215 protein-coding genes and 9 tRNA genes (2 of these 224 only partly in view) are annotated in these 230,686 nt (G+C 35.7%); 84 read left to right on the plus strand and 140 right to left on the minus strand.

Translation table 11 applies throughout. The annotated features are described in order from the left end of the window. The 16 genes from CLV73_RS19225 to CLV73_RS18960 all read right to left on the minus strand — a co-directional run. On the minus strand, positions 1–6 hold the 5' portion of the coding sequence (locus tag CLV73_RS19225) for a hypothetical protein (RefSeq protein ID WP_317044632.1). 351 nt of this gene lie to the left of the window's left edge; the window shows 6 of its 357 coding nt (coding positions 1–6); its start codon is at positions 4–6; its stop codon lies off the left edge, out of view. 73 nt (positions 7–79) lie between these two features. Continuing rightward, on the minus strand, positions 80–511 hold the full coding sequence (locus CLV73_RS16215; RefSeq protein ID WP_394336982.1) for an SDR family NAD(P)-dependent oxidoreductase: 432 nt from the start codon (positions 509–511) through the stop codon (positions 80–82). Continuing rightward, positions 432–887 carry an SDR family NAD(P)-dependent oxidoreductase gene (locus CLV73_RS19230; protein ID WP_394336981.1) on the minus strand — a complete coding sequence of 152 codons (456 nt, stop codon included), beginning with the start codon at positions 885–887 and terminating at the stop codon, positions 432–434. The genes CLV73_RS16215 and CLV73_RS19230 overlap by 80 nt, the downstream gene beginning before the upstream one ends. Before the next feature lie 7 nt (positions 888–894). Next, positions 895–1,725 (minus strand): SDR family oxidoreductase, encoded by an 831-nt coding sequence (locus CLV73_RS16220; protein WP_100378224.1) that lies wholly within the window; start codon positions 1,723–1,725, stop codon positions 895–897. A gap of 105 nt (positions 1,726–1,830) precedes the next feature. Then, the gene (locus CLV73_RS16225) at positions 1,831–2,028 is read right to left on the minus strand and encodes a hypothetical protein (RefSeq protein ID WP_100377943.1); all 198 of its coding nucleotides are present in this window, start codon (positions 2,026–2,028) and stop codon (positions 1,831–1,833) included. Between the two features lie 259 nt (positions 2,029–2,287). Then, positions 2,288–3,010 carry an SDR family oxidoreductase gene (locus tag CLV73_RS16230; protein ID WP_100377944.1) on the minus strand — a complete coding sequence of 241 codons (723 nt, stop codon included), beginning with the start codon at positions 3,008–3,010 and terminating at the stop codon, positions 2,288–2,290. 49 nt (positions 3,011–3,059) lie between these two features. Beyond that, positions 3,060–3,383: a hypothetical protein gene (locus CLV73_RS16235; RefSeq protein WP_100378225.1), complete on the minus strand. Its 324-nt coding sequence runs from the start codon at positions 3,381–3,383 to the stop codon at positions 3,060–3,062. 108 nt (positions 3,384–3,491) lie between these two features. Further along, complete coding sequence (locus tag CLV73_RS16240; protein WP_100377945.1) at positions 3,492–4,244, minus strand: SDR family oxidoreductase; 753 nt, start codon at positions 4,242–4,244, stop codon at positions 3,492–3,494. A 37-nt stretch (positions 4,245–4,281) separates the two neighbouring features. Next, positions 4,282–5,022: an SDR family oxidoreductase gene (locus CLV73_RS16245; RefSeq protein WP_100377946.1), complete on the minus strand. Its 741-nt coding sequence runs from the start codon at positions 5,020–5,022 to the stop codon at positions 4,282–4,284. Between the two features lie 191 nt (positions 5,023–5,213). Beyond that, positions 5,214–5,987 (minus strand): SDR family NAD(P)-dependent oxidoreductase, encoded by a 774-nt coding sequence (locus CLV73_RS16250; RefSeq protein WP_100377947.1) that lies wholly within the window; start codon positions 5,985–5,987, stop codon positions 5,214–5,216. Between the two features lie 462 nt (positions 5,988–6,449). Beyond that, complete coding sequence (locus tag CLV73_RS16255; RefSeq protein ID WP_100377948.1) at positions 6,450–7,217, minus strand: alpha/beta fold hydrolase; 768 nt, start codon at positions 7,215–7,217, stop codon at positions 6,450–6,452. Between the two features lie 327 nt (positions 7,218–7,544). Continuing rightward, entirely contained in the window at positions 7,545–8,471 is a 927-nt protein-coding gene (locus CLV73_RS16260) for a helix-turn-helix domain-containing protein (RefSeq protein WP_100377949.1), read from the minus strand. A 252-nt stretch (positions 8,472–8,723) separates the two neighbouring features. After that, complete coding sequence (locus CLV73_RS16265) at positions 8,724–11,672, minus strand: glycosyl hydrolase 115 family protein (protein ID WP_100377950.1); 2,949 nt, start codon at positions 11,670–11,672, stop codon at positions 8,724–8,726. Between the two features lie 1,050 nt (positions 11,673–12,722). Next, positions 12,723–12,851: a hypothetical protein gene (locus CLV73_RS19175; protein WP_262496339.1), complete on the minus strand. Its 129-nt coding sequence runs from the start codon at positions 12,849–12,851 to the stop codon at positions 12,723–12,725. A gap of 128 nt (positions 12,852–12,979) precedes the next feature. After that, complete coding sequence (locus tag CLV73_RS16270) at positions 12,980–14,290, minus strand: DUF2268 domain-containing putative Zn-dependent protease (RefSeq protein WP_100377951.1); 1,311 nt, start codon at positions 14,288–14,290, stop codon at positions 12,980–12,982. A 403-nt stretch (positions 14,291–14,693) separates the two neighbouring features. Continuing rightward, positions 14,694–14,831, minus strand: a complete 138-nt coding sequence (locus tag CLV73_RS18960; protein ID WP_157798815.1) for a hypothetical protein — start codon at positions 14,829–14,831, stop codon at positions 14,694–14,696. 237 nt (positions 14,832–15,068) lie between these two features. Here CLV73_RS18960 and CLV73_RS16280 point away from each other — a divergent pair, with 237 nt between their 5' ends. Continuing rightward, positions 15,069–15,857 (plus strand): PhzF family phenazine biosynthesis protein, encoded by a 789-nt coding sequence (locus tag CLV73_RS16280; protein WP_100377953.1) that lies wholly within the window; start codon positions 15,069–15,071, stop codon positions 15,855–15,857. Positions 15,858–15,990: 133 nt separating this feature from the next. Here CLV73_RS16280 and CLV73_RS16285 read toward each other — a convergent pair whose 3' ends face one another. The 3 genes from CLV73_RS16285 to CLV73_RS16295 all read right to left on the minus strand — a co-directional run bounded on the left by CLV73_RS16285 (position 15,991) and on the right by CLV73_RS16295 (position 17,965). After that, a complete protein-coding gene (locus tag CLV73_RS16285) occupies positions 15,991–16,971 on the minus strand; it encodes a BtrH N-terminal domain-containing protein (protein WP_100377954.1) in 981 nt (326 codons plus the stop codon). Continuing rightward, complete coding sequence (locus tag CLV73_RS18965) at positions 16,972–17,130, minus strand: helix-turn-helix domain-containing protein (protein WP_157798816.1); 159 nt, start codon at positions 17,128–17,130, stop codon at positions 16,972–16,974. It abuts the gene before it with no gap. 430 nt (positions 17,131–17,560) lie between these two features. Next, a complete protein-coding gene (locus CLV73_RS16295; RefSeq protein ID WP_100377955.1) occupies positions 17,561–17,965 on the minus strand; it encodes a VOC family protein in 405 nt (134 codons plus the stop codon). Positions 17,966–18,221: 256 nt separating this feature from the next. On the opposite strand from CLV73_RS16295, the gene CLV73_RS16300 reads away from it, so the two are divergent. From CLV73_RS16300 to CLV73_RS16320, 5 genes are all read left to right on the plus strand, one after another. Beyond that, complete coding sequence (locus CLV73_RS16300; RefSeq protein ID WP_228424402.1) at positions 18,222–19,199, plus strand: sensor histidine kinase; 978 nt, start codon at positions 18,222–18,224, stop codon at positions 19,197–19,199. Continuing rightward, the gene (locus CLV73_RS16305; protein WP_100377957.1) at positions 19,196–19,975 is read left to right on the plus strand and encodes a LytR/AlgR family response regulator transcription factor; all 780 of its coding nucleotides are present in this window, start codon (positions 19,196–19,198) and stop codon (positions 19,973–19,975) included. The genes CLV73_RS16300 and CLV73_RS16305 overlap by 4 nt, the downstream gene beginning before the upstream one ends. Before the next feature lie 98 nt (positions 19,976–20,073). Beyond that, on the plus strand, positions 20,074–20,457 hold the full coding sequence (locus CLV73_RS16310; protein WP_228424404.1) for a hypothetical protein: 384 nt from the start codon (positions 20,074–20,076) through the stop codon (positions 20,455–20,457). Then, complete coding sequence (locus tag CLV73_RS16315) at positions 20,454–21,533, plus strand: alpha/beta hydrolase family protein (protein WP_100377959.1); 1,080 nt, start codon at positions 20,454–20,456, stop codon at positions 21,531–21,533. The genes CLV73_RS16310 and CLV73_RS16315 overlap by 4 nt, the downstream gene beginning before the upstream one ends. Before the next feature lie 159 nt (positions 21,534–21,692). Further along, a complete protein-coding gene (locus tag CLV73_RS16320; RefSeq protein WP_100377960.1) occupies positions 21,693–22,988 on the plus strand; it encodes an NRAMP family divalent metal transporter in 1,296 nt (431 codons plus the stop codon). A 227-nt stretch (positions 22,989–23,215) separates the two neighbouring features. On the opposite strand, the gene CLV73_RS16325 is transcribed toward CLV73_RS16320, so the two are convergent. From CLV73_RS16325 to CLV73_RS16335, 3 genes are all read right to left on the minus strand, one after another. Next, positions 23,216–23,491 (minus strand): hypothetical protein, encoded by a 276-nt coding sequence (locus CLV73_RS16325; RefSeq protein WP_100377961.1) that lies wholly within the window; start codon positions 23,489–23,491, stop codon positions 23,216–23,218. Positions 23,492–23,571: 80 nt separating this feature from the next. Then, positions 23,572–23,766, minus strand: coding sequence for a hypothetical protein (locus tag CLV73_RS16330; protein WP_100377962.1), 195 nt, complete (start codon positions 23,764–23,766; stop codon positions 23,572–23,574). Positions 23,767–23,927: 161 nt separating this feature from the next. Continuing rightward, positions 23,928–24,158, minus strand: a complete 231-nt coding sequence (locus CLV73_RS16335) for a hypothetical protein (RefSeq protein WP_100377963.1) — start codon at positions 24,156–24,158, stop codon at positions 23,928–23,930. Positions 24,159–24,310: 152 nt separating this feature from the next. Here CLV73_RS16335 and CLV73_RS16340 point away from each other — a divergent pair, with 152 nt between their 5' ends. Beyond that, positions 24,311–24,610, plus strand: coding sequence for a helix-turn-helix domain-containing protein (locus CLV73_RS16340; protein ID WP_100377964.1), 300 nt, complete (start codon positions 24,311–24,313; stop codon positions 24,608–24,610). A gap of 63 nt (positions 24,611–24,673) precedes the next feature. On the opposite strand, the gene CLV73_RS16345 is transcribed toward CLV73_RS16340, so the two are convergent. Both CLV73_RS16345 and queG read right to left on the minus strand, forming a co-directional pair. Then, positions 24,674–25,342: a TIGR02117 family protein gene (locus CLV73_RS16345; protein WP_228424406.1), complete on the minus strand. Its 669-nt coding sequence runs from the start codon at positions 25,340–25,342 to the stop codon at positions 24,674–24,676. A gap of 362 nt (positions 25,343–25,704) precedes the next feature. Beyond that, positions 25,705–26,649 (minus strand): tRNA epoxyqueuosine(34) reductase QueG, encoded by a 945-nt coding sequence (queG, locus tag CLV73_RS16350; RefSeq protein ID WP_100377966.1) that lies wholly within the window; start codon positions 26,647–26,649, stop codon positions 25,705–25,707. 121 nt (positions 26,650–26,770) lie between these two features. Here queG and CLV73_RS16355 point away from each other — a divergent pair, with 121 nt between their 5' ends. After that, positions 26,771–27,070: a rhodanese-like domain-containing protein gene (locus tag CLV73_RS16355; RefSeq protein ID WP_100377967.1), complete on the plus strand. Its 300-nt coding sequence runs from the start codon at positions 26,771–26,773 to the stop codon at positions 27,068–27,070. 29 nt (positions 27,071–27,099) lie between these two features. Further along, positions 27,100–27,714, plus strand: coding sequence for an HD domain-containing protein (locus tag CLV73_RS16360; protein WP_100377968.1), 615 nt, complete (start codon positions 27,100–27,102; stop codon positions 27,712–27,714). A 94-nt stretch (positions 27,715–27,808) separates the two neighbouring features. Here CLV73_RS16360 and CLV73_RS16365 read toward each other — a convergent pair whose 3' ends face one another. The 13 genes from CLV73_RS16365 to CLV73_RS16425 all read right to left on the minus strand — a co-directional run bounded on the left by CLV73_RS16365 (position 27,809) and on the right by CLV73_RS16425 (position 45,587). After that, positions 27,809–28,588 (minus strand): alpha/beta fold hydrolase, encoded by a 780-nt coding sequence (locus CLV73_RS16365; RefSeq protein WP_100377969.1) that lies wholly within the window; start codon positions 28,586–28,588, stop codon positions 27,809–27,811. A 15-nt stretch (positions 28,589–28,603) separates the two neighbouring features. Further along, positions 28,604–29,593, minus strand: a complete 990-nt coding sequence (locus CLV73_RS16370; protein ID WP_228424408.1) for an NAD(P)H-dependent flavin oxidoreductase — start codon at positions 29,591–29,593, stop codon at positions 28,604–28,606. A gap of 92 nt (positions 29,594–29,685) precedes the next feature. Then, positions 29,686–31,050 carry a peptidylprolyl isomerase gene (locus CLV73_RS16375; protein WP_100377970.1) on the minus strand — a complete coding sequence of 455 codons (1,365 nt, stop codon included), beginning with the start codon at positions 31,048–31,050 and terminating at the stop codon, positions 29,686–29,688. Between the two features lie 87 nt (positions 31,051–31,137). Continuing rightward, positions 31,138–32,061 carry a PfkB family carbohydrate kinase gene (locus CLV73_RS16380; protein WP_100378227.1) on the minus strand — a complete coding sequence of 308 codons (924 nt, stop codon included), beginning with the start codon at positions 32,059–32,061 and terminating at the stop codon, positions 31,138–31,140. Positions 32,062–32,089: 28 nt separating this feature from the next. Continuing rightward, positions 32,090–32,647, minus strand: coding sequence for a gliding motility lipoprotein GldD (gene gldD / locus CLV73_RS16385; RefSeq protein WP_100377971.1), 558 nt, complete (start codon positions 32,645–32,647; stop codon positions 32,090–32,092). 44 nt (positions 32,648–32,691) lie between these two features. Then, entirely contained in the window at positions 32,692–33,726 is a 1,035-nt protein-coding gene (mutY, locus tag CLV73_RS16390) for an A/G-specific adenine glycosylase (protein ID WP_100377972.1), read from the minus strand. A 34-nt stretch (positions 33,727–33,760) separates the two neighbouring features. Beyond that, complete coding sequence (locus tag CLV73_RS16395) at positions 33,761–34,213, minus strand: hypothetical protein (protein ID WP_228424410.1); 453 nt, start codon at positions 34,211–34,213, stop codon at positions 33,761–33,763. Positions 34,214–34,301: 88 nt separating this feature from the next. Next, the gene (locus tag CLV73_RS16400) at positions 34,302–35,663 is read right to left on the minus strand and encodes a DUF5458 family protein (RefSeq protein ID WP_100377974.1); all 1,362 of its coding nucleotides are present in this window, start codon (positions 35,661–35,663) and stop codon (positions 34,302–34,304) included. Between the two features lie 23 nt (positions 35,664–35,686). Further along, positions 35,687–36,133 (minus strand): type VI secretion system contractile sheath small subunit, encoded by a 447-nt coding sequence (locus tag CLV73_RS16405; RefSeq protein ID WP_169925777.1) that lies wholly within the window; start codon positions 36,131–36,133, stop codon positions 35,687–35,689. 257 nt (positions 36,134–36,390) lie between these two features. Beyond that, entirely contained in the window at positions 36,391–38,490 is a 2,100-nt protein-coding gene (locus CLV73_RS16410; RefSeq protein WP_100377976.1) for a M13 family metallopeptidase, read from the minus strand. Between the two features lie 255 nt (positions 38,491–38,745). Then, on the minus strand, positions 38,746–40,773 hold the full coding sequence (locus CLV73_RS16415) for a M13 family metallopeptidase (RefSeq protein WP_100377977.1): 2,028 nt from the start codon (positions 40,771–40,773) through the stop codon (positions 38,746–38,748). Between the two features lie 77 nt (positions 40,774–40,850). Continuing rightward, a complete protein-coding gene (locus tag CLV73_RS16420) occupies positions 40,851–44,249 on the minus strand; it encodes a polysaccharide deacetylase family protein (RefSeq protein ID WP_100377978.1) in 3,399 nt (1,132 codons plus the stop codon). 87 nt (positions 44,250–44,336) lie between these two features. Further along, positions 44,337–45,587, minus strand: a complete 1,251-nt coding sequence (locus CLV73_RS16425; RefSeq protein ID WP_100378228.1) for a CinA family nicotinamide mononucleotide deamidase-related protein — start codon at positions 45,585–45,587, stop codon at positions 44,337–44,339. Positions 45,588–45,698: 111 nt separating this feature from the next. On the opposite strand from CLV73_RS16425, the gene CLV73_RS16430 reads away from it, so the two are divergent. Continuing rightward, the gene (locus CLV73_RS16430; protein WP_100377979.1) at positions 45,699–46,184 is read left to right on the plus strand and encodes a DUF7832 domain-containing protein; all 486 of its coding nucleotides are present in this window, start codon (positions 45,699–45,701) and stop codon (positions 46,182–46,184) included. A 135-nt stretch (positions 46,185–46,319) separates the two neighbouring features. Here CLV73_RS16430 and CLV73_RS16435 read toward each other — a convergent pair whose 3' ends face one another. The 3 genes from CLV73_RS16435 to CLV73_RS16445 all read right to left on the minus strand — a co-directional run bounded on the left by CLV73_RS16435 (position 46,320) and on the right by CLV73_RS16445 (position 49,488). Beyond that, the gene (locus CLV73_RS16435) at positions 46,320–46,859 is read right to left on the minus strand and encodes a lipocalin family protein (protein ID WP_100377980.1); all 540 of its coding nucleotides are present in this window, start codon (positions 46,857–46,859) and stop codon (positions 46,320–46,322) included. Between the two features lie 69 nt (positions 46,860–46,928). Continuing rightward, on the minus strand, positions 46,929–47,663 hold the full coding sequence (locus tag CLV73_RS16440; RefSeq protein WP_100377981.1) for a LytR/AlgR family response regulator transcription factor: 735 nt from the start codon (positions 47,661–47,663) through the stop codon (positions 46,929–46,931). Between the two features lie 31 nt (positions 47,664–47,694). Then, complete coding sequence (locus tag CLV73_RS16445; protein WP_228424412.1) at positions 47,695–49,488, minus strand: tetratricopeptide repeat-containing sensor histidine kinase; 1,794 nt, start codon at positions 49,486–49,488, stop codon at positions 47,695–47,697. 140 nt (positions 49,489–49,628) lie between these two features. Here CLV73_RS16445 and CLV73_RS16450 point away from each other — a divergent pair, with 140 nt between their 5' ends. The 3 genes from CLV73_RS16450 (at position 49,629) to CLV73_RS16460 (ending at position 52,729) form a co-directional block, all read left to right on the plus strand. Further along, a complete protein-coding gene (locus tag CLV73_RS16450; RefSeq protein WP_100377983.1) occupies positions 49,629–50,546 on the plus strand; it encodes an SIMPL domain-containing protein in 918 nt (305 codons plus the stop codon). A 112-nt stretch (positions 50,547–50,658) separates the two neighbouring features. Further along, positions 50,659–51,339 carry an SIMPL domain-containing protein gene (locus CLV73_RS16455; protein ID WP_100377984.1) on the plus strand — a complete coding sequence of 227 codons (681 nt, stop codon included), beginning with the start codon at positions 50,659–50,661 and terminating at the stop codon, positions 51,337–51,339. A 199-nt stretch (positions 51,340–51,538) separates the two neighbouring features. Continuing rightward, positions 51,539–52,729: a vWA domain-containing protein gene (locus tag CLV73_RS16460; protein WP_100377985.1), complete on the plus strand. Its 1,191-nt coding sequence runs from the start codon at positions 51,539–51,541 to the stop codon at positions 52,727–52,729. A 74-nt stretch (positions 52,730–52,803) separates the two neighbouring features. On the opposite strand, the gene CLV73_RS16465 is transcribed toward CLV73_RS16460, so the two are convergent. Further along, positions 52,804–54,009 (minus strand): NAD(P)/FAD-dependent oxidoreductase, encoded by a 1,206-nt coding sequence (locus CLV73_RS16465; RefSeq protein ID WP_100377986.1) that lies wholly within the window; start codon positions 54,007–54,009, stop codon positions 52,804–52,806. 119 nt (positions 54,010–54,128) lie between these two features. Here CLV73_RS16465 and CLV73_RS16470 point away from each other — a divergent pair, with 119 nt between their 5' ends. Further along, positions 54,129–54,509, plus strand: a complete 381-nt coding sequence (locus CLV73_RS16470) for a SpoIIAA family protein (RefSeq protein ID WP_100377987.1) — start codon at positions 54,129–54,131, stop codon at positions 54,507–54,509. Positions 54,510–54,559: 50 nt separating this feature from the next. Here CLV73_RS16470 and CLV73_RS16475 read toward each other — a convergent pair whose 3' ends face one another. Next, complete coding sequence (locus CLV73_RS16475; protein WP_185116785.1) at positions 54,560–55,762, minus strand: MFS transporter; 1,203 nt, start codon at positions 55,760–55,762, stop codon at positions 54,560–54,562. 176 nt (positions 55,763–55,938) lie between these two features. Here CLV73_RS16475 and CLV73_RS16480 point away from each other — a divergent pair, with 176 nt between their 5' ends. Beyond that, complete coding sequence (locus CLV73_RS16480) at positions 55,939–56,799, plus strand: AraC family transcriptional regulator (protein ID WP_100377988.1); 861 nt, start codon at positions 55,939–55,941, stop codon at positions 56,797–56,799. Between the two features lie 149 nt (positions 56,800–56,948). Here the strand turns inward: CLV73_RS16480 and lipA are convergent, their stop codons facing one another. Next, positions 56,949–57,815: a lipoyl synthase gene (gene lipA, locus CLV73_RS16485; protein WP_100377989.1), complete on the minus strand. Its 867-nt coding sequence runs from the start codon at positions 57,813–57,815 to the stop codon at positions 56,949–56,951. A gap of 126 nt (positions 57,816–57,941) precedes the next feature. Next, positions 57,942–58,502 carry an RNA polymerase sigma factor gene (locus tag CLV73_RS16490; RefSeq protein ID WP_100377990.1) on the minus strand — a complete coding sequence of 187 codons (561 nt, stop codon included), beginning with the start codon at positions 58,500–58,502 and terminating at the stop codon, positions 57,942–57,944. 199 nt (positions 58,503–58,701) lie between these two features. Here CLV73_RS16490 and tyrS point away from each other — a divergent pair, with 199 nt between their 5' ends. Continuing rightward, positions 58,702–59,997 (plus strand): tyrosine--tRNA ligase, encoded by a 1,296-nt coding sequence (gene tyrS / locus CLV73_RS16495; protein ID WP_100377991.1) that lies wholly within the window; start codon positions 58,702–58,704, stop codon positions 59,995–59,997. An 80-nt stretch (positions 59,998–60,077) separates the two neighbouring features. Here tyrS and CLV73_RS16500 read toward each other — a convergent pair whose 3' ends face one another. Then, entirely contained in the window at positions 60,078–60,494 is a 417-nt protein-coding gene (locus tag CLV73_RS16500) for a hypothetical protein (protein ID WP_100377992.1), read from the minus strand. Between the two features lie 209 nt (positions 60,495–60,703). Between CLV73_RS16500 and CLV73_RS16505 the strand changes: the two genes are divergently transcribed. Continuing rightward, the gene (locus CLV73_RS16505) at positions 60,704–62,698 is read left to right on the plus strand and encodes an ATP-binding protein (protein ID WP_100377993.1); all 1,995 of its coding nucleotides are present in this window, start codon (positions 60,704–60,706) and stop codon (positions 62,696–62,698) included. Then, positions 62,688–63,326, plus strand: coding sequence for a response regulator transcription factor (locus tag CLV73_RS16510; protein WP_100377994.1), 639 nt, complete (start codon positions 62,688–62,690; stop codon positions 63,324–63,326). The genes CLV73_RS16505 and CLV73_RS16510 overlap by 11 nt, the downstream gene beginning before the upstream one ends. A gap of 48 nt (positions 63,327–63,374) precedes the next feature. Here the strand turns inward: CLV73_RS16510 and CLV73_RS16515 are convergent, their stop codons facing one another. Continuing rightward, on the minus strand, positions 63,375–63,821 hold the full coding sequence (locus tag CLV73_RS16515) for a hypothetical protein (protein WP_100377995.1): 447 nt from the start codon (positions 63,819–63,821) through the stop codon (positions 63,375–63,377). A 229-nt stretch (positions 63,822–64,050) separates the two neighbouring features. Between CLV73_RS16515 and CLV73_RS16520 the strand changes: the two genes are divergently transcribed. The 3 genes from CLV73_RS16520 (at position 64,051) to CLV73_RS16530 (ending at position 66,650) form a co-directional block, all read left to right on the plus strand. Beyond that, on the plus strand, positions 64,051–64,689 hold the full coding sequence (locus CLV73_RS16520; protein ID WP_100377996.1) for an alpha/beta hydrolase: 639 nt from the start codon (positions 64,051–64,053) through the stop codon (positions 64,687–64,689). A 130-nt stretch (positions 64,690–64,819) separates the two neighbouring features. Continuing rightward, the gene (locus tag CLV73_RS16525; RefSeq protein WP_228424414.1) at positions 64,820–66,124 is read left to right on the plus strand and encodes a PDZ domain-containing protein; all 1,305 of its coding nucleotides are present in this window, start codon (positions 64,820–64,822) and stop codon (positions 66,122–66,124) included. 1 nt (position 66,125) lies between these two features. Then, on the plus strand, positions 66,126–66,650 hold the full coding sequence (locus tag CLV73_RS16530; RefSeq protein ID WP_100377998.1) for a hypothetical protein: 525 nt from the start codon (positions 66,126–66,128) through the stop codon (positions 66,648–66,650). Here CLV73_RS16530 and CLV73_RS16535 read toward each other — a convergent pair whose 3' ends face one another. Beyond that, entirely contained in the window at positions 66,651–67,688 is a 1,038-nt protein-coding gene (locus CLV73_RS16535; protein WP_100377999.1) for a L,D-transpeptidase, read from the minus strand. It abuts the gene before it with no gap. Between the two features lie 411 nt (positions 67,689–68,099). On the opposite strand from CLV73_RS16535, the gene CLV73_RS16540 reads away from it, so the two are divergent. The 3 genes from CLV73_RS16540 to CLV73_RS16550 all read left to right on the plus strand — a co-directional run bounded on the left by CLV73_RS16540 (position 68,100) and on the right by CLV73_RS16550 (position 70,252). Next, the gene (locus CLV73_RS16540) at positions 68,100–68,798 is read left to right on the plus strand and encodes a DUF1826 domain-containing protein (protein WP_100378000.1); all 699 of its coding nucleotides are present in this window, start codon (positions 68,100–68,102) and stop codon (positions 68,796–68,798) included. A gap of 120 nt (positions 68,799–68,918) precedes the next feature. Then, positions 68,919–69,374, plus strand: coding sequence for a MarR family winged helix-turn-helix transcriptional regulator (locus tag CLV73_RS16545; protein WP_228424416.1), 456 nt, complete (start codon positions 68,919–68,921; stop codon positions 69,372–69,374). A 29-nt stretch (positions 69,375–69,403) separates the two neighbouring features. After that, positions 69,404–70,252 carry a universal stress protein gene (locus CLV73_RS16550; RefSeq protein ID WP_100378001.1) on the plus strand — a complete coding sequence of 283 codons (849 nt, stop codon included), beginning with the start codon at positions 69,404–69,406 and terminating at the stop codon, positions 70,250–70,252. A 211-nt stretch (positions 70,253–70,463) separates the two neighbouring features. Here the strand turns inward: CLV73_RS16550 and CLV73_RS16555 are convergent, their stop codons facing one another. Further along, positions 70,464–71,492 carry a methyltransferase gene (locus tag CLV73_RS16555; protein WP_100378002.1) on the minus strand — a complete coding sequence of 343 codons (1,029 nt, stop codon included), beginning with the start codon at positions 71,490–71,492 and terminating at the stop codon, positions 70,464–70,466. 100 nt (positions 71,493–71,592) lie between these two features. Between CLV73_RS16555 and CLV73_RS16560 the strand changes: the two genes are divergently transcribed. Beyond that, positions 71,593–77,667 carry a non-ribosomal peptide synthetase gene (locus CLV73_RS16560; RefSeq protein ID WP_100378003.1) on the plus strand — a complete coding sequence of 2,025 codons (6,075 nt, stop codon included), beginning with the start codon at positions 71,593–71,595 and terminating at the stop codon, positions 77,665–77,667. After that, on the plus strand, positions 77,667–78,329 hold the full coding sequence (locus CLV73_RS16565; RefSeq protein WP_100378004.1) for a 4'-phosphopantetheinyl transferase family protein: 663 nt from the start codon (positions 77,667–77,669) through the stop codon (positions 78,327–78,329). Before CLV73_RS16560 ends, CLV73_RS16565 begins: the two co-directional genes overlap by 1 nt. Before the next feature lie 323 nt (positions 78,330–78,652). Here CLV73_RS16565 and CLV73_RS16570 read toward each other — a convergent pair. The 23 genes from CLV73_RS16570 to CLV73_RS16680 form a co-directional block, all read right to left on the minus strand. Then, positions 78,653–78,726 (minus strand) — tRNA-Asp (locus CLV73_RS16570). A 202-nt stretch (positions 78,727–78,928) separates the two neighbouring features. Next, positions 78,929–79,684 (minus strand): SDR family oxidoreductase, encoded by a 756-nt coding sequence (locus CLV73_RS16575; RefSeq protein ID WP_100378005.1) that lies wholly within the window; start codon positions 79,682–79,684, stop codon positions 78,929–78,931. 311 nt (positions 79,685–79,995) lie between these two features. Further along, positions 79,996–80,069: transfer RNA gene (locus CLV73_RS16580), tRNA-Asp, on the minus strand. 32 nt (positions 80,070–80,101) lie between these two features. Then, positions 80,102–80,175 (minus strand) — tRNA-Asp (locus tag CLV73_RS16585). 30 nt (positions 80,176–80,205) lie between these two features. Next, positions 80,206–80,279: transfer RNA gene (locus CLV73_RS16590), tRNA-Asp, on the minus strand. A 126-nt stretch (positions 80,280–80,405) separates the two neighbouring features. Continuing rightward, positions 80,406–80,723: a thioredoxin gene (gene trxA, locus CLV73_RS16595; RefSeq protein ID WP_100378006.1), complete on the minus strand. Its 318-nt coding sequence runs from the start codon at positions 80,721–80,723 to the stop codon at positions 80,406–80,408. Positions 80,724–80,808: 85 nt separating this feature from the next. Then, entirely contained in the window at positions 80,809–81,984 is a 1,176-nt protein-coding gene (locus CLV73_RS16600) for a cysteine desulfurase family protein (protein ID WP_100378007.1), read from the minus strand. A 2-nt stretch (positions 81,985–81,986) separates the two neighbouring features. Beyond that, positions 81,987–82,454, minus strand: coding sequence for a hypothetical protein (locus tag CLV73_RS16605; RefSeq protein WP_100378008.1), 468 nt, complete (start codon positions 82,452–82,454; stop codon positions 81,987–81,989). A 23-nt stretch (positions 82,455–82,477) separates the two neighbouring features. Continuing rightward, positions 82,478–83,065, minus strand: coding sequence for an HAD family hydrolase (locus CLV73_RS16610; RefSeq protein WP_100378009.1), 588 nt, complete (start codon positions 83,063–83,065; stop codon positions 82,478–82,480). A 6-nt stretch (positions 83,066–83,071) separates the two neighbouring features. Then, a complete protein-coding gene (locus CLV73_RS16615; RefSeq protein ID WP_100378010.1) occupies positions 83,072–83,797 on the minus strand; it encodes an SDR family NAD(P)-dependent oxidoreductase in 726 nt (241 codons plus the stop codon). Further along, entirely contained in the window at positions 83,794–85,119 is a 1,326-nt protein-coding gene (locus CLV73_RS16620; protein ID WP_100378011.1) for an FAD-binding oxidoreductase, read from the minus strand. The genes CLV73_RS16615 and CLV73_RS16620 overlap by 4 nt, the downstream gene beginning before the upstream one ends. Further along, the gene (locus tag CLV73_RS16625; RefSeq protein ID WP_100378012.1) at positions 85,116–86,003 is read right to left on the minus strand and encodes a decaprenyl-phosphate phosphoribosyltransferase; all 888 of its coding nucleotides are present in this window, start codon (positions 86,001–86,003) and stop codon (positions 85,116–85,118) included. Before CLV73_RS16625 ends, CLV73_RS16620 begins: the two co-directional genes overlap by 4 nt. A 110-nt stretch (positions 86,004–86,113) precedes the next feature. Then, positions 86,114–86,803: an OmpA family protein gene (locus tag CLV73_RS16630; RefSeq protein WP_100378013.1), complete on the minus strand. Its 690-nt coding sequence runs from the start codon at positions 86,801–86,803 to the stop codon at positions 86,114–86,116. A gap of 20 nt (positions 86,804–86,823) precedes the next feature. After that, complete coding sequence (locus tag CLV73_RS16635) at positions 86,824–87,315, minus strand: hypothetical protein (protein WP_100378014.1); 492 nt, start codon at positions 87,313–87,315, stop codon at positions 86,824–86,826. A gap of 123 nt (positions 87,316–87,438) precedes the next feature. Next, entirely contained in the window at positions 87,439–89,115 is a 1,677-nt protein-coding gene (locus tag CLV73_RS16640) for a S8 family serine peptidase (RefSeq protein WP_100378015.1), read from the minus strand. Between the two features lies 1 nt (position 89,116). Beyond that, positions 89,117–89,740: a WbqC family protein gene (locus CLV73_RS16645; RefSeq protein ID WP_185116786.1), complete on the minus strand. Its 624-nt coding sequence runs from the start codon at positions 89,738–89,740 to the stop codon at positions 89,117–89,119. A gap of 53 nt (positions 89,741–89,793) precedes the next feature. Continuing rightward, on the minus strand, positions 89,794–91,485 hold the full coding sequence (lepB, locus tag CLV73_RS16650; protein WP_100378016.1) for a signal peptidase I: 1,692 nt from the start codon (positions 91,483–91,485) through the stop codon (positions 89,794–89,796). Positions 91,486–91,597: 112 nt separating this feature from the next. Beyond that, entirely contained in the window at positions 91,598–92,299 is a 702-nt protein-coding gene (gene dapB, locus CLV73_RS16655; protein WP_100378017.1) for a 4-hydroxy-tetrahydrodipicolinate reductase, read from the minus strand. Positions 92,300–92,349: 50 nt separating this feature from the next. Continuing rightward, the gene (locus CLV73_RS16660; protein WP_100378018.1) at positions 92,350–92,997 is read right to left on the minus strand and encodes a DUF5683 domain-containing protein; all 648 of its coding nucleotides are present in this window, start codon (positions 92,995–92,997) and stop codon (positions 92,350–92,352) included. Then, on the minus strand, positions 92,998–93,888 hold the full coding sequence (locus tag CLV73_RS16665) for a ParB/RepB/Spo0J family partition protein (protein ID WP_100378019.1): 891 nt from the start codon (positions 93,886–93,888) through the stop codon (positions 92,998–93,000). Between the two features lie 31 nt (positions 93,889–93,919). Continuing rightward, positions 93,920–94,693 (minus strand): ParA family protein, encoded by a 774-nt coding sequence (locus CLV73_RS16670; RefSeq protein ID WP_100378020.1) that lies wholly within the window; start codon positions 94,691–94,693, stop codon positions 93,920–93,922. A 164-nt stretch (positions 94,694–94,857) separates the two neighbouring features. Further along, positions 94,858–95,703 (minus strand): energy transducer TonB, encoded by an 846-nt coding sequence (locus CLV73_RS16675; RefSeq protein WP_100378021.1) that lies wholly within the window; start codon positions 95,701–95,703, stop codon positions 94,858–94,860. Positions 95,704–95,929: 226 nt separating this feature from the next. Continuing rightward, on the minus strand, positions 95,930–97,216 hold the full coding sequence (locus tag CLV73_RS16680) for an adenylosuccinate synthase (protein WP_100378022.1): 1,287 nt from the start codon (positions 97,214–97,216) through the stop codon (positions 95,930–95,932). Between the two features lie 214 nt (positions 97,217–97,430). On the opposite strand from CLV73_RS16680, the gene CLV73_RS16685 reads away from it, so the two are divergent. Together CLV73_RS16685 and CLV73_RS16690 are read left to right on the plus strand one after the other, a co-directional pair. Beyond that, positions 97,431–99,329: a hypothetical protein gene (locus CLV73_RS16685; protein WP_100378023.1), complete on the plus strand. Its 1,899-nt coding sequence runs from the start codon at positions 97,431–97,433 to the stop codon at positions 99,327–99,329. A gap of 73 nt (positions 99,330–99,402) precedes the next feature. Continuing rightward, the gene (locus CLV73_RS16690) at positions 99,403–100,329 is read left to right on the plus strand and encodes an alpha/beta fold hydrolase (RefSeq protein ID WP_100378024.1); all 927 of its coding nucleotides are present in this window, start codon (positions 99,403–99,405) and stop codon (positions 100,327–100,329) included. Between the two features lie 142 nt (positions 100,330–100,471). Here CLV73_RS16690 and CLV73_RS16695 read toward each other — a convergent pair whose 3' ends face one another. Beyond that, positions 100,472–102,061 (minus strand): ABC-F family ATP-binding cassette domain-containing protein, encoded by a 1,590-nt coding sequence (locus CLV73_RS16695; RefSeq protein ID WP_100378025.1) that lies wholly within the window; start codon positions 102,059–102,061, stop codon positions 100,472–100,474. A 702-nt stretch (positions 102,062–102,763) separates the two neighbouring features. Between CLV73_RS16695 and hpt the strand changes: the two genes are divergently transcribed. The 6 genes from hpt (at position 102,764) to CLV73_RS16725 (ending at position 107,833) form a co-directional block, all read left to right on the plus strand. Beyond that, entirely contained in the window at positions 102,764–103,318 is a 555-nt protein-coding gene (gene hpt / locus CLV73_RS16700) for a hypoxanthine phosphoribosyltransferase (RefSeq protein WP_100378026.1), read from the plus strand. Between the two features lie 127 nt (positions 103,319–103,445). Beyond that, on the plus strand, positions 103,446–104,024 hold the full coding sequence (locus CLV73_RS16705) for an adenylate kinase (RefSeq protein ID WP_100378027.1): 579 nt from the start codon (positions 103,446–103,448) through the stop codon (positions 104,022–104,024). 65 nt (positions 104,025–104,089) lie between these two features. Continuing rightward, positions 104,090–105,073: a GTPase ObgE gene (obgE, locus tag CLV73_RS16710; protein WP_100378028.1), complete on the plus strand. Its 984-nt coding sequence runs from the start codon at positions 104,090–104,092 to the stop codon at positions 105,071–105,073. Positions 105,074–105,143: 70 nt separating this feature from the next. Further along, the gene (locus tag CLV73_RS16715; protein ID WP_157798817.1) at positions 105,144–105,800 is read left to right on the plus strand and encodes a porin family protein; all 657 of its coding nucleotides are present in this window, start codon (positions 105,144–105,146) and stop codon (positions 105,798–105,800) included. 151 nt (positions 105,801–105,951) lie between these two features. Next, positions 105,952–106,440, plus strand: coding sequence for a DUF6438 domain-containing protein (locus CLV73_RS16720; protein WP_100378030.1), 489 nt, complete (start codon positions 105,952–105,954; stop codon positions 106,438–106,440). A gap of 85 nt (positions 106,441–106,525) precedes the next feature. Then, complete coding sequence (locus CLV73_RS16725; protein WP_100378031.1) at positions 106,526–107,833, plus strand: DEAD/DEAH box helicase; 1,308 nt, start codon at positions 106,526–106,528, stop codon at positions 107,831–107,833. Positions 107,834–107,871: 38 nt separating this feature from the next. On the opposite strand, the gene CLV73_RS16730 is transcribed toward CLV73_RS16725, so the two are convergent. The 7 genes from CLV73_RS16730 to CLV73_RS16760 form a co-directional block, all read right to left on the minus strand. Then, positions 107,872–108,639 carry a TatD family hydrolase gene (locus CLV73_RS16730; protein ID WP_100378032.1) on the minus strand — a complete coding sequence of 256 codons (768 nt, stop codon included), beginning with the start codon at positions 108,637–108,639 and terminating at the stop codon, positions 107,872–107,874. A 5-nt stretch (positions 108,640–108,644) separates the two neighbouring features. Then, positions 108,645–109,157 (minus strand): DUF4269 domain-containing protein, encoded by a 513-nt coding sequence (locus tag CLV73_RS16735; RefSeq protein WP_100378033.1) that lies wholly within the window; start codon positions 109,155–109,157, stop codon positions 108,645–108,647. Beyond that, positions 109,150–110,109 carry a GSCFA domain-containing protein gene (locus tag CLV73_RS16740; RefSeq protein WP_100378034.1) on the minus strand — a complete coding sequence of 320 codons (960 nt, stop codon included), beginning with the start codon at positions 110,107–110,109 and terminating at the stop codon, positions 109,150–109,152. The genes CLV73_RS16735 and CLV73_RS16740 overlap by 8 nt, the downstream gene beginning before the upstream one ends. A 79-nt stretch (positions 110,110–110,188) precedes the next feature. Continuing rightward, complete coding sequence (locus CLV73_RS16745) at positions 110,189–111,160, minus strand: polyprenyl synthetase family protein (RefSeq protein WP_100378035.1); 972 nt, start codon at positions 111,158–111,160, stop codon at positions 110,189–110,191. A 251-nt stretch (positions 111,161–111,411) separates the two neighbouring features. Then, a complete protein-coding gene (locus CLV73_RS16750) occupies positions 111,412–112,554 on the minus strand; it encodes an inorganic phosphate transporter (protein WP_100378036.1) in 1,143 nt (380 codons plus the stop codon). Positions 112,555–112,574: 20 nt separating this feature from the next. After that, complete coding sequence (locus tag CLV73_RS16755) at positions 112,575–113,213, minus strand: DUF47 domain-containing protein (protein ID WP_076392175.1); 639 nt, start codon at positions 113,211–113,213, stop codon at positions 112,575–112,577. A 150-nt stretch (positions 113,214–113,363) separates the two neighbouring features. Continuing rightward, the gene (locus CLV73_RS16760) at positions 113,364–115,052 is read right to left on the minus strand and encodes a DEAD/DEAH box helicase (RefSeq protein WP_100378037.1); all 1,689 of its coding nucleotides are present in this window, start codon (positions 115,050–115,052) and stop codon (positions 113,364–113,366) included. Positions 115,053–115,325: 273 nt separating this feature from the next. Here CLV73_RS16760 and CLV73_RS16765 point away from each other — a divergent pair, with 273 nt between their 5' ends. The 3 genes from CLV73_RS16765 to CLV73_RS16775 all read left to right on the plus strand — a co-directional run bounded on the left by CLV73_RS16765 (position 115,326) and on the right by CLV73_RS16775 (position 118,390). Further along, positions 115,326–115,991 (plus strand): DUF2461 domain-containing protein, encoded by a 666-nt coding sequence (locus CLV73_RS16765; RefSeq protein ID WP_100378038.1) that lies wholly within the window; start codon positions 115,326–115,328, stop codon positions 115,989–115,991. Between the two features lie 118 nt (positions 115,992–116,109). Next, positions 116,110–116,904, plus strand: coding sequence for an FkbM family methyltransferase (locus CLV73_RS16770; protein WP_100378039.1), 795 nt, complete (start codon positions 116,110–116,112; stop codon positions 116,902–116,904). Between the two features lie 7 nt (positions 116,905–116,911). After that, positions 116,912–118,390 (plus strand): lipopolysaccharide biosynthesis protein, encoded by a 1,479-nt coding sequence (locus CLV73_RS16775; protein ID WP_100378040.1) that lies wholly within the window; start codon positions 116,912–116,914, stop codon positions 118,388–118,390. On the opposite strand, the gene CLV73_RS16780 is transcribed toward CLV73_RS16775, so the two are convergent. The 4 genes from CLV73_RS16780 to CLV73_RS16795 all read right to left on the minus strand — a co-directional run bounded on the left by CLV73_RS16780 (position 118,383) and on the right by CLV73_RS16795 (position 122,876). Next, on the minus strand, positions 118,383–119,462 hold the full coding sequence (locus CLV73_RS16780) for a hypothetical protein (RefSeq protein WP_228424418.1): 1,080 nt from the start codon (positions 119,460–119,462) through the stop codon (positions 118,383–118,385). The genes CLV73_RS16775 and CLV73_RS16780 overlap by 8 nt on opposite strands. After that, positions 119,447–120,301, minus strand: coding sequence for a glycosyltransferase (locus CLV73_RS16785; protein WP_100378041.1), 855 nt, complete (start codon positions 120,299–120,301; stop codon positions 119,447–119,449). The genes CLV73_RS16780 and CLV73_RS16785 overlap by 16 nt, the downstream gene beginning before the upstream one ends. A gap of 78 nt (positions 120,302–120,379) precedes the next feature. Continuing rightward, positions 120,380–121,780, minus strand: coding sequence for an aspartate ammonia-lyase (gene aspA / locus CLV73_RS16790; RefSeq protein ID WP_100378042.1), 1,401 nt, complete (start codon positions 121,778–121,780; stop codon positions 120,380–120,382). Between the two features lie 70 nt (positions 121,781–121,850). Beyond that, the gene (locus tag CLV73_RS16795) at positions 121,851–122,876 is read right to left on the minus strand and encodes an N-acetylmuramoyl-L-alanine amidase (protein WP_100378043.1); all 1,026 of its coding nucleotides are present in this window, start codon (positions 122,874–122,876) and stop codon (positions 121,851–121,853) included. A 136-nt stretch (positions 122,877–123,012) separates the two neighbouring features. Between CLV73_RS16795 and CLV73_RS16800 the strand changes: the two genes are divergently transcribed. The 3 genes from CLV73_RS16800 to CLV73_RS16810 all read left to right on the plus strand — a co-directional run bounded on the left by CLV73_RS16800 (position 123,013) and on the right by CLV73_RS16810 (position 123,293). Beyond that, positions 123,013–123,097 (plus strand) — tRNA-Ser (locus tag CLV73_RS16800). Between the two features lie 17 nt (positions 123,098–123,114). Further along, positions 123,115–123,189 (plus strand) — tRNA-Pro (locus CLV73_RS16805). Between the two features lie 30 nt (positions 123,190–123,219). After that, a tRNA-Arg gene (locus CLV73_RS16810) sits at positions 123,220–123,293 on the plus strand. Between the two features lie 528 nt (positions 123,294–123,821). Here the strand turns inward: CLV73_RS16810 and CLV73_RS16815 are convergent. The 11 genes from CLV73_RS16815 to CLV73_RS16860 form a co-directional block, all read right to left on the minus strand. After that, entirely contained in the window at positions 123,822–124,157 is a 336-nt protein-coding gene (locus tag CLV73_RS16815; RefSeq protein ID WP_100378044.1) for a hypothetical protein, read from the minus strand. A gap of 246 nt (positions 124,158–124,403) precedes the next feature. Further along, positions 124,404–125,711, minus strand: coding sequence for a hypothetical protein (locus CLV73_RS16820; protein WP_228424420.1), 1,308 nt, complete (start codon positions 125,709–125,711; stop codon positions 124,404–124,406). A 227-nt stretch (positions 125,712–125,938) separates the two neighbouring features. Further along, positions 125,939–126,127 carry a hypothetical protein gene (locus CLV73_RS16825; protein WP_100378045.1) on the minus strand — a complete coding sequence of 63 codons (189 nt, stop codon included), beginning with the start codon at positions 126,125–126,127 and terminating at the stop codon, positions 125,939–125,941. 297 nt (positions 126,128–126,424) lie between these two features. Then, positions 126,425–126,559: a hypothetical protein gene (locus tag CLV73_RS19180; RefSeq protein ID WP_262496340.1), complete on the minus strand. Its 135-nt coding sequence runs from the start codon at positions 126,557–126,559 to the stop codon at positions 126,425–126,427. A 49-nt stretch (positions 126,560–126,608) separates the two neighbouring features. Continuing rightward, positions 126,609–127,613, minus strand: a complete 1,005-nt coding sequence (locus tag CLV73_RS16830) for a hypothetical protein (protein WP_100378046.1) — start codon at positions 127,611–127,613, stop codon at positions 126,609–126,611. 345 nt (positions 127,614–127,958) lie between these two features. Next, positions 127,959–128,960, minus strand: a complete 1,002-nt coding sequence (locus tag CLV73_RS16835; protein ID WP_100378047.1) for an alpha/beta fold hydrolase — start codon at positions 128,958–128,960, stop codon at positions 127,959–127,961. Positions 128,961–129,143: 183 nt separating this feature from the next. After that, complete coding sequence (locus CLV73_RS16840) at positions 129,144–129,947, minus strand: hypothetical protein (RefSeq protein WP_100378048.1); 804 nt, start codon at positions 129,945–129,947, stop codon at positions 129,144–129,146. A gap of 19 nt (positions 129,948–129,966) precedes the next feature. After that, positions 129,967–130,590 carry a carboxypeptidase-like regulatory domain-containing protein gene (locus tag CLV73_RS16845; protein WP_100378049.1) on the minus strand — a complete coding sequence of 208 codons (624 nt, stop codon included), beginning with the start codon at positions 130,588–130,590 and terminating at the stop codon, positions 129,967–129,969. Positions 130,591–130,667: 77 nt separating this feature from the next. Next, on the minus strand, positions 130,668–131,363 hold the full coding sequence (locus CLV73_RS16850) for a family 16 glycoside hydrolase (RefSeq protein WP_185116787.1): 696 nt from the start codon (positions 131,361–131,363) through the stop codon (positions 130,668–130,670). Between the two features lie 41 nt (positions 131,364–131,404). Beyond that, complete coding sequence (locus tag CLV73_RS16855; protein ID WP_228424422.1) at positions 131,405–132,457, minus strand: hypothetical protein; 1,053 nt, start codon at positions 132,455–132,457, stop codon at positions 131,405–131,407. 72 nt (positions 132,458–132,529) lie between these two features. Beyond that, positions 132,530–133,360: a helix-turn-helix domain-containing protein gene (locus tag CLV73_RS16860; protein WP_228424424.1), complete on the minus strand. Its 831-nt coding sequence runs from the start codon at positions 133,358–133,360 to the stop codon at positions 132,530–132,532. A 378-nt stretch (positions 133,361–133,738) separates the two neighbouring features. Between CLV73_RS16860 and CLV73_RS16865 the strand changes: the two genes are divergently transcribed. Together CLV73_RS16865 and CLV73_RS16870 are read left to right on the plus strand one after the other, a co-directional pair. Then, positions 133,739–133,813 (plus strand) — tRNA-Pro (locus CLV73_RS16865). A gap of 15 nt (positions 133,814–133,828) precedes the next feature. Beyond that, positions 133,829–133,902: transfer RNA gene (locus tag CLV73_RS16870), tRNA-Arg, on the plus strand. Positions 133,903–133,978: 76 nt separating this feature from the next. Here CLV73_RS16870 and CLV73_RS16875 read toward each other — a convergent pair. Further along, the gene (locus tag CLV73_RS16875) at positions 133,979–134,509 is read right to left on the minus strand and encodes a RidA family protein (RefSeq protein WP_100378052.1); all 531 of its coding nucleotides are present in this window, start codon (positions 134,507–134,509) and stop codon (positions 133,979–133,981) included. Beyond that, positions 134,502–135,293 carry an alpha/beta hydrolase gene (locus CLV73_RS16880; protein ID WP_100378053.1) on the minus strand — a complete coding sequence of 264 codons (792 nt, stop codon included), beginning with the start codon at positions 135,291–135,293 and terminating at the stop codon, positions 134,502–134,504. Before CLV73_RS16880 ends, CLV73_RS16875 begins: the two co-directional genes overlap by 8 nt. Before the next feature lie 58 nt (positions 135,294–135,351). On the opposite strand from CLV73_RS16880, the gene CLV73_RS16885 reads away from it, so the two are divergent. Next, positions 135,352–135,960 (plus strand): Crp/Fnr family transcriptional regulator, encoded by a 609-nt coding sequence (locus CLV73_RS16885; RefSeq protein ID WP_228424426.1) that lies wholly within the window; start codon positions 135,352–135,354, stop codon positions 135,958–135,960. A gap of 139 nt (positions 135,961–136,099) precedes the next feature. Here CLV73_RS16885 and CLV73_RS16890 read toward each other — a convergent pair whose 3' ends face one another. Beyond that, positions 136,100–136,441 carry a winged helix-turn-helix transcriptional regulator gene (locus tag CLV73_RS16890; RefSeq protein WP_100378054.1) on the minus strand — a complete coding sequence of 114 codons (342 nt, stop codon included), beginning with the start codon at positions 136,439–136,441 and terminating at the stop codon, positions 136,100–136,102. Positions 136,442–136,573: 132 nt separating this feature from the next. Here CLV73_RS16890 and CLV73_RS16895 point away from each other — a divergent pair, with 132 nt between their 5' ends. After that, positions 136,574–137,521, plus strand: coding sequence for an NADP-dependent oxidoreductase (locus CLV73_RS16895; RefSeq protein ID WP_100378055.1), 948 nt, complete (start codon positions 136,574–136,576; stop codon positions 137,519–137,521). 79 nt (positions 137,522–137,600) lie between these two features. Here CLV73_RS16895 and CLV73_RS16900 read toward each other — a convergent pair whose 3' ends face one another. The 9 genes from CLV73_RS16900 to CLV73_RS16940 form a co-directional block, all read right to left on the minus strand. Next, positions 137,601–138,275, minus strand: a complete 675-nt coding sequence (locus CLV73_RS16900) for an MBL fold metallo-hydrolase (protein ID WP_100378056.1) — start codon at positions 138,273–138,275, stop codon at positions 137,601–137,603. Positions 138,276–138,328: 53 nt separating this feature from the next. Then, positions 138,329–138,916 carry a Crp/Fnr family transcriptional regulator gene (locus CLV73_RS16905; RefSeq protein ID WP_100378057.1) on the minus strand — a complete coding sequence of 196 codons (588 nt, stop codon included), beginning with the start codon at positions 138,914–138,916 and terminating at the stop codon, positions 138,329–138,331. A gap of 201 nt (positions 138,917–139,117) precedes the next feature. Continuing rightward, positions 139,118–139,963, minus strand: a complete 846-nt coding sequence (locus CLV73_RS16910; protein WP_100378236.1) for an SH3 domain-containing protein — start codon at positions 139,961–139,963, stop codon at positions 139,118–139,120. Positions 139,964–139,979: 16 nt separating this feature from the next. Next, entirely contained in the window at positions 139,980–140,807 is an 828-nt protein-coding gene (gene prmA / locus CLV73_RS16915; protein WP_100378058.1) for a 50S ribosomal protein L11 methyltransferase, read from the minus strand. A gap of 251 nt (positions 140,808–141,058) precedes the next feature. Further along, on the minus strand, positions 141,059–141,772 hold the full coding sequence (locus tag CLV73_RS16920) for a 3-ketoacyl-ACP reductase (RefSeq protein WP_100378059.1): 714 nt from the start codon (positions 141,770–141,772) through the stop codon (positions 141,059–141,061). 198 nt (positions 141,773–141,970) lie between these two features. After that, on the minus strand, positions 141,971–143,554 hold the full coding sequence (locus CLV73_RS16925; protein WP_100378060.1) for a calcineurin-like phosphoesterase C-terminal domain-containing protein: 1,584 nt from the start codon (positions 143,552–143,554) through the stop codon (positions 141,971–141,973). Positions 143,555–143,588: 34 nt separating this feature from the next. Further along, the gene (locus tag CLV73_RS16930; protein WP_100378061.1) at positions 143,589–145,043 is read right to left on the minus strand and encodes a SusD/RagB family nutrient-binding outer membrane lipoprotein; all 1,455 of its coding nucleotides are present in this window, start codon (positions 145,041–145,043) and stop codon (positions 143,589–143,591) included. A 9-nt stretch (positions 145,044–145,052) separates the two neighbouring features. After that, positions 145,053–148,025 carry a SusC/RagA family TonB-linked outer membrane protein gene (locus CLV73_RS16935; protein ID WP_100378062.1) on the minus strand — a complete coding sequence of 991 codons (2,973 nt, stop codon included), beginning with the start codon at positions 148,023–148,025 and terminating at the stop codon, positions 145,053–145,055. 304 nt (positions 148,026–148,329) lie between these two features. Beyond that, complete coding sequence (locus tag CLV73_RS16940) at positions 148,330–149,076, minus strand: glycerophosphodiester phosphodiesterase family protein (RefSeq protein ID WP_100378063.1); 747 nt, start codon at positions 149,074–149,076, stop codon at positions 148,330–148,332. 359 nt (positions 149,077–149,435) lie between these two features. Here CLV73_RS16940 and ligA point away from each other — a divergent pair, with 359 nt between their 5' ends. Further along, positions 149,436–151,436, plus strand: coding sequence for an NAD-dependent DNA ligase LigA (gene ligA / locus CLV73_RS16945; RefSeq protein WP_100378064.1), 2,001 nt, complete (start codon positions 149,436–149,438; stop codon positions 151,434–151,436). A 191-nt stretch (positions 151,437–151,627) separates the two neighbouring features. On the opposite strand, the gene CLV73_RS16950 is transcribed toward ligA, so the two are convergent. Both CLV73_RS16950 and CLV73_RS16955 read right to left on the minus strand, forming a co-directional pair. After that, positions 151,628–152,278: a DUF1349 domain-containing protein gene (locus CLV73_RS16950; protein ID WP_100378065.1), complete on the minus strand. Its 651-nt coding sequence runs from the start codon at positions 152,276–152,278 to the stop codon at positions 151,628–151,630. An 84-nt stretch (positions 152,279–152,362) separates the two neighbouring features. Next, positions 152,363–152,923, minus strand: a complete 561-nt coding sequence (locus tag CLV73_RS16955) for a sugar O-acetyltransferase (protein ID WP_100378066.1) — start codon at positions 152,921–152,923, stop codon at positions 152,363–152,365. Between the two features lie 78 nt (positions 152,924–153,001). Between CLV73_RS16955 and CLV73_RS16960 the strand changes: the two genes are divergently transcribed. The 4 genes from CLV73_RS16960 to CLV73_RS16975 all read left to right on the plus strand — a co-directional run bounded on the left by CLV73_RS16960 (position 153,002) and on the right by CLV73_RS16975 (position 158,196). After that, positions 153,002–153,760 carry a response regulator transcription factor gene (locus tag CLV73_RS16960; protein ID WP_100378067.1) on the plus strand — a complete coding sequence of 253 codons (759 nt, stop codon included), beginning with the start codon at positions 153,002–153,004 and terminating at the stop codon, positions 153,758–153,760. 39 nt (positions 153,761–153,799) lie between these two features. Then, on the plus strand, positions 153,800–154,444 hold the full coding sequence (locus tag CLV73_RS16965; RefSeq protein WP_100378068.1) for an MgtC/SapB family protein: 645 nt from the start codon (positions 153,800–153,802) through the stop codon (positions 154,442–154,444). 85 nt (positions 154,445–154,529) lie between these two features. Continuing rightward, positions 154,530–156,671 carry a S46 family peptidase gene (locus CLV73_RS16970; RefSeq protein WP_100378069.1) on the plus strand — a complete coding sequence of 714 codons (2,142 nt, stop codon included), beginning with the start codon at positions 154,530–154,532 and terminating at the stop codon, positions 156,669–156,671. A gap of 325 nt (positions 156,672–156,996) precedes the next feature. Further along, complete coding sequence (locus tag CLV73_RS16975; RefSeq protein WP_100378070.1) at positions 156,997–158,196, plus strand: retropepsin-like aspartic protease; 1,200 nt, start codon at positions 156,997–156,999, stop codon at positions 158,194–158,196. A gap of 62 nt (positions 158,197–158,258) precedes the next feature. Here CLV73_RS16975 and CLV73_RS16980 read toward each other — a convergent pair whose 3' ends face one another. After that, entirely contained in the window at positions 158,259–161,126 is a 2,868-nt protein-coding gene (locus CLV73_RS16980) for a M16 family metallopeptidase (protein ID WP_100378237.1), read from the minus strand. 188 nt (positions 161,127–161,314) lie between these two features. On the opposite strand from CLV73_RS16980, the gene CLV73_RS16985 reads away from it, so the two are divergent. The 5 genes from CLV73_RS16985 (at position 161,315) to CLV73_RS17005 (ending at position 164,481) form a co-directional block, all read left to right on the plus strand. After that, complete coding sequence (locus CLV73_RS16985; RefSeq protein ID WP_100378071.1) at positions 161,315–161,800, plus strand: hypothetical protein; 486 nt, start codon at positions 161,315–161,317, stop codon at positions 161,798–161,800. A gap of 36 nt (positions 161,801–161,836) precedes the next feature. Next, positions 161,837–162,397, plus strand: coding sequence for a YdeI/OmpD-associated family protein (locus CLV73_RS16990; RefSeq protein WP_100378072.1), 561 nt, complete (start codon positions 161,837–161,839; stop codon positions 162,395–162,397). A gap of 14 nt (positions 162,398–162,411) precedes the next feature. After that, positions 162,412–163,158: a hypothetical protein gene (locus CLV73_RS16995; RefSeq protein ID WP_100378073.1), complete on the plus strand. Its 747-nt coding sequence runs from the start codon at positions 162,412–162,414 to the stop codon at positions 163,156–163,158. An 80-nt stretch (positions 163,159–163,238) separates the two neighbouring features. Then, a complete protein-coding gene (locus CLV73_RS17000) occupies positions 163,239–163,637 on the plus strand; it encodes an immunity 22 family protein (protein WP_100378074.1) in 399 nt (132 codons plus the stop codon). 22 nt (positions 163,638–163,659) lie between these two features. Next, positions 163,660–164,481, plus strand: coding sequence for a GLPGLI family protein (locus tag CLV73_RS17005; protein ID WP_100378075.1), 822 nt, complete (start codon positions 163,660–163,662; stop codon positions 164,479–164,481). Between the two features lie 80 nt (positions 164,482–164,561). Here CLV73_RS17005 and polA read toward each other — a convergent pair whose 3' ends face one another. The 17 genes from polA to tssO (CLV73_RS17090) all read right to left on the minus strand — a co-directional run bounded on the left by polA (position 164,562) and on the right by tssO (CLV73_RS17090) (position 187,402). Continuing rightward, complete coding sequence (gene polA, locus CLV73_RS17010; RefSeq protein ID WP_100378238.1) at positions 164,562–167,402, minus strand: DNA polymerase I; 2,841 nt, start codon at positions 167,400–167,402, stop codon at positions 164,562–164,564. Positions 167,403–167,550: 148 nt separating this feature from the next. After that, complete coding sequence (locus tag CLV73_RS17015; RefSeq protein WP_100378076.1) at positions 167,551–168,003, minus strand: tetratricopeptide repeat protein; 453 nt, start codon at positions 168,001–168,003, stop codon at positions 167,551–167,553. Between the two features lie 28 nt (positions 168,004–168,031). Beyond that, positions 168,032–168,595 (minus strand): hypothetical protein, encoded by a 564-nt coding sequence (locus CLV73_RS17020; protein ID WP_157798819.1) that lies wholly within the window; start codon positions 168,593–168,595, stop codon positions 168,032–168,034. Between the two features lie 31 nt (positions 168,596–168,626). Continuing rightward, positions 168,627–169,922, minus strand: coding sequence for a PAAR-like protein (locus CLV73_RS17025; protein WP_100378078.1), 1,296 nt, complete (start codon positions 169,920–169,922; stop codon positions 168,627–168,629). An 11-nt stretch (positions 169,923–169,933) separates the two neighbouring features. After that, positions 169,934–170,989, minus strand: coding sequence for a hypothetical protein (locus tag CLV73_RS17030; protein ID WP_100378079.1), 1,056 nt, complete (start codon positions 170,987–170,989; stop codon positions 169,934–169,936). 2 nt (positions 170,990–170,991) lie between these two features. Then, complete coding sequence (locus tag CLV73_RS17035) at positions 170,992–173,106, minus strand: type VI secretion system Vgr family protein (RefSeq protein ID WP_449384843.1); 2,115 nt, start codon at positions 173,104–173,106, stop codon at positions 170,992–170,994. Between the two features lie 223 nt (positions 173,107–173,329). Next, positions 173,330–173,734: a type VI secretion system tube protein TssD gene (gene tssD / locus CLV73_RS17040; protein WP_100378080.1), complete on the minus strand. Its 405-nt coding sequence runs from the start codon at positions 173,732–173,734 to the stop codon at positions 173,330–173,332. Positions 173,735–173,940: 206 nt separating this feature from the next. Continuing rightward, positions 173,941–174,795 carry a lytic transglycosylase domain-containing protein gene (locus tag CLV73_RS17045; protein WP_100378081.1) on the minus strand — a complete coding sequence of 285 codons (855 nt, stop codon included), beginning with the start codon at positions 174,793–174,795 and terminating at the stop codon, positions 173,941–173,943. 47 nt (positions 174,796–174,842) lie between these two features. Then, on the minus strand, positions 174,843–177,338 hold the full coding sequence (locus CLV73_RS17050) for an ATP-dependent Clp protease ATP-binding subunit (protein ID WP_100378082.1): 2,496 nt from the start codon (positions 177,336–177,338) through the stop codon (positions 174,843–174,845). A 122-nt stretch (positions 177,339–177,460) separates the two neighbouring features. Then, positions 177,461–178,486, minus strand: a complete 1,026-nt coding sequence (locus tag CLV73_RS17055) for a DUF2931 family protein (RefSeq protein ID WP_228424428.1) — start codon at positions 178,484–178,486, stop codon at positions 177,461–177,463. A 55-nt stretch (positions 178,487–178,541) separates the two neighbouring features. Continuing rightward, positions 178,542–180,176 carry a phospholipase effector Tle1 domain-containing protein gene (locus CLV73_RS17060; protein WP_100378084.1) on the minus strand — a complete coding sequence of 545 codons (1,635 nt, stop codon included), beginning with the start codon at positions 180,174–180,176 and terminating at the stop codon, positions 178,542–178,544. A 2-nt stretch (positions 180,177–180,178) separates the two neighbouring features. Further along, the gene (locus tag CLV73_RS17065; protein WP_100378240.1) at positions 180,179–182,113 is read right to left on the minus strand and encodes a type VI secretion system Vgr family protein; all 1,935 of its coding nucleotides are present in this window, start codon (positions 182,111–182,113) and stop codon (positions 180,179–180,181) included. Positions 182,114–182,276: 163 nt separating this feature from the next. Continuing rightward, positions 182,277–182,681 (minus strand): type VI secretion system tube protein TssD, encoded by a 405-nt coding sequence (gene tssD / locus CLV73_RS17070; protein WP_185116788.1) that lies wholly within the window; start codon positions 182,679–182,681, stop codon positions 182,277–182,279. A gap of 218 nt (positions 182,682–182,899) precedes the next feature. Then, positions 182,900–185,299, minus strand: coding sequence for a type VI secretion system protein TssR domain-containing protein (tssR, locus tag CLV73_RS17075; RefSeq protein ID WP_100378086.1), 2,400 nt, complete (start codon positions 185,297–185,299; stop codon positions 182,900–182,902). A gap of 53 nt (positions 185,300–185,352) precedes the next feature. After that, the gene (locus tag CLV73_RS17080; protein WP_100378087.1) at positions 185,353–186,261 is read right to left on the minus strand and encodes a PKD domain-containing protein; all 909 of its coding nucleotides are present in this window, start codon (positions 186,259–186,261) and stop codon (positions 185,353–185,355) included. Between the two features lie 62 nt (positions 186,262–186,323). Further along, the gene (gene tssO / locus CLV73_RS17085) at positions 186,324–186,854 is read right to left on the minus strand and encodes a type VI secretion system TssO (RefSeq protein WP_100378088.1); all 531 of its coding nucleotides are present in this window, start codon (positions 186,852–186,854) and stop codon (positions 186,324–186,326) included. An 11-nt stretch (positions 186,855–186,865) separates the two neighbouring features. Continuing rightward, entirely contained in the window at positions 186,866–187,402 is a 537-nt protein-coding gene (tssO, locus tag CLV73_RS17090) for a type VI secretion system TssO (RefSeq protein ID WP_100378089.1), read from the minus strand. 239 nt (positions 187,403–187,641) lie between these two features. Between tssO (CLV73_RS17090) and CLV73_RS17095 the strand changes: the two genes are divergently transcribed. From CLV73_RS17095 to CLV73_RS17135, 9 genes are all read left to right on the plus strand, one after another. Then, positions 187,642–188,244 carry a response regulator transcription factor gene (locus tag CLV73_RS17095; protein ID WP_228424429.1) on the plus strand — a complete coding sequence of 201 codons (603 nt, stop codon included), beginning with the start codon at positions 187,642–187,644 and terminating at the stop codon, positions 188,242–188,244. 138 nt (positions 188,245–188,382) lie between these two features. Further along, positions 188,383–188,673: an HU family DNA-binding protein gene (locus CLV73_RS17100; RefSeq protein ID WP_002984212.1), complete on the plus strand. Its 291-nt coding sequence runs from the start codon at positions 188,383–188,385 to the stop codon at positions 188,671–188,673. 370 nt (positions 188,674–189,043) lie between these two features. Further along, positions 189,044–190,603, plus strand: a complete 1,560-nt coding sequence (locus tag CLV73_RS17105) for an Rne/Rng family ribonuclease (RefSeq protein ID WP_100378091.1) — start codon at positions 189,044–189,046, stop codon at positions 190,601–190,603. A 130-nt stretch (positions 190,604–190,733) separates the two neighbouring features. Next, a complete protein-coding gene (locus CLV73_RS17110) occupies positions 190,734–192,143 on the plus strand; it encodes a T9SS type A sorting domain-containing protein (RefSeq protein WP_100378092.1) in 1,410 nt (469 codons plus the stop codon). Between the two features lie 165 nt (positions 192,144–192,308). Beyond that, entirely contained in the window at positions 192,309–192,779 is a 471-nt protein-coding gene (locus CLV73_RS17115) for an OsmC family protein (RefSeq protein WP_100378093.1), read from the plus strand. Between the two features lie 84 nt (positions 192,780–192,863). After that, positions 192,864–193,490: an NUDIX hydrolase gene (locus tag CLV73_RS17120; RefSeq protein WP_100378094.1), complete on the plus strand. Its 627-nt coding sequence runs from the start codon at positions 192,864–192,866 to the stop codon at positions 193,488–193,490. Between the two features lie 27 nt (positions 193,491–193,517). Then, on the plus strand, positions 193,518–194,324 hold the full coding sequence (locus CLV73_RS17125) for a lysophospholipid acyltransferase family protein (RefSeq protein WP_100378095.1): 807 nt from the start codon (positions 193,518–193,520) through the stop codon (positions 194,322–194,324). An 11-nt stretch (positions 194,325–194,335) separates the two neighbouring features. Next, a complete protein-coding gene (locus CLV73_RS17130) occupies positions 194,336–194,773 on the plus strand; it encodes a hypothetical protein (RefSeq protein WP_100378096.1) in 438 nt (145 codons plus the stop codon). 6 nt (positions 194,774–194,779) lie between these two features. Then, positions 194,780–196,117 carry a UDP-N-acetylmuramate--L-alanine ligase gene (locus tag CLV73_RS17135; protein WP_100378097.1) on the plus strand — a complete coding sequence of 446 codons (1,338 nt, stop codon included), beginning with the start codon at positions 194,780–194,782 and terminating at the stop codon, positions 196,115–196,117. A gap of 41 nt (positions 196,118–196,158) precedes the next feature. Here CLV73_RS17135 and CLV73_RS17140 read toward each other — a convergent pair whose 3' ends face one another. From CLV73_RS17140 to CLV73_RS17155, 4 genes are all read right to left on the minus strand, one after another. Further along, positions 196,159–197,214 (minus strand): NAD(P)H-dependent flavin oxidoreductase, encoded by a 1,056-nt coding sequence (locus CLV73_RS17140; RefSeq protein WP_100378098.1) that lies wholly within the window; start codon positions 197,212–197,214, stop codon positions 196,159–196,161. Between the two features lie 90 nt (positions 197,215–197,304). Continuing rightward, positions 197,305–198,180 carry an aldo/keto reductase gene (locus CLV73_RS17145; RefSeq protein ID WP_100378099.1) on the minus strand — a complete coding sequence of 292 codons (876 nt, stop codon included), beginning with the start codon at positions 198,178–198,180 and terminating at the stop codon, positions 197,305–197,307. 125 nt (positions 198,181–198,305) lie between these two features. Then, complete coding sequence (locus tag CLV73_RS17150; protein ID WP_100378100.1) at positions 198,306–199,223, minus strand: LysR family transcriptional regulator; 918 nt, start codon at positions 199,221–199,223, stop codon at positions 198,306–198,308. Between the two features lie 62 nt (positions 199,224–199,285). Continuing rightward, on the minus strand, positions 199,286–200,221 hold the full coding sequence (locus CLV73_RS17155; RefSeq protein WP_100378101.1) for an alpha/beta fold hydrolase: 936 nt from the start codon (positions 200,219–200,221) through the stop codon (positions 199,286–199,288). A 219-nt stretch (positions 200,222–200,440) separates the two neighbouring features. Between CLV73_RS17155 and CLV73_RS17160 the strand changes: the two genes are divergently transcribed. The 4 genes from CLV73_RS17160 (at position 200,441) to CLV73_RS17175 (ending at position 203,418) form a co-directional block, all read left to right on the plus strand. Then, positions 200,441–201,055, plus strand: coding sequence for an NAD(P)H-dependent oxidoreductase (locus CLV73_RS17160; RefSeq protein WP_100378102.1), 615 nt, complete (start codon positions 200,441–200,443; stop codon positions 201,053–201,055). Further along, positions 201,055–201,342, plus strand: a complete 288-nt coding sequence (locus CLV73_RS17165) for a putative quinol monooxygenase (protein ID WP_100378103.1) — start codon at positions 201,055–201,057, stop codon at positions 201,340–201,342. The genes CLV73_RS17160 and CLV73_RS17165 overlap by 1 nt, the downstream gene beginning before the upstream one ends. Before the next feature lie 143 nt (positions 201,343–201,485). After that, on the plus strand, positions 201,486–202,238 hold the full coding sequence (locus tag CLV73_RS17170) for a type 1 glutamine amidotransferase domain-containing protein (RefSeq protein ID WP_228424432.1): 753 nt from the start codon (positions 201,486–201,488) through the stop codon (positions 202,236–202,238). A 196-nt stretch (positions 202,239–202,434) separates the two neighbouring features. Then, positions 202,435–203,418: an aldo/keto reductase gene (locus CLV73_RS17175; RefSeq protein ID WP_100378242.1), complete on the plus strand. Its 984-nt coding sequence runs from the start codon at positions 202,435–202,437 to the stop codon at positions 203,416–203,418. Positions 203,419–203,489: 71 nt separating this feature from the next. Here CLV73_RS17175 and CLV73_RS17180 read toward each other — a convergent pair whose 3' ends face one another. From CLV73_RS17180 to CLV73_RS17190, 3 genes are all read right to left on the minus strand, one after another. Further along, positions 203,490–203,933 (minus strand): carboxymuconolactone decarboxylase family protein, encoded by a 444-nt coding sequence (locus CLV73_RS17180; RefSeq protein ID WP_100378104.1) that lies wholly within the window; start codon positions 203,931–203,933, stop codon positions 203,490–203,492. Further along, positions 203,930–204,373, minus strand: a complete 444-nt coding sequence (locus tag CLV73_RS17185) for a DoxX family protein (protein WP_100378105.1) — start codon at positions 204,371–204,373, stop codon at positions 203,930–203,932. The genes CLV73_RS17180 and CLV73_RS17185 overlap by 4 nt, the downstream gene beginning before the upstream one ends. Positions 204,374–204,436: 63 nt before the next feature. Then, on the minus strand, positions 204,437–205,009 hold the full coding sequence (locus tag CLV73_RS17190; protein ID WP_185116789.1) for a Crp/Fnr family transcriptional regulator: 573 nt from the start codon (positions 205,007–205,009) through the stop codon (positions 204,437–204,439). Positions 205,010–205,074: 65 nt separating this feature from the next. Here CLV73_RS17190 and CLV73_RS17195 point away from each other — a divergent pair, with 65 nt between their 5' ends. Further along, positions 205,075–205,440, plus strand: coding sequence for a DUF1304 domain-containing protein (locus tag CLV73_RS17195; protein ID WP_100378107.1), 366 nt, complete (start codon positions 205,075–205,077; stop codon positions 205,438–205,440). A gap of 11 nt (positions 205,441–205,451) precedes the next feature. Next, complete coding sequence (locus CLV73_RS17200) at positions 205,452–206,369, plus strand: hypothetical protein (protein WP_100378108.1); 918 nt, start codon at positions 205,452–205,454, stop codon at positions 206,367–206,369. Between the two features lie 16 nt (positions 206,370–206,385). Here the strand turns inward: CLV73_RS17200 and CLV73_RS17205 are convergent, their stop codons facing one another. Together CLV73_RS17205 and CLV73_RS17210 are read right to left on the minus strand one after the other, a co-directional pair. Beyond that, complete coding sequence (locus CLV73_RS17205; RefSeq protein ID WP_100378109.1) at positions 206,386–206,853, minus strand: thioredoxin family protein; 468 nt, start codon at positions 206,851–206,853, stop codon at positions 206,386–206,388. 197 nt (positions 206,854–207,050) lie between these two features. Then, positions 207,051–209,120, minus strand: a complete 2,070-nt coding sequence (locus CLV73_RS17210; protein ID WP_100378110.1) for a TonB-dependent receptor plug domain-containing protein — start codon at positions 209,118–209,120, stop codon at positions 207,051–207,053. A gap of 123 nt (positions 209,121–209,243) precedes the next feature. On the opposite strand from CLV73_RS17210, the gene CLV73_RS17215 reads away from it, so the two are divergent. The 7 genes from CLV73_RS17215 to CLV73_RS17245 all read left to right on the plus strand — a co-directional run bounded on the left by CLV73_RS17215 (position 209,244) and on the right by CLV73_RS17245 (position 217,513). Continuing rightward, positions 209,244–210,398, plus strand: a complete 1,155-nt coding sequence (locus CLV73_RS17215; RefSeq protein ID WP_100378111.1) for a homogentisate 1,2-dioxygenase — start codon at positions 209,244–209,246, stop codon at positions 210,396–210,398. A 177-nt stretch (positions 210,399–210,575) separates the two neighbouring features. Further along, complete coding sequence (locus CLV73_RS17220; protein WP_100378112.1) at positions 210,576–212,087, plus strand: succinate CoA transferase; 1,512 nt, start codon at positions 210,576–210,578, stop codon at positions 212,085–212,087. Positions 212,088–212,296: 209 nt separating this feature from the next. Then, entirely contained in the window at positions 212,297–213,571 is a 1,275-nt protein-coding gene (locus tag CLV73_RS17225; protein WP_100378243.1) for an acetyl-CoA hydrolase/transferase family protein, read from the plus strand. 160 nt (positions 213,572–213,731) lie between these two features. Then, positions 213,732–214,862 (plus strand): 4-hydroxyphenylpyruvate dioxygenase, encoded by a 1,131-nt coding sequence (hppD, locus tag CLV73_RS17230; RefSeq protein ID WP_100378113.1) that lies wholly within the window; start codon positions 213,732–213,734, stop codon positions 214,860–214,862. Positions 214,863–214,929: 67 nt separating this feature from the next. Then, complete coding sequence (locus tag CLV73_RS17235) at positions 214,930–215,391, plus strand: hypothetical protein (RefSeq protein ID WP_100378244.1); 462 nt, start codon at positions 214,930–214,932, stop codon at positions 215,389–215,391. Positions 215,392–215,444: 53 nt separating this feature from the next. Then, positions 215,445–216,692: a fumarylacetoacetase gene (gene fahA / locus CLV73_RS17240; RefSeq protein WP_100378114.1), complete on the plus strand. Its 1,248-nt coding sequence runs from the start codon at positions 215,445–215,447 to the stop codon at positions 216,690–216,692. After that, the gene (locus CLV73_RS17245; RefSeq protein WP_100378115.1) at positions 216,692–217,513 is read left to right on the plus strand and encodes a flavin reductase family protein; all 822 of its coding nucleotides are present in this window, start codon (positions 216,692–216,694) and stop codon (positions 217,511–217,513) included. Before fahA ends, CLV73_RS17245 begins: the two co-directional genes overlap by 1 nt. 69 nt (positions 217,514–217,582) lie before the next feature. Here CLV73_RS17245 and CLV73_RS17250 read toward each other — a convergent pair whose 3' ends face one another. Beyond that, complete coding sequence (locus CLV73_RS17250) at positions 217,583–218,428, minus strand: alpha/beta hydrolase family protein (protein ID WP_100378116.1); 846 nt, start codon at positions 218,426–218,428, stop codon at positions 217,583–217,585. A 193-nt stretch (positions 218,429–218,621) separates the two neighbouring features. On the opposite strand from CLV73_RS17250, the gene CLV73_RS17255 reads away from it, so the two are divergent. The 5 genes from CLV73_RS17255 to CLV73_RS17275 all read left to right on the plus strand — a co-directional run bounded on the left by CLV73_RS17255 (position 218,622) and on the right by CLV73_RS17275 (position 222,555). Then, positions 218,622–219,395, plus strand: a complete 774-nt coding sequence (locus tag CLV73_RS17255) for a HipA family kinase (RefSeq protein ID WP_100378117.1) — start codon at positions 218,622–218,624, stop codon at positions 219,393–219,395. Next, on the plus strand, positions 219,382–219,765 hold the full coding sequence (locus CLV73_RS17260; protein ID WP_100378118.1) for a DUF3037 domain-containing protein: 384 nt from the start codon (positions 219,382–219,384) through the stop codon (positions 219,763–219,765). Before CLV73_RS17255 ends, CLV73_RS17260 begins: the two co-directional genes overlap by 14 nt. A 19-nt stretch (positions 219,766–219,784) precedes the next feature. Further along, a complete protein-coding gene (locus CLV73_RS17265; RefSeq protein WP_100378119.1) occupies positions 219,785–220,804 on the plus strand; it encodes an alpha/beta hydrolase in 1,020 nt (339 codons plus the stop codon). Positions 220,805–220,883: 79 nt separating this feature from the next. After that, entirely contained in the window at positions 220,884–221,339 is a 456-nt protein-coding gene (locus CLV73_RS17270; protein WP_100378120.1) for a hypothetical protein, read from the plus strand. Positions 221,340–221,460: 121 nt separating this feature from the next. Then, positions 221,461–222,555, plus strand: coding sequence for a serine hydrolase domain-containing protein (locus CLV73_RS17275; RefSeq protein WP_100378121.1), 1,095 nt, complete (start codon positions 221,461–221,463; stop codon positions 222,553–222,555). Here the strand turns inward: CLV73_RS17275 and CLV73_RS17280 are convergent. The 4 genes from CLV73_RS17280 to CLV73_RS17295 form a co-directional block, all read right to left on the minus strand. Continuing rightward, complete coding sequence (locus CLV73_RS17280; protein ID WP_100378122.1) at positions 222,548–223,309, minus strand: phospholipase D-like domain-containing protein; 762 nt, start codon at positions 223,307–223,309, stop codon at positions 222,548–222,550. The two genes, CLV73_RS17275 and CLV73_RS17280, sit on opposite strands and share 8 nt — an antisense overlap. An 89-nt stretch (positions 223,310–223,398) precedes the next feature. After that, positions 223,399–223,911, minus strand: coding sequence for a TlpA family protein disulfide reductase (locus CLV73_RS17285; protein WP_228424434.1), 513 nt, complete (start codon positions 223,909–223,911; stop codon positions 223,399–223,401). A 1-nt stretch (position 223,912) separates the two neighbouring features. Next, positions 223,913–224,347, minus strand: a complete 435-nt coding sequence (locus CLV73_RS17290; protein ID WP_100378124.1) for a rhodanese-like domain-containing protein — start codon at positions 224,345–224,347, stop codon at positions 223,913–223,915. Between the two features lie 19 nt (positions 224,348–224,366). After that, complete coding sequence (locus tag CLV73_RS17295; RefSeq protein WP_100378125.1) at positions 224,367–226,700, minus strand: ATP-dependent helicase; 2,334 nt, start codon at positions 226,698–226,700, stop codon at positions 224,367–224,369. A 191-nt stretch (positions 226,701–226,891) separates the two neighbouring features. Between CLV73_RS17295 and CLV73_RS17300 the strand changes: the two genes are divergently transcribed. The 3 genes from CLV73_RS17300 to secG all read left to right on the plus strand — a co-directional run. Then, positions 226,892–228,205, plus strand: a complete 1,314-nt coding sequence (locus CLV73_RS17300) for a M16 family metallopeptidase (protein ID WP_100378126.1) — start codon at positions 226,892–226,894, stop codon at positions 228,203–228,205. Between the two features lie 53 nt (positions 228,206–228,258). Further along, complete coding sequence (locus CLV73_RS17305) at positions 228,259–230,304, plus strand: M16 family metallopeptidase (protein ID WP_100378127.1); 2,046 nt, start codon at positions 228,259–228,261, stop codon at positions 230,302–230,304. A gap of 123 nt (positions 230,305–230,427) precedes the next feature. Next, positions 230,428–230,686 carry the 5' portion of a preprotein translocase subunit SecG gene (gene secG, locus CLV73_RS17310; protein WP_100378128.1) on the plus strand. 80 nt of this gene lie beyond the right edge of the window, so only the first 259 of its 339 coding nucleotides appear in the window; its start codon is at positions 230,428–230,430; the stop codon falls past the right edge of the window.

Consider the following 230,686-nt stretch of genomic DNA (forward strand, 5'->3'; position numbering starts at 1 on the left):
GATCATGATTTAATTTTAAGAATTTTTATTATACATGACTTGACCGTTTAAAATTAGCCATTTTTAACTACAATGGATTTTAACCCGCCAATCCTTTTGCAATCTGTTTTCTGAATTCTTCAGCCCCGATGTTTAACCTGTGCTGATACGTCGATATGGCATCATTGCCCGCCAGGTAACGGAGCCGGTCTTTACCATCCGTTATGGCTTCGTAAACGACAGAGGCAATAGATTCAGGAGTTGAAAATTGAAGCGGGCTTTCACTGTTTTCAAAGCTTGCCAGGAACTTGTCAAACTGTTCTGCATAAGCTTCATGCTTGCCAAGATCCAGTGACCTGCCCATAAAATCGGTAGCAATTCCGCCGGGTGAGATGGTCTTTACCTGGATATCATGTGCAGCAAGCTCGAAAGATAGGCTTTCGCTCCACCCTTCAACAGCCCATTTCGTAGCATGGTAAATGGAAGAAAAAGGAAATGCGACCAATCCGCCTATAGAAGTTGTGTTGATAATTAAGCCACTTCGTTTTTCCTTTAAATGAGGAAGAAAAGCTTCTGTTACCCGGATAACTCCCAAAAACATTGGTATTGAACTGTCGGGTGACTTGTTCATCTTTATACCCTTCTAACGGACCAGTCAGACCGTACCCTGCATTGTTGAACACCACATCTACAGGCCCAATCTGAACAGCCGCCGCAACGACCTTTTCAATGGATGAAAGATCTGTTACATCCAAAGGAAGAATATGGATGTTTTTGATGTGATTCAGTTCAGTTTCTTTTTCGGGATGCCTCATTGTTGCAATTACATTCCATCCTTTTGATGCCAGTAATTTTGCTGTTGCCTTTCCCAAACCAGAGGAAGCCCCTGTTATAAATATCGTTTTCATGATCTGCTTATTTGGATAGGAAAATGTTGTTTGTAAACGCCTGGTATTCTTCTTCAGAGGTATTTCTTCGAGCATCCAGAATAGGCTTGATGTCGTTAGTCGGAGAATAGCGCAAGCGGTCAGTTCCGTCAGTAGCTGCTTCGTAAATGGCTTGTACCACTTTTTCTACCGCGTCAGCATCTGCTGCTCCCGCCATTCCACCATAAACTTTGCCAATTTGCTCTAAAAAAGGAAGATAATCTTCGATCAATTGTAGGCCTAAACCTTCATCACCCATACGGCTCATAAAGCCGGTCTGTGGTGCTCCCCCCGGTTCAACGATTTTTGCAGCAATACCTAACGATGCCAGTTCATATCGTAATCCTTCAGTCCATCCCTCCAAAGCAAATTTGGATGAGCTATAAATCGAAGCCATAGGAAAACCGATGGCACCGGCACCAGAGCTGACATTGATAATCGTACCTGATTTTTTGGAACGAAAATGAGGCAAAACGGCTCTTGTTACATCCATAGCTCCAAATACATTCACGTCAAATTGGGTTTGAACGGCTTCTCGGGATGCGCCTTCGAAAATTCCGAAAAGACCATATCCCGCATTATTTACAACCACATCAATATTTCCGAAGTGGTTTATTCCCTCAGCGATTGCTTTATCAATAGAATCCTTATCCTGAACATCTAATGGAGTAACAAAGATATTTTCTGACTTGTCGAGATTTCCATCTTTGCTGGTATCTCTCATAGTCGCGATAACGTTCCAGCCTTTAGCAGCGAAATAATTTGCAGTTGCGGCTCCAAAGCCGGATGATGTTCCAGTGATCAATACTGTTTTGTTCATTTTTTTGATATTTAATTTGTTTAACACTTTTTGATACTGCAAATATCTACTGTATATCGGCCAACGAATAAACCAGATTAAGGGATTTATAATCCAAAATGAGGATTATGGTTTTTTCCAGAAAAGCCCGTCATTATTAGTGTGAAAATTAATGACGTTGACGCCCTCTTTAGCATTTGTATTTGTTTCAAATCCGTCAACGACCGGATCTTTACTGGCTACCGGCAGAAGTTCTACATATTGTAGTGTTCTTCCTTTTGCACGTGCCTGGGAGCCAAACTCACTTTTCAGCGGGCAGATCATCCTATTGATGTGATGCAGTTTAACAAACAAGGACTTATTACAGAAATGAAAGCCTATTACGGCCCGTCCAATATCACTGTTTAGATCCATTAATTGTACGGATAAGTTTAGAATAAATCTGTCCGTCCAATAATCATATTTCTCCAATCACTTTAGATTCCCATTGCGCTGTTAAACCGAAAATACTGTCTTCTCTGCTTATCCCTGATTATTTAAGTTTGTGAAAAACCTCAAGATTAGCATTATGAAAACTCATTTTTTAAACCAATACAGCACCCCCATCGATAATCAATGACTGACCCGTGGTATAGGTTTGTTTCATTAAATAAACAAATGCCTGTGCAATGTCTTCTGGTTTACCCACTCGTTTTAACAGCAGGGTATTTTCCAGATGTTTGAAAAAAGCTTCGCGGTCGCTGTCGTTCATATTGCCCCAAAGATTGGTATCAATAATTCCGGCGGCAATATTGTTTACCCGTATTGGAGCCAGTTCTACCGCCATCGCTTTGGTAAAGGCGTCCATAGCACCACAAATCGTAGCACCTAAACTATACCCGGCAGCAGGGCGTTGACCAAAATTGCCACTCATTAAGTTAATACTTCCGCCTTCGTTGATATATTGTTTACCATATTTAATCGCGGCAAACGCACCCCAAAACCGAATGGTGAAAAAATCCTTTCCTTTTTCTATATCGGTATCATCAACCATGCTCATGGAAATATTTTCGCCGGCAGTATAAACCAGGTGATCAAAGTTGCCTATACTGCTGAAAAATGATTTTATATTTTCTTCCCTGTCCAGGCTCACGGCAAAGCCTTTACTGTTTTCCGGCAGGGTTGCCAGTGCTTGATCAATACGCTGCTGATTGCTTGATACGATGATCACTTCTGCACCATCCGCCGCTGCTGCCTGAGCTGTTGCCAGTCCAAGCCCTGAACTGCCGCCAAGAACAATTACCCTTTTGTTTTCTAATGTTTTCATTTTTAATTATTTAATATTAAAAAAATATGCTGCAAAAAATGGTTTCCAATTAATAGTTGGCCTGTCCGATCTGCAGCTGGTCGAACTTTCCGTCTTTACCTATCCTGAATTTGAAGTATGTTTTGAAATCACCCCAGGTATCACTATGGAATTTCCCGTAAATATCCATACTGCTGTTTTCAACTTTATCGACGGAGGTAAAACGTTCTTTACCAATTGCTTCTGTTGAGAATTTCATAAAATCTCTTGGATGGCCATCATCAAGAAGGGTTGCATTCTTACTGAAATAGGAAAGCCATTCTTTGGAGTCATCCTTTTGCCACGCCTCAATAGAAGCACGGACATTTTCATTGCTTATTTTCCCGTATTCCATTATTGTTGTCGGTTTGTGGTTATGATTACCCATTTGCCCACACGCAGATAAATTGATTATGAACAGGATCGGTAATAAAAATCTATACATTTTTCTTTAAGTGATATTTTACTGATTTGCTCCACCATTGACCAATAAGTGTTGGCCGTTAACAAATGAAGAAAGACTCCCCGCAAAAAATTCCGCTGCATTGGCCACATCCTCCACTTCTGCTAATCTGCCCATCGGACAGCTGTCGAGCAGTGATTTTCTCAGTTCAGGATAACTTCCTTCCTCTGCGAAAATACCAGAATGATCAACCGCGAAAGGGATAATGGAATTGACTGTTACCCCGCGGTATCCGATTTCTTTTGACAATACGTCAACCAGGTATCGCGGTGTTGTTTTACTTCCGCCATACACCGCCATCCCTGGAACCGGGAAAGCTGTAGTACTGGATGCAATATAAATAATGCGGCCGTTATCCTCCACGTTAAGTGCAGCCTGCTGCATCGTAAAATACGCTCCTTTGGTATTGATTGAAAACAGGCGGTCAAACTGCTCTTCCGTAAATGCTGTTACAGGCGTTTCTACCATTTCTATTCCTGCATTGGCCACCACGATATCAATTTTACCGAATGCCTTTTTTGCTTCTGCAAAAAGTTGTTTAATATCTTCTACTTTACTGACATCGGCCTGGATCGATATCACTTTTGCGCCCATTGCCCTGATGTTGCTTTCTACCTGATCTGTAGAAGATTTATCTTTTGAGTAATTCAGTACGATATCTGCACCTAAGGCGGCGTAACGTTCTGCAATGGCTTTTCCCAAGCCTCTTCCTGAGCCTGTAATCAAGGCTACTTTATTTACTAAGGTGTTCATTGTATAATATTTTAGTCTTTGATTTTAGAAATTTTATTTAGGCCATCCCTCCATTGGCGCCTATGCTTTGCCCAGATATCCATTTTGCCTGGTCGGATGCAAGAAATGCTACAACTTCCGCTATGTCTTCAGGAGTTCCCAGACGACCAAATCCATTGGTGGAAGCAAGCCGTTTAATCTGTTCTTCAGATTTTCCGTTAAGGAACAAATCGGTTCCTGTAGGGCCGGGCAATACACAGTTGACATTGATTCCTCTTGAACCAATTTCTTTGGCAAAAATGCGGCTCATCTGTTCTACAGCAGCTTTAGTAGCAGCATATACGGCATAAGTCGGAAAAATAGTTCGGGTCACCGTTGAGGAAAGGTTGATAATACTTCCATTATCAGAAAGTTTGGTTGCAGCCTGCTGCAGTGAATAAAAAACACCTTTGAAGTTAATATCCAGCTGTTTTTCCAACTGTTCTTCTGAAAGATCCTTGATTGGCGCATTGAACATTACTCCAGCATTGTTTACCCAGATATCTACTTTTCCAAAATGCTCAATGCTTTCATCGAACAGACGGATGACTTCTTCTTTGCTGCTCACATCGGCTTTGATAGCAATGGCCTGTCCACCAATAGAAGTGATACGTGATACAGTCTCATCTGCCGCAGCCTGGTTGCCGCTGTAATTCACAATAACTTTAGCACCTTCCTGTGCCAATCTTAGTGCAATGGCCGCTCCAATTCCTTTAGATGATCCGGTTACTACTGCCACTTTTTCTGTTAAATTTTTCATTTTATTTATTTTTTGTTTGATGAACCTACTTGCCTGCCTTAATTCAGGATTAAATGGCCGCTCGGTTTTTTGTGTTGTTAAATTTTTTATTTCTTAGGTCAAAGGTATAATCGCTAATGCCCTGTATTGTTGCGAATATTAAAGGATGAGTTGCAAATTTTAAAGAATTGCAGCCCTAGGGAAAGCATATGTTATTCGGGAAGTGTTATACCTGATATTTCAGCGCATTTATCGATGAACCTCTCCTGCACCCCTGTATTTCTGGCATCAGGATGCACAGCCCGTGGTTTTTTGTGATAATAATATCCTCCCGACTTAAGCACCTCAGGATCCATAGATGAAGCTAACCAGACCTGCGTCAATGAGGCATCTGCAAGGCTGTCCGGAGCTCCGGCTCCTCCCATTTTAGTCGCCACCCAGCCCGGTTCCAATGCATTCGATGCGACATCTTTCCATTTTTCGGCAATTGCGAAGGCAAGAAGAACATTATGTAATTTGGAATCTGCATAGGCCTGGAAACCGTTCCAGTTTCTTTGTTCCCACAAAATGTCGTTAAGACTGCTATCTCCGTCGCGGTGAAGGCCGCTGCTCATATAAATAAGCCTTTTGGGTTTCTCAATAAGAGCGGTAAGGATGTACGGAGAAAGACTATTTATGGCAAAGACGTGCGGTAAGCCATCTACAGTCATTATTTTCCTAGATTCCCGGTAGCCAACCGCCGCGTTATGGATAACAGCATCAAATCTTCCGAGTTTATTTACTTTCTTAGCGAGATCGATGGTTTCTGAAATACTGGCGAGATCACCAGTCAACACCGCCTCAGCTTTTGGATTCGCTTGAAGCGCTTCTTCGGCTCTATCCTGGTTTCTAGCATGAAGGACAACCTGATGACCTTGTTGGATCAATAATTTTGCAGCCATCATGCCAAGGCCATCAGAAGATCCTGTAATGAATATTCGTCCCATTTTTTGTAATTTTTTAACTTAGCTGGTTTCGATTTGAATCTCCTTTTACCTAAAAATTTCTAATGCATTTTTTTTAATTTCCGGATATCTCTAAAAGGATTCAATTCAGATATTGTTTGTTATTCAAAGGTACTGGGGCCGGCACCTTTGTGTGTTGCAAATATTAAATCAAAAGTTGCAAATATTACAGAACAGCAATTGGTATGTATAATGAGATCTATAAAGAATGATCAATGCAGAGACCAGCAAAAGAGAAGAGTGAAAAATTGAAAGCCATTACCAGATCTGTATGATAAGGTGTGTTATATAACCTTCGATATCAAGTTCGATGGCTTCCACAACATATTTTTTATTACATGCTGTGAAAATGTTGATCACGTTTTTCCCTGAGTGATTTGGGCTGGGTTCTATTCCTTGTCTGTCAGAAATTCTGGATGTTTATTTACAGGAAGAAAGTTAAATTTATTGACTTCCTTTACTGGCTTCAACGATCAGTTCAGCCGCTTCTTTCGGATGCGTCATAAAGACGCAGTGACCAGCTCCCTGAACTTCTACTGTTTTTTTACTTTTCGCTCTTTTGGCGTATAAACGTTCCAGATCTGGATTTATAATTCTATCTGCCTTTGCAACCATATACCAAACGGGTTTCGATTTCCAGGCAGGATTATGGATAATGGCATGAAAAACCGAATCTTTCGTCGGAGTTTGAGAAACAGCCATAAAATCGGCTTTCTCCTTTGCCACACCACCTGCAAAATCTGAGGGAAAGTTATTAGGGTTGATGTAATCAAATCCATCATCACCTTTGATTAAAGATTTATAGGCAGACGGATATTTTTTTCCGTTGTCTGCCTCAGATTCTCCTTCATCGGGAGCATGTGCAGCCAGATAAACAAGTCCTGCAACTTTCGGATTGTTACCGGCGATTGTAATAATTGCCCCACCATAGCTGTGACCTACTAAAATACAGGGGCCGTCCTGCTGGTCAATAATCCTGTTTACCTGTTTTACATCATCTTCATAAGATAATAACGTCTGTTGTGTCACGGAAACATGATATCCTTTTTTTGTAAGTTCTTTGTATATGCCTTCCCATCCGGAACCATCTACGAAAGCTCCATGAACCAACACAATATTTTTAACCGGTAATTTTTGTGCAAAAACGACTTCTGTGGAACTTGCACAAAAAGCGAACAATATAACTAACAGCTGTTTAAATATAGTTTTCATATTTTCTTTTTTTAAATGATGATTTTATGTAAAGTGTAAATCATATAGTCTAAGCAATTTCTTATGAATTTCACTAGCCCAGTTATGAAATCCCTGGTTCTGTAATCTATGTAGCCGGTGTCTGTATTATTTCTATAATTCCGATTTTGTTTTCATCATATTCTATTTTATTGGTTAATTTATGATGTAAATTTCGGCCGGAATTTTATTATTTTGAGGGGAGTTTTCGTTGAATAGGCAAAATGAGACGTTGAAAGTTTTTCATTAAACGACTTAAAATTTCAGGGATATTTCTCCCTAGATTGTTATTTAGAAATAAAGAACACCTTAATAGTGATGAGATTTTCTATATAAAACAGGTGAGGTCCTCTCATATTTTTTAAAAAAGTTGCTGAAATGCGAGGTTTCGGAAAATCCCAGTCTGTAGCTGATTTCTTTGATAGGTATATCTCCGTTTTGCAATAAAGACTTTGCCTCCGTAAGTGTTTTCTCGACAATCCAGGCAGTAATATTTTTCCCGGTTTTGCTTTTGATAACACTACTCAGGTAATTGGGATGCAGATTGAGGGCATTCGCATAATCTTGTACCCGGAAAGCCAGATCCGCTTTACCCGAACTCAGATCACGATAATGTCGTTCCAATATTCTTTTAAAAGAAATAACAATCTGGGAACTGCGATTTCCTTCGTAGATGGGATTATAATCGTTCCAGATATGTTCTTTAATCTTAAAAAGAAGTACCGCTAAGAGATGGCCTATAATTTTATATTTTGAAGTTGTATTTTTTCTGTATTCATTTAATATCTGGACATTAATCTCTTTAACTTCTTGGAAAAAATCATCTGCCACCACTCTTGGCCGTACAGTTTCAGTAAGAAGAAATGGAAAATCAACGTAAACATCTTCACCAACGTATTTTTTAAGAAAGGTTTCATCAAAAGTAATTAACAAAATATCCTCGATTTCCTTCCAGCTGAATGTTCGATAATTACTTGGATTGGTAAAATAGATTGAATGTGGTTCAACTTCAAAGCTTTGTTCATCGATTGTATATCTTCCACTTCCGTTCTTGACGAACAAAAAAGAGAAAAAATTGGGTCGGTAAGACGCAGATTGATAAGGAAGTTTGAACGGAATATCTCTTAAATTGAAAATAGTGAATCCCTCCGTAAGATCAAACAGGTCTACAGGAAGGTTCAGTGCTTTGTATAGCTGAAATAGAGAATGAGATTCGAAATTGTCTGTTGATTCCACTTTTACTGCATTTCAAATTTGACATTCAAATTTAATAATTTGAAAACTTAAACTGATGAAATAAAGAATTGTTTGTAGTCTTGATGCAAACAGAGTCTCCTACTTTCAATAATTCTATCTGGACTAACGATAACCTCCGAAACATTTGTGATATAGATAGCTCCGTCCCGGTTTGCCTAAGTGAAGAAGGATGGCGCCATTTAACTTAAACCTTAGGAAGTTTCTGAACTATTAGAATAAACCATCAGTTAATCAATTTCTCTCGGGCGCTCCAAGATAACTTGGGTATTTATCATTAGGATTAACGATAATACGCTCCAATACGACTTCAGGATCGATCATATAAATTTTCAAAGTATGAATACCCGGTTTTTTCACATCCAGTGCCGCATCCAGCCAACGCTGGTTATCAAATACTTCAGTACGGCGGGGCTTTCCACGGGAGATCAGAGCGTAGTTATGATTGAAATCTGGCAGTGGTTTGAGTGTTTTTGAACGGCTGAGATTTTCAGCTGTATATTCTTTAAATTCATCGTGGTATCCCTTTCTGGCATCAAGTATAACAGGTCCACCGTTATCAATAGAAACAGCTATTCTTAATCCGCGGCCCGGGTTAACGTCCTGCGTTGGTAGGATTCCAAGCAATACTGTTGTGGAACCGGACTCAGGCATAAAAATCTGGTATTCCAGTCGAGGTGCCTTTTCAGATGTTGAGCTTTGTGCTGTAGTAGGATAAATACCCATACACGCTTCAGCTCTTCCCAAACCAGGTAAAACTATCCATTTGGCTTGCTTCCCTGATACATTTGCGCTGAATTTATTTGCAGGGATAGAAAACTCGCCGGAAAATCCACCATAAAAATTTTCTTTGCTGTCAGGTACTGCTTTTTTCAACGTATTTATAACTACCGGTACTTTAGTATTATTCTGATTAATTTCAATCAAGCCGCTTCCTTTGCCTTCAGGAGCTTTTTTCCAGTCGATATCTACATATAGGCGTTGTTCCGTTTCTGTGCTTCCTTTAGCAGTACTTAATCTGATCCACGGTTTATCCGCTTTGGCTGTAAATTTTAGTAGCCCTTTTCCACGGTTAAAGATGTCGATATAATAATGCTGCTTGTCAAGAATGTCAAATTGGGGCAGCTCTGCTTTTCCTTCTGTTCCTGGCCAAGCATCTGTACTACCTTCCACTGCAATACCCAATGAAGGTGAAGCCAACGGGATAACCTCATCAAGTGGAGGCAAACTATTCTCCTTCGGCATCGACCAGTGTTGGTAACCTAAATGCACGTCGCTCATCATATTTTTCCATTTGCCGCCAGCAATGGAATCATTATAATGCGCGCTCAGTTTTTTATCCAGCTCAAAAAGTTCGCGGGCTCGATTGGCATATTCATTAGCACTTACTCTACCTTGTTTAGCGTAGAGGTTATTACTTCCTGTTGCCAGATAAATCTCTGCTACACCAGCTGATGCTTTAACAGGATAAAGTACTAACTGATAATAAGCATCCAATGCTTCTTTAGGTATTTTTTTCTCCAATGCTTCCGCTTTGGCGGTAAGATCCTGCCATTGTTTTTGAACACGTTCCGCTTCATGGTAATTGACAAAGCTGAAAATATTCGGATCCTGTACCTCGGGTTTGCGCATCAGATTATATTTTGAGTATCTTGATACCAGCTCTGCAATTTCCGCGGCATGTTCTTTTCCGAAAATTCCAGTTGCCCAATCGGTCATATAGTCAGAGGTTTGATCAGCTGATATGGCATCGGGATTCCAGGCATAACGCATAATAAAATCAATCGGCATTTCCTTCGGCTTAAGGTCGCCTACGTTAACGATCCAGATACGGTCGATGCCGCTTTTATACGCCAAACTGAACTGCTCATGCAATTTTGGTACGGTGGTCGTATTGATCCAACGGTCATTCCACGGACCACCATTCATGTCAATATGATAATATAATCCCATACCGCCTTTACGTTTTAGTTCATTGACTGGTGCGGTACGTCTGATATAGCCCCAGTTGTTGTCGCAGAAAAGCAATGTCACGTCGTCAGGAACATTCATTCCGGCATCATAGTAGCGCTGCACTTCTGTGAATATAGCCCAAAGTTGAGGAACTTCTGCCGGATCTTTGCCATACACTTGCCTGATAATCTCTCGCTGATCGGCAATCACCTGTTTCAGAGTTTTGATGTTCTCGGCATCATCACCTTTACCCATCGCTACATCGCCATCGCCACGCATACTCATTGTAATGATATTATCATAACTCTTATTTCTTTCCAGACCTTCGGTCCAGAATTTCTTCAAATTTTCTGCATTGGTAACATAATCCCAAGGACCGATCTCATCTTTTCGTTTGGTATATTCTTTCTGCGACCGCATCATGGGTTCGTGATGAGAGGTACCCATCACAATACCATATTCATCTGCAAGCACCGGACTCATCGGATCATCCTCGTTGAAAGCATTTCCCCACATGGCAGGCCATAAATAATTAGCTTTTAAACGTAATAACAGCTCAAAAATATGAGTATATACTTTAGAATTTATTCCGCCAAAATGTTTGTTAGACCAGCCGGAAAATGAAGGGCTTTCGTCGTTGATGAAGATGCCACGGTATTTCACTTTCGGCGATTCCTGCAAATAACGACCTGCTTTAACATAAAGATCTGTACTTTTCTTTACAGGAGCATCAGCCCAATAATACCATGGAGATACTCCAATCTTTTCTGAAACATCATAAATACCATATATCGTTCCACGCTTATCACTGCCAGCAATGATCAGATTGTCTCCAACGGTTTGGATCATGAAAGATTCCCATTTATTTTTTACGGCGTCTACATTCAGCTTACCATCGTCAACCAGCTGATCTATCAATTTACTTTTGCCAATAGTGCCTACAATTATCGCTCCATGCAAAAGCTTTGTATCTTTAACGACAGGTGAAACTACATCAGTCACTTTACGCACGTCATCACCCAAATCATTGGCTGCGCGAGTAACACCTTTCCAATCATTAGGATCTACAACTATCTTTGCCGTAATTCCGTTTGCTGCAATCCGAAAAGAACCTTTTTCAGCAGTATGCTGTATATAATCCGGAAGTAAGCTTAGCGTATTATGAGCAGTTTGTGCATTTATTATTAAACCAGCAAATAGTAAAACGAAAAAAGATAATTGTTTAAGCATAATTGATCATTGTGGAACTTATGCTACCGTTTCAGATGCAGCATATCGGATTGAATGATAAATATATAAAATTAAATGTAATTTTTACAATTAATTAAAATTAGGATAACAGAAAGAATCTTTAAAAATTAAAAATTGGGCAGTAAAGCATCATTGCCAAATCATACAAATGATGAATTGTAAAATGTACATAGCTATTTCCAACAAAAACATTCAACCGCTACATATCATAAATTACCCTGCAAAAAAGCCGGAAAACCCTTATTCAGATAATGGTTTTAATTTTTTTTCCCAAAAAAAAACCTTAGTTTTAAAATTCCATATTTGGGAAAATAATTAGAAATTGAAATAATTTTTTGATTGCTTCTCCCCAGAACCCACAATAACGAAACCAGAATAATCGATTCTCGGAATACAATAAATTCCTGGTGTTTAATAATATTTAATATGAAAAATTATTTTACCGTACTGCTGTTACTACTCTCTATCAATTTGTTTGCATTAGAGATGGGCTTTCTGATGAGCTGAGGGAAAAATATGCATACCTTGCAAATCCGGATAAAAGTGCTAATTTAACTTCAAGACATTTATGTGATAGTAAGGCAATGGAAATATTTCCTTTGGTGAATGCTATAGCTGTATTGTAAGAGCTATCAAGCAAAATTCTACATCTACAGCAATCTGTCATTCATATGAAGCGATGGGGTTACCTTGGTGGGGATCTTGCGGTGCCTCAGTAGCCGTATCGTGCACAATCATTTCGTCAATATCTTAAAAATATAATATGATGCTTTTTGAAGATCCAACTTATTTCATTATTGCGTTTGCAGTATTTGCGGTATGAACATTATTACAATCAGAGATATTCTTAAAAACAAAAATCTTTCAAAAAGACAAAGGAACAATTACATCTGGTTGCAGTTCGGCTTACCGATCATTGGTTCAATTATCTATTTTTCAGAAAAAAGCGATAACTCGCTTCACCTGAAAAAGTAGTTTCTGGCCTGACATTTACAATTAAGCTGCCTCAAAACCGAGGTAGCTTATTTATTAAGTATTCAACCCATTTTTTATTCTAGGCAATCCAATTTCGTGTTCCAGCGGATAAGGCTGCCTGAAAGTCATACTGACATCTTCCCGCAAACTTCTTTCCATCTCTTTTGATTTGTCCTCATCCATTGATTACAGCGGATCGGCAATCAGGAACATCTTGCCCATTTCAGTTCGACCAAAAATTACAGTAAAAGAAAACTTTTTTTGTTATTGAATATTGATGCTTGACTCATGAATAACTGTATAAATTTTATTTACTTTTCTGAAGTTGTAAATTCAATCAGAAAAGGTTTAAGTCTAATGCCTTTTATTGTTCTAAAATTATCTGAAATTAATAATTGGTAGTGACGATTAGGTTTCAGATCTGCTTCAAACATCCAGGATGTACCTTCTTCGTTAAAAAGTCTTTGCGGTTTGAGATCGGGGCAGAAGTCTTTTCCTAATGGGCCGAAGTCTATGCCGGTTCTTCTTTTGTCCAGCGGCTCGGAAAATTGAACGGTAATTTTTGTAAGTCCCGGCTTCACATTCCGACTGCCGTTTTCAAAAGGAAGCAGCTTTACAACGGTCGGTCTTCGATTCTCGTAGTCTTTATGGAGTTCCTGCAATGTTTTTGGTAACAACCTGGTTAGATCAACAATGCGTTCTACTTCTTTTTCATTGGTATAATCAAGTTCTATGAGGTCTTTGATTGCTTTCCGCTTGTCTCCGGAAAGATTATAGTAACGCTCACAAATCTCGTAGCCGATGTAATATCCCAGGTCCCTGATTTTCAATGTATTTTTATTTTCACCCCAAAGCCAATTGTAGTTATTGCTCGTAATAAATAGGTCAGAAACAAACTGATCAATCACTTTCTTTTCATTGGCTTTTCCAAATTCAATGGCCGGTGTACTTGATTTTGTTACGGTCACCTTGCAAGAAATAAATTCGGCCACGCCTTCATATAAACACATCGAAAGCAGATTTTCCACCAATTCCTTTTGTTGGGTATGCACATATTCGTGGGTGCACAGCAATGGAAGTTCCTGATAAGGATTTTGTGTCTGGTAGAATGGTTTTCTCCAGTCCGGCAGCTCATCGGTCACGGTATTATGGTCCGCCAAGGACAACTCACTTCCAATCAAAACCTTATCGCCTAGAATGGTACCGCCCGTACGGAAAGCCCCTACGGCAAAATAAATCGTTGCAGGCTTCAGTTCCGGATACGCTTTACTAAGCTTCCGGATGTTAGCCTTTATTTTGGGATAAAGTCTTTTCACCTTCAGTGTATTGGGCCTAATGGAATTCCAGAATTTAGGATATGTTGTAATGGCGCTGATAAATTCTTTTTCAGAATACCGGCGAACTTGCAGCAAAGCTTTCAACCCCGGCGTTCCTTTATCAAGATAAATATCTTTTAACAGATTGTATTGTTCTGTAGTATCCCTGGTTGAACAAATCCGGTCATAGGCTTTCCAGAAAGTTTCGATATCATCTGAAACAATTACCTGCTTAAATTTTTGGCCGTACGTCAGTTGGGTAAATAGCAGGCACAGTATGATAGAAGGGAAGAGAAAATATTTCATCGTTTTTCCACTATATTAATAATTAATGTGTACAGGTAAAGAAAGGCAATCGAGCATCTCCATATACAAAAGTTAACCGGTAATGTGATATTCTATTGATAAGACAACGATCTTTCCTGAATTATTACATATAAATTTATTTATTTGACTTTGCCCGGAGTATTTGATTTTATTTCTGTACTCCTGCTCCTATTTCGTATTATCTTTTTACAGCTTGCCTCGTCATTTAATTTCGATCGATGTCTTTTAACTGCACTGATTTTCCAATTATTCTAGCGATAGATTTTTAGTTGATGGTTAGTATGCCCGTAGCATAATAACGATAAATGCTGTCAGTGATCTTTTTCCTTCATATTTTTTGAATTAGATCATTCAAAATTAATTACAAGAAAGCTAAATCCACTTAACGATGGGTAAGTTTTACTTTTCGGTAATTCTTTTCTTGAACAGCTAAGACTTCCTGCAGATAATCCCAAGTAAGAAACGATGATTTTAAGATCTGATCCTGTTGTTTTCGTAGGAACAATACTGAATAGGTCATTTTCAGAAGATATATACCTATTTTTTCTCAATGTTTTATAACAAACTCCTGCGGGCTGAAATATTTTCTTGTTCTCCAACAAATATTCATTCCGAAATTTATTATAGAAATAGAAAAACACACTTCAGTATTTTATATAAAAAACTAGAAAAATTAAATCAATTTTAATAATGCTTTACTTACTGTAGCATAAAATTAAATTATATTTACTTTCTAAATGCTAAAAGAGTTTTTACAATGAAATTACAGTTATATCAGATAGATGCATTCACAGATGAGATTTTTGGTGGGAACCCCGCATGTGTTGTTCCTCTTGATGACTGGCTGCCGGATGAAACATTATTGAAAATTGCGAGAGAGAATGCCGTTGCTGAAACTGCTTTTTTTATTGATAATGGACAGGAAATACAGCTTCGTTGGTTTACACCGGAGTTTGAGATGGATTTGTGCGGACACGCTACTCTGGCAAATGCCCACTGTCTTATTTCAATTTTAAATTATCCAAGTAACTCTATAATTTTTGAAACCATAAGTGGAAAGCTTGAAGTTACTTTCAAAGATGATCTTTATTATCTGAATTTTCCTTCAAGAATGCCAATTAATTCAGAATTGCCAGAAATTATTTCACGAGCATTAAGTATTCAGCCAAAAGAAATCCTCAAGGCAAGAGACTATGTTTTGGTTTACGATACAGAGGAAGATGTAAAAAACATCCAAATAAACCGGTCAATATTTGATCAAATCAATCTGGATCCGGGCGGAGTTGTTGTGACGTCAAAAGGTTCTAATAGCGATTTTGTGTCAAGATTCTTCACACCACAAGCCAGCATCCTTGAAGACCCTGTTACTGGCTCTGCGCATTGTTCACTCATTCCATTCTGGTCACAAAGACTTAGAAAAAATGAGCTTTTTGCAATTCAGCTTTCAGAAAGACAGGGAAAATTATTTTGTGAAAATAAAGACAAAAGAGTCATTATTGCCGATAAGGCAAAAACCTATTCTGCCGGATATTTATGGATTGAATAACAATATGCTTCTTTATACAATTATCAACTTAATATTGCAGAATCTTCAGAAACAGTAAAGAACTTAATCTAAATTTAATTATGGATAAAAAAATATATTTTATACACTTGCTGAACGAATGTTAGCATTCAGGCTATATTGTTGCCAATATTTCCATTGTCTTTTTTTCTTTGCCTGATATTATTTTTAAAATGTCCGATGCCTGTTGAATATATTTAAAGTCTTTTGTTTCGCTTACTTTTTCGAAGAGTTGAGAAACTGATGTCCAAAGCTCTGCTATTTCAACAAATGCTTCGTGTCCTACCTGTAACTTGTCAAGTTTTAGGAAGTCATAACTTTCTTCTAAAAAATCGCGATACAAATTTCTGAATAATGCCCCACCTGTTCCTGCTTTTTCCATAAGCATTGCAGATGTTTTAAAGTCGTTTTCAACATCTTTACTTGTCTTAAACCACTTAACAATTTCAGAACTGGTTCTGTAAATTCCTTTGTAACCGATATTCGTAATGGGCGGATTTATATATTCTGTCGCATTGTTTCTAATTGCTGTAATTATCGCCGCCTTTAAATCATATTCTTTGGCTGTTTTGTGCAAAGTATAATACAAATTTTTAGATGACATCGGTCCTTTTTCCGCTCTTGCTAATGCCAGACTTTTCAGGCTCGTTTTTACCAATCCGCCTTGTTGTTTAGTATCTACCAAGAAAGCATTATCATTGTCATAACCATAAAGCGCTGTATAATGGCCTGCAAAATGAAATGGACGTGAAAAATATTCTAAGTGAAAACAATCCAATTTTAACCCGACTATTTGTCCATTATCAATCAGTTTCTTTACATTATCCCAGGCTTTTTGAGTTGATGAAGTTTCTTTAACTACCAATTCAAAGTTTAGATTTTTTGCAATATTTTCAGTTAATAAATCCGGCTTTACTCTCCCACCAATGAACGGAAAATCCATTGTTTTCATATTCCAGAAAATAAAACCCAATCCTTGTCCAAGTCCGAACAACATTGGTTCTGAAAGTTCAATTTCAATTTGTCTCAACAATGTTCCGGTTGTTGTTGTTTCGCAATGTTGTCCGTCGAATGCTTTTAAGTTCTTTACTTTCATTTAAGCATCATATTTGTTTCGCTGATCATTAATTTGTACCGAAAAGCACAACACAAAGCCGATATTATTGCTAAAGTTCACTGACGGGTGTTTCACGGCGCCCTGCTGTACAAATCTGCTGATTTCGGATATACTTTTTATATTTATAATCTGGTTCATCCTAACCAATTTTTTTCTAGTTGATAATTTACAAATTAATTTGGGTTACTGCAATGCTATTGTCATTTCATTAGTGGCTGAACTTTGTACTTGTTGATTGTCAAAAGGCTTCCAATAAGTTCAATAACAAGATTTCAAGGGCGACTATAAATTTTTGTCACTTGTTTTTATTGTATTTGTCCATCCATTTATAGAGTGTCGTCTTCGGAATACGGTACTCTTCTACGATCTGTACCTTGTTTTTTTCTTTACGTGTTATCATCTCAAGGATGAAATCGATAATTTCCTTCGTATAAATATTTTCGAAATTGTGGAAGTTTCTTTTTTTTATTAGGTGATACCGTATTGTAATTGATATTTCCTTGTGGAGCGTACAATATTAAATGTTGGGAGTATATTCTGAAAAAATGATATTACCAGATGAAGCTTTCTAGGCAAACTTCTTTTTCGCATCATCACTTACAGGTGTGAAAAAATTAATAAGATTTCCGTCCGGATCACGGAATAACAATGACCTGTTTCCCCAAGGCATCGTAGTCGGTTCCTGGACAATTTCGGTGGCTATGTCTTTTATCCTTTGATAATCTTCATCTACATTTTCTACGAGAAATTCTATGATTACACTTTTGTTAGCAGCAGCTTCTGCTGTTCCTTCTCCGAAAAAAGCCAACGTCCTGGTGCTGCCAATTGCCAGAGTAAAAGACTTTAAAACTATTTCTGCAAAGTCATCAGTTGCCCACTTAGCCTTCGCTTTTGCCACCTGTTCATAAAACTTTACCAATCTTGTAATATCGGAAGTAATTATTCGTAATGATACTAAATTTGTGTTACTCATCTTGTTTTGCTTATGTTCGTTACACAAAGGTAGAATGGAATGATGACAACAGTATGTCAGTTGGAATATTTTTCATATAGACGGATTCTAACTGCAAAGAGTAAAAAAGTAGTTTTTTCTAACGAGTTATTAATTGTATTATTTCACCACCAACTTTTACCGCTTCAACCATTTATTATATCATCGGTTTTAATATTTTGCTTTCTTTGTATTAATGAATAAGAATGAGAAAAAAATATATCTTTACAGCGCCTTTTTGATCACACTAATGGTCAATTCTGCAAAACTGATGGCCCTTAACAGTGATGGGATTATCGCCCGTTACTGGCAGTTCAATATTGGGGAATATGGCTACCAGTTTTTGTATAATATGGCATTCTGCCTTTTGTTACTGTATCTTAATCTGTCCCAGGGTAAGTTTCTGAGTGTCTTTAGAGAAAACAAACAATACTGGAGACTCTATATATTCAATGTCTTGGTGTTGGTGGCAGCAATTATACTGGGAAGTATGATCCATTCTTTGCTCTTTGGGACTCCCCAACTTACGGGAGGAAGAATCAGAGGATATTTTGTCCGTTTTTTGCTCAGCAGTATCATGATTGCAGTCGTTATCCGCCTTATTCTTCTGATGCGTGAAAGCAGAAATAAGGACCTTATCAACGAGCAGCTCAATTCCGCTTACCTTAAGGCACAACTGCAATTGCTCCAGGAACAGCTTAACCCGCACTTTCTATTCAATACATTGAGCAGCCTTTCTGCCATAGTAAGGGAAAATCCAAATCTGGCTCAAAGCTATATTCTCCATCTTTCCAAAATCTTCAGATATACGCTAGTTCGTTCAGGTAACAATCTGATAAGTCTTGAGAAAGAGCTTGAGCACCTGAAATCCTATATACAGCTGGTAAAAATGCGGCTGGAAAATGCATTTCAGATTCATATCAATATCAGCGAAGATTGTATAAGCAAACAAATTCTTCATTTATCACTGCAACCCCTGGTGGAAAATGCTGTTAAACATAACAAAGCTACTCTTTCACATCCTTTAACTGTAGAGATTTATGAAGAAGACAAATGGCTTATTATCCGAAATAATCTCCAGCCCTCCATCAATGAGACAGAAGGCACCGGACTTGGTCTTACCAACCTGAATGAGAGATACAAACTGCAACTCCATAAAGAAATAGAGATTTTTCAGACAAAAGAATATTTCATCGTAAAGCTTCCCTTCTTATGAAAAAAAATTTACATATCGTCATTATCGAAGATGAAGCTGCAACCGCAAGAAATCTTGAGTATATCCTGAAAGAAATCAACCCGGAAATCCAAATTGTGAAGACTTTACCAAGTATAGCAGAAGCAATGGATTGGTTCAGATTAAACGATAGTGATTATGATCTGATATTTTCGGATATCAGACTTTCTGACGGATTATCATTTGAAATCTTTAAACAGATCAATATAAGAAAACCCGTTGTTTTTGTTACGGCATATAATGATTATGCGATCGAGGCATTCCGTAACAACGGTATTGATTATGTTTTAAAGCCTTTTGACACAGAAGAAATACAGCGGACTTTACTTAAATATGATACTCTTATTGCTGATAATTCAAAAAATGGACAGGACAAAACGGAATCTCTGCTACAGGAGCTGCAGTATACAACAAAGCAATATAAAAAATCCTTCCTTATTCATTACTGCGGCAGGCTTATCCCTGTTGACGCGGCTAAAATCAATTGGTTCCATACCGCAAATGAAATCGTATACGCACATATGGCCGATGGCAGACAATATGTAGTGGAATTTACCCTGGAACAGCTGGAACATGAGCTCGATCCTACTCTCTTTTTCAGGGCTAACCGCCAATTCATTATCAACAAGAATGCTGTAGATGCCGTAGAATATTTCTTTAATGGCAGACTGCTGGTCAAAATACATCCGCTACCTCAGGAACAAATCCTTGTCAGCAAAGCAAAAGCAATGCATTTCAGAAAGTGGCTGGATCAATAATGAATTCACCCCGGAATTTAGCAGCTTCATCCTTTTTTATCTTAAAGGAAATAATCGTTCTTGATACATTTGTTTCATCAAAAATTAAAATTTCCAAGATGATTATAAAACAAAAACAATGGCCCATTCTTGTGACAGCATTTCTATGTATGACATTTGCAAATGTAACGGCACAGGCAAAAAAGTTAAAGGACAGTACTCCCGAACAGCGTGCAAAAATGATGACGGAGTGGATGACAAGTAAATTAGCATTAAATACTAAGCAGGTTGAGCAGGTCTCTGCTCTTAATCTTCAGTACGCCCAAAAGAACGACCCGATTCTGCAAAGTAATGAAGGTAAACTCGCTAAATTCAAAAAACTGAAAGCTTTACAGAAAGAAAAATCCAATGCCCTGAGCCAAATTCTGGATGCAGGACAATACAAAAAATATGAGGAAATTAAAGATCAGATGGTTCAACATATTAAAGACAAAAGAAAATGAAAAAACTATTCTATCCATGGGTAATGATTTTGTTTATTACCACTTCTGCATGCTCTCAAAGCACTAACGACACTGAAGAAGCTGCTCCTATTCAGCCAAAACTTGGCAACAGCTTTCAGGGACCTATTCAGAAACCGGCATCAGGATATGGTGCAGACGGAAATTATGAAGTGGCTGAAATTGACTTTAGTAATCCACAGTATACGGGAACACAGGTTTCAATTTTCTATCCTAAAGGGATTACTTCTCCCAGACCTACTATATTCTTTTCACATCCGTTTGGTGGTGAGGATAAAGAATACAATATAGAGCTGTATAACTTCATTGCCAAGAAAGGTTATGTGGTAGTATTTGTGCCTTATCGTACCATAGACATCAGTGTTGATCACCGTTACCAAACCCTGTGGGAAGGCTTCATAAAGGCTGCTGCAGATTATCCCAACATTATTGATACTCAGAAAGTAGGCTTCATGGGACATTCTTTTGGTGGTGGAGCAAGTATTGATCTTGCCTATAAAGCATTTACAGAAAAAGGATGGGGGCAGAACGGGCGTTTTCTTTTCACTATGGCTCCCTGGTATTCTTTTAACTGGAACAGTACATTAACGACCCAACAGCAATTGCAGAGCTTCCCTTCTAATACCAAAATGATTACGCAGGTCTATGACGAGGATGATGTCAACGATCACAGAATGGCAATCGATATCTTTAAAAACATCAATATTTCTAATACTGAAAAAGATTTCATTTATATTAAATCATCTACAGTTAACGGATACAATTATATAACAGATCACGCAATGCCAAGTTCCCGAAAAGTATTTGATGCATTGGACTATTATGGGGTATACCGTCTTTTGGATGCGATGATGGATTATAGTTTCAATGGAAACAGCAATGCCAAAAATGTTGCTTTAGGTAATGGTTCCGCTGCGCAGGTTACCATGCCTTCCTATAGCGGTCAATCGATGACTCCGCTTGAAGTTACAGATAATCCCACACCGAAATATCCGCAAGGAAAATATCAGTTTCAATGCGGAGACAGTACCAATCCTCGAATTTCTTACTGCAACTAATATGAAAAACAGTCTTTCTTGAATAAAAACACATTTAAAATAATAAATAAAAAGACTTTCCCGCTATGTGGAAGGTCTTTTTAATTATGAAAAACTATTTACTTTAGCAGATCAAAAAATGATCAATTAATAGTATATTGTATTCAAAAACAACTAACAATGTCTGTCAAACATCAGGTCGAAAATCAAACAAAAAAATTCAAAAAATTCTTCGGTCTTTTAGGTCCCGGGCTGACAACGGGAGCTGCTGATGATGATCCTTCAGGCATTGCCACCTATTCTCAGACAGGAGCTCAGTTTGGCTATGGTCAATTATGGACAGCCCTCTATATGCTTCCGTTTATGACTGCCGTGCAGGAAGCCTGCGCAAGAATAGGAATGGTTACCGGTAAAGGGTTAACAGGAGTTATCAAAGAGCATTACAGTAAAAAAATACTTTATAGTTCTGTAGGATTGGTTGTTATTGCCAATACGATCAATATCGGAGCTGATATTGGGGCCATGGCAGCTGCCGCCCAATTAATTATTCCTGCTGATATTGTTATACTAATGCTGTTTTTTACGGTTAGTATACTTACATTAGAGGTCTTCACCAGTTATCGGGTATATTCAAAAGTTCTTAAATGGCTGGCATTATCACTTCTTGCCTACCCTCTTACAGCTTTTATTATTGATCAGCCGTGGAAAGAAATACTAAAAGCCTCTATTGTTCCTCATTTTGAATTTTCTTTCAATTTTCTTTTTATAATCACCGGAGTATTTGGGACAACGATTACACCTTATATGTTCTTTTGGCAGGCTTCCCAGGAAGTGGAAGAAGAAAATGAGAGAGGTCTGATTCAAGATGGAAAGCCCAACATCGGATGGCGTCATATTCATGCAATGAGGAAAGATAATAGTATAGGGATGGTCATCTCTGAATTTACAACATGGTGTATTATATTGGTTGGAGGAACTGTTCTGCATAGCGCTCATATAACAGATATTAATACTGCGGCTGATGCAGCAAAAGCTTTAGAACCTTTAGTACAGTCATTTCCAAATTCGGGGTTGATATCAAAAATCATATTTGCTACAGGAATCATTGGATTGGGATTACTTGCCGTACCCGTTCTTTCAGGATCGGCATCATATGCGGTTTCCGAAGCTCTCAACTGGAATGCAAGTTTAAACCTGAAATTTGCAAGAGCAAAAGGATTTTATATGGTTATTATTATCTCTACACTTATTGGTCTGTGTATGAATTTTATTGGGATTAATCCTGTGAAGGCTCTTGTTTACACAGCTGTTCTCAATGGCGTAGCTGCAGTTCCTCTGTTGTTTCTTATCATCAGAATATCTGCAAGCGAACGCATTATGGGAGAATTCAAAAGCAGATGGCTTTCAAAAAGTTTATTATGGGCAACTTTTATGTTTATAGCTGCGGCATCTATTGCAATGTTTTTTACTATTTAAAAACTTCGACTGGTATGTATGGTCCAATTAAGCATCATGAGAATAACTTAGGAGTATTTTTTAGCGCATTATTATTTTAATATTACTGACTTTTAGATTAGAAAAAGGCTGTTTCAAATTGAAACAGCCTTTGATCATTCAAAAAACCTGTATTTAACGGATTTGGTACTAGTTAAAAAATAAAGATTTTTACCATTTTTTCATTTCACTTAAGTCAGCTTCTTATTTTACTGAATTTTTTCAAAAATTTTATACTGATTACTTGAGTCAGATAAGCTGAATAGGTAAGGAAGTACAGCTTTATCATTTTCCAAAACATCAATTTTCTCTACTTTTTCCTGTCCGTCAAATTTTACTGATAAGGTTATTCCTTTCGTAAACCATGTCCGATTGAGGGTATAATACAAACCGTTATCCGAGTATACATAACTATCTCCGAATTTTGAAATAATTTCCCTCTTTGTTTTTCCTACCAAATGGTCAAATTTTTTTACAATTTTCATTAACTTTCTATTTTTTTCATATTAAAATTATATTTAAGAACAACTAATTCGTGATTTTATTGTATAAAAGTTAGACTTGTTTACTTGTCATCCTTATTTTTTGCCGGATAAAGCTTGGGAACAATAAACGAACTCAAATAAGTAATTGTTGTACGTTCACCTTTTTCATTTACTTTCATCATGATCGATTTGCAGCATGGTGATATGGTAAAATGATTTTCGTAACGTGTTCCGAATTTGAAACATTCTGTGATGATAACATTATTTTTTTTCATAATTCATATTGTGCCTAAATTAAAACTGAATATATATGTATTGTATGGTTACAATTATAGCCATACAACGAAGGGTCTTAGTTGTTAGGATTTTGACTATCAATAAATAAAGTGGTTTTGTGAAATCAGTATTACTGATAAGACGCAGCCTGTATAAATCTTCAGGTTTCTATTTGTAGTTTATTGAGCAGTGCCACTTTGTATAGTGCATCAAGAATTTTTTGGTCAGAGATCCTTTCTTTTTTCACCTTCCTTATATATGCAGGTTTTCTTACATCTTCCTTTAAAATAATATTCACTGAAGTTGTATAACGTGCCGGTAACCATCGTTCAATGAAATCATACTTCTCATCAATCATCTTCTGATTAAGATTGGTCTCCAATTTGCTCATGAATGAAATAATTTTGTTTAACCTTTTTTCGTAATTTTGTGTCTCACCGCAAATTAATTTGCAAGACAAATATACAATTATATATCAAAATAAACAATAAATCATTGTTTTTACAATATATAGTTGCTTTGATTAAAAAAAACTTACTTAATATGAAAATATACCAGAAGATACGGGAATACAGCAAAGAAAAGGGAGAAACCATGAAGGAAATCGCCACTGCTTATGGCGTTACCCCACAATCTATTCAACTTTATTTCTCTGGAAAAAATGCAATGCCTCTTAATTTTTTAGCATGGTATATTGAAACCCACCCGGATTTGGACTTGTATGCCCTGTTTGATAAAAAACAACAAAATATTGTTGCAGAACCTAAGCCTACCTATCAAAAGAAAGTAAACAAACAGGACGTTATTGATAAGATCGTGGCCATCCTTGAAAAGGAGTTGTAAAAAAGAAAATCAATATTCTATTCTAATATAAAAAATGCTTCCATCTCTGGAAGCATTTTATGTTTACTTATAATGTAAAAATATTCCGTAATCCGAAGGAGTCCAGAAAGCGGCTTTTTGTTCAGCAGCTTTCAGAGCATCATTTGCCCACGTATTGCAGGTATACAGAAAACTATAAGTGCCTTTAGCATCATAAAAGGCATCATTATCGCCATACACAGCATTGGTAGGAATCAAAATAAATTTCCCGTTCTGATCCTGATCAAACTTATTTTCAATAAACTGGACTAACTTCTGATACTGGCTTCTGCTGATCATGATTTTTTTACAATCTTCTCCTTCTCTCATTTCCCTGTAGTATGTACAATGCATCGCGGACTTACTTAACCAGAATGCGGCTTTGAAAGCGGTAGAAAACTTTAGATCAGCCCAGGTAGGAGTATCAAGATAAAAGCCTTTATCTCCCCATCCTATTCCAATATAATTATAATCCGTTTTCTTGGATCTGATATTATTAAATGGAAGCTTCAGACTCCAATCCTGCACATCGTTCTTTACCGGCATTACAATATCTGTGTGAACTCCATTGGTATAGATATAAACCGGAATCTCTTTCTTTTGCCGGTCATCTTTCCCGGACACTTCAATGAAAGGAAGAAGATAGCCCAAAACAACATAGAGAATAACAACTCCCAGAACAATACCTATGATCTTTAATAGCAGGATTAGCATTTTTTTTACATTCATGTTTTATATTAATGAAATTTAACAATCAAGTTTAATGAAAATATTTGTTTTTAAATCGAATTTTTATTAAATTTAAGTAACAAAATATCACAAATATGCACAAAACTTCCAAATCCCAAAAGAGATTTAAAATCAGAGTAAAAGTTGCCCCTAAAAGAGTACAAAAAAGACGTTGATTTTTGGTGAGATATGATCTCCCGAAAGTCAATTTTTTTCTTTATTGGAAGCACTTTTTCTTCAATAAACCTCTTCCTCCTTAAAGGCTAAAATTTTAAGGTATGGCCGATTTTCTCTCCTTGCTTTGGAACTCCATAATTCCAGGTGAGGATTTGTCACCAAAAAACAGTCTATTTTTTCTCTTCAGATTGGTCCAAAAACTCAATATTTCTTTTCAAACCTGCAAATTTTGTTCTCTTTACAGGAGATTTTCTGAAGATTTCGGAGAATAGCTCCTGAGTAAGTTCTTTCCATTCTCCTTTTTTAAAGTTTTTTAAAGCTTCATTCGGTTTGAATTTTGTCTGCTGATGAGGTGCCGAAAACCGATTCCATGGACATACATCCTGACAAACGTCACAACCAAACATCCAATCATCCATCTTATCTTTGAAATAGTCCGGAATTTCATTTTTTAATTCTATGGTTGCATATGAGATGCACTTGCTTCCGTCAATTATTTTTTCAGAAATAATGGCGTTGGTAGGACAGGCATCAATGCATTTTCTACAACTTCCGCAATGATCGGTCACCGGATGATCCGGAATAAGCTCCAAATCGCAGATGATTTCAGCCAAAAAGTAAAAAGAACCGCTTTGCTTGGTAATCAGATTGGCGTTCTTTCCTACCCATCCTATTCCTGATTTCCTGGCCCAGCTTCTCTCCAAAACGGGTGCAGAATCTACAAAAACCCGAAATCCGAACTCCCCAATTTCCTCCTGCAGCTCAGTTACCATTTCACGAAGAATTTCTTTGATGACTTCATGATAATCTTCCGCATAAGCATATTTTGAAATCTTGAAGTTCTCCAGCGCAGAAATTTTTTCTTCAGGAAAATAATTATACGAGAGTGAAATCACTGATTTTGAACCTTCCACCAATAATCTGGGATCAAGTCTTTTATCAAAATGATTTTCCATGTATTTCATCTCGCCGTGGAAATTATTTTTCAGCCATTTTTCAAGATTGGGCGCATCTTCCTCCAGGAAATCTGCCTTTGAAATTCCACAGTTTTGAAACCCAAAACTTTTGGCTTTGGTTTTTATGAGCTGTGAATATTTTTCGGCAGTTGAATTCATAATTTCGCATTGCAAAACTAAGATTATTTTATAAATTTGTTTAGGCTTTGGATTCTTATGCAAAGGTAGATATCTTTCAAGGAATCCATTGTAATTTTTTAACTCTAAAATATTAGTAATTATGTCTTTAGCAGAAGTAATAAAATCAGGAAATTATGAATTGATCGACGTTCGTGAACCTATGGAACTGGAAATGGACGGGAATATAGACGGCGCAAAAAACATCCCTTTAGGTGAAGTAGAAGACAGACAGGATGAAATTCTTTCTATCGAAAAGCCGGTTATCCTATTCTGCAGAAGCGGAAACAGAAGCGGAAAAGCATTAGAATATTTAAATGCTCAAGGTTTGAGAGACGGCTACAATGGTGGCGGTTGGGCAGACCTGAAAGCAACGATCGAAGCAAATCAAGGAACTTTTTAAAGTTCCTTTTTTTATTAAAAAGCATAAATATGAATTTGAAGGAAAGATTTTCAGCACTTTCTCTAGCTTTTAGTCCAGATCAGGAGCTTATTGAAAAGCTTTGGTCTGAAATCGAAAAAAATTATTCTCAAAAAAGCAGGCATTATCATAATCTCGCCCATTTAGAAAGTATATTTTCTGAGCTTGACGCAGTAAACGTTAGGATTTCAAATTATCTAAATATTTCGTTCAGCGTCTTTTATCACGACGTTATTTATGATTCTTCCTCAAAGTCCAATGAGGAGAAAAGTGCTGATTTTGCAAAAGAAAGACTTCAACAGCTCAATCTCAATGAAACTGATATTTCTGAAATCTACCATCAGATTTTAGCTACCAAAGCTCATCAAAATTCTGATAATAAGGACTTAAATTATCTACTGGACGCTGATCTTTCTATTCTTGGAAAGGATTTGGAAATATATATTGATTACACCCGAAAGATCAGAAAGGAATATTCCATTTACCCAGATTTACTTTATAAACCCGGAAGGAAGAAGGTTTTAAAACACTTTCTGGAAATGGAAAACATTTTCAAAACAGATTATTTCAGAGAGAAATACGAGAAACAGGCGAGGAAGAATATTGAGTGGGAAATTGATAATTGATAATTTATAATTTTAATATTAAACTACCCCGTCAAAAATTCTACAAATTTTCGCCACCCCTTCAAAGAAGGGGAATTTTTATACCATTGAAAGATTATTGATGGTTCATTACATTATTAATAAATTCAACTGCCCTGTTCAAAACAAGCTCCGGACATTCTTTATGCGGAGTATGCCCGATATTTGGAATGATAAATTTTTCCGCACTTCCACTTACCTGAGAGATTGTTTTTTCTACCTGATTGAGAGTCCCATATTCGTCGGCTTCTCCCTGGATAAACAGTAAAGGACATTGAATATCTTTCAGGAGATATTCTATATTCCAGCTTCTGAATCTTTCGCTCAGCCAGATTTTCGTCCATGCTTTTACCATCATCGGAACTTTATCTCTGTGGTATTTCTGTAAACGTTCCGGAAGGTTGGTGGTCTGATAAGCTTCCAAAGCGTCTTTCACACCTTTTACAGTTACATCTTCCACGAAAATATGTCCGGCTTCACAAATGGTTGCTCTTATTTTTTCGGGGTATTTTGAGGCTGTAATCAATGCAATTGTAGCTCCATCACTATGCCCGAAAAGAATGACATCATTGATATTGAACGTATTCAAAATATCATTCAGAATATCCGCTTCGGTTTCCATGTAATTGTTTTCTCTTTCGTGAGTAGGCATAGGAAAAGACTTTCCATATCCCAAACGATCATAGACAAGAAGATTGCATTGAGTGGCTTCAGATAATTTTGAAGGAAAATCCCTCCAAAGTTGTGCAGAACCTAAAGAATCATGCAAAAAGACAATGGTAGGTTTATTTTCAAATGAATTCTGATATTCTATATAAAGTTTTTTACCGTTTACATCACTTATTTTCCCTTGCATCAATTTCAACTTTATTTATAAACTTGGATTATGTGTTGCTTCAAATTCTTTTAATAAATTTCTGAAAACAGCATCTACTGGAAGAATATCATCAATTAAAGCGGAAACCTGCCCGATCTCCAGCTCTCCGTCCTCCATATCTCCTTCGAACATTCCTTTCTTAGCTCTTGCACGGCCTAAAGAAGCAATTAAAGATTCTTTATTTCTTCCTACATTATAAATCTCTTCCAATTCATTAAAGAACTTGTTTTTAACCATTCTTACAGGCGCCAATTCTTTTAATGTTAAATGGGTATCTCCTTCCTGAAGCTCTGTAATTTTTCGTTTCCAGTTTTCGTGTGCACTTGCTTCTACAGTGGCTGCAAAACGGGAACCGATCTGAACTCCGTCTGCACCGAGAATCATGGCAGCTTTCATCTGAGAACCTAAAGCAATTCCTCCTGCAGCAATTAATGGCTTTGAAATATGTTTTCTTACGTTGGGAATTAAACAAAATGTTGTAGTTTCATCTCTTCCGTTGTGACCTCCTGCTTCAAAACCTTCAGCAACTACGGCATCTACTCCTGCATCTTCACACTTCATCGCAAATTTGGTAGACGAAACTACGTGAGCAACTTTTAAACCTTCTTTCTGAAGGGTTTCGGTATAGGTTTTAGGGTTTCCTGCGGAAGTAAAAACAATCTTCACTCCTTCTTCCAAAATAATCTGAATCACTTCATCCAGATTCGGGTATAGCATAGGCACATTCACCCCGAAAGGTTTATCCGTAGCCTGCTTACATTTTTGGATGTTTTCTCTTAAAATGTCCGGATACATACTCCCCGCTCCGATTAATCCTAAGCCACCACAATTAGAAACTGCGGAAGCCAATCTCCATCCGGAATGCCAAATCATTCCTGCCTGAATAATAGGATACTGTATATTAAATAGTTGCGTAATTCTATTTTGACTTTGCTGCATTTCTTTAAGCTTTCTTGCTGAATTAAAATCTATAAAATTGCTCATAGTGTAAAAATACTAAAAACAGGCTTTCTGCAAAGTGTTTCAAAATATTTTTGCAGAAAAAAACCTTCAGAAAATTCTGAAGGTTTTTGTATTTATTTTTTAAGAGATTCTTTTTTCCAATTTCCTTTGAAACTACAAGAATCGTATCGGCCATCGATTGAAATAAAAGTGGTCGGCAATTTTGAATTTACAAACTTTTCGATCATTTCATTTCTCTTTTTATTGAGAGCCAGCTGCTTTATTCTGTCGTAATCTGTTTCCAGGGTAATCTTGTGAGAAGGAATTTCATCTTCAATCTTAATGATTTTCACTACTTTTCTTTTGTTCTCCGCATCTTCAAATGCTGTAGTAATATCTCCTTTTTTAAGACCTGCCAATTCGTAAGTAATTACTCCCGGAATACTTTCTCTTTCTATTTTACTTGAACCGTCCGCTCCCGGAACTAATCCTCCGTTGAATTTAGTTTTCTTGTCATCTGAGAATTTGAATGCGGCATCTTTAAAACTAATCTTCCCATCCATAATAAGGGTTCTGATACTGTCCAGCTTCTTTTTAGCTGTACTGATTTCCTCATCTGTAGGAGTAGCCATCAACAAGATGTGTCTTGCATCATACATTTTCCCTGTCTTTTTTACCAATTGGATAATGTGATATCCGAATTCAGATTCTATAGGATCTGAGATCTCTCCTTCCTGCAGGTTTAATGCTGCCGCTTCGAAAGGCTTTACCATCTGACCCTTATAAATGTTCTTTATTAAACCTCCGTTTACAGCAGAACCTTCGTCTTCAGAGTAAATTCTGGCCTGACTTTCAAAGCTTTCTCCTCCAAGAATATCCTGTTTTACTTTCTTAAGTCTGTTGATTAGTTCTTGCTTATGAGCTTCCGTTAATTTAGGATACATCATGATTTGCCCTAAAGACACTTCGTCTTTAATTTCCGGCAGCTGTGATTTATACAAATTGTAAAAATCAGTCACTTCGTTGGGTGTAACGTCAGCTTTTTCCGTAATTCTTTGGTACTTAGCCTGTCCGTAATACTGATCGGTATCAATTTTCTCGATCGTATTCTTCATTTCATAAGCATTTCTAAACTTATAAGCTGCCAACATTGTTTTCTCGTCCGGGAACTGAGAAAGTAACTGCTGATATTTTGCATTTGCACCTTCTTTGATAGCTGCAGAACGGTTATCAATTAATGTATCTCTTTTAGCTTCATATACTAAAAGTTTATTATTAATTAAGTTTTCCAAAAACTCACATTTATCTACACTGGAAATTCCCTGCTGTTTTCCATAATTCATTTGCTCTTCTACATCAGATTCCAGAACGATTTCATCTCCAATTACCGCTGCAATACCGTCTACCAACTGCCCCTTCTTAAGCTGAGCCTTTACGTTGGCAGAGAAAATCAGCATGAAAATCCCAAAAAGAAAAGTGATTTTTAGTTTATTTATCATTTTACTATTTTAAACAAGTTGCAAATTTAGAATTCTTAATGAATTAGACTAAATTTTTTATTATAAATATTTCTTAAAAAGCTTTATTTATTGTAGCTCAACATCAAAAGTTGTCAGTTCTTTGAATTGTCTTAATCTGCTGAACATATCCGCTTCTTTTACTTCCTGAATTCTTTCTGTCCCGAATTTTTCAACGGTAAAGGATGCCATTGCAGATCCTACGATTAATGCAGATTTCATGGTTTCGAAATCAATTTTACCTTTTTTAGCAAGATAAGCGGCAAAACCTCCCGCAAAAGTATCTCCAGCTCCTGTCGGATCGAAAACTTCTTCTAACGGTAATGCCGGAATTGCAAAAACATTATTATCATGGAAAAGCAAAGCGCCGTGCTCTCCTTTTTTGATGATCACATATTTCGGTCCCATGGTATGGATTTTTTTAGCGGCTTTCACCAAAGAATATTCTCCAGAAAGCTGTCTTGCTTCTTCATCATTAATAGTAATGACATCAGTTTTAGCAATCATATCCATCAAAACATCCCAAGCTGTATCCATCCAGAAATTCATCGTGTCAAGAATAACAAGTTTCGGACGCTTATTCATTTTTTCAAGAACGGACAACTGAACTCCCGGGTGAAGATTTCCTAATAATAAAATTTCAGCATCCTGCATAGAATCCGGGATTTTAGGATCGAAGTTTTCTAAAACGTTTACTTCAGTAGCTAATGTATCTCTTGTATTCAGATCATTATGATATTTCCCTGCCCAGAAGAATGTTTTTCCTTCTTTTACGATTTCAATTCCTTCAATATTTACATCTCTGTCTGTAAACATATCAAGATATTCCTGCGGAAAATCTCCTCCTACTACAGAAACGATTCCGGATTTCACTCCTAAGATAGACGATGTGATTCCGATATAAGTGGCTGCACCTCCTAAGATTTTATCTGTTTTACCAAATGGTGTTTCAATTGCATCAAATGCAACACTTCCTACAACTAAAAGTTTCATATATGTTTTAATGTAAATTTTAAGAATTTTAATTTTTCCATTCAAAGGTATCCAGCAAATGCTTCATATCCTGTTTGATATAGTTGACAGCCGGAGCCAATGAATCTGGTTTTGGTCTTGTATTAAAGTAAAGATATCCCGTTACAAAGTGCTTTGTACTATCCGTAACATAAAACTGAAGATTGGAAGCACTCTGTCCTTTCAGCTCATAAAAATTACCAAAGACTTTTTTCTCAGGATATTCAAATGATTTTGTATCGATTGAGCTGGCTTTTACCGTATGTTCATATACCATTTTCTCGGCTTCTTTCAAATGATCTACGAAATCATTCTTGATCGGAAAATAGGTAATAAATACTTTTGCCTTCATTTTAGGATAATTCAGATAGTACCAGCAAGGTCTTTTCGCATCCGTAATTTTAGCAAAGTCCGAATATTCGAAAGTGTATGCACAGTTGTTCTCAAATTTCTGATATTTAGGAGCAGGATACTCCAGACGAAGTTCTCCATAAGGTTTGGGAACAGAATCTTTACCGCAAGACACTAAAACTAAGGCTAAAAAAATAAAAATGACGTTTTTAATCATTTTGCAAAAGTACAAATTAGATTTCAGATTTTAAAAGACAAATTTCAGTCTTTCAGTGAGTTTTGAATATAGTTTTCCAAAGGTTTAGGAAATGACTTTTCGTGGAAGTTTTTAAAGTCAGAAATGATATACTGATTAGAGGCAATCAATACTTTCCAAATAGCATCTGAGGTTATCTCCACATCAAAAATCTCAATACTTAAATTCTTATGGGTCAGCTTATGATTTACATTTTTTACTCCTTTAATGAATTGTTTCAGTTCTTCAGAAATTTCCGGTAAAAACTCAAATAATTTTTTCCAGATGAAATCATCTTTTCTTTGCTGAATTAAAAACTGACCGTTTCTGTGAACAAAATAATAAGTCAGTTGAAGATCTTCAGCTTTTACTTTTTTGGTTTTAACAGGAAAATAAGACGTTTTCTGCAAAGAAAAAGCCAAACAATTTTCTTGGAGAGGGCATTCTTCGCAAAGAGGACTTTTAGGTTTGCAGATTTCGGAGCCCAAATCCATCATGGCCTGATTAAAATCCCCAACGTTTTCTGGCATGATCAAAGTAGCCAGTTCAGAAAAGTAATTAAAGGCCCTTGAATTGGATATATCAAAATCATCAGCAAAAAAACGACTCAGAACACGGTAAAAGTTACCATCAACCGCGGGCATTTTTCCATTAAAACAGATACTTGAAATTGCCGCTGCAGTATACTTTCCAACACCTTTCAGTTTCAGAATCTCTTCGTATTCGGAAGGAAAACTGCCATGATAATCTGTCATGATCTGTTTTGCCGCCTTATGAATATTGATGGCTCTTGAATAATATCCCAATCCTTTCCAATGTAACAAAACCTCATCTTCATCAGCTTCTGCCAATGTCTTTACATCCGGAAATCTTCTGATAAAATTGTTATAATGATTAAGTCCCTGGTTAATTCTGGTCTGCTGGAAAACGATCTCACAGATCCAGATTTTATAAGGATCTTTTGTCTGCCTGAAAGGCAAATCTCTTGCATTGTTTTTGTACCAGTGAAGAAGTGTGTTACCTATATGTTTAAAGCCTGAACCGCTGTTATTCTTTTCCAAAAATCCGTCTCATTTTTATGAGAACAAAGATACTTTATTTTTTCACTTCAAAAACGGAAGCTCCTTTCACCCACTGATATTTAATCTGTTTTTCTTCTGCAATAAAGCGAAAACCTTCAAGCTTTTTTAAATAAACATATATTGAAGAGTCTTTCTTTAATGCTAATTTCTGATTCGCCAGAAACTGCATAGGAAAACTAATTACTGAATCTCTAGTTGTTTTTAATACATTTCCGGAATCTACCCTGTAAATAAACACAGGTTTTCCACGACCGGAAAAACTGTCCGTAAGCTTTATTTTTGAACTTGAAATCACGACTTCACTGGCGTCAAAACATTCGTCTGCATTCATTACATAAGCTTTGCCTTCTTGTCTTTCGTCCGCAAAAAGATCAATTTTATGTTCTATTTGAGGTCGTTTTTCTTCACAGCTTATCACAAATATTATGAAAAACAGGGATTGAAAAATCATCATTCTCACTTTCATATTCATTTCGATTTGGTGGTTTGATATAGAAAAACCGATGTTTGAACTGCATCGGTTTTTTCATTAATTATTAAGAAGTGTTGTTGTGTTATTCCTGAGTGTATTCAGCATCCCATTCATTTCCGTCATCTCCCTTGTGTCCGTCTAGTTTAATAACAAAACTTTTTGTAGGGAAATAAGGCGTCAAACGAATATCCAGCCAAACTCTGTCTTTATTTACTTTATCCTGTTCGAAACGAACAATTTTGAATTTCTCAATCAGCTTGTCCGGTCCTTTAATTCCGTCAAGGAAGCTTACAATTTGTCTTCTAAGATCGTCTTCGTTTCTGGCATTCCAGTTTTCGAAAGCTCTTCTGTTTAAGAAGTCTAACAAAACTTTGGTTACATAATCGAATACACGAACTACCGAATAAGTCTGAAGCCCGATATTGTCTCCTGTAAATAATGTTTTTGCTGAAAAAGCCATGATTTTTCCATATTCATTAACCATAGGAACTAATCCCATTTTTTCCAGCTGAGAAATTTCGCTTTTTTTCAATTCGAATTTTACAGCATCTACTTCATTGATGTTACCATGCTTTTTACCTGCTGCAACCTGCGACATGAGTGTCTTATGAATTTTTCCAGCTAATGAGGTGGAAGGTGGAAGTTCTACATTCTCCTCTTCCCCCACTTCTTCTGCTTTACCACGGCCGACAAGCCAGTTACACGTCATAATCACATTACTTCTGTGCAATTCTCCGCCTGTAAGATTCGCGGAATGGAATAAATCTACTACGTCATCAGGCTTATCAAGATTGGCAAAATCGGTAACCATCATTACTTTGTTTTCGTTACAGATTTTCGCCCATTTTTCAATCACTTTATTGGATCCTAAGTAACCTGGGATTGCCAAAATTGAGTAGTTATCTCTTAGATCTAAACGGTCGTAATAGTTTTTGAATTCCTCAGCAATAGCATCGATAAACAAAGGATTATCCAAATCAGAAACCTGGTCTAAGCTTGCATTTACAATACTTACATTATCTACTTTATCGAGTTCTGTATTTTTGTAAAATTGAGCTACTGTTCTGTAATTGGTTTCTAATAAGCGGACAGCATCCAATGTGTTTTTCAGATTGGTCTTTAAGTTCTGATCTGCCTGTTGTGCTTTGTTTTTGCAAGTTTCTGCCATTTTATCAGCAGATTCATTTCCTTCTAAAAGATTGATCCAAAGGTTGATTTTCTGTAGAAGCTCTTTTCTTTCTTCTCCTTTGTTGCTATCGTTTAGGAAGATTTCTTTCCTAGCTTTTCTTGTAGGGTTCATATTGGCAATGCCATCCACAACAGATTCAACAAAACCAAAACCTCCTATTTTATTGAGTTCGGCAAGAGGATTTCCTTTCGGCTGTCCTGCGTGTTGCTGTTGTCCTTGTTGTTGGCTTTCAGCTGCCTGTAATTTACTATCCATGATGTAATGTAACTTCTTTAAGATTATTTTTCAAGTTCTTGTGCCACTTCTTTCAACACTTCCACAAAAGCAGCTCTTGTCTGCTCATTTTCTAACATATTACGCAGAATCTTATTCGTCTTTAGCTGACGGACAATTTTATTATATTGCTCCTGCTCCATGCTTAGCTGCTGCAAATAATCTGATTTCTGAATAAGATTTTTGGGAGTGAAATCCGCAAGATTTTGAAAACGGAATTCTTCTTCCACCACATTGCCTTCTTCCGTTTCATGTTGTACATTTACAGAAGGTTGGAAATGTTTGAAGACGTCTTCCACTGTTTTTAATCCTGTTACAATTTCAGGGGTATAAGATTCTTCTGTTGTAAGCTGGCTTACTATCAGAGACTTATTTTCTTGTATTTCCTGAATAGCTTCATTAGCGTCTACTTTTACCTCGTTGCCGCCAACACCATAATTAAACATTGCCATATTATTAATATTTTGAGATTTCTTGTTTTGGTGTGAATTGGTTTTGTCTGAATCAAACAAATGTCCAATCCAATGTTTAAATTTAAAAAAAAACTGTAACATACAAAATTTTGTTAAGATTTTTTATTGAAATATTTAATAACACCTACAAATAAGTATCTTGTTATTACCTGTTTACAAAATCACTAAACTATGAAAAATAAACAAAAAACGCATCATTTCTGATGCGTTTTTCTTTCTAACAATTCTTGGTGATGTTACCAAATTTTTATTCTGTCCTGAGGAGCCTTATACATTTTATCTCCCGGTTTTATATCAAATGCCTTAATAAATGCATCCTGATTTACCAATGGCCCAAATGCCCTGAAAACTCCCGGCGAGTGTGGGTCTGTTTTTACCTGGTTTACCATGTACTGATCTGTTGCCTTCGTTCTCCAAACCGTTGCCCAGCTCATGAAAAATCTCTGATCCTGCGTGAAACCGCTGATTAATCCAGGGTTCCCTTTGTCTTTAAGATACATTTGTAATGCATCATACGCAACAGCAACACCTCCTAAGTCTCCGATATTTTCTCCACTTGTAAATTTACCGTTTACAAAGCTTCCTTTTACCGGTTCATAACCGCTGTACTGCGCTGCCAACTGACCTACTTTGGCGTCAAAATTCTTACGATCCGCTTCGGTCCACCAATTATTTAAGTTACCATCTCCATCAAATCTTGAACCGCTGTCGTCAAATCCGTGAGAAATTTCGTGACCGATAACTGCTCCGATTCCACCGAAATTAACGGCTGCATCTGCTTTAGGATTATAGAAAGGCGGCTGAAGAATGGCAGCAGGGAAAACAATTTCGTTATTTGATCCGCTGTAATACGCATTCACCGTTTGAGGTGTCATCCCCCATTCTGTTTTGTCAACAGGTTTTCCTACTTTATCCAGACTTCTCTGATATTGCCAAGCGGAAACATTCTGAAGATTGGAATATAAAGTTGCCCCTGCTTTTGGAGATTCCACTTTTAACTGGGTATAATCTTTCCATTTGTCCGGATAAGCAATTTTCACGGTGAATTTTGACAGCTTTTCCTGAGCTTTCACTTTAGTTTCCGGAGACATCCAGTCTATATCATTGATATGCTGTTTGAATGATTTCAAAATATAGTCAATATAGGTTTCCATCTGAGCTTTTGCTTCAGGTGTAAAGTATTTTTCAACGTATAATTTCCCGAAAGCTTCACCAAGAACACTGTTTACGAGAGAAAGTCCTCTTTTATTCATCGGGCGCTGCTCTTTCTGTCCCTGAAGATATTTGGAATAAAAATCGAATCTGATCTGTTCCAAATTTTCATCCAGATTACTCGCATTACCATTGATTAAGTGATATTTTAAATAATCTTTCAGCAACGGAAGGTTCTTCTGTGTGAGGAACGAATCCATATTTTGGTAATACTTCAGTTCGCCAATGATTACTCTGTCTGTATTTACACCGGCTTCTTTCAAATATTTCGGAAGGTTTACATTTTTTACCAAAGCAGGTAATTCTGATACATTTTTCGGATTGTATCTTAAATTGGCATCTCTGTTTTGCTCAAGCGTCAGTAAATAATTGGCCAACTGTTTTTCAAAATCAACAACATTTTTCGCAGCCGATTCAGAATTTTTATATCCTAATACTCCGAACAGTTTTCCAACGTAAGACTGATATTCTGCCAAAGTTTTTGTGTTGGCTTCATTAACTTTCTGATAGTAATCTCTCCCCAATCCCAAATCCGGACCGCCAAGATACACAGCATTCATGTTAGAATTCTTCATATCGGCACCGACTCTCCATCCATAAAAAGAATTATCTCCTAATTTTGTCGCTTCCAAAAGATATTTCTGAAGATCATTAAGATTTTTGATGGCATCAATTTTTGCCAGATCCCCTTTGATAGGAGCTAATCCTTCTGCATTTCTTTTACTTATATCCATAAACGAAGCATACAGGTTCTGGATTTTATGCCCTTCAGAGCCCGCAGGATAAGTTTCTGATAAAATTTTGTTTAAAATATCCAAAGAAGCATCATCCACATTTTCTCTCAATGCATTGAAAGATCCCCAACTTGCCTTGTCTGAAGGAATCTGAGTCGTTTTCACCCAGTTTCCGTTCACATAGCTAAAAAAATCATCTTGCGGACGCACCGTTTTATCCATATAAGATAAATTGAGTCCTTCTTCTTTTACTTCCTCTTTTTTCACCTGTTCTACAACAACGTCTTTCATCGTTTCTGGTTTTTGAGTTTCAGCAGTCTTTGTCGTTCCACACGAATTTAAAAATACCAAACCCGAAAAGGCAAGTATTCCAATATTTAGCTTTTTCATTAAAGATAATTTTTGATTGTACACAAACTTACCAAATATACGAATTTTGATGGATAGCTAAAAGTTATAAATTATGAGTCATGAGTTCAGATATTTCGTCTCCGCTCAGCATGACATTTCTAATACTAATCGTGTATGTCCTAAATAGTGTATTCTGTAACGGTGTCATGCTGAGCTTGTCGAAGCATCTCTTAAATATTATAAAAACAAAAACCGTTCATTTCTGAACGGTTTTTTTGCTATAGTTTGGTAAGATTACCAGATTTTAATTCTGTCTGCAGGAGCTTTGTATAGCTTGTCTCCCTGTTTCACGTCGAATGCTTTGTAGAAAGCATCAACATTGATGATAGGCCCGAAACTTCTGAAATATCCAGGAGAGTGCGGATCTGTTTTTACCTGGTTCACCATGTATTTTTCACTTGATAATGTTCTCCATACGGTTGCCCAGCTTAGGAAGAATCTCTGATCCTGTGTATAACCACTGATCATTCCAGGATTTCCTTTGTCTTTCAAATACATCTGAAGAGCATCATAAGCGATATTTACTCCACCTAAATCGGCGATATTCTCACCATTTGTAAATGTTCCGTTTACGAAAGTTCCTTTTACCGGTTCGTATTTATCGTACTGAGCAGCAAGTGCTTTTGTTGCTTTTTCGAAGTTAGCTTTATCCTCCGGAGTCCACCAGTCTACAAGGTTTCCGTCTGCATCGAACTGAGCTCCTGAATCATCAAATCCGTGGCTCATTTCGTGACCGATAACAGCACCGATCCCTCCGAAATTCACCGCAGCATCTGCTTTAGGATTGAAGAAAGGCGGCTGAAGAATTGCAGCAGGGAACACGATTTCGTTGTTTACCGGGTTGTAGTAAGCATTTACCGTTTGCGGAGTCATTCCCCATTCTGTTTTATCAACCGGTTTTCCAATTTTTGCCAAATCTTTATTGTACTGCCATTCTGTAATGTTCTGAAGGTTTGAATATAAATTTCCACCTTTAGCTTCAGAAGTGATATTTAATTTAGAATAATCTTTCCATTTGTCAGGATAAGCAACTTTTACGGTGAACTTGTTCAACTTTTCCATTGCTTTTTGCTTTGTAGTTGAAGACATCCAAGTTAAGCCATTGATGTGAACGGCAAAGCTTTTCTTTAAGTAATCAATTAGTTCAACCATTTGAGCTTTAGCTTCTGCAGGGAAATATTTATCAACGTATAATTTTCCGAAAGCTTCACCCAGAGTTCCGTTGATCAATTCATACCCTCTCTTGTTTAAAGCTCTCTGCTCTTGCTGGCCTCTCAAATATTTACCATAGAAAGCAAACTTCATATCTCCCAGTTTTTCACTTAGATAAGATGCACTTCCGTGAATCATATGAAATTTCAGGTAATCCTTAATTACAGGAAGATTCTGAGCATTGATAAATTTATCTAAATTTTTATAATATCCCAATTCCCCGATGATTACTTTATCTGTATTCACTCCAACAGCTTTAAGATAAGCAGGAAGGTTTACATTTTTCACTAAGGCTGTAAGCTCGGCCATTGTTTTAGGATTATACTGAAGTGTATTGTCACGGCTTTGCTCGTTCGTTAAATAAGTCTGAGCAATGCTTTTTTCATAATCAACAATACCTTTTGCCGCAGCATCAGCATTTTTATATCCTAATTCTTTCAACATAGAAGCTACATATTTTGTATATTCTGCAAGAGCTTCCGTGTTTTTTTCGTTTACTTTCTGGTAATAGTCTCTACCTAATCCTAAAGATGCATTTCCTAAATAAACTGCGTTCATTTTAGAATCCTTAAGGTCTGCATCTACCCCCCATCCGTAGAAAGTATTTTCACCTTCTTTCGTTACAGAAATCAAATAGTTCTGAAGATCGCTAACATTTTTTATTGCATCAATCTTTTTCAGATTTGCCTGAATAGGTTTGATCCCGTCCGCATTTCTCTTCGTCATGTTCATGTACGTAGCGTACAGATCCTGGATTTTTTTACCTTCTGTTCCGTCAGCAAATTTATCTTTCAGAAGAGAGTTTAAGATCGTCATTGAATTATTGTCTGTATCATCAGCCAATTTGTTGAAACTTCCCCAAGTTGGCTTATCGGAAGGGATTTTTGCAGTTTTCATCCAAGTTCCGCTCACATAGTTATAAAAATCATCTTGTGGACGAACTGATTTATCCATCAAGCTAAGGTCTAAACCTTTATCTGTAGCCTGAGCGCTCACTGTTTGTGAACCAATCCCCGCTAATAAAGCCAAAGAAAGTGTTAATTTTTTCATTTCTAATTACAATTTAACAATAAGTGTAACTTTTTTTTAATTTGTTACTTTTTTATGAAAACAAATTTAATTAAATATTAAGAAGTTGCAATTTCTTTTACATTTCCGGTACGTTTCAAAAATCCCCAGGTCTGCATTTCTCCTTTTAATGCCTTTCTTAAGCTTCGGAACAACACAATATACATCAGCCATCTGTATCCGAAACGTTGTGGGATAATATACAGTAAATTCACCAGCTTCTCCCTCTGCATAATGAAAGCTATGAGAGCCAATGAAGCGTCTACCAAAAGGAAGATTAAATAGTAACTGAATATTTTGCTTCCATTTCCTGATAAAATGCCAAAAAACATGATAAGATCGGCAAGCGGTGAGAAAAACGGAATAATGTACTGGAACAATAAAATATTCGGCATTGCCCACAATCCTAAGCCTTTGTATTTCGGATTCAGGAAAGTCTGTCTTTGCTTCCAGAACATCTGCATGATTCCGTACGTCCATCTGAAACGCTGTTTTAAAAACTGTTTTACGCTTTCAGGAGCTTCCGTTACAGCAATTGCACGGTTTTCATTGGCAACGGTATATCCTTCTCTCAAAATTTTCACAGTAATATCACAGTCTTCCGCCAAAGTATCGGAAGAATATCCTCCTACCTCATCGATCACAGATTTTCTGAAAGCTCCAATTGCTCCCGGAATCACGATAATGGCATTGATATTTGCATACGCCAATCGGTCAAAATTCTGACTGGTTGTATATTCTATAGATTGCCATTTTGTTAGCCAATTTACTGTATTTCCAACTTTTACATTTCCTGCAACGGCGGCAATTTTTTCCTCTGAATTGGAATTTAAAAATCTTGCAATTAAATATTTTACTGCATTTTGTTCCAGTTTTGTATCGGCATCTATACAAACCACATATTCTGCATCAGTTTGGGAGATTCCGAAATTTAGAGCGGTTGCTTTTCCGCCATTTGCTTTACTGAAAATTTTCAGTTTTGGATGATCAGAAAATGCATTTTTTGCTTTTTCATAGGTAGAGTCTTTACTTCCGTCATCAACTAAAATAATGTTAAAATTCGGGTAGGTTTGTTGTAATAAATTATGGAGAGAAGAAACAATATTGATTTCTTCATTATATGCGGGAACAATGATCGAAACTTTCGGATAAGATTCCAATACCGGAAATTTCCCCAGTTTTTTCTCTTTTCGTCTTTCTTTAAACGCCCAGTACAGCATAATCATCAATCTTATTAACCCTAATCCTATAAAAATGGTGAAAAGAGCTACCAAAAAGTGACTGATTCCATAAATAATTGTTGCCAAAACTAAATTAAGCTGCATTACGTAGTATGCTCTCGTTTTAGGAACTCCAGGCATTAATTCCGCTTTATTTTTATGTAAAATACTTGCAAGATTGGTAAAATGATAGCCTTCTTTCTGTAAAGTCGGGATTAAAATTTTCAATGCTTTTACTGTTTCTTCTCTCGTTTCACCACCTGCATCGTGCAGAAGGATAATATTTCCCCGTTCTGCTTTCAATCCTGCCATTACGCGTTTTACAATTTCATCCGTTTTTATTCCGGGTTGCCAGTCTTCCGGATCGATATTTTCGCCAATGTCCAGATAATTTTGCTGTCTTGCCAAAGCAACAGGTACGATTTCTTCAGAAGTTGTTGGTTCAGAATCGGCATTATAAGGTGCTCTGAAAAGAATGGTACTGTGTCCTGTAATACATTCTATCAGTAATCTTGTCAGTTTTAATTCCAATAAAGCTCTTTCAGGACTTACCTTAGCAACATTTTCATGGGTAAAGGTGTGGTTTCCTATTTCATGGCCCTCTCGGTAAATTCTTTTAACCAAAGGAAGATTTTTCTCAGCATTTAGTCCCACCAAAAAGAACGCAGCCGGAACATGGTATTTAGATAAAACATCTAAGATCTGTGGTGTATAAGTTTCATCAGGACCATCATCGAAAGTGAGAACCAATTCTTTCTGAGGAGCTTCCCCATATTTTTTCACTTCATAAGAGCTTGGATAAGTCACATAATTTTCATCAGTAATGATTTTTTCTTTCGGATCAATCTCCACTGCAATTTTTCCGTCATGAGGTGTATTTAGAACATCCAGAACTTCCCCGTCGCCAATATAATCGACCATCGTCTGACCTTTCACATTTTCCAGTGTTTTTAAATTTAATTTTGCCAACCCCGCAAAAGTCAGATCCTTATCATAAAAGTTCCAGATCCGGCTGTCTTCACTTCCCAGTCTCCAGAGCGCAGTTCCTGCCAAAGGATATTCTGAAGAGAAACGCATGGTATTGAAAATGGAAGCCGCATCATTGAAAAATACAGTGTGGGTATTATTTTTTGAGTCTGTGTAAGAATAGTTTAAATTAAATGTATTATCATCAAAATTGATAATTGCTTTACTAGCACTCGCTTTTGTGATTGCCTGCATATAAGTTACGGAACTGTTGTCATTCTTATTGGTGCTCCAGTCGTAACCGTAAGCTCCCAATCCTAAAATGATTTTGTTCGGAGATGTTTTCTGTAAAAATTTCCCGGTCTGTGCTTCCACCCATTTTTGTGAAGAAACAGGTCCAGCATCGCTGTCCGCAGAATATTCATCATAAGCCATCAACACGAAGTAATCTACATACGGATTTAATTTCTGAATATTATAATCATCATTATCCGTCATCACATCCATTGTAACGAGCAGTTTATTTTGTTTGAAAGTATCGGAAAGTTCTTTCATAAAGGCGATCAGATTTTCATCAGAGTCCAGATTCATTTCTTCAAAGTCAATATTGATTCCTTTAAAATGAAAGGTGAGACATTCCTTAGCCAACTTTTGAATAAGTTTTGTTCTCTGCTGAGGACTATTCAGAACTTTTCCCAAGCCTTCGGAATGGAATTCCTGCTGGAAATTATTACTTAAGATTGGCATTGCTGCGACCCCTGTTCTTTTGATCACTTTATAACCTTCAGGGTCTACATTGGTTTTCAGATTACCTGTTTTCGGATCAAGGAAAAACCATTCAGGGAAAACAAGATTGATATGTTTAATGTTTCTCTTTAAAGACATCAGTGACTGAGGATCCCATGCAACATAGAACGCAGAACTTATTCCCCCCGGAAACTGTGCCCAATTCCTGTTTTGATTTTTAAGTCTTTCGGCTCTTGCTTTGGCAATTTTAGCAAGATTGGTATGCATTGTTTTTTCAGAAATAAAACTTCTGAAGCCTTTATATTCTTTCGAGATTTTATTTTCCTGTAAATAAGGTTTATTTGCAGTAATTACCGCTTTATAGTCTTCTTTAAAAGGAATTTTAGGGCTTTTGTCCAGTTTCATCATCAAACCTAAAGCAAGGAAAAGCAATACTGCAACGAAAATGAAAATACGGCTTCCCCACTGTACGTTTCTCCAGCGTTTTTTGCTATCGGTCTGAAAAATCTGTTTTGAGTTCTCCACGATTCTGATATTTTTTGAATGAATTTCAAAAACCGTGAAAAACTCCCTTATATTTAATTAAAAAAATATTAAAATTACAGTTAGGGTTTAATTATTAATAAGAATCCCCACTAAATCCTGAATAATTTTCTGCGAAACAAAATTCATAAAATCCAGCCGCTCAAGATGAGGCATATATAATTTCGAAGTCATTTCTTTTTCACCTATTCTGATCGTATAAAAAACCGTTCCTACATCTTTGCCGTCCTCTCCTTTCCCCGGTCCCGCAACACCCGTTGTAGAAAGCGAAATATCAGTTCCGAATAATTGTTGACAACCTTCCGCCATTTCAGAAGCAACCTGCTCACTTACTACTGTAAATTCATCTACCGTTTCTTTTCTGACTTTTAAAATCTCAATTTTCTTTTCAGTTGCATAGGCTACTATTCCTCCGAAATAGTATTTGGAGCTTCCTGAAACCGAGGTAATCATTTTTGCCAATTCACCGCCTGTACAGCTTTCTGCCGTAGAAATCGTCAGTTTTCTTCCCGTTAAAATTTCAGCAAGAATTTTCTCTATTTTATCTTCAGAAGTTGCAATTACATTGTCTTTGATTAAAGGCAGCAATTTCTGGATTTCCTCTTCCAGTTCCTGCTGCAAAATAACAGGATCTTTTCCTGTCGCCGTCAGTCGTAATTTCACCCGGGTTCCTACCGGAAGATAAGACAGCGTCAAATTTTCAGGTAAAGCCAGTTCCCAATCTTCAATCGTGTCTGCTAGAATACTTTCCGGAATTCCTACAACGGAAACTATTCTTGTAGAAATATAATTTAAGCTGAATTTATCTTTTAAATAAGGAACAATCTGGTCTTTAATCAAAGGCTTTACTTCATAAGGAACTCCGGGTAAACTGAATAACAGTTTTCCATTCTGTTCCATCATCATGCAAGGCGCTGTTCCGAAATGATTTTGAAAAACCGTAGATTTTGTAGGAACAAAGGCCTGTTCACGATTTCTTTCCAGTATTTCCAGACGGCCGCGTTTTTCCATATAAGCTTTCAGATGATTAAAAGTTGCTTCATCCAAAGCAATTTCATCATTGAAAAACTCGGCAATCGCTTTCTTGGTTTTATCATCCCTTGTAGGGCCTAAACCTCCTGTGGTAATAATCAGATCTCCTATTTCAAAGGCTGATTTAATCGTATGTTTTATGATTTCTATTTCATCTGAAATCGTGAAAATCTGTGAAACTTTAATTCCTATATTTTTAAGCTCAGTAGCAATGAAGTTAGAATTGGTGTCAACCGTATTTCCGGAAAGGATTTCGTCACCAATAGTAATCAGAACAGCATTTTCCATATTTATTTTCGAAAAAAATTCGTTTACAAATGACGGAAAATTCTCATTGGCAGGCAACATAAATTGATTTTTTCTATTTTTGGCGGAAATTGTTTAAAACTATAGTTGTTTATGCATAAATATGATGATGCTTCGTGGCATTATGGAGGGGATTTTCCGGAAGGACTTCCTGAAAAAAACGGAGCAACCCACACCGGAATGTTTCTGAATTGGTGTATTACCCATGGTTTAATTTCTGATGAATTAAAAGAAGATCACCAAGAGGAAATTGAAAAATTAAAAAGAAGAGAAATTACAGGTGCAGAGTTTGTGATGGAAGCTCTTGATGGAAAGTTTTCCGAATATGACCTCAATGATTTTGGAAATAGTTTTGCTAAAGATTATTATGTGGATGATACCGATTTCGGAAACAGATTCAGCTCATTTGCTGATGACTATATCAATCTTTTTGATGCTAAAGCGGAAGAAAACGATTATGAATATGAGACTTTCTATCATATCGAAGACACCCACGAAAACTATGATCTCATGAAACAGATTATAGATCACCGTTTTGAAGAGTGGAAAGAGTGGAAAGAGTATAAAAGTTTGAATTAAAACGCAAAGTCTGTTCTGAACGAAATGAAATTCAGTGAAGAATCTATTCAAAACTGAGATTCTTCCATCGTCAGAATGACAGACTTTATATATTATGTGAAGAGATTGCTTTGTCGCTTCGCTCCTGGTAATAACTTAATTATGTCTTACCCAAATCAATTCATCCGTATTGTAGCCGATTTTTTTTGCTTTTTCTAAAAAACGTTGTCGGATGCTTTCAGGGATATCTTTTGTTCTGGAAAGAATCCAAAGATATTTTAAACTGCTTCCAGCCACTAAAGCATACTGGTAGTTTTCATCAATATCAATGACATTATAGCCTGCCCAAATCGGCTTAAAGAATGACACTTTCAACCGGGCCTCACTTTTATCTTTCACGAATTTTGCTTCCCCGACAGATTGTTTCCATTCTTTTTTAACGTAATTATAACCTTTATTTTCAACACGAATCGTCCCATTCGGATTTTGAGAATATGTTGCCGTTACATTATCCATGTCTTTTTCAAATTTGTAATCGAAACGGGCTATTTCATACCATTTTCCAAGGTATTTCTCTGCATTGAAATTTTTCACGGCAGTAGCTCCTTTAGGAATTCCAACAGAACATGAATTCAATAACATCAATCCTAAAACACCTATTGAAACGGGAATAGCAATTTTTTGAAAAGTTTTCATAATACAAGTATTTGGTGGTTGCCGTAAAAGTTCAAAAATGATGCCTTAAATATTCCAGAAACAGACCGTTTAGGAAAAAATTTTAAGAAAATGATCTTTAAAACTGCCTGAAACCTCAATTTCCGTTTCATCTGAAAGTGTTGCCGTTCCGCTTTTATGGTAAGATTTCACAAAACGGGTATTGATGATGTGTGAACGGTGAACTCTCACAAAAGGACTTTCCAGTATATCATCGAAATGCTTTAAAAATCTGCAGACCATTTTCTTTGAACCGTCCGTAAGGTAAACCTGGGTGAAGTTTCCGTCTGCCTGAAGTCTGACAATATCTTCAGTTTTCACTACATCAAAACCTTGAAGGGTTGGAAGAATTAATTGCTGTTTCTCAGGCTTTAACTTCAGGTTTTCAAGAAGAACTTTATTCCGGTTGAGCTCTTCTTTGTTTTGCAGACTTTCAGACACTTTATTGACCGCCAAAATAAGCTCCTGAATATCAATAGGTTTTAAAATATAATAACTTGCCGATTTATTCAAAGCCTGTAGAGAATATTGAGAAAACGCAGTGATGAAAATGGTTTCATAGGAAAAATCCTTTGTAGCTTCCAACACATCGAAAGCATTTCCGAAGGGCATTTCTACATCCAGGAATACCAGCTGAGGCTGCTTTTCAGCAATCAATGGTACTGCTTCTTTAATATTTTCAGCCTCGCCAAGAATTTCAACCTGCGGACAATATTTGGTAAGATAGCTTCGTAAAACTTCTCTTGCGATGAGTTCATCGTCTACAATTACGGCTTTTATTTTCATAGATTAGGATTTAGTTTACAGGTTGCAGGTATTATAAATTGATCAATTTATAGGTAACTTCCACAAGAACTCCCTTCTCATCTTTCTTATCAGTGATCTTGCATTGAATTTCCTGATGATACAGGTCATTCAGAAGAGCAATTCTTTCCAGTGTGTTTTTCATTCCGCGGCCTTCACGATTTTTTTGATGTTCGGTTTTTTGTTTTTTGCTTTCTTCAATTCCGATTCCGTTATCTTCGATCGTGATTTTCAAATATTGATTTTCCTTTTCAAAAATTAATTTCAAAAATCCTTTTGTCGTTCTGTAACGAAGCCCGTGCCAGATTGCGTTTTCCAAAAATGGCTGTACCAACATTCCGGGAACTTTTAAACTTTGGGTATTTAAGGATTCATCAACATCGATTTCATAATCAAATTTATCTGCAAAACGTGTTTTTTCTAAAGCAAGATAATTTTGAAGAAGATCAAGCTCCTGCTGGAAAGGAATAAAATCTTCAGTAGAATTTTCCATCACGCCACGCATCAGCTTGGAGAATTTTGTCAGATACTGATTGGCTTCCAGTTCATTATTGGTCGCAATAAAATGATTAACACTATTCAGGCTGTTAAAGATAAAATGCGGGTTCATCTCTCTGCGCAAAGACTGAAGAGCAATTTTTTTATTCTTTGTCTGAACCTTTTTCAGGGTTCTGAAAATAAAAACAATCAATCCGGTAAGCAAAACCAAAGCTCCGATCAAACTATAGTTGAATACATTTTTCTTACGGATAAGCTCATCTTTTAATTCTCTTTCTTTTTCCAGCTGTGAAATTCGTTGTTCGGTATCTTCCAGGATTTTATTGTCTACGAGACTTCTATCCTTGGAAACAAGATTGGGAAGTTTCCCCAGAAAATCTCTGTACAGTTGAACGGAAGCATCAATATTTCCTGAAATGGCATACAGGCTGTCCAGTTTTTTTACACTTCTTTGAGCTTCCAGCGTATGACCTTTATCCAAAGCAATTCCATAGGCATTTTTCAACAGATCCACTGCTTCTTTCGGATCATTTTTTTTAATATAAATATCCGCCAGTTCCTGTATTTGATTGACCTTTTCCTGTGAGTTTTCTTTTACAAAATCTTCCTTCAAAACCTTCTTTTTAGCTTCAATAGCTTTTTCAAAGTTTTTGTTTTCAACGTAAAGATCTGCGAGTTTCTGATTGATGGCCAAAGCTTGCTGCGGGGCTTCTCTTTTAGAAATTTTATAGGCTGTATTCAGGTTTTCTTCGGCACTGGAAACATCTTTCTGTTTAAGATTTACATCAGCCAGCTGACTGTAGCTTTCTGCAAGATCACCTTGTTCGTTTTCTTTTTTACTTAAGTTAATATTACTCTGGATAGCTTCTGCCCTAAGCTCTGGTGTAGGAGAAGAAAGCCTGGTAACATCATTAGAATTAACGGCCTTACTTTTTTCACTGTAGCCCATTTGTGCCACTCTGCTATAATTGCTGATGGCAGGGGTTATTTTATTTTGTTTTTCCTGTGACTGGGCCAATCTGCGGGTTGCTTTTTCAATATTTGGCTTGTCATTAAGTTTTTCATACAGATTTTTCGCTTTGGTATAGTACTCTTCACTCTTCGGAAAGTTCCCGCTGTTAAAAAAGGTTTCACCAATATTATAATAAGAATCTGCCTGGGCAGGTTCATTTTTTGTGTCCATTGCTTTTTTCAGCTTCTTTGTCTCCACCCGTACATCTTCCACCGTAGCAGAGGTAGTATTAGTGGTTTGGGAAGACATTGTGTTTCCCCAAAACATCAGTAAAAAGATTGAAAGAAGTGTAAACATTTTCATAAAACAAAGATATACATATATATAGTGTATTCAAAAACTATTCACCAAGCGAAAATCCCCTTTCACCAAGTTTAGTCTTTGATAATGTGAGCGTAAGGCTAAGTTTGGAGCAAAATAATTCAAATTTAAAAATCATGAAAAAACTAACTCTTACTTTTTTACTCATTATGGTATCTTTTTTAAGTCTTTCAAAAGCACAGGTTGGAGGAAACCAGATCTACAGAGACAGAAATAACAACGACTATCCCACTCCCAAAAATTTACCTGAATTCATCAACACCAATACCTATTTTGCTACCGATTCAACCTTAATTATCACCGTAAAAGTATTGATGAACAAAACGGCAGACCAATATAAACTTACACTGGGTTTGAATGAAGAAGCAGCCACTCCAAAAATTGCCATTGAAAATATCAACAGGAGAATCAGCGGTTTTATGAAAAGAATATCCTCAATGGGCATCAAAGACAATGATATCTTTGTAGACTTTATATCTCAGACCAAAATCTATGACTACAACGTCAATAAAGATTCACAGACTGCCATCCAGAAAATGGATGGATTTGAAACCAAGAAAAACATCATTATTACGGTAAACAAACACTCAATGATTGAAAAACTGATCTCTGAAGCTTCAGACTTCCAGATCTATGATGTTATTAAGGTAGATTATATCAGTAGTGATATTGATAAAATCCAGGAAGAACTTCTCAAAGAGGCTTATTCAGTTTTCGACAAAAAAAAGGAAAATTATTTTAAACTGTTTAAAAAGGAAATTATTGGAAATCCCACCGCTTCTTCAGGCTTTACTTATGTTTTCCCAAAAAGCCAATATCAGAATTATACAGCTTTTGAAAGTGCCAATGTTACGTATGGATATGATTCAAAATATGTCAGAAAGGAAGAAAGAAAATCTAAAACCTTTTATTATGATGGGACAGATTATACCGGCTTTGATAAAGTAATCAATAATGCTGATCCGGAAGTGGGTATACAATATATCATGAACCTCAACGTAAAATATGATCTGAAAAAGAATAAAGGAAACTAATCATTTTTCGGAACTCACCAAGTGAAAGCTCCGTTTCACCAAGTCTCCCGGTTTCAGGCTTCTGATCGGCGTAATTTTACATCAGTAATTAAAAATTTAAAAACAGGAAATTATGAAATTGAAACTTTTTTTATTAATCGGAATTTTAACTCTTGGAAGCTTTGTAAATGCACAGACACAAGAAGTAAAGAAAAATGCAATTGAAGTAACAGGTGTTGCGGAAATGGAAGTAGAACCGGATGAAATCATCTTCAGCATCGGAATAAAAGCAGACAATAAAAATGATCTGGCAGATAATGAGAAGAAGTTATTTGAAACCTTAAAGAATGCGGGAGTAAAGAACGAAGACATTAAGTTCAAATCAATGTATCAGAATATTTACTCTAAAACAGCCAAGTTTACTAAAAGCTATCAGTTTAAAGCCAGTACAAAATCAAGTCTGAGTAAAATTTTTGAAGACCTGAACCAAAAATGGGTAAGCAGCCTGAACATCGCAGAGGTAAAGAATACTAAAATTGCAGATTTCAGAAAAGCAGTAAAGATCAATGCTCTGAAAGCCACTAAAGAAAAAGCAGATTATTTATTGGAAAGCATGGGTAAAAAGACAGGAAATGCTCTTGAAATTATAGAAATAGAAGACTACACCAGCGATATGATCATGCCTGCAGCTTATAAAGGAAGAGCAAGCAATATCCAGCTGGAAATGGCTGATGCTCCGGTAGATTATTCTTTCGATAACATTGAAAACATCAAGCTGAAATACAGCATCAAAACAAGATATGAAATCCTTTAAAAATAAATGATTTAAAAGACAGTTCCTTAGGAGCTGTTTTTATTTTTTACTTCCAGCACAACTCACCAAGTCAAAAGGCCACTTCACCAAGTTGCCTGATTTTCAGCTTTAAATAGGGATAACTTTACGTCAGAATTCAAAATAATAAATGATGAAACGTTAGCCAATTACAATAAACAACTTATAAAAAAATAACAATATGACAACTCTAAAAATCTTAGCACTTGCAGCGGTTACAGCCTTTTCAAGTTCCGGTAATATTCCGGAAAACCGCTCTACAAAAAGTAATGTTGAAAGCCATTTACCGGCACAAAAAATAACAGTGATTCCGGCCAACTCAACCTTAAAGGACAATAAAATTCAGGTTGCTCTTTTACTGGATACCTCCAATAGTATGGACGGATTGATTGATCAGGCAAAATCCAGACTGTGGAATATTGTAAATACGTTGACCACTTTAAAGTACAACGGAAAATCTCCCCAGATTGAAATTGCATTGTACGAATACGGAAATGACGGAATTCGTGATGAAAACTACATCCGGCAGGTTGCACCGTTGACCCAGGATCTAGATCTGGTTTCGGAAAAGTTATTCGGATTAAGAACCAACGGCGGAAGTGAATATTGCGGTGCCGTTATTCGTGATGCTTCTGCCAATCTGAACTGGGACAGCAATGATAAAAGTATGAAACTGATTTATATTGCAGGAAATGAACCTTTTGACCAAGGAAGAATTAATTATAAAGAAGTGATTTCCAATGCCAAAAGAAAGAATATCTACACCAACACTATTTTCTGCGGAAACAGGGATGAAGGCATCCAGACGTTCTGGCAAAACGGAGCATCTTTGGGAGGTGGAAAATATTTCAATATCGACAGTGACAGAAAAGTACTCTATATTGAAACGCCCTACGACAGCAAAATTTCCGAATGCAATGCAAAGCTGAATAATACTTATATCTATTACGGAAATCACGGTTCGGAATACAGACTAAAGCAGATTACGCAGGATAAAAACGCCGAATCCCAGTCAGCATCCAACTTAGTGGAAAGAGCCGTTGCCAAATCCAAAAAGAATGCTTACAAAAATGACCATTGGGATCTGGTAGATAAAGCTGAAAAGGATGCCGGATTTATTGCCAATGTAAAAGAAAGTGAACTTCCTGCCGAACTGAAAGGAAAAAGCAAGGAAGAAATTCAAAAAACGATCACGGCAAAGTCTGCCGAACGTGAAAAAATCCAGAAAGAAATTGAAGAATTGTCTAAGAAACGTCAGAATTACATTGATGAAGAAATGAAAAAAAGAGGAAGTTCAGATTCTGATGACCTTGGAAAAGCGATAGAAAAGTCGGTTCTTGAGCTGGCAAAGAAAAACGGATATAGTTTATAATGTTAGAGTCTTGTTACAGATTTAATGAATCTGTAAGTTTTGAAGTTTCGGCGGCGGCTTTGCCGCCGCCGAAACTATCTTCCAAATTTAAAATATTTTGAAAGCAGGTGTTTTTTACCTTTCATAAACAATGAGACCATATCCATCCCTATTACAGAAAAAGTAATCCCGTTTCCGCCAAAACCAAGAACGAAATAAGAATTTTTAAATTCTTCATGGGTTCCTATATATGGAAGACCATCTTTTGTTTCTCCGAAAGTTCCGGCCCAGACAAAGTCTGTATAAAACTGATAAGCAGGTTTTATTTTTGCTAAGGTTTTAAGAATTTCTTTTTCTTTCTTATTTAAAAGAGCATCACGTTTTTTCGCGTTATAAAAATCTTCATCTCCTCCGCCTATCAGTAATCTGCCATCATCTGTTGTCCGCATATACATATAGGGATCATCCGTATTCCAGACCAATGTACTGTCGACACGTTTTCCTTGTTTTGGAGCTATTTCCGAAACGACAGCATAGGTACTTTTCAAATTAACGAAATGTTCTTTGATAATGCTTGCACTTTCATAGCCAATACAATAAACAATTTTTTTTGCTTTGATCTGAAATCCGGAGTCCACAGTGGCAATATTAAACCCTTTATGGTATTCCACTTTTATCATTTCTGTTTTATCAAAGACTCTTAAGCCCCTTCTTATATTGATTTCAAATAATTCATGGGCAAATCTAAATGCATCAATACTTGCCCCTTGTTTGGATAGAATTCCGCCATATGTATTTTCAAAGCCAAATTTTTTAGATACCTCACCGGCTTCCATCCATTGTACTTTGAAACCTGCTTTTTTTCTGGCATCAAATTCTTTTTTCAATCTCTCTACGTCTTTCTTTTTCGAGGCAAAATACAGAGACTCTTTTCTTGTAAATCCCGCATCTGACTTAATCTCTTTCGAAAGCTTTTCAATCTTATCAATAGCATCAGAACAAGCTTTATAGCTTTCAACGGCTCCTTTTTCTCCTATTTTTTCGATCAATTCAAAAAGAGGAATATCAATTTCGTATTGCAGCATTGAAGTGGTTGCTGAGGTACTTCCATTGCATATTTCACGTTTATCAATAAGGATTGTTTTATAACCATCTTTTATCATTTGGTGAGCAATTAAACTCCCTGTAATTCCTCCTCCGATAATTAAAACTTCACATTCTTCATTCGATTTCAGGGAAGGGTATGAATTGACCAATCCATTTTTTAAAAGCCAAAACGGTTCATTTGATTTAAGATCCACAAGATTATTTTTTTTCTTTACGCTATCAACAATTAAGCCTTTTTATTTTTATTGAAATTAAAATAATGGTTTAATTTTTGTTTTGGACATCCAACAACAAACCACCAAAACATAAAAATATGATAACAGTTATTCCAGAAGCTCCTGAGAATGTTGCAGCTTTCAATGCAACGGGAGAAGTAACGAAAGAAGATTTTGAAAACCTTGTATTTCCTGTGGTAAAACAAAAAGTAGATCATTTTCATGAACTCAATTATTTGCTTTATCTGGATACAGATATTGATAAATTTACCGTGGGAGCTTGGCTTAAAGATGCGCTTTTAGGGTTAAAAAATTTAGCCAACTGGAACAGGGCCGCCATTGTAACAGACAAAAAAGGGGTTCAGAATTTTACCGACATTTTCAGTGTTCTGATGCCGGGTGAATTTAAATCCTTTCCAAAAGGGAATCTTTACAACGCCATGTACTGGTGTAAAAATGGCAATGAAGTAGAAGTATAATTCATTCATAAAAACCCTATAAAAAAGAGAAGCAAAATTGCTTCTCTTTTTTATTTGTCACACGATACACATTCCACTGCAAGATCATCTTCTCCCCGCTGTTGTGAACCGTATAAGTATTTATACCTTAAGGCAATCACTAATCCGATAAAAGTCATCCCGACTCCCACCAATGATGGATAATTAAAAGAGAATCCGTGCTCCAAAGGAATACCTCCCAGGAAGGCTCCCATCGCATTCGCAATATTAAATGCTGCCTGCATAAATGCTGCCGCCATCATTTCACTTTTAGGTGCCGCCTTCATCATCATGATATTAATAGGTGCTGAAACCGACATTGATAATGCTCCACAAACAAAAGTCAATATTAATGCTGCCGTTTGGTTGTCCGACAAGAAAAACACTCCTGCCAATGCAGACATCATTAAAAATATTAATAATATGCAGGTTTTTTCAGGGCTCATTCTATCGGAAATATATCCTCCAACAAGATTTCCAACCACCATTCCGCCTCCTGCAAGTATCATTACATAAGCCATCTGGCTTTCTTTAATTCCTGCTACAATTGTCATTAAAGGCGTAATATAACTGAACCATGTAAATAGTCCTCCAAAACCTATTGCTGTAATCAGCAGAACCAGCCATGACTGTCTGCTTTTAAGAAATTTCAGCTCTTCCAAAAAATGACTGTCTTCTTTCTTTTCCAAGACAGGAAGCCAGAGTTTTAAAGAGATTAAAGTTAATAATCCAATTACAGCTACAATCGCAAAATACCATCTCCAATGGAAGGTATGGCCAATGTAAGTAACCAGTGGAACCATTGCGAGATTGGCAACGGTAAGGCCGGTAAACATTAAAGAAATATAAAATGCTTCTTTTCCTTTCCCTGCCATTCTGGCTGCAACTACGGTTCCCACCCCGAAAAATGCTCCATGTGGCAATCCGGACAGGAATCTGATAATTAACATGGTTGTATAATCGGGTGCAATCGCCGATAAAGCATTGAATAAGGTAAAAATCACCATTAATGTAATCAGCACTTTTTTAGGAGGAAACTTTACAGAATATCCTATTAAAATAGGTGCTCCGATTACAACTCCCATTGCATAAGCAGAAATTAAATGTCCTGCTTCAGGAATCGAGATCTGAAGTGATTTCGCAATATCAGGAAGGAGCCCCATCACCGTAAATTCCGTAGTTCCAATTCCTAAACCTCCTATTGCAAGCGGCAAAATTCTTTTATCCAATCCCATAAATCTAAACCTTTTTTGAATTTTTAGAAAGAACCGATCACAACAATCGATTATAATTTGAAAATGCAAAAATCGAAAGAAAATATGGCTTTGACCTCCACTCAGATGACATTAATTTGCTCCATATTAACCTTTTTTATTAATTTTACACTCTTAAATAATCAAATCAGGACAAAATGAAAATCCAGAAAGAAATCATAGAATTTGAAAAGGATAAATCTTTCAAGCTTTTTTCCCCTTCTCTTAAAAACTGCTTTTTCTGGCATTATCACCCTGAAATTGAGCTTGTTTATGTAGAGGCATCAAAAGGAATACGCCATGTGGGAAAAGATATTTCAAGCTTTGTAAACAGTGATCTTTTGTTAATCGGATCCAATGTTCCGCATCTTAATTTCGATTATGGAATTCAAACTGAATGTAAACAGCTGGTTTTACAGATGAAAGAAAACTTTCTTCATAATCTTATCCTTAGCATTCCTGAGTTTGAAAATATTAAAAAGCTTTTAGATCGTTCGTATCTCGGGCTGTCTTTTTCCGGAAAAACCAAAGAAACGATTGTTGAAAAGCTTCATATGATTAAAGATCAAAATACTTTCGAATCTTTAATGGGATTAATTGAGATTTTACAAATTCTGGCCCGGTCTACCGAAGTTAAAGAGCTCAATAGTGAAGACACGCGGATAAAATGGTTCCTGAATGATAAAATCAGGATGGGTACCATCTACAGTTATATTCATGAAAACTATGATAAAAAGCCTAACGTAAATGAAATTGCACAAACCGTAAGTTTAAGCACTCCTGCCTTTTGCCGTTATTTTAAAAAGCAGACGAATATGACTTTTACCGATTTTGTAAATAATTACAGAATCAATCAGGCACAAATATCTTTATTAAAAGATTACTCTGTGACAGAAGTTTGTTTTCATGTGGGATTTGAGAGCCTTTCTTATTTCAATAAACTGTTCAAACATCATACAGGAAAGACTCCTTCAGAATTTAAGAAAAAACATTTGAGTAATATTGTTGAATCGATATAAATTGTCATTCCGACAAAGGAGGAATCTAAAATATTTACAGATTCTTCATTACGCTTTGCTTCATTCAGAATGACAAGAGGTTTTTCATCTTTGTTTGAGTCTCTGTATCAATAAAAAATCGCTTCATTTCTGAAGCGATTGTATTTATTTTAATGGATATGTTTTTCAGCGTGGTAAGAACTTCTTACTAAAGGTGAACTTTCAACATGTCTGAAACCTAAGCTTCTTGCAAAGTCTCCAAATTCGTCAAATTCTTCAGGAGTAATGAATTTTTTTACAGGAAGATGCTTTTTTGTCGGTTGCAGGTACTGTCCTAATGTAATCACATCTACGTTTGCATTTCTGATGTCTTCAATGGTCTGGAATACCTCATCTTTTGTCTCACCCAAACCAAGCATCACCCCGGTTTTAGTTCTTCTTTGTCCGGCTTCTTTCAAATATCTAAGAACCTCAAGGCTTCTTTCATATTTTGCCTGAATTCTCACTTCTCTTGTCAAACGCTTTACGGTTTCCATGTTGTGAGAAATCACCTCAGGAGCTACTTCTACCAATCTGTCAAGATGTTTTGTAATCCCCTGAAAATCCGGGATCAATGTTTCCATAGTGGTTCCCGGAGAAATTCTTCTTACGGCATTTACAGTTTCACCCCAAAGAATAGAACCCATATCTTTCAAATCATCACGGTCAACAGAAGTTAAAACCGCATGTTTGATTTTCATTAATTTGATAGAACGTGCCACTTTTTCAGGCTCATCCCAATTTACATCCATTGGCTTTCCTGTTTTTACTCCGCAAAATCCGCAGCTCCTTGTACAGATATTTCCTAAGATCATGAAAGTTGCTGTTCCTTCTCCCCAACATTCTCCCATATTCGGGCAGCTTCCACTCTGGCAAATTGTATTTAATTTATATTTATCAACCAAGGTCCTCAATTCTCTGTAATTCTTTCCGGTAGGAAGTTTTACACGAATCCATTTTGGTTTCTGAACGGTAGTATCTTGAACTAAATTCTCCATTTATTTCTCAAATTGAGGTTCAAAGTTAGTGATTTTTTTATCGAAACAATCAAAGACAAGGATTGATGGAAATTATAATTGCTTGCCTTTTATAAGATTTGCTGATGAAAGGATATTTTGTTGGTATTAATCGTCCTCAAACTCATTGTTTTTCAGTAATTCAGCTAAGACCTTTTTTGCTCGCATCACACGGACTTTAGTATTCGCAACGGAAATCCCCAGTTCTTCAGCAATTTCTTTAATGCTTTTTTCTTCAAAGAATCTTAATCTGATAATATCCTGATAATTGGCATCTAAAGATTCAATGGTTTTAATGATTTTTTTTTGTTCTTCATCGGAGATCATGAGTTCTTCGGGAGATTTTGCATACTGGTTTTTTACTTCATCCAGATTCTCCGTAGGATCCTGATTTTCTCTGGTCCTTTTTCTCCAAAAATCAATAATGGTGTTTTGAGCAATGGTTAAGATCCAGGTCTTAAACTGAAAATGTGGATCATACATGTCCAGTTTCGATAAAACTTTCGAAAAGACATTTACCGTAATTTCATCGGCATCGTTTTCATCCCTTACTTTTTTCATTACAAAAGAAAAAACATCAACCCAAAAGATGTTGATGAGCTTGGTCTGAGCTTTCTGGTCTTTTTCCTTTGCTTTCCCGATAAGCTGGAATAATTGTTCGTCATTCATTATTAACAAATATAATTGATTTTGAACAGAATTGCAATAAAACGTCTCGTAAAAAGGGCGGAATACGGAATCGTAAGATCGAAATTTTGCAAACCCGAAAACTAACGTTTCCGGGCTTCATTGGGAGTCATTCCGTTTATTGGCCTTATTCCCTTGAATTTATTATCTTTGCAGGGTAAAATTTTAAAGCAACAAATCAATGAATTCCTTTATAGAAGAACTAAAATGGCGTGGTCTTTTTGCCGATATGATGCCCGGAACCGATGAGCAACTGAATAAAGAGGTAACTACTGCGTATATTGGATTTGATCCAACAGCTGATTCTTTGCATATCGGAAGTCTTATTCAGATAAAAATTTTAGCTCACTTTCAGCAACATGGTCACAAGCCGATTGCTTTGGTAGGTGGTGCTACAGGGATGATCGGGGATCCCTCAGGAAAATCTGCGGAAAGAAATCTTTTGGATGAGGCCACTCTTCTTCACTATGTGGATTGTTTGAAAAACCAGCTTTCAAGATTTTTGGATTTCTCCGGAAATGAGCCTAACAAAGCGGAATTGGTAAACAACTACGACTGGATGAAAAATATTTCTTTCCTTGATTTTGCAAAAAATGTAGGAAAAAATATTACCGTAAATTATATGATGGCGAAAGATTCTGTGAAAAAGAGATTTTCAGGAGAATCGGGTGCGGAAGGAATGAGTTTTACGGAATTTACTTACCAATTAATTCAGGGATACGATTTTTTACATTTATACCAAAACAATAATGTAAAACTTCAGATGGGAGGTTCCGATCAGTGGGGAAATATCACAACCGGAACCGAACTGATCCGTAGAAAAGCTCAGGGAGAAGCATTTGCATTGACTGTTCCATTGATTACTAAAGCGGATGGTTCAAAATTTGGTAAGTCTGAAAGCGGAGAAAACTATTGGTTGGACAAAAAGAAAACATCTCCATATAAATTCTATCAGTTTTGGTTAAACGCAACCGATGCTGATGCAGAAAGATTCATTAAATTTTACACTTTCTTAGGAAAAGAAGAGATTGAAGCTTTAATTGAAGAACATAAAACAGCTCCACACGAAAGAAAATTACAGAAAAAATTAGCTGAGGAAGTAACAGTATGGGTTCACGGAAGAGAGGAATATGAAAAAGCGTTGAAAGCTTCTGAAATTCTTTTCGGACGTTCAACAGCAGAGGATCTGGTAAGTCTTTATGAAGAAATTTTCCTTGAAATTTTTGATGGAGTTCCTCAAAAAGAAGTAGCAAAAGATGATGTTTTAGGAGTAAATATCGTAGATCTTCTTTCTGAAAAATCAGGTTTCCTGAAATCTAAAAGTGAAGCGACAAGAGAATTGAAAGGAAATTCAATTTCTGTGAATAAACAAAAGGTAAATGAAGTATATACTGCCAACGAAAGTGATTTGATTGACGGAAAATTCCTTCTTTTACAAAAAGGAAAGAAAAGTTACTTCATCGTAAAAGTAATTTAATCTTTTCAACAGTATACAAAAAAGCGGCGAGATAAATCTCGCCGCTTTTTTTCATCACAAAATTATGTTTTATATTTTTTTTAGAAAGTATATCCTGCAGAAGCTGACAGAACCTGCCCACTAGAGGTTCCTTCTTTTTTCAATTCTCCGTCTACCCAAACTTGAACTTTTAAAGTGGATGACGCATTTGCTCCTGTAGCACTTACCGCAACATTCGCGCTATAAGCTCCGGCTTCAGCAGTAACTTCCGGACTTGACCAGGTTGTTCCGCTAAGGCTGCTCGCCGATGTAGTATTTCCGTCAATTCCATAAACTGCTACATCAATATCACTTCCTGAAGAAGCGATTGCCTTAAAGACAACTTTATGTGATTTTCCTGACCCCGGAATATTGTCGTCGTCATCATTTTTACAAGATGCAACCAATCCAATAAATAGTGTTGCCATTACGACCATAAAGGTTCCTTTTAAGACATGAACGATTTTCATTTTTTTCATAAGTTTTTTTGTTAAATTTTGCTACTTTAATAAATATTCTATTGATTAGTGATTTGGTATTTGCAAAGCTATCAGTAGATGCTTAACCTATCAATCCTAAAAAACAAGTATTTTTTTATACCTAAATCAGGGTATTTTTTATGCTGTTTTTTTTAGTTAAATTGGGCGTTCTATAAAATCGTCGTCCTAAACAACCGAATCAACAACTCATGAACAGACTACTTATTTTATTAAGTATATTAATATCTTTTACATTACAAGCCCAGCAGATTATCCCACTCAATGAAAAGCCTTATTTAGACAGTTTAAAGAATATTGTTAATACGAAGACTAACACTCAATCTATTGCCGAATCGGCTTTTCTTCTATCTAATTATTACAGGAATACGGATTCTCCTCTCAGCAAGAAATATCTGGAACAGGGAAAAAAGATGACCCAAAAGAATCCCTATCTTCTGGCTAAATATTTTTATTTTGAAGGACAATATAATCTGGATCGTGATAAAGAAAAAGCTGCAGTTTCTTATCAGCGTTCGATTAAAGAATTATCGAAATTTAAAACCGAAGAATCAGCTTTTTTACAGGCTCTTGCGTGGTACAGCTACGGGGTAACACAAAAAGATAAGGAAGGATATCCGTTTCTACTAAAAATAATCCTTGAAAAAAGCATTCCTTTAGTTGAGAGGTATGAAAATAGCAAAAGTTTAGGTTTCTTATATACACAGCTTGCTATTATTCTTACGTATAATGCAGAGTTTGAAAAAGCAGGAAACTATAATAAAAAAGCTTTAACGATATTAGAAAGGCCATATCCCCATTCTGCCGAATTGTTTTATACTTACCTGAATTCTGCCAGCAATTTCTGTTATCAGGCTAAAGGTGATGAAGCGAAAAAGTTTCTCGATAAAGCTGAAAAAATGATACAGCCCTATCCTGAATCTTCAGCCAATGCTTTTTATTATTACGGAAAAACACTTTATCTGATCACAAAACAAAGAAATGAAGAAGCGCTGCCGGTTATTGAGAAGGGGATTTTTTATTCTACGAAATTCAGTCAGAATTTACTGGCTCAGATGTTTTATTTCAATAAATATGATATCTTAAAAAAATTGAAAAGATATGATGAGGCCAAAAAAACTCTTGAAGACATCCTTGCGGAGCAATCTTTAGCTTCAGATCTTAACAATAGAAAAGCAATCTATAAACAACTTTCCGCACTTAATGAAGAGATGGGAAACCCTAAAGAAGCATTGTTGTGGGAACAGAAGTATTCTAAGCTTAATGACAGTCTGAATACAGAAAGTGTAAAATTAGAAATCAATAAAATTGAAGCCAAATTTAATGCTGCAGAAAAAGAGAGAAAAATTGCGAACCTGAATGCTGAAAAAAAGCAAAGAGAACTGGAAGTAAGTGAGAAGAATTCTTATTTAATAGGACTTAGCCTTGTACTATTATTATTGATTATCTTTTTTATTTTCTTCTTTGTCATTTATAGAAAAAACAAAAAAATATCTGAACAGAAAGAAATTAATCTTCAGCAAAAAATCACTGATATAAAGCAAAAAGAGGAATTAAGCCTTACCAAAGCCATTCTTGAAGGAGAGGAAAGAGAAAGGGAACGAATTGCCCGGGATCTTCATGATGGGTTGGGCGGAATGCTTGCCGGAGTAAAAATTAATTTTTCAACCTGGTCTTCTCATCATCTCAATCCTGAAAAAGATAAAGAATTTTACAGAATCCTCTCCCAGCTGGACAATTCTGTTGCTGAACTTCGTCATGTTGCCAGAAACCTAATGCCTGAATCCCTGCTTAATTTCGGGCTGGAAACCGCCTTAAATGATCTTTGCGAATTTTACATCAGAAAGGATCTTGACATTGATTTTCAACCGATCAATATCGAAAAAAAATTACCGCTCAATATTCAGCTTAATATTTACAGAATTGTACAGGAACTCTTGGCTAATGCGGTAAAACATTCAGGAGCCAACAATATTTTACTTCAGTGCTCACAATCTGAAGAAAATTTCTTTATTACGATTGAAGACAACGGAAAAGGATTTGCAAAAAACAGTGAAGAGAAAACAAAAAGTCTCGGACTTCGAAACCTAAAAAACAGAGTAGATTACCTGAAAGGAAAAATGGAAATCAATTCCGATCATGAAGGAACTACTATCAACATTGAACTTAATACGCATGCAGACTGAAAAAATAAATATCGTTATTGTTGACGATCATCCTATTGTGATTGAAGGGCTGAAAATGATGCTTGGCAATCAGTCTTATTTTCATGTTTCGGAAAGCTTCACAACAGGTTCCGAGATCATCACTTTTATAAAAACCAATCCCGTAGATATTATTCTTCTGGATATTACTTTGCCTGACTATAGCGGAATTGAAATTTGTAAGGAAATAAAAAAAGTAGTTCCCAATACTTCCGTAATTATGTTCAGTAACCGTTCTGAGAGAAGTATTATCATGCAGTGTATTCAAAACGGAGCAAGTGGATATTTACTAAAAAACACGTCTATAGATGAGCTTATAGAATGTCTGAAAGGAGCTCTTTCCGGAAATATTGTTTTCTGTAATGAGACAAAACACATCATAAGCAAGCTCTCACATACAACAATAGCAACGCCGAGATTAACAAAAAGGGAAAAGGAAATTCTGAAACTGGTCGCTGAAGGAAAAACCAGTGCTTTAATTGCTGATGAACTATTTTTAAGTCCTTTAACCGTAGATACACACAGAAAAAATTTACTGCAAAAATTTCAGGCAAAAAACTCTACGGAACTCATAAGCCTGGCCATTCAGCACAATATGATCGATAAATAAAGAACCACCTTTAAAGGTGGTTCTTCAGATATAATAAAAAAATAATTTTTATAATTCAAGGAAGCTGTGCGCTACAGCAACACTTTTAATTCCGTTCCCTGTTACAGTTGCTGTTTCCGCAACTTCACCATCAATCCAGATAGTAACAGTAAGCTTAGAATCAGCATTCGGAAGGTCTGCATTAGCGGCTAAATTCAATTGTGACTGACTAGAGTTTACAAAAAACTCTCCAGTTGACCAGGTTAGTCCTTCAGTATCATACAGAGTTTGTTGATTAGTTCCTACCTGAGTAACAATTGTTTTAAAAATATGAATAGGAGCGGTTGGAGGAGTTGTTCCACCAGGTGTTATTTTTGCTTCAAATTGGACAACATGATCTACATATTCATCATCGTCGTCATCTTTACAAGAATTAACCACTACAATTACTGAAAATAATACAGCAAATAAAAAAGAAAGTCTAAGTAAATTTTTTGATTTGTAAAATTGCTTCATTTCTCCAAATAAATTTTTATGTTTCAAATATAGGCTTTTTATCAATATAAAAATAACTTTTATGAAAATTTTCCAACAAAGATTTCTAAAAAATATCAAATCATTAAAACCTGTATAGCAAGTTAAAATGGCTTTATAAAAATTGATTAAAACGCTCCAAAATTAATTTTATCTATAGAATCATAATTTCCAATTCAATCCATCTGATTAATTATTTATCTTTGTCTTTATGAATTTAGATTACATCGTAAGAGAACCCGAAAATATAACTTCCAGTACCCCAATCCTTTTTATGCTGCACGGATACGGAAGCAATGAACAAGACCTTTTCAGCTTCAGAGAAACCCTTCCAAAAGACTGGATCATTGTAAGTTTCAGAGCCCCTCGAAATACTCAATTTGAAGGCTTTTCGTGGTATGATATAGATTTTAACAATCCTGAAAATTTCATTGACGTTCCGCAAGCGGAAGAAGCTTTACAATCAGTTTTAGAAAGTATTTTAAAAATTATAAATCATTATGGACTTGTTGATGGTAAGACCCACCTTTGCGGTTTTAGTCAGGGAGGAATTTTATGCTATTCTTTAGCCTTAAGATACCCTGATTTATTCAGTTATATAGCGTGTTTAAGCAGCTACCCTGAAGAAAAGATATTAACCAATATCGTAAAAGATAAGAAGAAGCTGGAAAAATTACGTTTCTTTATTTCTCACGGAACAGATGATGCTGTAATCCCTCTGGAATGGGGAAGAAAAGCTGCGGATCTTTTGTATGACCTTGGATGCTACTTCACATTCAGAGAATACATGAGTGGGCATGGTGTCAATCAGAAAAACTATATGGATCTCATGGATTTCTTCTCCAAGTAAATTAAGAAAACTTCAAAAATATCCCGTTCTGAATAAACGATTAGCAAACATTCTCACATTTGAGAATGTTTTTTATTTATGATAAGGATAAATTCACTAAATTCATTATATGAAACATTGGTATTTTATAATGATAATTTTGTTCAGCATTTTCATGAATGCTCAGAACTCATTTGAAATACAGAATGCCGAAAAAACAGTTATTCCTTTTAAGTTAATCAATAATCTGATTTTCATTCCGGTTAATGTAAATGGAGCGGATTTAACTTTCCTCTTAGATACCGGAATTGCAGAAACTTCTATTTTCAGCCTTGAAAACAAAGAATTAAAGCTTGCAAATCTCGAAAAAATAAGGCTTTCAGGTTTGGGAGGTAATGCGAGTATTGACGGTTTTCGATCAGACAACAACATTGCCAGAATAGGTAAAGATTACGTAAATTACAGTTCCACACTCTATATCATCACAGATCAGGGCTTTAATATCTCTTCCCACATCGGAATTCCCGTCAATGGAATCATCGGATATCATTTTTTTAAAAATCACCCAATAGTAATTGACTACTTATCGAAGAAAATTACAATCTACAATGATGAAAGATTATTTAAAAAAAAGATAAGAAAATTTGATATCCTCGATATTACTGTTGAAAAAAACAAGCCTTATATTGTCGCAGATGTAGAAATGACAAACGAAAAGAAAGATTCTAAACTATTAATAGATCTTGGAAACAGTGATGCTATCTGGTTATTCCCCACCCTTATTAAAAATTTCGTGTATAACAGACCTAATATTGATGATTTTTTAGGAAGAGGATTTAATGGCGATATTTATGGGAAAAGAAGCAGAATCCATAATTTATATTTAGGCAATTTTAAGTTTGAAAAACCTCTCACAGCAATGCCTGATGAATATTCTATCCAACACGTAAATATGGTCGAAAACAGAAAAGGATCTATAGGAGGTGATATTATGAGACGTTTTACAATCGCTTTCGATTATGCCAATCAGAAACTTTACCTAAGAAAAAACAGAAATTTTAATGACCCGTTTCACTTCAATATGAGCGGCCTTGATTTCAGGCAAGATGGTATGGAATGGTCTAAAGATATCGTAAGCCTCCCCACTAAAAACAGGGACAACTTAAACGGAGGAATTGAGTTAATTAACAACAATTTACAATATAATTTTGTTCTAAAACCTATTTTCGCCATTGCCGGTGTCCGGAAAGACTCTCCTGCTTACAAAGCCGGATTAAAAAAAGATGACAGACTGATCAGCATAAACGGAAAAAAAACAGCAGATATGACGATGGAGAAAATCCTGGAACTGATGAAATCTGAAGAAGGAAAAACCATCAATATGCAGATTGAAAGAAATAAAAAAGAAATGACCTTAAGTTTCGATTTAGAAGATCCAATCCCATATCAAGAATAATATGAATACCGAAGAAACTACTTTAGACAAAATAAGAAGCAGGCCCAGATTCAAAATGTTCACCCATCTCAGCAAGGAAGAATATGCTAAAAGCTTAAAGCAATACCTTGCTGAACACAAAGATGAATTCTCCGGGAATATTAATCATGAAGTTGCTACAATTTATGTAGTAACTAAATATGATAATTACTGGAAGCCCAGATTATCTTTAAGGATAGAAATTGAAGATGAAAAAACCGCAATACGAGGTGTTTTCGGACCTAGCTCTGCGGTTTGGACTTTCTTTATGTTTTTATACTTTTCTTTTTCTATTCTCTGGATGACTTTTTTCACCATGCATTATGTAGAGAATCAAATCAACAGTCATGAATTTCCCTGGGCTCTCAATGCTTCTTTTGTAATGCTGTTTTGCATTGGGCTTACCTATGCAGCGGCCAGATTTGGTCAGCATAAAGGTAAAGAGGAGATGCAAAAGTTAAGAAGATTTGCAGAGGAATCTACCTTACAATTTGAAAAGAAAGAATAATTAAGGGGCCTCCGTTTTAGGATTTTCAGGCATTTGCTCCAAAACAGCTTTTGCCGCTTTAATAGAATCTACTACAACTTGTCGGTTATCCTGTTCCTTTATTATTTTCTCGATATTCGGTTCGATCATTTTGGTCATTTCCTCTACAGAAATATTATTGGCATTGGGGTCATCCAATAGTTTTCTCCAGGGCTTTCTTCCACCCCATTTATAATCTCCATATACCAGCACTGCAGTACCTTTGGCTTTGGTGGTAGCACCTCCCGGATTTAAAACCCAGGTATCTGCGTAAGAATACAGCCATTGTGCATCTTTCATTAATAATCTTAAACAGGAATGTGATGCCGGATAACCTGGAAGATCATACTGATGCCATCCGATTCCGTCCAGATTGAATATATTAAAATTATAGGGTAGCTTCCACTCACTGCTTACTGTGGAGATTGCCAGTTTCTTTTTCCAATTGGCAAAAGTAAGTCCTCTCTTCGTTTGTGCAGCTTTTTTCCCCATACTTGTTGGTCCCCATTTCACTAAACTTCCGTTCGAATACACTCCATAAGCCTGAATAGGATAAGAAAAAACTACAAATTTTTTCACGGGACTTAGTACATCCAGCTGCATAGGAAACGGTGAATACTCCATTAAAGTGGTATCTATTTTAGCAGGAACAACTAAAGTATCTGCATTCCATTTATTTTTTGCGTCTAATCTGTTCAGTGCAAAGATAGCATAGCGTTCTTTTTCTGTATACTTTTTATTAAAAACAGAAAACAATGAATCTTTCAGCTTCTTATCTTTTGGGAAAATAAAAGCATTATAAAAGCCATCTTCCTGCATTGCGGGTGGCAAAGATTCTTTTTGAACAACGGGTTCTTTTTTAGCAGAATCTTGTTCTGACCCCGAAGTCTCGACGATAGAATCGGCAGTCCCTTGAATTATATCATTTACTTTTTCAGTTTCTTTTTTACAAGAAACCAAAAGCACCGCCAATGCAATAGTATATAAAAATGATTTTTTCAATGTTGTGTTTTTTCTCATAAATAAAATTCACCGTTTAGTTGGTCTGTCCACTACAAATATCAGACCTAAAATCTAATAAACAGACTATTCAACATAAAAATATTTAAATAAGTATTCCTCGTAATATTCATTATCATTATTTGAATATTGTTCGTTTTTCTGTTAAAAATACGAAACATTTGGTCAGAATTAATCACTTTGGAATAATTTTTTTCAGGCTTATCAAACCCTTTGATTTATTAATATAAAACTGTAAAATCCAATAAGCATGTCAATACATGTAATAAAATGATAACCAACACCATTACAAGTACTCATTGCCAGATAAGGATAAATTAACAAAATTATTTCATTGTTTTTAATAGAATCTGAACAAAGCTTGTAACTGTTCCTTATTTTTGCTTATCCATTAGTCTACTCTTATTTAATATGAACAATACACTTTCCGGTAACAATCAAATCAAAGTAGTTTCTTCTTTTTCCGAACTTGTAAATACCGACTTTCAGATGCCTGTAAATGCCTTTTGTTGGAAAAGAAACTTGGCTGGAGATTTTAAAGAAATTGTATCTAAGCTTCAATTAAAGGAAGATATTACAGAGGTTTTCATTGAGGATCTTTTAGCACTACAACTTTCAGAACATGGAAATACTGCCAGAGAAATCATTCTGAATGATATGCAACTCTTAACAGATTCTGGAGCATCTCCTTCTCTTAATTTACTTAAAAAGTATGAGCGGGATGAAGAATTCAGCTTCATTTCAACAGACGTTTATTCTTACCATATTGATCGCTCCCCTGTCGGAACAGACACTTTTTTGTGTACATATCATGGAACCTCCAGTGATATTCTGCCCAATGAACAAGCTATACAAAAAATATTGATTCCTGAAATAAGAGAAAAGCTTCAGGAACTGCATAATGGTCCGGAAGAGGAATTCGAAACTTTTTTGAAAGATTATTTTTTCGATCTTCATTATGAACCTAAACCGAATGCTAAACCCGTAAATTTAGGTCTAGGACATCTTTGGAGATTAGCCGTGGACCACCCAGAACAAAAGGTTTTACCTTGTATACATCGTGCACCAAAGGAAAATGTTGGTGAATACCGTCTGCTTTTAATCTGTTGATTGCTGATCTTATCAGATTTCCTTTTAATTATGATGTGAATTAAGCCTCAAATTAGTTTAAATTAAAACTAATTTATCATATATTTGTTTATATGAATGATTTAAAGTCTAATAATTAAAATGATACCTTCACAAAATCAAAATATTTCTCAGCTGGCACTCGAGCTAGGGCTAGCAATGAATGAGATGAAAAGCAGATTAAGGCAGAAAATTCAGACAAGAATTAATGAATATGACTCTTCGCTTTCTTTTGAACTTATCGAAATTCTGGGAATTCTGTGGAGAAATGAAGGAATCAATCAACAAGAGATCAGCACCCAGATCAGCAAAGACAAATCAAGCATAACCTATCTGATTAATAATCTGACAAAAAGAGGACTCGTAGAACGGGTTGAAAATAAAAACGACCGAAGGAATAGACAGGTTTTTCTTACACAAAGCGGAAAGAAACTTATGGAAAAATTATATCCATGGGCTTTGGAACTTTACCAAAAGGCAGCGGAAGGAATTTATGAGAATGAACTTAAAAATGCATTGCTTTTAATCAAACAAATGACAGCTAATCTTAACCAATAAAGGCTCTTAAAGGCTAAAATCTTTACGAAATGAGAACAATACTTGTACCTGTTGACACAACACAAACTACCGAAAATGCAGTAAAGCTTTCTGCAGACTGGGCAAAACAATACGGATATGATCATATTATCCTTTTAAAAACAAATAACGAATCTGTATTCGAATATCTGCACTTAGCAGAAGGGCACTCCTTCGTCAACGAAGAAAGTATCAATATGATATTGCAAGACACAGAAGAATTATTAGAGAAATTAAGCCGAATTATTATTGAAAAGTCGCCCGACATAAAGGTTTCAAAAGCAACGACCGATATGTCTTTGATAAGGAGCATTAATGATATTATAAAAGATCAGCAGAATGTTGAATTAATTATTTTAGGCAGTGATGATAAAACTTCTGTGACGGAGAGTTTCATTTCGGAAAATATTATAGATATTGCAAGAACAAGTCCTGTAAAAACCTTAATTGTTCCCAATAGTTACACTTACAACGCAATCAGAAACATATTAATACCTTGTGATATTGATAGTATCACAAAATTAGACAGATTGTTTCACTACAAATCGATTATCCACCAAAAAGATATCCATTTGTCGCTTTTAAATATCCATAAAAAAGTAAACAAAGATATTACAGAATCTAAAAAAGAAGAGCTTGAAAAATACATTTACCAAAATCTGAATGATATTCCCAATAGTATCCACTACTTATACGACGAAAACATCATCAATGGCATTTTATCTTTTGCCTCATTAAATAAAACCGATCTTGTGATTGCATTACCGGGAAAACACAGTTTCCTTTATTATATAGCCAACAGAAGCATTTCCGAAGGAATTTATCAAAATGTAAGTCAGCCTGTTTTAATTCTGAAATAATTTGATCTGATTATACAAAATAAAAAAGAGGCTGCCTCACAATGAGTCAGCCTTTTTTATACAACTATATAATTTTAATGAGCGTAATTAGATCTCATTCAAAAGATTTCTCTAAACCAAGCCTATTTTTAGACATTCCATTTTCCAGTCTTGTCCCTTGCGGCGTCTTACTTAAAATATCTGAAATTATTTTGTGATCTCTTTTTCATTTCTAAATTAATTTTTCACACTCAATAATACTGGAAATTTCCGTAGCTGTCTGAATCAAATTTTTAAAGGTTAATCCTGCACTTTCCAGAAGGAATTTAAATTCACTCAATGTACGCTCTTTTCCTGTTGTCATCGCCATAATATTGATATCTAATAACTTTCCGGCGTGTGGTGTATTCCGCGAGTCATCCGGAATAACAGAATCAATAATTAGTAATTTACCTCCTAAAGGCATCGCTTTTTGTATGTTTTTTAAAATCTTAATCGACTCATCATCATTCCAATCGTGGATAACCCATTTTGTCATATAAAGATCTGCACCGGCAGGAACCTCTTCAAAAAAACTTCCGCCAAGTACAGTACATCTTCCTTTCATATCCTCGGGTATATGCTGTGCTGTTTGTTCTATTACATAAGGTTCATCGAAAACAATCCCAGTACTTTCAGGTGTTGCACTTAAAACAGCAAACATCATAGCTCCGTTTCCGCCGCCTATATCTACCAACGTTTTGTATGGAGAGAAATCGTAGGTATCAATAATTGTTTTTAAAACAGCACCGGACATTCCTGCCATAGCTTTTGAAAGATTAACCCCAGCTTCCGGGTTTTGCTTATAATAATCCCAAACAGATGCCCCGTGAGCATATTCAAAAGGTACTTTTCCTGTTTTTACACCATAAGTTAACTCTCCAAAAGCAGGATAATGCTCTCCAAGATTGGCTAAAGCCCAGGGTTTTACTGACCCCGGAACCTCTGTTAATAAAGTCGATCCAAAATCATTTAATTCAAACGCTCCATCTTCCCTTTCTTCAAATATTCCAACGCTGGTAACGGCTCTTAATAAGCGGTATAGCGACTTTTCATCTGAATCGGTTTCTTTTGCTAATTCTGACAAGGTTTTAGCACCGTTCAGGAGCTTATCTGCAATATCTAACTGCGCAACTGAGCGAATACAAGCAGCCACCCAATAGCCACTTATTAATTCATACATTTTGAAAGATAACTCTGGTTTTCTTGGTAAGTTTTTCATATAATGATTTATTAATATTAAAAATTAAATAGAATGTGAATTTAATTATTTATTTACATAATTTTATATTATTAAAAAAATTAAAACTAAAACCAGCCAAATGAACAAAATCTCAACACAGGGAACAACTGTATTGTCTTTATTGGATAATGCGGTTATGCTGAATTCTACAAAAACAGCACTTATTTACGAAAATGAAAGAATTTCTTTTAAACAGCTTGACATTAATTCAAACCAGTTATCAAACTACCTAAAACAAAAAGGAATATTTACGGAGGTTCCTCTTTGCTTTTGTTTAGATCAATCCATAGAAAAGGTTATCGTTATGTTATCCATCTGGAAATCGGGTGCAGCGTATGTGTCCCTTGATCCGTTGTATCCGGATAATCGTTTGCAGCATATTTTGGAGGATACCAACAGCCCCATGCTAATCACTAAGAAAAAATTTGCCGAAAAATTTCATTTTTATAAAGGTGAAATTATTTTCATTGATGAAAAAAAAGAAGACATTCTCCAAATGCCTAAAGAAAATCCTGATTCCGAAATCAAAAACGGCTTAGCCTATTTAGCCTATACCTCTGGAAGTACAGGAGCTCCGAAAGCGGTAATGGCAGAACATAAAGGATTGGGCAATTTCATACAATATTTCGGGGAATTTTTGAATACAGAAAAAGAAGATACCGCACTTAATATTTCATCATCAAATTTTGATGGAATTGTATTAGATCTTTGGGTTCCTCTTTCATTAGGAATGACAGTCTATCTTTATCCGGACAACAGAATAGTAGGTGATGCGCTGCTTAGTTACATCTGTCAAAACAATATCACTGTTCTCCCTTATTTACCGGTCTCGATTTTGGCAACTTTACCGACGGACAAGCAAATCGGAAGCTTACGAAAAATATGTACCGGTGGAGAAGCTCCAATAGTTAAGGTGATTGAATATTGGAAGACAAAAGTCGAATTAATTAATATCTATGGCCCTACTGAAACTACCGTGGTGGTAAGCGGATTTAAATTTAGTGAAACCCATCCTATCGGCACAATTGGGCAACCCTTACGCAACGTAGATTTCTATGTTTTAGATCAGGAGATGAATATTTTGCCTACTAATGAGGTTGGAGAACTTTACATTGGAGGAATCCAGGTTTCAAGAGGATATTACAATCGTCCGGATCTTACAGCTGAACGATTTTTACCGTTCACAACACCTGACGGAAAAACAACAAGAGTATATAAAACAGGCGATCTTGTAAGACAATTGGAAGATCATACCATTGAATTTGTTGGAAGAGCGGATCAGCAAGTGAAAGTCAGAGGTTTTCGTGTAGAGCCTGCAGAAATTGAAGAAAATATTAAGCAGTCAAATCTTGTTGAAAACTGTGTTATCGTTGTAAAACAAGAGCAAAATGAAAAACAATTAATTTGTTTTTATAAAAATAACAAAGACAAAAACACTTTTCCGGAAGCTATAAGAGCTTATTTGTTTGAACGATTGCCTTCTTATATGATTCCTTCAAAATTTTTGGAAATTCAGGAGTTTCCATTAACCGCAAATGGAAAAATTGATAAATCATTCTTAAACACCCTAGAAATCACTGAAGAAAAAAGACATTTTTTTGTTCCACCTCAGACTGAGTTACAAAAGCAATTAGCCAATGCCTGGAGCACAGTTTTAAATATAAAATCAGTTGGAATTTATGATAATTTCTTTCAGTTTGGAGGAAATTCAATTCTGGCTTATAAACTTATTTATTTGATTAGACAGGAATTACATCTTCCTTTACAAATTGCTGATCTTTTTTTATATCCATCCATTCACGAGTTAGAGAAATATATTACTGATTTAGAAAAAACCGAACAAAATGAAACCGGTCCATCAATACCTGATAATCATCCCGTTCAATTATCTTTTCAGCAACAGAGCTTATGGTTTCTAGACAAACTATATGGCAGTGTAGCCTATAATGTGGGTGCGCTATACCCAGTCAATGAAGCTATTTCTTTACCTACTTTAGAAAAGGCCTTTAAAGAATTATTAAGAAAACACAGCATTCTAAGAACAATTATAGAAGAAAAAGAAAATCAGGCTTTCCAGTCCGCAATGAGTGAAAATAACTGGATTTTAGAAAATTTATATGATGCTGAAAAAGTTCAGGAACTCATAAAAATTCCGTTTGATCTGCAAAGAGATTATATGCTCCGGGCTTATGTTATTCATAAAAATGGCAAGCCGGCTTCATTGTTTTTGATGGTGCATCACATTGTTACAGATGGATGGTCGATGCCTTTAATTGTTCAGGAAATTAACACTTTATATCATCAAATCTCAAATAACCAGGAAGATAAAAGAGTTTTGACAGAATATAAAAATTACGTTATTTACCAATCTAAACAGGATAAAGAAAACGGAATCAATTTCTGGAAAGAGTATTTGGAAGATGTTTCCGTGCTTCAGATTGCCCACGACTTCAAAAAAGAATATCCGCATCCGGATTCTGGTAAACAGTATCAATTTGAAGTTGATGAAAAACTAACCGCAACATTACAGAGAATTTCAGAAGAGCATTCCGCCACATTGTACATCACTCTATTGTCCGCTTTTGGCTTGCTGATGCAATATTACAGTGGTCAACAGGATATTTGTGTAGGAAGTCCATTTGCTAACCGGCCGCACCGTTTTGACAAAACCATCGGGTATTTTACCAATATGCTTCCGATCCGTATGAAAATTGATGGGAATCCTGTCTTTTCAGATTTTTTACACCAAATAAAAAATATGATTCCGCAAGTTTTTCAACACCAGGAAACTCCGCTGGAAACAATTATCAGTAATGTGATTAAAGACAGGTTTGCCGGGCACAATCCTTTATTTCAAAATGTTTTTGTCTTACAAAATCCAAATGAAAAATTTGAGATTTCGACTCCAATAGAAAATCATAATGCTGAATGGATTTTTAATCAAAAAACAAAATTTGATTTACAATTTGAAGTGCTTCCGATTGGCGAAAAATTAAAAGTAAATATTGATTATTCTGATGTTTTATTTAAAGAAAAAACCATTACGGAAATGGCCAAAGCATATTTGTTCATTTTAGCATCAATCGCTTTTAATCCTGATCAAAAAATTGGAGATATTGATATTTATTCTGTTTTAGAAAAGAGAGAAATTAATGAATTTGAAACCAACGAAGCTCCAAAAACTTTAGTAGCATTATTTGAACAACAGGTTGAAAAAACACCAGACAAAACCGCATTGATTCTTTCCGGACTGGGAATTTCTTATCAGGATTTAAATAAAAAATCAAGTCATATTGCCAGTCAATTAATTGCTGCCGGAGTTAAAAGTGAAGATTTTGTTGCCTGTTATCAGGAACAGTCTATAGAGCGGATTATAACGCTTTTAGGGATTATAAAGTCCGGCGCCGCTTACGTTCCTTTGGATACGGCCTACCCCATTGATCGGATTAAAACGATCCTTGAGGATACAAAACCAAAATTTTTAATTACAACAGTAAAATTTGATTTAAAAAGTGAAATGGAACGACCTGTTCTTTTCATTGAAAATCTGATGAATGCTCCTTTAGAGCATATTCAGAAAAGTTACAAAGACACACATGCTCCTACCGATCTTGCTTATGTTATCCATACTTCCGGAACCACAGGACAGCCAAAAGGAGTGCTTATTGAACATCAATCGCTAGGAAATTTCATCACTGAATACGGAAATTTACTTGAGCTCAGTGAAAACGATAGAACGTTGCAGTTTTCTCCCTATAATTTCGACGGTTCAGTCATTGATATGTGGATTCCGTTGACGAAAGGTGCCACCATTCATCTTTATCCAAATAATAAATTGTTGGGTGACCATCTATCCGAATTTATTGCTCAACATTCGATTTCTGTAATTCCTTTTATTTCACCTTCTGTGCTTTCCACAATTCCCCAAAATGAAAATTTACCTTTATTAAAAGTAATCGGAACCGGTGCAGAGACCTGCCCTCCACAAGTTAGCCAGTATTGGAAAAAACGCGCAAAACTTCTTAATATGTACGGTCCAACAGAATCTACTGTTGCGGTCAATACATTTGTTTTTGATGATATACATCCTGACAATACCATAGGAACAGCCATTAAAAATATGAAGCTATATGTTTTAGACCAATACCTTCGTCAGGTTCCCGATGGTGTTATTGGTGAGCTTTATATTTCAGGAATCCAGCTTTCAAGAGGTTACCTGAATAAACCGGAACTTACTGCAGAAAAATTTATTAAAAATCCTTTCGCTAATAATGAAACCAGCTTCTACAGCCGAATGTATAAAACCGGAGATCAGGTAAAAATATTAGCCGATGGAATGCTGGAATATGTCGGAAGAGCCGATTATCAGGTAAAAATAAGAGGCTACCGTATTGAATTGGCCGAAATCGAAAATACGCTTTGTAAAATTAAAGGGATAAAAAATGCGACAGTTCATATTCATAAAACTCTGGGGGGTGTAAAATCTTTAAGAGCTTTTGTTTCCGGCGATGCTCCTATTGCTCATATTAAAAGTGAACTAAACAGGCAACTCCCTTCCTATATGATCCCTAATGAAATTTTTATGGTAGCAACAATACCTGTAAAATCAAATGGTAAAATAGACCTGGAATCGCTCAACCAAATGGCCGAAAATCTAATCAATGAAACCACCGGAATTCAGGAAGAGCCATTAAATGATTATGAAAAAATCATCAGAGAAATATGGAGCGAAGTGCTGGAACGCAAAATTACAAGCCTGGAAGACGATTTTTTTCAATTGGGAGGACATTCATTGTTACTTACAAAGCTTTACAACAAACTTTTCAAACATTTTCCTAATACAATTTCTTTGAGCGAATTATACATCAACAATTCAATCAGGAAATTAGCTTTACTGATAGAAGAAAGAGAAGCCAGGCCCGAGCTCCAAAATTATGGATTAGGGCAAGATCCGTTAAGTGAGGAAATAAAAAAAGATGCAACAATTGCTTCTGATGCCTTTAAATTTAATGTTTCAAAAAAAGGAAATTTCACCAACCCGAAAGCTATTTTACTTACGGGAGTCACAGGATTTGTAGGACTAAATATATTGGTAGAATTATTAGCCTCCTCTTCGGCAGATATTTATTTACTGATAAGGGCAGATAATGAAACGCTTGCCAAAGAAAGATTGTTTGAAGCATTGGAAAACCAATTAATTTCAGCGGATATTTTTGATGAAAAAAGAATTAAGATTTTAGCCGGCGATCTTGCAAAACCATTGCTGGGCCTTTCAACAGAAAAATATGATGAACTTGCAGAAATTATAGATGTTGTGCATCACGCCGGAAGCGCTGTGAACTTCATTCAGCCCTATTCTTATATGAAAGCTGCCAATGTAGATGCTCTTTATACTTTGATCAGGTTTATAACCACTCATCAACTCAAACAATTATCTTTATTATCAACGGTCGGGGTATTTAGCTGGGAACATTATTTCACCAAACCTGCATTGATTATGGAAGATACTGATACCAAACCTGTATTTAAATATTTAAGTCGTGATATGGGCTATATCCAGAGCAAATGGGTGATGGAACGGGTAGCGCAGGAAGCTATAAAACAGGGCGTTCCCATTGTAATTTTCAGGTTAGGTTATGTTTTTTGCCATAGCCTGACCGGAGCAACCGCAAAATACCAATGGTGGGGATCACTGATAAAAACCTGTATCCAATTAAAAGCGTACCCAATTTTAATTGATCAAAAGGAGGAATTAACGATGGTAGATTTCGTCAGTAAAGCCATCACCTATATTTCCAAAAATCCTGATTCTATTGGTCAAATTTTCCATTTAAGCCCGGAACCAGAAGATAATATGACCGTAACGGAATTCTTTGAGCTACTTCGTGAAGAATTTAATTTTGATCTAAAACCAGTTCCTTATCCGCAATGGCGCGCCCTTTGGGAAAACGACGAAAACAGTCCGCTCTATCCTCTTTTGAATCTTTTCAAATTCGTTGCTTATGATAATAAATCCATTATTGAGATTCATCAAAATACTCCTGATTTTGATATTACCAATACCAAAAAATTCCTCGAAGGCAGTTCTATTGAGAACAAAACAGTAAAACGTGATAATGTAGAAGCATTTTGTAAATATTTAGGAGTTCTTTAATGATAAAAATATTTTATACAAAGTTTAATCCTGAAGATATGACAGCCATTTTAGATCAATGGCTGTCTATTCTTCCTTTTCAGCTTCAAAAAATTAATCAAAGCTATAAAAACAAAGAAGATCAGGTGAGAAATCTATCAGGCAAATTACTGTTGGCTGAAGCTTTAAAAAATATTGGTTATGGATCAATTGCTCTTGATACTATTCAATATAACCAATTTAAAAAACCTTACTTATCCAAAGATTTTGATTTCAGTATTAGCCATTCCGGAAGGTACGTTTTTTGCGTAATTGGAAAAAACCTGAAACTAGGGCTCGATATTGAAGAAATAAAGCCAATTAACTTTTCTGAAATCACAAACATAATGAGTAATTCTGAATGGAAACAGATAAACGAAGCATCAAATCCTTTACGTCAATTCTTTACACTCTGGACACTCAAAGAAGCTGCCATCAAAGCCGAAGGAACAGGCTTTTTCACTGATCTAAATACAATTAAAGTAAAAGGTAATACCATCCACATCGGAGATAATATTTGGTTTTCGAATAAATTAGTCTTTGATGAAAATTATTCGGGTCACCTCGTAACATCAAATTTAGAAAGGGGTTATGAGATGATTTTTAAAGATTTAACCATTGCGAATTATGATAAAAAGAAATAGGAAAGGTTATGTTATGCTTCCACAAAAGGAATTCTTGATCACGTGTCAAAGTATCTTTTACAAACTCAATTCCTACACGTTTCTCAATACGGTCAGAGTGTTTGGTAACACAACCATTTCATAATAGGTCATTTCATAAGTTATTAATCTTAGAAAATACCGATGGAAAGTTTAAATGTTTCAGTGACCTATTTTATCAAATATTTCAGGTCACAGAATAGGTCATTTTTATTTTGTTATTATTAGCCCTAACAGATATAAAATAAAAAATGCTTTAAAACATATGTCTTAAAGCATTTTACACTATTTTGATGAAACAGTTGCGATCCGGACGGGACTCGAACCCGCGACCTCCGCCGTGACAGGGCGGCATTCTAACCAGCTGAACTACCGGATCTTTTTACAATTTCAGAAATATTTCCCTCTGTTATTGTGGTTGCAAATATATAGTTTTTTTCAATATTAACAAACTTTAATCTCCGATTTCATGCACAATAAACATAAATTACAGATTTTCAAATCTATTATTTTAATACGAATAAAAATTGAGAATTGAAAAATCAATTCCCAATCAAATAAAACGTTAAAATCAATGCATATTATCTGGTAGTATAACCTCCGTTTGCGAAAATGGTCTGTCCAGTAATCCACCACCCATCAGTTACTAAAAACTCAACCAAAGGAGCAATATCTTTAATATCCGTAAGACCGCCCAATGCCGATGCAGATTTATGATAAGCTACAGCATCCTCAGCTTCCTGCCCGTAGAAGAAAGGAGTATCCATTGGCCCCGGAGCCACTGCTGTAACAGAAATTCCTCTTGCCCCAAATTCTTTGGAAGCAGCGCGTGTAAAATGTTCAACCGGCGCTTTCATCCCCGCATACGTAGAATACAACCCTGTATAAGCAGCAAGAAGCGATGTCACAATCGTACAGATTTTCCCATGGTCATTTACTTTCTTTCCCGCTTCCTGTAGAAAGAAATAGGCTACTTTTGAGTTGATATCCGACATTGTATCATATTCCTTTTCCGTAGTCTCTGTAAACGGCTTTTTAAGTACCATTCCAACGGTATTGATCGCAATATCAATTCCTCCGAATTTACTTTTGGCTTCATCAAAAAATTTGGTAATATTTTCAACTTTCGTAAGGTTTCCCTGAAACAAAAAAGCTTCAGCCCCTAAAGCGTGAACTTCCGCTAATGTTTTCTCACTTTCTTCTCTTGAGCTTTCACTGTTATAATGAATAGCGAGCTTTGCACCTTTAGCTGCAAAATCTTTGCTTAAGAGTCCTCCTAAGTTCTTGCCTCCTCCGGCAATTAAAACAACTTTTCCTTTCACATCGTGTTTTGACATAATATTTTTTTATTGGTTAATGATACAAATATGAAAATTTGTAAATGTCTGACGATGATAAATTCCTCTCAGGTTAGAAGAATTTCGGAATTTATTGTGCTGAAAATATAGGAAAATTTAAATCAAAAAGACTGTAAACCAAATCAATGAAATATAAAACATTAAATATATTTAGAAAATATTAAAAATAAATCATAGCGATAAGATCGATACAGAAGAGATTTTTTAATAAATGTCTATCCACTTATATAAGCCTTATTTTAAATAACAGACAATAAAAAAGCAGTAAAAATAAATTTTACTGCTTTCTGCGATCCGGACGGGACTCGAACCCGCGACCTCCGCCGTGACAGGGCGGCATTCTAACCAGCTGAACTACCGGATCAATTTTTTTTAAAGAAATTGAGAAAACTTCCGCGATCCGGACGGGACTCGAACCCGCGACCTCCGCCGTGACAGGGCGGCATTCTAACCAGCTGAACTACCGGATCAATTTTTTAAAGAAATTGAGAAAACTTCTGCGATCCGGACGGGACTCGAACCCGCGACCTCCGCCGTGACAGGGCGGCATTCTAACCAGCTGAACTACCGGATCTTTTTTCCTAAAGAACTTCGTTTCTTTTTTGTGATTGCAAAACTACAACTTTTTTCCTTACCAGCAAATTATTTTTAAAAAAAAGCCTCCCAAAAATGGAAGGCATTCATTATCAAACTTATTTTTTTATAAGTGTGCGCTTAATTTTTCAGCGATCACCTCTTTTGGAGCTACACCAACCAATTTGTCTACCACTTCACCGTTTTTGAAAATTAAAACAGTAGGAATATTTCTGATACCATATTGCATAGAAATTTCCTGGTTGTTGTCTACATCTACTTTTCCTACGATTGCTTTTCCATCAAAGTCAGTTGCTACTTCTTCAATGATTGGTCCCAATGTTCTGCACGGTCCGCACCATACAGCCCAAAAGTCTACTAATACCGGCTTATCTGATTTCAAAACCGTTTCCTGAAATGAGCTATCTGTAATTTCTAAAGCCATTTTTGTTTCTTTTATTTTAATTAATATTATTTTTTCTTTTTCCGTTAAATTGGATATTCAAAATTACGCATTTTGAGCAATAGACCTATCTATGCTCAACATTTGTATTTTCTATAACGAAATCTTTAGAAATTTCTTTCAAAGCTGTTACCAGAGCGTCAATATCTTCTTTAGTCGTTAAATGGCTGAAAGAGATACGAAGCGGCGTACAGTGATCCATTTCGTCTTCAGATAATACCATCATCATCACCATGGAAGGTTTTGACGCTCCTGAAGAACAAGCGCTCCCTTGAGAAATAGCAATTCCTTTCATATCCAGCTGAAGCCCAATTAAAGGGTTTTTATAAGGCAATAATGCACTTAAAACTGTATAAAGACTGTTTTCCTTCTCTGCACTTCTCCCGTTGAATTTAATCCCTGGAATTTCCGCTGTAAGTCTTTCTTCTGCATAGCTCTTTATTTCCTGCATATGGTTGGTATATGCTTCCATATTGTTTAAAGAGAGTTCTAAGGCTTTTCCTAAGCCAACGATTCCTGCAACATTCTCAGTTCCGGCTCTCAAACTTCTTTCCTGAGGTCCTCCTGTAATAATTCCTTTTAAACCGCTTGATTTTCTGATAAAAGCAAAACCTACTCCTTTCGGACCATGGAATTTATGAGCACTACAAGATGCAAAATCAACCTGAATATCAGAGAAATCCAAATTCATATGAGCCATCGTCTGTACCGTATCTGAATGGAAAAGAGCGTTGTGAGCTTTACACAATTCTGCCACTTTTTTTATATCCAGTATGTTTCCGATCTCATTATTGGCATGCATTAAGGTAACCAATGTTTTTTTATCTGAAGCTTTTAAAAGCTCTTCCAGTTTAGTAAGATCAATATCTCCTTTTTCGTTCGGACGGATATAGTTTACCTCCACCCCTTTTCTGTTCTTCATATCCAGAACACTTTCAGACACACATTTGTGCTCCAACGGTGAACTGATGATTCTTTCTACTCCAAGATGCTCAACACTTGATTTAATGATCATGTTGTTAGATTCTGTTCCGCAAGAAGTAAAAATAATTTCAGCGGGAGTTACATGAAGATAATCAGCAACCTGCCTTCTTACATTTTCGATAAGAATTTTTGCTTCCTGTCCAAAACTGTGCGTAGAAGAAGGGTTTCCAAAATTCATTTTCATGGTAGCTACCATAGCATCGATCACTTCTTCAGAAAGAGGTGTAGTTGCAGCGTTATCAAGATATATTTTGTTCATTTCTATTTTGAAGATTTTATTTCTATAGCATTAAATTGATAATTGGAAGGCACTGTAAAAATCACGTAAGGATTAGAGATCACCTGTATTTCCATTCCTCCATGTTCTACATAAGGAACTTCTATATGTAAAACATTTTCTTTTACTGAGATCTTTTTGATTTCAGTAATTCTATGATCTCCTGATCTGAACATTCCCAAGTTATACAAAACCACCTTCTTATCTTTTGGAAACTTCGGAGCCTGCTCAGCAGATTCACTGCCATCACTTATCACAACAGCGGAATTTCCTTTCAGAGCTTTCTGAAATTCCTGTTCATTTTTAATGATGCTAAATTCTACTTTTCCGGTTCCACCTTGAGATTCGGAAGCTAAAATTTGAGGTTGTGTCTGCATGTCTGTAGTATTTTGGGAAGGTGTACTGGTACAGCCAATCACGATAGCCCAATATAGGATAAGCAGCTTTTTCATTTTTACACTTTTATGTGCCAAAATTAGTGAAAAAATTGGTAATGTCCTTCATTTGCCCATTTTAGCATCGGCTTGTCGCCGGAGGTGTCACCAAAGGCTATTATTTTATCGTATTTTTTATGGTCGATCTCTTCTTTTATTCTTTCCAGCTTTTCTTTTCCATTGCAATTTTTGCCAATGAAATTTCCTGTAAAAATGCCGTTTTTAAACTCTGCACGGGTAGAAATCAGCTGCATTTGGAATGCATCGGCAAAAGGTTTTGCCCAGATATCCAATGAAGCGGTAACCAATAAACTTTGTGTATTATTTCTATCGATATTATTAATAAAATCCAAAGCGTTTTCTCTTACAATTTTAGGGTAATGATGTTCAAAGAACTGCTTGGATTTTTTTTCAATTTTTTCCTGAGATTGCCCCTTTAAAATTGAACCTATAAAGCTTTTTTTCACCTTTTCGGTTGGGGCAAGCTTTAATTTTAACAGAATAAAAAGCGGCACATGTTTTAAAAATTGCATGCGGTATTTGGCAGGATTGTAAAACTTAAGATACATAAACATGGTATCTTTATAAGTAAGTGTTCCGTCAAAGTCAAAACAATACAATTTTTTCATATTCAGCTACAGCTTTAATTTTTTAAATATAAATTCAGGAATATTTCTGATGATCATCATAATAACGCTCCAAACCGGCAAAACGTATGCAATATTTTTTTGTTTTTTGAATGCTTTATAAATGCAGTCAGCTGCTTGTTTAGGACTAGCTGTCAATTTCGGGTTCAAAGGCAACCCTTCTGTCATCTTAGTGGCCATAAAACCTGGTTTTATTGTAATGACATGCACTTTCTTATCAAAAAGATAGTTTCTCAAACCACTCAGATAAGCTGTAAAGGCTGCTTTTGCACTTCCATAAATAAAATTGCTCTGTCTTCCACGGTCTCCTGCCACAGAAGAAAGTCCTATGATTGTTCCGGATCTTCTGTTTTCAAATTTGTGAGCAAAGTAATTGATCACAGGAATCAACTTTGAATAGTTAATCTCTATAATTCTTTGTGTATTTTTATTGTCATACAACCCTTCTTTTGTTCCTTCGCCCAAGTATCCTATGGCACAAAATAATAAAGTTGAATTGATATTTTCAAATACATTATAATCGATTTCTTTCGTCAGATCCAATTCGATGATTTCAGACTGCTGTAGAAATTTCACATCAATATGTCTGGCAAATCGTTCCGTTGTCTCTTTATTTGAGGTAAAAAGATAGATTTTTTCAAATTTTTCACCTTCCTGCAACGCTTTTTCTACAAATGCCTGTGCGACTTCAGACGTACTTCCTAAAACGATCATGAGCCTTGATTATTATTAATGATTCTCTTATGCTGCAGAGACACAAATTTTGAATTCTGAATATTTCTAAGATAATTGGTCAGAGATGATTTGCTCATACTGTCTTTAGTAAGATAAATTCTGCCCCCAAATTCCTGAACGATATCGTCCAGCTTTCCGATTAACATTTTAAGTTTTGAATTCACCCGGAAATCCAGTGCCAAAGTATAGCCTTCCATCGGAAAAGAGTTGTAAGCTTCCGGATTATTTTTCCCAAAAAGCTTCAAAACCGCCAAAAACGAACCGTTTCCACTTCTGGAAATGGTTTCAAGAATTTTTTTCATTCCTTCTTTTCCTTTTTCTTTAGGAATAACCATTTGATACTGAATGAATCCTGACTTACCATAGATTTTATTCCAATCATTGACTACATCTAACGGATAAAAAAATGTTTCATAATCAACAATGTTTTTAATTTCTTTTTTTGTCTGCTTTTTAAAGTATAACAGATTAAAAACCTTAACCGTAAATTTATTTAGAACAAAACCGGGAAAATAAAACGGAACAGTAGGTTCAAACTTTTTCTTTAACCGTAAAGGTTTTTCTTTTAAGTTTTGCGGAAGCTCATGCGGAAAAGCATGTTCACCTCGCATTAAAATACTTTTTCCGATATTTTTCCCTGTCTGCAGACAGTCAATCCAGGCCACATTGTAAGTCCAGTTTTCACTTTCTTCAAATAATTTGAAGATCTCATCCAGGTTGTCTGCTTTAATACTTTCCTGACGGATATAGGCAGATTCTATATTTTTAAGTTTAAATTTAGCGGAAAGAATAATTCCTGTAAGTCCCATTCCTCCGATGGTTGCCCAAAATTTTTCTGAGTTTTCTTCTCTGGAACATGTAATGATCTCTCCATTTTCAATCATTAATTTAAACTCTATCACATATTCCGAAAAGCAGCCTTCTGCATGATGATTTTTTCCATGAACATCAGACGCGATTGCTCCACCAACAGAAACGAATTTGGTTCCGGGAGTTACATATAAAAAATATCCCTGTGGAACTGAAATTTCCAATACTTCTGAAAGTAAAACTCCTGATTCGCATTCGATAATTCCATTCAGACGGTCAAAACTGATGAATTTATTTAATTTTTTTGTTGAAAAAATACTTTCTCCCAGTGATGCATCTCCATAGCATCTCCCGTTTCCTCTTGCTATTACTTCATTATGAGTCAGGATAAAATCTTTGATTTTATCAAAACTATCGTCCGATTTCATCTCTTTTTCCACTACCGGAAAGTTTCCCCAGTTTGTAACCTTTTGTACGAAATTCGGCTTCATTTTTTAAAGTAAATTAGAATTAAAAATGCAGCAACCCACAATATTAAAGTTACCTGTATATACCTGTCTCTATAAACAATTTTTGTAGGCGATTCTGTTCTGTTGTATACTAAAGTCTGCTGTAAATACCTCAAAAAAGCAAATACCACAAATATAACGGTATAAAATACCCCGGAATGCAATTTCATCTGAATCTGAGGCGATAATGTAAACATAAGATAGCATACAATGGCCAAAGCAATAGAAATGGATAATGCAATATCTGCAAACTGCACATTATACCCGTCCAAAGCTCTCCTCGTTTTTCCGGAAACCTGAGCATTGATAAGCTCTCCTCTTCGTTTCCCGATTGCCAATACCAAAGCCAATACAAAAGTCAATAAAATGGCCCATTGTGAAATCTCTATTCCCGTAATATATCCTCCTGCTAAAACCCTTAATACAAAACCAATAGCAATGATAAAAATATCTACAATGGGAACATGTTTCAGCTTAAGGGTGTATGCCAAATTCATTGCAAGATAAGCCAGGATGATCAAGGCAAACTTCCATAGGATCTGATTAAAATACATTTGTGCAACAAATACCAGTAAAATATCTGTAATAAATATACCTACCAAAATTCCCAATGCTTTACCCTTGGAAATTGCACCGCTTGCTAATGGACGTCTTCTTTTTTCCGGGTGTTTTTTATCGGCTTCAATATCATTATAATCGTTTAAAATATACACCGAACTGGCTGCCAAGGAGAAAATGATAAATGCAAAAATACTTTTAGTAAGTAAATCCAGATTCTGGATATTACCCGAAAAGAAAAGGGGAACAAATACAAACAGGTTTTTCACCCACTGCTCTACTCTAAGTAGCTTTAAATATTTCTTCATTTATGCTGTTTCAGTTACAAAAATAAAAATTTTAGAATTGATTGGTATAAAAATACAAAAAAACCGCTGAAGCGGTTTCTTTGTTACAACATTTATGTTTTAATTTTAAACTACTGCCCTTGTTGAGCATCGTTGATCATTTTCTCATTTGCAGTAATTGCAAATTCCACTCTACGGTTTTTAGCTCTACCCTCTTCGGTATCGTTAGATGCAACCGGCATACTTTCACCTTCGCCTAAGGCAAATAGTCTGCTGGAAGCGATGCCTTTACTAGATAAATATGCTTTTACAGCATTAGCTCTTCTTTCAGAAAGTCTCATATTATAGTCATCAGCACCTTTACTATCTGTATGACCATAGATATTAATATTGGTATCAGGATTGTTGATCAATACCTGAGCAAGTTTATCCAAATTAGTAATGGATGCCGGTTTTAGGTTAGAAGAATCAAAATCAAAGTTTACAATACTTTCGTTCAATGTAATTTTGATACCGTCTCCTACTCTTTCTACTTCAGCTCCAGGTAAAGTTTCTTTAATTTCTCTGGCTTGTTTGTCCATTTTACTACCGATCACGTTACCGGCAACACCACCAATCACTCCTCCTAAAACCGCTCCTAATGCCGCATTTTTACCTTTTCCGACATTATTTCCTAAAATACCTCCAATAATTGCTCCGGATGCAGCCCCTACTGCAGTACCTCTTTGCTGGTGATTAGAATTTTGTACAGCCTCACAGCTTGTTAGTAACAAAGCTGATGATAAAAAAAGAGCTCCGATATATGTTTTTGTAAATTTCATTTTTTTAATATTTAAGTTAATTATTTCATTCCTGTTCTCTGGAAGTTGTACACAACTTTTACGTTTTCTCCGTCAAAAGGAATGTTTTGCTCTAGTGAGAATTGATCTGTAGCCTGGTTAATCAATGTTAAAGTATATCCTGCTGTATTTTGCTTTGCTTTTGTTCCCTCAGCTATTTTCTTAAACTCAAAAGTGTTGCCGTTTTTTACATCAATCTTAATAGGCTGCGTAATTGCCGGGCAAGATCCACCACCATTTAAAGTATATGCACCTGACCAATTGTTTGGAATTAGTCTCCAATGGCTTCCTACGAAACATTGTGCGTCGGCTCCTTCATCAAAAGGTTTAATCTTGAACTGCTTATCATAATCGATGCTTACGATTTGCCAGTCACCTTTCATTTTAAGGAACTCTGATCTTTGGTTTTGTGATGTTTTTGCGTTGTTAACTGAGGAACAAGACACTGCAAAAAGTGATGTTCCCAACATCCCTGCAAGTAGTAACTTTTTCATTTTGTTGTTTATTATTTTGTTATAATAAAGTTACAAAAAACCGTGCCAAAATAACAAATAAAAACAAAAAAAGTCCGAAAATTTCGGACTTTATATCTATATACTGTTAAAAGCGAAGATAAGTTATTTTTTAACAGCCTTTTTTACGGATTTCGTAGCCTTTTTTACATCACCAGATTTACCGTTGTAAAAATGAGTGTAAGCATACTCTGCTGCTTTTTTCACATCAATAACACCGCCTGCCTGAGAAAAATCTGCAAATCCTTCTGTTGTGTTAGGATTACTGGATTTAACTAGAGATTCAATAATCTGAGCCGGAGTAAGAGTTGGCATATATGCCAGTAAAACAGCTGCTGCACCTGCTACAACAGGAGAAGCCATTGAAGTTCCCTGTAAGTATTTGTACTCATTGTGAGGTACTGTAGAATAAATCTCGTCACCCGGAGCAAAAACGTTTACCATTTTTTTGTTGTAGTTAGAGAAACCAGCTCTTAAAGCATCATTTTTATTGGTACTTGCTCCTACTACAATTACATTATTTACAAATGGTTTTTCATCGGTAACATTTTTAAAATTGGTAGGATATGCTAGATGTTCAGCAACGTCTTCATTTTCGTTACCTGCAGCTTTTACTAAAAGAACTCCTTTATCCTGAGCATATTTAAAAGCATCCCAAACTACAGTTTTGCCCGGAGAAACTGGCTTTCCAAAGCTCATGTTTAAAATTTTAGCACCGTTATCAACCGCATATCTGATAGCATTTGCCACATCTTTATCTCTTTCATCTCCATTTGGAACGGTTCTCACCGACATGATTTTAGCTACTTTTGAAGCTACCCCATACTGGATTTCTTTTCCTTGAGACAAACCTGCGATAATACCTGCAACGTGAGTTCCGTGCATTGCATCCGGACCTTCATAATGATTATTTCCGTAATTTTTCTCAGAATAGTCATCGTAATTATCTCCTACGATTTCTTTTCTGGGATCATAAGATAAATCGTATTGTTTTGCCTGAGGACCAAAATAATCAAGAGCTTCTTTCATCTGATCTTTCATTATTTTTTCGAATTCAGCTGGAGTTTTCCCTTGGAATTCAGGACTTGCAGCTACTTGCTTCAATACCTGAAGAATCATAGCCTCTTTCTGATCAGTTGTTTTAATAGCCGCAACATTTTCCGGAGTAACGTTTTTTCCTCCCAACAATTTTACCATTGAAGGAATGGCTTCGTTAATCATTGTATACGTCTGGAAACCTTGCTTTGCTTCAAGACTTTTTTTAGAGAAAAGATCTTTAGCCTTCATATACATTTCAAAATCTTCAGGCATTTTAGCTTGATTCGCTTTGTTTTTAGCAGAATCATCACCTTCGAAGATCGGCTTGTATTTCGCAACCACTCTCGTCACTTCCATATTGTCGATATCAATATCGCCATTTTTCCCACCGATAAAGTTCCATCCGTGAACATCATCAATATATCCGTTTCCGTCATCATCTTTTCCGTTATTGGGAACTTCATTAGGATTAGACCAGATGTTTTTTACCAACCCCGGATGATCCACCTGTACTCCACTGTCTAAAACCCCTACAACAACCGTTTTAGGTTTTAATCCTTTAGATTCTAAATATTTGTAAGCATTCTCTGTGTTTACTCCATATACTTTGGCAGAAGAAAAATCTTTATGATACCAAGTCATCAAATCTTTATCTTCTTTTGGATCAACATTACCTTTAGCCTCCTGAGCGTAAGTAAAACTAAAACCTGTTAAAAAAACAGCAGCTAATAATATCTTTTTCATTTTAGTATGATTGTTTAATATTTCTTATATAAGTCAAAGATTCAGGCCCTTTGTTACAGATAAGGTCTAAAATTGACAAATCCTGTATAAAACCCAGCTTATCTGAGAACGTCTGATAATATTCATCCATTTCAAATGCTGAAGGTTGTTTTGCTGAAAATTTTTCTCTTAAATTGATCTCTTCAGAATTTTTGATATACTCTGTATTCAAAGAATATGCCTTTTCTGTTTTTAGGATCTGTTGCACAATCTCCAGGGCTTTTAAATTGAAATCTAAAAGGTTCTTTTCTTTCAGATCAAATATTTTCTTTAGTTTATCTTCATAAAATTCGAAATAAGGAGAACTCTGATAAGCTGTTTTAATAGATTTCCAATGAAGGGCTCTCCAATCTTCCCTGTAAGAGATTTCAATATCTTTCAATTCCCTTTTTCCGTTATGATTGATCGGGATAATTAAAGACAATTTTCCGTTTGCTCCGAAAATATTCGCTCTGTTTCTATAGGTCTGCTTGGGAAAATTCTCAAACTGTTCAAATACGATTTCATTTTCAGGATTTAACAATACTGAAAACCAGGAAATGGGTGGTAAATAAAATACCGGTAATAATACATTCGTCATATTCATAAGCAAAAATGAAGTATTTTTTCAAATACTTCATTTTTTTCTATTTTATTTCGTTATAAATTTTCTTCTTTTTTATCCTTTCTGAAAAGTTTTACAAAGTATTCCCAACCGAAGAACAGGATAAGAATCATTGCTGCAATCCACCAATATGAAGTTTTATTGGCCTCTCCTGTATTGGTTGCTTTAAACATTCTGTCCCAACGGATTCTCCACCCATCAGCTTGAAAAGAAGCACCAGAATCATTAAATGCACCTTCAATACTCATCCACGTAAACATAGGTTTTCCAACAATATTTTCTTCAGGAACAACACCAAAAAACCTAGCATCTAGGGATGCATCTCTATTATCCCCAACCATCATATAATAATCCTGTTTGATGGTATATTGATTAGTTTGTTTTCCATTAATAAAAATTTTACCATTTTTATTTTCAAGGCTGTTATGTTCATATTCGGAAATAATCCACTGATACATTGGAAGAGATTCTTGATTGATTGTAACAACATCTCCTTTTTTAGGAATTTTAAGCGGTCCATACCAATCCTGATTCCAAGGCTTATTAATAGGATAAATAGATTGAGTCGTATCTATTTTCGTTCTCATTGCATCTCTATAAGCAACAGCTGCATACCCTTTATCTAATATATCTTCATGAACTGAAATAACTTGAGGAAGAGATTTGATTGCCTGCAATCTTTTATCAGTTAATTGCATTACATAAACTGTATTCTTAGGATTTATTTTGTATTTTACAATTTTATCCTGAAAATATGGAGATTCACTATCAACTTGAACAATTGATATATATTCCAACCTTTTAAACAGGTCTTTAATATCAATTTCACTACCCGTCTCTATAATAAATGAATGCTGTTCTTCCTGGTCTCCAAGAATCTTTTCTGGCTTTCCATTTACAAAAAGTCTTCCTGCTCTCATCTCAAAAGTGTCACCTGCGACAGCTACACATCTTTTTACATACGGATCTTTTCTATCAATAGCAGTATGTACAGAATCCTGAGGATAGTTGAAAACAACAATATCGTTTCTCTGAGGTTTATTAAATTGTAAAATTCTCTCATAAGGAAGCTTTACTGCATCCACATAAGATTTTGGATCATCTTTAGGGTTTCCTTTTTCTCCTGTGTCCATAATGGTTCCCTGTAAGAAAGGGATCGCAACCGGACGCATCGGAAGCCTGTATCCATAGCTCCATTTGTTTACGAAAAGGAAGTCACCTACTAAAAGTGTTCTTTCCATAGATCCCGTAGGAATTCCGAATGGCTGGGTAACAAAAACATGGATAATGGTAGCGAAAACTACTGCAAAAGTAATAGACCCTACAAAAGTGTCTTTTTTCTTCGTATTTTTTTCTTCGTCTGTTAAGAATAGGTCATTTGTACTTTCATCTTCTACTTCCGCATCTTTAGAATAGTTGACACTTGCCATATAAATGAACGGAAGAATAACGGTAAGAAGCTGATGCTGGAAAAGGGTTTTTCCAAATTTCTTCATTAAATAAATGTGAAAAACAGACATCATAATAGGCCCTACAATTGGTAAATAGGATAAAACCGCCCACCATTTCGGATGTTTTGTTTCTTTTAAAATAATGAAATAATTATAGAAAGGGATAAAAGCAAATAGCGGACTATATCCCATTTTCTTAAACAGTTTCCATGTGGAAATCCCCATCAATACAGATAAGATGAGAACATAAACTGTGTACGTTAAAAAATAATTCATAAAATTCTTGTGCCTAATCTATAATATAAGTAATCTGTAATGAGCAACGGGTTATTTTATCATTGATCATGTACTACTAATTAGTTTACAATGTAAGGATTTTGTTACAAAATTAAAGACCTAAAACGTCTTTCATTTCAAAATTTCCTTTTTTATCTTTAATCCATTCCGCAGCGACTACAGCTCCCAACGCAAAACCGTTTCTGTTGAAAGCAGTATGCTTGATCTCAATTTCATCTACTTCGCTTCTGTAAAAAACGCTGTGAGTTCCGGGAACCTCATCTTCACGAATGGCAAAAATACCTAACTGATTATCCTTCGTTTCATCCAATTTCCAGGCATCAAACTTTTTATTGTGTTTGAAAATACCTTCAGCAATCGAAATCGCCGTTCCGCTTGGTGCATCTTTTTTATGAATATGGTGAATCTCTTCCAGTTGGCAAGAATACTCAACTACATTTTTCATTAAGTCTGCCAGTTTTTCGTTTAAAGCAAAAAATAAATTTACTCCCAAACTAAAATTGGATCCGTATAAAAAAGCCGTATTATTTTCAACAGCAATTTTTTCGATCTCAACTCTTTTTTCCAGCCATCCTGTTGTACCGCATATTACTGGAATATTATTTTCAAGACATGCTTTTACATTATCAAATGCCACTTCGGGAAGCGAAAATTCTATAACAACATCGGGATGATTAAGATTTTCAGCAGTTGGAGTTTCTTTTAGGCGGGCAACAACTTCATGACCTCTTTTCTGAGCAATCTCATCGATGATTTTACCCATTTTACCATATCCAACTAATGCTATTCTCATATGCTTTTATTATTTTAATTATACTAAATCCAGAAATTATGTATAATGTATTAAAATCTATAACTTAAACTCAGCCCCGTTTTTGGAGGGGTAATTCCATATTGGTCCTGAATGACTGCGGGCGTGAAAGAAAGATCCGGATCATGACGGCTTTCATAAAGGTGAGAGTCTACCACAGCATCTACAATATTCAGAATATAAATCAATCCTGAAATGGCGATAGCGTAATCTCTTTGCCTTTTTGCCCTATCTTGTGAATTTGCTAAAGCAGTTTTATCCAGGAAAGGTTTATCGGCTAGAAACTCATTGGGTCTTCCATTCAATTTATCCAGATAATATCCCCGGTATTTTTTATACTGATTGTCATTCCAGATCGCGATCCCAACTCCGGTTCCTACAGCTCCCCACACGATTGGAATTTTCCAGTATTTTTTATTATAAAACTGGCCTAATCCGGGTAACACAGCTGAATATAGACCTGCTCTGGTAGGATTTAGCTTCATTGTTTTTCTGGTAGGCCCGTTTGCTTTCTCCAAATCTTCTACAATTTTGGATTCAGATTTAAGAAGTTTTTTAGGCTGTGCTACTGGTTTTTCTTCACTCACAACAGAATCCACCTTAATGGTATCATTAGGTATTACTTGTGAGTAAGCCACTGCAAACAGACACAGAAAAAATGTGAAAAATATTTTCTTCATTTATTTTATATGGGATAAAATATATTCCAGTTCGTCTTCATTTTTGAAATCCAGAACAATTTTACCTTTTTTACCATTTCCTGAGGTTTTAATCTCCACTTTTACATCTAATATATCAGATATTGTTTTTTGAACTCTTTTATAATTATTGGAAAGTTCTGTTTTTGCTCTTTTGGCAGCAGGTGATTTCGGATTTTTCAGCGCTGTAGCCGCCTGTTCAGCCTGACGAACATTCAACTTTTCTTTGATAATTAAATCAAATAAGATCTGCTGATGTTCTTCACTTTCCAAACTGATAATAGCTCTACCGTGTCCAGCTGAAATCTCTCCGCTTCTTATTGCGTTCTGAATATCCGGACTTAATCTTAACAATCTTATTGAGTTAGTAATGGTACTTCTGTCTTTCCCTACTCTCTGGCTAAGATTTTCCTGGGTTAAACCAATTTCTTCTAAAAGCCTGTGATAAGTAAGCGCAATTTCAATGGCATCCAGATCCTCTCTCTGAATATTTTCAACAAGAGCCATTTCCAGAAGCTCCTGATCATTCACCAGACGAATATAAGCAGGAATACTGGTAAGACCGGCAATTTTACTCGCTCTGAAACGTCTTTCCCCTGAGATAATTTCGAATCTTTCTCCGTCTTTTCTTAAAGTAACAGGCTGAATAACTCCTAAATTCTTAATAGACTGAGCAAGTTCATTTAAGGCTTTTTCGTCAAAATAAGTTCTTGGCTGGGTCGGGTTCGGATAAATATCTTCTAGGGATACTTCTACAATATTCCCCACAAATTTATCTGCTCCCGCATCGGTAGCAGAGTTAATTGTCGCTTTGGATTCAGCACTAAGAATAGCACCTAAACCGCGTCCCATCGCTCTTTTTTTATCCTTCATATTTGCTTTTAGCTTTTTGGCTATTTGCTTTTTAATTCTTTACTAATTTTTCGTTCTTCAGTAAAACTTCTTCCGCCAGCTGAATGTACTGAACAGCTCCTTTACTTTCTGCATCGTAGTTTAAGATACTCTCTCCGAAACTCGGTGCCTCGCTTAATCTTACGTTTCTGCTGATGATAGTTTCAAATACCATTTCAGGGAAATGTGAGTTTACTTCTTCCACCACTTGGTTAGACAGTCTCAATCTGCTGTCGTACATCGTCAAAAGAAGGCCTTCGATATCTAAATCTTTATTATGAATTTTCTGAACATTTTTAATGGTGTTCAATAATTTCCCTAAACCTTCCAATGCAAAATACTCACACTGAATCGGGATGATTACAGAATCTGCAGCGGTAAGAGCATTCACGGTAATAAGACCTAAACTCGGAGCGCAATCGATAATGATGTAATCGTAGTCATTTCTTACGCTTTCTAATGCTTTTTTCAGCATATACTCACGGTTGTCTTTGTCTACCAGCTCAATTTCAGCTGCTACCAGGTCGATATGGGAGGGTACAATATCAAGATTCGGAGTTGCCGTCTGCTTGATACAGCTTCTTGTATCCACACTATGCTCCAATAAGTTGTAAGTAGAATACTGAACATCATCAACTCCTAAACCTGAGGTAGCATTCGCCTGAGGATCAGCGTCAATAATTAATATTTTCTTTTCCAATACCCCTAATGCTGCTGCTAAATTCACTGCGGTTGTAGTCTTTCCAACACCTCCTTTTTGATTAGCGATACCTATGATTTTTGCCATTCTTAGAACTTTAAGATTCAAAAATACACTTTTTTCTTTGCTCTAGGCGAGTCACAAAATCAAAAATAGAGTTAAAATATTGTTAATAAGACTTTTAGCAATAAAAAAAATTATCCACAAAAAAAATTCTTTGTGGATAAGTGTTATGATTTGTTTTCAGTTGATTAATTATCAAACTTCATAGATATCGGAAATTTGAAAGCACTTCTTACGGATTCCCCCTGTTTATTTTTTCCTGGGGTCCATTTTCCTTTTGCTGAAATAGCTTTTATGGTTCTAATGGCTTCATTGTTAAAATCAGCATTGGCACCACTTGCTTTAATTCCTGAAATGGTTCCGTCAATTTCTACAATAAAAGTAATTGTTGTTCTCATGATACCATCGGATTCGAAACCTGAACCGTCAAAGTTATTCATTACTTTATTTCTGAAAGACTCTATTCCCCCACTAAAATTAGCTTCTGCACTTAGCTCTGTTTCTATTTTATTTTTATCAACTTTAGGAGCTTCTGGTTTTATATATGGAGCTACAGGACCAGTACCACTAGTAGGGATAGTCGTTGGAGGAACATATGTATTTATTGGGGCAGGATCCGCTTTTAAATTAGTACTCAATCCTGCCACTGCATCATCCGGGATTTTCTTTTTCTCACTTTCAACTGCATCCCTTTTAGGCTCAGCAACTCTTGAATCGTAAGTTTTCACATTCGGAGGAGTGGTCGGCTTCACAGGTTCAACTTTCACTGGTGGTGTATCTGGTTGCTCATACACATCTGTAATAATGAAGGGTCCTGAAGTAGGTATTTTTTCAATAGGACCAGACGATTTAAATGCATTAATCACAAATGGCGTAATAGAAACTGCAGCCAATAAACTCACACCTACAAAAAGTGCTTTTGTTAATATTCTGTCTGATTCATTTCTTAAAACATAGGCGCCGTACTCCTTATTACGGTGCTCAAATAAAACTTCATTAAAACGAAATTCTTGATTTTGGTGTAGGTGTTTCATCACTAAAAATTTAAACTGTTAAAAAATAAATTATCAGTTTTCCAAATACTGACAATTAAACACCAAACGTCTATCAAAATATTTGCCAAAAATTTATCAATATTTCACAAAAGCAAAACAAACGGTAAAATATTTGAAATTTAACTATGTCATAAATATATTCAGCAGTTCATATAAAAACAAAAAATCCCGCTTAAAGCGGGACTTCAAAATATCTGAAATTATTTTAAAATAATTCTTTTCTGATGATGTTCTGGCTTCTTTCAGGACCAACAGAAACTAGATAAACGTTGATTCCTAAATACTTCTCAATAAACTCGATGTATTCCTGAGCCGTTTGTGGAAGTTCATCATAGCTTCTTGCTTTTGTAATGTCTTCTTTCCAACCCGGTAGATCTTGGTAGATTGGCTCGTAATTGTATAATTTCTCTGTTGAAGAAGTGAAATAATCGATGATTTTTCCGTCTTCCGTTTTGTAATGAGTAACTACTTTTAGGTTTTCAATTCCTGTCAGAACGTCTAATTTCGTAATTACAAGATTATTGATCCCGTTAATCATACAAGCGTGCTTCAAAGAAACAAGGTCCAACCAACCTGTTCTTCTAGGTCTACCTGTAGTTGCACCGAATTCACCACCGATTTGTCTGATGCTTTCTCCTAATTCGTTGTCTAATTCTGATGGGAAAGGTCCGTTACCCACTCTTGTACAGTAGGCTTTTGCAACACCGATCAAGTTTTGAAGTGATGTTGGAGGAACTCCCGCTCCTGAACAAACTCCTCCTGTAGATGGAGAAGATGAAGTTACATATGGATAGGTTCCAAAGTCGATATCAAGCATTAAAGCCTGTGCTCCTTCGAATAAAACGTTTTTACCGTCTCTGATTGCTTCGTTAAGTTCCAGTTCCGTATCAACGATTCTGTCCTGAAGCTGTCTTCCGATCTCTAAATATTCATTGTAAATTTCCTCAACGTCTAATGTCGGTTTTCCGTAGTATTTTTCAAATAGAGAATTCTTGATTTTTAAGTTTTTCTCGATTTTATCTCTTAAAATTTCAGGATTCAGAAGGTCGATCATTCTGATCCCTACTCTTGCAATTTTATCTTCATAGCAAGGTCCGATTCCTTTTTTCGTCGTTCCGATCTGCGTTCCTCCGTGCTCTTCTTCACGGTAAGTATCCAAAAGAATGTGGTAAGGCATGATGACATGCGCTCTTCTGCTGATGAAAATGTGATCTGTCTTTAAGCCTTTGCTCTCGATCTGATTCACCTCCTTAATGAAAGATTTAGGATTTACCACTACTCCGTTGGCAATGATACACTTCCCTTTGCACTGAAGAACTCCCGATGGAAGAAGGTGCAAAACGAATTTCTCTTCACCTACATAAACCGTGTGACCAGCGTTGTCCCCACCCTGGAAACGTACAACGTAATCCGATTTTGCCGATAAAACATCCGTGATTTTTCCTTTACCTTCATCTCCATACTGAAGACCTACAACTACGTAAGTTGACATATTTTACTTTTATTTTAGATTCATGCAAAATTACTTTTAAAAAATTGGGTGCGCAAATTTGTGATGGATTTTATTTTTGGATGAAACGAAAACGTGAATTAAAAAATAAAATATAACAATTCGTAATTCATCTAAATTAGCCGGAACAGTATAAATTTAATGTACAAAATCTTAATTCTTGTATCTTTGATTTTCCAGAATCCAGCAATTAACTATGACCTATAAGATATTATCAGTATTCGCATTCCTTTTAATAAGTAATTTCAGCTCTGGGCAGCAAAAAAAATACCTCCAGGACAGTGTCTCTATTTATCAGCAGATCAAAATTTTAAAAAAAGGTAAAAAAGATTACAATGGTATTTTGACGATTGACAATAAACTACTCACTCAGAAAATTTCAAAATATATTTCCGAAAAAAAGGAGCAAAAAATATATTCACAAAACCTTACTTATCCCTCTTCTTCTTTATTGCAACAATTAATTGACGAAGATCAAAAAGCTATTCCAAAGATTATAGCGATTTTAGAATCCAATGATTCTGTTAAAATAAATGAATTATTCCAGCAATATTATTCCCCGACTAGTTACGGTTATCAGCAATTCGGGAAGATTAACAGTAAGGAACTAATTGATCTGTTAACAAAAACACTTCATCAAACTGACAGTGCTGATTTGCAGCAAAAGATCATTACTTTACTTTGTCGATTCGAAAATCCGGAATATCTCACCATTGCAGAAAATTTTCTGGTTTCAGGAAACTGTAAATCCGAACTAGGTGCATTCTCAACAATATGCATGCATTTTCATGTAAAGGATTATCAAAAATCTTTAAAGTACATTTTTGATAAAGCTATTAGTAATCCTCAGTACGTTAATAAAAATAATTACCGGTTATTTTACAACGCCATCAATTCCATACTGATCGACAGTTATGACACCGAGGAAAAGCAAAAAGCCATTGACTATGCTTTTGAGTTCATTGACAAACGTATTCAATTCCCCGATGCGGACCTTACCAATTATATTAAAAGCAACGAAACCTTTTATCTTCAAAGTTTTGGGTTCATGAACGATCCTCACGATGTGATGAGTCTTGATTTTATTACCGTAATGATAAAAGCGGACGACAAAAGAATTGTTCCCTATATACAGAAGCTAAATGAACTGGGAATAAAGAATATAACTTCAGATTTTATTCTATGGAAATATGGTATTGATCCTTCCGAAAAAACGTTCCAGAAATTAATTAATGATTATGATTATTTCAATAAAGTTTTATTTGTCCTGGACCAAAGAAGTATCTTACAGGCAGACAATAAACAACTGGAATATATCTTCTCCTCTTTTGAAAACAAGCTTTCATATAAAGACTACAGTAGCGATAAATCGGGTATGACCAGAAGCAATGGAGACGTTTTTTCAGCAGCTGAGACTTTATATCAACTGGATCAAAAAAAATTTAATATATGGGTTGAACATTATATAAAAAGCAATGAGCTAAAAAATGCCTTTTACGAATATTACAATCTCAATAACGACAGGGCAACCTTTCTTTATCTTAAAAATAAAGAACAGAAAAAGATAAAAAGCATCAATGAACCCTCAATATACATACAACCAGAAAGGCTCCAAGTGCTTAATGCTTTTATTTCTACACTGAAAGATAACCAATTAGAAATCTTTGACCTATATACCAGTGATGCAGGTTATGAAATTGATCTTCTTGAAAGTGTATTAATCAATGCAAAAAAATATTCTAAGGGAGAACTCAACCACCTAGAATTCTATACCGATTATTATGGTGATAATTTCAAGGTAGTTAATGACAACAACAGCATATTTATCTCGTTCAATGACAATACATTATATAATGAATTTGTAATCCTTAACGATAAGGTATATTTTATCGAAATGAATAAAATAAAAAACAATAGAGAAAAAGCAATAACAGAACTTTTAAAGACACTTCTACAATCAGGGAAATCTGAAAACGCTTTTGTTCCGATATCCTGTTGCCATAGTATAAATAGTGGTGCCAAAAGAACTCTTTTTTCGTTTGGAAATCTTGAAAAAATTACTGAAATAAAAAATAAATACGGCTTTGCTGAATAATGTTTATATCCAGTCATTTTGAAGATATCTAGCGCTTTATTATTTTATATCTTTAGTATCTAAATAAGTTCTTATGTCAGTATCCCAAACCACAGCCTACCTCTCATCAAAAACAAACAGTGAGTCAAAGCTTTTCTACACCTTGTTTTCTCCGGAAACAGCAAAAGCCACCCTGCTCATTGTTCACGGTATGCAGGAGCACAGCGGGAGATATATAGAAGTTGCAGAATATTTTGCGGCTCATTGTATTGCTGTATTGACGTATGACCATTTAGGACATGGGAGATCGGTGAAGGAGAAAAAAGACATTGGATTCTTCCAGCTTGAAAAACCGGATGAAAGACTTGTGGCAGATGCAGAAATGATGGCAGATCATCTTGCAGAACAGTATCCGGAGGTTCCACACTTTATTTTAGGGCATTCTATGGGGTCTTTTATTACACGCCGTCTTCTTCAAAAGGCAGGCAATAAATTTTCAGGAGCCATTATTACAGGAACCGGAGGACCTTTACCGGGGATAAATATATTAAGAGCTTATTTATCATTAGCCAATATCGTTGCACCTCGTCATCGTACTTTTTTGAATTCTGTTTTTACGAGTGTCAATAACAAGCATTTTAAAAAGGATAAAAATTTTAGCGATACCAGCTGGCTCAGTATAAATCCTGAAAACCGAAAAATTTTTGAACAGGATGAACTTTGCGGAATCCCGTTTACCCATAATGCTTTTTACACTTTATTTACCATTTATAAAAAAGCAACTGCAAGAGACTGGGCTTCTTCTATTTCTAAGTCATTTCCTTTTTTATTCATAAGCGGACAAAATGATCCGATTGGTGATTTTGGGAAAGGAGTGATGCGTACCGTTAACAATTTAAAGATTGACGGCTTTCAGAATGTAGAGGTAAAACTTTATCCGGAAATGCGTCATGAGATTTTAAATGAGGAAATACGGGAAGAGGTTCTAAATGGAATTTTTCACTGGATTTTAAAACAGTAAAAACAGACATTTCCGGGTGCAATTTCCGAAAAAAAACAATCCTTTTAAGATAAAAAAAACAAAATCCCGGATATAATCATCCGGGATTTTTATGATAATTCCAGTTTCTAAAGCCTTTCGATATTGAATACAAGTACAATCATTAACTTAATTTCAATTCTCTGTCCACTCCAATCTCCTCCAAAAACACCCCATCATGCGAAATCACCACCAAAGTTCCATGATAATCCTTAATAGAATTTGTCAGAATTTCTACATTTTGGAGGTCTAAATTATTCGTCGGTTCATCAAGTATCATCATATCGGGTGCTTTATTGCTGATGGAAAGCCCACACAGTAGCAATCGCAGGCGTTCTCCGCCACTCAGAACATCACATTTTTTGCCCCAGGTTTCCTTTCCGAATAAAAATCTTGACAATAAGGTTTTCACTTCAGATTCCTGCAACGCATTATCGTTGAACTGTTGGGCAAAATCATAAACTGTCGCTTGTTGATCAATCAAAGAATATTCCTGATCAATATAAATCGTCTGAAAATCCGATCTTGAAATCTTCCCAACAGAAGGCTGTAAATCTCCCAACAACAGCTTAATCAACGTCGTTTTTCCGGAGCCGTTCGAACCTTTAATCGAAATTCTTTCACCGCTTCGGATTTCAAGACTGAGGTTTTCTTTCCAAAGATTTTGTTGGTTATATTTAAAATTAATTTCCGCCGCCGAAATCAAAATTTTCCCCGAATGCAGATTCGAATCATTAAAATTCACCTTCATCTGATCCGCATTTCTCACAGACGAACGCAAATCCCGCAAATCCCCGGAAATATCATTGATTTTCTCGGCATGAACAGATTGTAATTTCGAAGAATTTTTCTCGGCATTATTCCGCAGCGTATTCATCATGATTCTCGCCACGCCCGATTTTTCCTGCTTCCCTTTTCCTCGTGCATCAAGTTTTTGTTTTCGTTCCAGCGTTTCGCGTTCCTTCTCTTTTGCCTTTTTCAGCGCCCGTTCTTTGGAATGAATATCGTTTTGCAAGGCTTCATTCTCGATTTCTTTCTGTTCAGCATAAAAATCATAATTTCCGCCATACGTCGAAATTCCCTGATTGCTTAATTCGAAAATCGTATCAACCAAATTCAGTAAAGCACGGTCATGACTGACAATCACAACGGTTGAATTCGTTTTTTCAATAAAATCATACAACAGATTTCGTCCTACCAGATCAAGATGATTCGTCGGTTCGTCCAGTAAAATAATGTCTGGCTGATTGATTTGAATTCCCGCCAGAAAAACCTTCGTTTTTTGTCCGCCACTGAGGTTTTCCAATTTTTGATTTAAATCTAAATTTTCGAGTTTCCAATGTTGTAAAGCTTGCTGACAACGTTCTTCGATGTCCCAGTCGTCATTTAGTGTCTCAAAATAAATTTCATTCACTTCCCCATTCGTAATTTTTTGAAGAGCTTCTAGTTTTTTATTGATTTTCAAACATTCTGCGACCGTCAAATCGTTAAAATTCCCGAACATCTGCGGAACATAGAACAAATCACCCTGGATATTGATGTCGCCTTCCAAAGGTTCAATTTCTTTCGCCATGATTTTCAGCAAGGTAGATTTTCCCATGCCGTTGCTTCCGACCAAAGCCGATTTTGAATGTGATGGTATCGTTAAATTGATAGAATTAAATAGCAGATTTCCCGTGGGAAACCCAAAGGATATATGGTGTAAAAAAAACATAATTTCTTTCTGTAATTAAAGTTAAAACTACAATAACTTCGGTCGTTATTGTCTATAAAATCTGAAAGAAACTGTATCCTACATCCTGGTATTTTGGGTTTTGTGAATTGCAAAGATAGTGATTTTTAAGTATTTCAAAACATTCATAAAATTTCCAGCCCATTCTCTAACCTAATTTATTTTTTAAGAAGCTTTTTCCCGCTTTCCACTATATCTTTTGCTTCGCAAAAGGATGCCGTTGCAATCGGGGCTAGGATATTTGTCATTTTTTCAAAATTTGAGATAAATATAGAGTTTGTCATTCCGTAGGAATCTCAACTTAGTATTAGAAATATATTATGGAAAATTGGGGCTTAGATTCCTACGGAATGACAAATAAATGGAAGACTGTAATGTGAAAACATTGAAAATAAACCACCCCGTCAAAAATTTTCTTGAAATTTTCGCCACCCCTCCAAAGGAGGGAAATTTTTACTCTAAGTAGGTCATTGAGAACAAAATAACAAAGCAATCTTATAAAATAATTTTAAGTCTCATTTTAAAGTAGATTCTTCACTCCACTACGTTTCGTTCTGAATGACAAAACGCAAAATACAAAACCCATTAACACAAAAAACTCTAAAACCCTCAAACACAATCCTTCTTAAAGTCATAAAAAACTTTCGTCAAAAATCCTTAACTTTGCAGCCTACTAAAAATTTTATGGAGAGTATTAAAGTTCACGACAAAACTTTCGTTCCTTATTTGGAGGATGCCGAGATTCAGAAGATTGTAAAAGCTACGGCTTTAAAAATTTATGAAGATTATAAGGATGAAGTTCCTGTTTTCATTGGGGTTTTGAACGGAGTCATTATGTTCTTTTCAGACCTTTTGAAGCATTATCCTGGAGAATGTGAGATTGCTTTTATCCAGATGAGTTCTTATGTAGGAACTGAATCTACAGGAATCGTTTACCAGAAAATGGAATTAACAAAGGACGTAAAAGACCGTCACATCATCTTAGTAGAAGATATCGTGGATACCGGAAATACGGTTGAAAGTCTTTTCAAATATTTTAATGAAACACAACGTCCGAAATCTGTAAAAATTGCTTCATTCCTCTTGAAACCCGAAGTATATAAGAAAGATTTCAAGCTGGATTATATCGGAAAAGAAATTCCAAACAAATTTGTTTTAGGCTACGGATTGGATTATGATGAATTAGGAAGAAATTTACCTAACCTGTACCAATTAGAAGACGGACAAATCAACCATTAAAACGCTGTTGGCTATTAGCTACTGGCTTTTAGCTTTAAATATTAAATCGAAATAAAAAGTAAATATTAACTAAACAAAGCTAAAAGCAAGAAGCCATTAGCCAATTGCCGGAAGCATAATCAAAATTATGATAAACATTGTTCTGTTCGGCCCTCCAGGAAGTGGAAAAGGAACTCAAGCACAAAACTTAATCGAGAAATTCAATTTGAAGCAAATCTCAACAGGTGATCTTTTCAGATTCAACATGAAAAATGATACGGAGCTTGGGAAACTGGCAAAGTCTTATATCGATAAAGGAGAATTGGTTCCGGATCAGGTAACAACAGATATGCTGATTGACGAGATCAGAAAGCCTACCGATACAGCAGGATTTATTTTCGACGGATATCCAAGAACGGCTGTTCAGACAGAGGCTTTGGAAAAAATCGTAAAAGAGGAATTAAATGATGAGATCGACATCTGTCTTTCTTTGGTAGTGGAAGATTCAATTTTGGTTGAAAGACTATTGAAAAGAGGAGAAATCAGCGGAAGATCTGATGATAGCAATGTTGATATCATTAAAAACAGAATAAAAGAATACTACGCAAAAACAGCAGAAGTAGCCGAGTTGTACAAACAACAGGGCAAATATGTAGAGATCAACGGTGTTGGAGACATCAACGAAATCTCTGAAAAGCTTTTTGCTGAAGTAGAGAAAGTAAAATAATCGGGATTCGGGGGACGGGATTCGAGTTTCCAATCCCGTAACTCGCAACTCGCAACAAATAATATATGTCTAATTTTGTAGATTACGTAAAGATTCATTGTAAAAGCGGTCATGGAGGTGCAGGTTCTGCGCATCTTCGCCGTGAAAAGTATATTCCTAAAGGTGGTCCTGATGGAGGTGACGGAGGTCGCGGAGGACACGTTATTATGAAAGGAAATGCTAATGAATGGACTTTACTTCCCCTTCGTTATACCCGTCATGTAAAAGCTGAACGTGGTGAAAACGGGGGAAAAAACCAGTTAACAGGAGCTTACGGAGCGGATGTTTATATTGAAGTTCCTATCGGGACTATCGCTAAAAATGAAGATGGCGAAATCATCGGCGAAATTTTAGAGGACGGACAGGAAATCATCCTGATGGAAGGAGGAATGGGAGGTAAAGGAAACGAGCATTTCAAATCTTCTACGAATCAGACTCCAAGATTTGCACAGCCGGGAATGGAAGGTCAGGAAGGTTATGTAATTTTCGAGCTTAAGATTTTGGCGGATGTAGGTCTTGTCGGCTTTCCAAATGCCGGAAAATCTACACTTTTATCGGCTGTTTCTGCTGCAAAACCGAAAATTGCAGATTATGCCTTCACTACTTTAACTCCCAATTTAGGAATCGTGGATTACAGAAATTATAAATCTTTTGTAATGGCCGATATTCCGGGAATTATTGAAGGAGCCGCAGAAGGTAAAGGTTTAGGACACAGATTCTTAAGACATATTGAAAGAAATTCGATCTTATTATTTTTAATTCCGGCAGATTCGGAAGATCACTTCCAGGAGTTTAAAATTCTGGAAAATGAATTAAAGGAATACAATCCTGAATTATTGGATAAAGATTTCATCATCTCTATTTCAAAGTCTGATCTTTTGGATGAAGAACTGAAAAAAGAAATTGCCGCTGAATTCCCTGAAAACAAACAGCCTTTGTTTTTCTCAGGAGTTACGGGAGAAGGTCTTACGGAATTGAAAGATGCAATCTGGAAGCAATTACATGGATAAAATAACTATCTATCAAAATATTATAAAGTACACTTTCGTGTACTTTTTTATTATAAAAGAAATTAAAACTATGAAAAAGAATTTAGCGATTGCTCTGCTATTGTCAGTTTCAGCATTTATGAATGCACAAAACAGCCAGGAAAACACAAATTCAAAACCCATTTCAGCTTCTAAAATAAGCTTTGGGGTAAAAGGAGGATATTCTTTATCATCGATGAAATTTTTCGATGATCCATTAGATTCAAAATCATATTTCTATGCAGGAGTGGTTGCTGAACAACCGATAACTTCTAAATTCAGTGTACAGGCAGAAGCGCTTTACACGCAAATTGGAGGAAAACAGCATTTCCCGGTTGTAAATTTTACAGGTTCCGGAATTGTAGAGGACGGAAGTATAGAGTTTGACTATCAGCTCACTCAAATTCAGATCCCTGTTTCTGCTAAGTATTACTTTATTCCGAATTTATCAGCTTCTGTTGGAATGAACTTTGGCATCAATATGTCTGAAAAAATAAAGACTGATCAGATTGTAAACGGGTCAACCTCCCACAATTACGAAAATGTGAAAACATTGAATTTATTTCCATTTCTAGGTGCTGAATATAAGATTACAGAAAGCATATTTGTGGATGCACGATACAATTTCAATTTCATTCAGGTCAATAAAGGTGACTTCACTACTAAGATAGGATTTTTACAAGCCGGCGTCGGATACAGATTTAAATAATGTTCAAAAAATAAAAGGAGAGACACGATGTTTCTCCTTTTTTGTAGAAAGCTTTACATATTACTTCACTTTAATAATTTATTATAACAAAATAAATGTAGACAATTGCCTTTTGGAACAATTCTTGAAAGAACTCAGCAAAATTTAAACTATGAAATATCTATTCGGCTTATTAATGGCAATATTTTTATTCTCTTGCTCTACTCAAAAGAGTCCTTCAAAATATTCAACTATAGAATATGAAGCTGGGGCTTGTTTTGGATCCTGCCCTATTTTTAAAATCACAATTAATCCGGACAGAAGTGCCGTTCTGGAAGCAGAGCATTTTAATTTTTCCAAAGAATTTTCAAAAGCGGAATTTTCAAAACCAAGGGAAGGAACTTTCAAAGGAACCATTAAAGAAGAGGATTATAATAAACTTCTTGCTTTATTGGATGGTCTTGATATAAAAAAACTAAATGATAAGTACGGGGAAAGAAACATTACGGATCTTCCGACTTCTTATTTAAGAATCAATTTTACAGATAATACTTCAAAAACAGTAGAGGATTATGGTAAAAAAGGAACTGAAAAACTAGCTGAAGTTTACAGGTTTTTTGAGGATCTGAGAACTAATCAGCAGTGGACAAAAGTGAAATAATGATCTTAAAAATATTTAAACTACCTTTGCAAAACATAATTCCTTCATTTTGAAGGAATTTTTATTTAATTAAAAAACAATTCATTTGAATTTTACAGACTTAAATTTAATAGATCCTATTGCAAAAGCAATTCAGGAACAAGGATATACCACCCCCACTCCTATCCAGGAAAGATCGATTCCGGAAATTATAAAAGGGAGGGATTTTCTAGGATGCGCACAAACAGGAACAGGAAAAACAGCTGCATTTGCCATTCCTATTCTTCAAAATCTTTCTAAAAATAAGCCATCGAATCATATTAAAGCTTTAATTTTAACTCCTACGAGAGAATTAGCGATACAGATAGAGGAAAACATCAAAGCTTACGGAAAATACCTACCTTTGAAACATCTTGTTATTTTTGGAGGGGTAAAACAGGGAAATCAGGAAGCTGCCTTGAGAAAAGGTGTAGATATTCTGGTGGCAACTCCTGGAAGATTATTAGACTTTATTGCTCAAGGGATTATCAGCTTAAAGAATCTTGAAATTTTTGTCTTGGATGAGGCAGACAGAATGCTGGATATGGGTTTTGTACACGATGTAAAAAGAATCATCAAACTTTTACCTCAGAAAAGACAGACTTTATTTTTCTCTGCGACCATGCCTGCTGAAATCCAGAAATTGGCAGATTCCATTTTGAACAATCCTGTAAAAGTAGAGGTTACACCCGTTTCATCAACAGCAGAAACGATCAAGCAATCCGTATATTTTGTTGAAAGAGAAGATAAATTAAATCTTTTGACCCATATTTTAAAGAACGATATTTCCGATTCCGTATTGGTTTTCGCCAGAACAAAACACGGAGCCGATAAAATTGCAAGGAAACTCCAAAAGGATAATATCATGACAGAAGCCATTCACGGAAACAAATCCCAAAATGCCCGTCAGAATGCTTTAAACAATTTCAAATCAGGGAAAACAAGAGTATTGGTTGCCACCGATATTGCAGCGAGAGGAATTGATATTGATGAACTAAAATATGTAGTGAACTTCGAACTTTCCGACGTTTCCGAAACCTATGTCCACAGAATCGGAAGAACAGGAAGAGCGGGTGCAGAAGGTACTTCTATTTCATTTGTAGACGGCTTGGACTTATTAAATCTGAGGAACACCGAAAAATTGATCGGCATGAAAATACCGATCGTAAAGGATCATCCGTTCCATACAGATAATCTGGTTGTCCAGAAAAGGGATTCAAATAATAAGCCTGTTCCGGCAGGTGCAGAGAAGCCTAAATCACAGGATTCCGGTTCCGGTTCTTCCTCAAGAAAAAAACCGAAAAATCCGGCTTCACCGGCAGCTTCGTTAGGATTTAAGAAGCCTAAGAATAAGAATTTCACCAGAAAGAAATAAAAAAATAAAGCCTTCCAAATTGGGAGGCTTTTATTTTTTTAAATATGAACGAACATTTTTTTCGCGTTCTCCGTCGTAATTCTGTCAATCTCAGAAAAATCCACCTTATAAATATCAACCAATTTTCCCGCTACCAGATCGAGATATGAACTTTCATTTCTTTTTCCCCGGTACGGAACCGGTGCTAAATAAGGAGAATCAGTTTCCAGAACAATTCTGTCCAAAGGAATTTCGTTTAAAAACTGATCAATTTTACCATTTTTAAATGTTACTACTCCACCGATTCCTAAAACGAAATTTAAGTCGATCGCGCGTTTTGCCTGTTCCAGATTACCAGAAAAACAATGGAAAATCCCTCTTAATTTCGGGTGTTTTTTTCTTTCCAACACTTCAAAAGTTTCATTAAAACTTTCTCTGGTATGAATTACGATAGGCAGGTCTTTTTCAATGGCCCAATCGATTTGCTGTTCGAAAGCTTTCACCTGAATATCCAAGGTTGTTTTATCCCAGTACAGATCAATCCCGATTTCTCCGATTGCCGGAAAAGTTCTCTGATCCAGATAATTTTTTACGATTTCCAGTTCTTTTTCCCAGCTTTCAGGCTTTACATAGCATGGATGTAATCCCATCATTGAAAAAATCTGGTTGGGATATTCAGCTTCCAACTGTAACATTTTTTCATGAGATTCCGAATCGATCGCAGGAAGATAAAATTCTGTAACTCCTTTTTCTATCGCTCTCTGAATGGTTTCTTTTCTGTCTTCATCAAATTCTTCTGCGTATAAATGGGTATGTGTATCAATCATTGTTTTTAAAATTTTAATAGATCTTCATAAGGGTTTTCCAATCCTAACAATATTCCGAAAGCTGGCTCCGTTTTGATTCCCTTTTTCTTTAATTCTATTATTTTTTGTTTAAAATCTTCTCCTTTTTCCTCTAATATTTTGTATTCGGCAATCATATGACGATAAGCATTTTGCTCAATGACAGGTTTGTTTTGTCCGAAAATTTCAACAGGAAATTCTTCCAATTCAAAATTACAAACTAAAAATTCTTCATTATCGGTATCTGATTTTTTAATCTTTATATCAAAATTTTCAAATACCTGAATTAAAAATTTCTCAAACTCAGCACTATCCTTGATCTCACAAATAATATCTAAATCGCTTCCTTCAATATCAATTCCAATAGGAATTGTCCCGGCTAAAAGCGGTGAATAATTACTTAACCTTTCGAATATTTTATGCTTTAAAAGAACTTCATAAGCTCTTTTCTGCCTCTCATTTCCTTCTCTTAAATAATCGATGGTTGTAAAATCAATCATTGGAAAAGATTGAGTGTTTTACTTTTTGCCTCTGAACTTCAATCCTTTGATTCAATTTTTCCTTGAATTCAATATATTTAGGATCTTTTTCATCGTCAGTTCTGTGTTCTAAGGCTTTCATGATTTTAAAATTCTCTTTAATAAAATCTTTTGTGCCCTCAGAAAAATAAGCACCACCAAATTTTTCAAAAATATAGTTGACCGCCTGATTATTCGGATGAATCATATCTTCCTTATAAAAACGGTAGTCCCGGAGATCATCCATTACAATTTCGTAAACGGGAAGATAATGGCAGTTTTCAAATTGGGAAATAACCTCGTGAACAGCTGTAATTAATTTTGATTTACTTAATTGATTCTCAATCATTCCGTCTTTTGTATGACGGACCGGAGAAACCGTAAATAAAATCTGGACATCCTCTTTACAGATATCCTTCAAGTTCAAAATGGTATCATAGATAGAATCCGTAAGCTCCTGATGGGTCAGTAATCTTTTTTCAAAGAATTTTTGAGGAATTTTATGGCAATTGGCTACCAGTTTTTGCTTCGGAATAAATTCATAGATAAATGAAGTTCCATACGTAATAATAATCCAGTTGGAGTCTTGAAGAAAAGAATTTCCTTCTTCAATTTTCTTATTAATTTTATCCAGCGTCTGATGAATATACCTTGTATCAAAACTTGTATGATGATCCAGAGAAATAAATTCGTCATTAAAGGTAATTAATTCCTCTTCTTCATAAAATCCTGCATCATGCAGCCTTTTGACAGCATTATGGATTGAAAAGGGATTAAAAATAGTACCGAAAGGGTTATTAATGGTCTGAAGCTGCCCTTTCTGAAGTAAGTCTGACATTTCGGAAGCAAAACACGAACCTATTGAAAATATTTTATCTTCAACCTCAATCTTCTTCCCCGATTCTTTAATGTCAACTTCTGTTCTGAATTTCATTTAATCAATTTGAAAATTTGAGAATTTAAAAATGTGCCAATTCAAAATTTTCAAATTGACACATTTTCAAATTAAGAAATTAACTCTCTCTTCTCAATAAATAGTTCGCAAGTTCCGCAAACGGCTTTTTCTTTTCTTCCGGAATATCGATCTTCTGAAGATAGCTTTGCCCGATTTCGTTATGTTTTTCAATCAGGCGAAGTGCCTTTTCATCTACTTTTGTTCTTCTGAAAATCTTTTCTACTCCGTATACTTTATCGATATTTTCTGTCTTTTTAGAGTACCAGTAATCCAGTTCTTTTCTTTCCTCTTCCGTTGCATGTTCTCTCGCCATCAAATAAAGAACGGTCTTTTTGTTTTCGTAAATATCTCCAGCATGTTTTTTACCAAACTGCGCCTGGTCTCCGAAAACATCCAAATAATCATCCATAATCTGGAATGCGATTCCGATATGCTTTCCGAAGTTAAAAATGGCTTTGGCATCTTTAAAGTTAGCTTTTGCAATCATTGCTCCGATTTCGAATGAAGAGGCACTTAAAACTCCCGTTTTATAAGTAATCATCCTGATATAGTCATCAAAAGTCACATCTTCCTGAGTCTCAAAGTTGATATCATACTGCTGTCCTTCGCACAATAGTAAACCCGTATGAGTAAAGATTCTGATACAGGCTTTAAAGATTTCAGGCTCAAGATCTTCAAAAAACTTATATGCCTTCAACATCAAACCGTCTCCTGAAAGAATTCCTGTATTGATACCATGTAAGGTATGAATAGTCGGTTTATTCCTTCTTAAAGGTGCTTCATCCATAATATCATCATGGATCAGTGTAAAATTATGGAAAAACTCGATAGCCAAAGCAGGCTTTATGGCTTCTTTTAAATCACCTCCAAATAAATCACATGCCATTAAAACCATAATCGGACGGAGACGTTTTCCACCATGTGAAATGATGTAGTTCATCGGATCATATAGTTCTGCAGGCTTATCTTTGAAAGTATACTTTTGAATAGCATCAGCAACAATCTGTTGGTATCGGTCTAAAAATTCCATAAGTTTTTAATAGTTTAAACAAAAATACAATTTTTCAGAGCTTTATAAAACAAAAAATACTCATCATACCGATGAAATATTTTTATTTTAATTTCTTAATAATTAATTCACAAATTACTTATTTACCGAAACCTTATTAATGTATATAAATATTTGAGACAACCAGTAATAAAAAGGACTTAACAGGCTCCTTAAAAAATAAAAACTTTGCCCGAATGAGCAAAGTTTAATAATATATAAATTTTTAAATCTTAAGATAAGAATGTTACCAAAAGGTAAGTGATACCTGCAACAATTGCAGAGATCGGAATGGTTAAAACCCAAGCCCAAAGTAAACTTACGGTAATTCCCCATCTTACGGCAGAAACCCTTTTTGTTAATCCAACCCCGATGATAGAACCTGTGATCGTGTGTGTTGTAGAAACAGGAATACCGAAATGGTCTGTAATAAATAAGGTAATTGCACCTGCAGTTTCAGCACTTACACCTTCCAGTGAAGTTACTTTTGTAATTTTCGTACCCATTGTTTTGATGATCTTCCAGCCACCGCTCATTGTTCCTAAACCAATCGCAAGGAATGATACTAGAGGAACCCAAAGGTAGTGCTCTGCGAAATAATCGAAACGTCCTGTCGCCGGAATATTCAAATATACAGGATCTTTAAGCATTTCAACATGATAATAGATTAAAGCCGCACCAATAATACCCATTACTTTCTGAGCATCATTCAGACCATGACCTAAGCTGAATAAAGCTGAAGATCCCAACTGTAATCTTTTAAAAGACTTATCCGCTTTATGAGGATTTGATCTTTTGTAAAGGTGAACGATAATTAATGTAATAATAATCGAAATCACCATACCTATGATCGGAGCCATGAAGATGAACAGGAAAATAGGGATTACTTTATCAAATTTAACTACACTCTGATGAGTAACCTGATTAAAGGCTTCTTTAATCGTTCCCCAGAATCCTAAATCCGGTTGCGCCGCAGCAACAGAGTGATAGTCCATCATAAAAGCGTGCATTAAAGCCGCTCCGAGGAAACCACCAATTAAGGTATGAGAGGAAGATGAAGGAATACCAAACCACCAAGTTAAAAGGTTCCAGGCAATTGCCGCAACAAGACCTGAAAAGATAACTTCAAGAGTGATAAAATTTTCGTTAACCGTTTTGGCAATTGTGTTACCAATTTTAAATTCTCCAATGATATAAGCAGCAATAAAGAAAGCTGCAAAATTCCAAAGCGCTGCCCAAAGTACAGCCTGGAAGGGAGTTAAAACTTTTGTAGAAACAATAGTCGCAATTGAATTGGCTGCATCGTGAAAACCATTGATGTAATCAAATATTAAGGCCAAAGCAATAATAACTATAAGTAAAATCGGAAATTCCATTGTTTAATTATAATTATTAATTAAGCGTATTTAATCATGATGTTCTCAATCGTGTTGGCAACATCTTCTGCTTTGTCAGTTACTACTTCAAGATAATTAAGTACAGATGAAACTTTGATAATATTGATTGCATCATTTGTTTCGAACAATTCTACCATAGAATTGGACAACAAATCGTCTGCAATGTTTTCAATAGAGTTTACTTTGATACAAGCTTCTTTTACCTGCTCCATATTTTTGAAACCTTTAAGGTTTTTCATTGCATTCTGAATTTCAAGACATGCTTTGTGGATCAATAAAGAGAAATCTGAATATGCCTTCATTTCCGGCGACTTGTAAAGGAAAATATATTTTGTAGAAGCGTAGATATAATCTGCGATATCGTCTAATCCTGTTGCTAATGTATGGATGTCTTCTCTGTCGAATGGAGTAATGAAATTTTTTCCCAATTCTACGAAGATTTCGTGAGTAAGCTCATCATTTTTGTGTTCATAATCGCTCATCTTTTTCAACATAGAATCGTCGTTAAGATCGAAGTCTTTGATTCCGTGGTTGAATTCCTCAGACATTGCTACAAGGTTTTCTGTTACTTTTTCGAAAAGCACAAAGAAGATTTTATCTTTTGGTTGAAAAGCGTGGAAAATATTACCAATTCCCATTTTTAAGTTTTTATAATTCGTGTGCAAATTTCTTAAAAAACCGCCTTACCTGAAAGAGTACAACATTAAGTTTTGTTAACATTGAGTTAACATATGATTATCATATAAAAAAGCCGGCTTTCCAGCCGGCTTTTCATTATTTCAAAGCGTTTAGTTTGCTACTTCAGCTCTCATTTCTTTTCCTTTGAACTTCATAGAACCAATATTACTTAAAACATTGTCCTTATATGATTTTTCAACCTCAAAGAAGGAGAATTTTTCTAAAATTTCAATATCACCAATCTCCGCTCTTTTCTTAGTTTTTCCATTAGATGTCGCTTTGTTGATAATATCCAGAACATCTAATTTTTTAAGCTGGTCTTTTTTCCCCAGATTAAAGAAGAATCTTACCATATTTTCGTTTCTTCTTCTTGGTTTTCCGCCACGCTCTCTGTCTCCTCTCTCACGATCTCTGCCTCTGTCTCTGTCGCGGTCTCTTCTGTCTCTTCTAGATCCTCCGTCATCATCTCTGCTGCTTAATTTTTGTTCAACCAGATCATGTCTGTCTTTATAATAAGCGGCAAGATCTTTCAGCTGGAACTGAAGCAGTTTATGAACCAATTCTTCTTTTGAGAAAGCTGATAAATCAGGAATTAAAGAATCATCAAATTCAAAGAAATCTTCATGCACTTCGAAAAGACTTTCGAAAACACCCCCCACCTGAGCTTTTATAATATCATCACCTGTAGGAATTTTCCCTTCTGTGATTTCAATTTTTGTTGCTGATTTGATCTGCTTTAATTTTCTGCTTTCTTCAGGCTTAATTAATGCCATAGAAACCCCGTCTTTTCCTGCTCTACCTGTTCTACCACTTCTGTGAACAAATACTTCCGGATCATCCGGTAAAGAATAATGAATAACGTGCGTTAAAGAATTCACATCCAACCCTCTTGCTGCAACGTCGGTTGCCACCAAAATATCGATGTTCTTCAATCTGAATTTCTTCATTACCGTATCTCTCTGCGCCTGAGAAAGATCTCCATGAAGTGCATCTGCTGCATATCCGTTCTGCATCAGGAAATCGGCAACTTCCTGAGTTTCCATTCTTGTTCTGCAGAAAATAATTGAGTACTGATTCGGATTTGAATCGATCAATCTTTTCAATGCTTCTTTTTTCTGACGGTAACCAGCCACATAATATTCATGCTTGATGTTCTTCTTAACTTCGTTAATTGAACCAACAGAAATTCTGTGAGGTTTTGTCAGATAATTTTTAGAAATCCTCTCTACTTCTTTGTTCATCGTAGCCGAGAACAAGAAAGTCTGTTTTGTTTCAGGAGTTTCGCTTAAAATGGTTTCCAATTCGTCTTTGAAACCCATTGAAAGCATTTCATCAGCTTCATCTAAAACCAGCCAATGAATCGCAGAGAAGTCTAATGCTTTTCTGTTAATCAAGTCGATCACTCTTCCCGGAGTTCCTACAATAATTTGTGGTTTATCCTTCAAAGATCTGATCTGCTCCATAATACTACTTCCCCCATACACTGCAGTTGTTTTTACATTCTGCATGTATTTAGAATAGTTCTTAATGTCTTTAGCAATCTGAAGACATAATTCTCGTGTCGGACAAAGCACCAATAATTGGATTTTGCGACTCGTATCGTCAATCATATCCAAAATCGGAAGCGAAAATGCTGCTGTTTTGCCTGTCCCCGTCTGCGCAAGTGCGATCAAGTCGCGAATATCTGAAAGAATAAAAGGGATAGTCTGTTTTTGGATTTCTGTCGGGCTTTCATAACCCAGTTCGCCAATTGCCTTAAGAATATCAGGACTTAAATTGGTCTCCGTAAATAAATTCATTAAATATTTTAAAATTTTTGCAAAGATACAATTATTATTTGGATTATATTTTATACTATATTACGGAATTGATAATTTTATTTTTCAAAACCCTAAACATTTTGAATTTTATACAGAAAAAGCACAAAATAATTATTTTAAATTTATCAATACGCCAACACAATTTCAATCATCATCTTATAATTAAAGGCTTAATAAATTATCAATTAACCAAAATATTTAAAATTTGGGCAACAATTTATATTTCATTATTTTTGAATAAAATAACAAGATATGCCTTCTGTAATTTCCCCAAAAACGTTAGATTTTCTGAAAAAGCTGGATCAAAATAATAACCGCGAATGGTTTACAGAAAATAAAAATCTTTACACAGAGTCCCAGCAAAACGTCATTGCATTTTTGGAAGACCTGCTTAAGGAAATGTCTGAATTTGATGAAGAATTAGCTAAAATTGATGCTAAAAAATCTTTATTCAGAATTTACCGTGACACCAGATTCTCTAAAGACAAAATTCCTTACAAGACCAATTTTGGAGCATCTTTGGGAATGGGAAAAGGAAGCCAGAAAGGAGGATATTATCTTCATCTTGAACCCGGAAAATCTTTTATCGCCGGAGGAATTTATATGCCGGAACCTGTTGTTTTAAAAGAACTTCGAAAAGAGATTTCATTGTATGGAAATGAGTTTCTTGCCATTCTGAACAATAAAGAATTTAAAAAACATTTCCCTGAACTGGATCAGGACGACAAACTCAAAAAAATTCCGCAAGGTTTTGAAAAAGAAGATCCGATGGCTGAATTTTTAAAGCTAAAAAATTTCATCGTAATATATTATCTGAAAGATGAAGAAATACTGAATAAGGATGCAGCAAAAAATCTTACAAAAATTTTCAGGCTAATGAAACCTTTAAATGATTTTCTGAATGCTCCTTTTTTATAAAATTCCGCAGAACACAAAAGCCAAATTAAACCTTGATAATCAATTAAATACATTTTGAAATTTTTAACAGGAATTTAACATTTTTGTGTATCTTTGCATCCCGTCTAAATCTACACCAATGTCTTTATATCAAAGGATTGCAGAAAATCTTCAATATATCAGTCCGAGTTTTTACAAAAGAAGATACTTTAAAAGCTTATACAAGCTTACCAAAGAAAACTTTTCTACACGCAATGTAGAGCCTGAACTGGTTTGGATTAAAGAATATCTTCAGGACCATTCTGTGATTTTTGATATCGGAGCTAATGTAGGAACTTTTTTGTACCACCTGGAAGATAAACTTAAGCCCCAGAACATTTACGGTTTTGAGCCCAATAAAAAGCTTAATAGCAGATTAAAAAGATTATTTCCGTTGATGCACATTCATTCTGTGGCGCTTTCTGACGAAAATACAACAGCTGAATTTAAGGTTCCGATCATTAACGGTAAAATGATTGCTTCCCGCGGAACGCTGAATACTTCCTATAAAGAAAAAGGCGAAGAAAAAAGCTACACCGAAAAAGTAGAAGTCATCAAACTGGATGACTGGGCAAAAAAAGAGGCCATCACCAAGCTTGACTTTATCAAAATAGATGTTGAGGGCAATGAAATGAAAACCCTGAACGGAGCCAGGGGAACGATAGAGAAGTTTAAGCCAACTTTGATGGTGGAGATGGAACAAAGACATCACAACACTCCTATCTGGAATGAAATTGCTGAAGTAGCTTCATGGGGATTTGATGTAAAATACCTGAACAGAAAAAACTTTGAGCTGGAGGAACTGACTGAGGAAGTTTTGCTGAAAAACAGCTCCAACGAAAAAAACAAGACCGAATACATCAATAACATTATTTTCACCCCTAAAATCCAATAAGAAACCTATGAGTTTAGTAGCAAGGCAGGGCTTCAAATATTCCATTATCGGGTATATTGGTTTTTTACTGGGGACGGTTTCGGCACTTTTTATTTTTCCAAATGATTTTGAATTTTACGGAAAACTCCGTTACAGCATGCAGACTGCAGAAATGCTTGTACCTTTTGTTGTTTTCGGAATTTCTTATGCGAATGTAAAATTTTTTTATTCTTTGCAAAAAGACGGAAAAACCCAGAATATGCTTTCCCTGTCATTGGTGAGCATTCTTATTAATTTCCTCATCTTTTGTATTGTATTTTTCGCTCTTCCCTATTTCTATCCGAAATTCTTGCATTCGGAGGCCTGGAAAATCAAAGAAATTATCTTACCCTTAATTTTAGTGTTGTCGCTTTGTGCGATTTTCAATAAATATATCTCCAACTTTAAAAGAATTGTAGTTTCCAATATTTTTGACAATCTTTTTCCTAAAATTGCCAATCTGGGAGCTTTTTGCCTTTTCTTTTATTTTTCTTTTTCCCAGAATATTGCACTGGCGTTTTTCTTTGGGATTTTTGCCCTTATGCTTTTCGGATATATTTATTACACGAATAAGCTTCAGAAGATCAATTTTGATATAAGCACCGATTATTTTAAAAAAGACGGTTTCTGGAAAGAATTTCTGAACTACAGTTTCTTCGGGTTTTTAGGAACTTTCGGGAATTATCTTGCCATCAACAGCTTTATGATCGGTGAATTTATGGGAATGGAAGAAAACGGGATCTACTCCGTCCTGTATGCTTTGATCTCCCTGATCTCGATTCCGCAGCTTGGATTATTCAATATCTCTGCGCCCATTATCAGTCAGCATCTTGCGGATGGTGATATGGAAGGCCTCGACAGATTCCACAAAAAAACTTCTCTTACCCTATATTTTTTGGGAGCTGTACTGTTTTCATGCATTATGGTAGGTTTTCCGTATCTCACTCAGTTTATGCCTAAAAACGGGGTCATGCTAAGACTATATGAACCGGTGATCTGGATCTGGGGTTCTGCTGTTTTAATCGATTTGGCAACAGGATTCAACGGGAACATCATTTCCCTTTCAAAATATTACCGCTTCAATATTCTGGTGATGCTTTTATTGGCGGGCTTAACGATTGGTCTTAATTTCTATTTCATCAAAAACACAGAGCTGAAACTTGTCGGAATTGCTTTATCTACAGCGATTTCCTTAACGACTTACAATGTTGTGAAAATCATTTTCAATTATGTAGTCTTCAAGGTTTCGCCTTTAACTATAGAAATGATCTTTGTTTCCATTATCTGTACTTTAGCCATTACTGTAGCCATTGTTTTACCAAATTTTGACAACAATTTCATCAATCTGATATACAAACCGGCAGTGGTTCTGATATTGATTTTTATCGGAAATTATTTCACAAAAGTTTTCCCGATCGAAGATTACCTGAACAAAAACTTCATCAAAAGTATTTTTAAGTTTAAATAGAAATCAGACTCATTAAAGTATTCTCAAGATTTTCCTGGATAGATTTCCTGTTATATTTTTTCTGAAAGTCATACGATGTGTTTTTAAGCGCCTCAAACTGTTCAATAACATTTTCCTCTTCGGGAATAATAAAATCTGATTTTGAAGGATAATTACGCGGAAAAACAGCCCATTTCCCAAACTTGATAGCATCACCCAGATTTCCTGTCATTTTGGTTATTCCATAGAGTTCTTTATGACTGAAAAATTCTGTTTCCTGTTGGATCGGACACCATAAAACATCGGCTTCATGCATCCATTTTTCAAAATCTTCTGAAGAAAGGCGGTCCGGAAAATACTGAATAGTAATAAATTCAAGAGATCGTTCTAAATCCGTAATTTCTTTTAGTTCAGATCCTTTTGCTTTTCCCAAAAAGACAAATTCAATTAGTTTATCTTTAACCTTACCCTCTTTAAAACCTTTCTCTATTTCTTTTATTTTAGCAAAAATTCTTTTATAATCCCTTCTTTTTTGGGAAACACCTCCAGGAATAACGATCACTAATTTTGGATCTGATGGTTTTTCAAAATCTTTTGTATAAAAAAGTGGTAAGAATTGATATTTTTCAGAGCGGAGTGCTTCATCCAGCACCAATAATGTTTTTGCCTTCTTATACGCTGCAGAAACACTGAATAGCCCTTCTTTCCACCATAATTTCAATCTGTAAACAAGATCTTCCTTAAAAATATTTTTGAACAGAATGAATTTTGAAAGACCGGTAAAATTGATATTATGAACAATAAAAGCGGTGTTGTATTTCTGAGCAATTGTTTGAAAAGTGTTGAAATACCGATGAACAGTTCCAACAACAATCAGGTCATATTTTTTAGTTTTCAGCTGTTCAGCAATCATCGAACTGTCTGAAAGAAAAACGTTTTCCTCACCTGCCTGAATTTGTTTTTTTATTTTTTCAGAAAAATAATAATCTACCGCAAAGTTTTCAGAATCCCGCATCAGCTCCAGAAAATTCTGTGCAATTTCAGCATGAGTATCAATTTCTATGTAGGCGATCTTTTTCAAATTTTCAACCATTTCTTTTTTAAGGCATTCCAACGCTTATCGTTAATTACTTTTTGTTCGTCTTTTGAAATTTTAAGTTCTAATCGCTGAGAACGGCAGCTTTCATAAGCTTTAACGATTTGTATGAAGAATGATAAGGATTTATTTTTCATCGCTTCTTTTGACGAGGCGATATATGCTAAAAACCTGTTCAACCCTAAGAAATAAAAGTATCTTCCGTAATAATCTGCCGGTTTTATGGTGTAATCACTTCCTTTTATTTTTAATAATTTCACGTGTAGCTCCGGCAAAACCACTTCTTTCCAGCCTAAACTTTCAAGCAAAATAGCATCAATATTATCCCAGCCCAACGTTTCCCTCAATCCGCCCATTGCGTCAAAGCATTCTTTTCTGTAAGCTTTCATTGGTCCGCGAACGTGGTTTTTGTTGGAATTGCCTTCATATACCCATTCTCCGTTTTTCTCTACATATAGCAATCCTCCCACCAAACCATATTTTGGGTTATTCAGAAAGGCTTCGTTTATAATTTGAAGATAGTTTTCAGGAATAATAATATCTGCATCAAATTTACAGATCACCTCAAATTCTTCAGGGTTTTGAGTATTTAACCCATTTTTAAAAGCTGCGACAACTTTTGAACCGGGTTGATGAGCAGATTTCTGAAGATTAATGGTTTCGAAACGTGAGTCTGTATCCGTAAAGCGTTTGATTACTTCAGGCGTCGTATCTGTAGAGCCATCGTTAACGATCACTACTTTAAAATCTTTAAAACTCTGTTGCTGTAAAGATTCCAATGTAAATGACAAATGCGCTTCTTCGTTATGCGCAGGAATGATGATTAAAAATTTCAAAAGATATTTTTATAAATGATGGATGATAAGTGATAAATGATATAAGTGTCTACTAACATTTATCACTCATCAATTATATTACTTGTTGTGGGGTTTCAGCATATTTTTCGGATCAAGGATTTCATCCAGTTTTTCCTGGGAAAGCAAACCTTTTTCCAATACTAAATTATATACGCTTTTTCCTGTTTCCAATGCTTCTTTGGCAATCTGGGTAGACTGTTTGTATCCGATATAAGGATTAAGTGCGGTTACAATACCTATACTGTGTTTTACCATATTTAAACAAACTTCCTTATTCGCTGTGATCCCTGTAATACATTTTTCACGAAGGGTATCTAATGCATTGCTCAGGAAGTGAATATTTTCCATGATTGCATGGGAAAGCACCGGCTCCATGACATTCAGCTGTAATTGTCCGGCTTCGGCTGCAAAAGTCACGGTAAGGTCGTTTCCAAAAATTTTAAAGCAAACCTGGTTTACCACTTCAGGAATTACAGGGTTTACTTTTCCAGGCATGATGGATGATCCCGGCTGCATTGGAGGCAGGTTGATTTCAGAAAGTCCGGCTCTTGGCCCTGAAGACAGCAATCTTAAATCGTTACATATTTTTGATAATTTCACGGCAAGACGTTTCATTGCAGATGAATAAATTACATAAGAACCTGTATCCGGAGTTGCTTCCACCAGATCGGGCGCAGAAACGATAGGATAGCCTGTAATTTCAGCCAGATTCTTAGCGCAAAGCACCGCATATCCTAAAGGAGCATTAATTCCTGTTCCGATAGCCGTTGCTCCCATATTTACTTCAACAAAAAGGTTTGCATTGTTATTCAGCTTGGAAATATCTTCTTCCAAAGTAGCAGCAAAGGCTTCAAATTCTTGTCCCAGTGTCATAGGAACCGCATCCTGAAGCTGAGTACGCCCCATTTTGATTACGTCCTGGAATTCTTTTCCTTTCTCACGGAAAGCATCCACAATTTTGATAAGCTTGCTTACCAAGGTATCGTTCATCTGTAACAGTCCCATTTTGATTGCCGTAGGATAGGCATCGTTGGTAGACTGCGAAAGGTTAATATGGTCATTGGGAGAACAGAATTCATATTCTCCCTTGTTTTTTCCAAGCTTTTCCAATACTCTGTTCGCAATCACTTCATTCGCATTCATATTGATTGAAGTTCCTGCTCCTCCCTGAATCATATCTACCGGAAACTGCTCGTGTAATTCTCCGTTAATCAGTTCATCACAGGTTTCAGCAATTTTGAAATACAGATTTTCATCAAGAAGCCCTAATTCATAATTGGTTTTGGCAGCCGCTTTTTTTACAAAAGCAAGTCCTTTTATAAATTCTGGGTATGAAGACAGGAGCTGCCCGGAAATCTTAAAGTTCTCTATTGCTCTCTGGGTTTGTACACCATAGTAAGCGTTTACAGGCACATTTAATTCACCTAAAAGATCGCTTTCCTTTCTGTAATTTTCCATTAAAATAGTATTTAAAAACCTAATGTATTGATTCAAAAAAATGCATCATCAAGATGCACTTCAAAATTACTTATTTTATCGGATATTTTTGATTTAATGCCTGTAAAATTGCCCATGTTTCGGCATCCATAATCCCGTCGTATTTCTCAGGTCTGAAATGGTACTGGAAAGCTTCAATTGTTTTTTTGGTACTATCATCCCAGGCTCCGGTAAGTTCAAGACCATAACCGAATTTCTGCAAGGCAGTCTGAATCATAAAAATAAAAGCAGGCTCGCTATATCTTGTTGTAAAATCTGTCTGCGCCTGTGTAAGGAAAGTCTGTTTAGCCGCTTCATCATACCACATCCCGATCTGGTATTCATCATATAATTTTTTCCAAGGAAAAAGAGGGCCTGGATCTTGTTTTCTGGTAGCTGCAATGTCAGAGTGCGCCAATACATTGGTAGCAGGAATCTGATATCTTGTAATAATATCTTTAGCCAATGCGGCCACTTTTTTTATCTGGTCATCACTGAAAGCTGCAAACACTCTGGTCTTTGCAGAATCTGTTCTGAATCCTGCATTTACAATTTCTATGCCTATGGAAGTGTCATTCAAATTTTTGTCACTTCTCCAAGAGCTCACTCCTGCATGATAGGCACGTTTGTTTTCGTCTACCAGTTGGTAAATCTCATTATCTCCGGTATTATTGACAAGATAATGTGCACTTACTTCCTGCTGTGTAAGAACAGCAACCGACTTATCATCCGGTAAAGCGGTATAGTGAAGAATCAAATAGCGCTGTCTGAAATTCTGTCCTACTGCAGGAAAATATGTTTTTACCACTTTATATCCGGCAGGTTTTGCCGATACAATTGAACCGTAACTTACTGTATTGTTATTTTTAGTGGCATCTGCAATATTGGTTGTGAAAAAATCGACTCCTCCTTCGTGCGTAATCTGAGGTTTTGGCTTCTCGCTAGGAGTCTTTGCTACCGGAGTTTTTGGCTGTACTACCTGCTTATTGGTACGCGAAGCATTTTGCTTGACATTTTTCTGTGAAGTACAGGAAAAAACAAAAAAACTTAAGCCGATGATATATAATGTTTTACGCATTTGTTTGCTTTTTTAATCGTTTATTAGCGTAAAAATACACAAATTTTTCTTGAAAAATATTTGGTAAATAAAGAAATCTATTCTATATTTGCACTCGCAATAACAGAACAACGATCATCAAAAAATAAGATAAACAGGAGGGTTGCCGGAGTGGTTAACGGAGCAGTTTGCTAAACTGTCGACGCGAAAGTGTCGCAAGGGTTCGAATCCCTTACCCTCCGCTTTTCTATATATCTTTCGGGGCGTAGCGTAGTCCGGTCATCGCGCCTGGTTTGGGACCAGGAGGTCGCAGGTTCGAATCCTGCCGCCCCGACAGTTTTCATAATTTTTTCAAAATTATAATGGGTGCGTAGCTCAGCTGGATAGAGCATCTGCCTTCTAAGCAGACGGTCAAAGGTTCGAATCCTTTCGCGCTCACAAAAAGCCTCACAATTCTTATTGTGAGGCTTTTTGTTTTATGTGTTATTTTATTCTTGCTGCCTCTTACAAATTATTCAAAATACATAATACATAATACATAATACATAATACATAACTCTTATTTAATATTTAGTTTATAATAAAAAACATTAATTGTTTGCTCTTTTTTATCAAAAGTTATAATTTAAGGAAATTAGATATTTTTTTAAATAGCATATACTCTCCTTAAATTTTGAGTTAAGATTAAGAATCACATTTCTTACTAAGGAAATTATCTTTCAAATAAATATCGGCTTCTTGTAAAGTAAGCCGATATCCTAAATTATCTTTTTGTATTTCTATCAAAAGTCATATTTATAAATGGAAAAATATTATTTCTTTCATACATAAGATTTAATAAAAACATCTTCAATTTGTCATAAGTTTTTAAAGCATGAGTCAAGCATACAATAATACTTTTGTAATTTATCAATTAATAGAATGCAGCTTTTTATGAACATTAAATAAAAACATTTCCTATTGACATTATAGTTTTTCGGCTATTGTCCTGCGATCATGATAAATAATAGTATCTTTTTTACGAATTTCAAAAATTAATTCGCCCTTTTTCTTAACTAATGTATCCCCAAATTCCATTTCATTAGCAAATAAATTCCACCACCTATTATGAGTTTTACAAACCTTAGATTCATGCGTAATTGGATCGTACCCCTTAACTACAAACCAGACAGAGTTATCACGAGGAGGAACATTTACAACTAAAAAGCATTCTTCATCAGCCATTCTTTGAAGATATTTACTATGATGATCTTCCTTAGAGCATGCTATTAACGTTAGTAGTAATATAATATATAATTTCATATAATTTATTTAATAAAATTGCGGACTACGATAAATATTTCTTTTCAACCATTTATTGATATTAATAGTATTAGAAGTAGTTGTACCAAATCCATATCCTGTTCCTAAATTTATATAAGTATTTTTTACTCCGTAATCTGTAATTATTTCCCCATCTATCGAACTACCGGCTTGGAATCGTCTAGAGAGCCTCAATATATTTCCTATAGGACTTTTTCGCAAATTCGAAATCTCCTTAGGGTTATACTATCTTTTTTTCTGGTTTTTTGTCAGTTTATAATTACCTGTTACGTCATCTTTTATTACAGAATACCCATCATTAAGTTCTAGTACCCAACCCTCTCCGCTTATAATCTTATTCTCCGTTTTCAAAGGAGTGGTGACTAAAATGCGGTCCCATTTAGAGCTCATTAATGCCCCATTCTCTACGGTAAGTATTCCCCATTTATCAGTGACTCTAATATTTGGATAGACTGTTCCCTTGTCTTCAATAGGTATAATATTTCTTGGATCAAAAGATACATTCATTTTCTCAAATACGAGTTCAAAATGCGGTTGCGTAATAAATTTACTTTTATATTCCGCAATCATTTTTTGTGTTTCTTTTTCTCTCGCTTCTTCTTCCGAAATAATTGCTTTTCCGTTGTATTGATTTAAAAGTAAGGCAGTTGTTTTCCTTAAATCATTGGATATTGTTATATCAAATGCTTTTATGAAATAGTCCGTCAGATTTGTCTTGATTGTTATTTCTCTGTTCCAACCTTTTTTTGTATCATCAAGTAAGTAACCGTAGATAGGAATTGTTTGATAAGCAAATGACCGGACAAATGTAGGATTGCGTAGAAAAGAGTTTATGTTTTTAATAAAATGTTCGGATAATTGCATTCTATCTCTTCCGCTAATTATTGAACCTGTATATTCAGCAATTCCTTCATTTAATTCCAATAAGTTTTCAGTAATGTCTGCTCCGGGATAAAGTAAATATCTGTATTTTCTAAAAGTTAAGGCATTGGTAAGATGCGTTTTTCGTTCAATTTTATTATGTGTTTGTAAAGCCTTCTTTAACGCTTCAAGTTCCAAACGTAAATAAATTCTACCATTCTTTTGATCAAGGTGATTGTTTTCAACGTTAAATAGTTGAAACCCTAACAATGGTTGACTTACGTGAAACAATTCGTGGGCAAGCAAATTTATTCTGTCCTGTTTATTGACTGGCAATGGAAGCATAATCATAGCCCAATGTCTGCCATCCCAATTGACAGCTGTATTTGCAATATTAATTTCGAAAGGTAAAATTCCGGAATAAATATTGCCGTTTTGCTTGAGCATACCTGTGCTGCCGGAAAAGTTTGCAACTATTTGCCTCGTATCAGGATTGACAAATAATATCGGTCCATATAAATCTTTCCCCCATAGTTGTTTATGTTTGTCTGCCGCAATTTTTATTTCATTGAAATTAGCTGAAATACTATCCTGAAAGATTGAAACTTCCTGTCCAAACAATAATTGAATGAACATTAAAAACAGTATCATAATGTATTTATTTTTAATCATAAAGTTACTTTTAAAAATTTAAATAACGTTTTGGACTTAGTGAAAGTGATAATTAAAGTTGATATTTTAGCTAATGTATAAAGTGTTCAATAAAATTCCAGCATCGAATCATATACAAATCGTAACTCATTTTTGGCGCCATATTTTATCTAGCATATCATTGATTGCATTTTCAACGACCTTTGGATTATCGTGATTGATGTAGTGACCACTATTGGGACCTAAGATTAGTTACTGTCCGTTGAAAGAAGTAAAAAATCTTTTTGCATTTTATCCCAAGCATTGATCATTCCAAGTTTTAATTCTTTATCCTTAATAGAAGAATCAAAACGCTTTGGATCTGAGGCGGTCAGTATCAAAAGAGGTATAGTGCCGAAAGACTTTATTTTTGCTCCTTCTTTTTTGATAGAGCTCATGTGATCCTATTCTTCCAATACCGCGTGTGCGCTTTTGTAAGCAAAGTGGGCATCATGGAATTTTGATATTTATATTGTTTTTCAGCAGGAAACATACCTTTGAACATTAATCTTGCCAACCCAAAAGTATTAGCAAATTTTAAAAAGCCAGCTGGCAACCTCTGATTGACCATTTTGAGCAGTTCCGGTGACAGATATTTTTATCATCAGGACATTAAAGCATCACGTTGATAACGATACTTTTCTTTTTTCAACAGCACGGCAGTTGTCACTGAGTATTTGAAAAAATTCAATCTTTTAAATACAGGTTTTGGCAGTACCATCTTCAATATACTGCTCATGCAGGATATACTTTTGGCACCAGTCCTGACAATGCTCAATGTCTGGGGCGGCGAAGAGTTTTCTTTGCTCATTGTACAGATTCTGCTGCATTTTTGTTAGGTAATTTTCCGATGTTATCTGCGTATTTTTAGAGAGGATTTTATTTTTCTTTTAAATCATCTTTAAAAAACGAGCTGAAAACCGTTTGCATATTAGGAAATGTTTGTCCCTCCCAATATTTTTCGGTGTAATTACTTTGATCCTTTTTATAATTTACTCCCGGGACATCATTCTCATTGCTAAACTCAAGCTCGGTTGGATAAAAGTTCTTATAAGAAATAATCTGATTATAGTCGGGCTCAGCTTTATGTTTTAGTTTTAGGAATTTAATTTCATTGTATTCATTAAAATCACGAAGCGCTTTTTTTGAATTTTTTTCGAAAGAGAAATGAGCAACTGTACGAATATCAAAAAGTCTATAACCCAAAAGAGCCATTTCTTTTTCCTGAAGATCTTCACCGCTAACTTCTATTTCGTCCTTAACCGGTGTTTTCAGTTCTTTTATCTTAAAGGTACCATTGTCATATTTTTCCAGGTTTCCTGCATGTTTCAGTCTGGGTAAATCTAAAAACATTCTATAATCCCAAGATCCGGTCTGCTTCTTTAGAAAAGCTGCATTTTCTAGACTGAAAATACGGTACTGTTGTATCTTTATATCCTTTACTTTTTTGTTTTTGTTATCGAAAACGTAAGTTACTATTCCATCTACATAACAGTTAAGCATATTATTTACGGTAACATAAGCATTAAAGTTTCCCTTTATCAGAAGATATTTTGATGGTTTATCATTTTTTATGACAACAGGTTCAATATCTTTAATTCTATCTTTTACTTTTACTACATCTTTATCCAATTCAGTGTAAGAAAATGTTCCCAATAAAAAATTATCATACACCAACTGATATTTTTCCTGAGAAGGGTTTAATAATTTCCGTTCTATCTTTCCGTCAATATCGGAGTAAGCAACGATGCTTCCGTCTTTCCCAAACACAGAAACCTGTGAAAGGGGTTGATTAGTACCTTCGGAAATAAAAGTGGTGGTTTGTGCATAAGTAAAGTTGAGTAGCAATACAAACACTAAAGAAAAGATTTGAAATTTTCTCATGACTTAATATTTTAAAATTATTTTATTTAAAAGACAATAGATTTTAAAAAAGATTGCCTCGATTGTTCAAAAAAGTGGGATAACAAATTTCTCAGTTTTTTTCGATGTAAGCGATAAGCGACAGACGTCGAAGAATCAGCATAGTGTGGAACTTTGCACCCACAGGAGGTGGATAAAATATAGTTGCAAGTTCACCAGTACGGTAAAATTTTCTAATTATTTCGTTACTTTTAAAAATTTAAATAACGTTTTGGACTTAGTGAAAGTGATAATTAAAGTTGATATTTTAACTAATGTATAAAGGTTCAATAAAATTCTAGCGTCGAGTCATATACATATAATAACTCATTTTTGATGCAATATTTTATCTACCATATCATTGATTACTTTTTCAACGGCTTTTGGATTATCCTGGTTGATATAGTGACCACTATTGGGAACTAAGATTTGTTTGCTGTCCGTTGAAAGAAGTAAAAAATCTTTTTGCATTTTATTCCATGCATTGATCATTTCAAGTTTTAATTCTTTATCTTTAATAGAAGAATCATAACGCTTTGGATCTGAGGCGGTCAGTATCAAAAGAGGTATAGTACCGAAAGACTTTATTTTTGCTGCATCTTTTTTGATAGAGCTCATATGATCCTGTTCTTCCAAAACTGCGTCTGCGCTTTTGTAAAGTAAAGTGGGCATCATGGAATTTTGATATTTATATTGTTTTTCAGCGGGAAACATACCTTTGAACATTAATCTTGCCAACCCAAAAGTATTTGCAAATTTTAGAAAACCACCTGGCAACCCCTGATTGACCATTTTGAACAGTTCCGGTGACAGATATTTTTTATCATCAGGACATTGACTATCCACCAATATTACGCCCGTAACATCTTGAGGATATTGATTGACAAAAAATCGGACAAGTGTACCTCCAAATGAATGTCCCACTAGAATATAAGGTTTAGGTACGTTAGATTTTTCGAGCAGAAGATGCAGTTCTTCAGCTATCTTTTCACCTGATTTTGGATTCTGGCCACGTTCGCTCCATAATATTCCTGACCTGTCATACGAAAAACTTGTATAAGAAACCGGTAACTGTTGTTGAATATGGTACCACTGCAGATGTCCGGCAGGATCGAATGCTGTTTCAAAAACAACAGTCGGTCCACCACTTCCTTTTTTGTAATAATGCAGCTGATGATTGTCAACTTCTGCAAAATTGCCGTCTGGCGTTATTTTTTCTGCATCATTTCGGGATACTCTTTCAAAGATAAATCCTGCAATAAGTAACAATATAATCAGTGCTGTTAAACCTAATCCTATCCGTTTAAACCATTTGAAAAAAGTCTTCATTAATATTTTATTTTTATTATAACATGTGTGTTTGGTATTAATTCTCTGACAAAGTCGAATTTTCCATTTTTCATAATACCGGAGAAAGTTTTCCAATATTTTTTAGCGTCTAATTGACATTATATACGTTTTTATTCCTCAATATCTCAAGATGGATTGCCATAAGTTACTGGACTGCAGATACTATTTAGTTCTATTCCTTCCTGAAACTTTGAAATTACTTACCAGTACCGCTGAATCATTGGAATATCGCCACGGTGCCGTAATATAAAAATTTTTAGCCACTGCAGGACTGAAGAGAACTTCATCAGCTAGCTTTATATCATTGAGATATACCGCCATTCGCTCGCCGTCAACTGACAGGACTATATGTAGCGGACGATTGACCCATGGCTGAAGATCAAAGATCTTATTTACAAATTTTTCCGGCGTACTGCTGCCTATATTAACCTGATTCGTATCGTAGTAGTGCAGTTGCACATAAGTCCCGATATTGCTAGCATAATGGTGGACACTGTTATCGCTGGCAAAACCAAGCGACAATGGCGCAATATCTTTCGCCTGTTCTGCTTTTGCGATAATGTCAAAAGATAAGGTAAACTGGCGGGGATAGTTGAGCGGATTCGAAAATTTGTAAATCTCCTTATCCCCTAAATCCAGCCATTTCCCTTTCTGACCTGCTACCGTTCTAATAGTAGCCGCTCCATTGGTTTTGAAGCTTGTAGCAATGGTACCTGGCTGAAATGCCGAAAAATCTTCTGCGAATATCAGCGAATCACCAGACACTACGGTGCTAGTGCGGTTCCCTGATTTATCTGCGGCTTTCTCTTCTTCTGAAGTGTTATTTTTGTCAATTTTTTTGTCTTTTGTTATTGTGGTTTTGTCTTTTGCTTTTTGAAATATATCACTGACTTGGGCATATACCGCAATTCCTAAGAGCAATAGTACAAGGAACAGCAGTCCGGTGATTTTTTTATCTGTTATCATGGTAAGATATTTTTGTAAACTAATGAAGGTTAACTCTAACGATTTCGCCGTCTTCTTTTACCTCTACAAATGCTTCTATCCTGTCCTCGTGGTCAACAGAATAGCTCTTTTGTTGATAGTAGTCTGTCTGTCCGCCGTAGTTGTTGTACCCGGTTCCGGTATATTCATTATATGTCCCATTGTGCGTATAGCCGAGAAAACCTTGCAGAAAATATTTGCCCGGCTTCATGTCAGGAAACGTAAATTCTCCGTCGCTATTGGTAATTGCTTCAAGCCTGTACCTGTAGGCATTTTTGGAGAGATAGACATAACGTCTTTTTCTGAGGCTTTCTTTTTCTTTTCTCAAAGTATACCAAGACTCCAGATATGGTGTTACCGGGAACAAGGTAACCTTTATCTGGTTGGCATATATACGTTGTCCCACTTTGAGCCCCCATTTGCTCTTCGCTTTTGTAAAAGCTATCCCTTTGATGGTAGCCGTACCTTTGGCAAGTTTCTGTTTCGCCTGTAATGAATCAAAATGAACCTGCGGATAAAGCGCTTCAATCTTATCCTTTTTCTCCGGCTCCTTATATTGAGCCGAAACGACAGCTGTTGATGATAATGCATAGAAAATTGCAACAATATATTTTTTTAACTTCATGATATTGATTTATGGTTTAATGACTGTATGATAAGGAAGATTGAAAGTTCTCCCGGCTTTAATGATTACCTATCACGTTATTTTCCTGTCGGTTCCGGAGAAGAAGGGATAATTTTCAGATTTCGGAAATAGCCCTCAGTACCAACATCGACAAATAAGCCGATGGCACCCGTTTCATCCGGGCCGTGTTTAAGATCGTTCACGATAAGGGAAGGGTATTTGTTCTTATTTAAAAAAAGTTTTGCCTGGCTATCTTTGACTTCAATTTTTATGGTGATCCATTCATTCAAACCCATATCGGCATACGACTCGTACTTCTCGGGACTTTCTTTTCTTAGACGTTCATATTTAAAATTTGGGTAAGAAAAGTATTGAATCGAGTGATTGCGTCTCACCTGGTCTTCGGCTCTGCCATTCGTTGGACGTATATATATGGATTCAAATTTCGAATTCATATCATCATCAATTCTGAATACCAGTCCAATAAACCCACGATCGGTTGGAGCAGCCGTAGGGAGCAGCCGGCTTAGAACTTCTACCTCGATACTGCCATTTTTAAAGTTTGTGTTCTTTATCTTAACAAATGTAGGTTCGTCCGCTTCTTTCACCGAACTGTTTTTTACGACCCTGACAACTTTTTCACCTTCCAGGTTGACAATTTGCATATAAACTTTATTAGGTAAAAGATTGCTCTCATCTAGAATTACTTTTTGGCCGTATGCACTTTCTGAGATTAACAGAAAAAGAAATAAGGTTGTTATTAATCTTTTCATACTTCTTACTATAAAGAGTTTATGACTGTTATGATTACAACTTACTTTTTAAAAAGTCCGGCATTTAGATTCGAACCCAGTGAACCTTCCGCCAATTGCAGATAATTTCGTTTACTCTGATCTTTTTCAATGATCACGGTTCCGGTGGTCTGTACGTTTTTCATTTCCAGAAAATCTGTAGAAGTAGCATTACTGTCACTCAACGGCCCGCTTCCGTATCCTGCCAGTTTATTATAATTCACAAAAATACAGTCAGAAGCCTTATACCGGCGTGTGCTTCCTTTTTCCCTGATCCATACTGTGCTGGTGTTGGCGATAATGTTATGATGAAAATCGAAATCATCGCCATTGGTACCTTGAGTAGTCCAGACCCCGCAGAAATAGCCACCAGAGACCAACGAATGTTGCATGGCATTGCGACTGCCGACCTTTCCTTCATTTTTCCAGAAGACAACAGGTATTTTACAGTTGAAGAAAACACAATGGTCAATAACCAAACCATAGCCATTGGCGATCACTCCTACATGTAATGGCAGTACATCTGCATTTCCAGCGAATAAACATTGTGTTACAAGCAGATCGTCCAGTTTTTTTCCGTCGCGCCAGATGGGATATGAACGTCGTAAATTATTGGCATCGAGATACGTATAATCTGGGCTGCCTGTAAACCGAAGACCCGCAATGGTAACGTGGCTTACCTCGGGTTGTATACCTTTCGCTTCTTCTCCCCCCACACCGGGTTCAGTAGGTACAATGGTCATAACGACCGGCATTTTTTTGGGTGTCCAGTCTGCATCATCGGGCATCACTTCAGCACGGATGGTTAGACGGTTGGTAAAAGTATATTTATCATTAGTAAACAGTACCGTTTTGGTGATCATATGCACACCTTCTGCAAGGATGATTGTTGTTTCTCCCTGGTCTTTATTTAGATTAATGCGTCTTGCGGCTTCTGAAAGGGATCTTAAAGGCTGTGTCTTTGCCCCTGAATTCATGTCATTGCCGGTTATGGGATTAACATATAATTGTTCTGCCTTTATGCAAAACAAGCTCATTATAAAGAATAGAAGACTTAATGTTACCGATTTTATCATTTTCCTTTTTTTGGTAAAATTAGGAAGATTGATATGCTGCAAAATGGTCATTTTATCTTCAGAATTGTCAATTCATATATTCTTTCGGTATTGCTGGGGCGTGGTACGGGTAAATTTTTTGAAAAAACGGTTAAAGTTGGAAGGATCGGAAAATCCGAAGTCGTAGCAGATCTCTTTTGCAGATTTATTCTGATGCAACTCTTTTTTTATTTCTGAAATGAGTTTGTGATGAATCATTTGCTGTGCTGTTAATCCGCTGAACTGCCTGCAGACTTTATTAAGAAATCCGGGACTTACATTAAGCATTTTAGTATAGCTTTCAACGGTTTGATTTTCTAGAAATTTCTTTTCCAGCAAAGAGCGGAATCTGTAGAAATCTGCATGGATGTAAGTGTCCCTCTGAACGTTATAGATCCCTGCATAATAGCGGTTGAGAACGATAAGCAACTGATAAAGTACAGACCTGATCAAATGATTGCTGTCATTCTGAATTTGTCCGAACTCCCGTTCTATTTCCTGTAAAAGCTCCAGGCATTTCCCGAATGATCTTTCATCGATCTTTATGTCAGTGGAATGAGAATACTGATGAAAGTATTGAAACCGGTACAGAAACAGCTCATCTGAAAAGAAGAGGTGAAGAAAATCTTTTTCAAAGAACAATGTATAGCCTCTTATCTTTTCTTTGATTTCCCAGCGGCGAACCTGCCCGGGGCTGATAAAAATGATGGTTCCGGGACTTATAGACATTACCTTGCCATCCAGTGAAAATGTTCCCGATCCCTCTTCAATGAAAACAATTTCGTAAAAACTGACTTGATGTAAGGTCCGGTCCAGTACATAATTTTTCAATGTTTCAATACGTCCAAGATCCAACAATAATTCTGTCCCGTATTTATAGGGCATAAAATGATATGTTTTAATTGGAGAAGCTTTTACCATCTTTGAAAATTTTTACAATAGAAGGCTCGTGTTATACAAACTTTTGTTTCGTTCTTCAAAGATAAATAGATTTTAGCTTCAATGTACGCTGTTGTTCTTTCTGGTTTAATATTTATTTCTTCAACTAAAAATTTAAAAAAGGTAATAATATACTTATAAAAACAGCTTCAGGAAAATTTAGATTAAAATCAATTTTTAATTAAAAAGATTGACCAATACTTTATAAAATGGTAATACAATATTATTTAAAATTATTTCGCATTTTATTTTCATAATTCAAAAAAACATTCTATATTTGCACCCACAAAAAACAAGGTAATTCTTGTTAAAGATGACCTCAATCGGGGCGTAGCGTAGTCCGGTCATCGCGCCTGGTTTGGGACCAGGAGGTCGCAGGTTCGAATCCTGCCGCCCCGACAATCAAAAATTTTAGGGTGCGTAGCTCAGCTGGATAGAGCATCTGCCTTCTAAGCAGACGGTCAAAGGTTCGAATCCTTTCGCGCTCACTGAAAGAGACAACTATAAATAGTTGTCTCTTTTTTATACCCATAAAATGCTTAAAAATATAGAAATAAAAAGTATCTATAATGGTTTAAACGCAATTGCATCAACTTCTATGAGCATTCCGTCCAAAGCGAGTTTTGGAACCGGTATTAAAGTACTCGCAGGAAATTTATTATTCTTCCATATCTTCCGCATTTCTTCACTCCATATGTTAAGTTTCTCCTGATCATGATCAACAATCAGTATTGTAATTTTAAGTACATCATCATGAGTTAAATCCGACGCTTTAAGAGTATTATTGAGATTTTGTAAAGCAGCTTTAACCTGCATCCTGAAATCTTTGGAAAGCCTATGATCTAAGCCCTCTCCTCCGCTTTGTCCTGAAATAAATACATAATTTCCGTTACCTGAAGCCGTTGTAGAATGTGAAAAAGCAAATGGTGTAGGATCAAAAAGCTCTTTAGGATTTCCATAGTGGATGTTTGACCTATCCTTTGATTCACAGGCTGGATTATTTTCATTTTTAAAACAACCTATAAGCAATAAAATGAAGAGTAGAGAGATCAGAAAATATTTTTTCTTACCTGTAAAGTATTTAAAACTAATCATGATTTGTAAAGAATTGATGAAGTTGGAATATTTGATTAACAGCAGCTTTAGCCCAATAGGCAGCATCGTGGCTACCGGGACGCTCTTCATAAATGTGAGGAATATTCAATGAGATTAATTGCTCATGAAATTTTCTGTTTTGGGCAATCAAGATATCGTCAGTCCCACAACCGATCAGGATTTTTTGCCGACTGTCTTTAAGCTTATTTATCTGTGAAAAAGCTGTGTACGCGGTCCATTTCTCAGGATTTTCACCTAGTAATTTAGAGACACCATATTCTTTTCCAAAAGGAACAAAATCTATGACTCCACACAAGCTCGCGATAGCACTAAAGGTTTCCTGATGTCGTGAGCCGATATATAGTGCTCCATGTCCACCCATACTCCAGCCCATTAAAGCTGTTTTAGACTGGTCAGACTTGTATTTTTTTTGAATATAATTGGTCAATTCTTTGGCAATAAAAGTCTCGTACTTTAAGCGGGGACTGTCAATATACCAACTGTCATAATTTCCGTCGGGTAATACAAATATCATCTGCATTTCTTCACTGAGCGCTGATAAAGAAGGAATATCCTGTGTTAACGTTCTTTTAGGATAGCCACTGTAGCCATGCAGTATATAAACTGTTGGCAGCTTCTTATTTCCACTGTTTGACGGATGTACTACAAGTGTTTTAATTTCCTTGTTCATAGATGTACTGTAAATATTCAATGAGTCGACTTTTTGAGAAAACATTTTGCTTCCCATGCACATAGCGACTAAGGCAAATAACGATTTTATCATTGTAATTGATTTTTGTAGTAGCAAAGTTAGATGCCTAAATTCTCAAAATTCTTTACATATGTTGAGGAATAAGAAACTTTTCCTTTATCTTTATGATATGGCAGCATTTTGGGAATTTATAGAACATTATTCTTCGATCTCTGAGGAATCAAAAAACGCATGGTCTGCTTTATTGAAGACATCTAGTATTTCAAAAGGGGATAATTACCTAGATCAGGGGGCGATACCTAAAGATATTGCTTTTATTAGTAGCGGACTGCTTTCCTACTATTACCTTAATGAAAAAGGGGAGAAAATAATTAAACGATTTTTTCAGGAAAATTCACTGGTAGCATCTACAAGTGCATTATTAAAACAGGAGCCAGGATTTTTTGCCATTGAGGCTTTAGAAGTTACGAAACTGATCAGTTACTCTTTCAAAGATTTCAGAAACTTAGCAAGGAAATATAATGATATCGCCAATTTCTACATCAGCTATCTTGAACGCCATTGGGTTATAGAAAAAGAATTTGCGGAAATCACTCTTAAATCGGCTACGGCTAAAGAAAGATATTTAAGGTTTGAGAATGATTATCCAGAGTTGATCTCTCGTTTAAAACTTCATCAGATAGCCTCTTATCTTGCAATTACTCCCACTCAGCTCAGCAGAATCAGGGCAGAACTTTAATGCTTATCAACAGAGTGTGGATTGTCAATTTTTACAGATACTTACTGATAAAGCATCATTTCCAAACCAATCGCTTTAAAAATAGTGTAGCTTATTTCAGGCCATATCTAACAATTTATTCCTGATTTGAAGAAACAAATTAAAGTTTACTGTTTTCCTTCGCAATTTGCTTATCACCCCATTGCTTCAAATAGTCAATAAAAGGAATTAATTCTTTCCCGGTTTCGGTCAGAGAATATTCCACTTTTGGAGGAACCTCGTGATAAACCTTTCGGTTAACCAATCCGTCATCTTCCAATTCACGCAACGTCTGGGTGAGCATCTTGGGCGTAATATCGTGCAGTTTTTTTCGCAGTTCACCATAACGTAAAATCGTATTCACATGAAGATACCATAAAATCCGTCCTTTGTATTTTCCGCCAATTCGTCTGAAAGCATAATCCACAGCGCAGGAAGGTTCATCATTTAAATATTTTTTCATTTTTTAACATTTTATAATGATTTGATAATCAACAATAGTATTTTTTTAGTTTGTAAGATACAAAAAAGTGTATACTTGTCACAAATATACTATTAAATTACTTTCGCTTGGTAATTTTAAATATCATAGAAAATGAAAGCAGTTATTTTAAAAGAGGCAGGAAGTGTGGAAAACCTGCAATTTGCAGAAGTGGAAAAGCCAGTTTTACAAAACGATGAAGTGTTGGTAAAAGTAGCGTCTGTCAGCATCAATCCTGTAGATGTTAAAGCGAGGTCTTATGACGGCGTTTTAGGTTGGATATTTGGAGAGGAACGACCTGTAATTCTGGGTTGGGATATTTCTGGAGAAGTCGTGGAAACAGGTAATGGTGTGACCGACTTTAAGATTGGGGACCAAGTATTCGGAATGGTCAATTTTTTCGGAAACGGAAAAGCCTATGCAGAATATGTCGCTTCACCGTCAAAACATTTGGCTTTGAAACCCAAAAACACAACATATCAACAGGCAGCAGCTTCCACAATGGCGGCTTCTACCGCCTACCAGGCTTTGGTGGATGTTGCCAAAATTAAAAAAGGAGACAAAGTATTGGTTCACGGGGCTTCCGGAGGTGTCGGACACTTTGCTGTGCAGATCGCCAAGCATTTCGGAGCTTACGTCATCGGTACATCTTCTGCCAAAAACAGAGATTTTGTTTTATCGTTGGGAGCGGACCAACACATTGATTATATGACAGAAAATTTTGCCGAAAAAGTACAGGACGCCGATATTGTTTTGGACACTATTCAGGGAGAGACACTGCTTCATTCTGTTGATGCAGTCCGACCGGGTGGAATTATTGTAACACTTCCCACTCCTGAAATTTCCCAGGAAGTTAAAGAAAAAGCCGACATGAAACAGGTAAACATTACGTTTATGATGGTGGCTTCCAAAAAAGAAACCATTACAGCCGTTGCCCAGCTATTGGAACAAGAAGCTTTAAAACCACATATTCACAAAACCTTTCCATTTGAAGAAATTGCAAAAGTACATTTAGAGGTTGAAACCAATCGGGTTGTAGGCAAAGTTGTTATAAATATTTAAATACTACAAAGCAAATTATTAGAAAGCAAAAAGAAGATGTTTTTAGGCATCTTCTTTTAAACCATAATACGGCATCTTTTTAACTATACTTAGCCACAAATTGCTCGAATTTACGATTTGTATTCCGCAAGACCGGTCCATGACCGAAACAGATAACAGAAGGATTCAATTGTGCTAACTTTTGGAGTGATTTGATGTTACACTGCTGATCTGAGGTAAACATATTTGGCGGAAGCCGCAGGCCGGTCACTGTCGTAAGCAGATTCATATTTATCGCAGCATCTCCGATGATCAGTACTCCATCCTGCTCACGGAATAAAGAAATATGACCTGCAGAATGCCCGGGAGTCTCTATTACCCGGAAGTTTCCGATTTTATCGTTTTCAGTGATTGTCCGGTCGACTTTATGTCCCTGACCAGCCCAATACTTTTGCTGAAGCTTGGCTATCCAATGTTGTGGAGTTGGATAATCGTTGGTCACCATACCTGTTTCGGTTCTAAAAACTTCGTTGGGATGACAGAGTAAGGGAATTGAGAGCTCAGCACATATCTGATCGCTACAGCCCTGATGATCTGCATGAGCATGCGTCAACACGTGTTGATAAACGGAAATTTTCTGTAACGCTTTCTTTATTGTGGCATATGAACTGCGTATTCCGGAATCTACCAATACACCTTCGATAATATAACAATTGATACTGTTTCGTGGCATCAGGGGAATCTGAAACACTTCGGGAGCAATTTGACGTAACATATTTTTTTGTGCAAATCTACTTCGATGATCCGCATCAAATAAGGACATTTGTCCTATAATGCATTGGGTCTATGTATTTGTCCTTTCGCCCTTGTTAATGATCGCTGCGTGATGCCAAGGTACGATGCCAGATCCTGAGTTGCGCCCCGTTGAACGAGCATGGGCTCACTAGCCAGAATATGACGGTATTTATCCACTGTTGATTTATTATTGTAATTCAGCAGATAGCTTTCTTTTTGGTTATACTCCTGTTCTATCACCGATTTTATCACTGTATTCCAGGCAGTAACCTGACCAAGCAAATGTTGATAGTCCACGTAGCTTATTGCATAGATTATGCTGTCTTCTATAGTCCTGATACTCCTCCTCGATTTTTCCTGAGCCACAAATTCCTGAAATGAAGTGACAAATTCATTTTCAAACTTGAAACAGGTTATATTTTCTTCTCCTTCTTTGTTGACAGCATATGCTTTTATAGCACCACTGGTGATAAATCCAATATGTCGACATATTTCCCCTTCACGAATAAAAAAATCGCCTTTTTTTAAGCGGATCGGTTTGAAAAACTGCGCAGAGAAGTTGATTTCCTCAGCTGATAGTTCCCCTGTTGAAAATAGATAATTTTTAAATACATCGGTCATTTCACAATCTTTTCGCTCTTTTATTTTCTTTTAATCGTCTATGGATTACAACATAAAGCACACAAATTTAAATATTGTACATTCATAAAAACCGCATCTAAATAAACAAAATAATTTATTTTAACTTTTCAAAGAATACAATTCTATACCATTAAAAAACCACCGTAAATATACAGCGGTTTCAATTTATCATTAAATTTTCTATTTCAATTTATAAGAATTTCCGTCCCAAAGATAAGTCTTTGACGCTCTTTTCTTTTTTTCACGATCTCTGTCATCTTTTTCCATTTCTTCCATTTTAAAAATAAAAGCATTCGGAATTCCGCCTTTATCATTCGGGAAAACAAATTCTTCGCTGTGATAATATACATCAGCATCTCCAACATTCATGAGTTGAGGAAGAACAATCAGCTTTTTATCTTTAAACAAAACATATTGGTCATAACTCGGAATTCCACACGCTTCGCCGGAAACAGTCGCTTTTAAAGTCAGTTCCACGTTTTGCAATTTATGATTGCTTTCAATATTGAATGTTCCAAAGCTCAGGCTTTCACCTGAACCCGTCTCGAAAGAAACCTCATCAATCAAAGCATTACCTTCCAACACTTTTATCGCTGCAATATTTTGTTGGATTGTTATTTCGGGAGATTGCTTGTCTTTTTTATTGACTGTTTTCGTTAAGCCAAAAAGAAAATCATAGCCGTTTTTATTTCTGTAGCCCACACAAAGATTCCCACCCCAAACATAACCTTCTGAAGTTTTATCTCCTTTTTGGTAAGATATTTTATACCAATTGGCTCTTCTTTCTCCCAACTTCAGAATGGTTTCTTCTTTTTTAAGAATTACAATCGGCTGATTCGTCTGCAAAGAATCCAGAATCTGAGCATTGGTATTGGGAGACTGCCGGATTCTTGTCCAATCCGTGAATATTTTCTGTGTTTTATTTTCTTCAAAATGGAAAACTCCGTTGGCATATTCGTAATCTTCTTCCTGTGCGGAAAAAATCTGAATAATGAATAAAAATAAAACAGTGAATAAGGCTTTCATATTAATACTGGTGTGATTATTTTTCAAGCAGCAAACTTACCCATTCTTCTCTTTGAAGCTGTTTTTTAAGTTCTAAGCCATTTTCTTTACAAACCTCCAGAATATCATCAACATCGAAGAAACACAATCCGGAAAGTAATAGTTTTCCTCCTTCGTTCAATACAGAAACATAAGTCGGGATATCTGAAATGAGGATATTTCTGTTGATGTTGGCCAGAATAATATCGTAATTTTCTTTTCCTAAATTTTCAGCAGTTCCTAATTCGATATCCAGCTCTACATTATTTCTAACAGCATTTTCCTTTGAGTTTTCTACAGACCATTCGTCGATATCAATTGCTTTTGTCTCTCCGGCTCCTATTTGTTTTGCATAAATTGCCAATACGGAGGTTCCGCACCCCATATCCAATACTTTTTTACCATTGAAATCGATATCCATCATTTGCTGGATCATCAAATGGGTCGTAGGATGATGCCCCGTTCCGAAAGACATTTTGGGCTGGATAATAATTTCATGCATTCCGGGAACAGATTCATGGAACTCTGCTCTGATCAGTACTTTATCATCAATATTGATGGGTTCAAAATTCTTTTCCCATTCTTCATTCCAATTGATATTCGGCATTTCCTGAAAAGTGTATTCTATCTTCACTTCTTCATTCTGGAAAAGCGGAAGTGCTTTCAGTTCTTCTTCATTGAATAAATCTTTCTGGATATATCCTAAAATCCCTTCCAGCTCTTCTGTGAAACTGTCGAAGCCTATCTCGATCAATTCTGCCATTAATATTTCGTTCCAGGGCTGAAGCGGAGAAATTTTGAAATCGAATTCTAAATAATTTTGCATGTGAATAATTTGCTGCAAAAATACTAATGTTATTATTGTTAAAAAAATGATGAAGTAAATTTAGCTGAAATCAGGGATTTTACGTTTTTTGAATGAATGTACCCGAATTCTAAGCTTTGGCTAAAGCCATATAGAACCCATGAAAATAGAAAGCAGGCTAAAGCCCGCTCCTATTGATTTTTTAAAGGATAGAGGAAAAATTCTTCGCTGCCAATTTTAAACCTTACACCCTGAACTTTGAACTTTAAATTTTATGGATTGGTAGAGAAAATAGAACCATTGGCTATTAATACTCTTCTGTTCATTTTAAGAATATCTCTTACCCATTCTGCGAAATCTTCAGGCTGAAGCACTTTATCAGGATTTCCATCTGTAAGGCCTCCCTGGATAGACATATCAGAAGCAATTGTACTTGGTGTAAGGGTAATCACACGGATATTTTGCTTTCTCCATTCTGCCATCATCGATTGTGATAATGAAACCACCGCTGCTTTTGAAGCTGCATAAGCTGACATATTTGGGCCGCCCTTTAAACCTGCTGTAGATGCTACGTTAACGATATCTCCTTCTCCTTTTGCTTTCAGGAACGGATGAACTGCTTTTGCAGCATAATATACTCCGAAAAGATTGGTTTTAATTACCTGCTCCCAGGTTTCAGAAGGCATTTCTTCGATAGAACCGAAATCTCCGATTCCTGCGTTATTAATCAAAATATCTACTCCACCCAATTGTTCTGCCAAAGACTCGATTCCTGATTTCACTTCAGCTTCGTTATCGACTGAAAAAACGGCATAAGCTGCATTTACCCCGATATTTTTAATTTCTTCTACCGTACTTTTAAGGTTTTCTTCATTTCTTCCTGTAATTCCTACATTCACTCCTTCATTCGCCAATGCTAGTGCTACCGCTTTTCCTAATCCTCTTCCTCCACCTGTAATGATGGCATTTTTACCGCTTATATTCATATTAAATAGTATTTTATTCGTGTAAGCAAATTTACGAAAGATGATCTGGATAATGTTGATGAAAGCCTAAATTTTATAGGAAATGAGATGCTTCGACAAGCTCAGCATGACACTCGCAATATCATTCTGTCATTTAAAAAGCAAAACCGGCCCTAAAAAGGGCCGGCTTCATTTGAAAGTATAGTAAAAATTGAAAAACTAAGGAATAAGAATTGAGTTTTGAACCTCAAATTCCTGTGATGTTGAGAACTGATTTCCATACATGTCCGTTGCTCTTACCTCAACCTTATGTTTTCCTAAAGAAAGCTTTTTAGAGAAATCTCCTGTCCAGATGTGTTTTGAGATTTCCGGATTTGAAGGTCTTCTTCCCGGGAAAATATTCTGTGTGGTATCCCATTTGAACACCGACATTACAAAATTCGGATCTAAGGTTTCATCATAATCCATCAATTCCCACTTTTCATCGTCAATCCTGTATTCCACTTTGTCTTTTTTGCTTCCCATGAAGAAATTAGCCAAGATTTTCGCAGAAGTTTTTGACGGGTAAGGAATCACTTTCGGAACGTATAGATTAATCTGATAATCTTCCGGCTTCCCGGCTGTTTTGTATTTAACTTTATATTGATTGTCATTGAAACTGATAAAAGAATATCCTTTTGCCGTACCATCTCTCATAGTTGAGGTTGGTAATCCCAAGTCATCTGAAGTTCCTGACCACCAATCTCCACAAGTTGTTCCTACGTTGTATTCATGAAGGTCTTTTGAACCGTTCCAACCTGCTGCTTTTTCGTAAAAAAGCTGTTGTTGAATGTGCGTATGTGCTGACAAAATCAATGCATTTTGAAAAGGCGTCAAATAATCAAATAATTTCTGACGGTCCGAGTTTCTGAAATTATCTTCGTTTTTATGCTCTAATGGAATATGGAAAGAAACCACAATCAGTTTGTTTTTATCTACCAGCTTCAAATCGTTCTCAACGAATTTCAACTGGTCTTCACGAAATCCTCCCCAATATCCTTTTCCATCTCTAGGATCTGGATATAAGATATCATCTAAAACAATGAAGTGAACATTTCCGTAATTGAATGAATAATTTGCAGGTCCGAAATTTGATTCAAAGGTTTCGTCAGAAAGCCTGTCTTCTTTCGCTTCATAATTCATATCGTGGTTTCCCATCACATTATACCAAGGCAAGCCGATTTCTTTCATTACATCTGCATAAGGCTTTTGTAGGCTTAGATTATCTCCCACCAAATCTCCTAAACTGATTCCCAATACTGCATTTTTCTTAGTAGTTTTAACCTCATTTACAATGGCTCTCTTAAAATAGTCCAACTGCTTTTCGGTATAAGGCTGTGGATCTCCGAAAACCAGAATATCAAAATTTCTGCTTTCATTCTGCTTGTTTAAAGCAAAATTAATTTCTTTCGGAAGTTCTCCTGTAGGCGCAGAGCCTTTGTATTTAAAATCTGTGGGAGAACCTTTCGGTTTATACTGATAGTAATATTGAGGCAAATTATTTTCATTTACGGGTGTCATATACCCGGAAGGTTTAATCACGAAAATCGTTTGCCCATCCTGAATTGGTAAGCTGTATCTTCCGTTTTTATCGGTTAAAACAACCTGTTCTCCATTGGAAACCGCAACATTTTCTATTCCTTTTTCTTTGTTTTCTTTCTTCTGATTCTTGTTACTGTCTTCATATACATAGCCTGAAACAGAAGCTTGTGAAAGTGCCATTGCTGAAATTAACAGGCAAGGCATTATAAGTTTTATGTTCATTTTACTTTTGCTTAAAAATTGTTTTCTTGTTGAATTATGGCTTATTCCACCACACTTTTACATTAATATTATCGCCTCCCATTTGCTGAACTGCAGCTTGATAGTTAGCCGTATTTAAGACTCTTGGATTAGGAGGATACATCAATCTTGAAGGTAATAATCCATTATTTAAAAGACCTCCGTTATTTGGCAATACTGGGAAACCTGTTCTTCTTTTCTCAAACCATTGTTGCTGATCTACAAAGAATAAGGACACATATTTCTGAAGCATGATTCTCTCTAAGGTTCCGTTGTAAGCAACATTGGCATTGGCAAAATAATTGGCAGGCACTGTAGCTCCCCATTGTTCAATTGTAGCTTTCACGCCATTTTCATAAAAGGTCTGAGCATTTCCTGAAATAATTCCTTTCAGTGCTAATTCCGAAAGAATGAACTGAAGCTCGGCGTAAGGGAGAATTAAAATATTTAAAGGAGCTTTTGCCAGATTCTGATTTAAGTTGGATGGCTGATAGGTAAAAACCGTGCCCGGATTATACCCTGACGGAGCACCTTTATAACCGATATTAGCATTAGTAGCCAGATCTTTTGCTGTAGAGAAAAACATAGCCATTCTAGGGTCGTTATTTGCTTTTAAAGTTTCTACAAAAAATTCTGAAGCCGCTCTGCTTGTAGTGAAATCCTGCGGACGGGCTATAGGAGGAAGTAGCGGTGCTACCCCAGTAATATTCAGTTTTGCCGTTTCTGCATTGCTCTGGAAAATAGGATACGTTGTAGGGTTATTAATGATCTCCTGAATTCTTGCATGGACATTCACTTCTCCATTTCTACTCAAAATCCTCGTTAACAATCTCAAAGAAAGAGAATTACAAAACTTTTTCCAATTCAGTATTCCGTTGACATCTGATTCCGCTTTATAAAAAAGATCCGTCCCTGTTAATGTTTTTGTGGTTACAAAAAGGGAATTTGCAGCTTTTAATTCATCCAATAATTTGACATAAATATCTTTTTGACTGTCGAATTTCGGCTGGGCAATTCCTTCATCTAAGCTTGATGCTTCGAAAAATGGAACATCCCCGTATGTATCTGTAAGATTTGAATATACCCAAGCATTCAGAACCATTGCAATAGCAGTATAATTAGCATCATTATCTCTTTCTGCCGCTTTTCTCATATCCTTAATCTGCATCAGCCATTTATAGCTGTTGTTCCAGAAGCCTGCACCTGTATTTTCGGTAATGTAGTAACGGCTAAGAGAGTTTCCTTCGTTCGGAAAACCTAATGAAACCTGCATGATATCGAAAGTAAAATCATCAGCTCTCATATAATTAATCGCCGACATATTGTACTGGATCGGAACGAGTAATTTTGAAGCTACCGGATCACTGATTCTACTTCCATCTACATTGATCTCATCAAGATTTCTATCGCAAGACACCAGACCAAAACCGATACCTGCCAATAAAGCTATGTTTAAAAGTATTTTTTTCATTTTTTAGAATTAGAATTTAGCATTAAGTTGGACACCCACTGTTCTTGCTGTTGGCAGCTGCCCCATTTCAACCCCCGGTGTAATTTGATTGTTATCAAGAGTTGCTGCTTCCGGATCGAATAATGGGAATTTCGTCCACATCCAAAGGTTTCTTCCGAATAAAGCGAAGGTAAGTTCAGAAAGTTTCAGCTGTTCGGTAATGCTTTTTGGGAAAGTATAAGAAATTCTTGCATCTCTCAGCTTGACAAAAGATGTATCGAAAGAGTTGGTTTCTACGTTGGCTCTTCTCCAGTAATCTGCATAGTAGGTAGAAACCAAAACACCTTTTGTGTTTGGAGAAAATGATCCGTCCGGATTTTGAACCACCCCCTGACCTACAATTAAGCCTCCGGGATTATCTCTTCCTACTAAGGTATGCTTCAGTTTTCCCTGTTCCGTCATTTTATGGTGAGATTGAGAATATGCCATCCCTTTATACTGACCATCAAATGAGAAGCTTATGGTAAAACCTTTATATCTGAATTCATTCTGAAGCCCGGCTCTCCATTTCGGATAAGCATTCCCGATTTTTTTCATTTCCGTAGGCTTTGCCGTTAAACCATCGCTCCCGTAAATTACCTGCCCATCCGGAGAATACATTAATCCGTAACCATACATATCTCCCAGTGAACCTCCTACAACAGCATTATAATAAACCACTCCACCTACACTCCCCATCGTATATGGCTCTCCATGGAATTCTTCCGGCAATGACAAAATTTTATTTCTGTTCATAGACCAGTTTGCATTTACGCTCCAAGAGAAGTTTTTGTTTTTAATCGGGAATGTATTCAAAGTCATTTCAATTCCTCTATTCCTTACTTCTCCGGCGTTGATAATCCTTGTACTGTAACCTGTTTCCAACAATGCCGGAATTCTTACAATCTGGTTTTTGTTGTTATTTTGATAGGCAGTAACACTGTAATTGAGTCTGTTTTTAAGGATGCTGAAATCCATACCACCTTCAATATTAGTAAGCATTTCCGGCTTCAGATCTGGGTTTGGATACATTGACGGAGATTCTACCGAACCCGTAAAATCACTATTCTTAAAATATTTTATAAGCATGTAAGGATCCGTATCGTTTCCTACTTTTGACCAAGATGCTCTCAGTTTCCATAAATTCAAATTATTAGAAGATAATTTAAAAATATCTGAAAGGATAACAGAAGTAGCAGCAGAAGGATAAAAATATGAACGAAATGCGGATGGTAACGTACTACTCCAGTCATTTCTTGCGGTAAGATCTAAGAAAACCAAATTTTTGTAACTCAGGTTTACCAATCCATAAGTACTGTTAATCTGCTTATCGTTAGGGGCTGCATATTTAGAAATTACAGAAATTGCGTTCGGCATTGCATAAAAACCTGGCTTTAATAAGCCTTCTCCTGTGTAATCAAACATTTTAACCTCCGTATAACGGATATTTCCTCCCGCAGATGCCGTAAGATCGATATTATTAAAAGATTTTTTGTAGGTAAACAATAAGTCATTATTCAAATCCATCTGTTTGATGAATTGCTCTCTGTACATCCCCTGAAGATAATTTGCAGTATTCCATGGTCTTTTTTGGGCACGAGCTTCATTATTTACTTCCAAGCCAGATCTTAGTGAAATTTCGAAATTCTTGGAAACTTTATAATTAAGGTTGGCACTTCCTGTAATGAAGTTTTTATCTACACTGTTAAGCATTTCATAAGCAATCAGGTAAGGATTGTCTATAAAAGAACTGAATGGATGTACCTGTTCTGTCTGATATTTGTCTTTTTTCCAGATGGGTGCATACCATGCCAAATCAACATTCGGATTTTGGAAAATCATAAAATAGGAAATCGACTGGTTGCTGTATCCTGTTGCAGGAAGATTGTCACTTTTTGTTTTACTGTAATTGAATTTAAAAGCTACTCTTAATCTTTCATTCAGTTTATGATCGAAAGAAAGTGCGGCATTCAGCCTGTCGAAGCCTGTGTTTGGCATCATCCATTCATTTTTAAGATAGGTTAAAGATGATCTGAATGACGTATTTTCGTTAGAGCTTTCCAAAGCAACATTATTGGAATAAGTAGATCCTGTTTTCCAAAAACCTTTGATATTGTCCTTATAAGGGCGCCATAGCTGTCGTTCCTTGCTCTGTCCTTCTATGGTAGGGTCATATTGGAAGTAATACTGTCCGTCAAACTTTGGTCCGAAGGCACTACTTGTTCCTCCGGTACTTACACCGTCTGCCGAGGCTCCATAAGAATAATAATAGTTTCCGTTTTTATCTTTCGTCATCGTTCCCTGTCCGTATTCGTACTGGTAATCCGGCCATTTCAAAACAGTATCAAAGCTTGAATAGGAATTAAAGCTAACCTGGATTTTCCCTTTTTTATTTTTCCCTGACTTTGTAGTAATCATAATGGCTCCACCTGCTCCTCTGGAACCATACAGTGCCGATGCGGTAGATCCTTTCAAAATAGTCATTGATTCTATATCATCCAGATTAATCGTGTTCAGGTTATTTCCGTAATCAATAGGTAAATCTGCTTTAGATCCTGCTCCGTAAGCAGAAAAGCCAGTTCCTGTTGTCGAGCTGTTCAGCGGAACTCCGTCTACTACAATTAGAGCTCCATTATTGGCCGGGTTCATAGAAATATCTCCCCGAAGCTTAATTAAAGAGCTTCCTAAAGGTCCGGCCCCTGCCGTCTGAATTTTCAAACCGGCAACTTTCCCTTCCAATGCTTGTGCCCAGTTATTGTTTTGAGTTTTTAAAATCTCCTCGGAGTTGACTTTTTCCGCAACATATCCCAAAGACTTATCATGTCTTTTAATGCCTAATGCTGTTACAACCACCTCATCAATGCTTTTAATAGTATCTTTTTTAGCTTTTTGCTGAGCCGCCAGATTGACACTGACTAATCCTAACAGTGACAAAACCAGTAATTTTTGAGTCTCTTTACGCATATCCTTTTTGTTTGCGCAAAATTAAACCGACCTCCCCGTAAGGGTTTTAACACTGTTTTAACATTTATTAAATAATCATTAAACCAAATATTAATTTATTTTTAACAAAAAACATCAAAACACTGGGTATCATTCACTTAAGACAATTAAGTATTTTTAATATCAAATCTGTATTGTATTTGCCTACCTTTATTGTCTTTTCCTGATAAAATAAATTTTTCCTTCGTACAAGCAACTCCATTTATCATCAAAAAAGCCTGTCTCCAAAGAAACAGGCTATACAACAGATTATCTGATACAGTTATTATTTTCCCTTCAGCTGATCGGGAATATTGGTTGTAATGAAACCAATACCTTGTTTTTTCAGCTCATCATATACAGTAACATCATTCACCGTCCAGGCATTGGTAATCAGCCCTAATGATTTTGCTTCGGCAATCCATGCAGGATTTTTTTGGAATACGCTGTAATGATAGTCTATTCCATCCAATCCCTCACTCTTAATCTGTTCAGGAGATAATTCTCCTCTCAGATACTGAACTTTAAATGTGGGTTCAAGTCTTTTGATCTCTTTGCAAATGTTTAGGCTGAAAGAGATAAATTCACTTTGAGACTCAAGCTTCATCTCTTTAATCATTTTGATCGTTTTTGCCGTCAGTTCATCTTCTTTTTCCTTGGTTTTATCTGGCTTTATTTCTACGATTAATTTTAATGATTTGTCTTTCTTCCCCTGTTTTAAATAGTCTTTTAAGGTTGGAAATTTCTCTCCGTTCGACAATTTCAATGTTTCCAGTTCTTTAAAATCGGTTTCTGAAATCTCCATTTTTCCGTGGTGTTCGTCATGATTAACCACCAAGACACCATCTTTCGTCATTCTTACATCAAACTCAGATCCATATATTTTCAGATTCTGAGCATTTTCCAATGATTTCAATGAGTTTTCGGTGGTGGGTGGCTGTGTCTGCCAGTACCCTCTGTGTGCAATAATCTGGGTTTGTGCCTTCATTACGACTGTGCTTAAAACTGCTAACCCTAAGATAATTTTTTTCATAATATAATTTGATAGTTTATATAAAAAGCTTCGAAACTTTTAGATAAAGGTACTATTAATTGTTAACACTAATATTTTATACCAAGTATATTTCCACATTACATGTTTTCACTCTCCAACTTTCTACAATATTATTTTGTGAAATAATCCGTACAAAGATATTATCACTTTTAAAATATGTGTTTAATGAAATATTAATATTTTTAATGAAATGATAACACTATATTAAGCCATTGTAAGCAGCTATTTAATCAATTTGTTAGAACATATCAATTGTTTTTAATTTCTCAGAATATTTAATTCACCTATTTTTTAAATGCAATTACTTTAATTACTTTTGCTTAAAAGATAGAAACCCAATGTCCGAAAACATTCAACAAAAAATAGAAGAACTTCGTAAAGAGCTTCATCAACATAATGAAAATTATTATCTTCTTGATACTCCGACAATTTCAGATTTTGATTTTGATATGCTGTTGGAAGAACTTCGTGATCTGGAAGCAAAATACCCTGAGTTTTACGATGAAAACTCTCCAACAGTACGTATTGGTGGCGGAATTACCAAAGTTTTCCCGACAGTTCAGCATAAATTCAGAATGTATTCTCTGGACAATTCTTATGATTTTAACGATCTTGAAGACTGGGAAAAAAGAATTATCAAAACCATTGATGAACCTGTAGAGTTTGTTGCTGAGCTCAAATACGACGGGGCCTCCATTTCTATTTTGTATGAAAACGGAAAATTAGCTCAGGCCGTTACTCGTGGAGACGGTTTTCAGGGTGACGAAATTACGGCAAATGTCCGTACCATTTCGGATATTCCATTGAAATTAAAAGGTGATTTTCCTGAACATTTCTTTATGCGCGGTGAAATTTATCTTACGAGAAAAAATTTTGATAAAATCAATAAATTACGTGAGGAGGAAGGGCTTGATCCTTTCATGAATCCAAGAAATACAGCCAGTGGAAGCTTAAAAATGCAGGACAGTGGTGAAGTGAGGAAGCGCGGACTTTCCTCAGTTTTATATCAGTTTATTTCCGAAGATATCCCCGCAGAATCGCATTGGGAATTGCTTGAAAAGGCAAAATCCTGGGGATTCAAAACTTCTCAACAGGCAAAACTATGCACGACTTTAGATGAGGTGAAAGAATTCATTAATTTCTGGGATGTTGAAAGACATAATTTACCTTTCGAAATTGACGGTATTGTTTTAAAAGTCAATTCCTTACAACAACAGAGACAACTTGGATATACTGCTAAGTCTCCGCGTTGGGCAATGGCTTATAAATTTAAAGCCGAAAAAGTGGAAACCGAATTACAAAGCGTTTCTTATCAGGTCGGAAGAACAGGAGCCATTACTCCGGTTGCTAATCTGAAGCCTGTTTTGCTGGCCGGAACCATTGTAAAAAGAGCTTCCCTACACAATGAAGATATCATCAAGAAGTTAGATCTCCATGAAAACGATTTCGTTTATGTAGAAAAAGGTGGTGAAATCATTCCGAAAATTGTAGGAGTCAATACCGAGAAAAGAACTGATGAAAGCAAAGAGATCGAATACATCAAACACTGCCCGGAATGTGGAACAGAATTAGTAAAAATTGAAGACCAGGCGATTCATTTTTGTCCGAATGAGCTTCATTGTCCGCCGCAGGTTGTGGGAAGGATGATTCATTATGTTTCCAGAAAGGCATTAAATATTGAAAACCTGGGAAGCGAAACCATCGAACAGCTTTACAGAGAAAAATTGATTGAAAACCCTGCAGACTTTTATACTTTAACCAAAGAACAGCTTCTTCCACTTGAAAGAATGGCAGAAAAGTCTGCACAGAACATCATTTCAGGAATTGAAAAATCAAAAGAAATTCCTTTTGAAAAGGTATTGTACGGAATTGGAATAAAACATGTTGGTGAAACGGTCGCTAAAAAACTGGTTAAGAATTTTCCGACTATTGAAGAGTTGAAGAATGCTACCGTTGAAGAGCTTTGTCAGGTGGAAGACATCGGGACAAAAATCGCAGTGAGTATTGTAGACTTCTTTACCAATTCTGAGAATATTTTAATGATCGAAAGACTAAAATCCTACGGAGTTCAGCTAGAAAAAGGAGAAAGTACCAATGAAGTTTTATCCAATGCTTTAGAAGGAAAAACCTTCCTTTTCACGGGAAAATTATCTTTGTTCACAAGAGAATCTGCAGAAGAAATGGTAGAAAAACATGGCGGAAAAAACATTTCTGCAGTATCTAAAAACCTTAATTATCTCGTAGTAGGCGAAAAAGCTGGAAGCAAACTGAAAAAAGCCCAAGATATCGGAACAATTGAAATTCTGGATGAGCAGCAGTTCTTAGATTTGATTGGATAAAATAGGTTGAGACAAAGGTTGAAATTAAGATATAATTTGCAGAAAATTTGTGAGTACATCGAAAATTCTAGCCCTGATCGAAACGACATCCTTTTGCGAAACAAAGTGGAGCAAAAGATACAGTGGCGAGCAGGTTTCCGGCTCCTAAAAAATAAAACTCTCAGGAATATTAATCTGAGAGTTTTTCATGTTTACTGATTATTCTTTAACCATTCCAATCTTCGCTGATCAGGAAGATGTTTTACAGAAAAATTTTCAAAAGTAGCCTTAAATCCTTTTCCATCAGGACTTGCTGCCATGAAACCAACTTTTACAGGAATATTATCCTGCAAATGAGCATTTCTCATCATCACATATTCTTTGTCGTCAAACGAATAGAAAATTTCCACAGCATCTAATCTGCGAACCGCTTTTATCCAAACAAAAGGTGGTGTTTTATCTAAAACAATCACGCTCCAATCACTAGTTTTATGAGTAACTACGGTACTTAGATTGAATTTTCCGTCAACAAATTCAACACCGGCTTTTATATAATTTTCTTCATCAACTCTCAACATCAATCCCATCTGGTCAAAACGGGCTTTATAATCTCCGGTAATTTTAACTTTGGCTTCAAATTCTCCGCCGTAAGTGGAATAATAAAATGGTGCATCATCAACCGTAAAACCATAATGTGAAATCCTCCAATAATCGCTTTGTGGCGTGACTGTCATTGTTAGTTTTTTGTCTTTGATTTCCCATTCAGATGGTTCATTAAACCAAGTCATTTTTTCTAAAGACTGTGCTTTAGTCCCTTGAAAAAAGGAGAAAACTGCAAAAGAAGCAACTATTATTTTTTTCATTTTTATTTAAATATTAAAATGTACTCACACTAATTTTGCTGATCTTTTAATCTGCTAAATCAAAATAATCTGCGTGAGAAAAAACTAAATTTCTCTAATGACTTTACAAGGATTTCCGAAAGCCAAAACATTGGCAGGAATATCTTTTGTAACGACACTTCCCGCTCCAATCACCGTATTATCACCAATTGCAACACCGGGAAGAATGGTACAACCACCACCAATCCAAACATTATTTCCAATGGTAATAGGTTTTGCATCTTCCAAACCTTTGTTTCTTTCCTCTACATTCAAAGGATGTCCTGCTGTATAAAATCCACAATTGGGAGCGATGAAAACGTTATCTCCGAAAGTCACTTTAGCACAGTCTAAAATAACAACATTGTGATTGGTATAAAAGTTTTCGCCAACCTCGATATTGTACCCGTAATCGCAATAAAATGGTTGTTCGACAAGGAATTTATCGGTTGTTCTTCCAAAAAGCTTCTTGATTAAGCTTTGTCTTTCTTCAATTTTTGAAGGCAAAAGATGATTATATTCGAAACATAAATCTTTACATTGTTGTCTTTCCGCAACCAAAATGGCATCACCTGCGTCATATAATTCACCGGAAAGCATTTTTTGTTTTTCGTTCAAATTATTCATTGTATTTTTACAATTATAAGTCAACAAATCTAACCGCTTTAAACACTTTAATCAATACTGACAAATAACCATTTTTAAATGACGAATATTCAATCCGACTTAAATGACCAACTTTTACAACAGGATTTTCCATCAACTGAAAATGAAAAAATTCAGCTGGAAAGCTGTCAGAAAATGGCAAAAAATTTTGTAGAACTCGAAAACGGAATTGCTATTTTAAGTGATTTGAAAAATAATAAAAGTTATATTTATTCAGGAAAATTTGCCGATGAAATTAATATTTTCAGGGATAAAAATATTCAGGAGATTGACAGCATTTGGGAAAAAGAATTATTTGACCAGCTTAATTCTGAAGATGTATTGCAAAAACATATTTTGGAGCTGCAGTTTTTTCAATTTATTAAAACCATTCCCTTTGAACAGCGTAGAGATTATTGTGTAATCAGCAGATTAAGGCTTTCAGAAAGGCAAAATCAGAGATCTTTAATCCATAAAATGTTTTATTTTTCAAATTCTGAAAACTGCAATACCGAATTATCTCTTTGTCTCTATCATTTTGATTTTTTCCAATCAGATTCTTACACCGGAATGATTATTAATACTGCAAACGGAACAATTATCCATCAGACAGAAGCCGAAAATTCGACATTTCTTTCTGTACGCGAAAAGGAAATTCTAAAAATGATTCAACAGGGAAAAAAAAGCAAAGAAATTGCCGAACTTTTGTTCATTAGCATCAATACCGTCAATCGACACCGACAGAATATTCTTGAAAAAATGCGAGTTTCGAATACAACCGAAGCCTGTACAATGGCTTCAAAATTGAATTGGATTTAAACTATAATTTATTGTAACTTTAATTTACAAAAATTTAAAATGGATTTCCTGAAAGACCATTCCATCCAAAACGAACTTCTGCTGATTTTCTTTTCAGTATTACTGGGTCTTTGCATCGGTGCTGAAAGAGAGTACCGCAATAAATCGGCAGGTTTACGAACTTTCATTCTCGTTTGTTTCGGCTCATGCCTTTTTACGATTCTATCCATAAAAATTGGTGTGGAAAATCCTGATCGACTTGCTGCAAATATTATAACCGGAATCGGTTTTTTAGGAGCCGGCGTTATTTTTAAAGGAGATAATAAAATTGACGGAATTACTACTGCAACTACCATTTGGGCAACCGCTTCCATTGGTATGGCGGTAGGTTCGGGATATGTTTATCTTTCATTTTTAGGAACAATTTTGGTCTTGCTGATTTTAAGCTCTCTCACTTATTTTGAAAAATTTATAGACAGACAGCACAAAATAAGAGAGTACAAAATTGCAGTGACTAATGCTAAAGAAATTCTTCATTGTGAAAAGCTTTTCAAAAAGCATAACCTAAAGTTTATAATATCAAAACAGCAATACAGCCAGGGAAATCTTGCCACCAATTGGATTCTTACCGGCAAAAACACCAATCATGAAGCCTTAATGAAAGAACTTATGGAAGATGAAAAAATAATTGCTTATCAATTTTAGTAAAAATAATTGGACCACCTCAAAAGCGGTCTTTTTCTTTTAGTAAAAAATTAATTTTATGTATTTTTAGGCAAAATTTTTTGTAATGATAAAACGTAATATTCTCATTGCTTCGGCATTCTTTAGTTTTTCTTTAGGAATTGCCCAGCAATACGGCGGAATGTGGATCCCGACAGAGCTTAATGAAAAGGAAATGAAAGACTTGGGAATGAAAATTTCTGCTAAAGATATATTCAATGTTCAAAAACCAAGCATTAAAGATGCTGTAGTACAGTTCAACGGAGGCTGTACTGCCGAAATTATTTCTCCAAAAGGGTTACTTCTTACCAATCACCACTGCGGATACGGACAGATACAGGCACATTCTACGGTTGAAAACGATCTTCTATCCAATGGTTTCTGGGCTAAAAATACGGAAGGTGAACTTCCTAATCCAGGTGTTACGGTAGATTTTATTGTAGATATTAAAGAAGTTACCCAACAAATCCTTGAAGGCACAGACAAACTTACAGAACCTGAGCTTTCAAAAAAAATTGCCAATAATATTGAAGTTTATAAAAACTCTCAAAAAATAGAATCTTACCAGTCTATTTCTGTAAAATCAATGTATTACGGAAATAAGTACTATGCTTATACTATCGAAACTTATAAAGACATCAGATTGGTAGGAGCACCACCACAAAGTATCGGAAAATTTGGAAGCGATACCGATAACTGGGTTTGGCCAAGACATACTGGAGATTTCTCGATGTTCCGAATTTATGCTGGAAAGGACAATAAGCCTGCAGAATATTCAAAAGATAACATTCCTTACGTTCCGAAGCATTATCTTCCGGTTTCTATTAAAGATAAAAATGAAAATGATTTCACTTTCGTATTTGGATTCCCGGGAAGAACAACGGAATACTTACCGTCTATTGCTGTGGAAAAAATCATGAAGGAAATTGATCCGGCAAAAATTGCCGTGAGAGATATTGCATTAAAAACGTTAGATGAAAAAATGCGTACAGATGATGCCACACGTATCAAATATGCGTCAAAATATGCTTCTGTAGCCAATTACTGGAAAAAATGGATCGGTGAGGTTGAAGGATTAAAGAAATCTAATGCTGTAGAGAAAAAAGTAATGTATGAAGGTTCTTTGGTTTCAAAAAATCACGAGATCAAATCTACATTAGACCAGCTTAATAAATTGTACAACGATCAGGCTCCATATGCTCTGAACAACGCTTATTATACGGAAGTTATAAGAAATGCTGAAACATTGATGCTGGCTAGTCTTTACTACAACTACGTGACTTCAGTAGAAGCTGGAAGAATGGATGAAAAGGCAACAACCACCTTCAAAAATAAATTAACTTCATTTTATAAGGATTACAGTGCTGAGTTAGATGCAAAGGTTACAGCAAAATTGTTAGCATTGTACGCTAATAAAACGGCTCCACAATTCTTACCTGCAGGATTCGATAAGTATAAAAATGAAGCTCAGAATATTCAGAGCATTGAAGAAGCATCTAAAAACTCTGTCATTACAGGAAGAACTGAAGTAAATGGTGCTTCTACCTCTAAAGATATTGAAAAAGCATTTTCTAATCAGGATAAGCTGATCAAAACACTGAGAAAAGATCCTATCTATCAGATTTATGTTACTTTAAGGGAAACATATATGAAAACAGCTGATCCTCAGTTTACTTCTTTGCAGGCTAAAATTGATGAGCTACAGAAAACATTCATGGCTCAGCAAATGGAAACCGATAAAGACAGAAAATTCTTCCCGGATGCCAATTCCACTCTACGTGTTACATATGGAAAAGTAAAAGGATCCAGCCCGAGAGATGCGGTTTCCTATAATTACCAGACGCATTTGGCAGGGGTAATGGAAAAATATGTTCCTGGAGATTATGAATTCGATGTTCCTAAGAAACTGATCGATCTTTACAATAAAAAAGACTTCGGAATTTATAAAGATAAAACAGGTGATGTTCCTGTAGGATTTACGGCAACCAACCACACAACGGGAGGAAACTCTGGAAGTCCTGCTCTGGATGCCAACGGAAACCTGGTTGGACTGAATTTCGACAGACAGTGGGAAGGAACAATGAGTGACATCAATTATGACCCTCGTTTCAGCCGAAATATTATGGTGGATACAAAATACATTCTTTTCATCATCGATAAATATGCTGATTCAAAATGGCTGATCGATGAAATGAAAGTTGTAAAGTAAAATAACAATCCTGGAAAAATCCAGGATTTATTTTTTTATTATAGCCAATTAGTAATTATGGACTTTTGATTGATAAACTTTAGTCTTATAAAACTCTTCATCATGTGAAAAATTAATATATTTGAGTTATTCTTTATCAATATATGAATATAAAAAGCAACTGAAGTTAATGTTGGGATTCTCATTTTACTGTGCAGAAGCCTTTCTACAAAAAAAGATTTCATACCAAGTCAGAGCATAAATATGTAAGGAACAACTCTTCAAAGAAATTAAATAATCTATCTAAGTTTGCCACTTATTTTTAGTATCAAACAACTTTTATCCTATGAAAAAACTTTTATGTATCGTATTTCTGACATTTCTTATAAGTTTTACTTTAGCTCAGAATAAAATTAATCTCAATCAGGGAACAATTTTACCAAAAAAATACAATCAGACAGTTCCTTATGAAAAGATAAAGGGAAAACTAATGGTAAAAGTTCAGATTAATAATAAGAATTACAATTTTCTTTTCGACACAGGAGCTCCTTTTGCTATTTCTCAAAAGCTTTTTAAAGAATTAAATTTAAAAACCGTAGGTGATGTAGATTTACATGACTCTTCCGGAAAGGCTGAAAAAATGATTATCACCAGTCTTCCTGATTTGCAATTGGGAGAAATACATTTTAAAGATAGTCAGGGAATTGTTTTTCAGGAAACAACAACCGAAATATTAACCTGTTTTGGTATTGACGGAATCATCGGAAGTAATATGCTGCGTAACTCTGTGGTACAGTTTGATGACAGAAATAATCAGATTATCATTACAGATAATGCTGATAATTTATCCCTAAAAACTGAAGTTTATCAAAAGCTTGATTTATCTGCGAGCCAGAGCAATCCTTTTATTAATGTGATCCTCAAAAAAGGAAAAAATGATGCTGCAGATAAAATACTTTTTGATTCCGGTGCAGAAAGCTTTTATGAAATGTCTTTGGATGCTTACAAATTTTTAAAAGAAAAAACCGATGTTATCACAACCGTTGCGGAAAGTAAAGGAACATATTCATGGGGATTTCATGGGATGAGTGATTTACAGTTCCAGCATATTTTAGAAACTCCTGAATTTATTCTCAATAATGAAAAGTTTGAAAATATACGGATTACCACTACAGAAAGTCAAGAATCCCGAATGGGATCTAAAAGCTTTCAGTTCGGTAAGTTTACGTTAGATTACCGTAAAAAAAGATTTTATTTCGAGCCTTATGAGAACATCGATAAAACAAAAGTTTCTGAAAAGACATGGGGAATTTCTCCTACCATAAAAAACAAAAAATTTGTAGTAGGAATTATCTGGGATAAGAGCCTGGAAAAAGAAATAAATCTTGAAGACGAAATTCTTCAGTTTGGAAGCGTGGACTTTGAAAAGAAAGATTTTTGTGAGCTGATAAAAGCTGAAACCGATTTTCAGGAAAAAGAACTTACTGTCGTTTTAAAAGATATAAAAACCGGGAAAATTAAATCCGTTACAATAAAAAAAATATAAAGAGATAAATCCTTTTTTCAATATAAAAAAATCTGCTGAAATTTTCAGCAGATTTTTGTTTTTTAATGTCCAAAAATATCTTTCAGACTCACTTCTTTGAATGTCCCCATCTTATTTACCGCTTCCCTATTCAGGTTTTCTTTTTTCCCGATAATGGCGGTATTGAAATGAATCGGTTTTATTGAGGTCTGATAAAATTCTTTCAGATCACTAAATTTCAGGTTTTCGATCTGATAATAAATATCTTTTCTGAAATCGTAATCAATCCCCAGCTTTTTCAGTCGCAAAGTATTAAAGAAAATATTGGTTCTTGTAATCCTTGTGGAAGCAATCTGTTTCAACGCTGCATTTCGGGCATTTTCAAACTGACTGGGAACTTCAGGAAGCTCACTCATCAGCTCCGTCATGGTATCTACTGCAATCTGTAACTTGTCAGGCTGTGTTCCAATATATGTTGTGATATAATCAGGGTGATTCAATTCTGAATTAGGAGCATAAGAAACATAGGCAGAATAGGCAAGGCTCTTACTCTCACGTATTTCCTGAAAAACGATGGATGATAATCCTCTTCCGAAATATTCATTAAAAACATTGATTTTCCCAAAGTTATTAATATTTACAGGATTTCCTCGTCCCACTTTGCTCATCTCCATTTGCACCATGTCATAGTTGATAAAACAAACATTCCCGCTTGTTTCCGGTTCCGGATATAGTTTCGGCTCCGAAATCTGAAGAGTTGCATTCTCTATATACTTTCCGATATAGGCCGTGAAACTTTCAAAATTTTTACCATAGAAAAATATCTGGTAAGGAAATTTGAACAGCTTTTTAAGCCTGTCGGTAAACACTTCAACATCAGCATTTTTAAGCTCATCCTCCGAGATAATATCGGTAAACCGGGAGAATGCTCCCAGTTTTGTATAATTTGTTAAGGCCGTCATAATTCGGCTTTTATCTTTTTTTACAGCCGCTCTGTTCTCTAAAACAGTTTCTACGAATTGTTCATAAATTTCCCGGTCAGGCTTTACGTTATACATCCAATGCTGAAGAAGCTCTATTCCTTTTTCAATATTTTCTTCCAGTCCGCTTAAAGAAATTAAAAGCTGATCATTGGTGGTTTTAAAATCATTGGAAACCCCGATTTTAAAAAATTCTTTTTTAAGATCTTCCGGTGAAAACTTATCAGTCCCCAAATATTGAAGAATCTGGGTAGAAATTCCCAAATCGCGGTCATGATCGCTTCCAAAAGGAAAAATAAAATGAACCTGGGCAATATCATTATACTTATTTTTAACGAAGCTCAGTTTTTTATCTTTACTTAAGTCTGTTTTAATTTCTTTCTGATAATCAATAAATTCAGGCTGGATATCTCCTGTTTTTTCTTCCAGAATCTGCTGTAAAAATTCAGATTGATTTTCACGGTTGATTTTTACTGGGGTTATTCCCGGGTTTTCAACTCTGATTAGCCTGTCATTAGTTCCTTTTTCTTTATAAACAATTACATAATTTTCTCTGAAAAATTCATTGGCAAAAGACACCACATCCTCTTTCGTAAATTGAGCATATTCATCCATTTCATTCAGCTCCTGTTCCCAGGTTCTTCCTTTAATGTAGGTATCATAAAGATTGGTCGCCAGTCCGTCTGCAGTTTCCAGGGTTTTCATTCTCTGCAGCTTAAAATCGTTGATAATAGCAGGAAGCATCCAATCCGGAAAATCTCCGTTTTTCAATAATTCTATCTGTTCTAAAACCAATTCTTTAGCTTCATCCAAAGTCTGGGTTTCTTTAGGAACGGCAACAATTGAAAAATATCCGTATTCCTTTAATCCTACAGAAAAAGCCTGTCCCCAAAGTAACTTTTGAGTCTGATTAATATTTAAATCCAGTAATCCGGCTTCTCCTCTATTGCTCAGAATATTGGCTACAATATCCGCCAACATTGCTTCTCTGGTTCCGTAGCTTTCCGTTCTCCAGGCCAATTGTACTCTGGGTGTAGTGGGGCTTTTCACGGTTCTTCTTACAATTTCTGCAATCGGTTTTTCAATAATCGGAGTTTTTACCGGAAGCTCTCTGTAAGGAATTGCCCCAAAATACTGGTCCACAAGCTGAATCGTTTTTTCAAAATCTAAATCCCCGACTAAAACCACTGCATAATTATTAGGTACATAATATTCATCAAAATACTTGTGAATAGCCTTCATTGATGGATTTTTCAAATGTTCCGGCTTTCCTAATGTTGTTTGCTGCCCATTGGGATGATTGGGAAAAAGGGCATCCATCAGTTCATAATTCACTAATCTTGAATCATTATCCTGTGCACGGTTGAATTCTTCATAAACAGATTCCAGTTCAGTATGAAAAAGCCTTAAAACTATTTCTGAAAACCGTTCTTTTTCAACTTTAAGCCATTTTTCAAGCTCATTATTGGGAATATTGTTTTTGTACACCGTTTCATCAAACCATGTATGTGCATTCGTTCCTGTAGCTCCTAATGAAGAGATTGCCTTATCATATTCATTGGCAATCGCATACTGACTGGCTTCCTGGGAAATTTCGTCTATTTTTTTATAGATTTCTTTCTTTTTCTCAGGATCAGGTTCAGCTTTATGCTGCTCGTACAAATCTGATATCTGATCTAATAATTTACTTTCCTTTTCCCAGTTCTGAGTTCCGATTTTTGAAGTTCCTTTAAACATCATATGCTCAAGGTAATGCGCTAATCCCGTATTATCAGAAGGATCATTATTACTTCCCGTTCTCACCGGAACATAAGTCTGAATTCTTGGGGCATCAAAATTCTGAGCCAAAAAAACTTTTAGCCCATTCTTTAATGTGTAAATTCTTACCTTATTTTCGTCATTGGAAATTGTTGTATATTCGTAATTGTTGAAGTCTGTATGAATAGTTTCTCTGTATCTTCTGTCGGTCATAAATAAGCTCATTTTCATTCTTAAAAAGAAGAATGTTTACAAATGTAAGGAATCAAAAAAGAACCTCTGAAAAATTACTGAATATTACATCTATTGTTGTGATTGTGAAATGTTAAAATTTTATTTGGTATTCTCCATCACTTACATAAATGTTTTAAATTTGGATATATCACTTTTCAACTTTTAAAATGACTGATACCCTATTTCCTTTTTTCATTGCAGCCCTGATCTTATTTCCCATTGCTTTGGGTATTTATTTTTCCATCGAAAAGCAGAAGATTTTAACAAGTTGTAAACTTCCAGACTCCAGAGAACTGAAAAATATTTATGGAACAACCGTAACAGATAAAGGTCCGCTGAATTGGAATTTAGAATTTAATACTTTTGATGTGCTTATTAATGATAATTCTATTTTTCTATTTGTAAAGGCTTATGGGTTTATCCCCAAACGAATCACTAATTTGTTATTCTCTAGATCTGATGTAAGTCATACTAAAAAGCCTACTCTTCTCAGAGAATATAAAATTAATCATGACAGCATTCAGTTTGTTTATTATCCTCGTCATTTGATGAACCGAAGCAGAAAAGTAACCCTGCAAAAACTAAGACCAGATGAAATTTCCATGTTAGAGGAAGTATTAAATGGTAAAAGCAGAAGATCTTATGATCTTTAACTATGAATATAAAAGAAAATTCAATAACCTTTTAAAATGTCAGCAACATTCTTCCCCACACCACAGGATTTCCGAAACTGGCTGGAAAAAAATCATCAAAACGAAAAGGAGCTTCTCGTTGGGTTCTACAAGCTCGGAACAAAAAAGCCTTCCATGACCTGGTCCGAATCTGTAGATCAGGCATTATGCTTTGGATGGATTGACGGTGTGAGAAAATCCATTGATGAGGAAAGCTACAGCATCCGTTTCACGCCCCGAAAACCTACAAGCATTTGGAGTGCTATCAATATTAAAAAAATTGAAGACCTTACAAAAGCCGGATTAATGACTCCGCAAGGGCTGAAAGCTTTTGAATTGCGAAAACCCGAAAGATCCGCCATTTATTCTCACGAAAAGGAATTGGCAACTCTCTACCCCGACTATGAAAAGCAGTTTAAAGCCAATAAAAAGGCATGGGAATTTTTCAATAATCAAGCACCGTCTTATAAAAAAGTGATGTTGCATTGGATTACAAGTGCTAAACAGGAGAAAACAAGGTTATCGAGATTGGAGAAGACGATCAGGGAAAGTGAACAAGGGAAACGAGTATTATTATAAATACAAAAACACAAATGAAAAACATCAAAAAAACAGCTTTATTACTCATTATTATTTTCACTTATTCATGCACCAAAAATACTGATCAACAACATCACATTAATAAGAAAGAGCGATTTTCAGACCCAACTGTTAATAATACTGTTAGTGAAAATAAATCCGAAAATAAAAATCCTGACTTTCCCATTACCGAAGGGCGTGTTTCAGATATTATTCCGAAAAAATTTGAAATTCAGTATGAAACAGAAGGCGACATTAATGGTGACGGATTGCCAGATAATGTTATTGTTCTTAGACAAAAATCTGATACTCTTTCCTCACGTACAGTAATTGTCCTTTTAAAAAATAAAGATCATAGTTTCCGGCTTGATAAAATTTCACCAAACTTACTTCCTGCCGAGTACAATGAAGCTGGCTATAAGAAATATGATCCGGAAGATATCTCCATTGAAAAAGGAATTTTATCAGTAAATCTATACAATCCTGCTCCTTATGGGAATCTTTTCTTTAATTTCAAATATTTAAATCGTGATTTGGTTTTAACTTATATTGAAACGTATAACGCAGGAGCCGGAAGCCATCAGTCATTATACTATGAGCCTTTAAAAGGGAAATTTATCCAGGAAGTAACTAATACCATGGAAGAAGAAATGCCTTCAGAAACTAAAAGCTTCCGGATAAAAAAGCAGAAATTTTTGTTTGAAAACTCTTCACCCGAAGATATTATTTCTAAAGTATATTCTGAAAATGATGTTTTATAATTAAATCACTTTATTCCTGACCTTTAAAACCTTTGAATACAAAAACTATTGTCTTACCTTTGAATCTTGAATATAATACAATGAATAAAGAGGTTTTAGATTTTTGGGTAGGAAATTTCAATAGCGAGGACGATTTTTACAATTTTGTAGAAGAGGATGAAAGCTTTTATCTGGAAGAGGATTCTGATGACATTTTCGTTTCAAAGTTTGCAGAATCCCAAAACACCATCTGGTTTGATCAGGATTTAATAGAATACGGTTTCGATGATTCTAATATGGGGCTTTTTGAAAAATTTGCAGACTTCTCTTTTGCAGAAGAATGGCTTCCAATATTGGTTCAAAAAATCAATGAAATGAATCTTAAGTTTGACATCAATGCTTTAGTCTTTGTAAGCCAGGGACAAATTCCTAAGCCTACATCCATAGAAAACGATTATTTTTCTTTGACCTATCTTGGCGGAATAGAATTCGAGTATTAATCACAGCACCAAAATAACATATATGAAAAAAGCGTTAGCAGTACTTCTTTTACTGCTCTTTACCACTGTATTTTCTCAAACTAAAAGATTTATTTATGAATTGGGAATAGTTCTCGATGGTAAGGAGAAAAAAATGAATATGGTTCTAGACATTGATAAGGATTTTGTAAAATTCTACGATTACAGATTTCTTGAAATGGATTCTATCAGTAAGAAAACCGGACAAACCTGGCAAGCCAATACATTGAGCGATCAGTTAATTCTCCGAAAATCCAATTCATTCGACAACCAGTCTTTCCATGACAATATGTACGATTATTTTGTCATCAACTCAACCGATAAAATGAACTGGAAAATCGGTACTGAAACAAAAAAAGCAGATCAATACACTCTGCAGAAAGCGACAACAGATTTTGGAGGAAGAGAATGGACGGCATGGTTTTCCACAGAAATTCCTTTTCAGGAAGGACCTTATAAGTTTAAAGGATTACCCGGACTTATCTTTGAGCTTTCGGATGGAAATAATGATTTTAGGTATAAACTTATAAAAAACATCAATATTCCGGAAACGTATTCTACGCTTGACTTCCTAGAAACTCATTATGGCAATAAGCCTATTCCAGTAAGCCTTAAACAATACCATAAGGTAAAACTTGACTATTACGCTGATCCTGTAAAAGAAATGAGTAACAGCTTAAAAAGTGGCGGAACTGTCATTATTTCAGGAGAAAAGATAACGACTCAAGATCAGCTTGATCAAAAAAAGAAACATCTTCAAAATATGATCAGGCAATATTATAATCCTATAGAAAAAGATAAGGCAATTCCTTATCCTACGACATAGTATTGATATTGATTAACCCTTTCCAATAAAAAATCCCTGAATGAATAATTTCAGGGATTTTTATATGTTTTTAAAATAAATTAATGCGCTTCCAGCCAGTTATTCCCTACTCCAATTTCCACCAGTAAAGGAACCTGTGTTTCTATGGCACTTTCCATTTCCATTTTAATGATATTGGTAGCGACTTCAATTTCTTCAATTGGCGCTTCAAACACCAATTCGTCATGCACCTGAAGCAACATTTTGGTTTCAAGTTTTTCTTTTTCCAGCTCTTTCTGAATTTTGATCATCGCCATTTTCACCACATCTGCTGCACTTCCCTGAACCGGAGCATTCACAGCATTTCTTTCCGCATGACCACGAACAACAAAATTATTGGAATTAATATCCTTTAAATGGCGCTTTCTTCCTAAAATAGTCTCTACATAGCCTCTTTCCCTGGCTTTGCTTACCTGTTCAGCCATATATTGTTTCAGCTTAGGATAGGTCTCGAAATAAGCTTCGATCATCTGTTTGGCTTCCGTTCTGGATAAGCCGGTCTGTTCAGCCAATGCAAAAGCACCCTGCCCGTAAATGATCCCAAAGTTTACCGTTTTTGCTTGGCTTCTCTGCGTCTTTGAAACTTCTTCCAACGGAATTTTAAATAATTTCGCTGCTGTAGAAGCGTGAATATCTTCACCATTCTGAAACGCTTTGATCATATTATCTTCTCCTGAAATTTCCGCAATCAAACGTAATTCAATCTGTGAATAATCGGCAGAAATAATCTTTTTCCCTTCACCTGAAACAAAGGCTCCACGAATTTGCTGTCCTCTTAATGTCCGGATCGGAATGTTCTGCAAATTCGGATTTACACTCGCCAAACGACCTGTTGCCGCTGTAGTCTGTGAAAAATTAGTATGAACGCGGTTATCCGTTTTTTCAATCTGTGACGGCAATGCATCCACATAAGTCGATTTTAATTTCTGATACGTTCTATACTCCAGAATATGCTTGATAATTTCATGTTTCGAAGCCAGTTTCTGAAGAACATCCTCAGACGTTGCATACTGACCTGTTTTTGTTTTTTTTGCTTTCGGATCAAGCTGCATTTTTTCAAATAAAATGTCTCCCAGCTGTCTCGGTGAATTCATATTAAATTCTTCTCCGGAAAGTTCAAATATTTTTGATTCCAATTGTTTTAAATCATTCTCCAAATCAATACTTTCCTGAGCCAGCCATTTTTCATCCAGAGAGATCCCCGCCAGTTCCATTTTTGCCAGCACTTCCATGAGCGGCATTTCTATACTGAAGAATAAGTCTTCTAAATTTTCTTTTTTTAATTGAGGTGCAAACAATTCGTACAGTTGGAAAGTTATATCCGCATCTTCCGCTGCGTAATCGGTCTGAGTTCTCAGATCCGCATCTCTGAAATTACCCTGATTTTTCCCTTTTTTACCAATAATCGTTTCTATGGAAACCGGTTTATAATTCAGATATACTTCCGAAAGATAATCCATACCGTGTCTTCCGTCCGGGCTTAAAAGGTAATGGGCAATCATAGTATCGAACATTGCTCCCTTTACGGTAATATTGTACTGTTTAAGGATTTTATAATCGAATTTTAAATTGTGGGCTACTTTTAACAAATCTTCTTTTTCAAAGAAAGGTCTGAAAATTTCCAACGTCTGTAAAACTTCTCCCTGATCTTCCGACAAAGGAATGTAATATGCCAACCCTTTTTTATAGGAGAAGCTCATTCCCACCAATTCGGCTTCCAATTCATTTAAAGATGTAGTTTCGGTATCAAAACATACCACTTGCTGTTTTAATAAATTATCAACTAAGATCTTTTGCGCTTTGGGATTATCCACAAATTGATAAAGATGGTCATTCTGCTCAATCGTTGATTTTGTGGAAGTCGCCTGCTCTAATTCTTCATATGTTGCAAATAAGTCTAATTGGCCTACTGCCTGCGCTACTTTTTGTTGAGGAGTAGTTTCCGTTACCGTCACTTCAACCTCAGCAACAACAGTCGTTGTAACCGTTGCAGGAGCAAAAGCACGGTAAAGATTTTCATACAATCTTCTGAATTCTATTTCATCAAAAACTTCTTTTACTTTTTCAAAATCCGGAGTTTCCAGATCGTATTGTTCCTGATGGAATTCGATAGGGGCATCACAGATTATAGTGGCTAATTTTTTTGATAAAATTCCACGTTCTGCCGAAGCTTCTACTTTTTCTTTTAGTTTTCCTTTTAATTGGTCTGTATTGGCTAACAGATTTTCAATGCTTCCGAATTCTTTTAGGAATTTCATGGCCGTTTTTTCACCAACCCCTTCCAGCCCCGGAATATTATCCACAGCATCTCCCATCATTGCCAGGAAATCAATCACCTGCTTCGGGTCTTCGATTTCATATTTTGCCTTGACTTCTTCTACGCCTAGTATTTCAATATCTCCTCCTTTTAAACCCGGCTTATAAATTTTAATTTTATCGGTAACCAATTGTGCAAAATCTTTATCCGGAGTCACCATAAAAGTCGTATACCCTTCTTTTTCTGCTTTGCAGGCAATGGTCCCGATAACATCATCCGCCTCATATCCTTCCACTCCCAGAATAGGAATATGCATGGCTTCCAAAATTTTATGGATATAGGGAACGGCAATCTTAATAGCTTCAGGAGTTTCACTTCGGTTGGCTTTATACTCAGAGAAATCGTCTGTTCTCACACTTGCCTGTCCAACGTCAAAAACCACCGCCAAGTGAGTCGGTTTCTCTCTTCGGATCAGTTCTATCAAAGAGTTTGTAAAACCGAAAATGGCAGAGGTATCCAGCCCTTTGCTTGTAAGTCTAGGATTTCTGATCAATGCATAATATCCTCTAAAAATCATTGCATAAGCATCGATAAGAAATAACCTTTTATCCTGAGTTGCGTCCATATTTTCCATAAAAAACAAAGATAAGAAAAAAGTGTTTTTGCTTTACGTCCTCGCAATAAAAGAACCTTAATTTAACAACTAAAAAAAGACCTCAAAAGAGGTCTTTTTAATTTTTTAAGCAGAGCTTTGAAGTTAACAGAGGATCTTTTTATTTGGTATTTTGCTGTAAAGAGTCTAAAATTTTGAGATTTCTTTTACTATCAGGATTTCCTAATTTTTCTGCTTGTTGTAAAAAAAATCTTGATTTATCCAGATCTCCTTTCTGCATATAACATATACCAAGTGAATTGGATATTTTATCATAATATCCCTCTTTTTCTCCTATTTTTTTATCATATGCCTCCTGTAGGCTGGTGATAGCATTTCCAAAATCCTGTTTTTGCAAATACGAAAAGCCTAAGGGAGCTACTATATCCGGAAATTTGTTTTTGTCTACATGGCTTAGATAAAAAATTGTTAAGTCATATTGGTTATTTTCATAGGCAGTCCAGCCATCTTTGTAAAATTTGTTATCATTATCAGTGAATAGTTTATATTTCACAATGGCTCCTACTAACAATAAGCCAATAATTAAAATAATAATTTGCAATACTTTTTTCATAAAAATAATAAGAAGTAATTAGGCTGGGTTACAAAAACAGTAATAGTAAAAAAAATACTATATCTAGAGAAAATAAAATACCTATTGTTTTATATTGCGTAATGCCTCCGAAGCGATCAATTCCACCACCTCCAACAAATGCATATATAAGGAAAATAATAAGTAGTAAAAAGAAATTCTTGTCTTTTACATATTGAAAAATATCAAAAAAATAAGAAAAATTCTTTTTTTCATTATTGATACTAAAAAAAGGAATACTCTCTTTTTCTGCTATTTTTTGATTGGGGTCTGTATAAAATGAAATAGTATCACTATTTTCTAATTGTTTGTCATTAAAAAAAGCCCAATCAGATATGAATCCTCTGTAATCTCTTTCGTATTTTAATGTTTTTGTATCGCTTGTAACATAAAAATAGACTCTTCTTTTACTGGAATGCTTATCAATAATTACTTTTTCCTGTTGATGATTTTTAACAATGGGATTCTCTCTCATTAATTTAAGATTCGAATCAATCCTAATAACTCTTCCAAGTATAATAAAGGTAAGCACTAAGGGAAACAAAAGAATTATAGTGAATATTATATTTCTCATTAATTTTTTGAAACTTTATATTTGATAATCATTAATCTTTTCCTGCCAAAACATTTATTTTTGCTCTTGCAGCTGCTTCTTCATTTTGCATAGCGGTGTTTAGCTCAGCAATCTGAGATGCTAAAGCCCAATTTGAAGTGGCTCTAAAAAGATCTATGGCAAAATTAATTCCTAATCCCTTAAGCGCACCACCCGCAGTTGTCTTAACTCCGGTAGCAACATTACTTCTCAAAGAGTTGTTATATTGAGTTCCATATACTGAACTCATGCTTGTTGATGTTGCCGTTGTGGTATTAGGAGTGATTCTAACATTTGTACTTGAAGCATTGACATGTACTTGTGTATTACCTACACTTGAATTAGGCAAACGATTATTGGCGGATATGGTAGTACTTGTGGCTGTTGTTCCAGGCGGAGTAACATTCCCCGAATTATCAGCAATAAACACTCTATTTTGAGATATTGTGGACTGATTAACTGTAGTACTCTGATATCCTGAGGTTTGCGATTGTGAAATCTCTTTACCCGATCCTAATGCATCTGTAGCAGCACCATATTTTTTATCGGTAACTTCGCCCATAAGTTCATTCTGCGGTTTTTTGTCAAGATCATAAGCCTGCCCTGTTACATAGTTTTCAAAACCTGTCACATCTTTTACTTCATCGTAAACAGCATTAACTCCGTAAGATGCAGCAAAAACAGTCCCCATTCCCAATCCCTGCATTATCGTTGATGCCATTCCATATTCTGCATACGTTGCCAATAAAGAGCTTCCTGCAGCACCAACGGAAAGAGCCAATGCAGATAACAAATAGGATGCACAAACTACAGCCCCCACTGTTAATACAGTTTCTGCCACCACTTTATCTGTAAACTCATCAGCCGCTTTTTCAGAATATAAAATCATTACATTTCCTCCTAAGCGACAAGGTATCATCGAGTTTTCTAACAATGGATGTTTTCCAGCTGTTAATACATTCGAATCAAAAGGAGTCCAATTTTGCAATAGCATACCACAAATAGACGGTATTAAAGATACTCCGGCTCCAGCCGCTGCTCCAGCTGCAGCGCAGGCTGCCACTGCCAACGCCCCTCCAGACAGTACAGAACCTACAACTAATGCTGCGCCTAATAAAGCCCCAACAACGGCACCGGCAATCACCATCTTGGCACACATAAAGTTTCCTCCCGGTCTGTCATCTACCGTTGCTTTTAAATAACCGCCGGCAATAGTTACGGTACTTTGGCTTGTAACTTTTATCTGTTGTTTCTTCATTCCGTCAGAGCAGACTAACCATGCTCCATCAGGTACATATAATTTACTCATTGCTTTAATTCTTAAATCAACTCTATCGTATGTTCTGTTAAGTGACAGTATTTACTACTCGCCTGCTCTTTAATTTTAGAATGACATGAAAGCATTTTCCCCTGCCGAATTTCAAAAAGATATTCTATAGACCAAGTGAGTGAATAGCTATAATCTTCTTGCAAAAAGTCTTTTAACTTGGTGTTATAAATTTCCTTTAAACGTCCATTTTTCTTAGGATCAGATTCATAATACAATTTTATTCTTACCAAGTCACCTTCTTTCTTCACCTTTCGTTTTTTAGAGAGCATAACTTTTTCTGCAGCAAAGATTTGCGAAATATATTCTTGTTGTTCTAGGTCCACAAAAATATCTAATTCTGAATACTGATAAAATAAATCATTAAAAAACAGCTTGTAAAGAACGTTATTATTGATCAATGGTAAGGTATTGCTAAAATCTTTATCTCCTCCTTCAATCATGTTTTTTTCTTCAGGAGTATTCCCCATTTCCGGCTTTAATTCTTTCTTTAAACTACTCCATATTTCCTTTACTTCATTCTGATTGGAGAGCGCTTTAACCTTACCTTCGTCAAAAAGCTCTAATATAAGATGCTCCAGAGGTTTGTTAAGCTTTTGCATATATTCTGCAAACTGCCGGTAAATCGATTTAATGTACTTTATCTGGTGCGATTCCTGCTTGATATCACTATAAAAAACATTTTCTTTTTTTGTTTTACTATGATTCCAAATTATTTCAGTCTCTGAGTCAATCATACTGCTTCCCGAAATCTGCATATCGATTTTTTGTACAATCTTATACCTTGCTTTGACTTCTGTTTGAACCAGCTGAACAACATCCTTAGATTCTCTTAGATTTTTTATTTTCCTTAGATTTTCAGCAGTATCAGGAATAATTAACTCTTTTACCCATGGTGCTATCGTTAAATCTTTCCTAATCCATTCATGTGGTTGCGAATTGGAATTATGAAAATCAATTAAAACTTTGACATCTATCCCTAAATCTGTTGCAACATCAGAAATACTATCCTTTTCTTTTAACTGAATTTTATATAAATTGGACTTCATACTTAGTTTTCGATAATATTTCCTCCTTTAATTGTTACATTACTATCAACAGATACTCCCGTTTCCGCCCCTTTTTTACCGATTTGTGCAAGTGAACTTCCGATAATTTTAGTATTGGTTCCCTCAATTGTAATATTAACTCCTTTTATTGTAATATTTCCACTTTTATCCATTGTAATTGAGCTGCTTCCTGTCTCAAATTTTATTTCCGTATTACTTTTAATGCTTACATTCCCGGCATTATCCATCGTGAAAATCGAATTTCCCTTACTTACATCAATGGTACTTTTTGTAGCAACATTTATTGTATGGTTGTTTCCTATGTCTTCGGTACTGTCATTACTTACATAAGTATTAATGTTACCGTCCCCACTTAATGTCACATGATTGCCGTTTCGGTCTCTGATTTCCATTCCACCAGCATCATTAAACCTAATAATATGTCCACTTTTACTACTTAGGCTCATGATATTATTTCCGGCACCACCACCTGCACCAATTCCTCCATGGAACATTCCTCCCATCACAAACGGACGATCAGGATGCTGATGAACAAAGTTCACAATAACCTGATCTCCTACTTCGGGAACAGACATAAACCCTCGGTTTTTATTGACTTTATCGCTGCTTCCTGCATCGGGAGACATGACCCGGATGAATTCCGTGGTTGAATTCCCATTTTGCCAGTCAAATTGCACCTTTACCCTTCCCTGATTTAATGGATCTGTATTGGAAATCACTTTTGCAAACTGGGGTTCTGCTTTAGGAAACTCAAATTCAGGACGCGGAATAAATCCTGTATCTGCAGCAATAGCTTCGAAATGTCCGTCATAATAACCTCTTGCATCCACTTCATGAATAACATTTGTAATCATCAGTTTGGTAAAGTATGAGGTATCATTGGTATCTGTTTTACGCATCTCAATATCTGCAATACATCCCGGATATAGAAACGGAACAGTCGTAGTTCCCATCGTAACAAAAACTTCTGATGCCTTGCTTCCCGCTGTTCCTTTCTGTGATGCATCAATATCCATAAAAGATACGGCTTTGATGGGAGCCACTCTTAATGAAGGTGTCTGAAAAGTTTTTTCAGAGATTTCATAAGCACGTTTTGCAATGTCAGAAGTATGCTGAATAGTAGACTTTCCGGTGCTAAGCTTTTCGTTCTTGCTGCTGTTATATCCATAAAAAGTAGGATTAACATGCTGCGCTTTCATTTTAATCTTAACATCATTCACGCTGCTTCCGTAAGTAAGTTTCACAGGTTTTTCCTGAGGAGGAAGCTTTCCGAAATGTAGTACTTCTCCATCATAAAAGAACTGTTCTCCATAGGCTTCAGCTATTCTGGCTAAGTAATTATAATGTGTCTCTTCATATTGAGAGCTGTAGGGAACATTTCCATATTTGGAATCTACCCTGTAATCATATTTATTTTGTCCGAGACCTTCTTTGATAACCTGATCGGCAATACTGTTGAGACTTACTTCCTGAGCTCCACCAAAACTTTGAATATTAGGAGCTACATCTAAAAGAATGGTAGGGCTATACCCCGTAAGAACAATATCTCCAAGGCTTCCTCTCTCCTGACTGAATCCTACTTCGGTAATAACTCCGACAAAGGTACGTTCAGGGCCTTCTATGACATCTTTATATTTGAAAACGACCGTAATTCTTTTGCCCAAGAAATTTTGAGTTTCTTCCAGATTATGGTTCTCTGCGCTTCCTAAGGTATCGTAAGATAAGGTAAGCGAAAACTCATGGTGCTTAACTGCGCTTTGTGTTAATTTAAAATGCTTGAAATGCTGTATCTCCTTTCCTTCTATCACAATATCAAGTTTCACTACGCGGTTAATTCCTAAGATCTCGCTTGTCGGGATAGCGGCTGCATTGTGGATTTTAGAAGTAGGTTGCTGAGCCCAAACCTTTTGATCATTCATCGACGAAATACCTGGAGTCGAGGCCTGATTCATTATAGTTTTGGTATTCATTTTCGAATCAATTTTTTCCACTACATTGTCTTTGCCTTTCTGTAAATTCTTTTCAGCTCCATCCAAAAATTTCTCCTGCTTTACAACATTATGTTGTGCTTTAGCTGTTTTACTATCCTGAAACATAATATCTTGTGTTTTATTTGATTATTTTTTGAATTCTATTCCTATGTGATTTTCCAAAGCATATATCACACCAAACAGATTATTTATGAATTGGATCATTAAAAGATGGCAAATATTTTTTGCAAATCTGAAACATCTTTATAGCATGAAAAACAGAATAATCCGCATGGTTTGGCAGACTATCCTGTTTCAGTTTAATTTTTTTAAGTGAATTAGTTGATTTTTAGCTTGATGGCCAAAGTCCTTCATAAGCAGAATTACCATAGTTGATCTTCTCTGCACTTACTACGAAACTGATGTACATAGAATTTTCATCTACCGCATCGAAATCTACTTCATGTTGAATTACATATCCGTTTTCCCAGTTCAAAGTAATAAGTGTTCCTTCTTCGTGAGATTTGTTGAATGTAATTTCTCCGCTTGTAGGCTTATATTTTCCGTTCAGTAAGCTTTCAAGAATATCAGATTTTTCCGTTGCTTCTACTGTAAGTTTAATAATTGCGTTAGAAGGATCTGAAGCTACTCTTCCCGATACATCTGTTGATCTGGATACGCTGTAGTTCAGCTTTAATAATTTTTGACCTTCTCCTCCGTTGAATTTTAGAATTCCTCTTGAATTTAGTGCCATGTTCCGTAAATTTTAATCGTTAATATTTCGTGATTTGGTGATTTTGATATCTCAAAGATAGAACCATAATCATCAATAAAAAAATTACAAAAGGTCTTTTTTAAATTTTGTAGTAATTCTACGATTTGATGTCGTAGTTTTACTATATGATTTTTTCAAGAGGATACAATAAAGTTTAAAACACCGATTAACAGATTAAATTAATCCTATTTAACTTCTTTTAATGATCTGGATAATATCTTGTTTTTCCGCAAAAGAAAGTCGGGCATCAGATCCATAGGAAGATACAAGGTACTTTCTCCTTTGCTTTGAAGTTCGTCTACAATTCCGGGATTCCATGCAAGAATTTTATTGACGTCTATTTTGAGTTCGTCTGCAATGATATTCAGATTAAATCCTGCATTAATTTCGGTTTCAGATAAAGATCCTATATTTTTTCCACTTCCTCCATTTACAAAGAAAACTGTGTTGAGACGCGCATTGTTATAATCCGTCAATACACTTTGCAACTCATCGGTAGCATAGCAAGCATTCAAATATTTGTTAACATGATTGATAGTCTCGTTAGGAAGGAACTTATAAAAAACATGATATTGATTAGATCCTGCCGCAGACATCGCTTTTGCAATATTTCCTTCTCCACAATTATAGGCTGCGACTACCGTTACCCAATTGTTATACTTTTTATAAAGTTTTGACAAGGAAATTACAGCCGTTTTCGTACTCTTATAGATATCATTCCGGTTTTGCTCAGAAAGCCCGTATTGATTGGCATGCGCTGTCATAAACTGCCAGACTCCGACTGCTCCGGCTCCGGATGTGATGTTTCTGTTAAAATGCGATTCTATTAGCGCAAGATTCCTCAAATGCTTTGGGAGTCCTTTCTGTGCCAGAGAGTTTTCTATAAAATCAACAATTTCTTTATTGGCATTAATAATGTTTTTGTACCTCTTCACACTATTTTCTGAGGTATCTGAAGCAGAAAGGAACTGTCCGTTCACAACGCCGACAGATCCTAAAAGCAGTAAACCCGCAAAAATATTTTTGAAATTCATTTTCATTGCTAACAAATTAACCTTAAAAACCTGAAATCTACTATTTCAGAGTATTATTCAACCTTCCAGTTTAGTTTTTCCTCTTCCTTATTCCAGTCGACATGAATCGTCTGCCCGGTTTTTACTTCTTCCCTCACGATCATCTTGGAAATCGGTCTTGCTAACTGAGACCTAATCACTCCTGAGATCTGTCTTGCTCCATATTTACTGCTGAATCCTCCTAAAGCCAGATTTTTAACAGCTTCATCAGAAATTTTCAATGTCATTCCCAGTCTCGTTAATGAAGCATGTAGTGATTTTAACTGAATTCTAAAGATTCTCTCGGCAATAGATTCTGTAATCGGTGCGAAAGGAATAATTTCGGTAATTCTTGCCAAAAACTCAGGTCTGAAGCGTCCCGAATTAGACATAATCTGCATTAATGAATTGGATTCCGGTATTTTACCTTCTTCAAATTGTTTCACAATTTCCTCGCTTCCGATATTGGAAGTAAATAAAATTAAAGCATTGCTGAAATCTCCTTCTTTACCAAGCTTATCATGCACTTTTCCTTCGTCCATGATCTGTAAGAATACATCAAAAACAGAATGATGTGCTTTTTCTATTTCGTCAAACAAAACTACCGTATAAGGCTGCTGTCTGATCTTATTCACCAGCATTCCTCCTTCTTCGTACCCAACGTATCCCGGAGGCGCACCGTATAAAAGTGCTGCTGAATGTTCTTCTTTAAATTCAGACATATCGAAACGAACCATTGCCTTTTCGTCATTGAAAAGCAGTTCTGCCATAGATTTTGCCAACTCCGTTTTTCCAGTACCTGTAGGACCTAAAAGGAAGAATGAACCAATTGGCTGTCCCGGTTTATTTAATCCGCTCCGGTTTTCAACAATGGCATCTGAAAGAATTTTTAAAGCATGATCCTGTCCTACAACGCGGTTCATCAAAAGAGATTCCATGTTTAAGAGTTTCTCTTTTTCCTGGGCCTGAATTTTTCCAATCGGAATACTGGTTTTAGCCGCCATTACTGCTGCCAATTCAAGACGGTCTACTTTTTCTCTTTTTACGGATGCGTGCTGTAAAAGTTCGGTATAAGTATCTTCAATGATCTTTTGGATTTGCTCAACAGGCATCGAATTGTCAATTTGAGGCTGCTCACTCAAAGACCCCCAAAGAATCGGACTGATTTTATCCCTTAATAAATTATAGGTCCAGATCAATTCGTCTGCTTTATCTTTTTCATCAAAAAATTCTTCTTGTAGAATTTCATCGTATCTTACTTTCCAGCTTTCCAGCTCTTTTTCTGAAAGTTCGTCAAGCATTTTGATGGCTGCCATGGTTCTGTCCAGTAAATCAATTGCCGCATCGGGTAGTTTTTTCCCTTTTGCATATCTTTTTGCCAAACGAACACATTCCGGAAGTGCATTTTTTTCAACCTCAATTCCGTGGTGCTTTTTATAACCATCCAACAAAACGTCAATCATTTTAACGCATGTCTTTTCATCAGGCTCGTTGACAGTCAGTACTTCAAAACGGCGGTTGAAAGCCTGTTCCGGTTCGATAATTTTTCTATATTCTTCCTGAGTTGTGGCTCCGATTACGGTAATTTCACCTCTTGCCAATTCCGGTTTAAGTAAATTCGCAACGTTTCCGATGCTTCCTTTTGGGTCCAAAAGAGTATGAATCTCGTCAATGAAAAGAATGGCTTTTTCAATTTTTTTACATTCATTGATTACTTTTTTCAGACGGTCTTCAATCTCTCCTTTATAAGATGTTCCGGCTAATAATGCTCCGGTATCCAGTTCCAAAAGGGTTCCGTTTTTCAACATATCAGGAACATTCCCTTTGGTAATTTCGATGGCAAAACCTTCTACTAAGGCCGTTTTTCCAACTCCCGGCTCCCCGATAATAATTACGTTCGGCTTACTTCTCCTGCAAAGAATCTCAACCAGCATTCTGAGCTCTTTATCTCTTCCGATAATGTTTTCCAGTTCACCTTTTCTCGCCTGAGCTGTTCTGTCTACACAATAGCTCTTAATAGACGGAAAAGAATTATCCGAATACTCTGATCCGTTTGAAAAAATAGAGGAAAAATTTCCATTTTCCGAACTTTCATAGGGGGTATCTTTTCTGTATAAATTGAAAATTTCGTGTTCTCTTAAAGGTAAAGATTTAAGTTGCTGTAAAGTAAATGCAACCTGCGGTTTTACGATAGCTGTGAGAATACAGATTGGGGTAATTTCGTCTAATCCTAATTTTAAACGGACATCATCGGCTTCTTCCACAATATTGTCCACCGATTCGTCTTCACCGACCTCATCAGGAAGGTGTGTGGTTTTAGGATAATCTTCAATTCTTACATCGGCCCACTCGTAGAAATATCCCGGATCTTTATCTATACTTTTCAAAAATTCATTAAGTCCGATATCTTTATGCATTAACGCCTGCAAAATATGGGGCGCTCCATAAGTTCCGTTATAATTTTCTCTCGCTATAGACTGTGCAATATGAAACAATTGTTTTACTGTTTCATTGGTTACTAGTACTCCCATTATGTTCTTTCTATATTAATAATTTGTGTTTGTGATTGGTTGGTGTTGACAGCAAAATTAAACAAGTTTATTTATACAATAAATTTATTCTGCTATTTATTTTAATTTTCAATTGTATTTGACTATTTATAAGAGTCTTTGAACTTCAATACACTTTTATAAACACGCAGGCTGTCTGCTTTAAAAGGTGTATTATTAAGTAACAACTCAAAACTATTGTTATCCGGTGCTATTTTAAATTCTAATTGTTGCTGGGCTCCGGATTTTTTAAATGCTTCATTGGCCGTTTCCCAATTAAAGAAGGCGCGTCCTTCAAAAGCTTCTCCTTTCCCCGTTTCCCAATAAAAATCAATTTCTTTTGGAACGGAACGCTCCATAGCAGCCGGATTTTCTACCCAGGGACGAAGCATTGTTTCTCTTTCTCCATTATAATAATCCGTATCTATTCTAAACAGTTTAAAGCCTTTATTGGCAGAAGTCACTTTGGGATACCAGTTGTAACGGATTCTGTATTGCTTCCATTTTTCCGGAGATTCATTAGGAAGATAGTATTCTTTAGCAAGTTCTTCAAAAAGTTCAGGATCTACATGGTATATTCTCTGGTATTTTTCTTTGTATTTTTTTATGTCTGCTTCATTGGTGATGCGCTCTGCCTGATATTCCCCCAGCTCTATTTGTGTTGGTCCGTAACCAAACCACACAACCACCATTCCTTTTGGTGCAAAACCAAAAATCAGGTCAGAAAACCTCTTATAAGCTATTTGATATTCATTGTATTTTTGATGAAAATCAGGTTCATCTCTACGGTTGATGAATTGCTTCAGAGGAACTGAAGATTTAGACTCATCTATGGCATACGCTCTTTGAACCCAATCTTGTACTTTCTCTTTTGGAAAACTGGCCTTTAAATGATAAAATGCATTTTCTGCGTCTGAGTAATAAATAACGTCTGCCCCAATAGGTGTTCCTCCCTGATCGGTAAAACCTTTTCCTGACATCCCCCAACTTCCTGAAGAATGACCATATGGCAAATGAGCCGAGATACCTTCCAAAGTAATAATAGAATCTTCAACAGGACCTACTGAATGTTTATTATCGGAATGCGATAATTGAACATTATAAGAAGGAATTATTTTTTCTTTTTTCATATCCTGGCAATTGATCAGTTGAAATACACTCAACAAAAAAATGAAAATTTTATGTTTATCCATCTAAAATTGTTCTTTTACGTTCTGAAACTTTTTTCACCCCTGAAATCCTTGGTCCCATTCCGAAGGTATCCAAATTAGCAGACCAATGCAAATATTTATTTCGTATTGTTTTCAAATCGGTTTCATTAACATTAAAACTCATATAGTTATAATTTTCAGACTTGTTTATATATTCTGAAGCTGAAATATTTACTCCTTCATTTGATTTCTTTACATACTCATTGCGTAAGTCATTACAGGCTTTAATATAGTTAAACAATTGTGAAGCAATAGCAAGTACATTATTATCCTTAATATTATTTTCTATTATTCTTCTTTCTGAGTATTTCACATCAAACTGCTTAGAATATTCAAACATATAACTCAACGGAATTTTATCATAATGATTAGATAAGCTTCTTGTTCCCCACAATTCGTATTTGTAAGTAACATCATGTCTGCCCGGCTTAACTATTTTTTTGATTTTAATTTCATCCGGATAAAACCATCCTTCATCAATTAAAATAGTTCTGTACCGTTCACAATTTTCAGCAGAATTGTACTGTTCATAGATCAGTACATTTTCTTCTTCCCCATTCACATACCCTCCTCCGATATCCGAGTGGACTCCCGGTAAGGTAATTTGTAATCCCTTAATTCCTGAATCTTTGATATTAGTAAGACTGAAGTTTTCCCGAAACTCATTATCTGAGGCTATCTGGAAAATAAAAGCTCCGTGCTGTACCGCATTTAATCCCAATTGAACAGAATCATTTGCTACAAACCAATTTCCCCTGTGGTTGGCTCCGTAAGAAGCTACAGTATCATACAACCCAACAAAATTAAACTGAATCTGATTTACTGATAATCCATATTTTAAAATACAGGCACCAAAATACCCGTATTTTAGAAGATGAGAATCTGCTTTATCCTTCTCTATAATAAACCTTTGCTCTATATTTTGCTCTTTTTCAAGTTCTGATAATTCAAAAAAATCAGGTGGAAAAACATTTAAACCTCCCCCAAACATTTTTGTTGTATCAGGAGGATTGGTTGCTACATGTACAAAATGACGCGCTGCAGCTGCGCCCCTGCTGAATCCATATACATTTACCCTAAGAATATTAATCGGTGTGGTTTTAAATTTATTTTTTACAGCTTCAGCTCCTTTGATACATCCTTTCGTAACTTTTGCTTTAATTCCTCTTTCATCGATTCCCATTCCTGCGCCTCTAATAGGAAGCCCCAATGTATCATTGTCAGACTTTCCATCAACAGTTCCAATACCTTCTATATACCACGCTACCTGATTTTCTGTATCGGGATCTATTGCATCATAACCACGAGCTACATTCGAATAGTCGTTCGCGTAACTCCCGGATTTCTTTTTACCTGATAATCCGGCTTCTGTATTGGTTTTATTATTGAGAGTACCATCAAAGAATAAGTTTAAACTGACATCAATCGTATTGACGGGCTTGTCATTGGGATTGATTTTTTGCGCTTCATTATAGCTTACTCCTGATTCTTTTCCTTTTTGCTGAACCGATATGGCACTATTATGCACAATACCTTCTCTGGCAAAGGTTTTATAATCTCCTCCCGTCTGAGTAATAACTTTTCCTTCTACAAAATACTCGATGCTCATGATCAGTGATTTTTAGATTTCTCGCCACTATTGTTCTGAACTTCTTTTTCTGCATGATGCTCTACCTTTCCTTGGCTGCTTACCTCTACTCCTTTAAGGCTGGTTAATTTATGTTCTTTTTCACCATAGACTTCCATATCACCTTTTACGTAATGACTCATTTTTCCGACAACATTAGTCATGAAATCTGCACCTGTGGTCACATATTTCATGGAGCCAATACTTTCAGTATGATTGGCCATAATGGTGTCCGATTTATTCATTCCAACACTGGTAGTCATATTTTCGCCAACATTGATATTCATATTCCTACAGTTCAATGTCATAGTTTCCGGGGCAGTAATGGTTATATTGCTTCCGGTAGTATCCAGATGAATTTCGTTCCCCGACTTGTCTGTAATGATAATGCTTTCGTCTTCCGTGAATATCACTTTATGACCGCTTCTCGTCTGAATCGATTTTACCCTATTGTCAGCTCCTCCTCCAAGACCAACCTGACCATGAAACATTCCTCCCATGACGAAGGGTCTGTCAGGATGATTGTGCACAAAATTGACCATCACCTGATCTCCAACTTCGGGAATTGCCACGTATCCTCGGTTTTGAGTAATGCGATCGGTTCCCCCTGCATCCGGGCTCATCATTCTGATAAAATGGGTAGTATCATTGGTTTGCCAGTCGAATCTTACCTGAACCCTTCCCTGTCCTTCCGGATCTGCATTGGAAATGACTGTTGCCGTCTGAGGTTCTGCTTTGGGAACCATAAACTCAGGTTTCGGTAAAAAGCCCGTATCTGAAGCAATTCCCGCAAAACTTCCTGTATAACGACCAATCGTATCAATTTCATGAACTGTTTCGGTAATCATTATTTTGGTAAAGTAAGCCGTTTCATTTGTGTCAGGCTTTCTCATTTGGACATCTACAATACATCCCGGATGAAGAAAAGGAACGGTAGTGGAACCTGACAAAGAAAATACATTAACAGCCTCGCTCCCCGAAGTACTTCTCTGGGAATGTTCCACATCAAGATGAGTAGATGCTTTAATAGGAGCTATCTGTAGCGCAGGAGTTTTGTAAATTGCATCATTATGTCCATATGCTATTTTTGCAAGATCACTGGTATGGGTTATTGGGGTAGTTCCTGAAGTAAGCTTTTCGTGGCGGCTACTGTTATACCCATAGAATTCAGGTTTGATATGAACTGCTTTTAGTTCTACTTTAATATGATCAGCATTACTTCCGTACAGCAATTTTATCGGCTTATTTTGTGGAGGAAGCTTCCCGAAATGAAGAACTTCTCCGTCATAATAAAATTGTTCACCATATGCTTCTGCCATTCTCGCCAGATAATTGTAATGCGTTTCATTATATTGGCTGCTGTAGACAATCTGTGAATAGTCATTGGTGTCAATTCTTACGTCGAACCTGCTTTTATCAAGGCCTTGTTTAATCACATTATCTGCAATGATTCCCATATTGACAGGCTGATTTCCTCCAAAACTCTGAATGTGAGGAGCGCCATCCAGTAAAATAGTTGGGCTATGTCCTGTTAAAACAATATTTCCCAAGCTCATCTTTTCCTGACTGAATCCCACTCCTGTAATAACTCCTACAAAAGTTCTTTCAGGGCTATTTTCAATATCTTTATATGAAATAACAGCTGTAAGACGTTTTCCTAAAAGCTTGTTGGCATCTTCCAAAGCATGAGATTGACGGTTACCAAAAGTATCGTGAGCTAATGTAAGAGCAAACTCATGATGACGAACTGCACTTTGTGTTAGCTTAAAATATTTATAGTATTTAATGACCTGACCTTCGATAACCAAAGATAATTTCACCAAACGGTTGATTCCCGAATGATGATTACCCGATACTCCATCCGCATTTTGAGTAGGACGGAAATACGCTTCTTGCGTATTTTCAGATGTAGTTGACATAATTTTGTGATTGTGGTAAGTTAAAGATAAAAAAAATATCCAAACTAAGGTTTCCATTAAAGCATTTTATCATATTAAAAAAGCTTTAACCAAGATGGGTTCAGGCAAAAAAGACCGTCTTTATACGGACAGTCTTTACTTTGTGAATGCTGGTTCTATATGCTTAAGCTGATGGCCAAAGTCCTTCATAAGCAGAATTACCATAGTTGATCTTCTCTGCACTTACTACGAAACTGATGTACATAGAATTTTCATCTACGGCGTCAAAGTCTACTTCGTGCTGAATTACGTATCCGTTTTCCCAATTTAAAGTAATTAGTGTTCCTTCTTCGTGAGATTTGTTGAATGTAATTTCTCCGGTTGTAGGCTTGTATTTTCCGTTCAGTAAGCTTTCAAGAATATCAGATTTTTCTGTTGCTTCTACTGTAAGCTTAATAATTGCGTTAGAAGGATCTGAAGCTACTCTTCCCGATACATCTGTTGATCTGGATACGCTGTAGTTCAGCTTTAATAATTTTTGTCCTTCTCCTCCGTTGAATTTTAAAATTCCTCTTGAATTTAGTGCCATGATAATAAATTTTAATCGTTAATAATATTTTGTAACTCTGTGATTGTAAAACAAATATAAAACGGCATTTTTGATCCTAAAAATATTTATCTTCTTTTTTCATTTTTTGTAGTAGTTCTACTATTTTGTGTCGTATTTCTACGACAAGTATTTGTTTCCAGATAAGTTAGACGTAAAAAAAGACTGCTCGATGGCAGTCTTTTTCCTATTTTATTTTTTTAATGTTTAGTGTACTCAGGTGCTTCTACCGGAAGCATGGTTGGCATAAAGTATTCATTAAGCCAGTAGAAGGTCTGTCCGTTCTGCTGAATTTTCACTGCCGGATTATTTCTGTAAGTCAGCATTCTTTCAGCTAAATCCTTATAATATTTAAAATAAGTTCTTACCGATTCATTGACGATAATTTTGGATTTTTTCCAAGCTTTCAGTTTATATTTTGACATTATTTCTTCTTCGGAATTATCAAAGCCCGTACTTACTCCTACTGCATAGGACATCGGTTTTTCATATAAATCTGATTTATCCAGAAACTTAATGGTAGGATTATATTTTTTCAACAGCCTGATATATTCATTGATCGCTTTTGACTGATTAAAATCTGTTCTTTCAGCATTTGTTTTCTGATAAACCTCTGTGTAGAAAGCCTTTAAATTATCATATTCTGCTTCAGAAATCAAAATCCCTTTCTCCATTCCCTGTCTGAATTCTTTCAATTCTGAAGGGATATATCCTTTCACTAAGAACGGATTCCCATAATTAACCAGTTGCGCTGCAATACCTGCAGAAACAGGATTCGTTAATCCCGGATACAAATATTTGTATTTCGCATCTACATCTGTTCTTCCGGCTCCTACGGACGAATGGAAGTGATCATTAAGTGATTTATCTATAGTTTCATTATCTAAAGTCACCTGAGCAATCAAACTATCCACTGCTTTTTTTAAGTATCCAGGAGTTGCAATATCCCCTTTTTTAGGAAAAATAACAAATCCTTGAGACATACTCTGCTTCGGATAATCTAGTGAAAAGAAACCTGTTTCACTTTCCACCAGGCTAAAATTATTCTTAGTCAGTACATCACTTTGGTTAATAATGTTTTGCTTCTTAAGTTCTGCTATGTTTTTAGCTGTATTGGTTACCACATTTTCAGACATTAACACAAAATCGTTGTAAGTATCTGATGATCTTGCGCTGGTCTGGAACATAATCAATCTTGCCTGTGCCTGGGTAATAGAATTAATTACCCCATACATATTCCCTCCCTGATTGGATGAGGTTCCGATTGTAATAATAATATTGGTTTCATCGGGACGGTCTGCAAGAAGACGACCTGCCGCCATAAGGCCTTCATTTACCGGCTGGTAACTGCTGGTGCTCGGACAGTTCATTTCATTACTTTTCTGATCAATAAATGAAGTTATCTTGCTATAATCGCTGCTCAGGCTTGAGGCTGCAACATTATCTCCACAGGTATTGTTTTTATACAAAACGGCACCATACTTCACAGAATTAAAATAAGAAGGTTTTTCAAATCTAAGCTGTAAATCTTGCAGTAAAGATTTTACAATCGGAGCATAAGGAGCATTGGAAGCACTTATATCCAGCGCAAAAACAATATTTATTCTTTTATTTCTTTCAGTAATTTCTCTATACCGGTCAAAAATTATACGCTCTCCCAATACATTGAAAACGTAGTTCTTACTGTAATCTAAAATATTAGTGAAATATTTTGTTTTGGAATCCGGAGTCGGAGCAGTATCTAAAGCCAGATTAACAGGGAAAATATTTTCCAGCGGAGTTCTTTTGTTTACATCCGTAAGCAAAATCGCCGTTCTGTTCTCTACATTGGATCCTCCGGGAGATCCTTCGTGAATCCCCAAAGTTGTTTCTGTAATTCCTGTAGGGTTTTTCATTTTAAGGGCCGATCTCTCGCCCCAAGCTGAAATCACATTAGAGCTTACCCATCCGTACAATCCTTGGTTTATACTATCTATGTCGATAGAAGGCTTCTTTCCTACTAAAAATCTTTTATTATTTTCTGCCTGCTTGTAAACATACACCATTTGCCCGTTTGGAATTTTCACATTCGCCTGCTCAATCAAACTAGGTGAGTTGAAAACCATAATGGAATCATTTTTATAGTACCTTTCAGCACTTCTTATCACATCACTGTTGCTCGGCACAACGGCAACTCTCACAGGATAACCCGTTTTTTCGCTTTTTAAAGAGTTGCTCCATAATAGCAATTCAGATTCCGGGATCCAGCCATAGGTTTTGATGGATTTTGATGAAACTTTTTTCATTAAGGCATCCGGAACATATTCCGCCACCTTTACCATTCCGTCTCTATGCTTTAAGACCATAAGCGGCTCCAGAAACTTTACTTCTTTGTATGATTTTTCATCACTTTTGTCCAGATATGCCGTATTTCTTGACCTGTCGGAAATCACAATCCACGGAACCGATTTTTTGGAAAAGCCGTTAATCACAGGAGAGTTATCTATCTGACCGTAAAGCTCAGGTTCCGGTGTTTTTTTTGAAGGTAATTTTACCTGACAACTTGTAAGCAATACTGAAATACCTATATAATATGCTGCTAGAGGAAATTTATTTTTCATCCTAATTTTCTTTTATGATTGGTGTTGTGTTGTTCTTAGAAATGAACGATTATTTATTTACTTTGGGTAATATCAACTTTGGTTACACAAGATTGAGTATCATCAAAGTTCACTTTTACAGTCTGTATTACATTATTTTTATCAAACTGAAGACCTGCACAGTACATATAAAAATTATTCACCTTGCTGTCATTTACTTTCACTACTGTGTTTTCGTTGTTACAAAGATATTTTCTTAATAAATAATTGTAATGTGTATTAAAACTGTTTCCGTTGGCTATCTGCTGCAGATGATACTTAAAGTCATTATCCATTTTGGAATACATATCTTCAACCGTTACATCCTCCTGTAAAGCATCATAACCTGGAAGAATTTTGATGTGATGCAAAATCGGCTCTATATTTTCATCTGTAAATAAGGTAACAACATAATCTCCGGGCTTTTTATAAGAATAAGTAGCAAATTTTTCTTTTGAATCGATGTTTCCTGTTTCCCCGAATTTCCATGTAAATTGCTTCGCATCAGAAATCGCACGGAACTGAACATTTTCAAATACCATTGCCTGTGACTGAGCATCAATCGTTGTACGGATCTTTGCAGTGTCTTTGGGTTTGGCGACTTCTCTCGAGCGTACCATCACCGGAAATGACTTCGAATACTTGTTATCTATAATTAAGGTTACCTGGTAATATCCCGGCTTGTTATAAAAGTGAATACCACTATTTTTGTCAGAAGTAGCCCCATCTCCGAAACTCCATCTTTTAGTTTTGGCAAACTGAGTTTTATCTTCAAATAGAAGGGTATCTCCTACCATTAATGTTGATGGATATACCAATCCTACTATATCATCATTTGAATGTATCACTTTTTTCTGCAGCCATAGAGCAACCAAAGCGGCTATAAGCAAGGTCGCAATAACCCCAATGATAATATTCTTCTTGTTCTTTTCAAAGTAGTTCATATTTAATATTGTGTTGTGTTTTTGATTTTGTATTTGTGTGGTGTGAGTGTATATAGTGAAACTTACTGAGTTCTCGCTTTGAGCTCATTGTTACGCTGAAAAAGCTGATTTTTCTTCTCTCTAAACCCGATAGAGCAGTCTTCAAACTGCTTTTTGAACTTCTCGGTATCTTCTGTTACCGTAGCAATTGTTTTTTTATCGTCAAAATACATTTTATAAAAAAGAGCGATTTGAGGATATGCATCTTTTCTGATATCTAACACCGGAGTTTCACCAGCATTATAATAATTGACCAAATCATTAATTCCATAAGTAATTTTAGTCTCTACAAAAGCTTCGGGCATTTCACTCGTCAAATGCTTGATCTGGTTGTAGGTACTGTCCATTATTTTGAAACTATATTTCTGTTTCTGATCAAATTTTGCTTTTTCGTCTAGCTTCTGAATAGAAATAACATCCTCATCCGAAAAAGGAGATTGAAAATCTTTTAGAAAAAGAATTCCTAAAAATATAAGAGCCACCAAAAGCATCAGTATAAGATAAAAGAACTGATACTGCTTTTCTGTTTTGGATAATGAAATGTGTCCTTGCATATCTTTTTATTTTATCTTCGTCTTCTACTTCCCGTAAACTTTCTTGTAGGGTCTATTCTTAGTTTGTCATTCGCAATATCCACTTTGCCCATACATTCTTCGATATCTCTTCTTGCCATTTCCTTTTCATGTTCCACTTCTATTATTCGAGTTTTCAGATCAATCATACTTCCAATTTGATTAATGAGAATAGCATAATGCTTAAAATTCTGCGCACTGTCTTTCCCCATTACCTCTCTGGCAAGTTGTATGTTGCTTAAAATATTATTCCTTAGAAAAATGTCATTATCTACCTTATTGGCATCCAATTGCTCCATTTTCTGATAGATATCATCCATGTGATTTTTTAGAACATCACTTCTTTCCAGCAATTCCTGATAAGAGGCAACTTCTCTATTGATACCCTCCCGTTGCTGATCGTAGCTTTTAAAAAAGAAAAAGACAGACATAAAAGATACGCCTGACAAGACCAGAAAAGATAGAACAAATTTCCAAATGCCTATCCTGACGTCTGATTGATTTAATTTTTTCTCCCTGTTCGAAGACATATTTTGTGATTTGTTTGGACGGTGAAATTATTAAAAAAAATAAAAATACACAAAATTTATTCCCCATAATCACTAATTAGAGAATATTAATTTTCTGTTTCGTTGGAATTTCATAAATTAGACCTCTTAAATTTTAAATATCAACACCAAATCGATATTGAAATATTAAAATGAACCACATCTTAAATAAAAGAGTTCGCTTCTCAATAGCAGACAGTGATTTTTATTTTAAAAAAATAATGATCAAGACGCTTTTGGAAACGCCTTTCAACATGCTTATCAATGACTGTAACAATGGTCATGAGCTTATCAACAGAACGTATAGGCGGCAGGAAGACGTTTTCCTCATAGAGCTATTCATGCCCGTACTCAGCGGAATTGAAGCTATAAAATTTATCCGGAGAACGAATAATGAAACTCCTATTATTACATATTCCGGAACGTATCAGGAAGACATTGCCGAAATACTGTCTAAGATTCCTAATATATATTACTGCCAGAAAAACAGCAATATCATCAAAAATATCGTGAAAGGAAAGATTGCCGATAACAATTTTGATTATGAATCGTATTACCAGGAATGGCAAAAGCAGCCTCTTTTGGTGCAGGAATATATGAACCGGCAAAAGAAAAGTCAGGAAGAGCTCTCTCCTACGGAAATTCAGCTTATGAAGTTCTGCTATGAAGGATTCAGTAATAAGGAAATTGGCGAAAAGCTCAATCTCAGCACAAGAACGATTGACACCTATATAAACCGTTTAACGGAAAAACTGGGACTAAAAACAAAGCTTCACCTGATAAGATTTTGTGTAGAAAACGGGTACTACAATTCCAGTACATAAGGATATCTTAATATATTAGTAACATAAAATAAACATACCCGCTTAATCAATTATCTAAAAATATTTTACCACTAATTTGCTAGTATTCAATTTTTTTAACTAAATTTGCACACCTAAAATTTAAAATTTAAAAAGGAAATGACAAAGGCAGAATTGGTAAACACCATCTCAAATAAATTGGGAACAGAAAAGAATGAAACACAGAAAGTTGTAGAAGCTTTTATGCAGGAGATTAGAACTTCTATGTACAATGGGGATAATGTTTATCTAAGAGGTTTTGGTTCTTTCATTATTAAAACAAGAGCTGCTAAAACAGGTAGAAACATTTCTAAAAATACTGCAATTGAAATCCCGGCTCATAACATTCCTGCTTTCAAACCTTCAAAATCTTTTGTTGAGAAAGTAAAAACCAAAGTTGCAGTAAAATAAAATTTAACGGAATATTAACTAGTTACTAAAAAATTAAAATTATGCCAAGCGGAAAGAAAAGAAAAAGACACAAGGTTGCAACTCACAAAAGAAAGAAAAGAAGAAGAGCAAACAGACATAAGAAAAAATAATCTCTTTTTCTTGAGATTCACAATATAATAATATAGTTGGTGTTTTTAATTTTTTAATATTCACCGACTATATTTTGTTTTGAACCTACTAAGATTTTTCGAGGATTTTATGTATGCTTTATTTATTTCTTATCAGAATATAATAATATTAACAACTAATTCTTATATTTAAAAATATTATTCATTTGATAATGACAACATACATTCCTTGTGAATCTTAATAATTTTACCTTAATAAAATGAAGAAAGAACTAATAGTTTCGCATGAAGATGATCTTACAAAGATTGCACTGCTGGAAGACGGAAGACTATGTGAACTTCATGAGCAAGAGGACAAAAGTGATTTTATAGTTGGAGATTTATTTATAGGAAAAGTAAAAAAGCTGGCTCCTAATCTTAATGCAGCATTCGTAAACATCGGATACGAAAAAGATGCTTTTCTGCATTATCAGGATTTAGGCCCACAATATCTTACCTACAGAAAGTTTTTAAGAGACAGTATTTCTAAAAAACAAAACTCTTCAAGCTTAAAAAATTTCGAGATACAACCCGAAATTGACAAAAACGGAACAGTAGACAAAGTAATCGCCAAAGATGATGTTGTTCTGCTTCAGATTACCAAAGAACCCATTTCCACAAAAGGGCCCAGAATTTCTACTCAGATTTCCTTGACAGGGCGTTTTTTGGTTCTCATTCCTTTCGATAATAAAGTTTCGATTTCCAAAAAAGTAAAAAGTTCTGAGGAAAAAGAAAGATTAAGAACCCTTATCGAAAGTATAAAACCCGAAGGTTTCGGTGTCATCATAAGAACCGTAGCCGAAGGAAAAAAAGTGGCAGACCTGCACAACGACATGAATCAGCTGATTCAGAAATGGGAAAGCACTTTTAAAAATATTCAAAAAAATAAAGTTCCGTCAAGAGTTTTAAGCGAAGATGATAAAGCTTCAGCTATATTAAGAGACAATTTTAATCAGGATTTCGTAAGCATCATTTGTGATGACGAGCAAATGGTAAGCGAAATGAAGAATTACCTTGAGGTAATCGCTCCGGAAAGAAAAAACATTGTCCAGTTTTACGATTCTCACATTCCTCTTCTCGAATATTACAATGTTGAAAAACAACTGAAACAAAGTTTCGGGAAACATGTTAATATTCCAAGTTCTAAAGGAGCATATCTCGTTATAGAACATACCGAAGCATTGCACGTAGTCGATGTAAACTCAGGAAATAATATTACAACAGGAGCCGCTGTGAATAAAGAACATGCCCTGAATGTAAACAAAATGGCAGCCACAGAAATCGCAAGACAGCTTCGTCTGCGCGATATGGGTGGAATTATTGTGATCGATTTCATCGACATGACGAATCCTGAGCACAGAAAAGATCTGTACGAACATCTTAAGGAAGAAATGAAACGTGATAAAGCACGTCACAAAATTCTTCCCCCAAGTAAATTCGGTCTGATACAAATTACCCGACAAAGAAACCGTCCGGAAAAACAGATCGAAACCAAAGAAGAAAACCCTAACAAAGACGGAGAAATCATTGCTCCGATTGTTATTGTAGAAAGAATGGGTGAAGCTCTGAAATCCATTATGCAAAAGGAAAAAGGAAAAATATTCCTACATGTACATCCTTTTGTGGAAGCCTATCTTACGAAAGGTATTATGAGCATTCAGATGAAATGGTTTTTAAAATACAAGAAGAAAGTAACCATCATCCCAAGAGATTCTTTTAAATATTTAGAATACAGAATTTACAATTCGAAAAAAGAAGAATTGGTTGGATATTCTAATTAATACAAAATTCAAAACCTCTAGTTTTCTGGAGGTTTTTTATTACCTTTACAATAATTACACAAATTGATTCTTATTTTCCCTCCAGATTCTATTGGTGTAATTATTATTTCAATACATTAAAAACATAATTATGAAAAAAATTCTATTATTAGGATGCATTCTTGCTATCCAGAGTATTTACGCACAGATTATTTCTAAAGACCCGTCTTTTGCTTCCAATGGAATATACAATATCGGCAATGGAAACAACTATGTCTGGACAATGGCTCAAAATGTGGATGACAGTATTTATTCGTCCTATTCAGTTCCTGCCAGTGGCCAAACTTTTTTATTAAAATTGAATGCAAATGGAACTTCAGATCCAAATTTCGGAAATAACGGAGTCATCCAATTGCCCTATGATACTTATCAATGTCAACTAAAAATACAGCCGGACGGAAAATTGATCGTCTTTGGACACAATCCTAGCCTGGGTGGCTTAGTATACAAAATATTCCCGAATGGCCAATTGGATACAGCTTTTGGCACCAACGGCATTTCGACAATTAGTTCTGTACATAGTAGTGATGAACAAGCCCGTTCTATTGGACTTATTTTACAAAATGGAAAAATAATTGTTCATGGCATAACCTGGAATTCAAATACCATATCACAGCATAAAATTTATAGGCTCAATAATGATGGAAGTATTGATATGTCTTTTGGTAATAATGGTTCTGTAATTACACAGGGAGCATATCCTTTGGGAACATTTGTACTGCTCGACAACCAGTCTAACATTATTTGCATGACAAAAACTATTAGTAGTAACCTTGGTAATGGTGTTATTGAAAAATTCAATCCGGACGGACAACCGATAATGAGTTTTGGAAATAACGGTATTTTACAAACTACTATGAACTTTGGCTACGTGGGTGCTGCAATGATAGATAGTAATAACAAGATTGTTTATTCCAACCACACTTATGAGATTTTCAGAGTAAATCCCGATGGTACTCCGGATAATACATTCAATTATAATTTATCCGCATTTTCCGGCTTGAGCGGAGGCGCCTGGATCCAAAGCATTGTAGAAAAAAATGGATATTATTACATTGGAGGAAACGGTGAAGGAGATTTTGCTTCTACCTATTTTGTTTCAAAGCTTAATCCAAATGGTTCTATAAATTCCAGCTTCGGGTACTATTCAGAAGCATCAAATTTATATTCTATTGAAGAAATGGCCGTTAATAACGATAACATCATTGCCCACGGAAGCGGATATATTGTAAAATATTTACTTAACAATTCTACGCTATCAATTGCGGATATTTTAAAAGCAAATGACCAGATTTCTTTTGAAAATCCTGTTAAACAAAGCTTAATCTATCAATCAGAAGAAAAAATAAGCAAAATAGAAATCTATTCTTCCAATGGAAAACTAGTAAAAACTGCCAAAGAAAATAATTCAAATGTTTCTGAGCTTCCCAAAGGAGTTTATATGATAAAAGTATTTTTTGAAAACGGAAAATTTACAACAAAAAAAATGATAAAAATTTAATAATAAAGTAATTACATAAACAAAATTTAGCTCCCGTATTTTTACGGGGCTTTTTTATGGAATAAACATTAAATTTATAGATGATTAAACCAATTTTACTTTATATAATATAATGGTTGATACATTTAAGGCAATCAGAAGAAATCAATTATTAAACGAATAAAAATGAAACACCATCACTACAAAACCACCATCGAATGGACAGGAAATAAAGGCTCCGGAACCAGTAATTATCGTGATTATGAAAGGAGTCATACCATTTCTGTAGAAAACAAATCGGTAATTGAAGGTTCTTCCGATCCTGCATTTCGTGGTGACAAGACAAAATACAATCCGGAAGAAATGCTGTTGTCCTCCTTATCTTCATGTCATATGCTTTGGTATCTTCATTTCTGTTCCGAAGCAGGTATTATCGTAACAGGTTATATTGACAATGCTATCGGAACTATGGCGGAAACGGCGAATGGAAGCGGTCACTTTACGGAGGCTATCCTGAATCCCGTCGTTACCATCACCGACGAAAAACAGATAAAAAAAGCAGAGGAACTTCATGAAAAGGCAAACCAATTCTGTTTTATAGCCAATTCGGTAAATTTCCCTGTAAAACATATTCCAAAAATTTTAATTAAGAAGTAAAAGTATCCATATGATATGCATGGTTGTAGGTTAATTAATGTTAAGCCTCTTCTTTTCTTCAAGATATATTCCTAAATTTGAAGTATGAGTTTTGGAAAAGATTTATTACGAAAAATAAAAAGTGTAACCTTACCGGGAGAAAATGCTCACGGCGTATTTTCTCCGCCTTACCGCCCTGTTTTCAGTTATGAAGAAGTTTTAACCAAAAACCCTAAGTTTGCTGCAGTTAATATTGTTTTATATTTAAAAAATAATGAATGGTATTTTCCGCTTATTCAAAGGACAATTAATGAGCATGACAGGCATAGCGGGCAGATTTCTTTGCCCGGAGGAAAACGCGAAGAAATGGACCGTGATTTTTCTGAAACTGCGGTAAGAGAAACCTCAGAAGAGATAGGCATTGAAAAAAATTATGTGAGAATCATCAGAGAAATGTCTCCTATTTATATTCCGCCAAGTAATTTTTATGTGTATCCCTATATTTCATATACCAAAAAAAATCCGGATTTCATCTTGCAACAGACTGAAGCGGTAGAAGTTATAGAATTCCCTATTGTTTCTTTTTTGAACCTTCCGGATCAGCCGGAAATTATGGCTTTACCCAGCGCAGGAGGACATGAGGTTCCTGTTATTAATTTCAACGGATATATCATCTGGGGCGCTACAGCGATGATCTTAAGTGAATTCAGCCAGTTGCTGAAAAAAATGTAACTTTGCAAAACCGTGTTTAATTGAGAGATGGCGAAGAAAAACATTTTCACCGATGCATTCGGTACACCTTATTTTTTAAAAAGATTGATTATTTTTATTCTGGGATTCGTTTCCTATAGAAGATTCAATGGCTTTAACAAATTAAAAATAACTGGTACTGAACACCTTGTGGATCTTCCTGATTCAAATGTTTTGTTTGTATCCAATCATCAAACCTATTTTGCTGATGTGGCCGCAATGTATCATGCTTTCTGTGCCGTAAATAACGGATATTTAAATACCATTAAAAATCCTATTTATCTGCTTAATCCCAAAATTGACTTTTATTACGTAGCCGCCGAAGAAACCATGAATAAAGGAATTCTTCCCAAGATTTTTAAAATCGCCGGTGCGGTGACTGTAAAAAGAACCTGGAGAGCAGAAGGTAAAGATGTGAACAGAATGGTTGACATGAGTGAAATTGATAATATTATGAAAGCTCTTGACAACGGATGGGTAGCAACTTTTCCTCAGGGAACAACTTCTGCATTTGCACAGGGAAGAAAAGGTACTGCTAAACTGATAAAAAATCAGCGCCCGATTGTAATACCTATTAAAATTAACGGATTTAGACGTGCTTTTGATAAAAAAGGACTGAGAGTAAAAGTAACGGGTGTAAAACCTACCATGGAATTTAAGGCTCCTCTGGACATAGACTATGATAAGGAAAATGCACAGGAGATTTTAGTAAAAATCATGACCGCTATTGAGCAGACAGAAGATTTCAATGTGTTACACACTTATGATCAGGAGCTTAAAGCAAAAAAACTGGAACAAAAGAATTCTACTAATTAAAACAAGTTAATATGACTAGAATAATAGCCATCATATTTGCCATGATAATTATGGTTTCCTGTAACAGTCAGAAAGTATATTCAGACTTTGATATCAGTTATTCAAAAAGCGGAGGATATGCTCCCGTTTATGAAAATCTGCTGATTAAAGGAAATAACGCACATTATTCATTTGAAGGCGAAGGCAAAAAATACAATCAGAATTTCACGCTTGCTGACGAAGATTTAAAAAAGCTGGACAATATCCTTTCTCAAAATAATTTCAGAAGAATACAGGAAGATCATAAAAAAATTTATGATGGCATAGCGACTTCCATCAACATAAAGAAAGGACCTAATGAAGGAAGCAAAACAGATGCTAGTTCTATTATGCCCAATTTCAAGACCAACTGGACAAATATTACAGCCGCTTTTCAGGAGATCATTAACAACAATGTAAAAAAACAGTAAATACAATTGAAAACCCACTTCATAGCAATTGGAGGAAGCGCGATGCACAATCTTGCCATTGCATTAAAAGATAAAGGATATCAGGTAACAGGTTCGGATGATGCTATTTTTGAGCCTTCCAAATCAAGACTGGAGAAAAAAGGAATCTTACCCGCTGAAATGGGTTGGTTTCCCGAAAAGATCACTTCCGATATTGATGCTGTAATTCTCGGAATGCATGCGCACCAGGATAATCCTGAACTAGCAAAAGCAAAAGAACTGGGCTTAAAAATTTATTCATATCCTGAATTTCTTTACGAGCAGTCAAAAGACAAAACCAGAGTCGTTATTGCAGGTTCACATGGAAAAACGACCATTACTTCCATGATTCTTCACGTTTTAAACTTCCATCAGAAAGAAGTAGATTTCATGGTAGGAGCTCAGCTGGAAGGTTTTGATTGTATGGTGAAGCTTACTCAGGATAACGACTTCATGGTGCTTGAAGGTGACGAATACCTTTCCTCTCCTATCGATCTTCGTTCAAAATTTCTGCTTTACCAGCCAAACATCGCTTTAATGAGCGGAATTGCTTGGGATCATATTAATGTTTTTAAAACATTTGATGATTATATTGAGCAGTTCAGAAAATTCGTGGCAAGCATTACGCCGGGAGGAATTTTGGTGTATAATGAAGAAGATACTGAAGTGGTAAAAGTTGTGGAAAATGCTGAAAATTACTTCAGAAAAATTCCTTACAAAACTCCGGAATACGAAATCACCAATGGAAAAGTTTATCTTAAAACTGAAATGGGAGATGTTCCTCTTTCTGTTTTTGGAGCGCATAATTTACTGAACCTTGAAGGAGCAAGGCATATTTGCCAGACTTTAGGCATTATGGATGAAGATTTTTATGAAGCGATTATGAGCTTCAAAGGAGCTTCAAAACGTCTGGAGAAGGTAGAAAGAGAAGATAAAGGAACGCTTTATAAAGATTTTGCCCATGCTCCAAGTAAAGTAAAAGCCGCTGTAAAAGCTTTCTGCGAACAATTTAAAAATGAGAAAAAATACGGTTTCCTTGAGCTTCATACCTATTCAAGTCTGAATCCTGTATTTTTAGAGCAATATGATCACGCGATGGATGGTTTGGATAATGCAGTTGTCTTTTATTCTGAAGATGCTTTGAAGATCAAAAGAATGGAACCTATTTCCCCGGAATTAATCAAAGAAAAATTTAAAAACGAAAATCTGAAAGTTTTTACTAACGCTGAAGAACTTCATGCTTATTGGGAAACACTCGACAAAACTCAGGGCGTTTACCTGATGATGAGCTCGGGTAACTTCGGAGGACTCGATTTAACGAAATAATAAAAAATCCTTTCATTGTTGATGAAAGGATTTTTTTATCATTATTCACAGCTGCGTATAAGATCTCGCAATATTTCTTCAGCTGAACTTTTACTGTACTGATGAATGGATTGTCCTAGCCACAGATTAACAAAATCAGCATTTTTGTTATTTCTGGCTGCTTTTCGTAAAGCTCCCGTCAGTTTATTCTGATAAGGATACGGCAAAATATAGGCTGAGTTTTCAAGTGTTTCGATAAATGTATTTTTAATTCCTCTCGCATAACGCCCCGAGAAACTTTTTGTTAAAACAATGTCTTTCTCACGAACATTTTCCAGTCTCTCTTTTTCAAAATCCTGTAAAGCGCTTTCCTGGGAAGCCAATAAAATACTCCCCACCTGAAAACCTTCCGCTCCCAGGTCTTTGGCTGCCCTTATCGTCCTTGCATTGTAAATTCCACCCGCATAGATCAAAGGAATATTTACCGAATCATATACCTGCGACAGCAACGAAAAACCTCCGATCTGCGGAATATTCTCAACTTCAAAACTTCCCCTGTGACCTCCCGCTTCTATCCCCTGAACACAAATTAGATCAATTCCTGATTTTTCCAATTGTACAGCCTCTTCCACAGAAGTACAGGTTCCTATTAAAACAATTCCGTTTTCTTTTAATTTCTGAATACTTTTATCATCAATGTTTCTGAAAGTAAAACTTACGATCCTGCATTGCTCTTCAAGAACAGCATCAATTTGCTCATGATAGGAATTGACCTTTATCTCATTCAGATTAGGAAGACGCACTTCAATTTCATTTTTCCCTGCAAAATCCTCAAGAAATTTCTTGGTTTTCACATATTGTTCTTTCAAGGCATCAGTCATTTCAGGAATCTTATGCACAAAAATATTCACAGCAAAAGGCAGAGCTGTCAATTTTTTAGTTTCTCTGATTAATTGAACAGAACTGTCACCCGAAAGATCCGCAATAGCCAAAGAACCTAAACAGGAGGCTCCATTCGCGGCTGCCACCATTTCCGGTGTGCTGACTCCAAACATCGGAGCCTGAATGACAGGATATTGTATGTTTAGTTTTTCACTGATTTTTTCCGGCCAAAACATAGCAGTGGATTTATTTATTACTCAAATAAAGGTAATAAAAAAAGAAGCAATAAAAATTGCTTCTTAGTATGATAAATCTCTGTTTTTAAGTTAAATATCCGCTACAGCATTCAGCATTTTCTTTTCCCAGGCAGGATCTTTCGGATCAAAGAACAGTCTTTTTCCGGTATCTAAAGAACGGACAACATTCATTTCATCTTCAGTCAGTTCAAAATCAAAAACATTGAAATTTTCTTCAATTCTGGAAGGCGTTACAGATTTTGGAATCACACAGAAACCTTCCTGCAGATGCCATCTCAAAATTACCTGAGCGACCGTCTTATCATATTTCTCAGCAATAGCTTTCAGTTCTGAATTATCCAATAGTCCAGCATTTCCATTTCCAAGCGGACTCCAAGGCTGTGTAACAATATTATTTTCTCTGTCGTACACCTGAAGTTCTTTTTGCTGGAAAAGAGGATGTAGCTCAATTTGGTTAATTACAGGAAGAACGGTAGCATTGGCTTTTAATTCCTCCATTTTTTCGACAGGAAAATTACAAACTCCGATCGCTTTTATTTTCCCTTCGTGATACAGCTCTTCCATTGCTTTCCAGGCACCGGTAAAATCTCCATAGGGCCAGTGAATAAGATACAGATCCAAATACTCCAGCTGTAATCTGTCTAAAGTTCTCTGAAAAGCACCTTTTGCCTTATCATACGCAATATCCTGAACCCAAAGTTTCGAAGTTATAAAAAGTTCATCTCTGTTTACTCCGCTGTTTTTAATCGCATTTCCAACTGCTGTTTCATTTAGATAAATAGAAGCGGTATCAATCATTCTGTATCCCACTTCAATAGCCTTAATCACAGCATTTTCACATTCTTTCAAATCTTCCATCTGCCAAACTCCAAAGCCTAAAGCCGGAATATCTACTCCATTATTTAATGTAATTACAGGCTGTCCTGTATATATTTTTTGTGCCATAATTTTTGGTTTATTTTTTCAATTAGAGTTAAACAAATTTGCAATAAAATTTTGAAATTCCCGGTTTTTTAGAGATTCGTTACTCTAATTTATTTTGTTCATAATGACAAAAGCACAGATGAAAATTAAACAGTCAAAGATTCTTCTTTACTCATCATCTTTCTGAACAGACCTTTAATATGATCGATTTCATCCTGATAATTGGTCTTTTTCCTGCATCCGAAATACAGTGTATTTTCCAGTTTCTTCTCACCTTCCCAAATTAGTTTTATCTCCTTGTTCTCAATTTCATTTTTACATAAAAAATTAGGGACAACAGCTAATCCTGTTCCGCCTTTCAGACAACGAATGATGGAGTTCAAATTCGGAACAATATAATTGGGACGGAAATTCGGTTTATGTCCAAAGTTCAGAATCCAGAACTGGAAAAGATGTTCCATATCTCCGGTGGTTCCATACCATTTTTCCTGTTTCAGCCATTCTTCAATATGCTCCGGACCTTTAGTTCTCACGACTTCATTAAAACTTTCCGTATCTACATTTTTTCCGCCAACCAAAATAATCTGTTCGGAAGAAAATGCTTCATGCAAAATATTAGGTGACGTTCCTCTCTTAGGAGTAATAATTAAGTCTAAAATCCCTTTATCCAGTTGCTCTAACATTTCAGGATATTCACCAAAACTGATGATTAAATTAAAAGGCAATGTAGAAACATATTGCTCCAAAGTCGTCTGAAACGTCTCAAAACACATTCCTACGCTTATTGTTGGCGTATGTTTTTCTGTGGATTTCTGAAAGTTCTTTTCAACATCTTCCAGTTTTGTTAAGGGCTCAGAAATCGCATTAAATAAAACTTTTCCTCTTTCTGTAGGAATCATTTTCCTTCCGGTTCTGTCGAATAATTTATATCCCACATAAGATTCCAGAGAGCTTAAATGTAAACTCACACCGGGTTGCGAGATAAACAACGAATCTGCAGCTCCCGTTAAAGTTCCTGTTTTATAGATTGCTTTAAAAGTTCGGTACCATTCTAAATTGACCATGACTTTATTTATTAATATTCTGATACAAAATTACAAAACAATCACAATACTAATATTTAGATCTAATTTATTACTTCTATAATGGTATTCTGAAATTTTTGAGGTTCATCTTTATGAATCTGATGCCCTGAATTTTCAAATAGAAACAAACCTTTCTTCGGAGCTTTCAACTGCTTAAAATATTCTTTTGTAATAGCAGTGGAGGTTTGAATATCATTTTCACCAACAAAAAAATAAATGGGGCAATCAACTTTTTGTAAAGTCTTTGGTAAATCGATAGTCATTACTTCATTCCATACAGGCGACCAGGTTTTTGACCACTCAAGAAAACCTTTTTTAAAATCATCACTTAATACATATTCTTTACCTTCTCTATAAAAAAGCCACTTTCTTAAATAAAATAAATCCTCATCCTTAGTAAAAGGAATGTATACGTTTGTCAATTCTTTATTGGCAACAGGATTTTCTTTAAACTGAACTTTCAGTGTTTTAAGCAATTCTTTTTCACTCTTCAACTGGCTGACAACAGGATTGACAGCAAAATAGGCATGCAAAAGTTCAGGATGATTTTTAACCATATTAAAACCTAAAACATTTCCCCAAGAACTTCCCAATAAATATATTTTCTTCTGTTTCAGTTCTTTTGTAAGGAAATTGATCACTTCATAAGTATCTTTTTCCATCTGCGCGACTGATGGTTGATTGGGTGAAGGATTCAATTCTAATGTTTTCCCCGCATCTCTCTGATCCCATTGAACAAGAGTGAATCTATCCTTTAAAAGGTTGGTAAAAACTTCTGCGTTTTTTATCATAGAACTTCCGGGTCCCCCGGATAAAAATAAAAGTACCGGTTTATTAGAGTCATCTGTTTTTATTTCTATCACTTGTTTTATTCCTCCGATATCCGGAGCTAGAATCGTATCAATTTTAACTGATTTTACCTGTCCAAAACAAAATACTGACAATACTGATAAAATAAAAAAGAAAGTGTTTTTCATAATTTCTAATTAAGTGTTTGATGCAAACATACCTGAAATATACCACAAAAGTAACCAATACATATTGCGATTTTATTAAACTCATTCTCTATTTGCTAGAAACCTACTTACAGAAACACAACTATCATTTTTATAATACTTAATTATAATTCATATTATTTTTATTATATAATAGTCCATCCTAACTTTGCATCATAAAATTTAAACAATCATAAAACAATGAAAAAAGTATTAATCATCAACGGTGGACAAAACTTCGGACATTCCGGAGGAAAATATAATCAGACAATCGCAGAAAACACTTTGGAAGTTCTGAAAAACTTTGGAAATGCAGAAGTAAAAATCACTAATGTAAGTGAAAATTACGATAAAAATGAAGAGGTAGAAAAATTCGTTTGGGCGGATTATATTATTTATCATACTCCAATCTGGTGGTTTCAGTTACCTAATGGTTTAAAAAAATATATCGATGAAGTCTTTACTGCAGGTCATGCCAAAGGAATTTATATGAGTGACGGAAGAACTGCCGACAATCCGAAAATCAATTACGGAACAGGGGGAATGCTGAAAGGAAGAAAATATATGCTGACCACAAGCTGGAATGCTCCTGAAACAGCTTTCACGCTTCCCGGAGAATTCTTTAACGAAACCAGCGTGGACAATGGACCATTATTTGGATTCCACAGAATGAACGCTTTTGTTTCATTGGAAAAGATGGAAAGCTTTCACTTTCATGATGTAGAAAAGAATGCCAATATTGAACGTGATATGAAACTGTACAGAGAACATCTTACTGCAATTTTTGAAAAAGAATTAAAACCTCAACTAGCCTAATGAAAATCTATCTTACAGCAATCATAAAAGCAAAAGAAGAATATAGAGAAGAAGTTTTGGAAGTTCTTCAGCATATGGTAAAAGAAACCATGAAAGAAGAAGCTAATGAACTTTATGCACTTCATCAGGGAATTGAAGACAAAAACCAATTTGTGTTTTACGAGATATGGAAAAGTAAAGAGGGATTAGCACAACACAATCAGCAGCCTTACATTCAGGCTTTCGGAGCTTTAGCGGATGAAAAACTGCAGGAAAAACCACAGATTTATTTAACCGAAATTATATAATCATTAAAAAAATTTAAACCATTAAGGAAATTTAGGAATTAAGATCCATTAAGCATCAGTAAATTTTACTATGTCTTTTTAAACAGAGCTAAATCCTAATATTCTAAACTTCTTAAAAAAAATTAATGGCTAACTTAAAACATATGAAAAAACTTGCATTACTCATCTTTTCTATTTTCACCATAGGATTCATTCAGGCACAAACCAAAAAGTCTAAAAATATGAAAAAGAAAATTTTATTTGTCGTTACCAGCCATGACAAAAAAGGCGATACAGGACAGGAAACAGGATATTATCTTGGCGAAGTTTCCCATCCCTGGGAAGTTCTTCACAAAGCAGGATACGAGATCGATTTTGTAAGCCCGAAAGGCGGAACTCCTCCTGTTGACGGATTCGATTTAAAAGACCCGGTAAACAAAGAATTCTGGGAAAACAAAGAATACAAAAACAAGATTGATCATTCTTTGCAGCCTTCTCAGGTCAATCCAAATGATTATTCCACCATCTTTTACGCAGGAGGTCACGGTGCGATGTGGGATTTTGCAGACAATACGGAACTTGCTGCCATTGCCTCAAAAATTTATGAAAACGGAGGAATTGTAGCCGGAGTTTGTCACGGACCTGCCGGTTTGGTCAATATCAAACTGAACAACGGCAAATATTTAGTGGATGGTAAAAAAATTAATGCTTTTACCAATGAAGAAGAGTCTGAAGTAAAATTAACCCATGTTGTTCCTTTCCTTCTGGAAGATAAATTAAAAGAAAGAGGGGCAAAATTTGAAAAATCTGGTCTTTGGCAAAATCATGTTGTGACTGATCAACGAGTAATTACAGGACAAAATCCTCAGTCTGCCAAAAGTGTTGGGGAAGCTATTTTAAAAGAATTGAATAAATAATTTTTCAAATAGGGTAACTGTTGCATTTGTCATTCTGAATGGAACGAAGTGGAGTGAAGAATCCCTAAAAAACAGCATAGATTCTTCCTTCGTCAGAATGACAACTAACCGAAATTTTTACATTAAAATAGAATTAAAATTCAAAAATCTAAAATTAAAAATTTCAATTAAAATCAAAAAAATAAGACAAAAGAAAATGGAATATAGAAAATTAGGAAACACCGATCTGGAACTTTCAGTGATTACTCACGGAGCGTTTGCTATCGGTGGAAATATGTGGGGAGGAAATGAGAAACAAGATTCTATAAATTCAATCCACGCTTCACTGGATCACGGAGTCACTTCAATTGATACCGCACCTTTTTACGGTTTCGGATTAAGTGAAGAAATGATCGGAGAAGCAATCAAAGGAAAAGACCGCTCGAAAATCCAGTTATTAACAAAATTCGGATTGGTTTGGGACGGAAGCAATAACGGTAAAGGAGAATTTTTCTTTGATGCAGAGGAAGATGGTAAAAAAATTCCTGTTTATAAATTCGCATCCAAAGAAAACATCATCAAAGAAGTCGAGGAAAGTTTAAAAAGACTGGGAACAGACTACATCGATCTTTTACAGTTGCACTGGCCGGATTCTACAACACCGATCAGCGAAACGATGGAAGCCTTGGAAGTATTGATTCAGCAGGGAAAAATCAGAACTGCAGGAGTAAGCAATTATTCTGTTGACCAGATGGAAGAGGCTAATAAAACGTTGAAATTAGCCAGCAACCAGGTTTCTTACAGTATGCTGAACCGTACTATTGAAAACGATCTGGTTCCGTATTCTTTGGAAAACAATTCGGGAATTATTGTATACAGCCCAATGGAAAGAGGTCTTTTAACAGGAAAATATTTCAAAGAAAACCAACTGAAAGAAAACGACCACAGAAACGGATATTTCTCTCAATTTGATTTACAAAAAGCGAAAAATTTCTTAGATAAGATCGAACCGATTGCCAAGGAAAAAGGGGCAACACTTTCTCAATTAGTTTTGAGATGGACAACTTTACAACCGGCCATTACAGTGGTTTTAGCGGGTGCAAGGAATGCCCAGCAAGCGATTGAAAATGCAAAGGCAATTTCTTTTGATTTGTCTCAGGAAGAATTGAATTTTATAAATAATGCTTTAAAAGAAATTTAATTACAATAAAAAAACGCTTCTCAAAATTGAGGAGCGTTTTTTGTAAATAACTTAATTTTAAATAATTGATTTTATTTTGCAATCGGCATGTGTGTGCTTATTGCAATTCTGTTCCATGAATTAATCGTGATAATTGCCATAATAATTTGTGCGATCTGATTTTCATCAAAAAGCTGTTTTGCTTTATAATACGTTTCCTCTGTCAATCCTTTTTGGCTGATCAATGTAATTTCTTCGGTCATTGCCAAAAGCACCTGTTCTTCTTCTGTATACAATTCTAATGCTTCTCTCCATGCATTTAAAAGATAAATTCTCTGAGGTGTTTCTCCATATTTTATGGCATCTTTTGTATGCATATCCAGACAGAAAGCACATCCGTTGATTTGTGAAGCTCTGATTTTAATTAATTCTTTTTGAATGTGGTTTAATGAAATAGTCTGAAGATATCCTTCCAATCCCATCATTGCTTTGTAAGCGGCAGCATCTACGGTTGCCATATTAATTCTTGCACTCATAATGATTTATATTTGTTTGTTAAATTGTCTATTGTAAATGAATACCTCTCCTGAACTGCCAATAAAAATGAAGCCGCACTTCCTATCCAGACCGAGTAATCCAAAGGAGCTTTTATTCCTAAAGCGATGGTCATGGAGATAGCAAAAATCAATAACAGAAAACCTGCTCCATACGCTGCCAATTTGGTTTTAAATCCAAGAACCAGCAGTAACGGAAAAAGAATTTCTAAAAAGGTTGCAGCATAGGCAGAAACAGTTCCTAAACTTGCGGGAAGAAAATAGGTAAGCTGTTGGGTATACTTTTCAAAGTTTTCCCAATTTCCCCAAGCGGAGTTTTTACCCCAAAAACCCAATCTGTCTGCTACAGCAGAAAGCATCGTTACTGCTATGGCTACTCTTAAGAATAACTGTGGGAATTGAATCTCTCTTTTGCCTGTCATTGTAATTGTTTTTATGAACAGGACAAAGTTGCGACTTCTGAATGATAAAAATCTTAAACTGGTTTAAGAACGTAATTTTGCTCTGATTTCACTTAAATATTCCGGAGTAAAACCTAAAAACGAAGCAATTAAATACTGGGGAATTCTTTGAATAAACCATGGATATTGCGTACTGAAGTGTATATACAATTCTTCCCGGCTCATTTCATATAAATAACGGATCCGTCTTTCCGAAGATGCATAAGCCCGCTGATAAACCATTCTGAAATACCGTTCCATGATGGGATGTTTTTTCAGTAATGCTTCCTGATTCTGAAGATCAATCATTAAAATTGTAGAGCGTTCTACCGCCTGAATACAAAAATCCGACTTCATCTGTCGTTCATAGGCAAAAGTATCGGTAATCCACCAGTTTTCAATCGCAAATTCAGTCGTCTGCTCTATTCCTTTTTCATTGACGAAAAATTTTCGGAGACATCCTTTAACAACAAAGTACATCGACTTGCAAACTTCCCCACTCAACATCAGATCCTGCTTTTTCTTCACTTCCAGCTCCTGAAAGAATGAAAGAACCGAAGCAAATTCTTCATCACTCATGGTAATGAATTTATCTAAATGTTGTTTAAAAGTCTCCATTATTGAAATTGTATGACCAAACTTAACTTTATTTTTTTAGTTTTACAATGACAAAACAGTAAATCATGGAAATCGTAGCCAAAATTCTAATTGCAGTAGTAGCCATTGAGCATCTTTACATTTTATGGATGGAAATGTTTGCATGGGAAACCAAAGGAAAAGAAGTCTTTAAAAAAGCTTTACCTGCCGAAATGTTTAAACCTACAAAAGGTTTAGCGGCTAACCAAGGTCTGTACAATGGCTTTTTAGCAGCCGGACTGATCTGGTCTTTTTTCATTGATGATCCTAAATGGCAAACCAATATTGCTTTATTTTTCTTAGGATGCGTTGCCGTAGCCGGAATTTACGGTGCTGTTTCTGCTACAAAGAAGATCTTTTTTGTTCAGGCGTTACCAGCGATTTTGGCGATTGTAGCAGTTTTACTAAAATAGTTAGCTACATTATGAAAACCCGTCTTCTAACTATTCTAATTGTACTAATTTCAAATTTCTCTTTTACCCAAACAAAGGAGGAAATAATAGCAAGAATAATTAAAGTTAATTCTTTAGATGGTTGGGATGGAGTATTAAATCCTGATTTAGATAAAAATGGTTTAAGTGACAATAACAATTATTATAATTTCGAAAAATTAAAGAAAATAGTTTCTACCGATGAACTTTTAGACTTAACCAAACACAAAAATCAAGTTCTAAGATTATATGCTATTGATGAATTGATTAGTGAAAACAATAAGTATATTAACATTCAAAAAGAAATTTTAGATGCCATCGCTAATAAGAAAATAGTTCAAACACATTCAGGTTGTATAATAGATAAAGAGTTAACATATTCTATCATTTATCACAAATATTGGAATCTTGTAAGAGCAAGAGCCTCTAAGAATCCAAATGAATCCGATAAAGAAGAAACTGAATTGATTGGACGTAAAACCTTAAATGAGGACAACCTTTTAAGAAACATCAATTCAGAAATTTTAAAATTAGATGAAGATCTATTTTGGCTTATTTATGATCGGGTATTTGAAATAGAAAAGTATGATGAAACTTTGAAAAAAAATATCATTCATCTTCTTTTTAAATATAATAATAGCTACGCATTCAAATATTTAAAAAAAAATTATCCTGATGACTTTAATAATATCTATACAGAATATTTTACTAAACATTTCTCCAAAGCTGAATTCGATAAGGTAAACGAGACTTTTTACCTTTTTGATTTGGTACAATATGCATTTGAAAATAATAATGATGATATGAAAACGAGAATATTGCAAAAATTAAGAACAACTAAAGGCTGGGAAAAAGAGCTTAGCGGAACTTTTGAGCATCAAATTTTCAATAAATATCATATTAAACTATAAAAAGCTCATAGCACAATTAAAATTTTAAAACTTTCTCAAGTTTGAGTTTCATTTCTTCCGGTTTAAACTTCCCTTCATGATATTCAATCAAATTCTGATCTTTATCTAATATAATCCACAATGGATACACAGGCTTGTTTTTATTTTTTGACAACGCTAAAGCCAATTCATGAATTCCAGAATTTCCATTCGGTAAATAGTTAAATTCTTTTCCTTGGAAATTGATCTTTTCCTTCATTTTTTCCGGATCAAAACTGATCAGGTAAAAATTTTCATTGATCAACTTAACTAAATCTTTATTTTTATTCAATTGAAAAGATTCTATTTTACAAACCGAACACCAACTTGTATACATATGGATAATAACCGGTTTTGGCTTTTCCTTTTGCAGAATTTCCAAATCCGAAAAAGTGCCTGTCTTCATCTGCGAAAGATAAAAACAGGGCACTAACATTAAAAATAAAAATATTGTTATAACTTTCATTTGCACGTTTTTAATTGTTAGATTTTTTTAACGCAAAGTTTTAATTTTATTTAATTTATAAAAGTGAGCAAAAATGAATCAACAAGTTAATTTGATGAAGTGAGTGATCAAGCTTCGCGTAGCAAACTTATTTGCCTTTGCTTTTTAAAAATTACCATTTACAATATCAATCTTTGCGTTAATCTTCAGCACTCTAATTATTTCAAAGTATATTTTATCCCCAGGAATCCCCTTATTTTCTGCATCGGAGCGTATCCGTAAGTTGTATCAAAGGTGTAATGATAAGGATTACTGATCGGATCATCAACATTTTTATCAAACGGATCAAAGGGTCGCATCAAAGGATCTTTCGGTGTAAAATTGAACAGGTTTTTGATCCCGCAATACACTTCAAATCCAGATTTGAAACTTCTCGAAACCTGAATATTCGCCAGAGAATAAAACGGGGAATATTCAGCTCGGTAATCATTCGGTAAAACTGGCAGTCGCATCGGTCCGTAAAACTGCCCTGTAAAATCTATCGTCAGATTATTTTTAAACTTATAGCTCAAATTATACGTACCACTCCATTTCGGGGCATGAAGCTGCTGTGATTTTTCATTTTCACCATCAAATTTCTGATAAACATCGAGATATGTCACTCCTAAATTGACACTCAAAGGAAAACTAAAGTTATAATCTACATTCAGAGAAGCTCCTCTGGAAATTCCATAACCGTGAAGATTATCATAAATAATTTTCTCAGGATCAGTATCAAAATCACCGACAATCTTATTACTGAAATAGGTATAAAAAGCCGAAGCATCCAGATTGATCAACTTGTCGCCGACAGGAATTTTCCAGACATAATTTAAATTTCCGTTGATTGATCTTTCAGGTTTTAAATCTGATTTAATCACCACTTCACGCGAACCAGTCAATGCTGCATGATCTTCTGTAAACAAATTTACCACACGGAAACCCGTCCCAAAGTTGAACCTCAATGTATGGTAAGGATTGGGAGAAAACTTCCAGGCAAAACGTGGTGAATGAACTGAATGATGAATTTTATCATAATCAAATCTATATCCTAATAATAAGGTATTCTTCTCATTAATTTCCCACTGATCCTGAATAAAAGCTCCAAAAATTGGTGATTTCATCGGCTCGTTTGTCAAGCCGTCTGACGAAAGTGTTCCCGGAGTATTGTCATCATAGTAGGTTTTCTTGAAAGTTGCGCCTACAATCAAATCGTGTTTTCCCAATTTTTTATCCCAATACGTTTGTGTAAAAGCCACTTTCTGTGTCGCCACAAAAGGATTATTACCATAGAAAGAATTCTGATCATGGAAATTGTAAGAGAACTGAGTAATTATATTTTCTTTTATAGGCCATTGATAAACGCCAAAAGCTTCTATTCTATTCGTATAAATACTTTCTCCGTAGACCTCATCACTTCCACGATACGATTTATTCCACTGCATTTCTCCGCCAAAACGGTCTTCATATAAATATCTTAATGCAAAACTTGCCAGTCGGTTTTCTTTTCGTTGAAAATTCCATTTATTAAAGATTGAAATTCTGTTCTGTAATGCTGCATCTGTGAAATTATCTTTATTGGAATCAAATCTTTTTTCGTAATTGAAATAATTTAAACTTAATAAGGAAGCAACATTTTTTCCCAAACTAAATTTCGTGGAGAGATCAAGGTTATTTTCACTCCAGGTTGTTGTCATTAGATCAACACTGAATTTCGGAGCGGTCAAAGCATTTTTAGTAATGATATTAATAACTCCTCCCATCGCTTCAGAACCATAAATGGATGAAGCCGGACCTTTTACGACTTCAATTCTATCGACAAGACTATTGGGAATGCCACTCAGTCCGTAAACGGTTGAAAGCGAACTTACAATCGGCATTCCGTCGATCAAAATCATCGTATAAGGACCTTCCAATCCGTTGATGTGAATATCTCCCGTATTACAAACTGAACAATTCAACTGAGGTTTTACTCCATTGACCATAGAAATGGCTTCAAAAATACTTGGTGTAGGGTTTTTCTGGAAAAATTTCTGCGAATAGATTTCTACAGCAACCGGACTTTTAGATTTACTGATCGGTTTTATTGTTCCGGTGATTACCACATCATCGATATCTTTAGTCTTGATTTTTCGATCTGAAATTTTAACTGAATCTGCTTTTCCTGATGACTTTACATTCAAACTGTCAGCTTCTTGTGAAAAACAATAGCCTGAAAAAAAAAGAGCAGAAAATAGTATTCGTTTCATGAAATTAAAATTGTTAGACAAAACTAACAATTATTTTTCAATTACAAAACTCTACCCGAAAAATAATATTAAATTGAATTCATGAAAAAGTATTAAATTTGAGAGTCAACATATAAAAGTAAAATGAGATATCATCAGTCGGGAAATATCCCACAAAAAAGGCATACGATTTTCAAATCTCCTGAAGATAAATTTTACTATGAACAGCTTTTCGGAACAGAGGGTTTTCATGGAATTTCTTCACTATTGTACCACATTCACCGTCCGACTCAGATCAAATCGATTGGCGAACCGAAAGATGTAGCACCGAAAATCGCAGTTGAGAAAAACGTAACTCCAAGAATGTTTAAGGGAATGAATGTAACTCCCGAAGATGATTTTATGGACAGCCGCAAGTTTTTGATGGTAAACAATGACCTTAAAATGGGATTGTCGAAGCCAAGAAAATCGATGGATTATTTCTACAAAAACGCTGAATGTGACGAGCTTTTATACGCTCACAGCGGAAGCGGAATTCTAAAAACTTTTGTTGGAAACCTTGAATTTTCCGTTGGTGATTACTTAATCATTCCAAGAGGAACCATTTATCAGGTTGAATTACATTCTGATGATACTGTCTTCTTTGTAGTAGAAAGTCACTCACCAATTTACACTCCGAAGAGATACAGGAACGAGTTTGGTCAATTATTGGAACATTCTCCGTTCTGCGAAAGAGATATTATTACACCTACTTTTGTTGAGCCTAAAGACGAAAAAGGGGAATTTTTGATTAAGGTAAAAAAGGAAAATCAAATCACAGATTTTATCTACGCAACGCATCCGTTTGATGTGGTAGGCTGGGACGGATATTTTTATCCTTATAAATTTAATATTAAAAACTTTGAACCGATCACAGGAAGAATTCATCAACCGCCACCGGTTCACCAGACGTTTGAAGCACACAATTTCGTGGTTTGTTCGTTCTGTGCAAGAATGTATGACTACCATCCTCAGGCAATTCCGGCACCTTACAATCATTCCAACATTGATTCTGATGAGGTTTTATTCTATACAGAAGGGGATTTCATGAGCCGTAATCATATTGATTTAATGGACTTTACGCTTCACCCCGGAGGAATCGTTCACGGACCTCACCCCGGCGCAATGGAAAGAAGTATCGGTAAAAAATTCACGGAAGAATATGCGGTAATGGTAGATCCTTTCCGTCCTTTAAAACTTACGGAAGAAGCTTTGAAAGTAGAAGATCCAACTTATAAAACTTCCTGGCTGGAGGAATAAAAATTTCCTTTTTAATGGTCAAAAAAAGAATTATGAAATAAATATAAAAGATGCCTTAAACAAATGTTTAAAGCATCTTTTTTTGTAAATTTGTAAGATTAGGATTAACATTTTATCATCCTTTATTTTATACTACAACATGGAATAAATGGGTGGATAAAATCAAATAAAGAGTAAATGTTAGAAAGAATCAGACTAGAAAGTCTACATAAGAAAGTAACCACAGTAGAAAATGCCGTCAATATCATTAAAGATGGCATGGTAGTAGGATCCAGCGGTTTTACAAAAGCCGGAGACAGTAAAGCCATTTTAGCCGCACTGGCTGAAAAAGGAAAAACTGAAGATCTGAAAATCACCTTAATGACCGGCGCTTCTTTAGGCCACGGAACAGACGGAAAGCTTGCAGAAGCCAATGTCGTAAAAAAAAGGATGCCGTTTCAGGTTGATCCTATTCTCAGAAACAAAATCAACAAAGGTGAAATTCTTTTCATCGATCAGCATTTAAGTGAAAGTGCAGAACTTCTTCATACCAAAAATTTACAAAATATTGATGTTGCTGTAATTGAAGCTGCCTATATTGAAAGAGACGGAAGCATCGTTCCGACAACCTCCGTAGGAAATTCGGTAACTTTCGCTGCTCTAGCAAAAAAAGTAATCATAGAGATCAACACGGAAGTTCCTGAAGAAGTATACGGAATCCACGACATCTATCAGGCAGAAGATTATCCATACAGAAATGTAATTCCTATCGTTGCGCCTTGGAATAAAATCGGGAGAAAAAGCATTCCGGTAGATCCTGAAAAAATTGAAGCGATTGTTTTTACCAATCTTAAAGACAGTCCTGCCGATATTGCTGAACCGGATGCAAAAACAACGGCCATTGCAAAACATATCATTGAGTTCTTTGAAAATGAAGTACGTTTAGGAAGACTTACAGACAGGCTTCTCCCGCTTCAGGCAGGAATCGGTAAAGTAGCGAACGCCGTTCTTACCGGATTTAAAGACAGTAACTTCTATGATCTGACTATGTTCTCAGAAGTCTTACAAGACAGTACTTTTGATCTGATTGATGCAGGAAAACTAAGCTTTGCTTCGGCATCTTCTGTAACGGTTTCTAAAGACTGCTATGACCGAGTGTTTGGAAATCTTAGCAAATACAGAGAAAAATTTGTTTTAAGACCTCAAAATATTTCCAACACGCCAGGATTGATCAGAAGGCTGGGAGTAATTGCAATTAATACAGCTATAGAATTTGACATTTATGGAAACGTAAACTCCACGCATATCGGAGGAACAAAAATCATGAATGGAATTGGCGGTTCAGGAGATTTTGCAAGAAATGCCTATTTAAGTATTTTCGTCACTCAGGCAGCTTCTAAAGAAAATAAGATTTCTCACGTCCTTCCAATGGTTTCTCATACCGATCACACAGAGCATGATGTTGATATCCTGGTGACAGATGTCGGTTTAGCAGATTTAAGAGGGCTTGCTCCGAGAGAAAGAGCTCAGAAAATCATTGATAATTGTGTTCACCCTGATTATAAAGAAGAGTTGCAGTCTTATTTTGACCGTGCCTGTGAAAGAGGAGGACACACTCCTCACCTTTTGGAAGAATCTTTCAGCTGGCATTTAAGATTCTCACAAACCGGAAGTATGAAGAAAGAAATTGCTCAGGAAGTTTTAAATTAATTAGTTTAAAATATCGTATAAAAGACTAAGTGTATTACACTTAGTCTTTTTGTTTATAAGTCTTATTAATTTTATTGCACATGATAAAAGTTATGTGATCAGTCTGTAAAATTTAAACCCAATTAAAATAAGATGAATTATCTTTGAAAAAAGCGTATTTTTTAATTCAGAATCAATTAACCGACACATCATCATCAAATATTACTATTATGTACAACTATATAAGTGCGGAAGAAGCTGTATACACCATAAAAAGCGGGAACAGGGTATTTTTTCACGGAAGTGCATGTACTCCCAATCATTTAATTGATGAACTGGCGAGACAATCTCATCGTCTTTCTAATGTAGAAATGGTTTCCATTACCCAACAGGGAAATGTGGAAATTGCCAAACCAGAGTACAAAGACAGCTTTTTCATCAATTCTCTTTTTGTTTCAACTCCGGTACGAGATGCCGTAAATTCTGACCGGGGAGATTTTGTCCCTGTCTTTTTAAGTGAAATCCCCATTCTATTCAGGAAAAATATTTTACCGCTTGATGTAGCTTTAATCACAGTTTCTCCACCAGACAAACATGGCTTCTGTACTTTAGGAACATCCGTTGATATTGCCAGAGCAGCAGTAGATACCGCAAAAACAATTGTAGCTATTGTCAATCCGCTGATGCCTAGAACCCACGGAGACGGAATGATCCATGTAAGCAGAATTCATAAACTGGTATGGCATGAAGAGGAACTTCCAACAGTAGATTACGGTTCAAAAGTGGGACCTGAAGAAATGGAAGTCGGGAAAAATGTAGCTGAACTGATTGAAGACAGATCTACCCTGCAAATGGGAATAGGAACCATTCCTGATGCGGTTTTAAAATGCCTGGGAAATCATAAGGATTTAGGGATACACACCGAAATGTTGAGTGACGGAGTGATTGATTTGATCCAGAGTGATGTCATCAACAATAAATATAAAGGCTACAACGACAATAAAACAATTACCAGTTTCTGTTTCGGAACAAGAAAATTATACGATTATGTAGATGACAATACGGTTTTCTCATTTGATGATGTAAGTACAGTGAATTTTCCGATTAATATCATGAGAAACAAAAAAATGGTGGCCATCAATTCTGCCATTGAAATAGATCTTACAGGTCAGGTTTGTGCAGATTCCATCGGAACTATGCAGTACAGCGGAATCGGCGGACAAATGGATTTTATGAGAGGAGCGGCATTGAGTGAAGATGGAAAACCCATCATTGCCATCACTTCAAGAACCAAAAAGGGAATTTCCAGGATTGTTCCTTACCTGAAACAGGGAGCCGGAGTTGTTACAACGAGAGGACACATTCATTATGTGGTTACGGAATACGGAACCGCTTATTTATATGGTAAAAATTTACGCCAAAGAGCTCAGGAACTGATCAGCATTGCGCATCCTGATGATCGGGAAATGCTGGAAAGAGCTGCTTTCGAAAGATTTAAACATTAAATTTAACTCTAAATAATCTTTTACAAGGGTGCTTTTTACACTTTAAGCAACTCCTGAACATTTTATTAAAACTTTAACTAACAGTTGTTTGTTCCTGTTTTAAATATTTCAGGGAAATTCGTAATTTGCACGCTATAAAATAAAAGTAAAAATAGAAAATATGTCAACACTTACATTTGCCGAAAAAATTGCTCAAGCAGAGAATTTTTTACCGATCAATGGTACAGATTACATTGAGTTTTATGTAGGAAATGCTAAACAGGCTGCTCATTATTACAAAACCGCTTTTGGTTTCCAGTCTGTAGCATACGCTGGTCCTGAAACAGGAGTAAGAGATCGTGCTTCTTATGTTCTGCAACAGGGAAAAATCAGATTGGTTCTTACTACAGGATTAAAATCAGATTCTCCGATCAATGAACACGTAAAAAAACATGGAGATGGAGTAAAGATTTTGGCACTTTGGGTAGATGACGCTTATAAAGCATTCGAAGAAACTACTAAAAGAGGCGGAAAACCTTATATGGAGCCTGTAACTTTGGCAGACGAAAACGGTGAAGTAAGAATGTCGGGAATCTATACTTACGGAGAAACCGTTCACATGTTTGTTGAAAGAAAAAATTATACAGGTCCTTTCATGCCTGGATATGAAAAGTGGGAAAGTGACTACAATCCTGAAGATGCCGGATTATTGTACGTAGACCACTGTGTAGGAAACGTAGACTGGGATAGAATGCTTCCAACAGTAGAATGGTATGAAAAAGTAATGGGATTTGTAAACATCCTTTCTTTTGACGACAAACAAATCAACACAGAGTATTCTGCTTTGATGTCTAAAGTAATGTCAAACGGAAACGGATATGCAAAATTCCCGATCAACGAGCCAGCAGAAGGTAAAAAGAAATCTCAGGTAGAAGAATACCTTGATTTTTACGAAGGGGAAGGAGTACAGCACATTGCAGTGGCTACAAAAGATATCATCCACACTGTAACTGAATTGAAAAAACGTGGTGTAGAATTCCTTTCTGCTCCGCCGGAAGCATATTATGACATGGTTCCTGAAAGAGTGGGTCACATTGATGAAGACCTTAAAAAACTTCAGGAATTAGGGATTCTTATCGATCACGATGAAGAAGGATATTTACTACAAATCTTTACTAAACCTGTAGAAGACCGTCCTACCCTATTCTTTGAAATCATTGAAAGACATGGTGCTCAGAGTTTCGGTGCGGGTAACTTTAAAGCTTTGTTTGAAGCTTTGGAGAGAGAGCAGGAAAGAAGAGGAAATCTTTAATTTTAAATACAATAATAAGTTTTGTCAGGATTTTATCTTGGCAAAACTTTTTTATAAAACACCTTATATGAAAAAAATTCTCATCGGTATTTCATTACTATCAACATTGGTATGTGCAAAAGCACAATATGGAACCATCAACGAAATTCTTACGCAGCTTGAAGAAAGAAAAGGTATTAATCAGCATTTAGGAGATGTAAGTATTGACAATAAAAAATTCGTCTTCATTAAAGACGCAGAAGATCACACAGAAAGAGATTTTATTGTGATTAAGGGAAACAAGGTTACCTATGTAGAAGTCTTCGATGATAAAGCAACGGGAGAAAGCAATTCAAATGTTTTTTCCGGAGATATTGTAAGAAGCAAAAAAAATATCATTTCCTTACGTGCCGATATGCTGGAAAATCAGAAAGTTCCGATACCGGTTACGAAAACCTTATTATTGACAAAGCAAAAAGATATTCTGTATCTTATTGATGTGAATACCAAAGATCGATGGATCGATGAAGAATCTTATTCAAAAAAATAACAACCCGGAATTTGAGGAACTTTATTCTTAAATTCTTATTTAATCCTAAACTTATGAAATCATTTGTAGAATATTCGTCAAATTCAGACTTCTCTATACATAACATTCCTTTTGGTGTAGCCGTATTCAATAAAGAATATATCGGCTGCTGTACAAGAATCGGCGATCAGGTTATTGATCTTTCCACATTATATGATCTTGGCTATTTCGAAGAAATAGAAGGACTTGATGATAATGTTTTTGAAGCGTATACACTTAATGAATTTATTGAGCTTGGAAAACCAGTTACCAATGCTGTTCGTATAAAAATTCAGGAATTATTACTGGAAGGCTCAACATTATCAAAAGACGAAAAAACAATCGAAGATGCATTCTACGATTTGGATCAGGTAAAAATGATGATGCCTGTTCACATCCCGAATTACACTGATTTTTACAGCAGCATAGAGCATGCAACAAACGTTGGAAAAATGTTCAGAGACCCTGCAAATGCTTTATTACCCAACTGGAAACATCTTCCTGTAGGATACCACGGCAGAGCTTCTTCTATTGTAGTTTCCGGAACAGAAATCAACCGTCCGAAAGGTCAGATGAAACCAGCGGATGTAGAAAAACCAATTTTTGGGCCTTGTAAGCAATTAGACTTCGAATTGGAAATGGCATTCATCATCAACAAAAATACGGAGATGGGCGAAAGCATTTCTACACAACAGGCTGAAGATGCCATCTTCGGAATGGTGGTTTTTAATGACTGGTCAGCAAGGGATATTCAATCTTGGGAATATGTTCCGCTAGGTCCTTTTTTAGCTAAAAATTTCGGTTCGTCAATTTCTCCTTGGGTAGTTACTCTGGAAGCTTTGGAACCATTCAGAACAGCTTCTCCTGTTCAGGATCCTGAAGTGTTGGATTATCTGAAATTCGAAGGAGATAAAAACTACGACATCAATCTTGAAGTCTATATCCAGCCTGAAAATGGTGAACAAAATCTGATCTGCGAAAGTAACTACAAACATATGTACTGGAACATGACTCAGCAATTAGCTCATCACACCGTAAACGGCTGTAATGTAGAAGTTGGTGATCTATACGCAAGCGGAACCATTTCAGGAAACGATCCGAAATCTTTCGGTTCTATGCTTGAATTAACATGGAGAGGACAAAACCCAATCCAATTAAGCAACGGACAGGAAAGAAAATTCATCGACGATAATGATACGGTAACGATGAAAGCATGGGCTGAAAAAAACGGTGTAAGAGTAGGTTTTGGTGAAGTAAGTGGTAAAATTATTCCTGCAATTTAATGAAAACACTTATTCCATCTGAAATAACTCCGGTACAGCTACAAACCGTAATGCAGACTGCCGTTTCACCACGACCGATTGCATTGGCTTCTACGGTTGATAAAAATGGCGACATCAATTTGTCACCGTTCAGCTTTTTCAATATGTTCAGTACGGTTCCTCCGATCCTGATTTTTTCACCTTCGAGAAGAGTCCGTGATAATACGACAAAACATACCTTGGAAAATGTTTTGGAAGTTCCCGAAGTTGTCATCGGAACAGTAAACTTTCCGATTGTTCAACAAATATCTTTGGCTTCCACAGAATATGGTGACGGCGTGAATGAATTCATCAAGTCCGGCTTAACCATGAAGGACGCTGATTTGGTACAGCCAAAATTAATTGAGGAATGCCCTGTAAACTTTGAGTGTAAGGTTTTAGAAGTAAAATCCTTGGGAGATCAGGGAGGTGCAGGAAATCTGGTCATTTGCGAAGTTCAGAAAATCCACATCCGGGAAGAATATCTGAATGAGGAAGGAAATCTTGATCAGAAAAAACTGGATATGGTTGCCCGTTTGGGCGGAAACTGGTATTCCAGAAACAACGACAGCAATCTTTTTGAAGTTCCAAAACCGTTGGTAACCAAAGGAATTGGCTTCGACCTTCTTCCCAATGAAATAAAACTGAGTAAAGTTTTCACCGGAAACGATTTAGGAATGTTGGCCAACGTTGAGGTTTTACCTGCAGGAGATTATCATTCCGATGAAAAGATCCATCAGGTTGCTCAGAAATTTTTGCTTGAAAGCAACATTGAAGAAGCCTGGAAGATTTTAATTAAATAAATTAAACATTGATCTTAGATCCATTCAAAAGATAAAATAAAAGGAGTGAATATTTTCACTCCTTTCTTATCAAATTACAAATTTATTCTTAATAAATTCAACAGACTTTTCTACTACCTTATTTAAGTCTTTTGGCAGATCATTTTCTTCCCAGGGTTCTTTTGCACCAAAAGTATGATTGGCCTCTTCAATTAAAAACAATTCAGAATTGGGATTTAAAATATGCAGGTGTTCTGCATTTTTCACATTCACACTTTCATCATTGGTTCCGTGAATGATTAGTATGTGTGCTTTAGCCATTTCGGTAGCTCTTTCTACATCAAAACGCATTTCACTATTTTTAAAATCTTCATAAAACTGGTAATAATGGGGCATTTCCTGCTTCGTCCTTCCATTTAGCACATAGAAAACCCCGGCTTCTTCCCATTTTTTAAACGCTTCATTTTTAGGAAAACGGTCTAATGTATCCACACTTGCTAATGTTATTAATCCATTAATTCTTTCATCTTCAAAAGTTTTGATAATAGAGATTCCTCCTCCCCTGCTGTGTCCCATCAAAATCAATTTCTGATCATCCACTTTTTCATGCTGAATAAAATGATCTATTACTACTCCTAAATCCGAAAGTTCTTTAGAATAATTATTATTTCCAAATGCTTCCAGATCACCAAAATGATGAGGATCATCAACCGTGGTTCCGTTGTGGGAAAAATTAAATTTAACAAAGAAAAATCCTGCTTCAGCAAATTTTTCCGCCATTATGTTCCAGGCTCCCCAGTCTTTATAACCTTTGTAACCATGAACGAAAATAATTAATGGTAACTTTCCATTTGTTTCGGGATAATAAGCATCTGCGAGAAAATCTCTTGTTTCAGGATTGGAAAGGATTATATTGTGTTCGTTTATGATTTGCATGTTTATTTTTTATTTAAATACATTTATATCATTCGACGAGGGAAAAGCCTATTTAAACATATAGATATAGATTCTTCACTACACTTCGCTTCATTCAGAATGACAGACTTTATTTTTTAATGATTAGTCTAATTTTCATTTAAAAATATTAAAAATCGAAATAAGCGCAAAGTAAAAACCTTATTTTTGCACTATGTTGGATTTAAGAACAGTAACGGTAATGCGATATATTCTGCCGCTTCGGGAGGGAGGTTCTCTTCCTGCGCTCGCAGAAGCTGATGATGATTTTAAGTATGTATTAAAATTCCGTGGTGCAGGGCATGGAGTCAAAATGCTGATTTCAGAATTATTGGGCGGAAAAATTACTGAAGTATTAGGGTTAAAAATCCCTGAACTCGTATTAGTGAATCTCGATGTTGATTTCGGAAGAACTGAAGCTGATGAAGAAATTCAGGATCTGCTGAAGTTTTCAGAAGGATTAAACTTAGGGTTACATTATCTTTCAGGCTCTATTGCCTACGATCCCAGTGTGAAAGTTGATCCTCTTCTGGCATCAAAAATCGTTTGGCTGGATGCCTTTATCACGAATATCGACCGTACTTTTAAGAATACCAATCTTCTGATGTGGCATAAAGAGCTATGGGTGATCGACAATGGTGCCTCTTTCTATTTTCATCATTCGTGGCAGAATTTTGATACAGCTGCAAAAACTCCGTTCAAATATGTGAAAGACCATGTTTTGCTTCCACAGGCAACACAGCTTGATGAAGCAGATAAACTCGCAAAAGAAGTGTTGAATGAGACTGTTTTCAGAGAAATTGTAAACTTAATTCCTGAAGACTGGTTACACTGGAACGATGCCGATGAAAGCCCGGAGGAAATTCGTGAAATCTATTTCAACTTCCTGAAAACACGATTAGAAAATTCCGAAATCTTTTTAAACGAAGCCAAAAATGCAAGAGGATAAAATATACGAATACGCAGTCATACGTCTGGTTCCTAAGGTTGAAAGAGAAGAATTTTTCAATATAGGTTTGGTGATGTTTTCTAAAAAAGAAAAATTCATCAGGGTTGAGTTTTATTTATGTCCCGATAAATTCAGACTTATGCACAGCAAGCTGGATTATGAGGATATCATTCAAAATCTTGAAAGTTTTCAGAAAATAGCTAACGGGGATAAAGATGGCGGACCTATTGCACAGCTTGAAATTCCTGAACGTTTCCGATGGCTGACAGCGGTAAGAAGTTCCGTAGTACAGACCTCCAGACCTCATCCGGGAAAATCTAAAGACCTGGAAAAGACTTTTGGTAAACTTTTTGAGGAGTTAGTAAAATAACCACTTCAAAAAATATTTTATGAACTCATTCAATCACAATATAATGTACAGGTTTTCTTTAAACCTGTTTTTTATTTTATGCTTAAGCTTCTTCAATCTGGGTTATTCTCAGGCTCCGATCGAAGTACAAGCTCCGAAAAGCATTACTCTTCCCAAAAAAACTGCTCTTTTAGAGGATATTTCTTATAAAAATGACGCTTCGGGAAATCCTATCAAATTAGATATTTATGAACCTAAAAATCCTATAGCAGGAAAACTTCCAGTGGTTATCTATGTTCATGGCGGAGCCTGGGCAAAAGGTGATAAAATAGTGAGAGCCAACAGCTATATCGAAAGTTTTATTTTAAAATTGGTCGAAAAAAATTACGCGGTCATCAGCATTGATTATACTTTGGTAAGTGAAACAGTACATTTTCCGTTGCCGGTTCAGGATACAAAAGATGTGGTGAGATGGGTTAGGAAAAATGCTGAAAAATATAATTTTGACACGAATAATATTGGCTATTTCGGAGCGTCTTCAGGCGCTCATTTATCGATGCTTTCAGCTTATACCAACGATAACGAATATGTTGGAAGTCCAGAACTTTCATCTTATTCCGGAAAAGTAAATTATGTGGTAAGTAATTTCGGTCCTACCGATTTAAACAGGCTTTTGCATACAAGATTGGGCAAAATTCCGGTTGCTATTGTAAGTTTATTTTTTAAGCCGATTGTTGAAATCAGACAAAAATTGGTCTTCGGAATTTCAGGATATGATATTAAAACCGAAAAAAGAAAAGCTATAGACTATCTGGAAACCGCTTCTCCGATCAATGATGTTGAAAATGGTGTTCCGACTTTCATCCTTCATGGAAATAGAGACAAAGTTGCTCCCATTAATCATTCCAAAAGGTTGGTCAGAAAGCTGAAAAAACAAAATATTGAAACCAAACTGATTGTTGTAAAAGACGGCGCTCACGGTTTTGGAACAACCGATACAGCATATATGAATCATCTGAATGATGAAATGGTGAATTTTATTGAATCTCATAAAAAATAATTGAGCAGTAATTTCATGAAAAAACAGAATCTTCTAAAAGAAAATACTGAATATTCCGTTTAATTCTTAAATTTGGCTAATGCAAAAGAATCTTTACCTTATCATCATATTATTTTGTCTTGTGAGTTGCTATACTTATCAGGTTAAGAAACCAGCTGCAGCAACTGACAATAAACAAGACGCTAAAAATAGTGCAACACTTGCTAATACGAATCCTTCGCAAACAAAAAGCACAGCACCTCAGAATCCGCAACCTACACCCGTTCCTATTAATATTCAGGAAAAACTTGCCCCTAATAAAAATGTTAAAATTGATGTTGACGGCAAAACTTATAAAGTAATCGTTGACCGATGGGAACGTGACAGTCTGGTTGTACACCCGGTTCATAGCCCTAAAAAAATTCTTAAATTCCATAAGAACCAAATTAATGCTGAGAGAATTGCTGAAAAACGATTTTCACAACCCATCGCTGATATCCTTACCGTAGTGGCTTATGCAAGTATTGGTGTCGGAATTTACCTTTTGGTGAAGTAATCTTTGAAATTTACCCCATACCTGTTAAACTTTGAGTAGCTAAATTAATTATAGTTTTATTTTAAATGTTTAACTAATTTAAATTTTATTGATCTAAAAATAGAATGTAAACTAATTTCACATGAAAATAAAGAAATTATTTTCTACTTCTATTGTATGTTTTGTACTCATTATATGCAGTTCCTCTGCGAAATTAACAGAGCATACAACGTCTAAACCAATACCGGCAATAAAAGAAGCCATGTATTTTCCTCCTTTTAATAGTGATACCTGGGAAACAAAATCTATTGCGAGTTTAGGGTGGCATCAGGATAAAGTTCAGGATTTGCTGGATTATTTGCAGACTAAAAACTCCAGAAGTTTTATGATTCTTCAGAACGGAAGAGTTGTAATGGAAAATTATTTTGGAGGTCATACTTCCAGAACTCCCTGGTATTGGGCAAGTACAGGAAAAACACTTACCTCAACCGTTACAGGAATTGCAGAACAGGAAGGCTTTTTAAATACCAATAATAAAGTTTCAGTGTATATCGGAACAGGATGGACAAGCGAACCTTTAGCAAAAGAAAATCTTATTATCTGTAAAAATCTGTTAACAATGACTTCCGGTTTGGATGACAGTATGGGAAATGATGTATCTTCGGCTCATCTTCAATACAAAGCCGATGCAGGCACGAGATGGGCGTATCATAACGTCTATGTAAAGCTTCAGGATGTAGTCGCTGCTGCTACAGGGCAAAGTTGGTCAAGCTACTTCAATACAAAGCTTCGGGATAAAATCGGAATGACCGGAGCCTGGATTCAGAGTGGCAATAACAGTGTATATTGGAGCAATACCAGAAGTATGGCACGCTTTGGATTAATGGCTCTCAATAAAGGAAACTGGAGCGGAACACAGGTCATTAATCCCCAATATTTTCAGGATGCAACCAGTACTTCCCAAACTCTCAATCTTTCCTACGGATATTTGTGGTGGCTCAACGGAAAAGCAAGCTATCATCTTCCACAGACACAATTTCAATTCAACGGAAAGCTAATTCCAAGCGCACCGGATGATCTGTTTTGTGCTTTAGGAAAGAATGATCAGAAAATCTATGTTGTTCCCAGTAAGAAGCTGGTTATTATAAGAATGGGTAAATCAGCAGATAATATGAATTTTGCCCGTTCGGATTTTGATGAGGTTTTATGGCAAAAAATAAACTCTGTCATTAATTAATCGGCTCCGGATACAGCTGGCTTCCCCAAAACTGAAGATCTCTTTCTGCCAAATTGGAATTAAAAAAAATCTTATTTACTTCCTCCACTATTCCTGCCACAGCATTAGGATCAGCAGTTCTGATTCTTGTTTCGTGGTTGTCTTTTATTCCTTTTGCCGTAAAGTTCAAAGAGCCCATATAGGCGATTTCGTCATCAACCACATAAATCTTACTGTGGATAAAGGTTTTATTGAAAGAGTTTCCATTATTGGGAGAAATAAAAACTTTGAAAGGGAATAACTGTTTATAGGTATAATGGTAAATCCGCTTGCTTTTAATTTGTCTTACAATAAAATCTCTTACAAAAAACAATATAATAACAAGGATAAACCCATAGGCAAACTTCCATTCTTTTAAAAGGAAGATTACCGGCACTAAAATTACCGCCAAACCTATTATTGCAAAAAGCAGTGTTCCCGACAGACTGATCAGGCTATCTCTGGACTGTTTTGCTTTTTCATCAGTATGTCTTTTCTGAACAATCAATTTATTAATATTCTTATCATAGCCATAAAAGTCTTCTATCTCATCACTGGTAATAAGGCTTATCTTAATTCCTTTGTTATGCAGAAAGATCAGCTCCTTAATCAAGGAAGGAGAAAGATAAGGAGATACTATTTTGATATTTCTTTTGGCATTTCTGATGTCCTGAAGAAGCTTTGCACCGGCACTTTTTCCAATATAAATATCACAGACGGCATTATTATAAAACATAGTCAATAATTTATAGACTCAATAACTAAATAAAAAACTTTGCAAGATGACTTACAAAGCTTTGATGAATAAAATATTTTTAATAAAAATTAATTAAACTCTTTTTTCAATTCATTAGCTATAAAAGTTTTCAGCTCTTCCCCATGAATATTAATTGCGATAACCTTTCCTGATTTATCCAGCACCAGATTATAAGGTAATTCTTCAATCCCGTATGTTTTGGCAACCGGGCTTTTCCAAAACTGAAGATCACTTATTTGTGTCCAGTTTATTCTTTCCCTTTCAATCATCTTCTTCCAGTTGTCTCCAGATTTATCTAAGGAAACTCCCACTATTTCAAAGTGTCCTGCTTTTACAGCTTTTTCATTTTCAGTATAAATTTCCTTTAAAAAAGGCTGTTCTTCAACACATGGAGCGCACCATGTTGCCCAAAAATCGAGTAAAACCACCTTCCCTTTCAATGAGCTCAGTTTAAAATCAGTGCCCTGAAAAGTTTTTAAATGAATTTCAGGAGCAGTATCATTTAACTTCAATGAATTTTGTGCGCCAATGAATCCGAAACAGAAGAATAAAATTCCTGATAAAAGTAATTTTTTCAGCATATTAATCATTGGTTGGATAATCGTGATCAATCCAGTTGGTTTTTACATTTTTGGGAATATCTAAAATTTTTACATTTTTAAAGCCCATTTCCACCAAGGCATTGAAAGCAGGTCTGATATTTGGACATCGGTCGTATGGACAACAGCCGCAATAAACGATGATTTCCTTATTTTTATCTAGTTTTTTCACATAGTCCTTCAGCTTCTCAAGATTTTGAGGATCATTAGCCATTCCCATATCCATAGAACCTTTTACCACAGCAGAGGGACCTACAGAGAGGATCAGGATATTTTGGGTTTGCTTTTTTACAATTTTAGCTGCTAAAATATCCGGAGCCACCACTTGAGCTGCCGTCCATGGAACCGGCTGAGTCTGTGCTTTTAGAAAACTGCCAAAACACATCATCATAGCCAGTAAAAACATTATTCTTTTCATAATCTTTCTAATTTATCGATTATATTTTTGTCAGTTTTGCATATTTCAGGATCAGATTTTTCTCTCCTTCATGCATGAAAACCACTTTTGCTTTAATATTTTGAGGATCTGTTCCGTCTAAGAAGGTCACTTCTCCGATTCCGAATCTGTCATGCCTTACTTTATCTCCTACTTCAATATCCTGAGAAGAAGCTCCGCTCGGGTTGATGATCTTCGCCGTACTTACCGGTTTCAGCTTCCTTGGCTCCGCGATTGGTTTTGAATTTTCACTTTTAGCAATGGTTTTCTTTTCCACTTTCTTAAAGCTTCTCATTTCAGAAGGATGTTCATCGAATATATTAGATTTCACTCCGGAATTATTAATGAAACGCTTCTCAATCATCGGATTCAGGAATTCAAGGTATTGGTCATCAATTTCACTCAAAAACCTTGACGGCTCTGCATCAGTAATTTTTCCCCATTGGAAACGGGAAACAGCATAAGAGAAATAAGCCTGTTTCTCGGCTCTCGTTAAAGCCACATAAAACAATCGTCTCTCTTCTTCCAGATCTTCTCTTGTAGCAGAACTCATGAAACTTGGGAAAAGATTTTCTTCCAGTCCCACCAAATGAACTACCGGAAACTCAAGACCTTTGGAAAGGTGAATGGTCATCAGTGAAACCATATCATCCACATTTTCCTTATCCTGAGTATCCGCAGAAAGGGCAATATTCTCTAAGAAGTTCGGTAGACTAGGATCTCCATCTTCCAGCTGCATTTGTTCTTCAATAAACCCCTGCATGGAGTTCATCAATTCCTGAACGTTTTCAACCCTGGAAATTCCTTCCGGTGTCTGGTCATCTTTTAAAAACTTTATCAAACCGCTTCGTTTTGCCACCTCCATTGCAACATTATATGCGGTTTCCGTTTTAAGCAATACCTGGAACGCTTTGATCATGGACCAGAAATCATTCAGTTTATTCAGAACACCGTTGTTAAATCCTAAATGCGGTGCATAGATCGGAAGATTATCCAGTACTTTTGAAACAGAAATATTTTGAGAGTCTGCAAAAACAATCAGTTTATTCTGAGTCGTTTCACCAATTCCTCTTGCAGGATAATTGATGATTCTCATCAACGCTTCCGAGTCATTTTCATTCACCAAAAGTCGCAGATAGCCGATGAGATCCTTTACCTCTTTTCTCTGATAGAAAGACAGTCCTCCATATACTTTGTATGGAATATTTTTACGTCTCAAAGCATCTTCAAATGCACGGGTTTGAGAGTTGGTACGATATAAAATGGCAAAATCACTGTATTTCCTTTGCTCCCGGTTTCTGGTTTCCCAGATATTTCCTGCCACGAAATTGGCTTCATCCGCATCGGACAGGGAACGGTAGATTTTTATTTTTTCACCTTCTTCATTTTCACTGAAAACATTTTTCTTGAATTGCTGAAGGTTTTTCGCAATCACTACATTGGCTGCATTTACAATATTCTGTGTTGAGCGGTAATTTTGTTCCAATGAAACCGTTACCGCATCAGGATAGTCTTTTTTAAAGTTTAAGATATTCTGAATATTTGCGCCACGGAAAGAATAAATCGATTGGGCGTCATCTCCCACAACACAAATATTTTCAAATTTTGAAGCCAACGCTTTTACAATTAAATACTGAGAATGGTTGGTATCCTGGTACTCATCTACCAAAATATATCTGAATCTGTCCTGATATTTTGCTAAAACTTCAGGAAAACGGGTTAACAGTTCATTAGTTTTCAACAGTAAATCATCAAAATCCATTGATCCGTTTTTGAAGCATTGTTCTACATATTTCTGGTAGATCTGCCCTATGAATTTCATATTGGCTTTTTCATCAGCTTCCATCAGTTCGGGATTTGCATAATATGCTTTTACCGTGATCAGATTATTTTTATAGGTAGAAATTCTTGCCTGAACTTTTTTAGGTTTATATAAATCGGCATCGATATTCATGTCTTTCAATACCTTTTTAATCACGTTCAGAGCGTCCTGCTGATCGTAAATGGTAAAATTGGAAGGATAGCCCAAATAATGTGCCTCACTTCTCAGAATTCTCGCAAAAACAGAGTGAAAGGTTCCCATCCAAAGACTTTTTGCATTGCTCTGTCCTACCACTTTGGCAATACGCTCCTTCATTTCTTTTGCCGCCTTATTAGTAAAGGTCAGAGATAAAATATTAAAAGGATCTACTCCATTGGTGATCAAATGAGCGATGCGCATGGTAAGTACACGCGTTTTTCCGGAACCCGCTCCTGCAAGCACCATCAGTGGTCCTTGTAACGTGGTAACGGCTTCAAATTGTGATTCATTCAGTCCTTTCAGATAATCCTCCATACAGCAAAAAATTTAGGGAACACAAAATTAGTTTATTCTATGGAGAATTCAAATTTTGGTTTTAGATGTTAGAACTAAGCGCTGTAATTTTCATCATAATTAGGTTAAAATATTCTTTCTGTAAAATTTATTTTAACTTTTTGTAACAATTAAAGTAAATTTGGCACTAATTGACAAAACAATTTCTATTTATGAAAAAGCGACTTCTTTCTGTTGCTGCAGCGGCTTTCTTTGGAATGGCTTTGAACGCACAACAAATTAAATTTGAAGAATATGACTTACCAAACGGTCTTCACGTAATTTTACACCAGGATAATTCCGCACCGGTTGTTACAACTGGAGTAATGTACCATGTAGGTGCAAAAGATGAGGTAAAAGGAAGAACTGGTTTTGCTCACTTCTTCGAACATCTTTTATTTGAAGGAACCCCAAACATCAAAAGAGGTGACTGGTTTAAGATTGTTTCTTCAAACGGAGGGCAAAACAACGCTAACACGACAAACGACAGAACTTACTACTACGAAACTTTCCCATCAAACAACGAGCAATTAGGTCTTTGGATGGAAGCTGAGAGAATGCGTCACGCTGTAATCAACCAGATTGGTGTGGATACTCAGAGAGAGGTTGTAAAAGAAGAAAAAAGATTGAGAATGGATAACCAGCCTTATGGTAATCTTTTCACAACCATTCAGAAAAACTTATTTACCAATCACCCATATAACTGGCCTACAATCGGTTCTATGGAAGATCTGAACTCTGCGAAATTAGAAGAATTCCAGGCATTCTATAAAAAATATTACGTTCCGAATAATGCAACTTTGGTTGTAGCAGGTGATATCAAACCTGAACAGACTAAAAAGTGGATTGAAACTTACTACGGAAGCATTCCAAAAGGAACGGTTTATCCAAAAGATTTCCCGAAAGATGCTCCTATCACCCAGGAAAAAGAAGTTACAGCAACTGACCCGAACATTCAGCTTCCGGCTTATATTTTCGCGTACAGAACTCCTGCAAACAAAGAGAAAGATGCTTATGTTTTAGATATGCTTTCTTCTTATTTAAGTAATGGTAAATCTTCAGTTTTATACAAAAAATTAGTGGACCAGGATAAAAAAGCGCTTCAGGTAGCGGCTTTCAACCAGGGTCTTGAAGATTACAGTATCTTCGCTTTCTTTGCAATCCCAATGGGACAGACGACAAAACAGGCTTTACAGGCTGATATTGATGCTGAAATCAAAAAGTTACAGACTACTTTGATCTCTGAAGATGATTATCAGAAGCTTCAAAACCAGTACGAAAACCAGTTTGTAAATGCTAACTCAAGCATTCAGGGAATTGCTGCTTCATTGGCTACCAACCACGTATTGATGGGTGATACGAATTTGATCAACAAAGAAATCGACATTTACAGAGGTATCACAAGACAGGATCTTCAAAATGCGGCTAAAAAGTATCTTAATTCTAACCAAAGAATCGTCATTAATTACGTACCTGAAAAAAAGTAATCATTTCAACTTCTCAGGTTAAAAGATGATTATTAAAAATTAAATTTTTACAAATGAAAAAGCAATTAACATATATAGCTGTAGCGTTTTTATTCGCAGGAACTGTTTCAGCACAAAAAATAGATCTTAATGCAATGCCAAAGCCAGGACCAACTCCTGCAATCAACATTGCTAAGCCAAAAACTTTTCAATTAAAGAATGGCCTTACGGTAATGGTTGTGGAAAACAACAAACTACCTAGAGTAAGTGCAAGTCTTACAATGGACAGACCTCCATACAACGAAGGACCTGTAACTGGAGTAAGCGAAATCATGGCAGAGCAGTTCGAAAACGGAACTACAAGCATGAGCAAAGATGATTTCAACAAAAAAGTTGATTATCTTGGTGCTAATCTTAACTTCAACTCAGGAGGTGCTTCTATGAACTCACTTTCTAAATATTTTCCACAGGTTTTAGGGTTGATGGCTGATGCGATCATTAATCCTAAATTCTCTGCTGATGAAATTCAGAACTCTAAAGAAAGAGCTATCGAAGGATTAAAATCTGACGAAAAAAATGCCTCTTCTATCGCTGGAAGAGTTTCCAATGCTTTAATGTATGGTAAAAACACTTCAAGAGGTGAATTTGAAACGGTTGAGTCTATCAACAAAATTCAGTTAGCTGATGTACAAAACATTTATAAAAAATATTACGCTCCGGACAATGCTTATTTAGTAATTGTTGGAGATGTAAAATTTGATCAGGTGAAACCATTGGTTGAAAAAGCTTTCAACAACTGGAAAAAAGCAAACACGCCAATCACTCCTCTGGAGCCGGCTGAAAATGTTGCTAAAACTGAAATCAATATCGTTGACGTTCCTTCTGCTGTACAGTCAGTTGTTTCTTTGAACAACCTTAATACATTAAAAATGAAGGATGCCAACTATTTCCCGGCAACCATAGCAAACTACATCCTTGGTGGTGGTGGTGAAGCCAGACTTTTCATGAACCTTCGTGAGAAAAACGGATTTACGTATGGGGCTTATTCAAGCATGGTAGCAAGCAAATATTCTCCACAGTTTTCTGCAAGTGCGAGTGTAAGAAATGAGGTTACCGACAAAGCGGTTAAAGAATTCATGAACGAGCTTAACGCAATCTCTAGTGTAAAGCCCGAAGAACTTGAAAACGCTAAAGCTAAACTGAAAGGATCTTTCATCATGTCTTTGGAGCAGCCTGCAACCATTGCAAGATTCGCTTTAAACCAAAAAGTTCAGGATCTTCCTGCTGATTTCTATACCAACTACTTAAAATCTATCGATAAAGTAACTGCTGCAGATGTTACCAATGCTGTAAAAGCTACGATTTTACCAAACCAAAGCAGAATTTTCATCGCGGGTAAAGCATCTGATATATCTGAAGGATTGGAAAAATTAGGTTACCCTGTAAAATACTATGATAAGGATGCTAATCCTGTTGCAAAGCCAACTGTACAAAAGGTTGATGCTAATGTAACAGTAGCCTCTGTTGTTGATAAGTATATTGCTGCTATTGGAGGAAAAGCTAATTTAGCAAAAATCACTTCATACACTACGAATGCAACTATGTCTATGCAGGGACAGAATCTTGACTTCAAAATTGTTAAAGCTCAAGGCGGAAAAGAATTACAAACTATTTCTATGGGAGCAATGACTGTTCAAAAACAAGTTTTTGATGGTAAAACAGGATATTCTGAACAAGGGGGACAAAAGGTTCCAATGAGCAAGGAAGAAATTGCGGAAAACCTTAAAAACACTGAACTTTTCGAAGAATTAGGTTTTGCTAAATCTACAGATTACAAATTAGCAGGAATTGAAAAAATCAACGGAGAAGATTCTTACGCGATTAAGTCAGGTGATAAAACTTATTATTACAGTGTAAAAACAGGTCTTAAAACAGGAGAAACTGAAACGGTAAAAGCACAGGGACAAACCATGACAATTCCTACCACTTTTGCTGATTACAAAGATGTATCTGGTGTGAAGATGCCTTATACCATTACGGTTAATCAAATGGGTATGGATATGGTTCTGAAAGTAAAATCATACGAAGTAAACCAGGCTAAAGATTCTGATTTTAAATAAAGACAGATCAATTTACTATAAAAAACAGCAACAAATGTTGCTGTTTTTATTTTTACTTCTATCTTATTTTGCTATTCAGTAAAAAAAGATTAAATTTGTCCACTCAAAAAGATATCAGAATTAATGGATACTATATTTACACTATTAATGGTTCTTATTATGATTGCCAGTATTTTACTGACAATCGTTGTTATGGCTCAAAATCCTAAAGGAGGAGGTCTTTCCAGTACATTTGGAGGTGCATCTTCTGCCCAATTCGGGGTGCAAAGAACCAACGATTTTATGGAAAAAGCAACATGGACGCTAGGAGCAACAATTATTGTTCTTATCCTGATAAGTGTTGTAATTACGGGGAAACCTTCTCAAGCTGCTCCGGCTACAC

Origin of the sequence: Chryseobacterium geocarposphaerae (assembly GCF_002797535.1) — a bacterium.
GTDB lineage: Bacteria > Bacteroidota > Bacteroidia > Flavobacteriales > Weeksellaceae > Chryseobacterium > Chryseobacterium geocarposphaerae.

Coding starts and splice junctions, on each gene's coding strand:
- CLV73_RS19230 (WP_394336981.1), bottom strand. CDS start 887: ATGAAAACGATATTTATAACAGGGGCTTCCTCTGGTTTGGGAAAGGCA.
- CLV73_RS16220 (WP_100378224.1), bottom strand. CDS start 1,725: ATGAACAAAACAGTATTGATCACTGGAACATCATCCGGCTTTGGAGCC.
- CLV73_RS16225 (WP_100377943.1), bottom strand. CDS start 2,028: ATGATCTGCCCGCTGAAAAGTGAGTTTGGCTCCCAGGCACGTGCAAAA.
- CLV73_RS16230 (WP_100377944.1), bottom strand. CDS start 3,010: ATGAAAACATTAGAAAACAAAAGGGTAATTGTTCTTGGCGGCAGTTCA.
- CLV73_RS16235 (WP_100378225.1), bottom strand. CDS start 3,383: ATGGAATACGGGAAAATAAGCAATGAAAATGTCCGTGCTTCTATTGAG.
- CLV73_RS16240 (WP_100377945.1), bottom strand. CDS start 4,244: ATGAACACCTTAGTAAATAAAGTAGCCTTGATTACAGGCTCAGGAAGA.
- CLV73_RS16245 (WP_100377946.1), bottom strand. CDS start 5,022: ATGAAAAATTTAACAGAAAAAGTGGCAGTAGTAACCGGATCATCTAAA.
- CLV73_RS16250 (WP_100377947.1), bottom strand. CDS start 5,987: ATGGGACGAATATTCATTACAGGATCTTCTGATGGCCTTGGCATGATG.
- CLV73_RS16255 (WP_100377948.1), bottom strand. CDS start 7,217: ATGAAAACTATATTTAAACAGCTGTTAGTTATATTGTTCGCTTTTTGT.
- CLV73_RS16265 (WP_100377950.1), bottom strand. CDS start 11,672: ATGCTTAAACAATTATCTTTTTTCGTTTTACTATTTGCTGGTTTAATA.
- CLV73_RS19175 (WP_262496339.1), bottom strand. CDS start 12,851: ATGGATGAGGACAAATCAAAAGAGATGGAAAGAAGTTTGCGGGAAGAT.
- CLV73_RS16270 (WP_100377951.1), bottom strand. CDS start 14,290: ATGAAATATTTTCTCTTCCCTTCTATCATACTGTGCCTGCTATTTACC.
- CLV73_RS18960 (WP_157798815.1), bottom strand. CDS start 14,831: ATGACCTATTCAGTATTGTTCCTACGAAAACAACAGGATCAGATCTTA.
- CLV73_RS16280 (WP_100377953.1), top strand. CDS start 15,069: ATGAAATTACAGTTATATCAGATAGATGCATTCACAGATGAGATTTTT.
- CLV73_RS16285 (WP_100377954.1), bottom strand. CDS start 16,971: ATGAAAGTAAAGAACTTAAAAGCATTCGACGGACAACATTGCGAAACA.
- CLV73_RS18965 (WP_157798816.1), bottom strand. CDS start 17,130: ATGAACCAGATTATAAATATAAAAAGTATATCCGAAATCAGCAGATTT.
- CLV73_RS16295 (WP_100377955.1), bottom strand. CDS start 17,965: ATGAGTAACACAAATTTAGTATCATTACGAATAATTACTTCCGATATT.
- CLV73_RS16305 (WP_100377957.1), top strand. CDS start 19,196: ATGAAAAAAAATTTACATATCGTCATTATCGAAGATGAAGCTGCAACC.
- CLV73_RS16310 (WP_228424404.1), top strand. CDS start 20,074: ATGATTATAAAACAAAAACAATGGCCCATTCTTGTGACAGCATTTCTA.
- CLV73_RS16315 (WP_100377959.1), top strand. CDS start 20,454: ATGAAAAAACTATTCTATCCATGGGTAATGATTTTGTTTATTACCACT.
- CLV73_RS16320 (WP_100377960.1), top strand. CDS start 21,693: ATGTCTGTCAAACATCAGGTCGAAAATCAAACAAAAAAATTCAAAAAA.
- CLV73_RS16325 (WP_100377961.1), bottom strand. CDS start 23,491: ATGAAAATTGTAAAAAAATTTGACCATTTGGTAGGAAAAACAAAGAGG.
- CLV73_RS16330 (WP_100377962.1), bottom strand. CDS start 23,766: ATGAAAAAAAATAATGTTATCATCACAGAATGTTTCAAATTCGGAACA.
- CLV73_RS16335 (WP_100377963.1), bottom strand. CDS start 24,158: ATGAGCAAATTGGAGACCAATCTTAATCAGAAGATGATTGATGAGAAG.
- CLV73_RS16340 (WP_100377964.1), top strand. CDS start 24,311: ATGAAAATATACCAGAAGATACGGGAATACAGCAAAGAAAAGGGAGAA.
- CLV73_RS16345 (WP_228424406.1), bottom strand. CDS start 25,342: ATGCTAATCCTGCTATTAAAGATCATAGGTATTGTTCTGGGAGTTGTT.
- queG (WP_100377966.1), bottom strand. CDS start 26,649: ATGAATTCAACTGCCGAAAAATATTCACAGCTCATAAAAACCAAAGCC.
- CLV73_RS16355 (WP_100377967.1), top strand. CDS start 26,771: ATGTCTTTAGCAGAAGTAATAAAATCAGGAAATTATGAATTGATCGAC.
- CLV73_RS16360 (WP_100377968.1), top strand. CDS start 27,100: ATGAATTTGAAGGAAAGATTTTCAGCACTTTCTCTAGCTTTTAGTCCA.
- CLV73_RS16365 (WP_100377969.1), bottom strand. CDS start 28,588: ATGCAAGGGAAAATAAGTGATGTAAACGGTAAAAAACTTTATATAGAA.
- CLV73_RS16370 (WP_228424408.1), bottom strand. CDS start 29,593: ATGAGCAATTTTATAGATTTTAATTCAGCAAGAAAGCTTAAAGAAATG.
- CLV73_RS16375 (WP_100377970.1), bottom strand. CDS start 31,050: ATGATAAATAAACTAAAAATCACTTTTCTTTTTGGGATTTTCATGCTG.
- CLV73_RS16380 (WP_100378227.1), bottom strand. CDS start 32,061: ATGAAACTTTTAGTTGTAGGAAGTGTTGCATTTGATGCAATTGAAACA.
- gldD (WP_100377971.1), bottom strand. CDS start 32,647: ATGATTAAAAACGTCATTTTTATTTTTTTAGCCTTAGTTTTAGTGTCT.
- CLV73_RS16395 (WP_228424410.1), bottom strand. CDS start 34,213: ATGAAAGTGAGAATGATGATTTTTCAATCCCTGTTTTTCATAATATTT.
- CLV73_RS16400 (WP_100377974.1), bottom strand. CDS start 35,663: ATGGATAGTAAATTACAGGCAGCTGAAAGCCAACAACAAGGACAACAG.
- CLV73_RS16405 (WP_169925777.1), bottom strand. CDS start 36,133: ATGGCAATGTTTAATTATGGTGTTGGCGGCAACGAGGTAAAAGTAGAC.
- CLV73_RS16410 (WP_100377976.1), bottom strand. CDS start 38,490: ATGAAAAAGCTAAATATTGGAATACTTGCCTTTTCGGGTTTGGTATTT.
- CLV73_RS16415 (WP_100377977.1), bottom strand. CDS start 40,773: ATGAAAAAATTAACACTTTCTTTGGCTTTATTAGCGGGGATTGGTTCA.
- CLV73_RS16425 (WP_100378228.1), bottom strand. CDS start 45,587: ATGGAAAATGCTGTTCTGATTACTATTGGTGACGAAATCCTTTCCGGA.
- CLV73_RS16430 (WP_100377979.1), top strand. CDS start 45,699: ATGCATAAATATGATGATGCTTCGTGGCATTATGGAGGGGATTTTCCG.
- CLV73_RS16435 (WP_100377980.1), bottom strand. CDS start 46,859: ATGAAAACTTTTCAAAAAATTGCTATTCCCGTTTCAATAGGTGTTTTA.
- CLV73_RS16440 (WP_100377981.1), bottom strand. CDS start 47,663: ATGAAAATAAAAGCCGTAATTGTAGACGATGAACTCATCGCAAGAGAA.
- CLV73_RS16445 (WP_228424412.1), bottom strand. CDS start 49,488: ATGTTTACACTTCTTTCAATCTTTTTACTGATGTTTTGGGGAAACACA.
- CLV73_RS16450 (WP_100377983.1), top strand. CDS start 49,629: ATGAAAAAACTAACTCTTACTTTTTTACTCATTATGGTATCTTTTTTA.
- CLV73_RS16455 (WP_100377984.1), top strand. CDS start 50,659: ATGAAATTGAAACTTTTTTTATTAATCGGAATTTTAACTCTTGGAAGC.
- CLV73_RS16460 (WP_100377985.1), top strand. CDS start 51,539: ATGACAACTCTAAAAATCTTAGCACTTGCAGCGGTTACAGCCTTTTCA.
- CLV73_RS16470 (WP_100377987.1), top strand. CDS start 54,129: ATGATAACAGTTATTCCAGAAGCTCCTGAGAATGTTGCAGCTTTCAAT.
- CLV73_RS16475 (WP_185116785.1), bottom strand. CDS start 55,762: ATGGGATTGGATAAAAGAATTTTGCCGCTTGCAATAGGAGGTTTAGGA.
- CLV73_RS16480 (WP_100377988.1), top strand. CDS start 55,939: ATGAAAATCCAGAAAGAAATCATAGAATTTGAAAAGGATAAATCTTTC.
- lipA (WP_100377989.1), bottom strand. CDS start 57,815: ATGGAGAATTTAGTTCAAGATACTACCGTTCAGAAACCAAAATGGATT.
- CLV73_RS16490 (WP_100377990.1), bottom strand. CDS start 58,502: ATGAATGACGAACAATTATTCCAGCTTATCGGGAAAGCAAAGGAAAAA.
- tyrS (WP_100377991.1), top strand. CDS start 58,702: ATGAATTCCTTTATAGAAGAACTAAAATGGCGTGGTCTTTTTGCCGAT.
- CLV73_RS16500 (WP_100377992.1), bottom strand. CDS start 60,494: ATGAAAAAAATGAAAATCGTTCATGTCTTAAAAGGAACCTTTATGGTC.
- CLV73_RS16505 (WP_100377993.1), top strand. CDS start 60,704: ATGAACAGACTACTTATTTTATTAAGTATATTAATATCTTTTACATTA.
- CLV73_RS16510 (WP_100377994.1), top strand. CDS start 62,688: ATGCAGACTGAAAAAATAAATATCGTTATTGTTGACGATCATCCTATT.
- CLV73_RS16515 (WP_100377995.1), bottom strand. CDS start 63,821: ATGAAGCAATTTTACAAATCAAAAAATTTACTTAGACTTTCTTTTTTA.
- CLV73_RS16520 (WP_100377996.1), top strand. CDS start 64,051: ATGAATTTAGATTACATCGTAAGAGAACCCGAAAATATAACTTCCAGT.
- CLV73_RS16525 (WP_228424414.1), top strand. CDS start 64,820: ATGATAATTTTGTTCAGCATTTTCATGAATGCTCAGAACTCATTTGAA.
- CLV73_RS16530 (WP_100377998.1), top strand. CDS start 66,126: ATGAATACCGAAGAAACTACTTTAGACAAAATAAGAAGCAGGCCCAGA.
- CLV73_RS16535 (WP_100377999.1), bottom strand. CDS start 67,688: ATGAGAAAAAACACAACATTGAAAAAATCATTTTTATATACTATTGCA.
- CLV73_RS16540 (WP_100378000.1), top strand. CDS start 68,100: ATGAACAATACACTTTCCGGTAACAATCAAATCAAAGTAGTTTCTTCT.
- CLV73_RS16545 (WP_228424416.1), top strand. CDS start 68,919: ATGATACCTTCACAAAATCAAAATATTTCTCAGCTGGCACTCGAGCTA.
- CLV73_RS16550 (WP_100378001.1), top strand. CDS start 69,404: ATGAGAACAATACTTGTACCTGTTGACACAACACAAACTACCGAAAAT.
- CLV73_RS16555 (WP_100378002.1), bottom strand. CDS start 71,492: ATGAAAAACTTACCAAGAAAACCAGAGTTATCTTTCAAAATGTATGAA.
- CLV73_RS16560 (WP_100378003.1), top strand. CDS start 71,593: ATGAACAAAATCTCAACACAGGGAACAACTGTATTGTCTTTATTGGAT.
- CLV73_RS16565 (WP_100378004.1), top strand. CDS start 77,667: ATGATAAAAATATTTTATACAAAGTTTAATCCTGAAGATATGACAGCC.
- CLV73_RS16575 (WP_100378005.1), bottom strand. CDS start 79,684: ATGTCAAAACACGATGTGAAAGGAAAAGTTGTTTTAATTGCCGGAGGA.
- trxA (WP_100378006.1), bottom strand. CDS start 80,723: ATGGCTTTAGAAATTACAGATAGCTCATTTCAGGAAACGGTTTTGAAA.
- CLV73_RS16600 (WP_100378007.1), bottom strand. CDS start 81,984: ATGAACAAAATATATCTTGATAACGCTGCAACTACACCTCTTTCTGAA.
- CLV73_RS16605 (WP_100378008.1), bottom strand. CDS start 82,454: ATGAAAAAGCTGCTTATCCTATATTGGGCTATCGTGATTGGCTGTACC.
- CLV73_RS16610 (WP_100378009.1), bottom strand. CDS start 83,065: ATGAAAAAATTGTATTGTTTTGACTTTGACGGAACACTTACTTATAAA.
- CLV73_RS16615 (WP_100378010.1), bottom strand. CDS start 83,797: ATGATCGTTTTAGGAAGTACGTCTGAAGTCGCACAGGCATTTGTAGAA.
- CLV73_RS16620 (WP_100378011.1), bottom strand. CDS start 85,119: ATGAAGCCGAATTTCGTACAAAAGGTTACAAACTGGGGAAACTTTCCG.
- CLV73_RS16625 (WP_100378012.1), bottom strand. CDS start 86,003: ATGAAGAAATATTTAAAGCTACTTAGAGTAGAGCAGTGGGTGAAAAAC.
- CLV73_RS16630 (WP_100378013.1), bottom strand. CDS start 86,803: ATGAAATTTACAAAAACATATATCGGAGCTCTTTTTTTATCATCAGCT.
- CLV73_RS16635 (WP_100378014.1), bottom strand. CDS start 87,315: ATGAAAAAGTTACTACTTGCAGGGATGTTGGGAACATCACTTTTTGCA.
- CLV73_RS16640 (WP_100378015.1), bottom strand. CDS start 89,115: ATGAAAAAGATATTATTAGCTGCTGTTTTTTTAACAGGTTTTAGTTTT.
- CLV73_RS16645 (WP_185116786.1), bottom strand. CDS start 89,740: ATGAATATGACGAATGTATTATTACCGGTATTTTATTTACCACCCATT.
- lepB (WP_100378016.1), bottom strand. CDS start 91,485: ATGAATTATTTTTTAACGTACACAGTTTATGTTCTCATCTTATCTGTA.
- dapB (WP_100378017.1), bottom strand. CDS start 92,299: ATGAGAATAGCATTAGTTGGATATGGTAAAATGGGTAAAATCATCGAT.
- CLV73_RS16660 (WP_100378018.1), bottom strand. CDS start 92,997: ATGAAGAAAATATTTTTCACATTTTTTCTGTGTCTGTTTGCAGTGGCT.
- CLV73_RS16665 (WP_100378019.1), bottom strand. CDS start 93,888: ATGAAGGATAAAAAAAGAGCGATGGGACGCGGTTTAGGTGCTATTCTT.
- CLV73_RS16670 (WP_100378020.1), bottom strand. CDS start 94,693: ATGGCAAAAATCATAGGTATCGCTAATCAAAAAGGAGGTGTTGGAAAG.
- CLV73_RS16675 (WP_100378021.1), bottom strand. CDS start 95,703: ATGAAACACCTACACCAAAATCAAGAATTTCGTTTTAATGAAGTTTTA.
- CLV73_RS16680 (WP_100378022.1), bottom strand. CDS start 97,216: ATGTCAACTTACGTAGTTGTAGGTCTTCAGTATGGAGATGAAGGTAAA.
- CLV73_RS16685 (WP_100378023.1), top strand. CDS start 97,431: ATGACCTATAAGATATTATCAGTATTCGCATTCCTTTTAATAAGTAAT.
- CLV73_RS16690 (WP_100378024.1), top strand. CDS start 99,403: ATGTCAGTATCCCAAACCACAGCCTACCTCTCATCAAAAACAAACAGT.
- CLV73_RS16695 (WP_100378025.1), bottom strand. CDS start 102,061: ATGTTTTTTTTACACCATATATCCTTTGGGTTTCCCACGGGAAATCTG.
- hpt (WP_100378026.1), top strand. CDS start 102,764: ATGGAGAGTATTAAAGTTCACGACAAAACTTTCGTTCCTTATTTGGAG.
- CLV73_RS16705 (WP_100378027.1), top strand. CDS start 103,446: ATGATAAACATTGTTCTGTTCGGCCCTCCAGGAAGTGGAAAAGGAACT.
- obgE (WP_100378028.1), top strand. CDS start 104,090: ATGTCTAATTTTGTAGATTACGTAAAGATTCATTGTAAAAGCGGTCAT.
- CLV73_RS16715 (WP_157798817.1), top strand. CDS start 105,144: ATGAAAAAGAATTTAGCGATTGCTCTGCTATTGTCAGTTTCAGCATTT.
- CLV73_RS16720 (WP_100378030.1), top strand. CDS start 105,952: ATGAAATATCTATTCGGCTTATTAATGGCAATATTTTTATTCTCTTGC.
- CLV73_RS16730 (WP_100378032.1), bottom strand. CDS start 108,639: ATGATTGATACACATACCCATTTATACGCAGAAGAATTTGATGAAGAC.
- CLV73_RS16735 (WP_100378033.1), bottom strand. CDS start 109,157: ATGATTGATTTTACAACCATCGATTATTTAAGAGAAGGAAATGAGAGG.
- CLV73_RS16740 (WP_100378034.1), bottom strand. CDS start 110,109: ATGAAATTCAGAACAGAAGTTGACATTAAAGAATCGGGGAAGAAGATT.
- CLV73_RS16745 (WP_100378035.1), bottom strand. CDS start 111,160: ATGGAATTTTTAGACCGATACCAACAGATTGTTGCTGATGCTATTCAA.
- CLV73_RS16750 (WP_100378036.1), bottom strand. CDS start 112,554: ATGGAATTTCCGATTTTACTTATAGTTATTATTGCTTTGGCCTTAATA.
- CLV73_RS16755 (WP_076392175.1), bottom strand. CDS start 113,213: ATGGGAATTGGTAATATTTTCCACGCTTTTCAACCAAAAGATAAAATC.
- CLV73_RS16760 (WP_100378037.1), bottom strand. CDS start 115,052: ATGAATTTATTTACGGAGACCAATTTAAGTCCTGATATTCTTAAGGCA.
- CLV73_RS16765 (WP_100378038.1), top strand. CDS start 115,326: ATGCCTTCTGTAATTTCCCCAAAAACGTTAGATTTTCTGAAAAAGCTG.
- CLV73_RS16770 (WP_100378039.1), top strand. CDS start 116,110: ATGTCTTTATATCAAAGGATTGCAGAAAATCTTCAATATATCAGTCCG.
- CLV73_RS16775 (WP_100378040.1), top strand. CDS start 116,912: ATGAGTTTAGTAGCAAGGCAGGGCTTCAAATATTCCATTATCGGGTAT.
- CLV73_RS16780 (WP_228424418.1), bottom strand. CDS start 119,462: ATGGTTGAAAATTTGAAAAAGATCGCCTACATAGAAATTGATACTCAT.
- aspA (WP_100378042.1), bottom strand. CDS start 121,780: ATGGAAAATTACAGAAAGGAAAGCGATCTTTTAGGTGAATTAAATGTG.
- CLV73_RS16795 (WP_100378043.1), bottom strand. CDS start 122,876: ATGCGTAAAACATTATATATCATCGGCTTAAGTTTTTTTGTTTTTTCC.
- CLV73_RS16815 (WP_100378044.1), bottom strand. CDS start 124,157: ATGAAATTATATATTATATTACTACTAACGTTAATAGCATGCTCTAAG.
- CLV73_RS16820 (WP_228424420.1), bottom strand. CDS start 125,711: ATGATTAAAAATAAATACATTATGATACTGTTTTTAATGTTCATTCAA.
- CLV73_RS16825 (WP_100378045.1), bottom strand. CDS start 126,127: ATGAGCTCTATCAAAAAAGAAGGAGCAAAAATAAAGTCTTTCGGCACT.
- CLV73_RS19180 (WP_262496340.1), bottom strand. CDS start 126,559: ATGCAGCAGAATCTGTACAATGAGCAAAGAAAACTCTTCGCCGCCCCA.
- CLV73_RS16830 (WP_100378046.1), bottom strand. CDS start 127,613: ATGAGAAAATTTCAAATCTTTTCTTTAGTGTTTGTATTGCTACTCAAC.
- CLV73_RS16835 (WP_100378047.1), bottom strand. CDS start 128,960: ATGAAGACTTTTTTCAAATGGTTTAAACGGATAGGATTAGGTTTAACA.
- CLV73_RS16840 (WP_100378048.1), bottom strand. CDS start 129,947: ATGATAACAGATAAAAAAATCACCGGACTGCTGTTCCTTGTACTATTG.
- CLV73_RS16845 (WP_100378049.1), bottom strand. CDS start 130,590: ATGAAGTTAAAAAAATATATTGTTGCAATTTTCTATGCATTATCATCA.
- CLV73_RS16850 (WP_185116787.1), bottom strand. CDS start 131,363: ATGAAAAGATTAATAACAACCTTATTTCTTTTTCTGTTAATCTCAGAA.
- CLV73_RS16855 (WP_228424422.1), bottom strand. CDS start 132,457: ATGATAAAATCGGTAACATTAAGTCTTCTATTCTTTATAATGAGCTTG.
- CLV73_RS16860 (WP_228424424.1), bottom strand. CDS start 133,360: ATGCCCTATAAATACGGGACAGAATTATTGTTGGATCTTGGACGTATT.
- CLV73_RS16875 (WP_100378052.1), bottom strand. CDS start 134,509: ATGATTAGTTTTAAATACTTTACAGGTAAGAAAAAATATTTTCTGATC.
- CLV73_RS16880 (WP_100378053.1), bottom strand. CDS start 135,293: ATGATAAAATCGTTATTTGCCTTAGTCGCTATGTGCATGGGAAGCAAA.
- CLV73_RS16885 (WP_228424426.1), top strand. CDS start 135,352: ATGTTGAGGAATAAGAAACTTTTCCTTTATCTTTATGATATGGCAGCA.
- CLV73_RS16890 (WP_100378054.1), bottom strand. CDS start 136,441: ATGAAAAAATATTTAAATGATGAACCTTCCTGCGCTGTGGATTATGCT.
- CLV73_RS16895 (WP_100378055.1), top strand. CDS start 136,574: ATGAAAGCAGTTATTTTAAAAGAGGCAGGAAGTGTGGAAAACCTGCAA.
- CLV73_RS16900 (WP_100378056.1), bottom strand. CDS start 138,275: ATGTTACGTCAAATTGCTCCCGAAGTGTTTCAGATTCCCCTGATGCCA.
- CLV73_RS16905 (WP_100378057.1), bottom strand. CDS start 138,916: ATGACCGATGTATTTAAAAATTATCTATTTTCAACAGGGGAACTATCA.
- CLV73_RS16910 (WP_100378236.1), bottom strand. CDS start 139,963: ATGAAAGCCTTATTCACTGTTTTATTTTTATTCATTATTCAGATTTTT.
- prmA (WP_100378058.1), bottom strand. CDS start 140,807: ATGCAAAATTATTTAGAATTCGATTTCAAAATTTCTCCGCTTCAGCCC.
- CLV73_RS16920 (WP_100378059.1), bottom strand. CDS start 141,772: ATGAATATAAGCGGTAAAAATGCCATCATTACAGGTGGAGGAAGAGGA.
- CLV73_RS16925 (WP_100378060.1), bottom strand. CDS start 143,554: ATGAACATAAAACTTATAATGCCTTGCCTGTTAATTTCAGCAATGGCA.
- CLV73_RS16930 (WP_100378061.1), bottom strand. CDS start 145,043: ATGAAAAAAATACTTTTAAACATAGCTTTATTGGCAGGTATCGGTTTT.
- CLV73_RS16935 (WP_100378062.1), bottom strand. CDS start 148,025: ATGCGTAAAGAGACTCAAAAATTACTGGTTTTGTCACTGTTAGGATTA.
- CLV73_RS16940 (WP_100378063.1), bottom strand. CDS start 149,076: ATGAAAAAAATTATCTTAGGGTTAGCAGTTTTAAGCACAGTCGTAATG.
- ligA (WP_100378064.1), top strand. CDS start 149,436: ATGTCCGAAAACATTCAACAAAAAATAGAAGAACTTCGTAAAGAGCTT.
- CLV73_RS16950 (WP_100378065.1), bottom strand. CDS start 152,278: ATGAAAAAAATAATAGTTGCTTCTTTTGCAGTTTTCTCCTTTTTTCAA.
- CLV73_RS16955 (WP_100378066.1), bottom strand. CDS start 152,923: ATGAATAATTTGAACGAAAAACAAAAAATGCTTTCCGGTGAATTATAT.
- CLV73_RS16960 (WP_100378067.1), top strand. CDS start 153,002: ATGACGAATATTCAATCCGACTTAAATGACCAACTTTTACAACAGGAT.
- CLV73_RS16965 (WP_100378068.1), top strand. CDS start 153,800: ATGGATTTCCTGAAAGACCATTCCATCCAAAACGAACTTCTGCTGATT.
- CLV73_RS16970 (WP_100378069.1), top strand. CDS start 154,530: ATGATAAAACGTAATATTCTCATTGCTTCGGCATTCTTTAGTTTTTCT.
- CLV73_RS16975 (WP_100378070.1), top strand. CDS start 156,997: ATGAAAAAACTTTTATGTATCGTATTTCTGACATTTCTTATAAGTTTT.
- CLV73_RS16980 (WP_100378237.1), bottom strand. CDS start 161,126: ATGACCGACAGAAGATACAGAGAAACTATTCATACAGACTTCAACAAT.
- CLV73_RS16985 (WP_100378071.1), top strand. CDS start 161,315: ATGACTGATACCCTATTTCCTTTTTTCATTGCAGCCCTGATCTTATTT.
- CLV73_RS16990 (WP_100378072.1), top strand. CDS start 161,837: ATGTCAGCAACATTCTTCCCCACACCACAGGATTTCCGAAACTGGCTG.
- CLV73_RS16995 (WP_100378073.1), top strand. CDS start 162,412: ATGAAAAACATCAAAAAAACAGCTTTATTACTCATTATTATTTTCACT.
- CLV73_RS17000 (WP_100378074.1), top strand. CDS start 163,239: ATGAATAAAGAGGTTTTAGATTTTTGGGTAGGAAATTTCAATAGCGAG.
- CLV73_RS17005 (WP_100378075.1), top strand. CDS start 163,660: ATGAAAAAAGCGTTAGCAGTACTTCTTTTACTGCTCTTTACCACTGTA.
- polA (WP_100378238.1), bottom strand. CDS start 167,402: ATGGACGCAACTCAGGATAAAAGGTTATTTCTTATCGATGCTTATGCA.
- CLV73_RS17015 (WP_100378076.1), bottom strand. CDS start 168,003: ATGAAAAAAGTATTGCAAATTATTATTTTAATTATTGGCTTATTGTTA.
- CLV73_RS17020 (WP_157798819.1), bottom strand. CDS start 168,595: ATGAGAAATATAATATTCACTATAATTCTTTTGTTTCCCTTAGTGCTT.
- CLV73_RS17025 (WP_100378078.1), bottom strand. CDS start 169,922: ATGAGTAAATTATATGTACCTGATGGAGCATGGTTAGTCTGCTCTGAC.
- CLV73_RS17030 (WP_100378079.1), bottom strand. CDS start 170,989: ATGAAGTCCAATTTATATAAAATTCAGTTAAAAGAAAAGGATAGTATT.
- CLV73_RS17035 (WP_449384843.1), bottom strand. CDS start 173,106: ATGTTTCAGGATAGTAAAACAGCTAAAGCACAACATAATGTTGTAAAG.
- tssD (WP_100378080.1), bottom strand. CDS start 173,734: ATGGCACTAAATTCAAGAGGAATTCTAAAATTCAACGGAGGAGAAGGT.
- CLV73_RS17045 (WP_100378081.1), bottom strand. CDS start 174,795: ATGAAAATGAATTTCAAAAATATTTTTGCGGGTTTACTGCTTTTAGGA.
- CLV73_RS17050 (WP_100378082.1), bottom strand. CDS start 177,338: ATGGGAGTACTAGTAACCAATGAAACAGTAAAACAATTGTTTCATATT.
- CLV73_RS17055 (WP_228424428.1), bottom strand. CDS start 178,486: ATGAAAAAAGAAAAAATAATTCCTTCTTATAATGTTCAATTATCGCAT.
- CLV73_RS17060 (WP_100378084.1), bottom strand. CDS start 180,176: ATGAGCATCGAGTATTTTGTAGAAGGAAAAGTTATTACTCAGACGGGA.
- CLV73_RS17065 (WP_100378240.1), bottom strand. CDS start 182,113: ATGTCAACTACATCTGAAAATACGCAAGAAGCGTATTTCCGTCCTACT.
- tssD (WP_185116788.1), bottom strand. CDS start 182,681: ATGGCACTAAATTCAAGAGGAATTTTAAAATTCAACGGAGGAGAAGGA.
- tssR (WP_100378086.1), bottom strand. CDS start 185,299: ATGAAAAATAAATTTCCTCTAGCAGCATATTATATAGGTATTTCAGTA.
- CLV73_RS17080 (WP_100378087.1), bottom strand. CDS start 186,261: ATGAACTACTTTGAAAAGAACAAGAAGAATATTATCATTGGGGTTATT.
- tssO (WP_100378088.1), bottom strand. CDS start 186,854: ATGCAAGGACACATTTCATTATCCAAAACAGAAAAGCAGTATCAGTTC.
- tssO (WP_100378089.1), bottom strand. CDS start 187,402: ATGTCTTCGAACAGGGAGAAAAAATTAAATCAATCAGACGTCAGGATA.
- CLV73_RS17095 (WP_228424429.1), top strand. CDS start 187,642: ATGATCAAGACGCTTTTGGAAACGCCTTTCAACATGCTTATCAATGAC.
- CLV73_RS17100 (WP_002984212.1), top strand. CDS start 188,383: ATGACAAAGGCAGAATTGGTAAACACCATCTCAAATAAATTGGGAACA.
- CLV73_RS17105 (WP_100378091.1), top strand. CDS start 189,044: ATGAAGAAAGAACTAATAGTTTCGCATGAAGATGATCTTACAAAGATT.
- CLV73_RS17110 (WP_100378092.1), top strand. CDS start 190,734: ATGAAAAAAATTCTATTATTAGGATGCATTCTTGCTATCCAGAGTATT.
- CLV73_RS17115 (WP_100378093.1), top strand. CDS start 192,309: ATGAAACACCATCACTACAAAACCACCATCGAATGGACAGGAAATAAA.
- CLV73_RS17120 (WP_100378094.1), top strand. CDS start 192,864: ATGAGTTTTGGAAAAGATTTATTACGAAAAATAAAAAGTGTAACCTTA.
- CLV73_RS17125 (WP_100378095.1), top strand. CDS start 193,518: ATGGCGAAGAAAAACATTTTCACCGATGCATTCGGTACACCTTATTTT.
- CLV73_RS17130 (WP_100378096.1), top strand. CDS start 194,336: ATGACTAGAATAATAGCCATCATATTTGCCATGATAATTATGGTTTCC.
- CLV73_RS17140 (WP_100378098.1), bottom strand. CDS start 197,214: ATGTTTTGGCCGGAAAAAATCAGTGAAAAACTAAACATACAATATCCT.
- CLV73_RS17145 (WP_100378099.1), bottom strand. CDS start 198,180: ATGGCACAAAAAATATATACAGGACAGCCTGTAATTACATTAAATAAT.
- CLV73_RS17150 (WP_100378100.1), bottom strand. CDS start 199,223: ATGGTCAATTTAGAATGGTACCGAACTTTTAAAGCAATCTATAAAACA.
- CLV73_RS17155 (WP_100378101.1), bottom strand. CDS start 200,221: ATGAAAAACACTTTCTTTTTTATTTTATCAGTATTGTCAGTATTTTGT.
- CLV73_RS17160 (WP_100378102.1), top strand. CDS start 200,441: ATGAAAAAAGTATTAATCATCAACGGTGGACAAAACTTCGGACATTCC.
- CLV73_RS17165 (WP_100378103.1), top strand. CDS start 201,055: ATGAAAATCTATCTTACAGCAATCATAAAAGCAAAAGAAGAATATAGA.
- CLV73_RS17170 (WP_228424432.1), top strand. CDS start 201,486: ATGAAAAAACTTGCATTACTCATCTTTTCTATTTTCACCATAGGATTC.
- CLV73_RS17175 (WP_100378242.1), top strand. CDS start 202,435: ATGGAATATAGAAAATTAGGAAACACCGATCTGGAACTTTCAGTGATT.
- CLV73_RS17180 (WP_100378104.1), bottom strand. CDS start 203,933: ATGAGTGCAAGAATTAATATGGCAACCGTAGATGCTGCCGCTTACAAA.
- CLV73_RS17185 (WP_100378105.1), bottom strand. CDS start 204,373: ATGACAGGCAAAAGAGAGATTCAATTCCCACAGTTATTCTTAAGAGTA.
- CLV73_RS17190 (WP_185116789.1), bottom strand. CDS start 205,009: ATGGAGACTTTTAAACAACATTTAGATAAATTCATTACCATGAGTGAT.
- CLV73_RS17195 (WP_100378107.1), top strand. CDS start 205,075: ATGGAAATCGTAGCCAAAATTCTAATTGCAGTAGTAGCCATTGAGCAT.
- CLV73_RS17200 (WP_100378108.1), top strand. CDS start 205,452: ATGAAAACCCGTCTTCTAACTATTCTAATTGTACTAATTTCAAATTTC.
- CLV73_RS17205 (WP_100378109.1), bottom strand. CDS start 206,853: ATGAAAGTTATAACAATATTTTTATTTTTAATGTTAGTGCCCTGTTTT.
- CLV73_RS17210 (WP_100378110.1), bottom strand. CDS start 209,120: ATGAAACGAATACTATTTTCTGCTCTTTTTTTTTCAGGCTATTGTTTT.
- CLV73_RS17215 (WP_100378111.1), top strand. CDS start 209,244: ATGAGATATCATCAGTCGGGAAATATCCCACAAAAAAGGCATACGATT.
- CLV73_RS17220 (WP_100378112.1), top strand. CDS start 210,576: ATGTTAGAAAGAATCAGACTAGAAAGTCTACATAAGAAAGTAACCACA.
- CLV73_RS17225 (WP_100378243.1), top strand. CDS start 212,297: ATGTACAACTATATAAGTGCGGAAGAAGCTGTATACACCATAAAAAGC.
- hppD (WP_100378113.1), top strand. CDS start 213,732: ATGTCAACACTTACATTTGCCGAAAAAATTGCTCAAGCAGAGAATTTT.
- CLV73_RS17235 (WP_100378244.1), top strand. CDS start 214,930: ATGAAAAAAATTCTCATCGGTATTTCATTACTATCAACATTGGTATGT.
- fahA (WP_100378114.1), top strand. CDS start 215,445: ATGAAATCATTTGTAGAATATTCGTCAAATTCAGACTTCTCTATACAT.
- CLV73_RS17245 (WP_100378115.1), top strand. CDS start 216,692: ATGAAAACACTTATTCCATCTGAAATAACTCCGGTACAGCTACAAACC.
- CLV73_RS17250 (WP_100378116.1), bottom strand. CDS start 218,428: ATGCAAATCATAAACGAACACAATATAATCCTTTCCAATCCTGAAACA.
- CLV73_RS17255 (WP_100378117.1), top strand. CDS start 218,622: ATGTTGGATTTAAGAACAGTAACGGTAATGCGATATATTCTGCCGCTT.
- CLV73_RS17260 (WP_100378118.1), top strand. CDS start 219,382: ATGCAAGAGGATAAAATATACGAATACGCAGTCATACGTCTGGTTCCT.
- CLV73_RS17265 (WP_100378119.1), top strand. CDS start 219,785: ATGAACTCATTCAATCACAATATAATGTACAGGTTTTCTTTAAACCTG.
- CLV73_RS17270 (WP_100378120.1), top strand. CDS start 220,884: ATGCAAAAGAATCTTTACCTTATCATCATATTATTTTGTCTTGTGAGT.
- CLV73_RS17275 (WP_100378121.1), top strand. CDS start 221,461: ATGAAAATAAAGAAATTATTTTCTACTTCTATTGTATGTTTTGTACTC.
- CLV73_RS17280 (WP_100378122.1), bottom strand. CDS start 223,309: ATGTTTTATAATAATGCCGTCTGTGATATTTATATTGGAAAAAGTGCC.
- CLV73_RS17285 (WP_228424434.1), bottom strand. CDS start 223,911: ATGCTGAAAAAATTACTTTTATCAGGAATTTTATTCTTCTGTTTCGGA.
- CLV73_RS17290 (WP_100378124.1), bottom strand. CDS start 224,347: ATGAAAAGAATAATGTTTTTACTGGCTATGATGATGTGTTTTGGCAGT.
- CLV73_RS17295 (WP_100378125.1), bottom strand. CDS start 226,700: ATGGAGGATTATCTGAAAGGACTGAATGAATCACAATTTGAAGCCGTT.
- CLV73_RS17300 (WP_100378126.1), top strand. CDS start 226,892: ATGAAAAAGCGACTTCTTTCTGTTGCTGCAGCGGCTTTCTTTGGAATG.
- CLV73_RS17305 (WP_100378127.1), top strand. CDS start 228,259: ATGAAAAAGCAATTAACATATATAGCTGTAGCGTTTTTATTCGCAGGA.